Consider the following 181,356-nt stretch of genomic DNA (forward strand, 5'->3'; position numbering starts at 1 on the left):
TGGTGCGTTAGTTCAGTTGGTTAGAATACATGCCTGTCACGCATGGGGTCACGGGTTCGAGTCCCGTACGCACCGCAATAAACATTGAAAATCAATGTTTTACAAAATAGACACCCGATTTTACACCCAAGAATGTAAAGTCGGGTGTTTTTGTATTATTTAGGAAAAACGCCGAGCGAAAAAGACACTTGATTCTGTAACATTCCACATACAAACCCCAAATCATTTTGTGATGCAAATCCAAATCGATTTGTGTTGAATTAAGATTCATTAGCACAAATCGAAATGTGATTATTTTGTTGTTTTTTGCTTCTTGTTTAAACCTTGGATTTTCTTCTTCTTTATCTTGTCTAAGTCGGAAAAAATCACTAATTTTACATCAAATAAAAGGCGGGAATATGTATGTTTTCATACATTCAATTCGAAGCGGATTCCTTTTTCACCAGATAAGAGGCGGTGTGTGTTTTCTATATTATTTTCATAGACATGGACATTGCCGAAAGTCAGTGTGATGGATTTTAACGGCAACTCTATCTGGCGTGCTATTGAGTAAAGATGATAGATGTCAGCCGGCAAGCCCAGATTGGCATCTGAACTGCGCTGGTAGGCAGAAATGACCAATTCACCGTCTTCTATTTGGAATTGTACAAGGCTTAGGCAGGGTGCCTGGTTGCTTTCAACCCCAGTTTCACCAAGGAAAAGCACATAGTTTTTACTGTTTCGCTTTTCCCGGTTGATCCTATCAATAAGTGGGGGAAGTCTTTCAAGGTAGGTCGGATAACTGTTGACTAATGTTTTTCCGCAATAGTCCCACCATGTTATCCCTGCTTCGCGGTATCTGTCCACGTTTCGTTCGCCTCGTGTGAACAGTTCCAGCTCGCTCTTTAATTTTTTGCGTGCCAAGTTGTGCCCTTCGAAAATCTCCAGCAGGTCAGCCGGTGTCAAGTCTAAGCGTTCGTTTAAAAGATAACGGATGTTCCCTTTCCGGTTAGTCTGTGTCTTTCCGGAACATACTATTTTTTCTAAAATGCAATGGTATTTGTTCTTTCCGTTCATTTTAATCAATATTTAAATGTTTATTAAATGAGTAATGGGGGTCATACTGTATGCGTATACAACATCATGTCGGTGTAAAACGCATTATAATTCATGCGTGCGTTAAAGGTGGCAATAGCGGCATTTTGGAATGGATTGCCCATACCAGGATGTTTCCCCATCCAATCGCAAAGCTCAAGTATCTGGGACTTGTTTGATGTGAAGTAAATAAAAGGATGAGCTTGCAGGATAGCCAGTACGTCCAAATAATCCGCCAGCTTCCAATTCATTGTATAAGTACCTACATCTGTGCTCAAGTAAGGCGGATCCACAAGAAATACAGTATTCGGAATCTCTTTATACCGGTTGAATACATCCTTATAATCCTCATGTGTAACAGTCAGTCCATCCAAATAATCACCCGCCTGCTGATACCCTGACTTTCGGATATTATTATAAAGTGATTCCTTTTTCAGTCCTTCAAGGCTCGTCTTGTATTTCATGGAGAATAACAACGATGAGGATAGGGTGATATAGTCCACATAACCCCATATCTTTTCTTCTTTCTCGATACGCCCGTATATTTTCATTTGGACTTCCTTTGGAATTAGTTTGTTCCTTGGCAGTCCAGCCGCTATTTGCCTGAAATCAGACAACAACTGGTTGGTTCTTGGTATGTTTTTCAAACGCTTGCAATAATTGTCATAGTCGTTATAAATAACTGTGGCATCAGGTTTTTCACGTTTGGTGATATGGGACAACAATCCCGATCCTCCAAATAAATCCACATAGACCGCATCATCCGGATATTGCTTCAGAATCTTCTTGAATTCCGATGCAAACATTCTTTTCTGCCCCACAAAAGGTAACGGAGCCGATAAATATTCTTTCATATAACTTTGCTGTTTGTTCATGTTGTACAAAGCTACTTGTTATGCCACACACCAGCCAAATAAAAATGGGAAATCATACTGCATCCAATATGCACTCTTTTTTAAAGCGTTTAAATACTTCATAAATTGTACGTTCACTAATAGAATATTTTTCAGCTAAATAAGCGATACAATATGTAGTTTTTTCTCCTTGGCTTTTCATCAATTTAAATTCCGAATAAAGGTCTAAATATCGAATATCGTTCAATTTAGCACCCATTCTTATAAGCATTTCCAATGGTTTCTTATTAAATTCAAGTGCTTCAAATAGTGTCATATCCAATCATTTTTATTATTTTTGCAATGCCAATCATTTTTAACGATAAAACCCAAGTGGCGCGGCAGAGGGTATTTGCCCCCGGCTGCGCGCCGCTTGGGTGTGTCGTTAATAAATGATTGGCGTCTTATATTAACAGGCCGGGGGCTTTTTCTTTCTCCCCCAACCATTCTTTATTTGGCTTTCCGAATAAATTTTATCCACTCGAAATACCCTGAGTTCTCAAGGTAGGTCTCATCGTCCTCCCCTGCGTTGGCTTCCCGCTCGAAGCTGATGTTCCGGTAGGCTTCCGTACCGTAGAAGCACAGCTTCACGAGCCATTCCAGTACATAGAGGATGTAGAACATCCCGAACGAAAGGGCGAACCACCATGCGGATATGCCTGCAAGCAAAACCAGCACCCATATTACGGTACCGCTTGCCAGCATACACTCACACCACTGCCTTGCGTGCGTGCATTCGTGGTTGCGCACTCTTTGCGGCATCTCCTCTTTACCTTTATACTTCGTGCAGACCCATGCCGCAATAGTTATCGTGCTGTACCCCTTGAACAGCAAATTGTTGGCTATCCAACTGTTGTAACGTATCTTCTTCATGACTTTATCCGATTAGCTAATTAGACAACAAATGAAACAAAACCCCAATCCCCGTCGCGGCGAACACCAGTGCGCATCCGGCAAGGGTGAACCAGAAGTCTTTCCAGTCAAACTCCTTGTCGATGATATACTCCTTGAAGAACTCGAACATCATCACGGCGATAGTCCCGGCAAGAGGGGAAACCGCCGCACGCCACAAGTTCCCAGCTCTAATCATTTCCGCATCTTGCAGAATCATCACTAAAGTAATACACGCACACAGCAAGCCGCCCACGCCTAAATGGGCAAGCTTGTCAATCCCGATTTTTTCTATTAACTCATTCATAATCAATAATATCTAAAGTATTTTTTCAAAAACCATATTCTTTCTTTATACCATTTCAATAAATCGTACAATGGGTAGTTAGTATAGCTACCCGTATATCCCCATTTTTCAGTATTAGATTCATATATAGAATACGGAACATTTTTTGCTTCATCTTCAACTAATAAACAAAATGTTTGATAGGTAAATACCCCATTGTCATATAGATATTTAAACATATCGCATAGTTGTTCAGTAAACATAAATATGAATTTAGTAATCCAAGCAGGAGTAGTTCCTCCGTTAAAGTAATTTCTAAAAACATCTTCATAAGGTACTGCATTCTTTAGATTGTTGTTATAAAATCCAAATGTATTATCTCCGTCATAGGGGAAAACATAAAATGTATTTCCTCCGTCGTACGTAATGAGTTGCATATTATTACTAAGAGCATCCCATCCATAAACAACTTGTGCTAATACTAAGTACATAATCCAGTTCTTAATATCAATATGATTAGATGCGTTTGATGCAAAATCTGTATATGAAGAACTTGTGAGAAAATCTAACCATTCCTGAAATTTAGCCTTTATATTTTCCGGAACTTCATCATGTATTACAGGGTCCCAATATTCAGCATTACTCCAAAGAACATTTGGATTGTTTGCATAATCCGCATTTGGTTCAAATGCAAAATGTAGAGGATTGTATTCGTCAATAAGAAGATTCTTTTTGTCTTTTGCAAGCCCAAAATGATAAAGTCCGTGAAATTCTCCATTAATATGCAGTTCACATGGAAATAAGTCACATATTGCTCTTGCACCTGTGGGGTATTTTGTAAAGTTACTGAATGGGTATCTTTTCATTACATTAGGTTCTGAACAATACATAAGGTGCGCCATGTGGTACATCAATACCTCTCTCATTTGAGACATATCCAAATAATAAGCCTTTAAGTTATATTTTTTAGTTTCTGTCCAATTCCCGAATTTGTAATTATTGTCAAATTTTATGCGAAAGTTTTTCTTAGGATACGCCATCGTGCTTGAGCCTTGATATTCTATTGTTGCATTAGAATCCTGTACTATTACGCTTCCATTACAACTCATCTTAACAGATGCATTGTGCTCAGTCTTATCGTTAGGCCACATTGACAAATCATCCGTAGTCACTTCTACGACAGCATACCCGATTGGGTTATCGTATTTAATGACTTTGTTTCGTGAACTTGTATTGTTCTTTCTTTTTTCTCCTTTAATAAAGGACATTACATCGTCAATATGATATTGCCTTCTAAAATTAAATAGTATATGGGTGCATCCGCTGGGAATATCATCATCGGAAATATACCCGCAAATCATATTCGTATCATACGTATGGCATGTAATAAATTCGTCTATCTTATCATTACAGTTATTACTTTTAAGGAATAATACTACAGGACAAGTGGCGCCTATATTATCATCTTTAACATCCATCATTAACTTAAATGAAATGTTCATCCAGTTGTTTGCAGGTATTATTATATGAGCATAATTAGTCAAATCTGTATCTTTAATGCTCCCGTCATAATATACAGCTCCGGGTATATTGGTATATATTTTCTTCAAATCAGGGAATTTTGATTTGTTGAAATTTTCATTTGAAAGCAACAATCTGTTCTTTAATATATATACAAATGGTTCTTGCCTTGAAGAAGCACAAATTATACAATAATTAGCATTAACTGGCATATCATTTTTGGATATGAATTTATATGCAACAGTTTCCTCTAATGCTATACTCTGCTCTTTCATAATGCTTGAATAATTTTTTTGGGTAAAATAAGCAAGCAAAATATATCCCGGTGTATTCAATGTTAATATTTCTATACCGATAAGTGAATCATCTATTGGAATAAAATTAGATGTTATTCCAACTCCAATAGTATCTTGAACTATTTCACCTGTTTCTTTAATAAATGACCTACCATAAAAAAAATCTTCAAAAGCATTCAATCTTAATATATCATTATCAAAATTTAGTTTGTCTATAATACACTCTCCTAATATACTTGTCTTTTTATAAGCCATTATCTTAGGTGTATATTTAATATTAACACCACTTATATTGCATACAACTGACACATATTTTGCCCTGTCTATATATTCAGATGTGTTTATGGTATATTTTTTGATTGCGTGTGTATCATCGAATTTGACAGACAAATTTTGTATGCAGGTATAAAATGAATTGTCTGAATAAAAAGCCAACATTATAAATCCAGCGTCTCCGTTAGATTCAATATCTATTTTATCATATTCTTCAAGAGGAATTAACCCGGAAGCATAGGAAGCAGTGCCTTGTACAATATGCCCCTCATTATCAATATATGAATATTCTCCATTTTCCGAATAAAGATTTACACAATTATCAGAAATGCCTTCTTTTGAATTATACATGGAATAATAGTTTTCTCCATCATAGAACACATCGAGCACCTCGCCTGCTTCCCATGTGTTATCCGCGGATGCTACCTCTCCATTGTAGTACAAAGGCTTTGCCCCGGTGTTATTCACGTTCAAAGTCGGGGATGCAGCCGTGTTGTAGTTTATCATTTTGACTATCAGACGGCAGTTTGTCGAAAGCGCGAAGCCAGCCTGCGTGACGGTCTTTGCAACTGTGCCTGCCGCTGCCGTACAGGTAACATATCCGGAATTGCTGATGATTCCGGATATCTTTTCGTCCAGGCTTCCGCTTCCGTCACTCATCCCCACGCATGCGCTGCTGGTTACAGGGTATGCCTTGTTCCCCGAATTGTCTTTTAATTGAACTTTCTTTGCCATAATTATATTGAAATTTCGTTTACGTTGCCCAAATCGTCATATCCCAAATAGTCCGAAAGCGGCACTTCCGCATTGCCTCCGGTCGTTCCTGTATTGACCCACGAAGAGCCGTTCCACCGGTACACTGGGGCTGGCAGGGTGCTGCCTACCAGAATCAGCTGCCCGACGTACTTGTTCGTGATTGCCGAGTTCGCCTCCGATGTGCTCGAAAACAGGGGCATCTTGACCGATGTGGTCTGTTTCAGTCCCTCTATGGCGGTGCTGACGTTGGCAAAGTTCGTGTTTATCGTGCTTGCCGCCTCCTGCCAGTCCGTGTCTGTCTTTATCTGTGATACGTTTGCCATAATTATGCGCCCGGTTGTACCGGTTCTTTTTTACTAACTTTTAAGAATCCGTTTTCGTCTACATATACAGTTCCTGCCAGACCTTCTGTCTCATTCCAGTTCGATCCGGTTATAAGTACCTTTTTCCCTCCTGTAGTATAATCTTGCGACATTGACAATGAGAATAATTCCGAACCGCCGGACAAGAACCGGATTTGGTCTGGGAGTAATATCGCTCCGTAATTGCTGATATTATTGACCATTGTAATGCTTCTGCCCAATATCCTTGTAGAGAACCATGCCGTGTCTCCTTCGTATTCGGTAATCATCAGCCCGGCTGTCATCCTGCCGTCATCGTTTGAAAACGATATGTTGACGGCTGTCCTGCCGTCTTCGTCCAGCATTTTCAGGCTTCCGTCTTCCGGGTCTATCACAATCCGTTGCCCGTTCAGCGAAGTCTCGAACTTCCCCCGGAACTCGCCGCCCTCCGCATACACTGTGCCCCGGAACACTCCTCCCAGGGCATAGATGTATCCGCGCAGGAAGATGTCTCCCCCGTGTGTCGCCACGAACTTGGCGAGCGACTTCCATTCCTCGTCGGACGGGTTTTCGCCGCCGATTATCTTGCGTACCGTGGCGATTGCCTGCTCGAACGTGCCGCCTGCCCAGAACGCCACGTCCGTATCCTCGTTGTAGATGCCCGATATGCCGGCATTGACTTTCTCCATCACCCCGTCCGTCCACTTGCCCAGCTGCATCATGGAAGTGAGGACAAGACCTCCTATTACGTCCGTACTTCCGTTCATCGCGTCTTTCAAGTACCAATATTGCTTAAACATATCAGCCACTTCATTCGTGTCTTTCCTTGAAGGGCACCAGTCTGTGGGTATCGTGCCCCTTTCAAGCTTTATTTCGCAGACATCTGCACTTCCTGCCATAGCGAATACGCTTCCCGAACTGTATTCGAATTTATGTGAATAGACTGAATACGAAGAACTTAAGCTGTCTGTCCATGTATTGCTTCCAATACTTACAGTTACTGAGCTTCCCTTTGCCTTGTAAGAGATTACATATCTCTCACCCTCTATAAGAGATACTGACTGGCTGATGCTTCCTATCGAGCATGAATATCCGCTTTCCGAAGATTCATCCTCATTTACCGTCCCTGCTCCCGACCAGTTCTCAAGCCTGTTGGAATACATGTAAGTCCTTTTGTTCAACGGCGTTGAAGCAGATAGTACTTTGGGGTCATAATTACCTGTGAAACCTGTATTGAGCAAGAGATTCTCGGCCCCTACACTTACGGAGGAGACGAGCTTGTCAGCATATTCCTTTGCCGCATTGGCTATCGACACAAGCAAATCCTCACGGCTCTTGTAGAAAGAAGACTGCGAAGTCGCGAACGTTTCCTTTATTGTGATGTTTTCCGGGGTGTCTTGCGAATGGTATTCAAGCTCTTGCTTGTATTCCGTCCATGCGGAAGTATATGCTGATGTATCTATGCCGTACTTCTGTGCATTCTGTATGTTCGTGTCGTATTCGCTTTGCAGATTTTCAAGTTCCTGTTTTAAGGAGAGTTTTTCGGTCGGGGATATAACCCCGTCTTCCGCCCACTGGTCTAAGCGGTTGTTTGCGCTTTCAGCATCCGCCTGTGCATTGTCAGCCGCATCCTGTGCGTTGTCGGCTGCATTTTGGGCTGCGCTTGCCGCGTCAGAAACGTCCTTTATCACACCGCTTAGACCTTCCAAGTTCTCCCATCCGGTAGAGCCGGAAGACATGCTTACTTTGCCCTTTACTTCCACGCCGTTCTCTTGGTCGTATTTCATGAAAGTGTTTCCTTCCCTGTCTCCCACATAAGAATCTCCGTAGGTTACAGTCTTGAAACGTCCTGTGGAAAGGTCGTAATAGTCTTCCTTCACAGCTTTCCCTGTAAGGCTGTAAGAATCAATCCCCTGGTAGTAACGTATGGATGGAGAACCGTCACCGTAAGCAGATATGATGATAGCAGACTGCCTTGATTTGTTTGTCCGGTTTCCTATCCCTACAATTTCGTCACCAGCTTGCGGAACGGTGGAACCGGTGTCACAGTCCGTTTTTGACAAATCCACATAATCATCTCCTACGGAGGTCACAAGCCTCCAATAGTACGCCTGTCCTGTCTCAAGGTTGAATGTCTGCCTTCTTGCCTGGTCTCCTTCCTCGAACTGGTTTAAGACAGTCCTTTCCCCGTCAGTTTTTTCAAAATAACATCTGTAGGCAGAATCGGTTTCTTCCACTTTTGAAACCTTCATATTTGACGGAGAAACAACAATCATACCTCCAACACTCTTAGCCTCTTGTATAAGAAGTTCGATGAACGTTGCTATTTTCCTGATTGTCAGGTAGTCAAATTCAGCATGGCTGTTCCCGTCTTCATCTATCGTAACTGCTCCTCCGGTTCCCAATAACCCTTGCGTGAACACTCCGAACTCCGCACCGCCCAGCAATTTGAGAAGGTATCGCGTACTGTCCGCTTTGTCCTTGCGCAAGAACGTCGCCAACGCCTTCAGTGCCGAAAACACGTTGTAGTCGCTGGGTGTCTTGTTGTCGCCGGTCTTGATGATGTCTATCAGTGTCTGCTGCTCCTGCTTGGTCAGGATGTAGTGCAGGTCGCTCAGCTGGTTGTCCACCGAGGTTTTCCAGCCCGTGCCTATCTGGTCGGTGCAGGTGACGGTTGCCTGGCTGAGGTCGTTCAGCTTGCGCACGCACTTCACGATGCGGGTGTCCTTGTAGCCCGCCGCGAAGTATTCATCAGAGAGCAGGCGCACGTTCTGCCCGATGGCGATGGAAGTGCCGTTGCGTTCGATGTAGTTGCGGTCGGTGGTGCCGTTGTATTTCTTGGTGTCGAAGCTGTAGGTGTCGAGGAAGTCGTCCACCGCCTCGGCGTATGCCTGTTCGGCTGCCGTGACGTATTCTTGTGGCAGCGAGAAGTTCCACGGGATGTACGTGTCGCCTACGTTCGGGACGATGGAGCCTCCGGGGATCTGTGCCGTTTCGTCGGGATAGACGTTGATGATTTCCCATTCCGAAGTGTCCTCGTGCCACGCAGCCTCGAACGAGCCGTCCTCGCCGTTTCCGCGTCCGGCAAGGTCGCCCGTCTGGAAGGCGAGCATGAAAGTAAGGTCGGGAATCTGGTAGTCCATGGGGTTGAACTCCATGCCGCTGTCCTTGAAGTAGTACACCGTGTATTTCCGCCCCTCCTCGTTCTCTTTCTCCTCGGTGCGCACGGAAGAGATTGTGCCTGTATACTTCGGATAAATGCCGGCAAAGGCGGCTTCCTCGTAGGCTTCCTTTACGCCGTAGAGTTCCGTGTTCTTGTCCACGTAGGCGGCGCCGGAGGGAAGCTGGAGGCGTGCGTGCCCGTATTTGCTGGCATCGATGTTGCGGGTAGAGCCGAGGGGGAACAGGCGGGTAAAGAACTTCACATCGCCGTTGTCTTCCTGGCTCAGCTGGGTCAGCCCTTGCAGGTAGCCTAATTCCACCGTCTCGCCCCTCGATGCCTTGCAGAGGTTTATCACGAAGCCGTCCGCCCACATCTCGGTTTCGAACGCGGCGGCGATGCCGGAAGAGCCGAAAGCGGCGTTCCAGCACGAGAGGTTGTTATAGTCAATGGTCTTGTTCCCGCCCGTGATGACCGTTCCGATGCTCCAGAGCGCGCTGCCCGCAATGCGGTTCATGTTGTCTACCCACAGCTGCAGGTGCTCGCGCGGACCACCGTCATACGAAAACTCCGAGCGGATGTCGCCGTCGGCGGTATAGAGCATCAGGGCGTCTTCCGCGTCGTGGATGGGGGCGTACAGCTTCACCTGGTACTGGTAGGTATGCGTGTTCTTCTGCGCAGGCCGGTAAGGCGAGCGGATTTTATACTTTACGCCTGATACCTCGGTGTAGTCGTTCACGTCCAGCGGCACGAACGCCGTATGGGTGAACGATGCCGACACGCTGCATTCGCCCATAACCTCTTCGGCCAGCGTCGAGGAGGAGCCTGGCGAAGCGGTGAGCTTCAGGTTTCCGTCTTTTCCGTATATCTTCAGTTCCATCTTTCTTTAAAGGTCATTTAATGGGTTTTTAAATAGGAGTTAAAGGAGTTTCACACCTCCGGCTGCGGTTCGAGGAACTTCACCGAAAACAGCACACCGTATAGCGAGCCGTCTTGGCTGTCGTACCACTCCGGTTCGGCGGGCATGTCCTGGTATATCAGGTTGTACGTGCGGTAGTTCTTTACCGCCATAGCCAATTTCCCCGAAACGAGCAGGGCGGCAACCTGCTTGTAGCGTTGCAGCCTCACGGCGGCGGACTGTGCCGAAAGCCAGAACTGCAGTGTGCGCTCGATGCTGGAAAGCTTCACGTCCGGGTTGTCCGGCAGTTCTACGCCGTTGTGCTCGCGGAAGTCCACCGTAGTGATTTCCTTCGCCTTGGGCATCCGCAGCAGGGCGTCCATGTTCACGTGCCCGCCCCGCTCCGTCTCGGCGAGGAAGCAGTGGTGCTGCGTCCAAAGGTCCGTTCCGTTTATCGTCAAGTATCCTGTCAGGTCCATATCCTATTGCACTTTTATTCCGTTTACCTTTATCTCTTCCATCAGTTCGTGTATCAGCACAATGTGTGCCGTATGCGTGGCTATGGTCGCCAGCGTCTCGTTGCTCAGCTGGTTGGAGGCACGCAGGTCCGCCACGCTCTTGTCGATGTTTATCAGGTGCGTCTGCATCGACCGCCCGATGCCCTCGAACCGGCTGATGCTGTCCTGGCTCATCGTGGTCAGCGCGCCGGTGGTGGGAGACTGGCTGCTGCCGGAGGTCTCCGACTCCCAGCCGAAAGCATCCGCCATTTCGTCGCGCTGCTTCATCAGGTCCTGTACGATTTGCATGTATTCGTTACGCAGCTGCTCCGCCTCCTTGTCCGTTATTCGGTTGTCCGATTCCGCCGCCTGGCTCCATTGCTTGTACAGGTCTTGTATACGCTGCTTGTACTCGCTTGATACCAGCCCGGCTATGATAGACTCGCGTAACCGGTCTTCGAAAGAACCGCACATATCCTCCCAAGTCACCGACATGTCCGATACCTGACTGATGAAATCATTGTAGAAGCTGTCTGCCGACATTCCCGTCAGTGCCTCGTCCAGCATACCGATGATTTCCGATGCCTCGTCCTTTGCCTCGACCAGTTGTTCAAGGTATTGCCGTATGTTTCCGTTAATGCCGTTCCACAGTTCCGGCAGCTTGCTCATGATTTCATAAAGCTCATCGCCTGAAAGCGTGTACAAGTCCTGCACCGCCTGTATGTTCTTTCCCAGAAGGCTGCTTATCTGTGCGAACCCTCCCGCGCCTATCGCTTCGTTCGACCGGTGGGCATACGAGTGCTTGAACATTCCGCTTCCGGCTTTTCCAGCCGCTTCTGCAAGCTGTCGGTAATTCTCCATCTGCTTGTTCAGCGAATACATTGCTTCGTTCGCCGAATCGATAGACGCGAATCCTCCTCCGAAAGTGATCATCTCCTTTTCCTTGCTGAGTATCTTGTCGTATATCTCGTTCATCGCCTCCAGGGATTCTTTCAACTTTTCGTATCTCTCCGTGCTGTCCGAGCCCAGTCCGAACAGGCTTCCTATTATCTGCCCGACGCCTTTCAGCGTGCCTGTGATACCGGTAAGGATCGAGAACGGCTTGGTAAAGTCGATGCTTTCCAGCGAGGATGTTATTGTTCCGAGTCCCTGCAGCACTCCCTGTATGGATTCCGGCACAGACACTCCCAAGGAAGTGAGCATGTCCAGCAGGTCGTTCCCCGCGTTCACCACCTGCTGTCCTTTCTTCCCGATGGAGTTTGCTGCCTGTGACAGCGATTTCTGCGCATCGTTCCGTTTGTCCTGTGCGTTCCGCAGCCTTTCTTCCGCTTCGGCTTGCGTGATGAGCTTGGCGGTAAGCTTTCCTGTCGCCTCGTCATATTCCTCTATGACGGCAAATCCTGTACGTTGCGTGTCCTGAAGAAGCTGTTCCGCTTCCCTCACTTCTTCCGTTGCCGTCCGGTAGTCCTCATATCCTTGCTTCAACGCCTCGAACGGAGAGCGGTCCGCCAGTTGTTCGTCGATGGCCTGGAATGCGTCCATCACTTCCGCGAACGATTCCGGGCTTATGTCATCCCCGATGCCCTCCAGGTATGCTTTCAGCTTCTCCCGTAAGGATTCCAGCGTGTCGGTGGAAATCCGGTCGAGGTCGCCGAATATTTTCTCCCAATCGATTGTTTCCTTGAAACGGTCGAAATCAAGATTTGCCGTTTCCTTTTTATATTCTTGTGCCAACGCCTGTTTCTCGCCGTCGGTCTGTGCTTTCGCTATCTTCCTTGCATAGTCCTGCGCAATGGCAAGGCGTTTTTCGGCATAGGTGCCGTACTGCTTGTTGTAGTCGATGAGGTCTTGCGCCGCCTGCTTGTTGTAGTCCTTGTCAATCTGCTGAAGCTGTAGGTTCAGCTTCTCCCGTGCCGTGACGCGCATCCGGTCGGCTTCCTCGTTTACGCTGTCATACTGCGCTTGCGGGATGACGCTGCCTTCCGCCTTTGCCTTATCCATCTCCGCCACTGTATCCTTCTGTTGCTTCTCGATGGCGGCAAGGACCTCCTCGTATTCCTGCTTAGCCAATGCACGGCGGCGGTCGAAGCCTTCCTGCTGTATCTGTATGCGCAGGCGTTCGGTCTCCTGCTCGGCACGGAGGCGGGCTTCGGCAAGGCGGGAAGCGTAGTCTTTTTCTCCGGACGGTGTGTTCCCGCTTCCTGTGGGTGTACCTCCCGATGTGCCTTTCGGGTCGAATACCAAGTCGGACACGTTGATGTCTTTTTCCAGTTCCTTCGATACCTTGTTGGCTTGGTAAATGGCTTTCCGGTATCCGGCTATTTCCTTTTCGATTTTTCTGACCTGTGTTTCGGCCTTTATGACTGCGTTTTCTGAAGCGAGCTTTGCGGTGGCTGTGCCGAATCCTTCTTCCTCCTGCTTCTTAAAGAACAAACGGACTTCCTTCAGCTTGTTTTCTGCCTCGCTAAGCCGGGTGTATGCCTCGTTTATCTTCTGTTCGTTTTCTAATACCTTGCCTTGCTGTTCCACGATGCTGTTGCGTGCAGCCTGTGCCCTTGCCGATGCCATGATGGATTCCGTCAGGCGCATATACGAGTCGGCTGCCTTGCCTGTCAGTATTTCCTCGTCGGTCAGGTTCTTGAAATAGTCGGGGTATTCCTTCTTCAGTTCCCTTACTGCGTCGGTCCGTTCTTTCATCCCGCCTGCTGCATCGGTGGCGGCATCATACAGCAGCTTCAGCGTCACAGCCTCCGTCTGCGCATGCTGTTGCTGGGCGAGCATCTCCTTGTTATAGTCTTCCTGTGCCTTTTTCAGTCCGTCGAAAGCCTTTTTCCCGTTGAACAGCCCTTTCACCCAGTTTGCGATGTCTTTCCCGAACATGATGCCCACCGATATGGCGGCAATCAGTGCCGTCTGCCATGACCAGCATGCGCCGAGCAGCTGCCTCCATACCGGCACAGCCTTCTTCCCCGAAGCGTTCAGCAGTTCGTTCTGCTTGCGCACGTCGGCGATGGCATCCGCCAGCATCGGGAGGTTGTTCGATATAGCGAGGATGAACATCTGCGGGCCCATTGCCAGCGAAGGCAGTTCCCTTGCCACCTGGCTGAACTGCATCCGCAGGTTGTTGGTCTTGCGCTCCACGGCTTCGGTGTCGATGTCGATTTTCGTTGCGCCCGCTGCTGCCTGTTCCTTCTGCAGTTCCTTCAGTCCGGCTTTCAGCCCGTTTATCTGCCCGGTGAGCGCCTGTACGTTGGCGGCTTCAGTTGTGTACGACTGTCCCGTTTTCTTGGCTGCGTTCAGTTGGTTGAGTTGTTCGGTGCGTACCTGTTCCAGGGCAGCGATGAGCCGGCGGGTCTGGCTCTCCACACCCTCCACGTTCTTGCCTACCGACTGCAACCCGGCTTTGGTAAGGTCTCTCATGAATATTTCCAGTTCTACAGGTACGGCCATTTTTCTTTCAGTTAATAGTTAATAATGAATAGTGAATAATTAACTCTTTACCGCGTATCGGGTGAAGTACTCCAGCGGGTTCATGCCTTTGGGGGCTTGTGTTTCCCCTTCCGGCGGCGTTCCGACCCGTTTCTTCTCCCTTTCTTCCATTTCCTTTATCCGCTGCATGAGCGACGGCTGCTGCGGCTTCACGTAATGGGGCATGTCCGCCATCATCAGTTGCAGCGTCACCACGTTCACACGGTCGAGGATGTAGTCCACGCTCCAGCCGGTTTCGGTGGCTATCTGGCCTATCACGCCGAAGAGGCTATGCGAAGGTTCGGTGTGTCCCTTCTTTAACTCCTCGTCTCGCTTTCTCTTTCGTTCCGGCTCACTAAGGGCTGCATCTTGTTCATCACTGCAGCCAATGTGATAATAATCCCGAAAGACGTGACGGCGGTCTCGCTGAGCAGCAGCTTCCATGCATCCATGAGGGCGACGGGATGCATCGTTTCCCTGAGCAGCCACGCTAACGGGCGGTTCAGCAGCCGTCCCGTGACCGGACCGCGGAGGATGCCCGCAGCCACGATGCGGCTCACCGCCTTGCCGTGTTCCGCTATAAAGCGCACCTTTTCGGTGAAACCGTACCCCTCGTATTCTTCGGGAGTGACCCCGATGGAGAGGTATGCCCGGCTCGCCCGGATGAAGCTGCGCGTAGTGGGTATCTTCATCGTGAGGCGGAAGGGCTTGCGGCGGAGCACGGTGTGCAGGGGCAGGCTGATGCCGCTGTCCATCAGCGCGACCGCCCCTAACATCTGTATCTCGTTCGCTTCCATCATTATTCTCCTGCACTATCCGCCGTTCCGTCTGCCGTGTCCGGTTCCACGCCGGGAGGATAGATCCGGTATCTGCGTTCCTTTCCGTCCGTAGGTTTCAGCATGTCCACGCGGATGCCGAATCCTAACACGTTCTGCATGTTCATGCCGTTCTGGAAAGTAGTCTTCGACAGGCGTGCGTTGAAGACGCGGAACGAGTGGCCCGAGTGCATCTTGATTGTAAGTACACCGGTGACGATGAACGATGCCGGCGGTGTGTAGCTTCCGTCCGATTCCGCCTTGCCTCCGAAGATGTCCTCCAGGTTCTTTGCCTTCAGTTGGATCAGGTTGAGGGTGAAGGCTTCGCTGCCCGGATTCTGAAGGATAGTCTCCACCGCTCCGTCGAGCACCTGTGCCGCAAAGATTTCCAGGAATTGCGGCTCGGTACCGGCTGGTTGCAGCCCGTTCTCGTCTATCCATCCAAGGGTCTTCTCTTCTGAACTGGCGGCGGAACTCTTGAAAGTTATTTCCGCAACGCCGTACATGATTCCGTTTGATGTGTCTGCCATAATTAAATTGAAAATTGAGAATTAAAAGTTGAAAATTAGTTTTCTTTCCGTTTGATGATCACGGTCGCCGCCACCGCGATGAGCAGTGCCGGCAGTACGCACCACCAGCGGGACGGTTCCTGTTTCTCCGTTTCCTCTTCACGGGTTTCGTCACGGGTGCGGGCGGAGGTCTCTTCCCTGCGGCAGGTCACCCTGCGCCCGATGCTGTCGGCTTCCGCCGTGACGCTGACCCCGCCTTCGCCGTCCGCCGTGAGGCTGAGGTTCATGCCGTCCGTCCGCACTGCCAGCCCGAAGCCTTCAGGAAGGCTCCGCAGCTGTGTCCATTGTGCCGCACTCACCTTCAGCCCCGCCGTCCGCTTCGGGACCGGCTCGTAGACCGTTCGCTCGGTTACGCTCGCACTGAGGCTGTCCGAGCGGACGGCTGTTAGGCTGCTGTACCTTTTGCTGGCGCAGGAAGATGACAGCAGGGCAGCGGTCAACATACCTGCAAGCATAGCACTTGCGTATCGCCGTCTCATGGTTGATGATCTTTTCATTCAGTTTCCTTATTTGTCGTGATAAATCCAGTGTCGTCGTGCTGAGGTCGTCATACAGGGTCTTGTACGTGTCCTCGCGTTCCTTCTTGTTGCGGGCGTTGAACGTGCGGCGTGATGCCAGCCACGTAACCAGCCCGGACAGGAATCCGGACGGCAATGCCCACATCAGTATGTCCAATATCGTCATAGCCCGCTCCTTATTACAATAATTCCCACCCTGCCCGGATGTCCGCCGTCTGTGCCGGTATGCCGTTCTCCACTTCGCTGATGGCTGCCGCAAAGGCGGTCATCGTGTCGCGGTCGTCCGTGTCCGGCTCGTAGGTGGAAGGCACCTGCATCTTCTGGCATACAGCCGTGATGTAGGCGGCGGTGTTGTTCTCGTGTTCGGGCGCCCAGCGCCGGATGAAGTCGGCGACGGTGCGGCACCCGTGTTTCTGACGGTAGGTCTGCAGCGTGCGTATCAGGGCGCGGTAGCCGTGCGCCATGTCGGTGAACTGGCAGAACTGCCCGTCGGTCTGTTCGGGGCGCAGCCCCTTCCACTTGTCACCCGACAGGCGGATGTTTCCGGGGTTGCAGTTGCGTATGCCTCTTGGTTGTGCCATGGCTGTTCCTCCTTACTTATCATGCTGTTTCTTCTTCCTCTTCTTCTCCGCCGCCTCCCTGTGTGCCTTTAGCGGCCTCACGGCGCACCTGTGCCCAATTCTTGTCGGAAGCAGCCGAGGCGTCTGAAGTCTGCGACGTGCTTCCGTCGTAACTGTAGATGGCTCCGATGGCTTCCATCTTCTTGGGCAATACGATATAGTAGTGGCGGAAGTTCACCTCGTTCTGCTGATAATCGGGATTTGTAACAGCATCCCGGTAATACATCTTCGTGCTTCCTTGCGCACGGAACACGCGCTTCGTGTAGAAGCAGAAAGACGCCTGGAAGTCAGTTTCTGTCGGGGTGGCGTTCACTGCAAGCTTCACGCCGTTCTTGTTGAAGTAGGGGCAGTTCTCAAACTCGTATACCTCAAACCCGTACATGTTGGCTATCTTACCCGATGTGTAGTTGTAATACTGGTCACGGAACTTCTGGTCGTCTTCCAACAGGTCGTTCACATGGTCACTGCAGAGCACCAGGCGCCTGCCGGATGCCGGTATCTGCAGCGCGTCCAGCTTGCGCTTTAAGGCGATGATATCCTTACGGGTACATTTCTTGCGCCCTCCGTCCGTTTCTCCTGATGTAGGGGCTACCGGGGTCTTCTCCGTGTTGCTGTACGGTGCCAGTGCATGTGCCGCCTTTTTCAGCTTGCCGATGGTGATAGCCTCTCCATGGCGCTCGATCACGCTGCCCATCTTGTCATAGGAGATGGCGAACAGCTCGTCATCCGACACGGGTGTCTTCTTGGTCTGGAACTTGTCGAGCCCCAAGGCGATATCCCCGTCTTCCAAGGTCTGTGCGGCAATAGGATATGTCGTGTTATTGATCAGCACGTCGGGATCGCCGCCCACGTCTACCAGATGCACCACCTCGTTTTTTACAGCCGCCGAATAGTCGGATACGCCGTCCAGCCACGAGGCGGTCAGACCGCCGCGCAAGCGCTTGACCAGTTCACCTGTCCATACTTCAGTATAGACACCTTCCAAAGCAGCCCCTTCGGGCAGGAACTTGCCTAACGCCATCGGCAGGACAATTCCGACAACCGCACCGAAAGGTGCGGCATGCGGCACTCCGAGCAAGGCCAGGATAACAATGCTCATCAGCACATTCAATAATGTGCCGGTCGTGAATTTTACGATTTCCTTTCTCATTTTTCCAGTTTTTAATCAATGTTCAACAATCATTTAAGTTCCGGACATTCGATGCCGTATTCTGCCTTATACAGGTGTTGGTACAGTTGCCGGTCGGTCTCACGTATCAATTTCAGTTCTTCGGCGGGCACCTCACTCAGTTTTTTCCAACCGCCGATGTTACTGTCCTTCCGGACATTCCCGCCGCCCAATAAGACAGACGGTCTTACAGCCGCATGCATGGCGTCAAAGGTCAGTTTCAGGCTTTCCATGCCGATTTTTTTCCCCAGCTCGATGAAGTGGGCTTTCCGTACCGCGTCGATTTTACCTGCAGCAACCGCTTCGTCCACTGCCGAGGCGATTCCGCTCAGGCGGAGCGTGTCGAGTTCCTTCCGCAAGTCTTCCTTTTCCGTGCGCAATGTGGCGTTCGCATTCTTGTAGCCCAACAGCAGGTTGATTTCCCGCTGCACTTCTGCCAACGTGGCGGAATCCGCCAGTCCCAGCATCAGGGCGATGGTTCTCAGTTGTTCGTTCATGCTTGTTCGATTTTTAAGATTTATGGATTCTTTTGTATTTGCTTCCAGCAAAGGCAAGGCGTCGCAGTCTTTCCCGGTTGCCAGCGTAAGCCGTTTTCCTCCGCGGCTCAGCACGATGGCGTCATCATTGCCTCCGATATCCACCATGCTCACCTCCACCAGCTTCGCCCTCGTGACGGTGGGGCGCGTCTGTCCCGGTTTCATCTGCGCGGGGTCATCGCTGGTTTCTATGATGTCGAAGGCGGCGGAAGACATACGCAGGGTCCCTTTCTCATATTGTGCCTTTGCCACACGCGATTCCTCCAGTACCTCGTCGAAATAAGGTTCACCCGTGATTTCCCCATCCTCTATGCGCACGTCTTTCATGCACCCGATGATCCTTCCCCGGTAATGCATCCACAGCAATACGGGGTTGCGCAAGTATTGCTCTATGTCTACGCCATCGGTTCTGATCCACGTGCCGTAGCTGTTCAATGTCTCATTGGATATTCTGATACGTTTCATTCCACTCATGTTTTGCAGCGAATTTAGTGCGGAGAGTCCGGAGCGGCAAAAAAGTGTGTAACGGTTGCATGCTATTGCGCAAGCCTTGCAGCATTGTCCGCAACCGTTGCACGCCTTTTTCCGGGTTTGACCAAAACGGCACAATTTTGTACCGGATGATGTTTAACCGTTAATTAAAAGGCATGGCAAAGAATGACACGAAACAGGAATTGGCAAGGGTGCTTTACCTTTCCGGCCTTCCGCAGGAGGATATCCTGCAGAAGGTGGATGTAAGCCGGCAGACGCTCAGCCGGTGGGTGAACACGCTTGGATGGAAGGAAATGAGGGCGGCACGGAGCATCACGCGCCCGCAGCTGGTCAACCGTCTGCTGGAATCCATCAACGCGCTGCTCGACAAGGCTGGCGAACCGGGGAACGAGGACATGCTGTCGGGTATCGGAGACAAGCTGGTGAAGACCGCCACCGCCATCGAGAAGCTGGAGAAGAAATCGAACGTGGTGGACCGTGTGGACACGCTCATCGACTTCGAGCGGTGGCTGGAGGAAAACCGTGGTGGGTACCCCGGAATGACCGGCGAGACGTTCCGTTTAGTGAACCGCCTGCACAATGACTACCTGAACGCTATCTTCTCGCAGAAAGGGGGAAGTTTATGACGGAACAGGAGCGGAAAGCGGCGATGTTGCGGTGGAAGGAACACTGCAGGCGGGTGGAACGGCTTACATCGGGGAATCGCACGGAAAGCGAGGCGGAGCGCAGGCGGAACATAGCCCGCGCCTTGAAGGACTACGCTTATTTCTGCCAAAGGTACCTGCCCCATTATTGCGAGTCCCCGAACGCGAAGTTCCAGAACGATGCCGCCCGTTATGTAATGGAGCATCCCAACATGCGCGCCGTGTTCAAGTGGCCCCGGGGACACGCCAAGTCCGTGCACCTGGATATCGGCATCCCGCTTTGGCTGAAGTTCAACGGGCAGTTGCATGTAATGGTGCTCGTGGGCAAGAGCGAGGACAACGCCGATGCCCTGTTAGGGGACCTGCAGGCGGAACTGCAGTCAAACCAGTATATCACCGCCGATTTCGGCGAACAGTCGGGAAGCGGGATATGGCAGGAAGGGGAATTCGTTACCCGGGACAACTGCGCCTTTTTCTCGCGCGGACGCGGGCAGTCGCCCCGAGGATTGCGTTTCCGCGAGATGCGCCCCGATTATATTGTGGTTGACGATTTGGACGATGACGAAATGTGCCGGAGCGAGGCACGCGTGAGGGAGATGACCAAATGGGTAAAGGAGGCCCTCTTCGGATGTTTCGGCGGCAAGGGAGGCCGTTTTATCATGGTAGGGAACCTCATGAGCCGGAACAGCGTGCTGCAGAAGATCATCGACAGCCCGACTGTCCATACCAGTTCGGTGAATGCTATTGACAAAAACGGGAATCCGTCGTGGCCCGAGCGCTACACGGCGGAATACCTGCGCGGGCTGGAAGAATTCATGGGTTACCGCTCGTTCCAGAAAGAGTACATGAACAACCCCATTACCGAAGGGGCGGTGTTCCGTCAGGAATGGATACGCTGGCGCAGGATGCTCAAGCCGGGATATTATGAACAGATAGTGGCCTATATTGACCCGTCGTGGAAGTCTACCGGAAAGAATGACTATAAGGCCGTGGCGGTGATCGGGCGTCCGCGCCGGGGACTGAAGACGGCATCGCACAGGGAGCTTCACCTGCTCCGGGCTTTCTGCCGCCAGTGCTCAGTGGGCGAGATGGTACGGTGGGTGTACGACTTTTACGAGGATTTGCCGGAGGATGCCGCCGGGAACTTCTACATGGAAGCGAACTTCATGCAGGACACCATTCTTGACGAGTTCCAACGGGAAGGGGACAGCCGTGGGTACCAGCTTCCGTTGATGCCGGACAAACGTAAGAAACCCGACAAGTTCGCCCGTATCGAGGCGGTAAGTCCGTTGTGGGAGCGCGGATATTTCTATTATAACGAGAAGCTGAAAGACGACCCCGACCTGCGGACGGGCATCGAGCAGACCCTTGCTTTCGAACAGGGAAGCCGGGCGCACGACGATTTCCCCGATGCCTGCGAAGGGGCTGTGTACAAATTACAGAAACAGACACGCGAGGAGGCCTTCGTGCCAAGGATAGGCAGAAGGCAGCCTCCTAAAAATACATGGTGATTATGTTCATAACAGAAAATGACTACATACAGGTGTCCGCTGACGCGTTGAAAATACTCCAGCAGGCCACCGAGGAAAACCGTTGGACGGCCGAACGCCGGGCGATGGACCGTATCACAAGCTATCTGGACGGGCGCTATGACATGCGGCGGGCTTTCTCCGCCGAAGGGGAAGGTCGCAATTACGACCTGGTAGGGCTGGTCGCCGATTTCGCGCTTTACTTCATGGTGCTCAGCCTGCCGGGCAGGATGAATTACGAGATACGCAAGGAACAGTTCGAAACCGGGATTTCTTTCCTTGAAAAAGTGCAGTCCGGAAAGGCCGTCATGGATTTGCCGGTATGTGAAGAAGAGGACGGGGAAGGCGGATCTTCCGTAAGTTCCGTACGTTATGGGTCGGAAAAAAGGAACAATTATATCTGGTAACGATTATGGCAAAGAAACCGAGAATAGAATACCTTAACCGGATGCACCCTTCCGAGATGCGCCGGATAAAGGATATGAGCGTCAAGCTTCAGCTGCTGACAGAAGCCCTGACGCGCAAGGACCTGAATGACTGGCGGCGTGCCTGGCAGTGGGCCATCAATGTGGACAGCCCTAACCGCACGCGGCTTTTGAACATCTACACCGATGTGGATGCCGACCTGCACCTGACCGGATGTGTGCAGCAGCGCATGGGGTTCGTTCTTAACAAAAGTTTCCGTATCTGCGATGCGAAAGGGAATGAGAAACCGGAACTGACGGAACTCTTCGAAGTCCCGTGGTTTAAGCGGTTCATGGAACTGTCCCTGCAGAGCATCTTCTACGGGCATTCGCTCATCGAGCTTGGGAAAGTGGCTGAAACGGAAGGAAAACTTTCATACAGTTACGTAAATCTTATTCCTCGTACGCACGTCATCCCAGAATACGGGGTCATCGTCACGCACGAGAACGACACCTGGCAGACCGGCTACGACTACCGGCACAGCGACATGGCGGAGTGGTGCATCGAGGCGGGAGGCACACATGACCTCGGGCTATACCTGAAATGCGCCCAGCAGACCATTCCCAAGAAGAACATGTGCGCCTTCTGGGACATGTTCGGGGAAGTGTTCGGAATGCCCCTGCGCGTGGCGACCACGACCAGCCGTGACCCGAAGGAATACGACCGCATCGAACGGATGCTGCGCGACATGGGTGCCGCCGCTTACGGGCTGTTTCCTGAAGGGACCACCGTAGACCTGAAGGAATCGACCCGTGCCGACGCGTTCAACGTGTACGACAAACGCATCGACCGTTGCAACTCGGAGCTTTCCAAAGGCATCCTTACCGTGACAATGACCATGGAGGACGGGGCGAGCCTCTCGCAAAGCCAGGTGCACCGCCAGATGCTCGAAAACCTGATACAGAAGGATGCCGACTTCATCCGCGACCTCGTGAACTGGCAGCTTATTCCCCGCATGATCCGCCACGGATTCCCGCTGAAGGGATTCCGCTTCTCGTGGGATGAATCGGTGGACTATACCCCCGAACAGCAGGTGGCATACGAACGGATGCTGCTGGAACGTTACGAGGTGGACCCGCAGTATTTCATCGAAAAGTACAATATGCCGCTGGTGAAAGGCAAGGAACGGGAAACGGCACAGCGGGAAAAGCAGAAGCTGGCCAGGCCAAAGGAGGGACACGCTTTTTTCGACTGAGCCCCGGTGACTACACGGGGCTGCACAGACGCTACGCCGAAACGCTGACGCTCGCTGCGGATGAAGATCCGGAAAGTACGGATACAGATTCCTTCAGCCTGGAAGCGGGGTTCACCCTGTTGATGGCGTGGCTGTGGCGGCAACGGGACATGTCTCCCGAAAGCCTCACGGCCGAAGAGGTGCAGCGGTTCATCCGTGCCCATGCCGGTGTGCTGGATCGCGCGGTGGACTCCGCCCTGCGCGAAACGCCACTGGACGACATCAGCGTACAACGGCTCAAGGAATCGAACTACGTATTCTCCGGCATCAAGGTGTTCCACGAGCTGAACGAGGCGTTCCCCTCCCTGTTGGATGAAGAAGGAAGCCCAAAACCTTTTGAACGCTTTTTAAATGACGTTCAAAAGGTGCATGAATCCTATAACGTGGACTACCTGCGCACGGAATACAACTTTGCGCATGCTTCCGCGCTGATGGCGGCACGATGGAAGAAGTTCGAGCGGGACGGCGAACGTTATTTGCTCCAGTACCGCACCATTGGCGATGACCGCGTACGCCGTACCCACCGGATGCTGCACAATATTACCTTGCCGGTAACCAGCCCGTTTTGGGACAAATATTTCCCGCCCAACGGGTGGAACTGCCGCTGCACCGTGGTACAGGTACGCAAAGGGAAACATCCCGTATCCGATGAGCGCGAGGCGATGAACCTCGGCAGCCAGGCCACTGCCGGGAAGTATCAGGAGATGTTCATGTTCAACCCCGGCAAGCGCATGGCGACGTTTCCGGCATACAACGCCTATACCATCCGCAAATGCAATTCATGTCAGTGGCGGCCCGATAAGATGAAGCTGGCGGCGGACATTCCGGACAACGAATTATGTAAGGCGTGCAGGCTACTTCAGGAGATGAAACGGGGGAATGCTGGGAATATCAGGCGTATGGCGAAACCTTTACAGGGAAGGACTATAGTACGTAAAGAACTGCCAGGACCTATTCTTATATCCGGAGCGTCACTGAAGGAATGGACAAACCAGCCCCACAAGCATTATTTTGCCAAGAACAAAATGCTGTTGGAAATAGAAAACATACTTTCAAAAGCTGATTACATCGGAGCGGTCGAATATCATAAAGACGGGGATAACAAGAAGGACGTGAAGCTGTCCCATATATTCGAATGTGAAGTATCAGGAGAAAAAAGCTGGATTATTGTCAGGGAATACAAATGGGGAGAAATAGTGCTCCACAGCATATCCGCCAGCTTTGAGAAAATAGCAAAAGGCATAAAGAAAGAGTAGCAAGGAAGCCCATACATTCCTGAACTACAAATCAGGCGCGGTACTTCAATGCTACCCATTGCAAATATACGGTTTAATATTTAAATATCAAACAAATGAGGCGGTATTTATTTTCTTACACACTCACGCAGTGTCTCCAGCAGGAAACGCACGTTGGTCACGTCATTCACGTTCTGTTCGGTGGAGCACCCCTGGGTGGGGTCAAGGTAGCTCACTGTGGCGGTGAACAGTATATTGTCGAGCGATTCACCCAACTCTTCGGGGCTGACCGTGCTGAACAGCCGCTGCATTTCTTCGAGATTATATTGCTGTGCCATACGTCAGCCCTCCTTTCCGTCAAGTTCGACAACCTGTTTCCCCTTTCCATACGACTTCGCCATCTGGGTGAGGTTTACCATGCAGTTGTTAACACCCTGGCGGGACACCGCCACTTCGTTTCCCTCGATGTTGAGGATTTCAATCAAATTCTTTTTGTCGGTCATGTTAATAAGAATTTATACGGTAAAAACAAAAAAGAAACCCTCCTTAGATGTGACCGACGCTTATTACACGGGCGTAAAAAGCCGCTGGTTCTTTCGTTCCAGCCACCATAGAGGGTATTCTTTTAATATCTTGTCTCAAATAAAGTCAATTAGATTTATTTGCCCAAGAAAGTAAGTAATAAACATCGGTCACCGACAAAAGTACAACAAAAATTCGGATAACCAATGAATGAACCGAAAAAAATAATGGACGATCTGAAAAAACGTGTCAACCGTCTTGTGCGCGAAACCCTGAAAGATGTCAAGGTGGAGGTGGCGGAAGAGTTCGACCGCAATTTCGAACGCGAGGCGTTCTTCAACGAAAAGTGGGCGCGCCGCAAGTACAACGATGACAAGAGTCGGGGGCTTCTGGTGCGTACCGGCAATTTGCGCCGGAGCATACATGCGGAGATTACCGGCAGGGACAGCGTGGTATTCAGTTCGGCGCTGGAGTACGCCCGCATCCACAACGAGGGAGGCACCATTACCGTCACCAGGAAGATGAAGAATTATTTCTGGTGGCGGTACCACACCGTGACCGGAGGGCGTGCCGCCGACGGGTTCAGCAACCGCCTGCAGCGCAGGAAGGACGGAAGCCCGCGGAATAACCGGCACAACCGCACCCTGACCGCCGAAGCCGAATTCTACCGGGCGATGGCGCTCAAGAAGGTGGGGAGCAAGATAACCATTCCTAAACGTCGGTTCATCAGCACCCACCCGCAACTGGAAGACCTGCTGAAAGGGATATTCCTTGAAAACGCGAAAAGAATCTTTGAAGAATGACAACCATAAAACCATAAATATATAGACATATATGAGAAAACTGATTTACCTCAGCCTCATAGACAGACTGAAACGGCTGACAGACGAAGCCGGACAGCCGGCACTGAGGCATTTCGACCTGTGGAACGAGCAGGTGGAGTTCATTGAGCAGGAAGAGCCGTTCGATACCCCGGCGGTGTTTGTCGAGTTCCGCCCCGTAAGGTGGACGACACTGGGCGGGTTGGCACAGCAGGCAGACGTGGACATACGCCTGCACATCGTCACCCGGTGGAAAGGGAGCGCCAAGGACGGAAGCATCTTCCAGACGGACGCATTGGAACGTTTTGATATGTTAGACCGCATAGATAATGCCCTTTTCAACCTGCAGGGAGCCGATGGCGGGACTTCGTTCTGCATGTTCCGCCGCACGGGCAGCAGCACCAACCACAACCATGACGAACTGGTGGAGGACATTGCCGACTACGCCTGCAGAGTGCATGAACAATTGACAATTCATAATGAGTAGTGCGGTACGTTTGCTCAGAACAGTTCCAGCTGCCGGTTCGCATCGGATATCCTGCGGATGACGCGCGGGTCGGCGCTGGCGTTGATGATGTTGTAGAACGTCTTCTCGCAGATGCGGTACTTGGGCCAGATATACCGTCTGAGGATTTCGCGGTTCGACAGCCCGCTGCGTGCGTGTTCGTCATAGATGCGCACGATGTCCTCCACCCGTGAAACATAGCTGAGCCCCACTATCTTTTGTTTTCCATGCTTTGCCATACCCTGATACCTTTTGAAAACCTTATAGTTGCAAAGTTACGGTTTTTCCGTAAATTTTCCGCATTTACAGGTGTTTATCGAAGAAATCCCCCCGCAACTCTCATGGATTGCAGGGGGATTCGTATCGTCTTTTTCTTCTCATAGGCGGAAGCCTTCATCCGGTTCCGGCCGTTTATGTTCGCACAGTCATCCGTTTAAGTCATAAATATCAACTCTCAATACATTGGCAACGTCGCGCATCATGTCCACCGTGTCATTGTTCTCCACATTGAAGCAGATGCCGACCGTCTCCGCGTCCTTCTCCGAACGCTGCACCCGCAGGTCACAGGGGCGGTTCCATCTTATCCACAGGTACATGAACTGGTTGATCATGCTGTAATGGACCGGAACCGCCACCCTGCGGGGCTTGAACAAGTCATCCATTGGCATTTCCCTCCATGAACGGTTCCACGGTGATGCTGGTTTCCCCGTAAATGACCACCCGTCCGGTCCCTCCGCACTGCGTGCAGGTGAAACTCTTCGGGTTGTGCCGGAGGATGTCAAGCCGGTCAAAGGTCACGATTTTGCCGGTACCCTTGCATGCACGGCAGATGCTGATGCGTTTGTGTATGTATCTTTTTTCCGTACCCATAGTCATTCCTCCTTTATTTCCTTAAATATTACGTCCGTGCCGTCAGGGCGGTTTTTCCCTATACACTGGTAATCGTTATAGCATCCGAAAGCATGCTCGAAAAAGTAGCAGCCCTCGCACGAGGCGCCGCCTTCGCTGTTTGACGTTGCAGGCTCCACTCTCAGGGAGGAGCCGCGGAAAGTGAACTTGTCACCTATGTCCAGAACCTTTTCCATAATCACATCGCGGATAAAGATAACGGCAGCTTGGTTTCCACTCCCTTGTCATCCTTGACGGTGACGCTGATGAACTGGCAGGTGGGCACCGGCCGGTACGCCTGCTTGATGATGTTGATGCCGTCGATGAATCCGGCATTCTGGCTCTTCACCGCCAGCCTCTCCAGCTCGAGCACCTTGTTCGCCTTCAGCGCGCCCTTCCGGTCTTTGGCGAGCAGGCCCATCACGGTTTCCACCAGTGCGGCGCTGTTGTCGTCCTTGGCAAGGGTGTTCAGGTATTCCTTCACCTTGGCGATGCCCGCTTCCACGGTGTCGTCCCAGCCTTCGTTCACGCGGTTGCCCAGCGTGATGCTCATCCGCCCGTCCTGCGTGGTGAAAGTGTCGCTCTGGCGGTTCATCTTCGTGCTGAACAGTTCGTTCTTGGTCCGGATGAGGGCGGCGAACTCGCCGAACACTTCCGCCTTCACCCGTTCCATTTCTGCGGAAAGCTCCTGCAGCTTCCTTACGTTGCTATGCACCGCGGCGTCCACCAGTTCCTTGTACGTGTCGCGTTCGTTCTGCACCCGTGCCTTTTCGGCTTTCTCCTCCGCCTCCAGCTGTGCCTTCAGGGCGGCTTTCTGTTCTTTTGTCAGTTGTGTCAAATCCATATTGATATGTTTTAAACGGTTAGTAAATAATGTCCTGTTCATTGTCTTCCATATCCGGAAGCCCGTATTCGGCTTTCATCGCTTCCAGCGCCTGCTGTTCGCAGAAGTCGGCAAGCTCGTGGAGCATCACCGTCTGGTCCATCAGCCCGAAACGGCATATCCGCTCCATAATCTCATTCTGCAAGGTTTCGATAGTCTGTTCCATGGCATTCCTCCTTTTCCTTATTCTCTGCCCGGTGTTCTCTCACGACCTCGCTCCTGTCAAGCTCCCTGCGGCTGTAATACACCCGTTTGCCTTTCAGGTAACCGGTCACCAGCCCACGGTCCGCCCAACGTTTGATGGTGCTCTTGCCGCAGCCTATGTAACGGCACGCTTCCGCCTGGCTGATGAGGTCGGTGGCATCGGTATCGGCTGCAGGTTTGCGGGTCTCCTTGTTGATTTGCGACCGCAGGCCCAGCCGCCGCTCCACCCGCTCCAGCCGTTTCAGCAGTGCGTCGTATTCCTTGCGGCTCAAGGTGATTCCCTCTTCCGCTTCCGGTTCCGTCTCGTCCTCCAGCTCAGGGCAAAGGGCGCTGATGCCTACTTTCCCCGCCAGGAAGCGGGCGGCGTCGCGTGCGGCGTAAAAGGCCGCTTCGTCACGTTCTGTTTCAGGTGTGTCGCGCACGAAATGGCCGAACACCCACTGTTCGTTCCGGCGGCGTTCCAGCACCTCTATCTGCACTTCGCTCAGTCCGTCACCGTTCATTCTCAGGGCTTCGATAGCCCGGTCAATCTCTGATTGTTTTCTCATGATATGAAGTTTTAATGTTGGTTCTCTTTTCTTGCCATCGCCTCCAGCTGGCGTTTCACTTCCCTCAGTTCTGCAAGGGTCATCATCGTGAGCGGCTTGCGGAACCGGGTGCGCGTCCGGCAGAACAGGCTGATTTTCGCCTTGTTCATTTCGAAGTCCTCCGGCGTGTCGCCGGCGAAGCCCTTGTTCAGGCAGCTTATCCGGAAAGACAGGGAATATATCTGCCTGCATACCCTCCGTGCCTCCTCGCGTGCGGCTGCGCTGTCCCTCCCGTTCAATGCGTCCAACAGCCTGTACGCTTCGCCCATCGTGAGCCCCGCCGTGCTGTCTGTCCGCCCTTCGGTAAACCGGCTGATGAACGCGTGGCGTTCTCCGTCGTCATATTCCATGCGCCGGAATACGGCATGCAATGCCTTGATTTGTTGCGGCGTGGCCGGCTTTTCTTTCGTCTCTTTCATGTCCGTATGGTTTTAAATTCTTCACTTAAGTCATTCTTCTCCCCAGTAGGTGCGGGCTTTTTCCGGCACGATGTCATAATGGCCTGTGGGACCGATGAAGCGCCCTTTCGAGAAAGCCCGGAAACCCTCTACATATATCTTCAGCGAGGCGTCATACATCAGGCTCTTGGCGGCACGTCCGTTGGGCAGCTTGCCGTCAGCATGGCTGATGAAGATAAGCAGCTTGCGCCGGTGGCGTTCCTTGAATTCGATGTATTGCCGGTAGTTCATCCCGGTGTACTGGAAGGAGTCTATCACCATGATGTCGGGGCTTTTCTGGCGCTTGAGGCGGACGGAAAGCTCCTCCATGTTTTCGTTGTCGATAAGCAGGAACCGCTTGTTCACCTCCATCATCCCCTCGCGCCTGAACGCGTTCTGCATCGTCAGGCACGCGCCTTCTTCCAGCGAGTCGTATGCCACCTTGCCGAACCGGCAGAGGTACTTGCAGAGCTGCAGGGCGAAAGTGGTCTTCCCGGTGCCGCTGTTCCCCCAGATGATCCACACGCCTCGGCGTTCGGGCCTGCCGAAGGCGTCAAGCCAGGGACCGTCGAAGTCCATCGTCTCATACTTCATGCCCAGCACCTCGCGTACCCCCTTGGCGTTGCGGTCAAAAGTGAGCTTAGCCATTGTCCGCCTCCTTCCGCCTGCGCGCCTCGATCATCCGCCTGCGGGCATGGATGCACCGCTTGAGCCTCCGCAAGTCGTTCTCGCTCCGTCTGGCGTCCGCTATCACCTGGTCTATCTCCGCACGGTCTTCCAGCCCGTTCGCCCGGCAGATGGCAAACACGTCGTCCGCCCCTGTAGGGGACACCTCGAAAAACCTGCGCCCGATGCGGCTGTGTATTTCCTTGTAGCCCTTCTTGTTGTAGCGCAGGCCCGAGTCCAGGCGGCGCTTGATGAAGTCGGTGCTGAGGAACACGATGCCCGCATGGCCCTCCAGACGGTTGTAAATCGAGATGAAATAGGTGAATACCGAGTCGGTCAGCTTGTCGCCCTCGTCGAATATCAGCAGGGGTCCGTTCAGGAAGGCTATCATCGAGATGGCGTTTTCCAGCATGTCGCGCAGGTTGGCGGTGTCGGTGGGCGCGCCCACCTGCTTGGCAATCTCGCGCACGAAGTCCGAACGGCGCATGTCTTCCGAGCAGAGGATGTAGAACACGTTGCGGTGCGTGCGCCGGTACTCGATGGCGGCTGTGGTCTTCCCGCATCCGGCATCGCCCACCACCCACGTCACGTTCTTGTACGACTGCGCGTCGGAGAAGGCGTAGGTGATCTCACGGAACGCACGGCCTTCGTGCAGCTGCCAGTGTTCGAAACTGAAGCCGATCTGGACGGCGATGCGCGTGAACATGTCGTCGCTTATCAGCTCGTACTTGCCGTTGAGCAGCTGGCTCACCGTGGCGGAGCTTACGTTTTGCAGGCTTTCCGCCGCACGGTTGCGGGTCGGGTAGTTGTCGCAGTACGCCGCCAGCGCCGAGCGTACCTGTTCTTTCTGTTCTGTACTTAGTCCTTTCATTGTTTTATCGGTATTTAATCAGTCATTAATTGTCAAAGTTTTCCCGCGCAGTCCAGTTCGTCAAAGGTGAGGCCTGACACCTGCTTTTCATAATCGCCCGGAGAGCCGAACGCCAGCGGGTCGGAAGCCAGCACGGGTTCGGGAGGAAGCTCCGTGCCGGGCACCGGAACCGGCGGGCGGAGCGTGCCTTGCTTCATCTCCTCGCGGTAGGCGTCCAGCTGTTTTTCGCTCACTGCCACCGGACGCGGCAAGCGGAGCCTTGCGTACGCCTCGCCCATCGCCTCCTCGATGAACAGGTCCTCCTGTGCGATGTGCATGGCGGCACGCGTACGACGGTTAAGGTCAAGCTGGCGGAACAGGTGCGCGTTTTCCTCATCGGTGCGTTCCTGCGTGGCGCGGTGGACGGATACTTTCGGCGTGGCGGTGGCGGCGTATTTGGCACCGGTGTCCGTCACAGCCCACAGCTCGATGCGGGTCATGTCCTCGGGGTCGTAGCGGTAGAGGAACCTGCGGCCTATGTTCTGCAGGTGGAAGCCCATGTCCACGTCGCCGCCGTCCGTGTAGACCATATAGCGGTATTCCCGTTTCCCGAGCTCGAAGCAGAACCCTTCCCGGGTGTATTCCACCGGCTTCTGCGAGAAGAGCATGAAGATTTCCCGTGCCTCGTATCCGTCAAGCCGTTGCGCTTTCGGGTTCTCTATCGAGGTGTACATTTCCCTCCGGGTCATTCCCGTGGGGCTGGTGGGGTGCACGCTGTCGTTCCATTCCTCACGGCAGCGGGCGTATTGCCGCTTCAGTTCGTCCAGCGTGGGGAGCGCGTCGATGTTCGCCGTGATGAGGTCGATGTTCGCCCGGCTGGAAAGCTTGCGGGCGGTGACGTTCTGCCCCGTGAAGTTGTAAAGCTTGTGCAGCACCTGCTGCTGGAAACGCCCGAAGACGGACTCGATGGTCTTCGACTGCCCGTTGTGGGGCATCGTGGTCTTGTGCAGATGGCATATCTTGCGGAAGAATCCCTGCGACTCCAGCCGCTTGTGCCCGCCCTGGTTGTCGGTCACTATCTCGTAGGGCTTCACCTTCCACTGCGTGAGTGCCATGCGGTAGGCCTGGTACTGCGTGTAGAAGTTCTCCCCGTCGCCGATGTAATAGCCCAGGAACATCTCCGAGCAGGCGTCCATCACCTCGTACACGTCGGTGGTGCGCGCCGTCCAGCGTTTCTGCCGTTCGTCATACGCCTTGTAATACAGGTTGAGCTTCGTGCCGTCCGAGTACCACAGCGAGTCGGGCATCGAGGGCAGCACGGTGTCGAAAGTCGGCATATAGCGGTTCTTGAACTCCCGCTCGCCGTGTACCGCAGCGTACCACCACACCATGATTTCGGGCGCATACAGGTAGTTGTGTACCGTGGTGAGGCTTTTGATGGCCTTCAGGCCGCGGAGCCTTGCCTGGCGGTTGTACTCCTCGAAGATCTGCGCGTCGGTGTATTGCGGGAACTTGCTCCGCTTCAGCTTCAGCAGAAGCGCGCCCTCCTGCCTGCCGATGCGCCGTGCCGAACTGTTGCCGGTGTTGGCGTTCACCAGCACCGCGTATCCCTCCCGCTTGTAGGCGTTGAATTTCTCGCGCAGCCTCGCCGCGTTCTTCGGAAGCGTGTGCCCGGTGGCCTCCCTCAGCTTCTCGCAGGTCAGCAGCACGCTGTTCCACGTCTCCGCACGCCGGGCGAACCCGCCTTTCCGGTGCTCGGCTTCGCGTTGCTTCTCCACCCGCGCCATCTCGTTCATCACCTGGGCGTTCAGGATGTATTCCAGCTGTCTTTCGGTGCTGATTTCGGGGCGGTATTCCTTGAAGAACCTCACCGCTTCGGCGTCGAAGCGTATCCGCGTGCTGATGTATCGTTCGTGTTCCCTGCGTTCCATTTCCTTCCTCGCTTCCTTGTAGCGTTCGTCGTAGGCTGCACGGAGCCCGTCGGGCATCGACTTGTATGCCACCAGGGCTTCGCGGCCGTTGCCGCCGCGCTGCATCACGATCAGTCTGCCTTCACGGATGTACTTCTTATAGGTCGGCTGGCTAATAAGCCCCCCGCCTACAAGCTCCGCAAAGCTGACGCATAACGTGTTTCCGTACATTTCCATAATATCGTTGTTTCTTTTAGATTCGTGCGCCTCCGGGAATCGGACCCGGCTGCCAGCCATCCTGCAGGCGCTCCCTGTGCCGTCACTTCCGCGCCTCCTTGTCCATCCGTATAGCTACGGGCACGGCGAGGGCGCAAAGAGTGATGGTGATTATCAGGTCCGCTCCGGCGGGGGTGAAGCAGTTCGCCACAGCTGCCGCCAGAAGCCCGAGGAGTATGTATAGTGTTTTCATATTCTTCATTCTTAATTATTAACTCTTCATTTTTCCGTCCCTATCCGTCGCGGACCGGAACGGTTTTGCTACATTTGTAGCGGCTAACTCAAACTTTATTTTGATTATGAATACTGTATATGTTTATGAATCTTTTTACTCTGTCGTAATTGAGTCTAACAGGCATGATACTTGTCTTAATGAATTCAACCGGATTAAATCGCTTGCAAAAGCTTTTAATGCTTCTATTGTCAAGGAGGCCAAATCTGCAAGAAAGGGTGATGTACTTTCTCGAAATATCATGATCAAGTTTAAAGCCTATTCTCATGAAACTATTATTTTCAGAGAGGCATTGGACATTATAATCAGCAGTATCAACATCTGGAATCCCAGATTGAAAGCATATATCTATGACAGTTCAGTGGAGAGGACAGATGCATCTTTCGGCGTCGCTGACTAAATTCCACATCTCCTCTATGCTATTGTCACATAATGTAACCAAATCCGGGTGCTCTTTATGGCATTCGGATTTGGCTGTTTGTGCGTGTGCTATCATCTCGTCCAATATCCTCTCCAACTTTTTATAATCAATCTTATGCTCTTTCATGGCTCATTCCTCCCATTCAATACAGAGTTGCTCGTACAGCGGTTTATCTTCTTCGTATTCCACACCGTCTTTGCGGTTGAGTTTCGCCATCTTCGTGATGGCTTCTGCTATACGGCGGCTTACCGTAGTGCCCGCCCATACCTTCATCACGTGCGCCAGCGTCACTTCGGCGGCTTTCGCCACAATCTCCAGCTCGTGGCGGCGGATGTAGGGGGTGAGGCTTTCCTTCCACTCCTTGAAGTAGGGGCGGAACTTCGGCAAGGGCAGGCGTTTGCGCTCTTCCTGCTGTCCGACCGTGTAGCTGCCTGTGCGGCGGATGCTGGGGAGAACATCCGAAGCGACCCAGTTGACGAACCGGTCGGCTTCCGGCTTGTTGCTGCGGAACGCCAGCTTGTACAGCCCGGCTTCGTTAACCACTGTCAATGTTTGCGACCCTCCTCCACGGTCACCGGAAGAAGGGGTGAGGAAACTCCTCATCCCTTTCCACTCGTTAGGGATGTTGGCTAAAGTCTTTCCGTTCCAAGTAATGTCCAAGGCAAAAGCCACATCTTTCGCCACGAACCACGGTTCGCCGCCAATTACTTCTGTCCGGATACTTACGTTCTCGCTCTCGTTGTAAAACACTTGCAGGTTCGCAGCCTGCTGATGGGTTGATTCTTTCATACCTATACCTTGTTTTAAATGGTTTTCAAATGGGGTTTAAATCATTAGTCAGATTGAGATGGTTGGTTATCCGTACCAAGCCCTTCCTTCATTGTTTTCGCTCCCTGCAGCACGCCGCCCATTTCGAGGGCAGCCTTGCGGATCATGTTCGCCGTGTTGCTCCGTGTGCGGAACTTCAAGGCTTCTTTTACGGTTATCACACTCACGCCGAACTTTTCGGCAAGTTTACGGCGACCGCCGTATTGCATCAGTATTTCTGCCATATCACTATTGTTTTTAATTGATTATTTAATCCAGTTCTATATCAATTACATCCAAGAGGTTATCGGTACGCATACTATTGATTACGAGCATGGCTCTTTTGATACCGTTGTCCTTTATCCATTGCCGTGCCTTGTTGATGGCTGCCTGCTTGCTGCTGCCATCCGGAATCGCCGCACCCAAATCCTGATGTCTCTCATCTTCCAATTCAAACCAATATCTTTTCATATCCATTGTTTTTTTAAAGTTATTAATTATCTTTGTCCGTATCTTTTAGTTTTAAATGATGCTGCAAATATATAGACTATTGTCTATTTAAACAAATAATTTATCGACAATTTTCTGTTAAAAATGAAAGCGATTGAAAGATTATACGAATATTTGGATTATAAAAAGCTGAAACCTACTGCATTAGAAAAAGAAATAGGTTTATCCAATGGTTATATTAGCGTTCAGAAGAAACGAAATGCTGATATGGGTGAAGGCGCATTGAATAAAATAATAGACTATTGTCGAGATATTAATCCACTTTGGCTTCTCACCGGCGAAGGCAATATGCTTCGTGCGGACAAGGGCGAAAAAAAGAAAGAAGGGGATATACCGGTAGCCCGTCCGGCTTCATCGCCCATGGAAGGCATCCCCTTGATTCCGGTCAGCGCGATGGCTGGGGTCTTTGCAGGCGAACAGACCGTGCTGGAGTACGAGTGCGAACGCTTTGTCATCCCTACGTTCAAGGGAGCGGAATTCCTCATCAGCGTGAAGGGCAGCAGCATGTATCCCAAGTATAACAGCGGCGACATCGTGGCATGCAAGCGCCTGCCGATGAGCGACATCTTCTTCCAGTGGAACAAGGTGTATGTGCTCGACACGGATCAAGGCCCGCTTATCAAACGCATAAAGCCCGGATCGGACAAGGAACACGTCCTCATCGTGTCGGACAACGAGCGGTACGAGCCTTTCGAGCTGCCGCTGGACAGAATCCACCACGTGGCACTGGTCATCGGAGTGATACGGCTGGAGTAACCGCTTTAAACCATATTTAAAAACTGATTTATATGAATAGTATGGAAATAGAATTATCTGATATATTGTCAATTGCTGCCATTATCGGTAGCATATACACCTATTTTAGAACCAAAAAGAAAATTGACAAGCAACAACTGGCTATTAATGAATATACGATAGAGAAAAACAAGAAAGAGAAGCAAGAATCATTACGTGCTAATTTAAGAGCATTTCGTGATAAAGGACAGAACCGTCTGGTAATACAGAATATTGGCCAGAATACAGCGAGGAACATCCGCATTGAATATAACAACCTTAATCAGGAAAATGGCTTTTTTGTTTTTGATTATGGGAAATTCCCATATCCCATACTAAATCCGGCAGATGATATAAAAATACAATGCCAGCTTTGCGCACAAGTCAAAAGCATTCCTATCATTACATTAATATGGGATGATGAGAGTGGGAACAACCAAAAGAAAGAGCAACCTATTGACTTAAATTAGCCAGTTTTTCAGCCATTTCTTTATTTTCTTTTTTCAGTTCGACAATACCCGTATAAATGGCTTTCAACACCTCAGAATGAGGCTCTGGGCAGAATGGATTAATTTGCAGATCTGTATTCAGCAAGACCAAAATCGTCCCCATCGCATCCCGAAGTCTGGCTACTTCCAAATGTTCATCTAAAATGGTTTTAATAATATTTCCCATACTTCTGAAAATTAAGCTCCCGGACTTTCACCGGGAGCGTTTCCTGACTAATACCTAATGAAAACCACTAAAGCACCTGTCGCGGCTGGCAGGGCAGATGCTTTAAAACAAAACAAGGATTGGAGCAGAAAGCGGATTCGAACCGCTAACAATTCCGCCGGATTCGCACGGCGGAGCGGACTACCCATTGTCCTATTCTGCCACATTTGCGCCACACACACGCTTTTTCGACGCTAATATACAGCTATTTCGCAAATTACGCACTATATATCAATGGTTTACACAGGAATTACACCGACAAACATAGCGGAAAACATAATACTATCCCCCTCTAAATAACGGTAAACCGCATCCAAAACGCCACTTTAAAAGCAATCTCACACTATCCACACACGTTAAATCCGTTTAAAAAGGTATCCCCAACTTTTTATTTTAAGCGCATTTTCAGGAATCAGGGGTATCCCCAACTGGTATCCCCAAAGGTATCCCCAACTATGTTTTTAACATTTCAGGAGCATAAAGAAACATCCGGCAAAACAGCCCCCTAAAACATCACTTAAACAGACTTCTAAACAAAAAGAAATCCCTCAGAACAGCCGTAAATTCGCGTTTACAGCCTATTCTGAGGGCTTTTAAGGCATATTTCAACCCCAATGTAAAGAGAATGTATCAAAAGCCGGATTTAGAGCGTTTAGATGTAACGCCAATGTAAAGCAATGTCACATTTTGTTTTATATTCCCCATTTAATCAATTACATCATAAATCGCTGATAATAAAAGAATAACGATTGTTTTATCGCCGTCCGTTTATACACAAATCGTTCTGTGCCCCTTACACATAGTTTCGTATCTAAATGGAAAAAGAATAAAATGATGAAGAATTTAATTTGTAAAATCGGGCTGCTGTGTGCAGTGTTATTGGGAATCATAGATACGAGCTTTGCTCAATCTTTTTCTGTGCAACGTGTAGGTGATGGGAAACAAGCCATTATTCTGATTCCAGGTTTCGCGTGTTCTGGTGAAGTATGGGAACAGACGGTTGATAGCTTACAAAACAATTACAGTTGTTACATTCTAACGATGCCTGGATTTGCAGGTATTCCTCCCGAAAAGAATCCGTCCTTTGATAGTTGGGCAAAACAGATTATTGGGTTCATTCAAAAAGAAAATATAAAAAATCCTATACTCATAGGTCATAGTATGGGCGGTGGCTTAGCTCTTTATATAGCATCAAGCCAGCCAAATTTAGTCAAAGGCATTGTCGTTGTAGATGCACTTCCTTGTTTGGCGGCTCTTTATAATCCCGATTTTCAGAGTAAAAAGATTGCTCCCGAAGAGTTCAACGAGTTTGAATCTCAAATGCGCAAGATAGATGAGGGGCAATTTTACAGGCAAGCCTATATCAGCGCAACATCGCTTACGAGCGATTCGCTTCGGTATGACAATCTCGTCAAATGGAGCTTGTCATCTGACAGAACGACTTATGCCCATATGTATTATGAGTATTCCAACATAGATTTAAGACCCATTATACCAAACATTTCCGTTTCAACATTAGTTTTGTTGGAGTATCCTTTTAAGAAAATAGCTCCTATGATTGAGCAACAGTTTGGCAATCTGCCGAACATCCGGTTGGAATACGCGAATAAAGGATTGCATTTCATTATGTTTGATGACTGGGAATGGTATATACAACAGATTATGGACTTTTTAAATGACAGACCGTGAGTTTCGAGTATTTATATAAGGTCTATTGGGATAAGGTCTTCCGATTATGTATGGGCTATTTCAATGATTATTCTTTGGCGCAAGACTTGGCACAAGATGTCTTTGTCCGTGTGTGGCAATATCTTCCCACTTTCAAAGGTGAATCATCCGTAGGAACGTGGATTTTTCGTATTGCCACAAACATTTGTTTGCGCCAAAGAGAGCGTCAGAATCGTATTTCTCAAACAGAAGTCCCATTGAACCTGTTTGCTAAAGAGCCGAGCGATAATTCATTACAGGTGAAAATTCTGTATGAAGCCATAGCCGAGCTTCCGGAAATGGACCGCTTGGTTATTTCACTTTATCTCGAAGAGTTGAAACAAGCGGAAATAGCTCAAATCACAGGCCTGTCGGAAGCAAATGTACGTGTAAAGATACACCGGATAAAATCCACATTAGCAAAAAAAATACGTAATAATGATGAATGATATAGATATAAAATCCTTATGGAAAGGACAGCAGGCACCTGCTGCAGATTTGTCTGCCATACGCAAAAAGATAAAATGTTTCAGATTACGCAGAATCGGAGAGGCTTATGCCGTCATTACGCTTATGATATTAGCCATTGTCTTTGGAGCGGTTATCTGGATATGTTGGACACCCTTGCTGACGGTCACCAAAGTGGGCATTACTTTGTTGTCCATAGGCTTTATGCTGCCGGCTTTATCCTACGGCAGACTTCTTCGGCTTTATTATGGACTGAAAATTGATAGTACCAATATTGACTATATAGATAATCTTTTAAGAATAAAAAAGCGAGAATACAGACAGCAGCATCTTATCTTGAACTTATATTTTTTCTTTTTGTCAATTGGTTTTGCACTCTATGGATATGAATATACATTTTTCCATTCATTTTATTGGGGGATAATTGCCTATTCTATTCTGTTGCTGTGGATTGCTCTAAACTGGTTTGTGTTCCGACCGCGTATAATAAGAAAACGCAATCACAAGTTCTACGACTTTATGAGATACATTGAAAGTCATAGGGAACAGCTATTAGAATAGTTATTGTCTTTGGGGGCAAACAAATAAAAAGACAGATACTTTCCCATTGACTTTGCTGGACGTAAATTTGTAATGTAATGAAAACAGTGTGAGCCAACTATGCCACGTCTAAGTGAAGGTCGTAGGAAACCTTTGATGCAGATGTAATAATAGCATTCCAAGCTATATGCGTGAGAACCATATACTATCTCTTGCATCAGTATGAAAATTTCCTACATCTTCACTTACAAGATAAACATTATATTTCTTCTTTTTTCTTATGTCGTGGAAAAGATTACCCCAATTCGAAATATAGAACGGAATTATAACTTGAATCCTCTACTTTTTCTTGGCTCTTCCGCTGACTGCCGCAAACCTTGCCGAAGTTTCTCCCATTGTTCTTTGAACCATTCGCCAATCGGTTGCTTGTTGATTGTCAATACCAGTTTGCTGCCATCGGTCGGATTCTTTTCCACCTTGAAAACATCATTCTTGATATCAAACTTCCGCCTGTGTTCTTCAGAATAAATCCTGCCGTTGCACCTGATAGCCTCTTTCTTTGTCAGGAGGCTCTCTATCATTTCTTTGGTGAAGCCGATGGCTGCGCACAGCTTTTCCATTCTCAACATCTCCCTGAGCATCGGAAACCATTTTAACGCCTTTTCAAGAATAGCATTCAGCCGTGATATTTCCTTGTCTTTGGCTTCAAGCTCCTGATTGTGTATTCCTTGCAGATTACGTATATGCCTGCCGTGCTGTTCCTGCATGTGCCGCATTTGGGCTTTCAAGTCATCAATTCCTTTGTCCCGTTTAGCGATTTCCTGACGCAATTCTTCATTGGATAGTTCCAGTTTCTTCATTTTTCCGCTGCCGAAAAGAGAACCTACTCCGCTTACTATGACCGTTGCTGCATCGGTGGCTGCGCCTTTGAGCTTGTCCGTGCGTATTTCCGATTTCACCTGACGGAGTTCCTGTTCGGCAAGGTTTACCTGCTGTTCCTTATGCCGCTTGGCGACTTCAATGCAAGGGCGATGTCCGCGAAGTGGCACGGGTGCAGGCCGTGATGCTCGCCCTGACGGACACGCTCCGCCAACGGGAACGGACCGAGGACGCATTGGAATGGTCGGCAATTTATGAGAGCGAGGAAAAGGACGCGCGGATAAAGGAAGAACAACAGGAAAGCCGCTTGGCGTGGACGGTGGCGGGCTTTGTCGGCGTGTTGCTCGTCATCAGCGGATGCTTCACTGTAGCCATTGCCCGAAAGAAACGGGAAATATCCTTGAAAAACGACACGCTGACCGCTAACCTCAATGAAATGACCGATTTCAGAAAAGCGTTCTTCCGTAAGCTGGAAGAAGTTATCGCCTTGCAGAAACAAGTGAAACAACTGTCTTCCCGCTTGCCAGTGGAAGAAAAACAGAAACCGAAACAAATTCCGGTGCAGAATCAATGACAGTACCGGACGTGCAACCGGAAAAGGATAATCTAACAGACGACCGCCGGCTGTTCGACCGCATCCAATATGAAATCGAAAAGCGGGAACTTTTCCTGCTAAAGGACTTCGACAAGGAAGCGTTTGCCAAGGAAATGAACATCTCCCCGCACAAGATGGGAAAGTTGTTCACCGTATTCGCCAAAAAGTCCATGTCCGACTACCTGCATGACCTCCGCCTTTCATACGCCTTAACCCTTCTGCACGATTATCCCAACTGGACGATGGATGCTGTAGCGGAAAAATGCGGTATGTCATTGCGTACCTTCCACAGGCTTTTCACTAAAAAATTCAGTATGACTCCCCAAGCTTACAGGGAAAATGATATAAAAAACGAAAAATATAGGAGATAGCATTATGATGGAATTTGAAATTGATTCAAGAGTGCAGCCTATCGGCAAGCGTGAAGGGCAAACCGTATATTTTGCCAAGTTGAAAACCCAGCAGAAGCTGACCAACGAAATGGTCATCGAACGCATCGTGCGCGAAACCTCCCTTTCGGAGGGCGACGTGAAAAACGCCCTTGTCAGCCTAAGCAACATCGTGTGCGACGCTCTCAAATTGGGCATGAGCGTGGATCTCGCCGAACTCGGCTCGTTCCGCCTCACCGTTCCCTTCAAGATGATGGATTCTCCCGAAGAAGTCACCGTGGCAGACGCCCTCAAGACCCCGAAAATCACCTTCACGCCCAAGCAGAAGATGCGCGATGCCGCCAATGCGGTGGAATTGAGCATCGACCGGGGCAGCGTGAAGGCTTCTACGGGTGGCGGCACTGCCACCGAGCCGAGCAATGACTAAACGGAAAATCTATTGGGCTAAGGCGGAAACTTACAAAGAAAATAATTCTAAAGACGAAGCGCATTGGGACATAAGAAACTGCATCTGAAAATATCCGCATGGGTGCTCACGACAGTGGCGGTCATCGCAAGCATGGCCGCCATTTTGGTGCATGAACGGGAGCGGACTCGACTTGTATGTGCTTTGACAGACTAGAAAAAGGAATAATGGAGAGAAAAGCCGGACGGCCATCCGGTTTTCGGGAATTTATGTTACCTTTGCATCGGTAACCCCTAATTGAACGGAAATATGAAAGTAGGAGATAAAGTACTCATTTCGCCCGACCTGACTTTGCAAAAGGAGTGGGTGTCGGGCACAATCATCCAAGTGGAAAATAATCCCTTCGTGGGCATCGTGATTTCTGCGGAGACCGAAGACCGCAACGTGTTCTTCGGTCGTGAAGACCTGTTCAAACCGGCAAAGGAGGAAGTATGTTTGCCATAAGATTGGTCTGATTTCACGCAGATTGTAAAAGAGAGCTAAGAGAGTTCGCTCCATTCGTTTCGTCCCGCCCCTCTCCCCACCGTGGAGGAGGGCGGGACGCTTGTTTTCTAGTTTGCCAAAGATAAAGGATATAAAGATAAAGCGTTCTTTACAGAACAACGGCTGCGCCTCGGCTATGCCGTTCAAGCAAACTTGACGGACATTGCGCTCGGCTTGCGCGTTCTTTGACAGACTGGAAAACAAACGAGACGAAATAATGGGAAGAAACACATACAGGTTTCGGAGGAATTTCGTATTTTTGCCCTGTGACAAACTGAAATAAAGCTAATTATGGAAAGAACTGTATTCAACAAAGCACAGCTGGAGATGCTCGACATCATGGCAAACATACGGAGCGATGAAGAACTGGATGCGCTGAAACATGCCGTATCCGAGTTTTATGCCCGACGGGCAGATGAAGAAATGGAAAAGTTATGGCAGTCCGGAAAATGGACTGAACAGACATTAAAAGAATTGGGCAATGCCCATTACCGTACCCCCTACAAACAATGAAAAGAGCAGTGGTATTGGACACCAATTGTTTGGTGCAGATGTTGTCGGTACACAGCCCGTACCGTTCAGCATGGCAGGCATTTCGTGATGGGAAGTATGAACTGTGTGTGACCGATGACATCGTGGATGAGTATGAGGAAATCATAGAGCGCGTGGCCAATGCGGCTGTGGCTCACAATATCGTCAACGCAATCATCCGAAGTCCGTACACGCGGTTCTTTACCCCTCATTTCCGTTTTCGCCTGATTGAGCAAGACCCGGATGACAATAAGTTTGTGGATTGCGCCATTGTGGCAGGAGCGGACTACATTGTCAGCGAGGATGCCCACTTCCGGGTATTGGAAAAGATTCCTTTTCCTAAAGTAAACGTCATCCGGTTAAATCAGTTTATGGAAGAACTTGCCGGAGTTTGAACGGAATAAAAGTTCTCCCCATTCGTTTCGTCCCGCCCCTCTCCCCACCGTGGAGGAGGGCGGGACGCTTGTTTTCCAGCCTGTCGGAGCACATAGGGTGCTTGCACATTCTGCCGAGCGAAGTAAAGATGCATGAAAGTGAATAATGGAGAAGCAATCGTAGATGAAAGCGAGGCAAAAGTCATGTTTTATGTCAAGTCCGCATTCCTCCTCGCAAAAAGTTTAGTGGGTTCAAGATAAAGTCGTACTTTTACAGCAACAGTTCCTGCCACGCCTCTCAACGATGCGTACCACGGCGGGACTTCGTTTTTATATAGGTTATGAAATATGACAAACAACCTATAGAACTTTCGGGTCTGTCCGAAAATCCGGTTGCATCAATATGTCTTATCATTAGGAAAAATATGGGGCGTTTTGGTTTATGGATGCCAGCTTGTTTAAGGACAGGGATATTTTTCAGAAATGCTTGGAGAACATTCAAAAGGAAGTAAGCCGTTCCAAGGAAGATTTCTTGCAGGAGCATTTTCCAAGTATGATGAGCCGTCTTTGCCTCCTATTTGGAAAACAATGGAAGTGGTCTCATTCGGAACGCTCTCCAAGCTGTATTGCAATTTCAGCGATGTGGATGTGAAAAAGGCAGTGGCGCATAGCTTCGGGCTTCCACAATATCTGTATTTGGAATGTATTGCCGTCCTTCGCAATCTTTGTGCCCATCATGACAGAATTTGGAACAAAGCATCCACCCGAAAAGCGATTTCAAGGAAAAAGTCATCGCATTGCTCTACGACAAGTCCCAAACGATTACAAAAGCTATGGGCTTCCCTGCAAACTGGCAAGAAGAACCACTGTGGAAAGCATAGCCCCATAGATAGAACATATAATACTCCATTATTCCGCCTGCCCTTTACGCACAACCACAAGAGGCAGGCGGCTGTGCTTTGTGGAAGGATTAACAATCCCAGCTATATATCATCGGGTGTTGGAATACAGAAGAAATAAAAGGTAACGGAAGTGCGACAACCATTGGTGGAATAGTTGGACGAACAGCAAATAGCGCAGGATTGCTTTCTTGCTTTAATGATAAAAGTATATAAAAACGACTCTACCCTACCAATCAATACCCCCTTGAGAAGGAATATTCAAAATAAAGTTGCTTAATTCTTATAAGTAAATACAAAAATATGGGAGAACCGGTTATCTATCCGTGTCAATTGAGCTGAAAAAATGAATGAACGGAAAAGGTCGGCATGACGGGCTACAAACTTCGGCAAATAGGGCTGATAACGAACGATGCTATCCTCTATCTCATCCATATCTGCCACAAAGATGAAAGACGCGTCGCGCGACATATTAGAAACGCATTCCTCGAAAAACGTATGTTGCGGAAGAGCGGCAATCTCCGAAATGCAAGAATCCACCTTTTGCTGCCCAGATAACGCAAGCACTCCTTTTTCTGATACAAACTCAATCCTGCCTAAATCCGCCACAACCTGATTCCGGCAAGAATCCGGAAACATCATCGAACCGCTTAAATAAAGGACTTCACTATTCAAATGAATATCGAAACTGCTCCAGCAATGTGTATGCCCTTTTACCAACATAGGCAAGGAAGCTGTCCGCCCGTACAAAGTCATGAAATTTGCCGCCTTCGATTCATATCCTTCCATAAATACCGCATCGCCCGACAAAGAAAGCTCGTCTTTCTCCGCATCAATCACTTGCTCTATCAGATTCTTCTGATAACTCACGACACAAAAACCTTTCCCGCAATAAGCGGAAACAAACTCGCCGTTATCTAAAGCGTAAATATCAATGTCTTCCCCCCGATAAACATCTTTCTTAGGAACAAATTCCAACTCTTTCTTCCGCATCACCTTCTGCAGGAAAGCCCTTCCTGATTCGTGTGTCTGGAAATACATCACGACATTGCGCACCGATACCGGATAATGAAAGCTAACCATCATCCGTTCGATACCATTACTCAAACGATGCACGGTGCTATCCGAAGACGCAAAGAGATTATCAAAAACAAGAGGAAACAGCCCGCTCTTCTGAATGGTATCCAATTGCATGGCGTATGCGGTCTGAGGGAACTCATTAACCAGGAAATCCGCATTATCCGTCTCTAATACAGCCATACAATCGGCTGGAACAAAAGACAACAAATCGACATTCTTCCCCTTATCCGCCACGCTAAGCTGGACAAAACTATACACTCCAACCGCTATACAGAAAAGGATAATAGAAACAATAACACCTACTTTGCCGACCATAGTATTCATACTTTTTTGCAAATATAGGCAATTATTTAAAAAAAACAAATTAATAACAGAGAATTACAAGAAAAGACGGATAATTTCTTCGATTTTTAAAAGATAGTTAATGAATAGATGCGCTATGAAAGACTAAAACAATTTTCTTCATTACTCAATGGCATTGACGGATTCCATAAAAGCATCGAAACTACTTGCATCTAATACTCCCGCATATTTCCCTGAACGCGCCTCCTCGATAGCCTCCAACGTTTCCGCATTGGGAACACAATACATGGCATCCATAAGAATTGCCTCCACAAGACTATTCAGACTGCGGTTCTCACGCTTGGCTTCCGTTTTCAGACGCTCCAATAAAGCGTTATCCAAACGGAAAGCGGTTGATTTACGTACTTTTACTGCTTCCATAAAACGATATTTATTCTATATATACAAAGGTATAGCAAATGCATCACACTTGCAAGAAAACGTAACAAAAAAAGAGGAAATCCATCGCTGGAAATCCTCTTTATTTAAAGGGGTGATTAGTGGGACTCGAACCCACGACATTCAGAACCACAATCTGACGCTCTAACCAACTGAACTATAATCACCATGTAAACTTACTCAAGAAAGGGTGACTAGTGGGACTCGAACCCACGACATTCAGAACCACAATCTGACGCTCTAACCAACTGAACTATAGTCACCGTGTTGATTACCCTTTCAAAAGCGAGTGCAAAGGTAGGGAATTATTTTGAATCTGCAAATTTTTCCGTCATTTTCTTTCTAAAAAGTATTCATTTATTCCCTTTGTATAACGCTTAAAAAGCTTCCGTACATTCGTTAAGAATAAATCCATACGGCTTTTTTCCGCTGTATTCAACTCATCTAAAGGCACTTGCGAAGGATACACAATGAAATTGCCCTTGCCGCTCAATACCGGACGGGAAGTCCACACAAACGAATAACCACACCCGGCAAGCCGAGCCTTTTCCGGAGTCTTCCTTAAAAGAAGCTTGACCATCATACCTCCATCGGTATGCAGACGGCTCATATTCGATATGAAATTGCCTAACGAATACACCACGACATGAGGTTCACTATCGGATAAGGTATCTACCACCTCAATCGGCTGCACCACGTGCGGATGCGAACCTATCACATGGTCTACCCCTAACGATAACATCCATTCCGCCAACTCACGGTCTGCCCGCTCGGGCAACAATTCATACTCTATCCCCCAATGCATGCAAGCGATGATAGCATCGGGCTTCATCCGCCTTGCCGACAAAATATCCCGGCGAATCTGTTCCCGGTCAATCCGGTTAACAATAGCCGGAGGAGTAACCGGTATGCCATTCGTGCCATACGTATAATTAAGGAATGCGATACGGAACCCTTTTTTCTCGACCAATAGCGGATAACGTTCCACTCTCTCTACCGAATCCCGATAAACGCCTGCATAATCGAAGCCTAATGAATCGAACATTTCTATCGTCCGCACCAATCCCTCTGTGCCTCGGTCAAGGCAATGATTATTAGCGGCTAACATCACATCGAATCCGGCATCACGCATCGCATACAGCCACTCATCAGGAGCACTGAAAGCCGGATATCCGCTATAGGGCTTTCCGCCTAAAGGAACTTCCAGATTGCCCACCGCAATATCCGCCCGCTTTATCTCGGAGCTAACTTCCGCAAAACAAGCCGAATAGTCAAAACTCCCGTCGCTTCTCCGGGCAGCGTCAAGCTGGGCATCATGTTGCATCAAGTCGCCTATAAAAAGCAAGGACAACGTATCGTTCTGTCCTGACGCATACACACAAGGCAACATGAACATTTCCATGAATAGAAATGCCCATATTACCCTATGCATCCTCCAGCGGATATTTTTCATACAAACTGATTATCGGTAAATCGCCTTCTTACCCGCAAGCAATGTGTTCCGCATCAACGAAACAATCGTCATCGGTCCTACTCCGCCCGGAACCGGAGTGATGTACGAACACTTCGGAGACACTTCGTCAAACTTCACGTCACCTGTAAGCTTAAAGCCCGATTTTTTCGTAGCGTCCGGCACACGGGTCGTACCGACATCAATCACTACAGCTCCTTCTTTTACCATATCCGCCTTTACAAAGTTGGGTTGTCCCATAGCGGCAATAATGATATCCGCTTCCCGGCACTCTTTCACCAAATCTTTGCTCCGGCTATGGCATACGGTCACCGTAGCATCTCCCGGATAGCTCTTCTGCATCATCAGCATCGCCATTGGCTTGCCTACGATATTGCTGCGCCCCAAGACAACGCATTTCTTGCCTTGTGTCTCAATGTGATAACGCTTCAACAATTCCAAGATACCGTTTGGCGTAGCCGAAATGTAACACGGAAGCCCGATAGACATGCGCCCTACGTTAATCGGATGGAATCCGTCTACATCTTTCCGATAGTCAATGGTTTCTATCACTTTTTGCTCCGAAATATGCTTAGGCAAAGGAAGCTGCACGATAAACCCGTCGATATCATCGTCTTCGTTCAGTTCGCGGACCTTAGCCAGCAATTCTTCTTCCGTCACATCGCTTTCGTAACGGATCAATGTAGACTTGAATCCGCATACCTCGCAAGCCTTTACTTTCGAAGCCACATACGTCTCGCTTCCACCGTCATGTCCTACCAAAATAGCAGCCAAATGCGGACGCTTTCCGCCCTTTGCAACAATATCCGCCACCTCTGCAGCAATCTCTTGCTTAATCTGTTCCGAAATGGCTTTTCCGTCAATCAATGTCATAATCACTCCTTTTTAAATATTATAATGCTAACAAATATAACATATTTCTAACCATTCTCTTTGCGATATTTCCGGTTTATATTTTATTAACGTTTTATTAATTCTGCATAGGTTCTCTTTCCACGCACTTTCGCCTGCCATAAAATACTGAATTTATACCGCCCTGTAACATCCTTGCAGACACTTTTCTGCAAATTCTTTTCCCGGTCAGCCTCAAATTGAGACCGTATTGCTGTATATTCCTTTCGTGCCTGTAAAACTGCATGAAAGTTTGCCCTATCTCCTTTTAACAAGAAAAAGCAAGCAGCCATATAATCCAATATTTTCCTAATTCGCATAACCGAACCCAATTCCCCTTGCGGCAAGTTCTTGTATAACATCAATAAGTTATTCCGAAAATTCAAAAACGTTTTGCGAGGATTTTCTTTTTTCAATGTAGCGCCACCCACATGATATACAATACTTTCCGGCAAGCAAACAATCTGATATCCACGGCTATGCAAACGCCAACACAAATCGATCTCTTCCATGTGAGCAAAGAAACGTCCGTCCAGCCCGCCAACTTTGCGATAAACATCCAAACGAATCATTAATGCAGCCCCAGTGGCCCAAAACACAGGAATTACACTGTCATATTGTCCATGGTCTTCTTCTACTTCCTCAAAAATGCGCCCCCGGCAAAAAGGATACCCATACTTATCAATAAATCCGCCTGCAGCCCCAGCATATTCAAACTGGTTTTTCTCACGCCAACTCAAGATTTTGGGTTGGCAGGCAACTACTTCCGGATGTGCATCCATATACTCTGTCAACGGTTTCAACCAATCTTCTGACACCTCGACATCACTATTCAGCAACATCACATATTCGGCTTCCACACATTCCAAAGCCTTATTATACCCCTCTGCAAAACCATAATTTTGGTCTAATCGAATCAAATGAACCGTTGGGAATTCTTTCCCGACCACTTCGCACGACTCATCGGTAGAAGCATTATCCGCTACATAAATTTCCACCCCTTCTCCTTTTGACCCTGTCAATACAGAAGGTAAAAACCGACGAAGCATTTTGGCTCCATTCCAGTTCAAGATAACTATAGCCACTTTATGCATACCATTCATTTTCCAGTTTCTTTAAATAAGGACACCTTTCAACGCCGTCCCTTCCGCATTAAAGTCTCCCAAACGCACCCGCACGAGCTGATTGTCCAACACATCATCGTGTGCCAATTCTACCCGAATGTAGTTCGAAGTAAATCCGTGCATCGGCGTACCCGGTTTAGAATGCTCCATCAAAACCGTAGCTTCCTGTCCGATATGACGGGCATAAAAAACACGAGTCTTCTCATCGGATAAAGCAAGCAAACGCTGGCTACGCGCATGTTTGTCTTCGGGAGAAACGGTATAATCAATCTTCAACGCTTGAGTGCCAGGACGTTCCGAATAGCTAAACACATGCAATTGGGTGACATCCAATCCTTGAATAAACCCGTATGCCTTTTCAAAATATTCCGGCGTCTCGCCCCTCGTGCCAACAATAACATCCACCCCGATAAAGGCATCGGGCATATACGACTTGATGGTATGCACCTTGGATGCGAACAATTGGGTATCGTATCTCCGGCGCATCAGCTTCAGCACCTCATCGCATCCGGATTGCAACGGTACATGGAAATGAGGCATAAACCGTTTCGATTGGGCTACAAACGCAATAATCTCGTCGGTCAACAAGTTCGGCTCGATAGAAGAAATGCGGTACCGCTCGATACCTTCCACCTCGTCCAATGCCTGAACCAGCTCAAAGAACGTCTCGCCCGTGCTTTTTCCGAAATCTCCGATATTCACGCCGGTCAATACGATTTCCTTTCCGCCTTCTTCCGCTACCCTGCGCGCCTGTTCCACCAAATCGGCTATCTTCCCGTTCCGGCTTCTTCCACGGGCAAAAGGAATCGTGCAATACGAGCAGAAATAATCGCATCCGTCCTGCACCTTCAGGAAATAACGGGTGCGGTCGCCCCTCGAACAAGAAGGGACAAAGGTGCGGATGTCTTTCACGGCAGTAGTTATAGCCTCGCCATGCGCATGTTTTTCCAAGTTTCCCACATACTTCATCAAGTCGCCTTTCTGCTCGGCACCCAATACCAAGTCCACTCCTTCAATATCAGCGACCTGCTCCGGCTTCAACTGGGCATAACATCCCATCACCACCACAAAAGCTCCCGGATGCTTTTTCACCAACCGATGAATGGCTTGCCGGCATTTCTTGTCCGCCACTTCCGTCACCGAACAAGTATTGACAATGCAAATATCCGCTTTCTCGCCGGGGCGCACGGTGCGCACTCCCGCTTCTTTCAGCATCTTCCCGATAGTAGAAGTTTCCGCAAAATTCAATTTGCACCCCAATGTATAATATACCGCTTTCTTATTCTGAAAAATAGTCGTATCTATCATATCGTATATAATAATGTATTCCGCCTGCAAAGTTACTCAATCCTGCCGGAATAATCGAACAAATGCCGCTAACGATAATAAATTATCGGAAAAATCCCTTATCTTTGTAAGCGGATTGAGGCAACTCCTTACATTATCATACTCCTTATGACTCCATTGGATATCAGACTTTCAAAAGCGCAGGTTATGGCAATAACCGGCAATCTGCATTACGATGAATGCGGCATTGAGACTATGTTTACCGCTATGAAACAAGCAGACAATCCTCGTGTGGCTTATAATGCAGCATGGGTACTGTCCCATTTATCCAAGGAGGACAAAAGGATTTATCTACTTCCGCACTACGAGGAATTGGTCGATATGGCAACATCTGCAGAGCTTTGTTTCCGCCGTGGGCTGATACTGACTATTCTTACAGATATGCCAATGGATGAGCCGGACGGTAAATTATTGGATTTTTGCCTTACGCATCTGGCTGCCCCCAAAGAAAGCGACGGTTCACGTTCTGTGATGATAAAACTCGCCGCAAGAATGTGCAAACCTTATCCCGATTTATGCAAGGAACTGACATTGTGTTTGGATATGATGCCGCAAGATTCATCCCCAAGCATAGCAGCCGCAAAAAGGAACGCTTTAAAAATGATTCGAAAATAAATATCTCCAATCCAACAATCCGCATAGAGTTCTCGTCTTTAGCCAATAAGCGTTAACCAATGAGCGGTACATTGAAGTGACGGGCACATCAGAAATAGAGATTGTAGATAAATAAACCCACAAAACGAAAAGAGGCTGGATTTTGAAAGATACCGAAAAGCATTTTACAAGAAAATATTTTCTAAAACATATTTTTTTGAAAAAAAAATCCGTTTTCGTGAACAACATATTAAAAAAGTCTATATCTTTGCAGCGTTTTAAGAAGACAACATAAGTATTACAGATTTAAAAAAGCAAAGAAAATGAAAAAATTAGTATTTTTGTTCGTAGCATTCGTTGCTGTATCTTTCGCTTCTTGCGGTAACAAAGCAGCTAACACTGAAAGCACAGTAGATTCAACAGTAGTAGAAGAAGCAGCTCCGGTTGTTGACGATTCTACAGCAGTAGATTCTACAGCAGCAGTTGCAACTGATTCAGCTACAGTTGCTGAATAATCATCTCGAACATTTTTAGAGAGAATTGAAAGTCTGTAAGCTCAGCCTACAGACTTTTTTTATGCCCTTTCATTTCTATCCGACAATCCACTTTCTCCTCCCCTATCCCCCAATTCGCTTTTCCCATAGTTAAACGAACCCTGCTTCATCTGCCAATGCATACGGCTTCATAGCTTGATGCATCCGGCTTCGTCAGGCAATGAAGCCGTATGCATCTTCCTATGAACCTACCTTAACAAAAAAAGAGCCCCGGTCGGGGAATGTTCCTGACCGGGGCTTTTTATCAAGTATTTACAGATAACAAATTAAGCTTCTTCTGCTACTACTTCGAAAGGAATTTCAACTGCAACTTCCTTATGAAGTTTTACTACAGCGGTATATTGACCAACTTCTTTTACCTGACCCTTAACAACGATAATCTTACGATCGATGTTATGACCCAATTTAGCCAATTCGTCTGCAATCTGAATATTGCCTACAGAACCATAGATAACACCCGTAGCACTAACCTTAGTCGGGATAGTCAACGAAATACCTTTCAACGATTCTGCTACAGCTTCAGCATCTTTCTTAATCTTTTCCAATTTATGAGCACGTTGCTTCAATTCTTCAGCCAACATTTTCTTTGCAGCCGGTGAAGCGATGACAGCCTTGCCAGTCGGAATAAGATAGTTACGACCATAACCAGACTTAACGGTTACAATATCATTCTTGTAGCCCAAGTTCGCTACGTCTTCTTTCAAAATAATTTCCATACTTATTCCTCCTTTAATTATTTCATCATATCAGTTACAAAAGGCAGCAAAGCCAAATGACGAGCTCTCTTAACAGCCTGCGCAACACGACGTTGATACTTCAATGAAGTACCGGTGATACGGCGCGGAAGGATTTTACCTTGTTCATTCAAGAATTTCTTCAAGAATTCAGGATCTTTGTAGTCGATATACTTGATACCGCTTTTCTTGAAACGGCAGTATTTCTTCTTCTTAACGTCTACTGAGGGCGGAGTTAAATATCTAATTTCTGATTGTTGCTGTGCCATGATTAATTTTCCTCCTTTTTAGTTGATTTTAAATTTCTTCTCTTTGCAGCATATTCTGCAGCATACTTATCCATTCTGAAAGTCAAGAAACGGATAACACGTTCGTCACGACGATAATTGACATCCAATTTTGCGATTACAGACGGGTCTGCCTTAAACTCAATCAATTGATAGAAACCCGTAGATTTCTTCTGGATTGGATAAGCCAATTTCTTCAATCCCCAGTTTTCTTCGTTGATGATCTCAGCACCTTCTTGTGTCAAGATAGCCTTGAACTTTTCTACCGCTTCCTTCATCTGTACGTCAGACAAAACGGGAGTTAAAATGAAAACGGTTTCGTATTGATTCATACTATTCGTTAATTAAATTATTAATAATAAATTTTTTATTTGCGGCGCAAAGGTACAACTTTTTCTCTAACTTACAAAGAGATACGTACTTTTTCTTAAATAATTTCTTTGATTGAGCTGATTGATTGATACTCTCTGCCTCGAAGCAATAAAAAAGAGGGTGTTTCAATATGAAAGCTGATTTTCAATTTGAAACACCCTCTTCGTAATATTAATCTTGATCAGGAGTAATCAGTTTATAACCTTTTCCATGAATATTGATAATCTCAATAGAATCATCATCCTTCAAATGTTTGCGCAATTTTGTGATATACACATCCATGCTCCGTGCATTAAAATAATTGTCATCAATCCAAATGGTCTTCAATGCAAAGTCGCGCTGAAGAATCTCATTGGCATGTGCACACAATAATCCCAGCAATTCCGATTCTTTTGTAGTCAGTTTTGTCTGCTTGTCGCCGATAGACAAAATCTGCTTTTGAGTATCAAATGTAAAGCGTCCGATTTTATACATATTACTTTCCCTATTCCGTTTTCCACGCACACGACGCAGAATCGCTTCGATACGGAAGGTCAGCTCTTCCATGCTGAAAGGTTTAGTGATATAATCGTCCGCACCAATCTTAAATCCTTCCAAAATATCTTCTTTCAACGTCTTCGCCGTAAGGAAGATAATAGGGATTTCCGTATTCGCCTGACGGATTTCCTGAGCCAAGGTGAAACCGTCTTTTTTCGGCATCATCACATCCAGCACACACAAATCGTATTTATTCTTCAAAAAAGCCTTATAACCGGCTTCTCCGTCTGGGAACAATTCTGCCGAATACCCCTTTGCCTGTAAATATTCTCTTAACAACATGCCAAGATTCTCATCATCTTCGCACAATAAAATACGCAATTTCTCGTCCATTTTTATTCTTCTTTAAATAAAGGTAATACAATAATAAATTTAGTACCCACATTCAGTTCACTTTCGGCACGTATTGTTCCTTTGTGATCTGTTATGATTTTCTTCACATAGGCCAAGCCCAAACCAAACCCTTTCACATCATGCAAATTGCCGGTATGAACCCGATAGAACTTATCAAATATCTTTTTCAAATTTTCTTTCTTTATTCCAATTCCATTATCTTCGATTGAGATATGGAGCTTTCCGTCGTCATTCCATGTACGCACTTTCAAGTGGATGTTGACATCAGGCTTCTTATATTTCAATGCATTATCAAGCAAGTTGAAAATCACATTGGTGAAATGCATCTCATCGACAAAGATAAACGGGTCGTCTGCATCTAAAGCCACATCCAACGTACCATTACAATTCTCCACTTTCAGCCGGAACGTATTGGTCACATTATATACCAATTCATTGGCATCCACTTCTTTCATTTTCAGCGTAGCCTTCTGACGCTCGAACATGGACATCTGCAACACTTTCTCCACCTGGAAACGCAACCGTTTTGTTTCGTCATTAATCACTCCCGAAATGTGTTTAAACATCTGAGGAGATTTACCGACAGCCGGGTCATTCAACATCTGAGCCGCCAACGAAATGGTCGAAATCGGAGTCTTGAACTCATGCGTCATATTATTAATGAAATCATTCTTTATTTCAGTCAGTTTCTTTTGGCGGAATATGATATAAATGGTAAATATGAATGTCACCAGCAACACCAACGTAAAAATAATCGAAGGTATCATAAACCGTACCGAACTAAAGATGTAATTATCCATCGTCGGGAAAAACACATTGACAAACCCCATCTTTGCCGGAGGGTCTTTTTCAAAGAGCAAACGAGAATAAATCTTCTCATTATCGTATTCATAATCCGAACAACGGTACACTTCCTTTCCATCCCGATCGGTCACCGTAAAATGATAAGGGATATCCACCCCATTGTTCTTCAGTTCCGAATTCAAGTAATAATCCAATTGCTTGAAATTAATACGCTCTTTCAACGGTTTATCACTTGCCGTATAAAGGATATTATAAATAACCTCATCCAGCAAAGCACGTTGATAGACGTAACGTTCTTTCAAAATCTCCTGCAAGTTCCGTGAAGTCTGCGGGATATTCTTTCCCGTAGAAATAATCACTTTCGGAACACTGGAAGGACGATTAATAATCGTTTTCCATTCAAAGCTGGAGAAAGTGCTCCCATCAGGAGAAGTCATCGTGAATTGCCGATGCGAAACAACATTCCGGCTCGTGTCGGCACTCATTGAAGGCATCTGCAATTGACGCGAAAGCCGTGCAGCCCGTTCGGTTGCCACAACATCTTTCTCCAAGTATTTCTTTGTCTCTACCAGTTCCAAATTATGAACTGCTTGCGCAAGACTACGTCCTACATTTTCTTCGAACTGTTCTTTGCGCATCTTGACCATCTCTTCAATATAGCTTACCTGTAAATACAGCAAGCTTAGAAAAGAAAGCCCCATCACAATACCTAATATCCAAATCGTTGACTTTTTCATGGAGGCAAATTTACATGGCTAACCGTTACGATACACTTTGCTTAACATGTTTTAATCTCAGATTCTTTTATATTAACTGAAACATTCATTTTACATATCAAAATAAGCATTTCATAGCCTCAGCCTACTTACCTGCTTGCAAAATTAATAAAATTTTAAATCAATAACAAATAAATATCCCTAATAGTTTAAGCTAAGTTAAATAAAAAAAGGCCGCATTTTAAGAAATGCGACCTTTAAACATATAAAAACAGTAACTTGTTTACATTTCGTCCTTTTCTTGTTCTTCGAACTCTTTCATTAACTTCGTCTGAACATCTGCCGGAACAAGTTCGTAGCTGGCGAACTTCATAATGAACGATGCACGACCTCCGGTCAATGAGCTTAAAGCGGTTGAATAATTAGACATTTCTTTCAAAGGAACTTTTGCCGCTAATTTTTCATATCCCTTTTCACTACTCATACCCATAATCATGCCTCTACGACTTTGCATGTCGCTCATCACATCACCCAACTTATCGCTCGGGCAGAATACTTCTACGTCATAAATCGGTTCCAAAATCTTTGGACCAGCATTTTTGAACGCATCGCTAAATGCATGACGACCCGCAAGCATAAACGAGATTTCATTGGAATCTACCGGATGCATCTTGCCATCGTAGACAATCACACGTACATCGCGGGCATAAGAACCAGTCAACGGACCTTGTTCCATACGGCTCATGATACCTTTTAATATAGCTGGCATGAAACGTGCATCAATCGCACCTCCCACTACACTGTTAATAAATACCAATTTACCGCCCCATTCCAAATCAATAGTCTCTGTTCCTTTTACTGTAACTTTGAATTCCTGACCATTGAATTTGTAAGTATCCGGAGCAGGCATTCCTTCATAATAAGGCTCTACTATCAAATGTACTTCACCAAATTGACCTGCACCTCCAGATTGTTTCTTATGACGATAATCGGCACGAGCAGCTTTCGTTATGGTTTCGCGATAAGGAATTTTGGGTTCCAAGTACTGAACAGGCAACTTTTCATTATTTTCCATACGCCACTTCAACGTACGCAAATGGAATTCTCCTTGACCGTGAACCAAAATTTGTTTCAATTCTTTCGATTGCTCTACCACCCACGTCGGGTCTTCTTCACGCATACGGTTCAGTATCGCCATCATCTTTTCCATATCTGCCTCGTTCACAGGCTTAATGGCACGTGTGTACTTCGGATTCGGATACTTGATGAAATTAAAACGGTTGTCGCAATCCTTGCCATTCAAGGTATTACCCGTCTTCACATCTTTCAATTTTACCGTACAACCAATATCTCCGGCACGCAATTCTTCTACCTTCTCACGGATTGCACCTGCACATACATACAGCTGTGCCATACGTTCTTTTGAGCCACGGTCAGCATTCGTCAAGTCATCTCCTTCATGAACAACGCCACTCATGACTTTAAAATACTGAACATCACCAATATGCGGTTCTACAGCTGTCTTGAAGAAATAAAGTGAAGTCGGTCCGTTCGGATCGGGCGGAACAGGCACACCACGTGTATTATGTACAACCGGCATTTCGTCAACAAAAGGAACTACATTGCCCAAGAATTCCATCAGACGGCGTACGCCCATATCCTTTCCTGCACATACACAGAATACGGGAAACATGCCTCGTGCAACCAATCCCTTGCGGATACCTTCACGCATTTCATCTTCAGTCAACGAGTCTGATTCGAAGAATTTCTCCATTAAAGTTTCATCGTGCTCGGCTGCAGCCTCTACCAGCACCTTATGCCAAGCCTGGGCTTTCTCCATTTCCTCAGCAGGAATTTCTTCAATCGTAGGTTCGCCGCCTTCAGGCTTCCACGAATATTTTTTCATTAAAAGTACATCAATCAACGAATTAAAGTCGGGACCTGTACTAATGGGATATTGAACGGGAACAACTTTCGACCCGTAATTTTCTCTTAACTGTTCCAATACATGATCAAAATCACATTTTTCGCTATCCAACTGGTTCACCAAGAAGATAACCGGTTTACCTAACTTTTCTGTATAGCGGAAATGGTTCTGTGTTCCTACTTCCGGACCGTATTGTCCGTTCAAAAGCAGAACTGCTGTATCTGTCACATTCAATGCCGTAAGAGCTGCACCCACAAAGTCGTCACTTCCCGGACAGTCTATGATATTCAATTTCTTGCCATTCCATTCCACATGATAAACGGTAGAGAATACAGAGTATCCGTACTCCTGCTCTACCGGGAAATAATCGCTGACTGTATTTTTGGCAGTAATTCTGCCACGACGTTTTATAATACCACTCTCATAGAGCAACGCTTCTGTGAGGGTGGTTTTACCTGATCCGTCATTGCCAAGAAGAGCAATGTTTTTAATTTCGTTGGTCTGATATACTTTCATGGTACTCAAGATTTAAATAAAAAAATAAAAGGATATGTTTCTCATATCTCTCATAACGCCGCGCAAATTAGAAATTAATGATGAGAAATGCAATTTTTCAGTCCGTGTTACTAAACTATGTTTTTAGACACAATCTATTCATATCTCCACACAATGTCCGGATTTACTTCATTTTATCAAACGAACGTAAACAGAAATTCACCTGAAAAATATTATCTTTGCAACGATTTTTACAGACATTACAACTCATGGATTATAATAAACTCACCCCTATCGTCAACAAGCCCAACGGCTGGGCACTGATGCCGCTTGTAGTATTTCTCTGCATGTATTTGGTGACTTCTATCATCGTCAACGATTTCTATAAAGTACCTATCACCGTTGCTTTTCTAACAGCTTCAATCTATGCCGTCGCTACTACCAAGGGGCTAAGCCTGAACGACCGTATCCTACAATATTCGTCCGGTGCTGCCAATACGAACATCATGTTAATGATTTGGATATTCATTCTCGCCGGAGCATTTGCACAGTCAGCCAAAGCCATGGGAGCCATTGACGCAACTGTCAATCTGACTCTTTGGTTACTTCCAGAAAACTTATTATTGGCAGGCGTATTTTTAGCTTCCTGCTTTATTTCGCTCTCCATTGGCACATCGGTCGGAACCATTGTAGCCCTTGCTCCTGTAGCCGCAGGAATTGCAGCCAAGACCGACATCAGCATGGCTTTTATGACTGCCATTGTGGTTGGAGGAGCTTTTTTCGGCGACAATCTTTCTTTTATCTCCGATACAACCATTGCCGCTACCCGTACCCAAGGTTGCGTAATGCGCGACAAATTCCGCGTCAATTTTCTAATCGCACTTCCAGCAGCCTTGCTTGTACTTGTTTATTATATTATCTATGGTATGCAAACCGAAGCCCATCCGGATATCCAGACAATTGAATGGGTTAAAATTATCCCCTATCTGATTGTATTGGGAACTTCCATTGCGGGGATAAATGTCACCTTGGTATTGTTGCTAGGATTGCTTTCTACCGGCATCATCGGATTGACATACGGTTCATTCGACTTGTTCGGATGGTTCGGCTCTATGGGAGAAGGGGTATTAGGAATGGGCGAACTGATTATCATTACCCTCATGGCTGGAGGAATGCTGGAACTAATACGGTTTAATGGAGGAATAGATTACATCCTGCATCGGCTGACTGAACACATCCGTAGTAAACGAGGTGCCGAGTTCAGCATTGCGGCACTGGTCAGCCTCGCCAACTTCTGTACGGCAAACAATACCATCGCCATCATCACCGTAGGACCATTAGCAAGCAAAATAGCTGAAGAATATAAAGTAGACAAACGGAAAAGTGCCAGCATACTTGATACATTTTCGTGTGTAGTACAAGGCATTATCCCCTATGGAGCGCAAATGCTTATTGCAGCAGGACTGACGGGACTCTCCCCACTCAATATTATACCTTATTTATATTATCCTATCGCATTGGGAGTGGTAGCTGCGCTTTGTATCGTGTTCCGATTTCCACGGAGATATTCCTAAGAACTGTTTAAACGCAGATTAGCGCAGATTTACGCGGACTATTATCTTATTTAAATCTGCGTAAATCTGCGCTAATCTGCATTTCTATATCAATAAAAATTCAACGAGATGCCGTAGCGTTGCTGAATGCCGATGTCACTTGGTCGAAAAACACAGGATCGGGATTGGCTTCAAGCAATTGCATCATCAAGTCGTACACATCGGCATGGCTATCCAGCTTCATAGCTGTCTGCAAATCTGCTAACGATTCCTCATACTTACCCATATTCATATAAACTTCAGCACGTGCTTTATAGTTCTCCACATCCGATGGTGTCAGACGAATAGCTTCATTCAAATCTTTTTCAGCCTCATCGTATGCCTGTGCGTTCATCAACAACATACCACGAGTGTAATAAGCAAAAGCACGATATTCTGTATCTGCTTTCGGAATAAAACGCAAACTTTCATTCACTGCATGAAAAGCCAACTTCGCATCCCCACAAAAATTGCAAACCAACGCCATATAACAATGCGCATAACCGTTCTTCGGATGAACATTCAATTCATTCGTCAAACAAGTATAGGCTTGTTCGATGTCACCTTCGTTCAGTGCTTCCACTCCCTTTTGATAATCAACAGATGTCGGACGCTCAAACTCTTTAGCGAAAAGCGTATTTACCGTCATCAGCCCGCAAAATAATGTAATAATCAGTGCCTTCATGATATCCTTGTTTAGGTTGTTTAGTTTTGGCTGCGAAATTACAAGGTTTTCTCCGAATTGCAAATAGTAATTTTTATGTTCTGCATCAGCTTTTTAACACTTTATAGCTTAACAACCACAGACCTGCGAACGTAAGAAACCCATTAAACATCAACATTTCATAACCAAAAGCATACCCTGTGTACAGAAACACCAATCGGTCCACAACGTAACAAACGATAGGAGAAAGCAAAGCAACGTAAGGCACAAAACGGTCGTGCGGCATCCTTCGGGTAAACATTCCAAAAGCAAACATGCCTAATAACGGTCCGTAAGTATACGATGCCAATATGTAAATCATATCAATTACACTGGAACTATCTATTGCCTCGAATATTAAAATACAACCTACGAAAACCGTTGATATGCCCACATGCGTCCAACGCCGGATACGCTGTGCCTTCCCTTCGGAAAACCGTCCTACCTCTAAAATATCAATGCAAAAGCTGGTCGTAAGTGCTGCCAAAGCCGAATCGGCACTCGAAAAAGCAGCAGCGATAATACCAATGGTAAACAGGACCAAAACCACCGGACCCAAATAACCTTCTGCTGCAAACATCGGAAGAATATCGTCACCCTTCGTCGGCAATACCACACCCAATTGTGGTGCAACAAGCAACAACAAGACTCCCAACACCAAAAACAAGAAATTGACAGGCACGAATGAGAAACCGTAACAATACATATTCTTCTGTGCCTCTTTCAAATTGCGGCAGGTCAGATTTTTCTGCATCATGTCCTGGTCAAGCCCTGTCATAACAATGGTAATAAAAATGCCGCTAAAGAATTGCTTGAAGAAATTTTGCTTCGAATGCCAATCATCGAATACGAATATCCGGCTATGCTCGCTACTTGTCACTGCATCAAATGCCGTACGCCAATCCACTCCTAATGTCCCTACCACCCTATATATAATAAGGAGTAAAGCAACCAGCAAACAAAAGGTCTGTAAACTATCGGTCCAAACGATTGTGCGAATACCGCTTTTCCGCGTATAAAGCCAAATTAAGACCACCGTACCCACAGCCGTCAACACAAACGGGACGTGATAAGCATCAAACACATAATGTTGTAGAATCAAGCAGACCAAGTAAAGCCTTGCAGCTGCCCCTAACATTTTCGATACCAAGAAAAAAGACGCGCCCGTCTTATACGACCGTCTGCCGAAACGTGTCTGCAAATAAGTATAAATGGAAATGAGATTCAATTTATAGTAAAGAGGAAGCAACACACGGGCAATAAGCAGATAGCCGACAAAAAATCCCAAACAAGTCTGCATATAAGTCATATCGATGCTTCCCACCATGCCGGGCACCGAAACAAAAGTCACTCCCGACAGCGAAGCTCCAATCATACCAAAAGAGACGATGTACCAAGGTGATTTCCTATTGCCACGGAAAAAAGCATCGTTATCACTGCTGCGCACCGATGTAATATGTGCCACCAACAACAGAATGCCGAAATAAACGGCAATGGTAAGAAGGATGAATGTGCCGTTCATGTCATTTCAGTCCGTTCAGCCGAAGCAGTTCTTCGATTTCTTTCTTGCTGATAGAAGAACGCTCCGCCTTATCGTAGATGTAAAGCAAGTTGATTTCGGTCTCCTCCACCGCCACCACTACGGTAAAAGAAATAACCCGTGCGCCGCCGCTCTTGCCTTTCCCTTTCGAAGTAATAGCCATCCGAATCTTGCGCAATCCGCCGCCAAGGTCTGTGCCGAGGTGAGGATTGGCAAGAAGTTCTTCACTTAAAGAAGCAATATCGGATTTCATCGACATATAACGTTTTCCTAAACGTTTGGCTTCTTTTTCAAACGTATGTTGGAATTTCAATCTATACTTCATCGTCCCAATCTCTCATAAATTCTTCAAAAGTCTTTGATCTCCCTGCCTTCATATCTTTCAGCCCCGCGTCAATCCCCGCGAGAATCTCTTCCTTGCTGATGTACTCGGTCTCTTCTTCCTCCTTGCGGGTGCCTTCCAACAACTTATCGGCAAGCCACACACGGTTCCGTTCGCTGAGCGAAAGCGACTGGATATATTGCCAAAGACTTTCCATGGATGCAGATACTCTCATATTGTTTCCTCCTCATTAATTAACTCAAGGCAAAGATAACGAAATTCACCCAAATCTACGCATAATTTAAGATTTCTTTCGGGCTGCTACCGCCAATAAGACTCCCAAAGCCACACCCAGCAGAGCGGCGAACAAGACACGCGCTTCGCTCGGCAACAGGAAAGTAATGGTATGGGCAGGAAACCAAAACAGCGGAATGGTCTTCTTAAATACAAAGTTCCACTGCACATCCCAGTTCAAATGCGTAATGATGCGGGTCATCGGAATCGGCGTTACCAAAGCCCGTACCGAACCGCCACAATCCAATATATGCGTATCGGTTATCTTATGGAACGTCATGAATACAGGAGCGAAAATACTGTTCATCGCTACCGAAATGCAAAAAGCCACCAGCACCTTTGCCGCACAAAACGGACCTGCCATAAAGGAAGAAGCGCCGTTCAAGCCAATGTATTCCAATGCCACCGGTACGCCATTGGCAAATACAATCATCGCCAGATTGATTCCCATACCCAATATCCCCCACACTACCGCACGAGGGACAATACCGAAACCCGCTTTCAAATATTTGCCCGAACTCAGACGAAGCCCCAGCAATTCGCCTAAGGTAGACAAAACTGCGAATTTCAAGAAACTCATCACCATACCGTGGGAAGCATTAAACGCTTTATAGCCTTCATACAACGGTTCGAACACAACAAACGGAATGAATATCGCTACAACAATCACGACGAACAGCAAATCAGACTTTTTCATGGCAACTTTACGTGTTTATTTCATTTTACATTAACAAAAGATTCGTTTCGGTCGCCAAGATAAGCAGAAATGTTCAATCTTCCAAATAAATTCCCGTTATTTGAAACGGGATGTATCCACCGCTTCCCGATGCTTCTCCTGATAACCTCCGAATTTCCACGTAAACGATAAGCCTACGGAACGGTAGCACGAATAATCGTTTGTCACCCACTGGCGGGCGATGCGGATATACGGGTCGATGCCCGCGGTCTCGAAAATGTCCTTGCACCAAACCGAGAGGATGCAATTCTTATCGGCGAAAGCGTAACGCAACGCTACGTCCACATTCCCGCTGGCAGGCAAATCGTACGTGCCTTGATGAGCTTTGCTGCGCACGAAACCATTCAGTGTCAGACGCAAGTCCGGACGAGTGGAAAGCGTAACTGTATTGTTCCACACCGCCATGCCGTAAGCGATGCGGCGGTCGAAAGGCATATCATAGAAGTCGGCGTCTTTCTCGCGCGTCCATACGCCCATCAGCGTCAAGCGCGAGTCGAGCCATTTCTTTATCTTAAAAGGAACGGAAGCCTGAATGCCCGCCTGCCGTTGGAAATTAAAGTTCAGGTAGCGGTAGATTTCCACCAAGCGTTCGGGCGACTGATAAAGCGTCTGCGTGAAATAATCTTCCGTATGGCTGAACCATGCGGCAAAAGTATATTTCGACTTCAGCATATAAATCAGCGTCAGGTTATAGTCTTTCGAAGGCTTCAGCAGCGGATTGCCCTGCACTTCCGAGTAGCCTCCGCCCAGATAAGACACCGCGTCCTGCACCGCCCAATAATCGGGATAACGCTTGTCGCTGCTGAATGAGAGCTGCACAAGATGGCTGGCGGACGGTTTATACGTAGCCGTCAGGTTCGGATACCAGTCCCATTCGTTCCACACCGGAGTCTGGTAATGCTCGGCTGCCAGCGAAAAGTCTACCGACAAGTCTTCGCCGAACGATTTGCTGAAGCCCGCATACACATTCAGCGTCCGTTCCCTCCGGCGCGAAAACATATCCGAAGGCAATTCTTCATTCCCCGAATACCGCTGGAACGAATTGTCCACGCTCGTCGTATAAACCGCCCCGTAGTTCAGCCCCCAGCCGTGCTTCAGCTGATGCTCTTGCCCAAGATAAAACTTCCAGGCATTGATGCGCTGCGCGTCTTCGGTATAAAAGTCCATGCCCGTCCCGTCCATTTCGCTGGAGAGGCGTTGGCTGCCCGGCGCATGATACCATGTAAACTCTGCGCCTGCCTTCAGCCCGAACGGAGCCTGATAGTCCAGCCGCCCGTTATGAAGCCACGATTCCTGATTGCCCAAGGTCGTCGCCGTCTGCGTGCCCGTGGTGTATTGGTTATAATGGCTCGTGTCGTAACTCCCGTTGTAGACAAAGCCCAACGTATGGTTCTCGGCAAACTGGTAATCGGCGCCGAGGCGGAACGTATGCGTATGGTTCCGTCCGCGTCCCGTCTCGTGATTGCGGACGAGATAGGTTTCGTCCTCCGCCTCTTGCCAATGGCGGGCTTCCTTGTCGGTCGTGTTGTAACTCTTGCCGTGCGTGTGCGAGTAAAGGAAATCCGCCGAGAGTTTCCCTCCATTATATAATAAGGAGGCACGCTCCTCGAACGAAGCCTCGTGCCGCTGGTCATACTTGGCGAACGCTTCGCCCTGCACCGAACCGGGGTCGCCGATGCGGTGGCGCAGGCGGACGTTTATCAGCGCGCCCCGCACCTGATAGCGTGCCGGAGCATTGTACATCACTTCTACCCGCTCGATGCGGCTGGCGGGCATCGACTTCAATAACGAATAAAGCTGCTCGGCGCTCATGTTCGTCACCTTCCCGTCCAAAATGACGGTCACGCCGCGTGCCCCCAACGTCAGTCCGCCGTTCATCTCCACCACGCCCGGAAGCTCTTTCAACGCATCATATACATTGTCTATCGGTTTTTGCGCAATCATGCGGGGCAGGTCGTATTCCAGCCTCCCCGGCAATGCCCGGACCACGGGGCGTTCGCCTTCCACCAGCACTTCGGGCAAAGCCTGAAACAAGCTGTCCGTCTGCACGTCGCCCGTCAATAAACTGTCTACTGCTTCTTGTGCCGGAAGCCCCGCTCCGAAAGCTGCCAGCCCGATAATCAAAATCATTCGTTTCATTGTATTTCCGTTTTTGTTTGATACGGCAAAGTTCGGCATTTCCCGCGGAATCCGCCTTATCTTCCGTCTTACCGAGTGTTACCGGAAGTGTTATTTAGTCTTACCGTTTTCCGCAAGATTGAGCGGAAAGACCTATCTTTGCCTTGCGAAAACGTCCTCCCGATGGGAGCGGCAAATTGCAGCTTGCGAAAACGTCCTCCCGACGGGAGCGGCAAATTGCAGCTTGCGAAAACGTCCTCCCGACGGCAGCAGCAAATCGCAACCTGCGAAAACGTCCTCCCGACGGCAGCGGCAAATTGCAGCCTGCGAAAACGTCCTCCCGACGGCAGCGGCAAATTGCAGCTTGCGAAAGCTTCCTGCACGTTGCAGGACGAAATCGCAGAGAAAAAACAAACCTAAAAAAGAACCGCCGCATGAAATTGCCCCTGAAATACATCGCCCTGCTGGTCATCCTCTCGCTGGCGGGCGTATTCGCTTACCAAGCCTATTGGCTGACCAGCCTTTACCGCACCCAGCGGAGCGAGATGGAAAAGGACATCCGCGAAGCCCTGCGCACGAGCGATTACAACGAAATGATTGCACGCGTCAGGCGGATGCAAAACGATTCGCTGGCACAAGCCGAAGTGACCGTCTCGACCGGATACGACGACGAACGGGCGTTCACGAAGACCCATACCATCCGAAGCGTCAAGCATGGCGACACCATCCGCGTCTCCATCTGGGAACACAGTGTAAAAGACACCGTCCCCGCCCCGCAAGCCGCCCTGCAAGCCGACATCGCCTCTATCCTCTTCGAAAACAAAAGCTCGACCGCCGAACTTGCCTCCAACTTCCAGCAAGGGCTGCACGCCGCCATGGACGTACTGAGCGATCCCGATTTCGCCGTCTTCGACAGCCTCTTAGCCACCGAACTTCACCGCATCGGCATCCGCGCCCCTTACCGGCTGATGTACCTGCACCGGGGAAGCACCGCCGATTCGAGCTACACGTTCACCGACACGCTCAACGTCAAAACCACCGGCGGCTACCTCCCTTCGCCGAAAGCCATTACCTACGATTACAGTTACGACCGGCACGGCAATTGGCTCTACCGGCTCACCTTAGAGCCTATCGAAAGCATCGTGCTCACCCAAATGGCAGGCATCCTCACCGCCTCGGCACTGATACTGGTTATCTTGGGGCTTGCGTTCGGCTTCCTCATCCGCACCCTCTTGCGCCAAAAGACGTTGGAAGAAATGAAAAGCGACTTCACCAACAACATCACCCATGAACTGAAAACCCCTATCGCCGTGGCATACGCTGCGTGCGACGCCCTGCTCAATTTCGGGACCGGAACCAACCCTGCTAAACGGGAACGCTACCTACACATCTGCCAAGAACAGCTCCGAAGGCTAAGCGGGCTGGTAGAGCAGATACTCGGCATGTCGATGGAACGCCGGAAGACCTTCCGCCTGCACGTAGAGGCCTTCCCGCCCGAAGAGGTCATCGCGCCCCTTATCGAACAGCACAAGCTGAAAGCGGACAAGCCCGTCGGCATCACCCTCCGCATCGAGCCGGAAGGGCTGGCGGTATGCGCCGACCGCACCCATTTCGGCAACATCGTGAGCAACCTCATCGACAACGCCATTAAATATTCGCCCGGCGAGGCACGGGTCGAAATAAGATGCCGCACCGAAAACGGCTGGTTCATCCTCTCCGTCCGCGACCAAGGCATCGGCATCCCGCACGACAAGCAACGCCACGTGTTCGACAAATTCTACCGTGTGCCTACCGGAAACCTGCACGACGTAAAGGGCTACGGGCTCGGGCTGTATTACGTGAAGACCATGACCGAGAAACACGGCGGAACGGTGGAAGTGAAGAGCGAACCGGGACGAGGAAGCGAATTTACGATTAAATTAAGAATGAAGCATGAAAAATGAAGAATCACTTATCAACGTATTGTTAGTAGAAGACGAAGAGACCCTCGCCCTGATTATCAAAGACACCCTGGAAGGGCAAGGCTTCTTCATCCGCTTGGCAAAAGAAGGGGAAGAAGGGCTCAGGCAGTTCTTCGAAGAAAAGCCCGACGTGCTGGTGGCGGACGTGATGATGCCCCGCATGGACGGATTCGAAATGGTGCGCCGCATCCGACGACAAGACAAGCAGACACCCGTGCTCTTCCTCACCGCCCGCTCTGCCACGAACGATGTGGTGGAAGGCTTCGAATTAGGCGGAAACGATTACCTGAAAAAGCCGTTCGGGATGCAGGAACTCATCGTGCGCATCAAAGCGCTCTTAGGACGGGCATCCCGTTATCCCGCCTCGGAAAACCAACCTTCCGCAACGGAATTCGAAATAGGCAGATACCACTTCAACGCCACGACCCAACGCCTTTCGTACCTCGGAAGCGAAACCGAACTTTCGCACCGCGAAAGCGAAATCCTCCGCCACCTCTGCGAAAACCGGAACGAAGTGACCCCGATGCAAGACATCCTGATAGACCTATGGGGCGATGATACCTTCTTCAACCAGCGCAGCCTGCACGTGTTCATCACCAAACTCCGCCACAAACTCTCTCGCGACGAACGCATCCGCATCGTGAATGTGCGCGGCATCGGGTATAAATTGATTAGCGGCTGAATATGAATAGTCACTTCCTGTTCAGTCCTCCTATAATCCTATAGGGGTAGGACTGCAGTCCTACCCTGCAAAAACTGCAGTACTGGCTACAGAAAAACAGCAGTCCCGCCTAGGAAGGACTGGAAAATCAGAACGGGAAAAGCATCGGAAGGGCGAATATCATCACCAATCCCATAATGATTTGCAGGGGCAAACCTACCTTGACGTAATCCATAAACGTGTATTGTCCGGCGGGCATGACCAGCGCATTGGGCGGAGTAGAAAACGGGGAAGCGAAACACATACTTGCCGCTACGGTCACCGCAAAAAGGAATGGCACAGGGCTTACACCTATCTGCATGGCACTTTGCAAGGCAATGGGCGCCATAAGTACAGCCGTCACCGTATTGCTGATAAACATGGTCATTAGGGAAGTGGTGAAGTAAATCCCTGCCATCAGGGCTATCGGTCCGTAAGCCCCCAGCCCGCTTACCAACGAATTGGAAATGTAATCGGAGGCACCGGTTTTTTCCAAGGCAAGCGACATGGGAAGCATCCCGGCAAAAAGCACAATGGTCTCCCAGTTTATCGTCTTATATGCCGCCTCCACATTACGGAAGCATCCCGTGAGCACCATGAGCATGGCGGCTATCATCACCGCCGTAACGGGAGCTACCGGAATGAAGTCGAACACCATCATCACCACCATCAGCACCATGATGAGCGCAGCTACCGGAGCCTTATAATCCAATGTCACCTTAGCGGCTTCGGCAAGAGGCTGACCCAATACGACCCAATCGGTATCTTCTTTCGAAAGGCGGGCAATATCCTGCCACGTGCCTTGCACCAGCAACACATCCCCACTATGCATCCGTTCCTTGCCCAAATCTTGCAAGATGTATTCTTTTTTCCGGCGGATGCCCAACACATTCACGTTGAACTTATCGCGGAATCCGGCTTCTTTCACACGCTGGTTGATGATGTTCGAAGAAGGCATCAAGACGATTTCGGCTATACCGATATCGTAAAAGTCCAAGGAATTGCCCGTAGTCCGAGCCGTTTCCGTAGTATGCCCATCCATCATCTCCAAAGCAAACTCAGAGGCAAAACGCAACACGTCTTTGGCATCGCCCGTCACATAAAGCACGTCACCCGCCTGAATGACCGTATCAGGAGAAGCCAACTTCTGGGTTACGGTCTTCAGGAAACGGTGTTGCGAAGCCTCTCCACGGCGCACTTCGAGGATATTCAACCCGTATTTACGGCGCACGTCCAACCCTTGCACCGTCTGCCCTACCAGTAAGGAACCTGATACACTCTGCAAGCGGAACAAGTTATCCGACAAGCCATATTCCTTCACCAATTCGTTCAAGGATTTTCCCGAAGAAGCATTTTCATCCTTCTTCCTTCTTTTGGAAAGGAACCATTTGGTGAGCGGCAACAAGACCACAATGCCGGTGAGCATACAAATCAAGCCTACCGGCAAGAACGAGAAGAACGACAAAGGCTCGAATCCCGCATGGACCAACGTGTCTTGGATAACCAAATTGGGAGGCGTACCGATAAGCGTCATCATACCTCCCATACTGCTTGCAAAGGCAAGGGGCATCAGCAAGCGTCCGGGATTCATGCCCGCATTCGTGGCAAGGCTTACTACGATAGGAAGCATCAGGGCAACCGTTCCCGTATTGCTCACAAAAGCCCCGATAGCCGAGGTGACCAGCATCACTAACAGGAATAACCGCAATTCGCTTTTTCCGGCGAGCTTCAAGATGCGCGAACTAATCATCTTCGCCAATCCGGTCTGGAAGATAGCGCCACCCACTACAAACAGCCCTACCATCATTATCACCACTGAATTGGAGAAACCCGACAAAGCTTCTTCGGGAGTAAGAATCTGAAATACCAACAAGCCTATCAGGGCACAAAGCGCCACAATATCCGAACGGACCTTTCCCGAAACGAAAAAAGCCGCCGATAGTATCAATATAATTAATGTAACCAGCATAATAAATCAACTATCCTTCTATTTATTTCAATCTAAACATTCATGTTCTCCATTTTGTTCACAAGCTTCCGTATTTTCCTCCATATCAAGGAACAAGCGGTCGGGATAACCCACATCGACCAAGAAAAGGGCATGACCGGGAACAGACGTACCCGCACTGCACCGGTCTTTCGCCTCAATCACCCGGCGGAATCCTTCTATTGAAAGCTTGCTCCGTCCCACTTCGACGAGCGTACCGACCACCGCCCGCACCATGTTGCGCAAGAACCGGTCGGCTTGGATAGTAAATACCCATTCGTCCGCACCCGTCTGCTCCCAACGGGCGTGCATGATGCGGCAATTATTGGTCTTCACATCGGTATGCAACTTACTGAAACTCGTAAAGTCGGTATATTCGAAAAGCACCGCGGCGGCTTCGTTCATCCGCTCGAAATCAAGCGGCTGGAACACCCTCCACGCATAATGCCGGAGAAAGGGGTTCTTGCTTGTGGTGATGTGGTATTGGTACTTCCGATAGGTGGCATCGAAGCGGGCATGGGCTTCGTCCGTCACTCTCCGGATGCGGTAAACCGCAATGTCGGGCGGAAGCAAACGGTTGAGTTTATCAACTAATATAGATGCATCGACCGACGCATCTATATCCGTATGCGCTATCATCAGGCTGGCATGAACACCCGCATCCGTACGCCCTGCCCCTACCACTTCCATCGGGCGGCGCATCAAAGTGGAAAGCGCTTTTTGCAATTCTTCCTGCACGCTTGCCCCATTGGGCTGGATTTGCCAACCGTGGTAATTCGTGCCGTCGTATCCTAAATAAATGAAATACCGTGCCATACGCTTATCGTGCGGTTATGTGAAAACATCCTTGACGCAACTCGTACTTCACATAGCAACGGTCGGCTTTCCGCAAGTCGCGGAGCACTTCCGAAAGCACCAGTTTCAACGTATCCGCACTTACATCCTGCATGGGGCGTCCTTCGGGATGCTCTACCTTGGTGAAACGTTTCCAACTGATGTCGAACGTAGTCCCGTAGAAATGGCACGAATTAAGCGAAGCGTTCCCGTTAGTGCGGCGCAAGCGTTTCACATCGTCCTTAGTGCGCAACACCGAAGTCACGATTATTTTGTTCGGGTTCAGTCCCTTATGTTTCAACGAATCGAGAAAATTAACGCCAATGGTATCGAGCAAGGCACTGGCTTTCGGGATAAGGTAAGGAATTGAATGGGTCAACGAATCCACGTCATACCGCTCGCACGAGGCAATCCGCTCAAGATAAGCAGACTCCACCTCATCTTCGGCTTCCTCTCTCGATGCAATCGGACGGATGCCGATACGCTTTGCCGTAGCGAGTTGCACATCATTCAAATCATTAAAACTCCGTTTATAGCTCACCACGCCCCGTATGTTGTGGGGATTGTTCAACACAATGGTACGGTCGGGTTCCATGCAACTCCCTAAAAACATCAGAAAACCGCACATTATCAGGCTTATTCTTTTCATAATCTTCTCTAATTCTAATACAAACGCAAAGGCGCAAAAGCGCAAAGATTTATTTTAGAGAAAGCAAAAGACACGGAGAGCAAACGTAAAGTCTCTGTAGACTTTGCCTTCTCTAAAAAATTATCCTCCGCGCTTTTGCGCCTCTGCGTTCGCCTTAAATATTCCATAAAACGACATAAAAACGCACAAAGATAAGGAGATTCGATGAAACACAAGATGAAAAAAGAAAGAATTTGCCCGATTAGACGTTTGTAGATTCAAAGGAATGATTAAATTTGCAGAAAAATTTAATTACGAGCAAAGACTGAATGATAGAAAAGCATATTGTACTGGAGGACATCGACCCGGTGGTCTTCTATGGCGTCAATAACGCCAACATGCAAATGATTAAGGCATTATTCCCCAAGCTACGCATCGTAGCCCGCGGGAATGTCATTAAGGTGATGGGAGATGAAGAGGAAATGTGCGCTTTCGAAGAAGCCGTATTAGACTTGGAGAAGCATTGCGCGCAATACAATTCATTGAACGAAGAAGCGATTCTGGATATCATCAAAGGGAACAAGCCCGCGGTAGAGAAGACGGGCGACGCTATCGTGTATAGCGTGACGGGCAAACCGATTACACCCCGAAGCGCCAACCAGTTGAAGTTGGTAAAGGAGTTCGAGAAGAACGACCTGACTTTCGCTATCGGTCCCGCCGGTTCGGGAAAGACCTATACGGCAATAGCCCTTGCCGTGCGGGCATTGAAGAACAAGGAAATCAAGAAGATTATCCTGAGCCGCCCGGCGGTAGAGGCAGGAGAAAAGTTAGGTTTCCTTCCCGGAGACATGAAAGACAAAATCGACCCGTACCTGCAACCGCTTTATGATGCCTTGCAAGACATGATTCCGGCGGCTAAGCTCAAGGAATACATGGACCTGAACATCATTCAGATTGCTCCGCTCGCCTTCATGCGCGGACGGACCTTAAACGATGCCGTGGTGATTTTGGACGAAGCACAAAACACCACCACCCAGCAAATCAAGATGTTCCTCACCCGTATGGGCATGAACACCAAGATGATAGTGACGGGCGACATGACGCAGATAGACCTTCCCTCGCATCAGACTTCGGGCTTGGTACAAGCCTTGAAGATACTGAAAGGAGTAAAAGGCATCAGCTTCATCGAACTGAATAAAAAAGACATCGTGCGCCACAAGTTGGTGACCCGCATCGTTGAGGCATACGAAAAATTTGAGGCAGAGAACAAAGTTGCCCCCAAACAAACAAAAACATCAAAAGAAACGGATATACACCTATAATATATATAGCAATTATGAGTAAAGCTTTAACAAAAACCGATTTTCACTTTCCGGGACAGAAAAGTGTTTATCATGGCAAAGTGCGTGATGTGTACAACATCAATGATGAAAAACTGATTATGGTAGCTACCGACCGCATCTCGGCATTCGATGTGGTATTGCCCGAAGGTATTCCCTATAAAGGCCAAATGCTGAACCAAATAGCGGCTAAATTCTTGGATGCTACCTCTGATATTTGCCCCAACTGGAAACTCGCCACTCCCGACCCGATGGTGACCGTGGGCGTGATGTGCCAGGGATTCCCCGTGGAAATGATTGTACGCGGATATTTGTGCGGAAGCGCATGGCGTGCTTACAAGAGCGGTGTGCGTGAGATTTGCGGTGTACGCCTGCCCGAAAACATGCGTGAGAACGAGAAATTCCCGCATCCGATTATTACTCCTACCACAAAGGCTGAAATGGGCATGCACGACGAGGATATCTCGAAAGAAGAAATCCTTGCCCGCGGACTTGCCACTCCAGAGGAATATGAAACATTGGAGTGTTATACCCTTGCCCTCTTCGAACGCGGCACACAAATCGCGGCTGAACGTGGCTTGATATTGGTAGATACGAAATACGAGTTCGGAAAACACAACGGACAGATTTACCTGATGGACGAAATCCATACGCCCGACTCAAGCCGTTATTTCTATTCGGAAGGTTATCAGGAACGCTTCGAGAAAGAAGAGCCTCAGAAACAATTATCGAAAGAATTTGTACGCGAATGGTTAATGGCAAACGGTTTCCAAGGAAAAGAAGGCCAGCAAGTGCCCGAAATGACTCCCGAAATCGTATCTTCCATTAGCGACCGTTACATCGAATTGTTCGAGCACATCACCGGTGAACCGTTCGTAAAAGCCGATACCGAACACCTTGCCGAACGTATCGAAAAGAACGTAATGGATTATCTGATGCAATAATGCAATTTAGGGAAACGCAGATTAACGCAGATTAGTGCAGATATATTCTCTTAAACTAATCTGCGAAAATCCGCGTTAATCTGCGTTGATAAAGCAATAAACCTATTTTTGATATAGCAAATGACTCATTATCCCCAAGAGAAAATCAAGCCTTATAACGAAAGCGAAGGGAAAGCGGCACAAGTGGAAAAGATGTTCGACAACATTGCCCCTGCTTATGACAAGCTGAACCACCTGCTCTCGCTGGACATCGACAAAAGCTGGAGACGCAAAGCCATCAGCCTGCTCAAGCCATACCATCCGCAACACATCATGGATGTAGCCACAGGTACGGGTGATTTCGCCATACAAGCCTACCGTATGCTCCAGCCCGAGGAACTGATAGGGACCGACATCTCGGAAGGAATGATGAACGTAGGAAGGGAGAAAGTGAAGCAAGCGCATCTGGACGCGCACATCTCTTTCGCCAAAGAAGACTGCACCGCACTCACCTTTCCCGATGCCCGCTTCGATGCCATTACCGTGGCTTTCGGTGTGCGGAATTTCGAGAACCTCGATAAGGGATTACAAGAAATGCATCGGGTACTGGTTCCGGACGGACACCTTGTGATTCTGGAACTATCCGAGCCCGAATGGTTCCCGATGAAGCAACTTTATGCCCTCTACTCGAAAATCGTTATCCCCAACTTAGGGAAACTGTTCTCTAAAGACCGTAGTGCCTATACCTATTTGCCTAACTCCATTAAGGCTTTCCCCCAAGGAGAAGTGATGCAAAACATCCTCCGTAAGGCAGGCTTCCGGGAGGTTATCTTCAAAAGGCTGACATTGGGCATCTGTACGTTATATTTTGCAACTAAGTAATCTGTTTATAAACTTCATGTCATGAAAAAATTTGGTTTGATAGGTTATCCGCTCGGACATTCTTTTTCCAAGAATTTCTTCAACGAGAAATTCGCATCGGAAAACATTGACGCGCAATACGTCAACTTCGAAATACCGGCTATCGAAGACTTCCCCAAAGTCGTGGCTATGAATCCCGACTTATGCGGGCTGAATGTCACTATCCCTTACAAGGAGAAAGTCATCTCTTATTTAGACCGTGTGGACACGGTTGCCGCCGAAATAGGTGCGGTCAATGTCATCAAGTTCGAACGGATCAAAGGAAAGCTGAAATTAGCAGGATACAACTCGGATGTCATCGGCTTTACCCGCTCCATCGAATCGTTATTGGAACCGCATCACAAGAAAGCGTTGATTTTAGGGACGGGCGGTTCTTCGAAAGCCATTAACTACGGTTTGAAGCAACTGGGACTGGAAACGCTTTTCGTATCCCGGAACCGGCACAACAATCAGACCATCACTTACGAGGAACTGACTCCTGAAATCATGGACGAATACAAGGTCATTGTCAATTGCACGCCCGTAGGAATGTATCCTCAGGCAGACCAATGCCCGAACATCCCATACGAATGCCTTACTCCAAGGCATCTGCTCTACGATTTGCTCTACAATCCCGACACGACGCTTTTCATGAAAAAAGGAAGCGACCAGGGAGCCGTAGTAAAGAACGGACTCGAAATGCTCCTGCTCCAAGCCTTCGGCTCGTGGGAAATATGGAACCAATGATTTTCTCACCACAGATTACACAGATTAAATTAATTAATATTCCAGTGCTTTCTGTGGTGTATATTTAATTTTAAATCTGTGTAATCTGTGGTGAAAAATAAAAAGAAAAAAGTCCTTATCGGAAGCGGAATCGTTTTGATTCTTCTTATCGCCTCGCTCATCGGAGGAAGCCTGTATATGCTCGACTTCTCCCTACGCCCCGTAAACCGCGGGAAAGACATGGAAGGCTCTATGGCATATATGCGCCAAACCTATCCGCACATCGTGCCTTGGATAGACAGCCTGAACCAATGCCGTGCCTTGCGCGATACCTTTATCACCGCTCCCGACGGCATCCGTATGCACGCTTTCTATGTACGTGCTCCCCGTCCTACGACACACACCGCCGTTATCGTACATGGCTATACCGATAATGCCATCCGTATGTTCCATATCGGATATTTATACAACCGCTCTTTAGGCTACAATATCCTCCTACCCGACCTGCGCTATACGGGACTAACCGAAGGCGATGCCATCCAAATGGGTTGGCTCGACCGGAAAGATGTCATACAATGGATAAATACCGCTCCGTATATCTTCGGCGATTCCATCCGAGCCGTGGTGCACGGCATCTCAATGGGAGCCGCCACCACAATGATGGTTTCGGGCGAGAAGCTTCCCGACTATATACGGTGTTTCGTGGAAGATTGCGGATATACCAGCGTATGGGACCAGTTCGAAAAAGAATTGAAGGGAGTGTTCCATCTGCCCGCCTTTCCTTTATTATATGTGACCGAATGGATATGCCAGCTTCAGAACGGATGGAACTTCCACGAAGCTTCGGCTCTGAATCAAGTAAAGAAATGCCGCAAACCCATGCTTTTCATTCATGGCGATAAAGACGATTTTGTACCTACGTGGATGGTGTATCGGCTTTACGAAGCCAAACCTCAGCCCAAAGCTCTATGGGTAGTTCCCGGAGTAGACCATGCCCACTCGTATCGTGATTATCCCGAAGAATATACCGGAAAAGTGCGGAAGTTTGTGGAGGGATATCTTGAAAATTAAAAGAAAAGGTGTATCTTTGTGAACAAACAAAATCGGAAAGGAGATTATTTTATGAAAGCAATTGTATCATTAATCAACGATATACATAATAGTCGGTCACCTATACGTCAACCCTTGAATTGTATATAAACTATAGTAACATAAAAATGATTTGCGAAAAATAGTTGATGCATTGTCATCCTGAACGAAGTGAAGGATTTCGTATATACCCACGTGAACGCATTCGAGATTCTTCACTTCGTTCAGAATGACAAAAGGTTTTCGTAATTCATTTCTGATTGATTATAAAAATATTGCAAACCAATAAAACAAAGAAACATCGTATGAAAAAAACTTGGATTATCGTGATTGTAGTTCTTGTCGTTCTGATAGGATACAGTGTCTCTTCGTATAACTCGATGGTGACGCAGGAAGAAAAAGTGGGAACAGCCTGGAGCAATGTAGAAAACCAATACCAACGGCGTTCCGACCTGATTCCGAACCTTGTAAACACCGTCAAGGGATATGCCGCACACGAGAAGGAAACTTTCGATGCCGTGGTGTCAGCCCGCGCTAAGGCTACCCAAATGTCGGTCGATATTGATGACCTTACTCCCGAAAAATTAGCGGCTTACCAACGTGCGCAAGGCGAGATAGGAAGCGCATTGGGACGCTTACTTGCCGTGACCGAAAATTATCCCGACCTGAAAGCCAACGAAAACTTCAAGGAACTTCAGGCACAATTAGAAGGTACGGAAAACCGCATCAGCGTAGAACGGCGTAAATTCAACGAGACGGCACGCGAATACAACACCTCCATCCGCCGGTTCCCGAAAAACATCTTTGCGGGCATCTTCGGATTCGAGAAACGTCCCTACTTCGAAGCGGAAGAAGGAGCCGAACAAGCACCCGAAGTCAAGTTCTAATCCTCGCTTATGAAAAGACATTTGTTGCTTTTCCTGCTATTCGCCTGTACCACGCTTGGGGCGCAAACCAACGTATATAAGGTGGAAGACATCCCCATGGTTCACCTGCAGGATGCCCGGCGCTACGTGAGCAATCCCGACGGCATCTTGAGCGAAACCACGGTCTATGCCATCGACACGACACTTTACGCCCTCGAACGCGAAACGGGCATCCAAACCTTAGTGGTAGCGGTAGGGCAAATAGAAGGCGGAGATTGTTTCGATTTCGCTTACCGGTTGGGAAGGGAAAACGGAGTGGGCAGGAAAGAGACCGACAACGGGCTGGTCATCCTTCTCGTCACGGGCGAGCGGTGCATCCAGTTTGCCACGGGATATGGCTTGGAAGGCGACCTCCCCGACGCAATATGCAAGCGGATTCAGGTGCGCTACATGAATCCTCATTTCAGTAAAGACGAATGGGACGCTGGCATGTTAGAGGGTGTGCGCGCGGTGCGTGCCCAGTTGAGCGGGACAGGCAATCCCGTTTCCTCTTCCGAAGAAGAAAACGACACGCTGCTCTTGTTCGCCATTTTCTTCTGCTGCTTCATCCTCGTCCCCCTGTTCTTATGGTTCAACGCCAAGCAGCGCAAACGATGCCCGCAATGCCACAAACATAAGCTCCGTCAGATATCGGTACAGAGCTTTTCGCAAGGAGACGGATACCGCATAGAAGAAGTGACTTACGTGTGCGGGAATTGCGGCAATGTGGTGCGCAAGCAACGCCGTGTACGCGAAGACGATGATTTCCATCACCGCGGAGGAAACGGCTGGCCCTTCTTAGGCGGTCCGTTCTTCGGAGGCGGAGGACACGGAGGAGGCGGCTTCGGCGGAGGAAGTTTCGGAGGAGGAGACTTCGGAGGCGGAGGAGCAGGAAGCAAATTTTGAATCGAATTAATTATTCACCACAGAGTGGCACAGAGGAAATAATTAAAACTCTGTGTGCCTCTGTGCCCTCTGTGGTAAAAACGACATATACGTATGAACAACACTTTTGGAAATATATTTACGCTGACCAGCTTCGGCGAATCGCACGGAAAAGCGATTGGAGGCGTGATTGACGGATTTCCTGCCGGCATCCGCATCGATGAGGAATTCGTAAGACAAGAACTTGCACGCCGCCGTCCGGGGCAGTCTGCCCTGACTACGGGACGTCAGGAAGCCGATGCCGTAGAGTTCCTTTCGGGCATCTACAAGGGAGTGTCTACGGGATGCCCCATTGGGTTCGTGGTATGGAACACCAACCAGCATTCGGCTGATTACGACAACATGAAAGACGTGTTCCGTCCCTCGCATGCCGATTTCACCTACACACAGAAATACGGCATACGCGACCATCGGGGCGGAGGACGCTCGTCGGCACGCGAAACCATTTCACGTGTCGTAGCGGGTGCATTAGCCAAACTGGCACTGAAAGAAATAGGCGTGCAGATAACGGCATTCACTTCGCAAGTGGGACCCTTGGCTTTGGATAAAGACTATGCACAATACGACTTCGGGTGCATTGAAAAGAATCCCGTGCGTTGCCCCGACCCTGAACTGGCACGGCAAATGGAAGAGCTTATCCTGCGTGTAAAGGGCGAAGGCGATACCATCGGAGGCGTAGTGAGCTGCGTCATCCGAGGATGCCCCATTGGATTGGGACAACCCGTATTCGGGAAACTTCATGCCGCATTGGGGAACGCCATGCTGAGCATCAACGCCGCCAAAGGGTTCGAATACGGGCAAGGATTCGGAAGCATGGATCTGAAGGGAAGCCAGCAAAACGATTTGTTCTATAACGAAGGCGGACGCATCGCCTTGCGCACCAACCGTTCGGGAGGCATCCAAGGAGGAATCAGCAACGGCGAAGACATCTATTTCCGTGTAGCTTTCAAACCCGTAGCGACCGTCCTCATGGAACAGCCCACGGTAGACAAGGCGGGAAACGAAACCGTCCTGAAAGCCCGCGGACGCCACGACCCCTGCGTATTGCCCCGTGCCGTGCCCATCGTAGAAGCCATGGCGGCAATGACCCTACTCGACTATTATTTACTGGATAAAGCCAGCAGAATGTAATTTTTTAATAAACACAGAGACGCAAAGACGCAGAGAATATCGTTAAGAGGAAGCAAAGTTCACTATGAATGTCCGCATTTCACCCAATTAATTGTAGGGGCGTATCGTATACGCCCGAATGCACACACCTTATCTACGCGGATGTTTTCAGGGCGTATGCGATACGCCCCTACATTGGCTTTTTGCGGACATTCATTAAAAAACTTTGCGCTTTTGCGTCTCTGCGTTCTATAAACACACAACTGTATGGAAATCAAACAATACATTGAAGAAAACGAGGCACGGTTCCTCGACGAACTCGCCAGCCTGATACGCATTCCCAGTATCAGCGCTTTGCCTGAACACAAAGAAGACATGCTTGCCTGCGCCGAACGCTGGCGCCAACTGCTCCTCGAAGCGGGAGCCGACGAAGCGGTGATTATGCCCTCGGCGGGCAATCCGTTAGTGTATGCCGAAAAACGAATCAGCCCCGAAGCGCCTACCGTACTCATTTATGCCCATTACGACGTGATGCCCGCCGAGCCGTTGGAACTTTGGAAAAGCCAGCCTTTCGAGCCGGAGATACGCGACGGACGTATTTGGGCACGCGGAGCGGACGATGACAAAGGACAGGCCATGATACAGGTGAAAGCGTTCGAATACATGGTGCGCGAAGGCTTGCTCCGCCACAACGTGAAGTTCATTTTCGAAGGCGAAGAAGAAATCGGCTCGCCCAGCCTGAACGCTTTCCTCAAGGAACACCGCGAACTTTTGCGCGCGGACGTCATTCTCGTGTCGGACACCAGTATGCTCGGTCCCGACCTGCCTTCGCTCACCACCGGGCTGCGCGGCTTGGCGTATTGGGAAATCGAAGTGACGGGTCCCAACCGCGACCTCCATTCTGGACACTTCGGCGGAGCGGTGGCAAATCCCGTCAACGTGTTGTGCGACCTGTTAGCGAAGGTGACCGATGCCGACGGGCGCATCATCGTGCCGCATTTCTATGACGATGTAGAACCTGTGCCCGAAGCCGAACGCCGCATGATAGCTAACATCCCCTTCGACGAGGAAGCCTACAAGCAAGCCATCGGGGTCAAGGCATTGAAGGGCGAAAAGGGATATTCCACCTTAGAGCGGAACAGTTGCCGCCCCTCGTTCGACATCTGCGGCATCTGGGGAGGCTATACCGGCGAAGGCTCGAAGACGGTGCTGCCCTCGAAAGCGTATGCCAAGGTGTCGTGCCGCCTGGTGCCGCATCAGGACCACGAGACGATTTCGCGCTTGTTCATCGACTATATCCAAAGCATCGCTCCCGAATACGTTCAGGTCAAGGTAACTCCGATGCACGGCGGCGAAGGCTACGTCTGCCCCATCACCCACCCTGCCTATCAGGCGGCGGAACAGGGATTCGCCAAAGCGTTCGGCAAGCAGCCGTTGGCGGTACGCCGAGGAGGAAGCATCCCTATCATCAGCGATTTCGAGCGGATTCTCGGCATCAAGACCATCCTGATGGGCTTCGGGCTGGAGAGCGATGCCATCCACTCGCCTAACGAAAACTTCCGCCTCGACATCTTCCGCAAGGGCATCGAAGCTGTTACAGAATTTCATAGGGCATTGAATCTATAGAGTCTGAAAATTTTCAAGTCAGAAGCAAAGGTAGGGAACATTTCCCGGATAGCCAAGCTTCTGACGCCTGCCCCTGTAAAAATCTGTTAACAGAATCGGACTTTTTCGCTAAGACAACGATTAAATCATTAAGTATCAAGATATTATTGCAATCAATAATATATAAAAACTGATTTTAGGAAAAGTCAACAAGCGTGACAGTTGTGACAGATGACAGTTCGTTTTTTTGAGAAATGACAAGAGAGAGAAAAGTGACAAATATATTTATATATATATTTTAATATTCACATTCTTTTTCATTCTGATTAATCCATTTTTGTAACTGTCATCTGTCACAACTGTCACGCTTGTCATAGCTTCATCACGTCTTGCTCGAACATTTCCTTATTGATTTTCACCTTATTACGGATGCGGCTGCGGTAATTGTAGACCGTAGCGAGCGAATAACCGAGGAAGTGGGCGATGCGCGCGGTGTCGGTCACGCCGAGACGGATTAAGGCGAAAATGCGCAATTCCGTATTTAAAAGTTCGCCCTTTTTGGGGTAAATCTTCCCGTCGTCCGCCAACAATGCGTTGAAATCTTCAATGAAATTGGGGAAAAGTTCGAGGAAAGACTTGTCGAATTCCATGTAGAATTCCTTCCTCTCGTCGCGCAAGAACTGGTCGGAACGGATGGCTTTGAACAAATCGTCGATGCGCGAAGCCATCGCCAACTTCTCTAACGAGCGGCGGTATTGCTCCAACTTGTCGAGATAGCTCACGCAACGGTCCAAGTAATTGGCGATATACACCTCTTTTATCCTGCCGGTCTGCGCTAACTTTTCGTTCACCTTCTTCAGCTCTTCGTTAGCGTCTGAAAGCCCCACCCGCATGAGAGACAATCTTTTGTTCCACGAGTACAGGCGCAACGCCACGATGACGAGCAGCACCGCTATCACCGCTAACGTAAGGAAAAGGATGTTCAGGATGCGCCGCTCGGCAGCTACACGCTCGGAATAGGCTTCGTTGACGATGGGGAAGATTTCGGTCACTTCGAGGAAACGCAAGCGGGCATTGCATGCCACGGCATCTTCCATCGAGCAACGCAAATACCGGTACGCGCGTTCGATGTCGCCCTGCTCATAAAGTATCCATGCCAGCCGCTGGAGGGAAGCATACTCGCGCGTGGACATGGAAAGGTCGATAATGGCGGTCTGCGCCAAATAATAAATCTGCATGTCGACATCGCCTTTCGCCTCATAGACCGACGCAAGCGTATAATTGACGTATGCCTTCTCCTGTATGCTCATCGGCTGGGACAGGGCTTTATTCAGCACCGGAATAGCCGCGTCGAATTGCGAGTCGAGAATCATCTTTTCCGCCAGTGAAATGCTTCGCGCTGTCCCTTCGGGCACCAGCATCAGCACCGAGTCGCGGTAGCAGGCGGTCTTGCGGAGGTATTTTTCTTTTTCCGACGGAATAATGGTATAACCCGCCATCCAACCGTAATACGTACGCATGGCATAGTAATATTTCAACATCACGTCGGGAGTGACCGAATTGCGGTCTATCTGCTCCACATGGCGCAAAACTTCGTTATACGCTCCCATGACGCCCATCGCATCGGCACGGTGGATAATCACGTCCGCTTCGGATTGCTTTGCCGCACGGATGTATTTCTGCATCTCGTCGACATAATGCAAGGCTGAATCCGCCTGATAATGCAAGTATTGATTGAAAAGCTCATCACAAAGGGTGTACTTCAACGCATCGTCGTGCTCATTAGCAAGGCGTTGCTTCAGCTGGGCTATCGTCCTTTCCCGCTCCGCGCTGTATTCTTTTTTCTTCGCGATTACCCCGTCCAGTTCTTTCAGAATCCGCTCGTTTGAGCTTTGCCCCATGCAAGCCAAGGCAAAAAAGTGTGCTAACACCCAAAATATAACATTCTTCTTCATATCATTTGATTTATATTTTTCACTATTAAATTTAAGGCAATTGTTTTATTATCAAGCATTTATCATTATATCACATTTATATTCCGCTTCCAAATATACAAAACATTTTCCTATTTTCCTATATTTGTTCAAAGAAAATGCAACTATCTTCATCGAGCGATGCAAGTATATACACCGGACAATGCAGACGGTTGCATAATCAATAGATTACCTGTAGGGGCGGGGTTCGCCCGCCCGTATGCATCCACGTGGATGTTTTCAGGGCAGGCAAACCCTGCCCCTACAAATTATTAGTGAAATAAAAAGCATGGGAAACATTATTCATTAATATAAAACAATTAGTATCATGAAAAAATTATGGCTTACTTTGCTCGCCGCCTTTGCTTTTTTAGGATTCTGCAAAGCGGCTCCGGCTATGGAAATCAACCGGATTGCCCCCAACTTCTGGTGGGCGGGCATGAAGAACCCTGAACTTCAAATCATGCTTCACGGCGAAGACATCGCCTCCTCGGCGGTATCCGTTACGGGAAAGAACGTCATCCTGAAAGAAACCGTGCGGCAGGACAGCCCCAACTACCTCTTCCTCTACCTTGACCTGACGGACGCTCCCGCCCAAACGTTCGACATCACCTTGAGCCAAGGGAAGAAGAAAACCACTATCCCCTACGAACTGAAGCAACGCACACGCAAGGGAAGCGACATACAGGGCTTCACTTCGGAAGACGTGCTCTACCTGATTATGCCCGACCGCTTCGCCAACGGCAATCCGGAGAATGACGTCGTGGAAGGAATGTTAGAGAACAAGGTAGACCGCAACGACTCGTTCGGACGCCACGGGGGCGACCTGAAAGGAATAGCCGACCACCTGGACTACATCGCCGACTTAGGCGTGACCGCCATCTGGCTCAACCCTACGCAAGAAAACGACATGCCGGGCGGCTCGTACCACGGCTATGCCATTACCGATTATTATCAGATAGACCGCCGCTTCGGGAGCAACGAAGAATTTAAGGACTTGGTGGACCAAGCGCACGGCAAAGGGCTGAAAGTGGTGATGGACATGATATTCAACCATTGCGGAAGCGAGAACTACCTGTTCCGCGACAAGCCCTCGAAAGACTGGTTCAACTTCCGCTCGGAATACGTTCAGACCTCGTTCAAGACCGCCAGCGTGATGGACATACACGCCAGCGAATATGAGAAGAAAATCGCCACCGACGGATGGTTTACCGAAGTGATGCCCGACCTGAACCAACGCAACCGCCACGTGGCACGCTACCTCATCCAAACCAGCATCTGGTGGATAGAATACGCCGGCATCAACGGCATCCGCCAAGACACTCACCCGTATGCCGACTTCGACTTCATGAGCCAATGGTGTAAGGAAGTGACGGACGAATATCCTTATTTCAATATCGTGGGCGAAACTTGGCTGAACAGCAACGTGCTGATATCTTACTGGCAAAAAGACAGCAAATTGGCTTTCCCGAAGAACTCATATCTGCCTACCGTGATGGACTTCCCCTTGCAAGCCCTGATGAACCAAGCCTTCGACGAGGAAACCAACGATTGGGCTGGAGGCTTGTATAAACTCTATGATTATCAGACCCAAGACTTGGTGTACGCCAACCCGATGAACCTGCTGACTTTCTTCGACAATCACGATACAGCCCGCTTCACCACCGATGACGAAAAGGCGAAAAACATCAACCGCTACAAACAAGCCCTTACCTTCCTGCTCACCACCCGCGGCATTCCGCAAATCTATTACGGGACTGAAATCCTGATGACGGGCGATAAGGCGAAAGGCGACGGAGACTTGCGCAAAGACTTCCCCGGAGGATGGGCAGGCGACGCTACAAGCAGCTTTGTCCCCGAAGGACGCACCGGACTGGCGAAAGAAGCGTTCGACTTTACCCGCAAGCTCCTGAACTGGCGCAAGGGCAACGCCGTAATAGGCAAAGGCTCGTTGAAACATTTCTCTATCCAAAACGGAACATACGTATACGAACGCAAGCATAACGGCAAATCGGCGGTTGTAATCATGAACGGAACCGACAAAGCCCAAACGCTGAACCTTGCCCCGTACCGCGAAGTGCTGCCCCGTGCGGAAGCAAAAGATTTCTTGAGCGGACGCACCGTAGCTTTGGGTGAGACTCTGGAATTGCAACCGAGAGAAATCCTCTTGTTAGAGTTCTAAAAAATGAATATCCGCAAATATCCAATGTAGGGGCGTATCGTATACGCCCGAAAGCATCCACATAATGCATTCAGGGCGTATGCGATACGCCCCTACAGTTTAAATTCTACTTCTATTTTTACACATACTGAGAATACTGAAAACACTAACAAACAAGCACTTACACTTTATACACCTTTATATTTTCCGTCATACGAGAAGAAAAGATTTGAAAGACACATAATTTTGCTTTCGGAAAATTGAAACAAAAATTTCATTAACTTTTAATACCTAATAAACGTATGAACATCAAGAAAAGTTTTGCCCTCGTGGCTATGTGCGGCTTCGCCCTTTGCGCAAACGCACAGAAGCTGACCTCACCAGACGGGAATCTGGTGATGAACTTCAGCCTCAACGAACAAGGTGCTCCCGTGTACGACCTTACCTTTAAAGACAAGGCGGTCATCAAGCCCAGCACCCTCGGACTGGAACTGAAACGCGAAGACCCCGAAAAGAAAACCGATTTCGAATGGACGGAAATGAAAGACAAGGCGGGCGTGGACAAGCGCGCGAACCTGATGAACGGATTCAAGATTAAGGACACGCGCACTTCTACCTTCGACGAGACTTGGCGTCCGATATGGGGCGAAGAAAGCGAAATCCGCAACCACTATAATGAATTGGAAGTCACCCTCGACCAACCGATGAACAACCGGAGCATCGTTATCCGTTTCCGCCTTTTCAACGACGGTTTGGGATTCCGTTATGAATTCCCGCAACAACAAAACCTGAACTATTTCGTCATAAAAGAAGAGCATTCGCAATTCGCCATGGCGGGCGACCACACCGCTTACTGGATTCCGGGCGATTACGATACGCAGGAGTATGACTATACGACATCACGCCTCTCGGAAATCCGCGCTAAGATGAAAGAAGCCGTTACCGAGAACTCTTCGCAATACGTCTTCTCGCCCACCGGCGTACAGACCGCGCTGATGATGAAAACCGATGACGGGCTTTATATCAACCTGCATGAAGCCGCATTGGTGGACTATGCGTGCATGAGCCTGAACTTAGACGACAAGAACATGGTGTTCGAATCGTGGCTCACTCCCGACGCAAAGGGCGACAAAGGATATATGCAGACTCCGTGCCATTCGCCTTGGCGTACTATCATCGTGAGCGATGACGCGCGCAATATCCTCGCCTCGCGCATCACCCTCAACCTGAACGAACCGTGCAAGATAGCCGACCCCTCGTGGATTCACCCAGTGAAATACGTAGGCGTATGGTGGGACATGATTACCGGACGCGGAAGCTGGGCATACACCAACGATGTGTATAGCGTGAAATTAGGAGAAACCGACTATTCGCAAACCAAGCCCAACGGCATCCACTCCGCCAATACCGAAAACGTAAAACGCTACATCGACTTTGCCGCTAAGCATGGATTCGATGCCGTATTGGTGGAAGGCTGGAACCAAGGCTGGGAAGACTGGTTCGGCAAGAGCAAGGATTACGTGTTCGACTTCGTGACTCCTTATCCCGACTTCGACGTACAAGAACTTCACCGCTATGCCGCAAGCAAAGGCGTAGAAATGATGATGCACCACGAAACTTCCTCCTCGGTACGCAACTACGAACGCCACATGGACAAAGCCTACCAATTCATGGTAGATAACGGATATAGCTCGGTGAAGAGCGGATACGTGGGCGACATCATCCCGCGCGGAGAACACCACTACGGACAATGGATGGTGAACCATTACCTCTATGCCGTGACCAAAGCCGCCGATTATAAGATTATGGTCAACGCTCACGAAGCGGTACGTCCCACCGGCTTATGCCGCACGTACCCGAACCTTATCGGAAACGAATCTGCCCGCGGAACGGAATACGAATCGTTCGGAGGAAACAACGTGAACCATACCACCATCCTTCCGTTCACCCGCCTCTTGGGAGGCCCGATGGACTACACGCCGGGCATCTTCGAACTGGATTGCAGCAAGATGAACCCCACGAACACCTCACACGTGCGTTCTACCCTCGTCCGCCAGCTCGCCCTGTACGTCACCATGTACAGCCCGCTCCAAATGGCGGCGGATATCCCCGAAAACTACGAACGCTTCATGGATGCCTTCCAGTTCATCAAGGATGTGCCCGTAGACTGGCAAAAGAGCGTTTACTTGGAAGCCGAACCGGGAGAATATGTGACCATCGCACGCAAGGACAAGCATTCGAACGACTGGTACGTAGGATGCTCGGCAGGATATAACGGACACGAGTCGAAACTTACCCTCGACTTCCTCGACCCCGACAAGAAGTATGAAGCCACGATTTATGCCGACGCAAAAGGTACCGCATGGAACAACAACCCGCAGGCATACACCATCACCAAGAAGAAAGTGACCGCCAAGAGCAAGCTGAACTTGAAAGCTGGCATCGGCGGAGGCTACGCGATATCAATAAAGGAAATAAAAGATTGATTTTTTCAGGATTAGTTGGATGAACATTTAAAACGCAGAGGCGCAAAAGCGCAAAGCATTTATTTTAGAGAAGGCAAAAGGCCGCAAAACCAGATAACTTCTCTTGCGCGCTTTGCCCTCTCAAAATAGAACTCCGCGTTTTCGCGTCTCTGCGTTTAATTTAAGGAAACACACAGAGTTCTTCAATAGGTAAACACACATATATAATAATGAAGAGAACTATTTTTTATTATTCATACTTAAACTAATAAACATGAAAATGAAAGAACTGAAAAGACGAAACAAGCTCCTGCTGCTATGGTTAGCGGGAATGCTGTTCTCCGTGCAAGCCTTTGCGCAAAGCATTACGGTCAACGGAGTTGTGAAAGACAATTTAGGTGAACCGGTCATCGGCGCCAGCGTGTTGATAAAAGGCACCACCACCGGTACGATTACCGACTTCGACGGTAATTTCACCCTGCAAGCAAACCAAGGAGACATTATCGCCATCTCCTTCATCGGATACAAAACTCAGGAACTCCCTGCGGCGGCTAACATGAATGTCATCTTAAAAGATGATAGCGAATTATTGGAAGAAGTAGTGGTCATCGGTTACGGACAAGTAAAGAAAGACGATGCTACGGGTTCGGTTACAGCTATCAAGCCCGATGAACTGAGTAAAGGTATCACCACCAACGCGCAAGACATGTTGACCGGTAAAGTTGCCGGTGTGAGCGTCATCTCGAATGACGGTACTCCGGGCGGTGGCGCCACCATCCGCATCCGTGGAGGGTCTTCGTTGAACGCCAGCAACGACCCGTTGATTGTCATCGATGGACTTGCATTGGACAATAGCGGTATCAAAGGTATGTCGAACGGGCTTTCAATGGTCAACCCGAACGATATCGAAACTTTCACCGTATTGAAAGACGCGTCTGCTACGGCTATCTACGGTTCGCGCGCGTCAAACGGTGTCATCATCATCACCACCAAGAAAGGTAAAGAAGGTCAGGCTCCACGCATAAGCTATAGCGGTTCGGTATCGGTAGCTACCACCCAAAAACGTTACGATGTGTTGAACGGAGACGAGTTCCGCGAATATGCGCACCAATTATGGGGCGATGCCCTGCCCGCCGAATTGGGTGATGCCAACACCGACTGGCAAGACCAAGTGTTCCGTACAGCCGTAAGCACCGAACACAATGTATCTATCAACGGCGGATTCAAGAACCTCCCCTACCGTATTTCTTTGGGCTTCAACAAGAACAACGGTATCGTGAAGACATCCGATTTCCAACGCTTCACCGCATCGGTCAACTTGGCTCCTTCGTTCTTCGATGACCACTTGAAAGTGAATGTGAACGCTAAATACATGAACGGGAAGAACCGCTATGCGGAAGGTATCGGCGGAGCTATGGCTATGGACCCGACCCGTCCCGTATATAGCGATGACCCGATGTACGCCACGGTAGGAGGATATTACCAGAACGTACAAGCAACCTCCGGTTTCTCTGACCCCAACTGGAACTATACAACCAACAAGAACACTCCGGGAAACCCCTTGGCTGCATTGGAACAAAAAGACGATACGGCTAATAGCAATGACTTTGTAGGAAACGTGGAAGTAGACTATAAATTCCATTTCTTGCCCGACCTGCGCTTGCATGCCAGCATCGGAGGTGAATATGCCGAAGGTACTCAGACTACAATTTGGTCACCCTATTCATACGCATACAACTACTACGGAAGAGACCAGCTTTCTACCGAGTACAAGTATAACCTCTCTTACAATGTCTATGCGCAATACATCAAGGAGGTGGGAAACCATAGCATTGATGTCATGGCGGGTGGTGAGGAACAACATTTCCACCGCAACGGATATACCGAAGCTCAAGGTTGGGATAGCTATGCCGGAGTGGCACAAGACGTACAAGAACGTGGTCAGACCGCTTACGCAACCCGCAACACCTTGGTATCTTATTTCGGACGTTTGAACTATTCGTACAAGAACCGCTATTTGCTCACCTTTACCATGCGTTTCGATGGGTCTTCACGCTTTGCCGACGGAAACCGTTGGGGCAAGTTCCCTTCGTTGGCATTGGGATGGAAGCTGAAAGAAGAAAACTTCCTGAAAGACGTTAACTTCCTTTCTGACCTGAAACTCCGCTTGGGTTGGGGTATCACCGGCCAGCAAGACGTAACCGCCGACTTTGCTTACATGCCGTTGTATATCGTGAGCGATGACTATGCGCAATATCCTTTCGATAACGATTATTACCATTCTTCCCGTCCGAACGCGTTCAACACGAACCTGAAATGGGAACAGACCACTACGTACAATGCCGGCTTGGACTTCGGATTCCTGAACGGACGTATCGTAGGTAACATCGACGGATATTACCGCAAGACCGATGACTTGCTGAATAGTGTCAAGATTCCGGTAGGGACCAACTTCAATGCACAAATGCTTCAGAACATCGGTTCGTTGAAGAACTACGGTATGGAATTCTCTATCAACGCGAAACCCATCGTTACGAAAGACTTTATGTGGGACGTAACCTATAACTTCACATGGAACCACAATGAAATCACGAAATTGACCGGCGGAGACGCCTCTAATTATTACGTAGAGACAGGAAACAAAATCTCACCGGGAAACAACACAAAAGTCCAAGTGAACAAAGTGGGCTATCCGGCAAACTCATTCTACGTATACCAACAAGTGTATGATGAAAACGGAAAACCGATTGAAAACATGTTCGTTGACCGGAACGGTGACGGTATCATCAATGCAGCCGATAAGTACATCTACAAAAAGCCGGCGGCAGACTTCCTGATGGGCTTCACTTCGAAGATGACCTACAAGAACTGGGACTTCAGCTTCGCGCTCCGTGCCAGCCTGAACAACTACGTGTACTATGACTTCTTGGCAGGTAAAGCCAAGACCGGCCAGTCGGGTATCTTCTCGAATACCGCATATAGCAACACCACGAAAGAAGCGATTGCTTTAGGATTCACCGGACAAGGCGATTACTACATGAGCGACTATTTCGTACGCAATGCTTCGTTCCTCCGTTGCGATAACATTACGTTAGGCTACTCGTTCCAGGAATTGTTCAAGAGCCAAGCTTATCAGGGCATCGGCGGACGTATCTACGCTACTTGCCAAAACCCGTTCATCATCTCTAAGTATGACGGACTCGACCCGGAAGTACAAAGCGGTATCGACGGAAGCCCCTACCCGCGTGCGGTAACGTTTTTATTGGGATTAACTTTGCAATTCTAAACCTTGAAAACATTAATTGACATGAAAGCAAACTATTTTAAACCTATATTATCGGCGGCATTAGTCGTTGCCGCTATATTAGGGAACGTGTCATGTATCAACGATCTTGACATCAGTTCCATCGACCCCCAAAGCTCTTCCAGCTTTGACCAAGCCGGAGCATTCGTAAAACAATACGCCATGTTAGGACTGACCGGACAAAAAGGCTTGGCTGGCTCTCCTGACCTCGACGGGCAAGACGAAGGCGAATCGGGCTTCTACCGTACCGTATTCAATTGCAACGAACTCTCTACCGACGAGTGCATCTGGGTATGGCAAGACAATGTGGACATCCCTCAGTTCACCGGACTTTCTTGGAACTCGTCCAGCCAACGTACCGAATGGGTATATGTCCGCTTGGGATATGACATCACCCAATTCAATTTCTTCCTCGACCAGACGGAAGGATTGACCGATGCCGAATCGCTCCGCCAACGTGCCGAAGTGCGTTTCTTGCGCGCCTTGCACTATTGGTACTTCATCGACCTCTTCGGCAAAGCTCCGTTCAAGGAACATTTCAGCAATGACCTGCCGGTAGAGAAAGGCGGAAAAGAATTGTATGATTACATCCAAACCGAACTGGCGGAAGCCGAAGCCGATATGTACGAACCGGGAGAAGCTCCCTTCGGACGTGCCGACAAAGCCGCAAACTGGTTGCTCCGTGCCCGCTTATATCTGAACGCCGAAGTTTATACAGGTACGGCTGATTATCAGAATGCCAAGACGTATGCCGATAAGGTCATCAATTCGGGCGCATACCAATTGTGCAATGATTACCGCCTGATGTTTATGGCAGATAATGACGAAAACGAGGAAGCCATGAAGGAAATCATCCTCCCGATTCGCCAGGACGGTATGAAGACCCGCAACTATGGAGGTTCTACCTACTTGGTCTGCGGAGCACGTACCGGAGGTATGCCCTACATGGGAACCACCAACGGATGGTCTTGTATCGTTGCCCGCAACGCATTGGTATATAAATTCTTCCCGAACAAAGACGTTCCGATGATTCCGGAAGACGTAGAAGTTCCGGCACAAGCAGACCTGCCCAATGATGCCGCTATCGATGCATGGGACGCACAATACGGCGTGCGTACCGTAGATATCGTTGAAGCCGCAGGAGACGACCGTGCCATGTTCTACTCAGGAGCCGGAGGAGGAAAGCGTACCATGGACCCAAGTGCCATCAATAGCTTCCAGAGCGGACTCTCTATCGTGAAATGGCAGAACATCCGTTCCGATGGAAGATCAACCAGCCACACCGAATATCCCGATACCGATATTCCTTTGTTCCGCTTGGCAGAAGCCTATCTGACACGTGCCGAAGCAAATTTCCGCTTGAACGATACCAATGCGGCCCTGCAAGACATCCTGACCTTAAGAAGCCACCGCGGATGCACTACCCAACCTCAGGCAAACGAGATTGACGAAATGTATATCTTGGATGAATGGGCACGCGAATTCTACTTGGAAGGACGCCGCCGTTCAGACTTGGTACGCTTCGATTGCTTTACCACCGACAAATACTTATGGGATTGGAAAGGCGGCGTGAAGGAAGGAAAATCGGTAAGCGATATCTATAACGTGTTCCCGATTCCTGAAACCGACATCAACAACAATCCGAACATGAGCCAAAACGAAGGATATTAATGACTAAAACAAGGATAACCATGAAAAAAATAACGAATATATTATGCATAGCAGGAATGGGGATGATGCTCTTCTCTGCCTGCGAAACGGATAGAGACGATAATCCGACCTATCACGACGCGTCAACATTCACGCTGAACGAACCCGAAAACCGGGTGTACGACTTGGGAGCCAACGATACCATACGGCTCACTTTGACCCAGCCCGACTACGGATATACAGCCGCTACCACCTACACGGTACAGGTCAGCCTTGCATCAGACTTTGCCGAGGATAGTTACGCCACCCTCAACACTACCTATAGCTCGACTTCCATCGCACTCCGTCCCGACGAAGTGAACGAAGCGTTGGTAGCCCAATATCAGGAGCAACATCCCGGCGAAGAGACCATAGGCAAGACCATCTCCGCCTACATACGCCTCACGGCACAAATCACCAACAGCACGTTAGGGGCTTCCACTTCAAACGTAGTCGCTCTGGACCAAGTGAAATTAGGCGAAGTCATACAGACCCTTGAGCCTCCTACCGAAATGTACCTCATCGGCTCGACCATTGGTGCCGGAGGATGGAGCACATGGTTGCCTATGACCATAGTCAACGGCATGCCGGGCGAGTTCTGGTCAATGGTATGGTTCGATGCCGGAGCGGTATTCAAGTTCGGCACCATGGTGAACGAATACATCGGATATACCGATAGCCGCCTGACCATAGACGATAAAGCTAAAGCCGGCGTATCCGAAGCGCCAAGCGACGGAAACATCATGGTAAGCAAAGCCGGATGGTACATCCTCTACGTCAAAGCCGAAGTGAAAGGCAGCGATTATGCGTTCACCATGACCTTCTACGAACCGAATGTCTACGTATTCGGAGCTACGGCAAGCGGCTCATGGGCTTATACAGACGATTGGAAATTCACCGTGCCCGACACCAAAGAAGGCAACTTCGAATCGCCCGTCCTTGGAGCTACCGGAGAAATCCGCATGTGCATCCAAGCCAATACCGACTGGTGGCGTCTGGAATTCACATTGAAAGACGGAGAAACCATCTTCTACCGTGAAAACGCAAACGTAGGCAACGGATGGGGAGACATCGGTCCCGAATACGTAGTAAGCGGAGAAGCCGGACAAAAGATATACCTGAACTTCGCCAACGGAACCGGAGAAGTGAAATAATACATACTACTCATAGGTAATAGTTAAACCAATCTCTCAAGACAAAGCCCCCGGCTGCACATTTGCGGTCCGGGGGCTTGTTTTTTTAAGATTTCAGGAATTCCTCTTCAAAGCAACGGTATTTCATGGTTCAGGCTCATTCAATAAATCATCTACGCTTTTATACTCATAAACATCGCCATTACGAACATCATCCAAAAACTGTTCGCATACCGACCGTTTCCTGATATGCCATCCCATACGGTCTATTAATGTTTTGAGAAAGCCTAAATCTGCTTTGGGCAACTGCACAAGCACCGTTTCCATCAAATTATCCGGTTCAAAAGCTGGAGTATGTACCATTTTCTCTTTCATATCATTACTAATTTTATCTCAACTAATGTTTCCCTCTGTACACTCAGCTATCTCTAAAAAATAAAAACTTTGCGCTTTTGCGTCTCTGCGTTTGAATTAAGACATCACCGCAACCAAATAATATCCCCCACCTGAATCTCCGCCGTTTCCGGATCCAGCTTGTTCAGCTTATACAGGTTCTTTATCTTGATGCCGAACATCTGCGAAATGCTGTACATCGAGTCACCCTCCTTCACGATATACGAAATATGGTCCTTGGTCGCCTTCTTGCGCTTCTCTTCTAAATATACGATTTCGCCTCCCCGGAACTCGTAATCCTTCGGCAACTCGTTATACTTGCGCACATTCTTCTTCTTGATGTCAAACTCCTTGCCGATGCTCTTAAACGTATCTCCCCGGCGGGCGATAATATAAAGAAGCTCGTTCGCCAAATAAGGCTGGTGCGGATTGGGGAACTCTTCCGCCCACTTCAAACCGCCTTTCTTATCGTATTTATCCAAGTCATACGTCTCGATAATGTTGATGAGCCGGTTGGCATACTTAGGGTCGGTGGCATATCCCGCCTTTTTCAATCCCTTCGCCCAGCCCTTGTAATCGGTTATCTTCAGGCGAAACAAGAAAGCGTAACGCGCGCCCGAACGCAAGAACTTCGAATGGTCACGATACGAATCCTTCGCATGCTTATAAGCACGGAAACATTCGTTGGGCGCATCGTCGGTATGGCGCACCGAACGTCCGTCCCACGAACCGCCGCACTTAATGCCGAAGTGATTGTTCGACTTCCGAGCCAGTTCGCTCCTGCCCGCTCCCGACTCCAACAATCCCTGCGCCAGCGTAATGCTTGCTGGAATGCGGTAATGCTTCATTTCGTCCACCGCAATGCTCCGGTATTTCTTGATATAGTCTTCGTATGCCTTGTTCCGTTGCTGAGCCATGCCCGTACTTACTCCGCAGAGCAAGACCGCCACCATCAGCCAATAAGTAAGTTTCTTCATGAGCCAATTTCGATTAATTTACCCGACAAAGATAAAACTTCGGGTGAAGAAAAACAAAAGATGATAGGATTTCTCCTTTTTTTTCTATTAATTTGTACATTGTATCAAACGCAGAGACGCAAAGACGCAAGAGATTTAAAAATTAAAAGTTGAAAATTAAAAGTTACCATGCGGCATCCTAATTTTTAAATCTCAATTTTTAATTTTAAAGAACTCCGCGCTTTTGCGTCTCTGCGTTCAAAAAAACACAACCATGAAAGAACTAAAAATCGAAATCCACATTCGCTCTTACGCTTACGAAGAACTGAGCGAAGAAGAACGCCGACTGGTCGATGCTGCCAAAGAAGCCACCGCGCGAAGCTATGCCCCCTACTCCCGTTTCCATGTAGGAGCAGCCGCCCTGCTTGCCAACGGCATCATCGTTTCAGGCTCCAATCAAGAGAACGCCGCATACCCTTCGGGCACTTGCGCCGAACGCACCACCCTATTCTATGCCAATTCGCAATATCCCGACCAGCCCGTAAAAGCGTTGGCAATAGCCGCCCGCAACGCTTCCGGATTTCTCGACAGCCCGATTCCCCCCTGCGGCGCATGCCGCCAAGTGTTGTTGGAGACCGAGCAACGCTATGGGCATCCCATGCGCATCCTCCTCTACAGCAATCAGGAAATCTATTGCCTAAGCGGAGTCAGAAATCTCCTCCCCCTCTCCTTCGGAGGTGGGTTCCTGAAGTAATATGTCTACATTCAGCAAGTCATCTCTATGCTTGCTCCTATTCAACTGAGTCCTCCCATAATCCTAATAGGCAAGGACTGCAGTCCCGATACTATAAGGACTGCAATCCTGACCTGATAAAACAGCAGTCCTAATTCATCAGGACTGTCAACACAATAAAATGGTATTGGAACATTAACTTTCTTCTTCGGTCAAAACATGCTTTCTCCGGAATATCTTATACCCTATTGCGGCAATGAGAACCGACATGAAGGGGGACAGGATGTTGAAGAAACAATAAGGGAGGTATTCTAATGTGGGGACCTTGAGGACCGTCGCTTGCGTCATGCCGCACGAGTTCCACGGGATAAGCACCGAAGTGACCGTAGCCGAATCTTCTACCGCACGGCTCAACAGACGGTTTTCGTATCCTTTCCGCTCGTAGAGCTTCCGGTAGAGGCTGCTGGTGAGGAGAATGGAAATATACTGGTCGCCCGTCACCACGTTGCACATAAATCCCGTCCCTACCGTAGCTCCTACTAACGTAACCGCCCGGTGAGCCAACCGCGCGAACAGTTGGGTCAGGCTCCGCAACATGCCGCTTCCTGCCAATACGCCTCCGAACGTCACCGAACAGATAATCAGGAACACCGTATTGAGCATCCCCGTCATGCCTCGCGTGGAAATCAAGGAATCTATCGCCGCATTGCCGGTCTGAATGGCGGTAGAGCCGTAGAACGTCACGGTTATCCCCTTGCAGGCATCCCAAAACGAAAGTCCGGCGTATTCCGAGGCAGGCAAGCCGGGATTCGCCACCGCCCATACCGCCTGGGGCTGGAAGATAAGGGCAACGATAGCCGCCATTACAACCGCACAGAAAAGCGTAAGCACGGCAGGCACTTTCTTGACTATCAACACGCCCGTAAGCACCGGAACAACCAACGACCAAGGGGTGATATGAAAAGTGCCTTTCAATGCCGCGGCAAATCCATCGGTTTGCGACGCTTCTACCGACGGATGCATCAGGCTCGCCACAAGGAAAACAATCAGGGCAATGGTGAGCGAAGGCACCGTAGTAATCATCATATACCGGATGTGGGTGAAAAGCGGGGTGCCCGAAGAGGAAGAAGCCAACACCGTGGTATCGGACAAGGGGGAAACCTTATCGCCGAAATAAGCGCCCGACACGATTGCGCCAGCCGTCCAACCGGGGTCGAAACCTTGGGCAATGCCTATCCCTATCAAGGCAACGCCGATGGTCGCGATGGTCGTCCACGAGCTTCCGGTCATCAACGACACCAAGGCGCATATCACGCAAGCCGCCGCAAGGAATACCGCCGGATAGATGATTTCCAGCCCGTAACAAATCAAGGCGGGCACAATGCCGCCCACCATCCACGTGCCGGCTATCGCGCCGATAAGAAACAGGATAAGGATAGCCGAACCTACGGCACGGATGTTGTCTAAGATGCAAGTCTCCAGCCTGTTCCACGAGGCTTTGTAGACAAACATGGAGATTGCCACCGTGACCGCCGATGCCAGCAACAAACACACTTGGCTTCCGCCCAAAAGCGCGTCTGCCCCGAATATCTTGATTATAACCACTAACGAAAGGGTCAGCACCCCAAAAGGTATCAACGACACTTGCCACGAAGGCAGTTTCCGCAAGGTAGATTGCACTCGCTCGTCTTTATTCATCAGTCTTTATTTTTGTATACAAAAAATAATCGAACACAGAGACACAAAGGCACAGAGTTTAATTTATATCCAAATTAGTTGTAGGGGCGTATCGCATACGCCCGAATGCAACCACTTATCTATGCGAATGTTTTCAGGGCGTATGCGATACGCCCCTACATTGTTTTTTGCGTCTCTGCGTTCAATTATCCAATCATTATCCGCGCAATTGCTTGTCCATAGCCGCAGCGGCACGGCGTCCGTCTCCCATGGCGAGAATAACCGTAGCGCCTCCGCGCACGATGTCGCCTCCGGCATAGATAGTGGCGATAGACGACTGCATGTTTTCATTTACAGCAATCGTGCCTTTACGTCCCAATTCCAAGCCCGGAATCGAGTTGGGCACAATCGGATTAGGCGATACGCCTACGCTGACAATCGCCATATCGATATCCAGCGTAACGGTCGCGCCGGGGATAGGCACGGGGCTGCGGCGTCCCGAAGCGTCAGGCTCGCCCAACTCCATTTTCTGAAGCACCACCTGCTTTACGCGGCCTTGCTCGTCGGCAATGTATTCTATCGGATTGTGAAGAGTCATAAATTCCACACCTTCCTCCTTGGCATGTTTCACTTCCTCGATACGGGCAGGCATCTCGGCTTCCGAACGGCGGTAGACGATAATGGCACGTTCGGCTCCCAAGCGGCGTGCGGTGCGCACGGAATCCATTGCCGTATTTCCGCCTCCTACCACTACGACACGCTTGCCGAACGTCACCGGCGTATCCGAATCCTCGCTTGCCGCATCCATCAGGTTGACACGGGTGAGGTATTCGTTCGAAGACATGATGTTGATAGAGTTCTCTCCGGGAATGTTCATGAAGTTGGGAAGTCCCGCTCCCGAAGCCACGAAGATACCTTTGTATCCCTCTGCCTGCAGGTCTTCCACCGAAATGGTCTTGCCCACGATGCAGTCTTTCACAAACGTTACGCCCATCTTCGCCAAGTTGTCAATCTCGACATCCACAATCTTGTTGGGCAAACGGAATTCGGGAATACCGTATTTCAATACGCCACCGATTTCGTGCAATGCTTCGAATACCGTCACATCATAACCCAATTTAGCCATATCGCCCGCAAACGACAATCCGGCAGGACCCGAACCTACTACCGCTACCTTGATGCCGTTCTTTTCGGCTATCTCCGGCACGGAAATGTTTCCGCTATCCCGTTCGTAATCTGCCGCGAAACGTTCCAGATAACCGATAGCCACGGCTTCGTGACCCATTTTCAGGTGAATGCACTTCGATTCGCATTGCTTCTCTTGCGGACACACACGCCCGCATACAGCCGGAAGCGCGCTGGTCTGCTTCAACACCCGTGCCGCTTCGAGGAACTCGCCCCGCTCGATGTTCTTGATGAATCCCGGAATGTTAATGCCTACGGGGCAGCCTTCCATACACGACGGATTGGCGCAATCCAAGCAACGTTTGGCTTCGGTCAATGCCTGCTCTTCGTTCAGACCGAGGTTTACCTCTTCTTTCCGGCGGTGCGAACGGTATTCGGGGTCTAATTCGTTCATCTTGACACGCGGAATCGCCGTGCGTTCCTTGGGCTTCATCGACTTGCGCAATGCTTCACGCCACGGCGCGTTACGGTCGTCCAACGCCTTTGTAGCTTCACACTGGTTCGGGTCAACCGGGTCGAGCTTATGAATTTCCTGCCGCTCGATATCACGGAATGCGCCCATACGTTTCAGCATCTCGTCGAAATCTACCTGATGTCCGTCGAACTCCGGACCGTCTACACATACGAACTTGGTCTTCCCGCCTACGGTGATGCGGCACGCGCCGCACATGCCCGTTCCGTCCACCATGATGGTATTGAGCGACACATCGGTCGGAATCTCGTATTTCTTAGTGAGCAAGCAGACGAACTTCATCATGATTGCCGGCCCGATAGCGAAACACTTGTCCACCTTCTCGCGCCGGATGACTTCTTCCACGCCTTCGGTCACTAATCCTTTCTTTCCATACGAGCCGTCATCGGTCATGATAATCACCTCGTCGGAGCTTTCGCGCATTTCCTTTTCCAAGATAATCAGTTCCTTGGTACGTCCAGCCAATACGGTAATCACCCGATTGCCCGCAGCCTTCAATGCCTGTACGATAGGCAACATCGGCGCCACGCCTACTCCGCCTCCGGCACAAACCACCGTACCGAAATTCTCGATATGCGTAGCCTTGCCCAAGGGACCCACTACGTCGGTGATATAATCGCCTTCGTTCAACTCACACAAACGGGTGGACGACAACCCCACCTCTTGTACCACTAAAGTTATAGTACCTTTCACCGGGTCGGCACCGGCAATAGTCAAGGGCATACGCTCTCCTTTTTCGCCGACACGCACGATAACGAAATGTCCTGCCTTGCGGGATTTGGCAATCAAGGGTGCTTCTACCACCAGCTTGAACACCTTCTCCGAAAAATGTTCTTTTGAAATAATTTTATTCATTGTCTATGTAAATAAGTTAGTTTTCAGCCGTTGCAAAGTTAGGGTTTTCAGGCACATTTGCCAACCAAATACCAAGAAAGTAGCATTTTTTTTACGAAAGAATACGAAATATTCGGGTGAAAAGACAATTTGATAGAAAATAAAACCTATCTTTGCCGTCAATACAAATGATTCTATAACTATGACCGAGAGACTGAAAACGATAAAGAAATTGATTGATGAGGGAAAAACCTCTACTGCTATCGACCAATTAAACCTGTTCCTTGCACAAAATTCCCAAGACGCAGACATGGCTTATTACCTCTTAGGAAACGCGTTCCGCAAGCAAGGAGACTGGCAAGGCGCACTGAACAATTATCAGGAAGCTATCGACATCAATCCGGACAGTCCGGCGGCAGAAGCCCGGAACATGGTGATAGACATCCTCAATTTCTATAATAAAGATATGTTTAATCAATAAAAAGATAAGATTTACTATGGCTAAAATGAAAGGTGTAGTTATCGTGAATACAGAACGCTGCAAAGGATGCAACCTATGCGTAGTAGCCTGCCCGTTGCACGTTTTGTCACTGACCTCTAAAGTTAATCAAAAAGGATATAATTATGTACAGCAGACCGTAGAAGACACCTGCAACGGATGTTCTTCGTGCGCCATCGTATGTCCGGACGCCTGTCTGACCGTGTACAGAGCAAAAGAAGCGTAAGAAACTTAAAAACTCAAGAAATATGGCAGAAGAAGTAGTCTTAATGAAAGGAAACGAAGCCATCGCCCATGCCGCTATCCGCTATGGCGTAGACGGTTACTTCGGTTATCCTATCACACCCCAATCGGAAGTATTGGAAACTCTTGCCGAACTGAAGCCGTGGGAAACGACCGGCATGGTGGTTTTGCAGGCGGAAAGCGAAGTGGCAGCTATTAATATGGTATACGGAGGAGCCGGAACCGGCAAAATGGTGATGACCTCATCATCCAGTCCCGGTGTCAGCCTCAAGCAAGAAGGCATTTCATACATCGCAGGTGCGGAATTGCCTTGCTTGGTAGTGAACGTCATGCGCGGAGGTCCCGGACTGGGAACCATCCAGCCCAGCCAAGCCGATTATTTCCAAACCACCAAAGGAGGAGGCCACGGCGACTATCATGTCATCGCATTAGCTCCTGCATCGGTACAGGAAATGGCAGACTTCGTAGGCTTGGCTTTCGAATTAGCTTTCAAATACCGCAACCCGGCTATGATTCTTGCCGATGGCGTTATCGGCCAGATGATGGAAAAAGTGGTATTGCCCGAACCTCGTCCGCGCCGCACCGAAGAAGAAATCATCGCTCAATGCCCGTGGGCAGCTACAGGACGCAAAGGACGCAAGCCGAATGTCATCACTTCGCTTGAACTCGACCCGGCGGTAATGGAACAACGCAACCTGCACCTGCAAGCCAAGTATGCGGAAATCGAAGCGAACGAAACCCGTTACGAGGAAATCGATTGCGAAGATGCCGAATACCTGATTGTGGCTTTCGGCTCGTGTGCCCGCATTGCACAGAAATCAATGGAACACGCGCGCGAAGAAGGTATTAAAGTAGGTCTGTTCCGCCCCATCACCTTATGGCCCTTCCCCAGCAAAGCCTTGGCAGAACGGGCAAAAGCAATGAAAGGCATCCTCGTTGTTGAATTGAACAGCGGACAGATGATTGAAGATGTCAAACTGGCTGTAGAATGCCGCATTCCGGTAGAACACTTCGGACGTTTGGGTGGCATCGTTCCCGACCCGGACGAAGTCATCGAAGCGTTGAAAGAGAAAATCATTAATAAGTAAACCGATTATGAACAAGATAGACCAAATCAGAACCGTACTGAACATCGCATTCATGATAGGAGCCGTAGCTTCTGTCGTGCTGTTCTTTACCGACGTAGACCAAACCATCTTCTTCTATGTATGCGCTACGTCTATCATCATCAAGATGGCAGAGTACGCGCTCCGATTCTCTATACGTAACCGACAAGGAGGAAAACCATGACAAAAGAAGATATAGTAAAACCCGAGAATCTGGTTTATAAAAAACCTACGTTACTGAACGACAACCCGATGCACTATTGTCCGGGATGCAGTCACGGAGTGGTGCACAAACTGATAGCTGAAGTTATCGAAGAAATGGGAATGACCGAAAAAGCCATCGGCATCAGCCCGGTAGGCTGCGCGGTATTCATGTACAACTATCTGGACATCGATTGCTTAGAGGCTGCACACGGACGTGCACCCGCTTTGGCTGGAGCTATCAAACGCTTGTGGCCCGACCGCTTGGTATTTACCTATCAAGGCGACGGTGACTTGGCGTGTATCGGTACAGCCGAAAGCATCCATGCCCTGAACCGTGGCGACAATATCACCGTTATCTTTATCAATAATGCCATTTACGGCATGACTGGCGGACAAATGGCACCTACTACCCTGGTTGGCATGAAAACGGCTACTTGCCCTTACGGACGTAATCCGGAAATACACGGTTATCCGTTGAAAATGACCGAAATAGCCGCTACATTAGAAGGCACCTGCTACGTGACACGCCAATCGGTACAAAACGTCGCGGCTATCCGTAAAGCCAAGAAAGCCATCCGCAAAGCTTTCGAAAACTCCATGCAGCACAAAGGCTCAAGCCTGGTAGAAATCGTTTCAACATGTAACTCAGGTTGGAAAATGTCGCCGGATGCTGCCAATAAATGGATGGAAGAAAACATGTTCCCGTTCTATCCGTTAGGAGACTTGAAAGATACGACATCAGAAGATAAATAACCCCCTAAATTGAAACGTATGAAAGAAGAAATCATCATAGCAGGATTTGGCGGACAAGGTGTCTTGTCTATGGGCAAAATCCTTGCCTATTCCGGACTGATGGAAGGCAAAGAAGTAACATGGATGCCTGCCTACGGTCCTGAACAACGCGGAGGAACCGCAAATGTAACTGTCATTATCAGCGATGAGCGCATTTCGTCTCCGATTCTGAGCAAATACGATACCGCCATCATCTTGAACCAACCGTCGCTGGCTAAATTTGAAGATAAGGTAAAGCCTGGCGGCACATTGATTTACGATGGCTACGGCATCATCAACCCTCCTACCCGGAAAGACATCCATGTCTACCGCATTGACGCCATGGACGAAGCCAATGAACGCAAAATGGCAAAGACATTCAACATGATTGTATTGGGCGGCCTGTTGAAACTCCGTCCCGTTGTTTCAATTGAAAGTGTCATAAAAGCCTTATATAAGACATTGCCCGAACGTCACCACAAATTGATTCCGATGAATGAAGAAGCCATCCACATCGGCATGGATATCATCAAGGAAATGAAATAAGCATAAAGATTGAACACAGAGACACAAAGACACAGGAATTCTATTTTTTTCTCTGCGTCTCTGTGTCTCTGCGTTCATTTTTTATAATAAATACAAACTCCGTCCGCAACTTACTTGCATTTCGTTTTTCTTTTGTATCTTTGCCTCCATTATGAAGAAGATACTTTTTATAGCAATCATAGCATTAATATGCGGTACATTATCCGCACAAAACACATTGCAGAACCAGTTTTCTAACCAATTTGGAAGTTCTGCTTCAGGAATAGACCGGAACAATTACGACCGTAACGGCAACCCCATTGATACTACGGCTGTAAACGATGCCAGCACCATACCTATCGGACTGACATCGTGGAAAATCGATGCCCGTTTCGGAAACCGTACAGAAGTGCCCGTTGACACGTTGCAACATGGATTTCAAAACACAAATGACACAGGAGGACCAACAGGACATTACACTTATTTGGGTAATTTAGGTTCGCCTCGTATTGCGCATGTCTTCTTCGACCGCAAAGATGCCAGCCAATTCTTTTTCTTTGACCCATACGATTATACAGTTCTCCAACCACAGGATGTGACTTATACCAATACCAAATCGCCTTTTGTCAACTTGACCTACTATAAACAAGGAAGCAGCCGCGACGGAGAAGAACGCTTTAAAGCCTATTTTGCCGTCAATGCCAACAAGCGGATGGGCTTTGGATTCAACATCGATTATGTGTACGGTCGAGGTAAATATGCACATCAATCAACGGCTTTATTCAACGGAAACCTTTTCGCCTACTATCTGGGCGACAAATATAACATGCATTTCAGCTTCATCAACGACAACCTGAAGGTAGCGGAAAACGGCGGTATTACCGATGACCGCTATGTCAGTGCTCCATTGGATATGGCTGAGGGAGGAAGGACATACGCAAACAGTGAAATCCCGACCAACTTGACCGACATTTGGAATCACAGTACAGGATATCACGCTTTCCTTACCCACCGCTATAATTTAGGGTTTTACCGCGATAATCCCAACGAAAACGATACGACCACAACTCAAGTGTTTGTACCTGTAACCAGCTTTATGCATACGGTAAAAGTGGATATTGCCAAGCGGAAATATATCTCGCAAAACGAAGAACAAAACCGGGAATATTTCCTGAATAACTTTTTGCCTGACATTGACCAAGACAAAACCGACTACCTTGCCGTAAAGAATACCTTCGGCATCTCACTTCGCGAAGGCTTCAATAAATGGGCAAAAGCCGGACTTACCGCTTTTGTCTCACATGAATTCAGACGCTTTACGATGACTGATACCCTTTCGGGAAACCCCGGACAACGTATTCCTACCGACTATACAGAAAATGTAATCTCCGTAGGAGGTCAATTGATTAAAGAACAAGGAAAAATGTTCCATTACAACGTAACAGGCGAATTTGCCCTGATAGGAGAAGATGCAGGAGCTTTTTCGGTAGAAGGAAACGGGAACATGAATTTCCGGCTTTTCAACGACACTGTCCGTTTAGAAGCTAATGCCTACATCAAAAACTTGAATCCGACCTTCTATTACCGCCATTTCCATTCGAAACATTATTGGTGGGACAACAATGATTTGTCTAAAATCATGAAAACCCGCATCGAAGGCAAATTAAGCATCGACCATTGGCGCACTCAATTAAAAGCAGGAGTAGAGAACATTACAAACTACACCTATTTAGATAATACATCAGTTGCAGAAGGAGGAGGAGAAGAGTCAGAAACTCCCGTTTCGCACCTAAACAATGTAGGAGTAGCACAACATTCGGGAAGCATCCAAGTGTTCAGTGCCTCGCTTCGCCAAGACTTTAAATTAGGCATTCTGCACCTTGATAATGAAGTGACTTACCAAACATCCAGCAACCAAGATATTCTGCCACTCCCGAAATTGGTGCTATACCATAACTTATACCTCAGCTTCGGATTGGCAAAAAAAGTCTTGAAAGTAGAAATGGGTGCCGATGTGCGTTACTTCACCGAATACTATGCGCCCGACTATGCTCCGGCTATCGGACAATTTTACTTGCAAAATAAAGATACACGATACAAACTCGGAAATTATCCGCTCGTGAACGGATATATCAACCTTCACCTGAAGCGTACCCGTATCTTCCTGATGATGTACAACTTGATTCAAGGACAAGGAGAACACAGCTACTTCTTCGCTCCCCATTACCCCTTGAATCCGCGTTTGTTCAAAATCGGCATTTCATGGAATTTCTTTGATTAACCGTTGCTTATGCGAAAAAAATTTGTTCAATATGGAGTCATAGCACTTGTCGTTATAATAGGCATTATTGCACTTAATACCCAAAAAGAAGAAAAGCCGTCTTACCAACCGCGTGACTATGCTGAAATTATCGAATCGGGCGTGTTGCGTGCCGTAACGGAATACAATGCCATTAGCTACCATGTGGCAGACGATACCTTACAAGGATTCGACTATGAATTGTTGCATGCCTTTGCCGCTGACCAAAAACTCAAGTTGGAAATAACCCCCGAAATGAGCTTCGAGCAACGGCTAAAAGGAGTTATTGAAGGGAAATTCGACATTCTTGCAACAGGAACCGTTATCACAACCCAATCGAAAGACACGTTGCTTTTTACCCACCCTTTAGCTTTAAGCAAACAAGTGCTGGTGCAACGTAAACAAGAAGAAGGAGAACCAGATAGTACTTACATTACAAGCCAACTGGACTTGGCTCATAAAAAATTGCATGTCATTAAAGGTTCTCCTGCCCTGCTCCGGCTTCACAACCTGATGAATGAAATTGCAGACACCATTTACATCGAAGAAGTAGCCCAATACGGTCCAGAGCAATTGCTTGCCATGGTGGCTGGAAAAGACATTGACTATGCCGTATGTGACGAAAACATCGCCAGCCAATTGTTACCACGTTTCCCTAACTTAGACATCAACACCGCCATAAGCTTCACACAATTTTACGCATGGGGAGTAAGCAAACACGCTCCTGTCTTGCTCGATAGCCTCAACCTTTGGCTAGACCAATTCAGCAAGACCAAAGCTTACCGTCAACTGCAACAAAAATATTTTAACTGATATATACCTTATAAATATGATACAATTAGACACCGTAAACTGGGGCTTTATCGGGTGCGGAGAAGTGACCGAGAAGAAAAGCGGCCCCGCCTTCAATATGATAGAAGGCTCGAAAGTAGTTGCCGTCATGAGCCGTGACGAAGAAAAAGTTAAATCGTATGCCCGTCGCCATAATATTCCACGCTGGTACACCGACGCGCAAGAACTAATTGGAGATGAAGATGTTAACGCCATTTATATTGCCACTCCGCCTTCCTCACATGCCACGTTTGCCATTATGGCGATGAAGGCAGGCAAACCCGTCTATATCGAAAAACCGATGGCAGCCACGTATGAAGACTGCGCCCGCATCAACCGCATCTCACAAGAAACCGGCGTGCCTTGCTTTGTGGCATATTACCGCCGTTATTTGCCTTATTTCCAAAAAGTACGCCAACTGGTAGAAGAAGGAGAAATAGGCAATGTCATCAATGTACAAATCCGTTTCGCACAACCTCCGCGCGACTTAGACTATAACAGCACCAACCTTCCCTGGCGCGTACAGCCCGATATAGCTGGAGGAGGTTATTTCTACGACTTAGCTCCTCATCAATTGGATTTGTTACAAGAAATGTTCGGCTGCATCTTGGAAGCGGAAGGCTACAAGAGCAACCGGGGCGGATTGTATCAAGCAGAAGATACCATCAGCGCTTGCTTCAAATTCGAATCCGGACTGCCCGGTTCCGGATCTTGGTGTTTTGTTGCACACGAATCTGCCAAAGAAGACCGTATTGAAATCATCGGAGACAAAGGCATGATTTGCTTCTCTGTCTTCACCTACGAACCTATCGGATTGCATACCGAACGAGGGCGCGAAGAGATTTTGCCACAAAACCCGCCTTACGTACAGCTTCCGCTCATCAAAGCCGTGGTAGAACACCTGCAAGGCAAAGCCATTTGTACCTGCGACGGCATCAGCGCAACCCCAACCAATTGGGTCATGGACCGCATCTTGAATAAATTATAAACAAATGCAGCAGGCTTCACAGAAATACAGCAAGTACTTAAACGGCACTTGCTGTATTTCTTCGTTAAAGAATTCAATCGAGCTACGATAAATTCAAAACAGCTTCTTATAGATGCAATGGAAAAACATGACTATTTTTCATTTTTACATCTACATACCCAAAAGTTCATAAACGAACTAAAAAACAGATTGAATTCAATATCACTTTCAGACAATGATTTATTACAAAAACAATAATTTTATCCTATACCATGGAGACACAATGTGCCTGCTTAATCAACTAAAACAAGCCAATTACCAAGCAGACATGATATTTGCCGACCCTCCTTATTTTCTTTCAAAAGGTTTTACTATAAAATCAGGAAATAAAACAAAATGCTTCGACAAAGGTGAATGGGACAGAATACGTCCGTTAGAAGAAATCAACAAATTTAACAAGGAATGGCTCTCGCTATGTAGAGACTGCTTAAAAGATAATGGTACTATATGGGTTAGCGGAACTTACCACAACATCTATTCTGTAGCTAATTGCATGACACAATTAGGTTATAAGATATTGAATATTATCGTATGGCAAAAGCCCGATGCGCCAACCACATTATCACATTTGCATTTTAACTTTTCTGCTGAATATATCATTTGGGCTAGAAAAGACAAAAAACATATACATTTCTTCAATTATGAATTGATGAACCAACTTAATGGTGGAAAACGAATGTCTGATGTCTGGAATATTCCAACCGTAGGAAGCTGGGAAAAACATTTCGGTAAACATCCTACTCAAAAGCCACTACGTTTACTTTACAGAATAATCCTCGCTTCTACAAAAGAAAATGACTCTATATTAGATCCTTTTGCAGGAAGTTGCACAACTGGAATTGCAGCAAACTTACTTAAACGAAATTTTATCGGCATAGATCAAAGCGAAGAATTCCTCGCTTTAGGCATCAAACGAAAAGAAGAAATCTGTGATAAGATTGCAGCAAAAAAAATCTTTCAAAAAATGTCTGAGAATCCGAATGAAATAATGGTTATAATTAATCATGCAAGAGAAAACCGTAAGCATTCGATAAACTACAGTCATTAAATATCTATATAATGATAGCGACTGTTACTATTGGATTCATAGTGACAGTCGCTATAGTTTTGTTGAACCTGTATGTTGACGTTGTGGTTAGTTAGTGGATTCTACAGTTTGTTTGGTCAACAGGCTCTCCGGATGTTGCAGTTTCCATTTGTGCGGAAGAAGGTTAAGCAGTTCCTCATCAGCGGACTTCTTATGATACGGCATTTGGGCAATGATATCCTTCAGGTAATCCCTTGGGTTCACATCGTGTGCCTTGCAGGTGGCCAGCAGGGAACAGATTACAGACATGTTAACGGCAGCCTCGTGATTGCCGCAGAAGAGATAGTTCTTGCGCCCCAAAGTAGTAAGCATTCTAAGAAATACACATCCTCACGCAGATATATGCATGCATTATCTCAACTTACCAGAGGCTGTATATAAAACAATCACGGAAATGCATCTGAAAAAATCCATTGCATTTCCGTAACTGCATATTGACATAATGAAGTCAAAGTCAATCGAATAAATCAGCCAGTTTTTCTGCTAACGCTTCTCCTCTCAGATTATCACCGACCATCCGACCTTCGGCATCTATCAGATACATGGTCGGAACAGCTCTTACCTTGTAAAGCTTTGCCACTCCGGTTTCATCCAAGAAGTTAGGCCATTTCAACTGTTCTTCTTTTACAGCTTTTTCCCAATCGGTTTTTTTCTTATCAATGGAAATACTAATTACCTCAAAACCTTCAGAAGCGTACTGTGCATAAAGTTTTTTGATATTAGGAATTTCCTTGCGGCACGGATTACACCACGATGCCCAAAAGTCAATCAGGATGTATTTCTTTCCTTGGCAGAGTTCTTGGAGAGTGATTTCTTTTCCCGATGCATCTTTTACCATAAATTCAGGCATCTTATCACCAATTTTACCAGTCGGGTAAAGTTCGTCTTTCACCAGTTTTCCATAATAAGAGGCTTGTGCGGCAGGTGAGAGTTCTTCGTACCACGAGCGCATGCCTTCGTTCATGTAAGAAGTGAGCGAAATCATCAGCAACGGTCCCCAGTAAGTGTCCTTGTTTTCCATTACCGTTTGGTGATAAACAGAATCTACGGTCTGGAAGAAACGCATTTCATCTTCTGCCATTTGCTTACCGGCCTCGCTTGCACGCAACTCTGCCACTTTTGCCTGGTCTTTTGCCTGATAGGCTTCTTGTATAGCATCGAGGAGAGCTTTATGTTCTTGCTGGTTGGCATTGAATAGAGAATCCATACGACCGCGTACCGCCATCAGCGAATCGTAACGGGCTGTCAGGGGAGACCCACTTACGGATAACTTGTCGAGACTATACGAGGGAGTTCCATTCACATCTTCCGATACAACCGCACCTTTGATTTCGATAGCTGTATTTTCCAGCATCAGGCGGCGCGAGCCGTAAGCGTCTTTTACGGTAAGTAATACGGCGCGGGGTTCTTCCATTTTCCCGATAAAGGTGAATTTGCCTCCGATTGCCAGAGTGTCGGCTATCGGGTCACTTTTTTCGTGACATACTGGCATGAGTTGCACGTAGGCACTGTCTGGAAGTCCTTCAATCGTTCCACTTATCAGATAACCGTCTTTAGGGGCTTGGGATGTACAAGCTGCCGTAAGGGTTCCCAGCAGCAAGATTTGCATTAAGTTTGTTACTTTCATACTTGTTGTTTTATGTATTTTTATTTAGACACGTTTTGTTGAATGCTTCCGTTTCCGGGATTGTTAATAGCACCTGCCGGGAAAGGCATTGTCCACAGATGAGAATCCGGACGAAGCGTATAAGTTTCACCTTCGTAGGTTTTCGTCATGGTGCGTGCATACGTACCTTCTTGGTTGAAGCGGCGTGCATCGGCAAAGGGTACAATGGAGAATATCAGTTCATTGTCTTTGGTACGGCGAATCAGTTCGATAGCTTCGGTTAATGTCGAGGCAGTCAGCGGCTGGTATACTTCGGGACGGATACGGGTTTGGCGCACAGCGTTCAGGGTGTTCATCGCTTCTGTGAAATCTCCTCCTTGTGCCAGACGTGCCTGGCATTCTGCCTTGATAAGATAAACTTCTGTAGTGGTCAGTCCTCCCCAGTTGAAATAACCGTTTCCTACTCCACGGTAGTACGTGTCTTGGTTTTGCGAATAAAGTTTCCAACGGGATAAGAAACGTGCATCTCCCTCTTCAAAACGTTCGGCACGCTCTACCGGTATATTGAGTTCATTGGTCGTGTAGTTTGGCGAACCGTTTCCGCAACGGAAATAATAGTTCTCCACATACGAGTAATCGGTAGGTGTGGGTAGTCCGGTATAGTCTTCCGGATTCTCAATCGTGGAACGATGTTCATCGTAATAAGCGTTCCAGTCGTAAAGCTGGTCATTTTGTCCAAGAGCTAAGTTGGCATAGCTTAATGCTTCGCTGTAATTCTGCATCTGCAAATATACACGTGCCAGCAGGGCGTATGCGGCGCCCAGATTGGGATGAAGCACGGTCATCGATTGTTCGGGCAATCCTTCGCCGATAGCTTCCTGCACTCCTTGGATGATGAAGTCGTATATGGCTTGTATGGTTACTTGCTGCGAAGGGGCGTTGATATTGGCGCTTGTAATGAGAGGTACGCTCCGCTTTTCGCCGGCGGTTGCCGCATCATACGTATCGGCATAATAGTTTGCCAAGACGAAATAGCAAAGCGAACGGATAACTTTGGCATAAGCGATGACTTCCGCCCGTTCGGCATCAGTAGCTTCGGTGGCAGAAGGCACGTTCTCTATAATCAGGTTGCACGAAGAGATAGCAGCATAAAGTTGATAATATGTACTTTCATCGGCATTGTTCAACAAGATACGATCAGCAGTCTCGTCCCACATGTAGTTGGCGCGGGTCAGGGTGGGGCTATTCAGGTTAGAGACCGTTACGTAATAGTCATTCAGCAGGTAAAGGGCGTTGCTGATGGGCGTTTGACCGATGGTGTATTCATCGCGCAGCAGGGCTTCGTAATCGGCAAGGGTGGTCGGGATTTTATTGCCTTTCGGCACGATGTCCAGGTAATCGTTGCAAGAACTGCACATTACGCAGCACATCAACACGCATGTATAGATAAGTTGTTTCATAAGTTTCATTGTCGTTAGAGTTAAAAGTTCAAGTAAATGCCACAGAGGTAATTCGGCTTGGCATAGCCCCCCAGCAAGTATTTGGCATCATCACTTTTGGCTACGGTAAACGCGTTTTCCATGCCTATCATGATGCGTGCGTTTTTTACATAGAGTTTGCTGCACACACTGGCAGGCAGGCGGTAAGTGAGCGATAAGTTTTTCATCCGCCAATTGCTGGCGTCGATGACATTGACCGATGAGCGTGCATACATATTATAATAGTTGTAGTTGTAAAGCTCGCTTTCCGAAGAAATGTAGCGCGGCACATCCGTATGTGCTTCGTCACCGGGCTGCTGCCAACGTTCGGCAATGCGCTTACTTACAGGACCCATGCCTGAAAGATAAGCCACGTTAGTATTGCGCATTTTGTGTCCGCCTTCGAAAAGGAACTGTGCAGCCAGTTCCCAGTTGCGCCAACGCAAGGAGGTATTGATGGCTCCGCTATAGACAGGTACCGTAGTTCCTAAATAAATAAGGTCTTCTATTTCGGTCGGTTCCATGTCGGTAAACAGGTTCCCTTCCGCATCATAGACTTGCGGTGTACCGTTTTCGCTCAATCCCGCCCACTTGTATCCATAGATAGCATTATACGGGTTTCCTACACGTGGATAGGCAGAAGGATAATCGATGACAAGATACGAAACCGGCGCTTCTACATTGACGTATGTCACTTTGTTCTTGTTGTATCCCAATACACCGCCGATGTCCCATGTCCAATCTCGTGTGCTGATGGCGGTGCCTGAAAGCGAAAGTTCGAATCCTTGGTTGGTCATCTTTCCGTTGTTGATGGTATAGGTGCTATATCCCCAGCCTTCGGTAGGCACACCGTTTGTATTGGCAAGCAAATCGGAACCTTTCTTATTGTAGTATTCGATAGAACCGTTCAGCCGGTTTTTCAGGAGGGAGAAGTCAATACCGATGTTGACAGTAGTGGTTTTCTCCCAACGCAGGTCGGGGTTTGGGCGGCTTTGTATGCTTCCCGAAATGCCGCCTACGTGCATGTTGTTGCTGTAATAAGCTGTCATGTAGGGAGCCGAGTTCTTGGCGATGTTGCCGCCGATACCGTAGCTGAAGCGCAATTTGAGCATATTTACCCACTCTACATCGTTCATGAACTTTTCATGGTTGACGTTCCATGCCGCACCTACCGACCAAATGGGGCGTTTCTGGTATCTCGAACCGGTGGCGAACAGGTTTGTCTTGTCCCATCGGATGCTGCCGGTCACGGTGTATTTGCCGTCGTATGTATACGCCGCGTTGCCATAAAATGATACGTACCGGTTGGTAAGCTCACGGATATAAGCCGCATTACTGGTGCCGAAGCTGCCCCATCCCCAAATGCTGCCCATGGTGCTGAGCGCGGCTTGGTCGATGAGTGAATACGTCAGCAGGTCGGGGTCGTAATTATATAAGGTGCGGTTGTCATAGTTGTTCTTGTTCTCGCGCGTCTCGGTTCCGAAAAGTGCCGTTACCTCATGTATGCCGCCGAATGTCTTGTTGAAATCCAGTTGCTGGCGGAAGTTATAGGCATGGGTTACATTTCCCGAGGTAAAGAAGATATTGCCGTAAGGGATATTGAACGTAGCCATACCATCACCGTTTGCCGAGGCGTATGTATTGATGGTATTACGCACATCATACGATTCCTTATTCTGGAGTTGTTCGGTCGTATAATTCGCATATTCATATTGGAACGAAGCCGTATATTTCAGCCAGTCGGTAAACTTAAAACTCAGGCGAGCGAAAGTACGATTGCTGAAATTACGATGGTCTGTCAGATTCATTCCAGTTTCGTCCAATGGCGTAATATCAAGGTTGTACAGCCCGTTGGAAACCAGCGTACTTATTTGTGATGCGTTGTAACGGTCTTCTTGTCGGTTGGTATACCGCGTGCCGTCATCGTTCATCAATCCGTCGTAAGGCATGAACGTATAGCCGGGCGAGAAAAGACTGTAACTTTGCGTTGTACCGCTTCCGTAATTGAGGTAAGTGCCTACCTCCAAGGTCAGCCATCGGGTAATTTGGGTCGAGTTCTGCAGGTTGATACCAATGGAGCGGTTATCCGAAAACTTGTCGCTCATCTGTTGTCCCTGATAGCTGACCGAAGCATTGAATGTGTTTCGTTCGCTTCCTTTACCGATGCTCAGGTTGTATTGTTGCGTAAAAGGATTGCGCATGCCGTAGCGTTCTATATCATCGTAATAACGATAACCGCGCGATGCCAGTGATGTCAGGCGCGCGTTCATATCGGCTTCGGACAGTGTTCCGGCATAATACCCTAACAGGGCGCGGATTCCTTGCGATGTGTAGGTATTGTCATCCAACAGGCTTTGCGCATAAGCAGAAGCCCCTTCTCCCTGCAAATTAGGATTCTGTGCTGCCCATTCTCTTTCCAGTCCTATCATAGTGGCAGCATCAGCAAGATACTTGTCGGCATAGGTAGAATAAGGCTGTACGGTAAGTGTGGCAGAGAATGAAATGTTGAGCTGGTCTTTCTTGGCACGCTTGGTAGTAATAACCACAACGCCGTTTGCCGCACGTGCTCCGTAAATGGAAGTGGCGGCTGCATCCTTCAGTACGGTAATACTTTCAATGTCTTCAGGATTCATGTCGGGCACGCTTTCTATCCAGTTGCCGTAACCATCATTGGTAGTCTTCTCTACAGGGAAACCATCGATGACATACAAAGGAGTAGTCAGTCCGTTCATGGAAGTGACTCCACGGATTTGCCCGTCGCTGAATCCTGCCACCCGTCCTTCCAGCATCGAACTGATGTCCGGTATGCGTTGGGTTTCCAGCTGATCGGCATTTACTTTCGAGAAAGCTCCTGTTGCCCGCTCCTTCGAAATGGTCTGATAACCCGTCACTACCACTTCGTCCAGCAGTTCGGTAGCAGGCTGGAGGTGAATGGCATAATCAACTGCTGCCGTCAGGCGAACCCGCTGGGTTTCGTAGCCTACAAAGGAAACCTCGATTTCTTGTGTTGATTTGGGAAGTGTCAGACTGAAATGACCGTTCATGTCTGTGATGATGCCGGCAATGGAATTGCCTTCTGCCTCAACTACCTGTTTAACGTATGCCGCAGGAAGCGGTTCGTTATTTTCATCGGTCACGATACCGTGAATGGTACGGTTATACGCACCTTGTGCCATTCCTTCAAGAGTGAGCAGCCAAATAGCTGCCAAAGTCAGGAAGAAACGGTAGCGATAAAATGTCGTTCGTTTCATACTTTCTTGTGTTGTTTAAAGGTGTTTCATTCGCTAAAATTGTTGCAATATTACAAAATTGTTTTAATATATGAAAGCAAATCCTGAAAATATTGTAACGGAATGCCACTAGAGCATCTAGAATACGTCAACCGGATATTTCTTGAATCTCCCTTTAAACATTACCAACCATCCAGTGGTTCGGCATGAAACGAATATTTCCCACTATTTCCGATAAAGAGCATGAATCAGGGAAAGCCCCCATAACAATATGCCGAGTTTGTAATGCCACAATCCTATGGAAGAGCCTGGTCCTTCCACATAAGCTACCAGCAAGATGCCCGTAACTGCCACAATCAAAAAGGCTATGGACAGGAAAAAGGTTATCAGGCGTTTGCATCTTATTCTAACATAATAAAATAAGCAAACGCATACGGCTTCATCACTCGATGAAGCCGTATGCGTTTGCTTATGAACTTGGCTTCGTTTGCCTATGCAGCCGTATGCATTTTTGACAGCATACGGCTGACAGTTTGACAAAATAAAATATCAATACTTGAAGTTCCCTTCTTTCACATATACCTTAAAGTCTTTGATGCCTCCGGGCACGTTGCTTTCCATGCGGGGCAAATATTGGATGGCGGTCAGAGTATGCTTTGCGCCCAAGTCGATTACGACCGTATGAGGATAAGCCGAACCGGCTTCGGTGCTCCAGTAAGTAGACTCTTGCAAGTCGAAAATCTTATCTGCCGAGCGGTTTACCTGCGATACGTCTTCGCTATCGGCATATTTCACCACCCACGGCTCGCGAGAGAGGCGTTCTCCGTTTTCGTCAAGGAGATACATTTCAGCAATACATGCCAAGTCTTTTCCGTCTTGCGCATTCAAGGCTTCGATGCATACATAACGTCCCGAAACCGGCTTGCCGAACTTCATTTCCTGCCATCCGTTGCCTGCCTTGAAGCTTCCGCTCAATACCGGAGTTTCGCCCGAAAGTTTCAGTTCTTCGCCTTCATTGCGGTGTGTCAACGGTTTATTTACTAATAATTGGTTCAGGATAGGTTCTTCCAAACCTTCTGTACGGGCTTCTTTCGGACCTACGATATCAAATACAAGGATTTCGTTTTCGCCTTCCTTCAACCAGCAACCCGGCATGTAAAGCGTCTGCTGAGGACCGATTTCCCAAATACGTCCGATGCCATATCCGTTCACATAAACCAAGCCTTTGCCCCATGTCTCGAAGTTCAAGAATGTATCGCCCGGCTTTTCTACTTGGAACGTAGCCCGATAGCAGCCCGGAACACGCTGGCCCTGAGCGTCTGTAACCGACTTCAACGGCTCGAACTTCAAGCCTTTATACCATTCGTAACGGTCTTCTAAGTTATATACCTTCCAGCCTTTCAGTTCGGTAGTGCGTCCGCCGTTCTTCAATGTTACGCTTCCCGTGATACCTTTGAAGTCCTTGATAGCCCGTCCGAAATTGATACGTCCCATAGCTTCTACCAAGATATCCAATTGCGCGCCTTCCTTACAAGCCGGAATATCCAATTGCTTTTCCCCGTTCCGACGGTCTAATTTGCCGATGTATTTCCCGTCGATGAAGATTTGGGCGTAATCATGAGCCTCGTCCACGGTCAGTGTAGCCGAAGCGTTTACTTTAGGCAAAACAGTCCGGTAAAGGATGCTTCCGAATCCTTGGTCGTACTCTTCCATGGTGCGGAGGGTATCATCGCTCTTCGGCTCGGGCAGGTTGGCGAATAACGGAGCCATTTCGGTAAACTCGAAAGCCAGAATGCTGATAGTCGGAATGTTATCGGGCACTTTAGCCTGCTTCTTTCCGTCCATGTACTTAGCCAATGTGGCACGCAATTTTTCATACTTCGGAGTAATTCTTCCCGATTCGCTGATAGGTGCGTCATAGTCATACGAAGTCACATCCGGCGCAAATCCGGGCGAGTTAGCACCTGCCCAGTGTCCCCAGTTGGTACCGCCGTGAGTCATGTAAAGGCTGAACGAAATACCCTTTGAAAGCATTTCATCAATGCCGGCAATCATATCATCTGCCGCACGGGTCTCGTGGTTGGCTCCCCATTTGTCGAACCATCCGCTCCAGAACTCGCTACACATCAAAGGGCTGTCCGGACGCACTTCTTTCAATGGAGCGAACTGCTCGTCGATATTCGCGCCCGTACCGAAGTTCATGGTCCATACAAGGTCATCCAACGCATTCAATTGGAAATTAGACGCCCAGTCGCATTGGAACAAGGTCACATCGCCGAAGTTCTCACGCACAATGTCGCGTATCTTGGCTACGTATTCCTTGCTTTCGCCATACGAGCCGTATTCATTCTCTACCTGTACCATAATAATAGGACCGCCCTTCTGGATTGTCAATCCTGCCACTTGGTTCGCAACTTCTTTCTCGAAGATAGCCACACGTTCCAAGAAATAAGGGTCGTCTTCACGCAAACGGATGTCTTTCTTCTTCAGAAGCCACCAAGGCAGACCGCCCATTTCCCATTCGGCACATACGTATGGTCCGGGACGAAGGATGACATACATATCGTTCTTCTGGCAAAGGCGGCAAAACTCAGCCAAATCCTTTTGTCCGGTGAAGTCGAATTCTCCCGGTTTCTCTTCATGGAAGTTCCAAAAAACATACAGGCAAATCGTATTCATGCCCAACGCCTTACATTGCTTGATGCGATGCTCCCAATAAGCACGCGGGATGCGCGGGTAATGCAATTCGGCTGCCTTTACCACAAAAGGCTCTCCGTTGAGCAAGAAAGTCCCCTTTCCTGCTTCGAATGTTCCACTCTCAGCTTTTGGCGAACACGACTGGAAGCCAGCCATCGCCCCGAACGAAAGCAGAAGCGACACGCCAATGGTTGACCATTTATTCATACATCTCTTTTTTAAGTTAACAAATAAGTTTCAATAAAGCCGTAGCCTCTCTCGACCACAAAGATACGAAAAAATAACGCTCAAAATAGAAGCAAATCTGTCAAATTACTATGGTAAACCAATCAAAAGCATCAGAAAATGTTCTTTATAACAAATAATCACTTATCTTTGTTTAGCAATTTAATTAACCTAACCAAATAAATAAAGACAAACCATGAATTACAAAAACCGAATGCTAACCTTGCTCGCATTATTCGCTTTCGCGTTTAATGCTTCTTGGGCTTTCAAACCGGAAGAAAAAGACTATGTGGGCTATCTTTTCACGTATTTCACCGGAAACCATATCAGCGAAGAAGCAATATGTTTCGGCGTCAGTATGGACGGCTATTCCTTTTATGCTTTAAATGATAACAAACCGGTGCTCGACTCGAAAGTCATCAGTTCGACCGGCGGTGTGCGCGACCCGCATATCCTGCGGTGTGAAAACGGAAACACATTTTATATGGTCGCAACCGATATGGTATCGGATAACGGCTGGGACTCGAACCGCGCCATGGTGATGCTGAAATCGAACAACTTGGTAAACTGGTCACATTCTGTCATCAACATACAAAAGCGTTATAAAGGACAAGAAAAGCTGAAACGTGTATGGGCGCCGCAAACCATTTTCGATAAAGAAGCAGGCCAATACATGGTGTATTGGTCGATGCAATACGAAGGCGGACCGGATGTTATCTATTATGCTTACGCCAATGAGGATTTCACCGACTTAACCGGAGAACCGAAACCGTTGTTCATCCCAGCCGACAAGAAATCGTGCATCGACGGGGATATTGTCTACAAAGACGGTATTTATCACCTGTTCTACAAAACGGAAGGACACGGAAACGGCATCAAGGTAGCCACTACCCATTCGCTTACTTCAGGCGAATGGAAAGAAAGCCCCGACTACAAACAACAGACCAAAGAAGCGGTAGAAGGTGCAGGCACATTCAAGCTCATCGGCCAGGACAAATACATCCTGATGTATGATGTATACATGAAAGGAGCTTACCAATTTACGGAAACCACCGACTTGGAACATTTCAAAGTCATCGACCATGCCGTAAAGATGGACTTCCATCCGCGCCACGGTACCGTTATCCCTATCACACGTGCCGAACTGAAACGCATTACTGATGAATGGGGCAAGCCTGAAGAATTGGGCGAATTGCCTCAGAATCCGGTATTGCCCGGTTTCCATGCCGACCCTGAAGTGCTCTATTCAAAACAAACCGGCAAATACTACATCTATTCCACCACCGACGGACAACCCGGCTGGGGAGGCTGGTATTTCACGGCATTCTCTTCGTCCGACCTGAAAGACTGGACATACGAAGGAGTGATTCTCGACCTGCGTTCTCCGCAAGTACCTTGGGCAAACGGAAACGCATGGGCACCAGCCATCGAAGAGAAATTGATTGACGGAAAATACAAATACTTCTTCTATTATAGCGGAAACCCGAACGACAATTCAGGCAAGCAAATCGGTGTAGCCATAGCCGACTCGCCTGTAGGTCCGTTTAAAGACAAGGGACAACCCATCATCACCGATTCACCAACCGGAGGAGGACAACAAATAGACGTAGATGTATTTACCGACCCGATGACTGGTACACCTTATATATATTGGGGCAACGGTTACATGGCAGGAGCCGAACTGAATAGCGATATGGTATCGGTAAAAAAAGAAACAATCAAAGTATTGACCCCCAAAGGCGGAAGCCTGAAAGACTATGCGTATCGTGAAGCTCCATACGTATTCTATCGGAAAGGCACGTATTATTTCTTATGGTCGGTAGACGATACCGGTTCGCCTAACTATCACGTGGCATACGGCACTTCCGATTCTCCTCTCGGTCCGATAAAGGTAGCCAAAGACCCTATCGTCACTATCCAAGACCCGGAGAAAGAAATCTATGGTCCGGCACACAATTCGGTAATACGCAAGCCCGGTACCGATGAATGGTACATTGTATATCACCGCATCAATAAAAACTACTTGGATAAAGACAAAGGTCCGGGCGTACACCGCGAAGTCTGCATCGACCGCCTGGAGTTCAACGAAGACGGAACCATCAAACGCGTCACATTAACCAAATAAATACCACACCTATGAAACACTTTGCATGGATTGCAGCCTGTTGTGCCGGCATGGGGCTGGCGCCTATGCAGGCACATGCCCAAGAAGGGTTAAGCCAACCCGATTCGATTTACTTGTTCTCGTATGCCACCACTCCCGATGAAGGACGAAGCGGACTGAAATTCGCTTGGAGCAGAGACGGAGAAGAATGGTTCAGCATCGGAAACGAACGAGGATACGTGAAATGCGATTATGGAGCTTGGGGAGCGGAAAAACGGATGATAAAACCCGAACTGTACCGCGACGCTCAAGGCGTATGGCATTGCGTATGGCAACTGAACGGAAACGGGAAAGAATTCGGACACGCCGCCTCTGCCGACCTGCTAAACTGGAAAAGACAGAGCTACTTTACCGATGCCCAATACAAGGAATATATCTCCGATGCGTGGAGCAAATATCCGCAACAGACCGCCAAGATAAATAACACGCCCGAAGAAGGTACATTGCAAAAAGTCGCTTGGTATGACGTAGAACGCCTGCAACGGTTTGCCGAAAGTTGCGAATACCGGAATCAGTTGTATAATGAGCAAACCGACCAAGACAAGACCCGTTTTGCCGACCTCAAACCTGTCAATTTAGAACTGACCGTACAACCTGAAAAGGAAAAAGCCATCAGCGATAAACTCATCGGTGTATTCTTCGAAGACATCAACTATGGAGCAGACGGAGGCTTATACGCCGAACTGGTACAAAACCGCGACTTCGAATATGTAGCAGGAGAAAACCACCGGATCAAGGAATGGGGACCTACATACGCCTGGTCTTTGAAAGGCAAAGGAGCGGAAATGAGCATACAAACCTCCTCTCCCATTCATCCAAACAACTCGCACTACTTATCCTTGAAAGTAAACCAAGCCGGAGCGGAACTGAGCAATACCGGATTTGACGGCATGGTCATTAAGGAAGGCGAGAAATACGATTTCTCATTCTTCGCCCGCACAGCCGGAAAAAGCGGAAAGGCAAAAATCAGCCTATACAGTCCTGACGGCTCTGTACTTGCCAACAAAACGGTAAGCATATCTTCTAAAGACTGGAAAAAAGTTTCTACAACCCTACAGGCAAAAGCCTCTGCCGATGCTGCCACATTGGGCATAAGCCTATTGACAGAAGGAGAATACGACTTGGACATGGTTTCACTCTTCCCTCAAAATACCTTCAAAGGACATAAGAACGGACTCCGCCCCGACCTTGCACAAGCCATTGCAGACATCCGACCGCGCTTTGTGCGTTTCCCCGGAGGTTGTGCTTCGCATGGACAAGGATTGGAAAACATCTATCGCTGGAAAAATACGGTAGGTCCATTAGAAACCCGCAAGCCCATGAAAAACATTTGGGGATACCATCAGACCATGGGAATAGGCTATTTCGAATACTTCCAGTTCTGCGAAGACATCGGTGCCGAACCTTTACCGGTAATTGCTGCAGGTGTGCCTTGCCAAAACTCGGCATGCATTCCGGGCAAATTGCTGAGCGGAGGGCAACAGGGAGGTATTCCAATGGAAGAAATGGACGCATACATTCAAGACATCCTTGACTTGATTGACTATGCCAACGGTGACCCGAAGAAAAGCCAATGGGCTAAACTGCGTGCAGAATCGGGACACCCGAAACCGTTCAACCTGAAATACATCGGAATAGGAAATGAAGACCTGATAACCGATGTTTTCGAAGAACGTTTTACCTTGATTTATGATGCCATTAAGAAACATCATCCCGAAATTACAGTTATCGGCACAGTAGGCCCGTTCTATGAAGGAACAGATTACGAAGAAGGCTGGAACTTGGCAGACCGCCTGAACGTGCCAATGGTCGACGAGCATTATTACAATACACCGGGCTGGTTTATCTACAATCAGAACTATTACGACAAATACGACCGCTCGAAATCGAAAGTCTATTTAGGCGAATATGCTGCCCACTTGCCCGGACGTCCCAATAATATTGAAACCGCATTGGCAGAAGCCCTGTATCTGACTGCTGTAGAAAGAAACGGCGACATGGTGTTGATGACTTCGTATGCACCGCTATTGGCGAAAGAAGGCTACACGCAATGGAATCCGGACCTGATTTACTTCAACAACAAAGAAGTAAAACCCTCGGTAGGATATTATACCCAATTGCTGTATGGTCAAAACTCAGGCGACCGTTACCTGCCTGCCGAAAGTAAAATTGATAACAACCGGAACGATGTACGCAGCCGAATCGCTTCTTCCATCGTGCGTGACAGCCAAACCGGAGATTTAATCATCAAGTTAGTTAATCTGCTTCCCGCAGCTGTCAACTCCCAACTGAATCTTCCGGCAGACGCCAAAGACAAGCAAGCCAAAGTAACCGTTCTCTCTGGAGACCCTGACGACCAGAATGCCAAACCGGTAGAAAAGGCTTTAGAAGCCAGTGATAAGTTATCTTATACCTTACCGCCTTACTCATTCAGCGTAATCCGGTTCTCGGCAAAAGAATAACTATCTCAAAATAGGAAGTACTCTTTTCTTGTCTAAAGGAACGAAGTGAAGAATCTCGGAAACATAAACAAAATGTACACGAGATTCTTCACTTCGTTCCCTTAGACATTACTTTTTGATAATCAGATTCTACTTTAATGTCACATTCTTTAGAAATTCACCCCTAACGTAAAAAGCAACTGATGACGGTCGTGATTTACTTTAGCAGGCAGATTAGTACGTCCTACGATAGAATTGCCATCGGTCGAGAACTGATAATCATCGAACATATAGAAATCCGACTTATAGAAATCGTACTTATAAGCCACATCACAATAGAACAAGTTGCCACGATAACCCAAGCCTAATGTCAACGTATTGCGAGCCTTCAGGTTATGATATTCCGGGTCGGTACGGGTCACATCGTAAATAATCTGATCATTCAAATTCGTCGACAAATTTGGAACATAGCGTGCCGAATTATCCTTAATTGGAGAAGTCATGTAATTATATCCTGCACGGAAACTGAACTTCGGCGTTAGTTTAGCTTCCATACCGACACGCACCGTATGAGTGCTTTGCAAGTATTTATCAACCGCTTCATTCGAAGATGCCAATTCATATCCGTCCCGGTCTTTGTACTTCGAAGCACCGTAATTCGCATACTCATATTCGGCATCCAATGCCAATACAGTGCCCACCGTTGTACCCATACTTACATTCACCTTCCAAGGCGTATTCAGCAAATAATCCCAGCCATACGCGCCCGAAGGCAGATAATCGCCTAAATTCTCACTATAATCCTCTGGCATAGCCAATACACTGGTACCTAAAGTTGATGTATACGTATCCGATAAAGCATACCATATCGGCGTATGTATAGCCAAGCCAATACGGAAAGGAGAATACTCGAAAGGACGGATTATGGCACCTAATTTCAAGTCGAACCCCGTACCTTCCGTATCAAACCAATTATTCAAGGTAAATCCTCCATTATCTTCTCCATTATCATCCACTATATTTTCTGCATACGAAGAATACCGGTGATAATTGATATCATAAACGCCTAATGTCAAACCAAAATAAAAACGGTCTTTTACGTTAAAGGAAACATTGAAATCGTATGCATTGATTCCTCCCTCTTCCCTACTATAATATTCTCCATTCTGACCGTTCCATCCCAACATATAAAAATCATCTGTAACTCCTTCATCACCCGAACTGGTCACCAATCCTGTCCGTGCTCCCATCATTCCCAAGAAAGGCGTATACAAAAATGCATCCGAACGGTAAGGATTGCCAATATTCAGCAAATTATCAAAAGCTTCCTGGGAATATACATCACCTGAACCAAGCAACATATCCTGCATCTGCCACGTCATGGAAGCGCCATTCAGATTACCGCCTGAAGAAAACTGACGGTTGAAATTAGCCAGTTTATGATAGTTGAAACCGAAATTCAAGTATCTCAAATCAGTCCGATTCCCTATTTTCATGCTATATACAATGCCGATTTGGTCAAAGGATGCCCGTGTCCGCTCATCTTTCACTATTGAGCCTCCCAAATCACTCTCCGTCATATTTTTATTGAATCCGAACGATACAGAAACATCATTGCTTCGAAACAATCCGATACCTGCCGGATTGGTACTCATCGTTGATATATCTGCACCAAGGGCACTCATTGCACCACCCATACCGACATAACGTGCCGTGCCGTTTAACTCTCCTACTCCGAAACGAGCGGCATCATATTGCGTTTGAGCAACAACAGCCGAAGCCATCATTGCCAATATTCCAAAAGAAATTATTCTTGTTTTCATTTTGTCTCTTTTTATTCTTTACCAATACCTGCATTCTACCAATTCATTTGTTAGGGGCGTATGCGATACGCCCCTACATCGATGCTTTGCGAATCTCGTATCTAATACCTATCTTCTACGGCCTCCACCGCCCGAAGAACGGCTTACGCCACCTCCGCCTCTGTTCATGCTTCCACCGCTGCTCCGGTTAAAACTTCCGCCCGAACTACGGTTGAAACTATTGCTTCGTGTCGTTGAATTGCGGTTAAACGAATTACGATTGCTATTATTATAATTCACGCTCCGGCGTGTACTGCTCGGGCGATTATACGATGAACCCGTACGGTCTACACTCCGGCTTGGACGTGTATATACACCTTGCGAACGGGAACCTGAACGTATCGTTCCTGTAGAATTGCCGCTTCGTATAGCAGTTCTTCCCGGACGGACAGATTGACTTTCACCACGTGTTCCAGAGCCTTGCACAACTCTTCCGATAGATGAACGGCGTATTGCGGTATTTCCTCTTGCTTGGCTTAAACTTCCAGTAGCAGGGCGTGAATGCGAAACACTCGTTGCATAACGTGAAGATCCGCGCGTATGCGAACCGCCTGAAGTCATATAACGTGTCGGGCGATAATCGGTAAATCCCGGACGGTGATGCCATCCTCCACCGCCCCAATAAGGATACGGATGATGATGCCACGGACCCCAATAGCCAGCGTACCAGCCGCCCCAATAGCCGCCATACCAATACGAAGAATACCAACCTCCATAATACCAAGGCGAATGCCAGCCCCAGCCATATCCCCAACGCGGACCGGCTATGCTCCAATTCCAACGCCAGTCCCACCATAACGGATTGGTATAAGTAGGGAATACATACGCATACAATCCGTCATCGTATACGTTCCAATCCCACGAAGGATAAGCGCCATACACCACGTCCCAATACAACGGACTGCTTATCGGTATGGCGTATGCCGGACTACGGAAACGGACGATACGCATGGCATATTCGTAATCATCCTGCGAGCCTTCGAAACCGTTTACCCACTCACCGCGTTCGCCGTAAGGTTTCCCCTCTATATATAAGGTATCGTTCTGCATGCTGAACGTATTCTCTCTTGATGTGTACCTGCGGTTGTACTCATCAATATCGCGCGTCTTCCCCGTCACATCCTTTACCACTACCGTTGTTGCAGGGGGAACTGATGCCGTTGTCGTTGTAGTCGTTGTTGTCTGCCTTGTCACCTGACGCACCTCTGTTTTCGTTTCCGCTTTCTTCTCTTTCTTCGGAACGAAATAAAGGTCATCGTTCTGTGCCATAGCCAGCCACGGCAAGCAAGCTATCAACAACGCAATTCCTAATCTCATTTCCACTTTCATATACCTATTCTTTTATTATTTTCTTTCATGCCTTTTTCAGCAATACAAAGTTAACAAGATTCTTCCATTTTGCAAGTAGGAAATCCCTATTTCCTGATAGGAATTTCCCTATTTTCTTCATTCGGCAAGAAGCTCTCGCACGCACGTTTTTATATTGACTTTACACACATACGGCTTCATCGGCTTACGAAGCCGCATGAATCAGCCAACACATACGGCTTCGTAAGCCGATGAAGCCGTATGCATGTAAGAGCGTTACTTATTCTTTTTTATAACGCATTATCCTCTTGCTGTTTTTTCACTCAATATCAGACTTTTAGAAAGACAAGATACAGAAAAACACAAAAAAACAGGCCCAATGTGTACAATTTGTAAAATATTACATTATATTTGCACTAAAGAAAAACATACAAACCAGACTAAAAGCTATGAGATACACAAAAGAAAACTTTTATGCAGAACATCAAAAAAACGGCTGTTCCGGATGCATTCTTTACATCTGCCTTTTGTCTCACCAACAGAAATTGGCGGAAAAACGATTATATTTTATTCTTACTGCAATACATCGGCACCTCCGGTTATTTGTAACACCTGCTTGAACAGAGGCAAGAACTGTAAACAAATTACATTGCCCCCTGATTACGAAAACAAACACAATAAACTGAAAAAATAGTGTGTAACCGTATCATTCTTTTCTGTATGCATACGTTTGCGCTATCTTGTTATATTAACCTATAAAATTACTCTTATGCAAAGTAAACTAATCACAAAAACACAAAAGCTAAGGAATTTCCTTGCCTTGGCTGCATTTCTTTTAGTGAGCACTTATGCATTTGCCCAAAACACGGTAACTGGTATTGTCAAAGACCAATCCGGACTACCGTTAGTCGGGGTAAATGTGGTGGAAAAAGGAACAACCAACGGTAACATTACCGATGTAAACGGTAAATATTCCGTAAATGTAGAACGAGGAAAGACATTAGTGTTTTCTTACATCGGATTTATCACACAAGAAATCAGAGTGAATTCAAACACAATCAATGTCACTTTGGCAGAAGATGCACAATCATTGGACGAAGTGGTAGTCATCGGTTACGGTAATATGCAACGAAAAGACGTGACAAGCTCCATCACTACTGTAAAGGCTGAAGACCTGAACGTAGGAGTCGTTACTTCTCCTGCCCAATTACTGCAAGGCAAAGTGCCTGGTTTAACTGTAGCCAATACTAGCGACCCGAACGGAGCTGCTTCTATCTCGCTCCGTGGTGCTTCTTCGCTCCGTACAGGCGAGGCTATGGAGCCTTATTACGTAATTGACGGTGTGCCAGGTGCCAGCCTCACACTTGTCGCTCCAGATGATATTGAAAGCATCGATGTGCTTCGCGACGCTTCCGCTACTGCTATTTACGGTTCAAAAGCCGCCAACGGTGTAATTATTGTGACAACCAAAAAAGGCAGCAAAAACGGACATACCAATATCAATTATAGTGGTTATGTAGCATGGGACAAGACTATGAATTCGTTAGACATGATGACAGCCGGTGAATTACTGAACTTTGCAAATGACAACGGTATCGACCTCTCACCATATTACGATGCTAACAATCCCGCCAACACAAATTGGCAAGATGAAGTGCTTCGCACCGGATTCAGCCATAACCATAACGTCTCTATTAATGGAGGAAATGAAAAAACACAATATAGTGCTTCTATCAACTTCATGGATCGCCAAGGTGTAGTACGCGGTACCAATATGGATCGTCTCAACGCTCGTTCTTTCCTACAAACCAAAGCTTTAAATGACCGTTTAGATTTAGCTTTCAGCGTAAATGCTAGCATACGCAACAGTTCTACCGGTCCTACCGGTCAATCGGGTGAAAGTGTTTTGGATGCCATGTATTATTATAGTCCATTGGTACCCGTGAAGAATGCAGACGGCAGTTGGTATCGCAATACCTCTATTTCGCAGAACTTCAACCCTGTTGCTATGATTAACGAAGACCGCTACGACACAAAAGAAAAACTGTTGCAAGGTAATGCGCAAGCTACGTTACACATCATTGACGGTTTAGATTGGCACTTAAATTTATCTTACCAAAACCAGCAGTATATTTATAGTAATTATAACAGCAGCCAATCGCAACTGCCCAGCGTATCTTCACGTAATGGTCAAGCAGACCGTACAACGGTAGAAAACATACGTAAACAGATGGAAACTTACCTCAATTGGAATCACACATTTGCCGATAAACACAAAGTGGGTGTCATGCTCGGTTATTCATGGGAACAAGCTGATAATAACGACGGTTTCGGTTTGAAGGTTTACAATTTCTACAATGACGCATTAGGCTATCACAACATGGCTATGGCCAACAATATTTCAATAACAGACATCGGTGATATAAATAACAAATACCTACTTTCTACTTTGCGTATGATTTCGTTCTATGGTCGTGTTAACTACAGCTTCAATAGTAAGTATTTGTTGCAGGCTACGGTTCGCCGTGACGGTTCTTCTGCTTTCGGTGCTAATAACCGTTGGGGTACCTTCCCTTCTGTATCTGCTGCATGGCGTATCATCGAAGAAGATTTCATGAAAGAACAAGATGTATTCGATGACTTAAAACTTCGTATTGGCTATGGTGTTAGCGGTAACTCATTGGGATTCGATGCTTTCATTGCCCGCCAAAGATATGGTTTTCCTAATAATGCTCAAAGTTTCTTCGGCTATGTAAATGCTTCAGGCACATCCGGTGATTATCGTGTTTTGGGTGCAGTCAGCAACTCGAACCCCAACTTGAAATGGGAAAAAACAGGTATGTTCAATATTGGTTTGGACTTTGGTTTCTTCAATAACCGATTGACAGGTACTATCGAATATTATAGTAAGAAAACCTCCGATTTGATTTATGATTATGATGTTTCCACCAGTCGTTATCCCTATAACAAAATGACAGCTAACGTAGGTGACATCAGTAATAAAGGTATTGAAATCACTATCAACGCTGTTCCTATACAAACCCGTAGCTTTACATGGAGTACTTCCTTAAACCTATCTCATAATAAAAACGTAGTAGAGAAACTTTCGAACGAAACTTATTCTGTAGATTATATTCCGATGGCTAATCCAGAAGTCGGCGGATATTCTACCAATGCCGAAGTACAGCGCATCCAAGAAGGTTATCCCATCGGTCAGTTCTGCCTTTGGGAATGGGTCGGCTACGGTGAAGATGGTGCCTCTATCTTTAACGACTACGACGAAGAAGGCAATCTGATTGGCACAACCGATGCTCCTGAACTGGAAGACAAACGTATGCATGGTTCAGCTCAACCGAAGATTGTTTATGGATGGAACAACGACCTGACGTGGAAGAACTGGACATTAACCGCTTTCTTCCAAGGTATGGCCGGCAATAAGATTTTCAATGCCACCCGCTGCTACTACAACAATGTCAGCTTGGTAAGCAATGGTAAGAACGTATTGGCAGAAGTGGCAAGTGAACAAAACGCACGCGACTCTCGTGCACAAGCTCCATCTGACCGCTATTTGGAAAACGGTTCTTATTTGCGTCTGGCTACTTTAACGTTAGGCTATAACTTTGGTAAGATTGGTAACTATATCAACAACCTACGCTTGTACGCTACATGCAACAACGTATTCACCATCACAGGTTACAAGGGTATCGACCCCGAAATCAGTCTAGGTGGTCTGACTCCGGGTATTGACTGGCGTAATACCACTTATCCGCGTACCCGTACATTCATGGTAGGTGTAAATGTGAATTTCTAACCCTTAATATTAAGCGATTAAAGATATGAAAACAAAAAATATATTGATAAGTGCCTTATTAGCACTGACAACCATCGGCTGTACCGATTTGGACGTGGATATTGAATCCCAATATACAGAAATGCCCGATTCAGAAATCGCCATTGAAGCCCAGATGAGTAATGCTTTCTATTCATTCCGTGCTGCCATCGGTCGTCGTTTTGATGAAGGCGTATCTTGTAACTCGGATGAGTATACAGCAGTCAGCTTTGATGGTGACTACCTGAATAACCGTGATATGGCAAATTTTTCGTTACACATGATCAGTCCAACAAACTCGGCTGCACAATTAGACGTATTCAACGAATTAATGACAGGGATTACCAATTGTAACCGTGTAATATTCGACTTGAGTGCGGGTGGCGTATCTGATGAAGACTTAGCCCCGTTGCGTGCAGCACGCGCATTCTATCACTTTATAATTATGGATCATTGGGGCGATACACCTATCATAGATCACTTATTGGGAGAAATTGAAGCAGTCGACCGTTCGCCACGTGCCGAGGTAGCCCGCTGGATTGAATCGGAATTGTTGGCGGTCCGTGATAATTGTTATGAAAATGTAGATGCTTCTACTTATGGCAAACCGACCCGCTGGATGGTTGACGCATTACTTGCAAAATTGTATATCAACTGGAATGTTTATACCCAAGATGTCACCAGTTCAAGTTGGTCAGCTGATGCGCCCAATGAAAAACTGAATGATTGTATTGCTGCCTGTGACCGTATCATAGCTTCCGGTCATTTCGACCTGAGCGACGATTACAAGACGAAGTTCATGTACACCAACGGATCGCACATCAAAGACTTTATCTATGCCATGCCGTTTGATGCAGAAACCGCACAAGGTATGACATTTGCCCGTTTCCGTACTTGGCGTCGTGGTCAGAACAGCAACGGCTTCTACAGCATTGAAATGACTAACTCTGTAGGTGGCAACATGACACTGACTCCGGAATTTGTAGAACTGTTCTGCCTGCCAAGTGACCGTCGTAACGATGTGATTGCAGGTAATACAGGTGAAAACATTGGTATGGAAACATTCGATGTATACCAGTATGACAACAATACCGGTGAACCGACTGATGTCCGCAACACTTATAACGGTGAAAATGTTACATTCACCAAAGCCATCACATTGGATCACTGGGTATATGAATATGAAGAGGATGGTAAAACTAAGAAAGACAGTACTTGGGTAGAAGGCAATGCAGACCTCAACTCTGGTGCTACACTTTCTGGTTGGACGCAAGGTTACCGCTCCATCAAGTTCTTCCCGGACATCAATGATTACAATATCTATAGCCGTAACCAAGATAATGACTTCCCTATCTTCCGTTATGCAGATGTCATCCTGATGAAATGCGAAGCTATTGTTCGTGGCGGTACACCCACCAACGGAGATACTCCGATGAGTCTGTTCAATCAAATCCGTGCGTATGTCAATGCTCCTCAAATTGTAGGAGATCCATCTTTACAAGATATCTTAGATGAACGTGGGCGTGAATTCTTGGATGAGCATTGGCGTCGCAACGACTTAATCCGTTTCGGAGACTTCGAACGTGATTGGGGATTCAAAGAAGATTTCAATCCTAATGCGAAGAATCCGCAATATCGTTTGTGGCCATTAAGTATCAATGTTTTGAACTCTAATACAAACTGGAAACAAAATCCGGGCTATTAATATTTCATAAACATTCATTTTTGATTTTCAAATAAAAGCCTTGCGCTACAGCCGTTGTCGTGATGACACCGGCTGTAATGCAAGGCTTTTATTATAACTAAGAAACGCTTATATCTGAAAAGTTCAACGTATTCTTGCCGTGAAATAAAATAAATCATTATATTTGCATTCAGAGCTATAAACATCAGGATATGAAAGAGAATTATATACGTTTCGATTGGGCAATGAAGCGGTTGCTACGCGATAAAAGCAATTATGTTGTACTAGAAGGTTTTCTCTCAACTCTATTGGAAGAAGACTTGCATATCTGCCGTTTCTTGGAAAGTGAATCAAACCAGACCGATGAAACGGATAAATTTAACCGCGCTGATATTTTGGTTGAGGACAGCAAAGGCAGACTGCTTATTATCGAAGTGCAAAACAACCGTGAATTAGATTATTTTCACCGGATGCTTTATGGAGTGTCAAAAACCATATCAGAATACATCAATTTAGGAGATGACTACGATAAAGTCCGAAAACTTTATTCTATCAATATTGTTTATTTTGACCTTGGTCAAGGTAAAGACTACGTATATCATGGGAAAACCATATTCCGTGGATTACATGACCCCAATGACGTATTAAAACTATCTGTCCGTCAACAAGAATTATTTATAGGGAAAGATGCCGGCGACATCTTCCCGGAATACTATGTATTACGTGTAAACGATTTCGATAAAGTAGCAAAAACACCTCTTGACGAATGGATTAAATTCCTCAAAACAGGAGAAATTGACAAAGAAGCCACAGCCAAAGGACTTCCAGAAGCTCGCGAACGGCTTCGAATCGACACACTCCCCGATGCAGAAAAGCGTGCCTATTACCGAGACATGGAAGCCCTGCGCTACCAACGCAGTGTGATCAAAACCGGCTGGGACGAAGGGCATACTAAAGGCTTTAAGGAAGGAGAAGCAAAAGGCAGAGCGGAAGGAATAGCAGAAGGCAGAGCGGAAGGAGAAAAAGAAAAGGCAAAAGAAATTGCAAAGAAAATGAAAGATATGGGACTTCCTGTAAAAGAGATTGCACAATATACGCAACTTACACAGGAAGAAATAACACAGTTATAACCCTATCCGCTTATACGTCAGCCGATATTTAGGCACTTCCATTCCTCTACCGTTCCTGTTTCAGAAGAGAAATTTACTCCTATTTTATATAGTCTACGCTTGTCCGACTCGTATGGACGGGCATACCCTTTCTCTTCTATCTGTGCCAATGCCTCGTCTGCTGAACCATCGCGTTTGAACTCAAAGATATAGACATAATCGGGCGTCTCTACAATACAGTCCGCACGTCCTTGACTTTGTTCCTTTTCCGTATAAACTGTATAGACGCTAATCAAACGGAATATCAGATAAAGTGTATAATGGAAATAACGCTCCTTTTCCGTTTCATCCTTCTTACTGCGCATCGTGTAGGGAATACTCGCCAAAAACGATGTGAAAAGCTTGCGAAGCTGTTCCGGCTCGCCTTGGCGTAAAGAAATGACTACACTTCTGACCCAACTGTTCAAATTCTCTTGGGGTTTTAAATAACTGGCTGCAACTAAAGAGACAAAACCACTCTTCACCTCATTGTTCGGGTAGTCGAGCAGGAACGTACCGAAGTCTCTATTATATCCTTTAATGGTCAGATAACCGCTTTGGTAAATCATCGGAAGGGGTTTCTCTACATCCGCCTTGTAATCCACAAACTCCTTATCCTCATAATATTTGCCGGTCAGTTCATTCAAGTTTTCTTGCGTATGTTGCAATAAGCGAATCAGGTAAGTTGGAGTACCGCTGGAGAACCAATAATCTTTTACATCTACATTCTTAAATGCATTCAGCAGACTGAAAGGATTGTACACGTCTACCATTTTTTTACTGAAATGGTATCCATCGTAGCGTTGCTTTAATATCTCTCTCATTTCCTCATCCGTACACAAGGCATCTTCCGCCAGTTGATGGATAGGCTCGGCAAAATAACGCTCCAATTCCTCTTGTGTAATGCCGCACAAGGTTTCAAATTGAGGTGCCATACTAATATCGTTCGGCTGATTGAATCCGCTAAACACGCTTACTTGCGAGAACTTAGTCACACCCGTCAGCAGAACAAATTGCAAATCATCGTCCGCTAGTTTAAAAGTCGAATAGAATCCCTTTAAGATTTCCCGATGGCGGGCTTCCAACAAACGCTCATTTCCATTTATCGTAGTCTTATAGCCCGTATCTAATACGTCCAGTATCGGCTTGTCGTATTCATCGATCAGCACCACGCAACGCCGTCCATATTGCTTATGAGCCTGAGCGAGCACGTATGCAAAACGCTTGCCTATATCTTTAAATTCCGTAGTCCGCCCGTATTCCTTTTCCCATGTGCTGACCGTACCTTCTATAATGTCTTCCAGCTTTCCCGATTCGGTGAAGTCTGTTCCATTAAAATCAATATGGAAAACAGGATACTCCGCCCACTCCGTCTCTAACCTGTCGATAGCAAGCCCACGGAACAATTCTTTTCGTCCTTGAAAATAACATTTCAAAGTAGAAACAAGCAGGCTCTTGCCGAACCGGCGCGGACGGCTCAGAAAATAAATCTTACCACCTTTTACCAATTGATAGATTAAGTCTGTTTTGTCAACATACACATAACCGTCACTGATTAGCTGGTCGAAACTCTGGATTCCTATTGGATACTTCATCATACACCATGTTTTAATAAATACAAAGATACTTTTTTTATTTCATCCACAAAAGCCTCAAAGCAATTTCTTCGCATGGAAAGTACACTCTTAAGTTTAAAAATACCGAATTAACAAGTTTGTAACGAGATTCGCATAGAAATGAAATAAGGGCGCAATATCGATGCAAAATCACGATTTTACTTTTGCAAACGAAATTAAACCCTAATAAACAATTATCTTATGCAAAGCAAGCTTATTACAAACAAATCCATGCTAAGGAAACTCCTTTCCTTTGCGTTTTTTCTTTTAGTAAGTACGTATGCATTTGCCCAAAACACAGTGACCGGTACCGTTACAGACAATACCGGAATGCCATTGATTGGGGTAAGTGTAATTGAAAAAGGTACTACAAATGGTAATGTTACCGACATTGACGGTAAGTACAGAATTCATGTGGAAAAAGGAAAGACCTTAGTTTTCTCTTACATCGGTTATGTAAACCAAGAAGTCGAAGTCAATTCAAATATCATCAACATTATGATGGCAGAAGACAACCAACTGTTGGATGAAGTGGTAGTCATTGGTTACGGATCGATGCAGCGCAAAGACATTACCAGTTCTATTACTACCATTAAAGCCGAAGATCTAAACGTAGGTATTATGACATCGCCCGGACAAATGCTCCAAGGAAAAGTTCCCGGACTGGTGGTAACCGGAAGCAGTGACCCGAACGCTTCACCCACTATCACGTTACGCGGTGCCTCAACCATACGTGAAGAAGCAATGGAACCTTATTATATCGTAGACGGTGTTCCGGGTGTAGACCTTTCGCTGGTATCTCCTGACGACATTGAATCAATCGATGTATTAAAAGACGCCACCGCAACAGCTATTTACGGTTCGAAAGCCGCTAACGGTGTAATTATCATCACTACTAAAAAAGGGAAAGAAGGCTCAGCCCACATCAGCTACAACGGTTATGTAGCTTTCGAGAAAGTAGCCAAAGACCTTGATTTAGCAACTGCAGAAGACCTACGCAACTATGCCACAGCCAATAACTTCGAACTCACAAGCGATAAAGGAGCCAATACCAACTGGCAAAAAGAAGTACAACGCACGGGAATCTCACACAACCATAACCTTGCGGTCAGCGGAGGCAACGCAAAATCGAACTACAATGTTAGCCTGAATTATCTTAACCATCAAGGCATCATCCGCGGTTCGGATATGGAACGTTTCACAGCTAGAGCTTTCGGTCAAACCACTGCATTGCATGACCGACTGACCCTATCTTTAGGTGTAAATGCCAGCCAAACAACAAGTAATGAGATTCCGACAGGTGGTTCCGGTGCAAGTGTCACAGACGCTATGGTATATTACTCACCTCTCCAACCGATTAAAAACGAAGACGGGTCGTGGTTCCGCTGGAACGGTGTAACCCAGTATTACAATCCGTTATCAATGATTAACGAAGACATTCAGAATACAGTATACAGAAGAATGCAAATGACCGGTAAAGCCGACCTAAAAATCATCGAAGGACTAACTTGGAGTGCAAACTTTTCGTATATGACCGACCAAAACGTCAAAAGCATTTATCATTCTACCAAATCGCAGATTGTAAACAGTAACGGAGAAGCAACACGCAACACGTACTTCAACAACATGAAAGTATTCGAAACATACGGCAACTATCAAACTACAATCAACGACAAGCACCGTCTCGGAGTAATGGTAGGTTATTCATGGGAAGAGACCAATAGTAACGACGGTTTTGGACTTACCGTAAAAGACTTTTATAACGATGCTGTAAAATACTACAACTTAAGTTATGCTAACCTCATCGACGGCATGAACGGTGTAGAAAGCGGAATGGAATCGACTTTACGCATGATTTCTTTATACGGACGTTTAAATTACTCGTTCGACAGCAAATACAACTTCCAAGCTACTATCCGCCGCGACGGCTCTTCCGCATTCGGAAAGAATAACCGCTGGGCTACATTCCCCTCTATCTCTGCAGCATGGAGATTAAGCGAAGAAAATTTCATCAAAGACTTAGATGTATTTGATGACCTGAAACTCCGTGTCGGATACGGTGTCAGTGGTAACTCATTAGGGTTTGACGCCTATACAGCCCTTCAAACTTACGGTGTATCAGGATGGTTCCAATATACCGACCCTAGTGGAGTCACTTCAAATATGCATACCATAGGAGCTACCAGAAACGCAAACCCTGACTTGAAATGGGAACGCACGGGTATGCTCAATATCGGACTTGATTTCGGATTCTTCAACAACCGTTTGAACGGTACAATCGAATATTACGACAAACGTACTTCCGACCTCATCTGGGACTACACCGTATCAACCAACCGCTATCCATTCGACAAAATGACGGCTAACGTAGGCGACATCAGTAACAAAGGTATTGAAATCACCATCAACGCCGTACCCGTTCAAACCAAAGACTTCACATGGAGCACAACACTGAACCTTTCACACAACAAGAACGTAGTGAAAAAGCTTTCCAATGAAACCTACTCAGTAAATTATATCCCCCAAGCCGATGCGGGTATCGCCGGAAACAGTGGTGTACAAATACAACGCATTATGGAAGGATGCCCAATAGGACAATTCTTCACTTACGAATGGGCAGGATATAATGAAGACGGTATTTCACAATTCTACGTACACGACCCTGAAACAGGAGAACGTACTGGAGAAACGACAACGACACCGACCGAAACAGACCAAACCAAAACAGGCTCGGCACAACCGAAAATTACATACGGATGGAGCAATGACTTGACTTATAAGAACTGGTCGCTCAACCTATTCTTCCAAGGTGTAGCAGGAAACAAGATATTCAACGCGCTGCGTGCACAATACAACTCTGTAACATTAATTACCCAAGGTAAAAACGTCTTGAAAGAAGCACTTACCGATCAACGTTACGGTGATGTAAACTCTCAATACGCATCCGACCGTTATCTAGAAAACGGAAGCTACTTGCGTCTTTCTACATTGACCCTTGCTTACAACTTCGGAAAAATATCCGACTGGGCAAACAACCTGTCCGTGTATGCAACCTGCAACAATGTATTTACTATCACAGGATATAAAGGAACCGACCCTGAAGTAGCTTTAGGAGGAATCACTCCGGGTATCGAATGGAGAGACAATTATTATCCGAATACACGCACCTTTATGGTAGGTATGAAAGTCAATTTCTAAAAATAAAAAGCTAACAATGAAAACATATATTAAAACCACATTCGCCGCAGCCGTTGTAGCATTTGCTACAAGCTGTGCAGACCTTGATGTCGAAGTCAAATCCCAATACACGGAATACCCGACCGAATCGGAAGTGGCACTTGACGCAAAAATGGCTGATGTTTATTATGCGTTCCGCAATGCATTAGGAAACAATTATAACCGCTACCAGACCTTTGCTTCAGACGAAGCAACCGGACTGAGTTTCGATGGAGACTATTACGATGGGGCAGAAAACGTAAATCCGACTTTACACAATTTTAAAGCAGAAGACGGTCCGTTGAACTGGTGGACTGATTTATCAAGCGGAATTACCCGCTGCAACAAACTGATTGCAGAATTCGAGGCTGAAGAGAACAGCGAGCAGTTCACTTCGTATATCGCTTCTGCACGTATGATGCGCGCTTTCTATCACTTCATCTTAATGGATAGCTATGGTGATGTACCTATTCTCAACAAAGTATACGGTGAAGATGAAGCAATATCGCGTAGTCCACGCAAGGAAGTAGCGGAATTCATTGAAAAAGAAATTCTTGAAAGCCTACCTTACTTAACCGAAGACAACAATGCATCTACCTACGGAAAGCCCAACAAATGGATGGCAGAAGCCTTGCTGGTCAAGCTCTACATCAACTGGGCGGTGTACACTTGTGGTGATGTGACTACGTATGATGCAGAAACGACTCCGAATAGCAAATTGAACGACTGCGTAAAATATTGTGATGACATCATTGACAGCGGCATTTTTAATCTGAACGATGAATACCGTAGCAAATTCATGTACGACAACGGCGTACAGATTGCCGACTTTATCTATGCTATGCCTTACGATTGCATCAATGCGCAAGGATTGCTCTACGGACGCTACCGTACTTTCCGCAGAATAGACGATGGTTCACCGATTGGTTATTACGGTGGGGAAATGACAAACTCATGCGCAGGTATCGTAGCCATGAATCCGGAATTTGCCGACCTGTTCACCTTGGAAGGAGATGACCGTAACGATGCCATACTGGGAGGTGCAGTGTTTGTGCATGACCCGCTCACAGGAGAAGCTACAGATGTACCTTATATATATAATGATGTACAGCTTGAGTTTACTAAGACCATTACGTTGAAAGAAGGAGGGGAAGAACAGCTCAACGCTGGCGCAGATGGCAACGGATGGCGCCAAGGATATCGTTCTATCAAGTTCTATCCCAATCCCAACGAATATTCCCAATACAGCCGCAATCAAAGCAACGATGTTCCTATCTTCCGCTTTGCCGACATCCTTCTGACTAAAGCCGAAGCTATTTTAAGAGGTGCTACCCCTACCGGCGAAGATACTCCTCAATCGCTGTTCAATCAGATTAGAGGATATGTAAACGCCCCTTTGCTTGACCACGAACCTTCTTTGGAAGAATTGTTGGATGAACGCGGACGTGAATTCTTCGATGAAAGTTGGCGTAGAAACGACATGATTCGTTTCGGTACTTTCGAAAGCGAATACGGTTTCCACAGACAAGACTTCCCTAATGCAAACTTTGACAAAAGCCATCGCATATTCCCAGTTCCACAAGACGTTTTGAATGCCAATACCAACTGGTCTCAAAACCCTGGTTACTAACATCCTCATCAATGAACATTCATTTTTGAAATTCTAATCCCTCAGCCTTGCTTTACAATCCGTATCGTGATGACACGGAGTGCAAAGCAAGGTTTTTTTATAATTGATGCAAGAAGATTTAAATTCTTTATCTTTCGTTTTCCGTTCTCCATAAAAAAAAGTATCTTTGTAGAAAGTAAAAAAACTTACGCCTTATGACACAATCGCTATTCGGAAGATACCCTGTCGGGATTCAGACTTTTTCTGAAATCAGAAAAAATAATCTTTTATACATAGACAAGACGGAATATGTTTACCGCATGACGCATTCGGGAAAGTATATGTTTTTAAGCCGTCCGCGCCGATTCGGGAAATCATTGCTTGTAAGTACCCTACATGCTTATTTCGAGGGACGAAAAGAACTATTTGAGGGACTTGCCATTGAAAAGTTGGAAAAGGAATGGACACAATATCCGGTGCTTCGCTTCGATATGAGTTTGGGTAAACACATGGATGTAGAAAGTCTGAACCGTTACCTGCATCATCTTTTACAAAACAACGAAGAACAATTTGGTATTGTCGCCCGTGAAGCGGAAGACGTAAATATCCGTTTTGCCAATCTGATTCGGAATGTTTACCGCCAGACCGGAAAAGAAGCCGTAGTCTTGATAGACGAATACGATGCTCCGTTGCTGGATGTCGTGCATGAAGAAAAAAATCTTCCGGCACTGAGAAATACAATGCGTAACTTTTATAGTCCGCTTAAAGCGTGCGACCCTTACTTACGCTATGTATTCTTGACCGGTATCACCAAATTTGCGCAAATGAGTATTTTCAGTGAACTGAACAACATACAAAACATCAGTATGTTGGCTCCTTATGCCGCCATTTGCGGAATATCTGAAGAAGAAATCCGTACACAAATGGATACAGACCTGGACAAATTGGCTAAAGAAATGAATCTGACTAAAGAAGAAACATTCGACAAACTAAAAGCCAATTATGACGGCTATCACTTCACTTGGCCATCGCCCGACATTTACAATCCATATAGCTTGATAAACGCTTTCAACGAAGGTCAACTGAAAGCGTATTGGTTCGAAAGCGGAACACCTACTTACTTAATAGAGATGTTGCACAAGTTCAATGTCCTGCCCTCCCAATTGGGAGAAAAATTCAATGCTTTGGCAAGTGATTTCGATATTCCTACCGAAAAGCTATCCAACATTACTCCCTTGCTCTATCAAAGCGGATATATCACAATAAAAGATGGTAATACATTTTTAGAATCGTACACTTTAGGAATTCCCAACCGTGAAGTCCGTATTGGGTTAATGAAAAGCTTGATACCTTATTATTTAACCCCAAATACACAAACAGCCTCTTCTGCTATCATCAATATAGCACAATGTTTATACCAAAACGATATGGAAAAAGCCTTGCAAAATATGCAAACATTCCTTTCGACTGTCCCTTATTGTGACAACACCCATTACGAAGGACATTACCAACAAGTGCTTTACATCATTTTCAGCTTATTGGGCTATTATGTGGATGTAGAAGTACGAACGCCCCAAGGACGGGTAGACGTAGTCATGCGTAGCCCTTCTACCTTATATATTATAGAAGTGAAATTGGATAAAAATGCAGATAGTGCCATAGAGCAAATAAACCTGAAGAATTATCCCGAACGCTTCGCGCTCTGTGGATTGCCGATCGTAAAAGTAGGTGTAAACTTCGATGGCGAACGACATACATTGAAAGAATGGAAGATATTTAATAATTAACGATTAATAATTGATGAAACTACAACAACTAATGGGCATAGCCTTTGGCTTGTGCCTGAGCGGAACACTTTACACGTCTGCTCAAACGCAACTGACCGACTATGTAGACCCGCGCATTGGGTCGGAAGGATTAGGACGGGTATTCATCGGTCCTTCTTGTCCTTACGGAATGGTCAAACCTTCGCCCGATTGTACTCCTTCACCCAATAGCGGCTGGTTACCCATGCCCGAACGGGTAGACGGATTTTCGCAAGTGCATGTAAGCGGAACGGGAGGAGGACCCAAATATGGAAACATTTTAGTGACTCCCTTTTGCAACGGAATGGAGCAAACCCAACACTTAGACTATCGGGCTTACGAAAATATCCGGTTGGGATATTACGACACTCGTTTCAAGCAAAGCGGCATCCGTACGGAAATCACCACCGCCCAGCGGGCTTCGTTCTATCGGTTCACCTATCCCGAAGACTCATTGAAATCATTGGCTATTGATGCAGGTTTCTTTTTGGGAGAAAGCCCTATACCTGACACCCGCGAAGCACAACAATTCGTAGGCTCGGAAATAGAAATCTTGTCCGAACATGAAGTATGCGGCTATACCCGCATCCGTGGAGGATGGAACAACGGACGTGCTTATACGGTTTACTTCTACGCCGAAACCGACAAACCCTTCATCGAAAGCCGCACGTGGAAAGGAAACAAAATCACCAACGAACGTTCTCAATTTGATTCCTACGAGAAAACCGGTGCCCTGCTCCGCTTTGCAAAAGGAGACTCGGTAGTACAACTAAAAGTCGGCATCTCCTTCCTGAGTTGCCAAAGAGCCAAATACAATGCCCATACCTATATTCCCCATTGGTCTTTCGAGCAAGTGCATAACGAGCTGTTGGCACAATGGGAAAAATTGTTCAAGGCGATTGAAATCGCTCCCGATACGCCCGAAGCACAAAAGCGGATGTTCTATACCGCACTCTATCACACAATGATTATGCCCGTAGACCGCACAGGAGAAAATCCGCTTTGGAACGACCCCGAACCGTATTACGATGACTATTATGCCATTTGGGACACTTACCGCACCTCTACCCCACTTATTACCCTCATCGACCCGCAACGGGAAACCGACATCGTGCGTTCGCTCATCACCATTTATAAACGAGACGGATATATGCCCGACGCACGAAGCGGAAACGCCAACGGACGTACGCAAGGAGGCTCGAACGCCGAAATCGTCATTGCCGATGCTTTTGTAAAAGGGCTGAAAGGCATTGATTATGAATTGGCATTGAAAGCCATGTTGCAAGACGCTACCGTACCTCCCGGAGGAAACCAGGAAGCGGAAGGACGCGGCGGATTAGTGCCTTACTTGGAATTGGGCTATATCCCCCACGGCATTCCTCGGGCAGGAAACCGCACCGTAGAATATGCGTATTGCGATTATGCCATTGCCTTGGTAGCAAAAGGATTAGGTAAGGAAGACCTCTATCAGCAATACCTGAAGCAATCGGGAAACTGGAAAAACCTGTGGCGAAGCGATTACGAACACGAAGGAGTGAAAGGATTCATTATGCCGCGCGATAAAGAAGGGAATTGGCTGGACCAACTTCCTTTCGGAAACTCGAAAGTGCAGAAACCTACCTATACCTACACACCGGTCACCTTCGAAGGACCGTGGTACACCCCGTGGTGGGATATGTTCTTCTACGAAGCCAGCTCGTGGGAATACTCGCTCAGCATCCCTCACGATGTGCCGGGACTCATCGCACAATGCGGAGGCAAAAAGAAATTTGAAGAACGCCTCGACATCTTCTTCGATAAAGGCTTTTATAACGTGAACAACGAGCCTTCGTTCCTCACACCTTGCCTGTACCATTGGATAGGAAAACCTTGGCGGAGCGATGACCGCATCCGTGAAATCATCACCAAGAACTTCAATGATTCGCCCATGGGACTTCCGGGCAATGACGATTCGGGTGCCATGTCTTCGTGGCTCGCCTTCCACATGATAGGTCTTTATCCCAATGCGGGACAAGATTATTACCTGATTCATGCCCCGATGTTGAAAGAAACCACGTTCAACTTAGCAAGCGGGAAGAAGTTCAAAGTCATCGCCCGCAGTCTTTCAGAGAAAAACCGCTATATCCAATCGGTTACGCTAAATGGAACGGAATATCCCTATTCTGCCCTGCGCCATAAAGACATCGAAGCCGGAGGCGAATTAATTCTGAATATGGGAAGCAAACCCGGAAAATGGGGAACTGAATTAGGATTAAAATAGCAGAAACAAAACGGAGTTAAAAGGAGTTATGCCTTCGGCAAGAGTTAAATGCCAATAGCATCAATGTATTGCCCCTAACTCCCTTTAACTCCTTAAAATAACTCCCTCTAACTTCTAATATACATACACAATGAAAAGAATATATCTTCTTTGCCTATTTATAATAGGTGCATGTTGCAACGGAAATATATGCGCACAGACTTCTATACCCGATACGTTATTGTTCGTGTTCAAACTCCACGGACAGACCCGTAAGTATGAAATGTCGTTCCGCAAGCAGAGCGATACCCTCCGCATAGATTGGCGTATCTTGCGAAACCTGCATTGGCAAAAAGGAAGCTACCTGATGACTCCCGCATCACAAGAAACGGGAAACACCTGGTGCTTTCTCCAACCCGTAGACAAAGAAAACCGTCTATTATCCACAAATGAAACCGCCTACATTCTCTCACGCCAAGCCTATAAGGAACTGAAGAAGAGCGGAACATTCCACTATAATCAAACCGTTTATAAGAAAGGGAACAAGAAAGGGGAAGCCTTGGGATGCCCGCTCATCCATTGCGTAGACCAAACCGAAGGAGCGGAAGTGTGGATTCTGGATAACGAATCCCTCCCTATCGTATGGAAGATGCAAAACAATCCATTGAACGTAAACTGGCAGGTAGACCATCCTTCGGCTGTATATAAAGACCCGATAGAAGTGGTGGTGCATCGCGGAGCCAATTATTTGGCACCCGAAAATACCCTACCTTCGGCATACGCTGCACTTGCGCACGGAGCTACGTGGATAGAGTTAGATGTACGGAAAAGCAAAGACGGAGTGCTGTACAACCTGCACGATGAAACCCTCGACCGTACCACCAACGGGAAAGGCGCATTAGCCGATATGAATTCGGAAGAAGTAGACCAATTAGACGCTGGAAGCTGGTTCGGCAAAGAATATGCCGGTACGCACGTGCCCCGCATCGCCGAGATGCTGGACTCACTCTATGGGAAAGCAAACGTGTTCTTCGATGTGAAACGCGGCACTCCCGTTAGCGACCTCGTGAAACTGGTCCGCCTGAAAGGATTCGCAACGAACAGTTTCTTTTGGTTTGCCGATGAAGGGATGCTGAAAGAATTTATCCGCCTCGCTCCCGAAATGAAAATCAAGGTAAACGCATCCGACATCGCCCGCCTGCAATACTGGATGACGGTATGCCGTCCATCGGTCGTGGAAATCAACCCGGAGCAAATCACTCCTGAATTTAAAGTCTTTTGCAAAACGAACGGAATCCGCATTATGGCGGCTATCCAAAACGGGACCGAAGAAGCTTACCGTACCGCTATACAGAAAGAACCAGACTTGGTCAACCTTGACCAACCCGAACTCTTCGAAAAAGTGCTTGCCGAATAAGAAACGCTACAAATAAACTATGTGACAATTTGTCAGGAAGTACTGCAAAAAATGCATACGGATTCATCGACTAACAAAGCAGGGTTCGTTCGCCAATGAAGCAGGCTTCATCAGCCAACGAAGCCTGCTTCATTTCAATCACTCACTTGCTATCTATCCTATCCTTTTCCAAATCAATGCGGAAATGTCCGCTCGGTTCCCCGTTCAAGAAACATTCGAAGATATCGGCTATCTCGCGCAAACGCAAGATAAGTTCATCGTCCACTTCCGACTTCCGGACGGCATCGAACAAGATGCGGTATTCCTCCATACGCTTCTCCGGAATCCAGCGCAAAGCCAGCTTATCGGCATAACGCAAACGGTATAAATCCAATATCAAATCATATCCGCTCCAATCGCTCCCGGCATCCGCTTCCATCCGCTTCCCTTCCGCATACGCCACCAATTGTGAACCGCTCATGCTTACCGCTTTCTTACGAACGATTTCGGGAAGGTCTTTCGGAATGAAGCGCACCCGTACCAAGTCGCGGAATTGCCAATCGCAAAACTCCGCATAGTCCTTCGAATCCAAAGCTTCTTTACTCCAATTCGGCTTTTTTCCAGCCCGCACATCATATTCATATTCTTTCTTATAAAGCCCGAACAAGCTATCAAATCCGGGCACAGAATCGACCAAGACCGTTTCTACCTCGAAACGCATGGCATCTTCCGCGGTCAGAATCTTGTAGGCGGGAATACATGTGGCAATAGACGGCACTTGAATATTATACAAACATTTCCCGTTCTTGCCCCGCTTTATCCCTGTATCGTTCACATGCATGTGACCCGCCACGTGAAGTCGGATACCTGCTTCTAAAAAGGCTTCCGTCACTTCTTCGCTTGGCACCCGATGCAAATCGAACTTCTTGTTTCCCCAAGCCTTACGGACAATATCGGAAGCACCATCGTTGAAATCCGCTAACGGATAATGCGAGTAAGCCACTAAAATCTTGTTCCGTTTCTTTGCCTCCGATGCCACTTTCCGCACCCACGGAAGAAGAAAGGCTTTATGCGCTAACACATTATTATATCCTACGCTCGACCCTTCGTAGGTCTGCACGCCGTTCTTCACCTCGCCGGGCAAATAGACTCCCCCGTCAATCGCTAAAAGCCAAAGCCCTTCTACCGGCTCCACCAAATAACTGGCATCAATCGCTTCCAGCGAATCGCATAACGTGTACCGGTGTTTATCTAACGCACCTTCGCTCAATGCCTCCTGATAATTATAGTCCGCATATTGATAAGAAGTGAAAGGAGTTTCCCAATACAGATACTCCGGTTGGGGATAGAAACCGAAAGCGGCATAGCATTGCATCTCGTCGGCATATCCCGCACAATGGTTCTCTCGTGTAGTGCGGCTCCCGTCGGGACGAAGAAAACCGTGTTCCTCGTTCTGCATACCGAAGGGACGCACCGGGTCGTGATTGCCCGTGGTCACGAAGAACTTCATTCCGAAACGCTCCCGATAGCTATCCAAGATTTCCTTGATTTTCTCTTGGTTCACGAATTGCCCGTTATCGGTCAAGTCTCCCGGAAGAACCACCAAGGTTATCCCCCGCTTGGCAGCATCCTCCAATGCCGCTATCAGGGCATAATAATTCTCATTGAACAAGCGGGTAGATTGTACCTGCACCTCCATCGAGCGCACTAATTCGGGATAATCCACAATGTTCTGAATGTGCGCATCGGAAATAAAAGCAATCCGGTGCTGGGCATAAGCCTCCGATGCGCACAAAAAGGACAATACTCCTATAAAACTCCAAATCTTCATATATTATTAATTTATTTGAAACGCGGATTAACGCGGATTTTCGCAAAAAACCAATTTTACTCTTCCGGCAAAGATACGCAAACATCCTCAAAGACCCGTTACAAGGTGATTAATTTTTCATTCTTATCGCTTTAACCGAAGAATTATCCCTATCTTTGCCCCGAAAACTAATGAAACATTGATTGGTATGAAATACATTGAAGTAAACTTTAGCGCACATCCGTGCAACGAGACCATAACCGATGTGCTTGCCGCCCTGACAGCTGAAATCGGATTTGAAAGCTTCGTGCCTTGCGAAGACGGGACACAAGCTTATATACAGAAAGCCTTATTCGATGAAGAGGCATTGAAAAACGTGCTTGCCGACTTCCCTATCCCCGATACCGATATCACATATACCCTTGCCGAACCCGAAGACAAAGACTGGAACGAGGAGTGGGAAAAGAATTTCTTCCAACCCATTGTGATTGGAGACCGGTGCGTGATACACAGTACGTTCCATACGGATTATCCGAAAACGGAATACGATATTGTCATCAACCCGCAAATGGCATTCGGCACGGGACATCATGAAACCACCAGTTCTATCATCGCCGAACTCTTAGACGCTGACCTGAAAGGGAAATCGGTGCTCGATATGGGATGCGGCACTTCGATTCTTGCCATTCTCGCCAGTATGCGAGGAGCCAATCCGGTGACCGCCATTGATATTGACGATTGGTGTGTGAACAATTCGCGTGACAATATCGCCCTAAACCACATCGATAACATTACCGTAGAATTGGGCGATGCCTCGCTCTTGAAAGACCGCCAGCCGTTTGATGTCATCATAGCCAATATCAACCGGAACATCCTGCTTGCCGATATGCCCGCCTATGCCGCCTGTATGCACACTGGGTCAGAACTCTACATGAGCGGATTTTATGTGGAAGACATCCCTGCCATACAAAAAAAAGCCGAAAGCTTAGGCATGGAGTTCGTGCATCATCGGGAAAAGAACCGCTGGGTTGCGGTGAAGTTCGTGATGCGCTAATTGTTTTCACCACAGATTACACAGATTTTATAAATTAATAATTAATAATGAATAGTTAATAACGGCGTATGTATCTGCTCCCGTTATTAACTATTCATTTTTCACTATTAACTATTTACAATCCGCTTGCCGAAAGGCGTAAGAGCCAATGCAGCTAACTTGAAATGTTGCCTTCCGAAAGGAATGCCGATTATCGTGATGCAAAGCAAGACGCCTAACCCTACATGTGTCAAGGCTATCCATACGCCTCCGCACAAAATCCATATCAGGTTCATAAGGATGTTAAGACATCCTCCGGTAGAGGGTGTGGTCTCTACCGTACATCCGAACGGGCATAATCCCAACATTGCCAGCTTAATGGTTTGCACACCGAAAGGAATGCCGATAATGGTAATCATCAGTACCAAGCTCGACACAAGGTATTCCAGGCATACCAGCCAGCCGCCTAAGATAATCCATAAAATATTCAGCAATAAATTCATAGGTTTTAATCTTCCAAATTTTGTAACAATTCTTCAGCAGACATAGTATTCAACAATTAGTGGATTTACAAAGATAAGATAAAGCATTGATTTACCCAAACACTTTCGGGCAAAAGTTTACGACTTATGAAAAGCCGAATCGGGAAGGATGGTCATGTGCTTCAAATCATCCAGCGTCCCGTTGAAGACATTCAAGTCCACTTGCTCACGGATGCCGGGAAGCTTTCCCCCGTCGGTATGTTGCCAAAACCTCCATTCACCTTCATAGCGCACGGAATCTACATAATAATGGGCAATCCAATAAGGATAAGTATTAAATATCGAATCGTTCAGATACCGTTCTTTAAACTTATACGAAGCATAAAGAATGGGCTTCACACGATAATGACGCTCTATCAGGCGGAGCCAAGTCTTTACTCCTCTCCGGAGCGCTTCTTCATCATCGCCTACCTTTTCAATATCAAGCACCGGAGGCAAGTCGCCCGGTTCGAGCTTGACCGAACGGATAAAGAAATCCGCCTGGCGGGCTGCATCGGTCTTGGGATTGAAGAAATGATAGGCTCCGCGAATAAATCCATGCCGGCGCGCACGTTCGAAATTGCGCACAAATGCGGTATCGCTGAAGTCTCCTCCTTCCGAGGCTTTCATAAAAACAAAACGCACCGGGAACGGGGCATTCTGAACCTTTTGAAGTTCTTCCCAATTAATAACCCCTTGATGATGGGAAATATCAAATCCGTGAACGGAATATCCGGCAGGAAGACATACACCGTATGCTTTCGTGCCATAACAAGGCTTCCAGCGATAGGCATACGGACGGATGAAGAAATAATAGAAACCGATAACAAACAAAGCAGCTATGCCTCCCATCGCCACATATTGAAGCCAGCTGGGTATGTTCCAAGTGCGTTTTTTCCCGCGCTTGCCTCTTTTTCCCGCAGGCTTTTTCTTCTTGCCAGCCCCACTTGTACGCCGTAATGAAGAAGATTTCTTCCCTTTTTCCGAAGGACTTCGGCGCGGCTTGTTTACAGGTGTCAAGGGCGATTCTTTTACCATATAATCGTATCGGTTTAAGTAATCTTATTCAAAGAAATGAGGGTGTATCAAAATAAAAATCCACTTTCATTTTGTCATCCTGAACGCAGTGAAGGATCTCGAATACACAAGCGAATGCACACGAGATCCTTCGCTTTGCTCAGGATGACATTACTTTTTAATAGTCAGAATTCTTTTTTGATACGGCCTCATTCTATATCAATCAAGCAATCGGGAAGATTATCCGATTACTTTTGGTGTTCCAATTGCAAAGTCTTCGTAGTCTGATCACATACTTCCGTCGGACCGAAATATTGAATCGGACCCGGATAAACGAATGAAGTTTCTTTTGCCCATGTTTCACGTGCAGCAGCAAAAGCTTTAAACGGAGCACCGTCCAGTTTCACCAATGCTTTCTGGATAACTGGCTTCATTTCTCCATGACGACGTTCCATGTTCATCATCATGGTAATAGGCACACCACCTGCAATCCATTCTTCTGCAGGAGCAGTCAGATTACGTACCGACGACATATAGCCCGTCTTTCCATTTGCCATCAATACAGCTGCGGTATAACCCAATGAATAGCAATAATCTGCATCGAAGTTCGACGGAGCTGCACAACGTCCTTCGTATCCGAAGAAGTGGTGTTGTGCGGAGAATTTGCCTGTGTACTTACCTTCTGCCTTCCATGCAGCCAATTTCTTACCTACCATTTCCGACAAAAGTTTTTCAGTTTCGATAAGAGATACCTGAACGTTTCCATGCGGGTCACGGTCCAAAGTCAATTGGCGAGCAACGCCTTCGGGTAGAGAAGCATAAACGTCTGCATTCTCTTTTGACAAGTTATTGATGATGTATTCGCGTTGCTTATTAGGCTCAATAGCAGCATATTCATCAGAATGGATAGCCAAGAAGTCATTCAATTCTGCAATCAACTTCTTCATTGCCGGGATAAATTCAATCAAACCTTCCGGAATCAATACCGTACCGAAATTGTTTCCTTCTGCGGCACGTGCAACAACAGCATTAGCGATATAAGTCACGATATCGTCCAATGACATACCCTTAGCTTCTACTTCTTCCGAAACCAAGCAAATGCTCGGCTGGGTCTGCAAAGCACATTCCAACGCAATATGTGAAGCCGAACGACCCATCAACTTAATGAAATGCCAGTACTTACGAGAAGAATTGCAATCGCGCTCGATATTACCAATCATTTCCGAATAAGTCTTACAAGCGGTATCAAAACCGAATGAAGTCTCAATCATTTCGTTCTTCAAGTCACCGTCGATGGTCTTCGGGCAACCGATTACCTGAATGCCGTAGTTCTTAGCGGCATAGTATTCTGCCAACACACAAGCATTTGTATTTGAATCATCACCGCCGATGATAACCAATGCCTTGATGCCCAATTCCTTCAAGATTTCATATCCTTTTTCGAACTGGTCTTCTTTCTCCAGCTTCGTACGTCCCGAACCAATGATGTCGAAACCACCCGTATTACGGTATTCGTCGATGATGTCAGCTGTCAGTTCCATATACTTGTGGTCAACCAATCCACCGGGACCCAAAATAAATCCGTAGAGCTTGTTAGCAGGATTCATCTTCTTAATACCGTCGAACAAGCCCGAAATCACATTGTGTCCGCCCGGAGCCTGACCTCCCGAAAGGATAACACCCACATTCATCGGGGCATATTCCTTAGCTTCTCCCGGTTCAAACTTCAGCAACGGCATGCCGTAAGTGTTCGGAAACAGCTTCTTGATTTCTTCTTGGTCAGCTACTGATTGAGTAGGTTCTCCTTCTACTACCTTTACCCCACCTTTCAATGCCTTAGGCAACTTGGGCTGATAGGCAGCTCTCGCAATTTGTAATGCACTTTTTGTCATAATTGTTTCTGTTTTTAAAAAGGTGTATATTGTCTCACTTTTTTCTAACACGCAAATTTCGTTCTTTTTTTTGGAATCTCAAAAAGTATGCCGCAAAAAATTACTGCATACGGCATCAGTTTGTACATTCGGTCAATCAAACGCAGAGACGCAAAAGCGCTTGTAGGGGCAGGGTTTGCCTGCCCGAATGCGTCCACAGATATATCCGTTGATGTATCAGGGCGGGCAACCCCCGCCCCTACATTGGATATTTGCGAACATTCATAAAAGATTTTTTTCGCAAACAAAGCGGTTATTTCAACCAAAAGCCTTATCTTTACACCACAATCAACCCTATTATCAACTTTTAAATACATACGATTATGGCAAAGAGAAGAGAACTTAAGAAATTCGTCAAGTATACATCAGGCTCTGTAACAGGCTTCATCTTGTGGGAAATAAGCCGTGCCAAGGAAGAGAAACGCCCGGCATACGACCAGCTTTTGGCAGATATCATCGACCTGCACAACGACATCGTGAGCCGCATCAGCCATACCGAACCGGGCAACGTGAAAGAGTTCTATAAAAAACTGAGAACCGATTTCGCGAAAGGAATCGATGCTATCTTCACCAAAACAGATGAATTAGCCGATAAAGAACAAGCATGAAACAAGCCCTCTGCCGATTCATTTATTATAAGGTATTAGGCTGGAAAGCGCATGTCTCGATTCCGGATTTCGACAAATGCGTGTTCTGCGCCGCACCGCATACCACCAACTGGGACCTTTTCATAGGCAAGCTCTTCATCTCCGCCATTGGGCGCGAGTCGGGCTTCATGATGAAGAAAGAATGGTTCTTCTTCCCCTTGGGCATCCTGTTCCGGTGGATGGGAGGCATCCCCGTGCGGCGCGACAAGCATACATCGCTGGTCGACCAGATTATCCGGCAGGCAAAGGAAAGCAAGAAATTCCACCTCGCCATCACGCCCGAAGGCACCCGCTCGCCCAATCCGAACTGGAAACGGGGCTTCTACTACATCGCACAAGGAGCGGAAATCCCCATCGTGCTCGTGGGCATCGATTACGAGAAGAAATGCATCCGAGCCGAAAAATACCTGTATGCCAGCGGAGACATCGAACGGGACATGCGCGAAATCAAGCTCTACTTCAAGCCGTTCAAAGGCAAACATCCCGAACGGTTCGACTTAGGAGAGAACGTATAGTTAATAATGAATAGTGAAGTATTAATAACGGTAGTGATTGATATGGTCATAACGTCATTAGTCTTTCACCAAAAATGAATGACCGCATTTCACCAGATTACTTGCAGGGGCGTATCGCATACGCCCTGAAAACATCCACCTGTATAGTTGGTGCATTCGGGCGTATGCAATACGCCCCTACATTGTTTTTGCGGATATTCATTTTCACTATTAACTATTAATTATCAACTATTAACTGACATGAAACGCTTCAACTTCATACTCCTGCTTTGCTTTTTCACCCTCCACGCACCGGCGCAAAGCCTCGAAAAGAACGTGGAAGAACGGCTGGAAAACTTCTTTACGAATTATCAGACCAGCAATGCCGATATAGGCACATGCCGGCTCGACCGTTTCGACATCGACCATCAGAAGAAAACCCTGCACGTATATGCCAACGACGCTTTCGGGTACCAACCCTTTACCGAAGCGAACGTAGAAGCCATCTACCGCACCCTCCGCCAGTCGCTTCCCGGTCCGGTAAACTACTACGACATCACCCTCTACGCCGACGGTATGCCCATCGGGCATCTCGTCCCCAACGCCTACCGGGAGAAAGGCAAGGACAAGAGCCGCCTCTACGGAGACATCAGCTACCGGGGAGACGCATGGACCGAGAACCTCTCGCGCCCCTTCCGCATTACGCAAGGACTGGAAGGAAGGCACATCGCCCTTTGGCAAAGCCACGGACGTTTCTATCAGAACAAGACGGGCGAATGGCGCTGGCAACGCCCCCGCCTCTTCGGCACATGCGAAGACCTCTACACGCGCTCCATCGTAGTCCCCTACCTCATCCCGATGTTGGAGAACGCAGGAGCCGTGGTGTTCACCCCCCGCGAACGGGACGAACAGGAGCACGAAGTCATCGTAGACAACAACACCTGCACGCCCGGAAGCCGCTACTTAGAAGTGGACTACAAGCGGAAATACGTGTGGCAAGACACACCTGCGCCCGGATTCGCCTGGCGGAAAGCCACCTATACCGACGGGCAAAACCCGTTCCGCGACGGTAGCGCACGCCTCATCCCCACCCACAAGAAACCTGAAAAGGCGTTTGCCGAATGGATTCCCAATATCCCCGAAAAGGGACGCTACGCCGTGTACGTGAGCTACCAGTCGCTCCCCACGAGCGTGACCGATGCCAAATACCTCGTGTTCCACAACGGAGGAGTGACCGAGTTCCGCGTGAACCAGCGCATCGGAGGCGGCACGTGGGTCTACTTGGGCACCTTCGAATTCGATGCGGGCATGAACGATTACGGCATGGTAGTGCTCAGCAACGAGAGCAAGCAGGACGGCGTGGTATGCGCCGATGCCGTGCGCTTCGGAGGCGGCATGGGCAACATCGCCCGCGGAGGACGCACCAGCGGAATGCCCCGGTGGGCGGAAGGAGCACGCTACTGGGCGCAATGGGCAGGCATGCCTTACGCGGTCTATAGCAAGAGCGAAGGCAAGAACGACTACAACGACGACATCAACACCCGCTCGCTCATGCTCAACTACCTGAGCGGAGGCTCGGTGTTCAACCCGCACGAGAAAGGCCTCGGCATCCCCTTCGAGCTGAGCTTCGCCCTGCATAGCGATGCCGGATTCAAGGCGGACGACACCTTCGTAGGCTCACTGGGCATCTATACCACCCGCTTCAACGAAGGGAAATTAGCCAGCGGAGTTTCACGCTACGCCTCGCGCGACCTTGCCGACATGCTCCTCACGGGACTGAAGCGCGACATCGACTCACGCTTTGGCATCCGCTGGACACGCCGCGGGATGTGGAACCGCAACTATAGCGAGACGCGCCTGCCTGCCGTGCCTTCGGTGATATTAGAAACCCTCTCGCACCAAAACTTCGCCGACCTGCGGATGGGCTACGACCCTGCGTTTAAGTTCACCGTAGCCCGCTCGGTCTATAAGACGATGCTGAAATACCTCGCCACGATGCACGGCGCGCGATACACCGTCCAGCCCCTGCCCGTCACCCACTTCGCCATCGACGAGGGCAAGAAGCGGAACACCTTCCAGTTGCGCTGGACTCCCGCCGAAGACCCGCTCGAACCTACCGCACGCGCGGAAGGCTACGTGGTCTATACCCGTGTGGGGCGAGGCGGATTCGATAACGGTACCTACGTGCGCGAGCCCCGCTATACCTTCGAAGCCGAACCGGGCATCGTCTACAGCTTCCGCGTCACGGCGGTCAACCGGGGCGGCGAGAGCTTCCCTTCCGAAACCCTCTCGGCATACCGTGCCCCCCATAGCCGCGGCACCGTGCTCATCGTAAACGGATTCCGCCGCACCTCCGCGCCCGCTACCGTAGAGACCGCCACCCGCCAAGGCTTCGACATCGCGGCAGACCCCGGCATACCTTATATCGGCACCACCGCCTTCTGCGGATACCAGCAGAGCTTCGACCGCTCGCGCACCGGCATCGAGACCGAAGGCGGACTGGGCTATAGCGGAAGCGAACTGGAAGGCAAGCGCATCGCCGGAAACACCTTCGACTATCCCTTCGTCCACGGCAAAGCCATCCAGCAAGCGGGAGGCTGGTCGTTCGTGTCGTGCAGTGCCGAGACCCTCGAAAGCGGCTCTACCGACCTCCGTCCGTACCCCATCGTCGACTTTATCCGCGGTGCCGAAGACCGTCCCCTCAGTCCCGCCACCGAACGGGCACTCACCGCCTATTGCGAAGCGGGCGGAAACCTCCTCGTGAGCGGCACCTACACCGGAAGCCGCATGGCAAGCGAAACGTTCCTGCGCAATGTCCTTCATTATACCTACGGGGGCAGCCTGCGCCATTCGCCCGCCGATGAGGTCTACGGCACCCGTCTCCGTTTCCGCATCGCCCGCCGTGCCGATGCCGAGACCTACGCCGTGCCCTCGCCCGAAAGCCTGACGCCCTCCGCCGGAGCCTTTACCGCCTACCTCTATGCGGACACGAACGCCGGTGCCGCCGTAGCCTATCCGGGCATCCACCGTGTTTTCGCCCTCGGCTTCCCCTTCGAGTGCATCCGTGAAGAAGACGCCCGCGCCCGCCTGATGCAAAGCATCTTAGGGTTCTTATGCCCGAAATAGAGTAGTTAAAAAATGCAGACATTTACAAGTTGAAATCACCTTATCGCTGGAGATAAATCGAGTCATAGCATTAGTTTTGGTTTACCTTACAAAGGTACAAAAAAGTTTTGAATCATGCACTACCCCGACGCACCTGTTTGCGCGGTGTAGTGCAGCTATTTGTTTTCGCATATTCATTTGTATGAAATAGTTTATACATATATATGCGTGTGATACAAATTACGGTTATCTTTTATCTCTCTCTCGCTTTCAGCCTAAATTTGATATTTATGCGAATATGATTTATCCTAAAAAATGCCAGTTTCATTAACAGATTTTCACGCCTACCCGTTTTTAATCCATTGTTGTATGAAAGAGATGCTGTATCTTTGCATAAAGAAATAAATATGATCCAAGCTATGACTATACAAATCTACAAAATAGACGGCACCGCTAAAGAATTGTACCCACTGGTAGGTCCGCTGGTTATGAATCCTGCTGTATTGAAATATAACAACCGCTACCCCTTCAAGACGACAAAAAATTTCGAATGGTATGTAGCCGTAGACAAAGAGAACGGTGAAGCCGTGGGCTTTATCCCCCTCGAACACAAAAACAGCGAAACACTTATCAACAATTATTATGCACAAGCAGAAGGGCACGATGAAATCCTTGGCTGGCTGCTTGATGCCGTAAAGCAAGATATGACCGATGAAATGCCTCCGCTGACCGCTTTGGCACAAATACAACACGCAGCTCTTTTCAAAGAACAAGGTTTCACCACAACCAAAGAATGGAAACTTTACCTTAAAATGCAAAAAACTAAATGAAGAAAGAACAGCCTATAAGAAAAAACGTTTACGAACTGGCACAAGAACGACTGGACGTTATTTTCAAAGAATTTGATAATATCTATGTATCTTTTTCGGGAGGAAAAGACAGCGGTGTATTGCTAAACCTATGCATCGACTATGTACGGAAACATAAACTGAACCGTAAAATCGGCGTTTACCACATGGACTATGAGGTACAGTATAAGATGACTATCGACTACGTGGACCGTATTTTTGAAGCCAACAAAGACGTTCTAGAAGTATACCGGATATGCGTGCCTTTCCGCGTGGCAACCAGCACTTCGATGTACCAATCCTATTGGCGTCCCTGGGAAGAGGATAAAAAAGATATATGGGTGCGCAAATTGCCGAAGAATGCCATGACCGTAGATAACTTTCCCGGATTCAAGCCAGAAATGTGGGATTACGATTTCCAAATCTATTTTGCCAACTGGCTTCATCAAAAGAAAAAAGCCTCACGTACGTGTTGCCTCGTGGGTATCCGTACACAAGAAAGTTTCAACCGCTGGCGATGTATTTACCAAACTCCGAAAGCACTTTTGTATTACAAGTATATTTGGACATGCAAAATCAATAACGACATCTATAATGCTTATCCTATATACGACTGGCGTACCACGGACGTATGGACTGCTAACGGCAAGTTCGGCTGGGATTACAATCATTTGTACAACCTCTACTACAAAGCAGGCGTAAGCATTGAACGTATGCGCGTAGCAAGCCCGTTCATTAGCGAAGCCATTGAAAGCCTCTCGCTCTACAAAGCTATCGACCCCGACACCTGGGGACACATGATAGGACGCGTAAACGGAGTGAACTTCGCCGCTATTTATGGCTCCAGCCATGCCACAGCACGCCATAAAATCAAACTACCGAAAGGCTATACATGGAAATCGTTCATGTTCTTCCTTCTTTCTACACTTCCTGAAGAAACCCGTAACGGATACCTGCGCCGCCTGGATGTAAGCATCAAGTTCTGGCGCACAAAAGGAGGATGCCTGAGCGATGAGGTTATCCAGAAGCTGCTTGATGCCAAGATTCCTATCGAAGTCATCAACAAAAGCAACTACAAGACCACTAAGCACCCTGTCCGCATGGAATATCTGGAAGATATCGACATTGCCGAATTCAGAGAAATCCCGACCTACAAACGAATGTGCATCTGCATCTTACGCAACGACCATGCATGTAAGTATATGGGATTCTCGCCTACCAAAGAAGAAATCAGCAAAAAGAACAAAATCATGGAGAATTATAAACATATTTGGAGATGAAAAAAAAAGAAGAAACACTGGAGCTATTTCCAGAAAACAATTATAAAAGCCCTGTATATAACGTAATTGCCGTACCAATTGAGAAAGTATGCGCAAACGACTATAACCCCAATGTAGTGGCTCCGCCCGAAATGAAACTATTGGAACTTTCCATTTGGGAAGATGGATTCACCATGCCGTGCGTATGCTATTACGACCACGAGAACGACAAATACATCATCGTGGACGGTTTCCACCGCTATACCGTTCTGAAAAGGTCGAAACGCATCTACGAACGTGAAAAGGGTTTACTTCCGGTCGTAGTCATTGATAAAGACCTGTCAAACCGTATGGGTTCAACTATCCGCCATAACCGCGCACGAGGCACGCACAACGTAGACTTGATGTCGCATATCGTCTCTGAACTGGACAAAGCCGGCATGAGCGACCAATGGATTATGAAAAATATCGGCATGGATCGTGACGAGCTTTTACGCCTGAAACAAATATCAGGACTGGCAGAACTTTTTGCCGACAAAGACTTCACCATACCTCAGTCAAGACCTGTCTATAACATCGATCCGGACAATGCGGAAGAAGCCCAAGTGAAAACAGAGAAAAATGAAGAATAAAAATGAAGAATTAAGAATGAAGAATAAGTGAATGTATACAAATCTATTCTTAATTCTTCATCCTTAATTCTTTTTATTTTCCAGTTTCGCTTTAATACGTTCCAACAAAATAATACATCCTTGCATTTTCGGATTTTCACGACATAATACCGCTTGGTCTTTTAAACGTGACAACGTTTCCCGAACATCGGGAATATAAGTCGCATTATCCAGTTGCATCGTATCGGGCAATACCTGAGCATCAAACCACTTAAATAAAGTCTTTAACTCTTCTTCAGTATACAAATGTCTTACATATTCCATTTTATCTTTCAGTTTTATCAATTATCAGAACGGATAACCAACGGCAAAATGAAAAGCGAAATCCCGTCCAAAATCGGGCGAAATAATCGGATAACGGTCTTTACCCGTATACATCGGATTAATAGCTTTCATACCTCCGTCGAAACGTAAAATCAAGAAATCCAAATCAAACCGGATACCCAGCCCGTAAGATACAGCCAGTTGCTTATAGAAACGGTTGAACTTAAACACGCCTTCGGTTTGTGTCCCTTGCGAACGAATGTTCCACACATTTCCGGCATCGATGAAAACGGCTCCGTTCAGCTTCCAGAACAGATATGTGCGGTATTCCACATTCAAATCAAGCTTGATATCACCCGTATGGTTTACATAATCAATTGTATTCCCGTCGCCTCGATACGAACCGGGACCTAACGAACGTACCCTCCAGCCGCGCACACTATTGGCACCACCTGAAAAATAAAGTTTTTCAAAAGGCAGGCTTTTCGAATTCCCATACGGGCAGGCTATGCCCAATCCCGCATGGAACACCAGCGAATTGCGTTCGTCAATCACAAAATTCTTGGCGAAATCAATATCCATTTTCACATACTGGGCAAAGTCAATATTCGCCAATTGATATGCTTCGCCATATTTAGGTTTCTTGTGTATCATTCTGGAAAGTCCGTAAAGCAGGTTACCCGACTCCTCGATATTGAAACGAATCGAATACGAATTATGTTTGGCTGCATTCATCGCATTTCCTCCGGCACTATTATATGTATAGGTATAGCCCAAACGAACGATAAACAAATCCTCATAACTATGCCGCAACAAGGGGTTTATTTCATCCATGCGGTCCAAATACGCATTGAAAGCATCCGATGTATAAGGCATATAGATGTAGTTGATGTCAAGCAAATCGAAGCGATGGGTCGCTTTCCCTCTACGGCTCCACCGGTAACTCCATGCAGCAGCTGCCAATGTGCGTTCAAATTCGGGACGGATTTGCCAATTGTATTTCACGCTGACTTCCGAAGTGGCGCGGATGCGACGCTTAAAATCGGAAGACAAGAACGGGAACATAAATTCGGGAAAGTTCAAGCTACTCTCTACACCATATTCCATGTAATTGCTATTTGCATAACCTTCCAGTCCGCTCACCGCCTCGTATGCCCCACGAAGTTCCAGCGTAAATGTTTCTGACCCTTTAAACAAATTGCGATGTGTAAAAGACACAGATGCCGCAGCTCCCAAGTCTCCGGCAGAGTTTGTACCTTCAATCTCGAAAGACAATGATTTTTTCTTATTTTTCGACAAAAAGACGTATGCATCCAATTGGGTAGAGTCATTCGGTAAATTCACTTCATCAAACCGGATATTCGAATATTTCAAAATGGACAAACGCCCCAATGCCGAATACGTGTCCTGCACATTCCGATTCCGATACAGATTCCCAGGCTTCAAGTAATTATAGTCCGTCACCACCCTCGGGCGCAGAAAAGGCTTACCTTTATAAAACAAACCAACACCTCCCGAACATATCGAATCCAATCCCTGCAACGCATCTTCGGATAACGTAGCGAAATCCACATCCAAAATATAATGGACATTACGAAGTTTGTATTGGCGGTGCGGCTGAGGAGGGTCTTCCTTCGTACGCTGGTAAGGAAGGAGTTTCAAAGTCAAGTCCACCTTACGCGTATTCAGCATCGTATCTGCCTGATACATAATGAAATCTTTATTAAACCGGTAATATCCCCTATCTTGCAGGTACTGAGTGATGCGTTGGCGTTCGGCGTCGAGCACATTGACATCGAAACGCATACCTTCGTACAAACTTGCGTGTATCGAATCTTGCGCCAGATAATTCGCTATCTTTGCATCCGAAATGTCGTATGCCAAACGGTCTACCACATACGGTTCACCCGAACGGACTGTATAATACACCTTCATGCGATTTCCGTCACTCACCTCTCGCAAACTGACCGACGCACTCATATATCCCATGTTCTGTACAGCCTTTTCCATTTCGCTTCGGGTCTCTTCGGCTAAAACAGAATCATAAATAACGGGAGCTTCTCCCAACTTCCGCCAAAAACGGTTCATCCATTTGGTAGAATCCAATCCCGATGCTCCGTAAATATACATGGGAAGCTTCACCAGACTGAACCATTTGGCATTGGATTTCTGGCGGACATACAAATTCATTTGAGAAGGCTTGATTTCTTTATTGTCGGATTCTATCTTTACATTGTCCAGCAAATAACTCCCCTCCGGAATGAACTTGCTGACCGAACACCCAGCCAGCATCAGGACGAGAAAAGCCAAAAGAAATACTATCGCAAGCGGTTTATTCATATATCAAATGGGGAACAATGCAAATTTGTCCGACAAAGATAGGCAATTATTGAAAATATCTTCTTAGCTTTGCCAAGAATATTTGGTATTTTTAGAAGAAAACCGACATGCTCAGTAAAAATAAGATAAAATACATCCGTTCACTGGAACTGAAAAAGAACCGGAAAGAAGAACAAGCCTTTCTGGCAGAAGGTCCCAAATTGGTAGGAGAATTGTTAGCACATTTCCCGTGCCGGCTGGTAGCGGGCACTAAAGCTTGGCTTGAACAATATCCGGACTTGTGTGCCGGAGAAATAATCGAAGTGAGCGAAGAAGAACTCTCGCGTGCCAGCCTTCAGAAAACCCCGCAAGAAGTATTGGCAGTATTCGAGCAGCCCCATTATGAATGGGACGCAAGCATCGCCTCCCGTTCGTTATGCCTGGCATTGGATGATGTGCAAGACCCCGGAAATGTAGGCACTATCGCCCGGATAGCGGACTGGTTCGGCATTGAACATATTTTCTGCTCAAAAGGCACCGCCGATATCTATAATCCCAAAACAGTACAAGCCACGATGGGAGCCATTGCACGAGTAAAATTCCATTATTGCGATTTGCCTGATTTTATCCAGTCTGCCTCCACACAAGGGATTCCGTTGTTCGGCACGTTCTTAGACGGGAAAGACCTCTATAAAGAGACATTGGAAAACCGGGGAATCATCGTCATGGGAAATGAGGGGAACGGCATCAGCATGCCGATAGCCCAATGTATTTCACACCGCCTGCTTATACCCAATTACCCACAAGGAAGACCCACAAGCGAATCATTGAATGTAGCGATAGCCACTGCAATCGTATGCGCTGAATTCCGAAGAAGAGGATAATATTCGGTAAGCCCGACGCGGGACACTGTCCGCATACGCCTTTGCTTGTTTCGTGATGCGAGACAAAAAAGCCTGAAAGTTTTCTTGGGATTCCCTGACAAGAGGAAAAGGAGACACGATAATTTCGCCCGAAAGCCACTCGATATGCGCACCTTCTTCTGTTAAGGGAGATACACGGACGACTTCTCCCGCCTCATTCAATTCAATGACTGATGCAGACCGCCATTCCGCTTGAGGAAGAAGATAGATACGATGTGCCGCAATCCGTCTCATTTCCGATTCTCCATTTTCCGCATGGGCTGCAATTTCTTGTTCTCTATCGTCCTCACGCCTGCTCTTGAAGCCTGAAGCGTATCTCGTTCCTGCTTCAATGTATCAACTAGTTCTTGCGGCATCTCATGATTATGATAACGGGTCAGACGAATGTCATCAACCAGTAAAGAAGCGTCGGGATGCTCATTGTTCGAATAATAAATGAATCCGCTGATGCTTTGAATAGTAAATGCCGAATCGGGACGCAGATACAAGCGTTGCTTGCCCGGACGGGTTACGATGCGGGTCAAGCCTTGCACACTATCGTTATCGAAATAGAAATTAAGTGCCATAACGGCTTTGCCTGATACCGCTTTCGATGGTATGAAATGGAAATCGGCTTGAAGTTCCATAGCATCCTGAGGCTTGAAGGTGGTATCGGTCTTTAAGTCGAACACCACTTTATTGGTCAGCGAAGAAGTGGAAAGCCAATACAATGTACGGTCTTGCCATACATCAACCGTATCGCCCGACATAGATACATCAATCTGATTATCCCGTTTTGCCACCTGCTCCTTCATTTGTTTTTCTTCACGCTCCAAACGTTCCTGAAGACTCCGGTAAATCGTAGCTAATTCTTCGGCATGACGGGTGTACCAAACCATAGATGAATCAAACTCGGCTTCGGTCACATGGTGTTTCTGAAAAACATAGTCAAAATAAGCATCTTTCTGATACGATTCTGTATAAGGCAACGAACTGCTCATGGTGGAAGCCAAATGATAATCATACAACAAATCCTGCATCGCATCCGGCTGGATAATATCATCGGGAATCTTTTTTCCACATGCGGACAAAACTCCCAAAGCAATCACCATATACAATCCTTTCTTCTTCATGACTTACGCTTTTTCTTGCTTTATTTCTTCCTTCTTCTGAAATTCTTGCCCTAAGGTATGGCTATAAAAAATCAATAAGGCAATCATGCCGCAACTGATTGAAGCATCGGCAAAATTGAATATCGGACTGAAGAATATGAAATGCTCGCCTCCGCAAAAGGGCATCCATTCGGGCCAATAAGTGTCAATAATCGGGAAATAGAACATATCAACCACTTTTCCATGCAACCAATCGGCATATCCCTCTCCTACCGGCACCCATTGGGCTATCGAATAAGGAGTGCTTGCACTAAATATCTCTCCATAAAAGACACAATCAATGATATTCCCCAAAGCACCTGCAAGGATAAACGCCAAACATACAACATACCCCGTCTTCAGTTTCTCTTCCCTATGGGTAAGCTTATACAAATACCACGTGATAAAACATACCGCCACAATCCGAAACAAGGTAAGGAATATCTTGGGAAGGAACTCCATACCGAAAGCCATCCCGTTGTTCTCCGTAAAAAAGATATAAAACCAATCGGTAATGTGAATATGCTCATGCAGATACATTCCCGTCTTTACACAAATCTTGATTACCTGATCAATTACTAATACCAATAAAACAATCAAAGCCGCCAAGCGTCCTTGGGTCAGAATTTTCTTCATTTATCCTCTTTTTTGCAATTGACAATGGACAATTGACAATTGACAATGATATGCAAAATGAATTATCAATTGTCAATTATCAATTGTCAATTGAACTTATTTTACGCCATGGTTTTTCGCCTCAATGCTCAACGTAGCATGAGGCACGGCACGCAGACGTTCTTTCGGAATCAATTTCCCGGTCTCGCGGCAGATGCCATACGTCTTATTCTCGATACGCACCAATGCGGCACGCAAATTCTGAATGAACTTCAACTGGCGGGCAGCCAAACGGGTTGTCTCTTCCTTCGATAATGTATTGGCTCCTTCTTCCAGCACTTTATATGTGGGAGAAGTATCATCCGTGTCATTACCGTCAGTATTCATGATACTGCTTTTTAATTTTTCATAGTCGCGTTCCGCGAGCTGAAGTTTGTCCATGATAATGGCGCGGAATTCTTCGAGTTCAGCGTCAGAGTATCTTGTTTTTTCAGCCATAATGATTAAGTATTTTAAAGTTAATAATTAGAGTTTCGACACTTTCACATACAATATGAAATCATCAAAGTTCAGTTCAACACCACCCGGCACCTCATTGGTCAATTCCAAGGAGTTCGCCAATACTTGGTTACAAATATACGTATTATATTCTTTTACCGCATCATCGGTATTCGGATTTTTTGACAACATGATATGAATCTTATCCGTTATTTCAAATCCGTTACTCTTTCGGATGTTCTGGATGCGGTTCACCAGTTCGCGGGCTATGCCTTCACGGCGCAATTCTTCGGTAATTGTCACTTCAAGAGCTACGGTCAGCTTACCTTCATTCGCTACCAGCCAGCCCGGAATATCTTCGCTATAGATTTCTACATCCGAAGTCTCGATAAGAGCTTCTCCGTCTGCCAATTGGAGTGTGTATTTCCCGTTCCGTTCCAGTTCGGCAATAGCTTCCTGCGACATCTCGCCTACACCTGCGGCTACGGCTTTCATGCGCTTTCCGAATTTCGGACCCAACTTCTTGAAGTCGCATTTTACTTTCTTCACCAATACACCCGCTTCTTCCACGAATTGGAGTTCTTTTACATTCACTTCGTTCAGAATCAGGTCTTTTACAGCTTCAATGTGACGTTTCTGGTCTTCATCCACTACGGGCACCATAATACATTGCAACGGCTGGCGCACCTTGATATTCACCTTGCGGCGCAAAGCCAAAATCATGGAAGTGACATCTTGTGCCATCTGCATACGGGCTTCCAATTCCTTGTCTATCAGACTTTCATCCGCTTCAGGGAAATTAGCCAAGTGTACCGATACCACATGGTCACGCTCCGTCACCTTAATCAGGTCCATATACAGGCGGTCGGCATAGAACGGAGCAATCGGAGCCATGAGCTTAGCCACCGTTTCCAGACAAGTATATAAGGTCTGGTAAGCCGAAAGCTTGTCTTGCGACATCGCACTTCCCCAAAAACGTTTCCGGTTCAGACGCACATACCAGTTACTCAAATTATCGTTTACAAAATCCGTAATCAAGCGTCCTGCCTTCGTAGGCTCATAATCATTGAAGCAAGCGTCTACATCCTTTATCAACGAATTGAGCAAAGACAAAATCCAGCGGTCGATTTCCGGACGTTCTGATACGGGCACATTCTTCTCGGCATACGTAAATCCGTCCACATTGGCATAAAGCGCAAAGAACGAATACGTATTATATAAGGTGCCGAAGAACTTGCGGCGCACTTCGTCTACTCCTTCCGTGTCAAACTTCAGGTTATCCCACGGAGCCGAGTTCGTTATCATGTACCAGCGCAAGGGGTCAGAACCGAATTTCTCGATAGTACTGAACGGGTCTACCGCATTACCCAAACGCTTGGACATCTTGTTTCCGTTCTTATCCAATACCAAGCCGTTCGAAATCACATTCTTATATGCTACGCTATCGAATACCATTGTGGCAATGGCGTGCAACGTAAAGAACCAACCGCGGGTCTGGTCTACACCTTCGGCAATGAAATCAGCCGGATAATACGAACCGCTATCTATCAGTTCTTTATTTTCAAACGGATAATGCAATTGCGCGTAGGGCATCGAACCCGAATCAAACCAAACATCAATCAAGTCCGCTTCACGCTTCATCGGTTTACCTGCGGGCGAAACCAGGATGATGTCGTCTACGTAAGGACGGTGCAGGTCTATCTTATTGTAATTCTCTTTCGTATATTTGCCCGGCACGAAGCCCAACTTCTTATACGGATTTTCCGTCATAAAGCCAGCCTCAACCGATTTCTCAATTTCATTATACAATTCTTCCACCGAACCGATGCAGATTTCCGCACCGTCTTCATCGCGCCAGATAGGAAGCGGAGTTCCCCAATAACGCGAACGGCTCAAGTTCCAGTCGTTCAGGTTCTCCAGCCATTTGCCGAAACGTCCCGTACCCGTTGATTCCGGTTTCCAGTTGATGGTCTTGTTCAGTTCTATCATCCGTTCCTTGCATGCCGTAGAGCGGATAAACCAGCTATCGAGCGGATAATAGAGCACCGGCTTGTCGGTACGCCAGCAGTGCGGATAGTTGTGCACGTGCTTTTCCATCTTGAATGCCTGATTCGCTTGCTTCATCTTCATGCAGATATATACATCGAGTGACTCAGCCGCTTGCGCAGCCTTCTCATCATATTTGCCATCGACGGTGAAGGCAGGGTCGTATGCGTTCTTCACCCATCTGCCTTGATACTCCTTATATATATCGGCATTCACACATTCGGCAACAAACTTTTCGTCCAGTTCATCCAGCAGGTAGAATTTTCCGGTCAGGTCAACCATCGGGCGTGTCTCGCCTTTCTTGTTAATCATGAAGAGCGAAGGGATGCCGGCGGCTTTTGCCACGAAAGCATCGTCTGCACCGAAGGTAGGAGCGATGTGTACGATACCCGTACCGTCTTCTACGGTCACATAATCACCCGGAATGACACGGAAGGCTTTGGCAGAAGCGTCGCGCCAGTTTCCATCTTCGTCCAATTCTACAGGTTTCACCCACGGGAAGAGTTGTTCGTATTCCATGCCTACCAAGTCCGGCCCTTTATATTCGCCTACCACTTTGAACGGCACTAACTTATCGCCCGGCTTATAGTCTTCCAATGCCATGCCTTCCGCCTTCTTGTTGAAGTGCGTGTAAAGCAAAGCCTTTGCCAACACTACCGTTATCTTTTCAGAAGTATAAGGATTGTAAGTCTGTACGGCTACATAATCTATCTTCGGGCCTACGCAGAGCGCAGTATTCGAAGGCAACGTCCACGGAGTCGTGGTCCAAGCCAAGAAATAAGGAGTTCCCCACTCAGCCATTTCGGGTTTCGGGTTCTTTATCTTGAACTGCCCTACTACGGTCAAGTCTTTCACGTCCCGATAACATCCCGGCTGGTTCAGTTCGTGCGAGCTAAGTCCCGTACCTGCCGCCGGAGAATAAGGCTGGATGGTATATCCTTTATACAACAAGCCTTTCTTATAAAGTTGTTGCAAGAGCCACCACAGAGTTTCGATATAGCGGTTATCATACGTGATATACGGATTGTTCAGGTCTACCCAATAACCCATTTTGTGAGTCAAGTCGGTCCATTCCTTGGTGAACTTCATCACGTCCGTGCGGCAATGCTGGTTATATTCAGCCACCGATATGGTCTTGCCTATGTCTTCTTTCGTAATGCCCAACGCCTTTTCTACACCAAGTTCCACGGGCAATCCGTGTGTGTCCCAACCGGCTTTGCGCTTCACCTGAAAGCCTTTCATGGTCTTATAACGGCAGAAAGTGTCTTTAATCGTACGTGCCATTACGTGGTGAATGCCCGGCATACCGTTTGCCGAGGGAGGACCTTCGTAAAATACAAAAGAAGGATGTCCTTCACGTTCTGTCATACTACGGGAGAACACATCGTTCTCGTCCCATTTCTTCAACACTTCCTTGTTGATGTCAGAAAGGTTCAGTTGTGAATATTCAGTAAATTTCTTACTCATATCTGTTTTTTGTTTATCTTTTCTGTTTGCGTCGAGGAATCTTCTTCCCAAATTTAGGCTGCAAATTTATAAGAAAAAAGCATATTCGGAAAACTTTTAAACTAATATTCACATCAGCGGGAAAAATTGTATTCCCAAAGGCGGCGGAAGTTGCATATTATGTCTTTTAGAGGAGAACATCGCAAAAGGGTGAGGAAACGATTCCTACACAAGGCTCAGCAATAGGTCGTGAACAAAAAACACGGATGTCCTCATTCTCCTACAAACTGTCAGGGGAATGCGGGCATCCGTGTTCCTAAAAAAAAGGCATTAACTGAAATGAAAGAAGAAATGCAGAGGCTGACCGCCCGCTATCACACCCTACGGCAAAACATGCTGGAAACATCGGCTATCTATAAGAAACTGCATCAACTGGCACGGCAAAAGAAACCCGGAAACGATAAACCGCTCCTCACGCCTCAGCTATGGGAACAAATCAAACGGCAAGCGGAAACGGTATATCCCGGATTGCGCCGCTATGTCATCAACCGCTGCCCCGACCTAAACGACTCGGAATGGGCATACTGTTGCCTTTACATGTTCGGATTCGACACGAATGATGAAGCAACCCTCCTCAATATCAACCCGACATCGGTACGCACCAAAACCTTACGCCTGCGCCAGCGGCTTGGAATTGACCTATCCGACCAACTATCGCTTTACGAATTTATTGCCATGCAGATATAGCGTTAATTCATGCATACGGCTTCATCGGCTTACGAAGCAGGCTTCATCTGCCAATGCATATAGCTTCGTAAGCCGACGAAGCCGTATGCATCTTTGTCAGTATGGAACTGACTTTCTGACAGTACCCACCCCTAAAAAGAAAGCATCGCAAAACATGCTCACGCACGCCTCGCGATGCCTCTCGCTTTATACACCTTTAAACAAAATGAACTTTCGTTCCGATTCTTTCTTTATTATTTACGAGCTTCAGCAATATAGCCTAATGCTTCTTTACATTTATCGGTAATGTATGCCCAATCTTCAGCCGCTACCTTGTCTTTCGGGAACAGCTTCGAGCCCATACCTACGCAGAACACGCCTGCCTTAATCCAAGCGGTCAGGTTTTCCTGAGTCGGCTCTACACCGCCGGTTACCATTAACTTAGACCACGGCATCGGAGCTAACATGCCTTTCACCAGCTTCGGACCTAATACATCGCCCGGGAATATCTTGCAAAGGTCGCATCCCACTTCTTGAGCGAAGCCTACTTCGGACACGCTTCCGCATCCCGGAGTATAAGCCACCAAGCGGCGGTTGCATACTTTAGCGATTTCGGGATTGAACAACGGACCTACCACGAAATTAGCTCCCAACTGAATGTAGAGGGCAGCCGTAGCAGGGTCTACTACAGAGCCTACACCCATTGCCATTTCCGGGCATTCCTTAGCAGCGAACTTCACCACTTCTGCAAACACTTCGTGAGCGAAATCGCCACGGTTTGTAAACTCGAAAGCACGTACACCGCCCTCATAGCAAGCCTTTACGACTTTCTTTGCCACTTCTGCGTCTTTATGGTAGAACACAGGTACCATACCGGTCGAACCGATTTTGTTCAACACGGCTATCTTATCAAATTTTGCCACAATCTTATAATTTTAAAGTTTATGCTATTCGAAACGCAGATTTTCGCAGATTAACGCAAATTTATTCACCACAGAGGACACAGAGCATCACAGAGGATATAACGAACAATCCGCATTTCGGAAACACTCACCGTTATTAATTCTTAACTATTAATTATTAACTAAAGCTTAGCGTTGTACGCGACCGCTTGCGTCACCGCCAGCCAAAGCTTCCACTTCTTCTACCGATACGAGGTTGAAATCACCGTTGATGGTGTGTTTCAATGCAGAAGCGGCTACGGCAAATTCCAATGCTTCGCCTTGGTTAGGCTTGGTCAACAATCCGTGGATGATACCGCCTGAGAAGGAATCGCCGCCACCTACACGGTCGATAATCGGGTTGATGTCGTAACGTTTTGAAGTATAGAATTCTTCGCCGTTGTAAATCATCGCCTTCCAACCGTTATGAGTAGCCGAGAATGATTCGCGCAACGTAGAGATGACATACTTGAATCCGAATTCTTTTGCCATAGCGGTAAAGATTCCTTTATAGCCTTCGGCATCAGTCTTTCCGCCTTCTACATCTGCATCGGGCTTGAATCCCAAGCAAAGTTCGGCGTCTTCTTCGTTACCGATACATACGTCTACATATTGCATCAACGGGCGCATGATAGACTGAGCTTTTTCTTTGGTCCACAATTTCTTACGGAAATTCAAGTCTACCGAAACTGTTACTCCATGACGTTTAGCGGCTTCGCAAGCCAAACGGGTCAACTCGGCAGCCTTATCGGAAATAGCCGGAGTAATGCCCGACCAATGGAACCAGTCGGCACCTTCCATAATAGCATCAAAATCGAAATCAGAAGGGTCGGCTTCAGCAATAGAAGAATGAGCACGGTCGTAAATCACCTTACTCGGACGCATCGAAGCACCTGTCTCAAGATAATAGATGCCCAGACGGTCACCGCCACGAGCAATATAGTCGGTCTTTACGCCATATTTACGCAATGCGTTGAGGGCACATTGTCCGATTTCATGTTTAGGCAATTTAGTCACAAAATAAGCATCATGACCATAGTTGGCACAGCTAACGGCTACATTTGCTTCACCTCCACCGTAAACAACATCAAAATTATCAGACTGTACGAAACGGGTATTTCCCGGAGTAGACAGTCTCAGCATAATTTCGCCTAACGTAACAATTTTTCCCATTACTACTAATTTTTATACTATTTATACTAAGTTTGATTAAATCATATTTTGTCCCCAACAAGGCATACACTAAAAAATATCCCCGCTGTGTACGCACACAAAGGTACGATTTATTTTTTAAATACCAAAAAAAGTAATATATTTGTATCGATATTTTTTACGTTATACACAACGAACCCTCTTTAAGAACATCTATTTTAAAGTATAAAGACATGGACAAACCTGAAGAACGTATCCGAATCAAAGATATAGCCCACTTGGCTGGAGTATCTGTAGGCACCGTCGACCGGGTGCTTCACGGACGAAGCGGAGTATCTGAAACAAGCCGGAAAAAAGTGGAAGAAATCCTAAAGCAACTTGACTACCAGCCCAATATGTATGCCAGTGCTTTGGCATCGAACAAGAAATATGTCTTTGCCTGCCTATTGCCTGTGCACTCGGAAGGCGAATATTGGACATACGTGGAAAACGGAATGAGGCAAGCCGTCAAAGCCTTTTCAGACTTCAATATCTCTTTAGTCACTGAATATTATGACCAATATAGCTTAGGCGACTTTTTTGATGCCGGACAAAAACTCATGGCACAATCGCCCGACGGACTAGTCATTTCGCCCAGTATCCAATCGGAAACAGAAAAGTTCACCAACGAACTTCAAGCGCAAGACATACCTTATATATTTATAGACTCGAATCTCCCGGAACTGAATCCGCTCGCTTTTTACGGGCAACACGCCAAGCAAAGCGGATATTTCGCCGCACGAATGATGCACATGCTGATGCAAGGCACGAAAGAGCTGGTCATTTTCAGGCAAATAAGCGAAGGCAAGCTCGGTTCGAACCAACAATTACGCAGGGAAGAAGGATTCCATACCTATATGTCAGAACATCATCCCGACATAACCATACATAAACTGAACTTATATGCAAAACTTCCAGAGAAAGCCCCAACACTATTGGACAGTTTTTTCAAGGAATATCCGAACATCAAATATGGCATCACGTTTAACTCAAAAGCATACATTATCGGCGAATATATGGAAAAGCACGGAAAGAAGGATTTCCATCTAATGGGATACGACCTGTTGCAACGCAATGTGGATTGCCTCAGAAAAGGAAACATCGACTTCATCATTGCCCAACAACCTGCCATGCAAGGATTTAACAGCATTGAAAGCCTTTGCAACCATTTGATATTAAAAAAGGAAATAAAGCCATGCAACTACATGCCTATCAACTTTTTAAGCATTGAGAATATCGACTTCTACCTGGATGCACACAGAAAAAACAAGAATTGAATATACATTGATAATAACTAACACATAACTTATGGAAACAACTTATTTAAAAATTAACCCGGCAGATAATGTAGCTGTCGCAATTTCCCCTCTCAAAGCAGGAGAGACCATTCAAGTAGACGGCGAGAACATCACCTTGAAAACAGATATTCCTGCCGGACACAAAGTGACTCTGAAAGACTTTAACGAAGGAGAGGACATCATCAAATACGGTTATCCTATCGGGCATGCAATCAAACCCATGCCTAAAGGAAGCTGGATTTGCGAAAAAGAAATCAAGACCAACCTTGCCGGATTATTGGATTATACTTATAACCCGATAGAAGTATCGCTGGACATCCCGCACGAAAACCGGACTTTCAAAGGATACCGGCGCAAGAACGGCGATGTAGGTATCCGCAACGAGATATGGATTATCCCGACCGTGGGTTGCGTAAACGGCATCGTAAACCAGCTTGCCGAAGCGTTGCGTAAAGAAACAAACGAAGAGGGAATTGATGCCATAGTGGCTTTCCCGCACAACTACGGATGTTCGCAATTGGGCGAAGACCACGAAAACACCAAAAAGATTCTCCGCGACATGGTGCTTCATCCCAATGCCGGAGCGGTATTGGTGGTAGGACTGGGATGTGAAAACAACCAGCCGGACATCTTCCGCGAATTTGTAGGGCCGTATGACGAAGACCGTATCAAGTTCATGGTGGCACAAAAAGTAGACGATGAATTCGAAGAAGGCATGAAAATTTTGCGCGACCTGTATGCCAAATGCAAACAAGACGTGCGCGAAGATGTTCCTTTGTCGGAATTGCGCGTAGGATTGAAGTGCGGCGGTTCAGACGGATTCTCAGGCATTACCGCCAATCCGTTATTAGGCATGTTCTCGGATTACCTGATTGCACAAGGCGGTACTTCCGTACTAACCGAAGTGCCCGAAATGTTCGGCGCGGAAACCATTCTGATGAACCGTTGCAAGACTCCGGAATTGTTCGAGCAGACCGTACACCTGATTAATGACTTCAAAGAATACTTCCTTTCACACGGCGAACCCGTTGGCGAAAACCCTTCACCAGGAAATAAAGCCGGTGGTATCTCTACCTTAGAAGAAAAAGCATTGGGATGTACACAAAAATGCGGAAAGAGTTATGTATCAGGTGTCATGCCGTATGGCGAACGCTTGCAAACCAAAGGCTTGAACCTGCTTTCGGCTCCGGGAAATGACCTGGTGGCAGCTACAGCCCTCGCTTCTTGCGGATGCCACATCGTATTGTTCACCACCGGACGCGGAACACCTTTCGGCACGTATGTACCTACCATGAAAATCTCGACCAATTCAAATTTGGCTAAACATAAACCGGGATGGATTGACTTTAATGCCGGAGTAATTGTAGAAAACGAACCCATGGACGTAACCTGCAAACGCTTCATTGATTATGTCATCCGGGTAGCCAGCGGAGAATGGGTCAACAATGAAAAGAAAAACTACCGTGAAATCGCTATTTTCAAGACGGGAGTAACGTTGTAAATTGAGAATTAAGGAAATTGAGAATTGAAAATTGAAAATTACGATGTCGCATGGATAATTTTCAATTCTCAATTCTCAATTTTCAACTTTATTTATACTCGTCCCAACTCTTAATGGCAATATCATCAATGGTCATCGAACAGAAGGCATTGATGAATGCGCTTGCCAAACGGGCGTTAGTAATGAGCGGAATATTCAGGTCGATAGCCGCACGGCGGATTTTATATCCGTTGGTAAGCTCGCCCACCGAAAGGTCGCGCGGGATATTGACCACCATATCTATCTCCTTCTTATGAAGCATCTCCAAGGCTTGCGGATGTCCTTCTTCGCTGGGCCAGTAGACACGGGTATTCTCAATCCCGTTCTCGGTAAGGAATTTCGAAGTGCCTCCCGTAGCATAGAGGTTATATCCTTTCTTCTTCAACGCTTTAGCCGCCTGAAGCATATCTACCTTCTGACGTGCCGCACCCGTAGAGAGCAGGATGTTCTTTTCGGGAATGCGATAGCCCACGGAAAGCATCGACTTGAGGATGGCACACGAAGTGTCTTCGCCAATACATCCCACCTCGCCTGTAGATGCCATATCTACACCCAATACAGGGTCGGCTTTCTGAAGACGGTTGAACGAGAACTGGCTTGCCTTGATTCCTACATAATCGAGGTCGAAGAGGTTCTTTTCGGGTTTCTCTACCGGAAGCCCCAACATCACTTTCGTAGCAAGTTCGATAAAGTTTATCTTCAATACCTTGCTCACGAAGGGGAACGAACGCGAAGCACGGAGGTTACACTCGATTACTTTAATATCATTATCGCGTGCCAAGAACTGGATGTTGAACGGACCCGAAATGTTCAATTCCTTCGCTATCTGACGGGAGATGCGCTTGATGCGGCGCACGGTCTCTACATACAATTTCTGAGGCGGGAACTGAATCGTGGCATCACCTGAATGCACACCTGCAAACTCGATGTGCTCGGAGATCGCATACGCCACAATCTCCCCGTTCTGAGCCACGGCATCCATTTCCACTTCCTTGGCATGCTCGATGAACTGGCTTACTACTACAGGATGTTTTTTCGATACATTAGCCGCCAACTGGAGGAAACGTTCCAGTTCTTCCTGATTGGAACAAACATTCATTGCCGCTCCCGAAAGTACATACGAAGGACGCACCAATACGGGGAAACCTACCTTCTGAATAAAAGCATTGATGTCATCCATTGAGGTCAACGCGCTCCATTCGGGCTGGTCTACTCCAATACGGTCGAGCATAGCCGAGAACTTGTCGCGGTCTTCGGCATTGTCAATGCTCTTGGCAGAGGTTCCGAGGATATTCACCTTTTGTCCGTCAAGGCGCATAGCGAGGTTATTCGGAATCTGACCTCCCGTTGACACGATAACGCCATGCGGGTTTTCCAAGTCGAGAATATCCATCACACGCTCGAATGTCAATTCATCGAAATAAAGGCGGTCGCACATATCATAATCGGTTGATACGGTTTCGGGATTATAGTTAATCATCACCGAACGGTATCCTTCCTTACGAATGGTATTCAACGCCTGCACTCCACACCAGTCGAACTCTACCGACGAGCCGATGCGATAAGCACCCGAACCAAGCACCACGATACTCTTATGATCGCCCAAATAGTGTATATCGTTCGCCGTACCGCTATACGTCAGATACAAGTAATTGGTCTGTGCGGGATATTCGGCGGCAAGGGTATCTATCTGTTTCACCACAGGCACGATACCTACGCTCTTGCGGTATTGGCGTACCGCCAAGATGCCGTCCTCCATATCGCCCTGCCAACCGATAGCACGTGCCACTTGGAAATCAGAAAATCCCTGGCGCTTTGCCTGATAAAGCAATTCCTTCGGAAGTTCGGAAAGCTGGATGTGGTTATTCCCCCACTCATGCAACTCTTTCGAGGTCTCCATGATGTTTTCCAACTTATAGAGGAACCACTTGTCTATCTTGGTGAGTTCGTGAATCTGGTCAACGGTATATCCCGCACGCATTGCCTTCGAAATAACGAAGATACGCTTATCGGTCGGTTCGCGCAAAGCCTTGTCGATGTCGGAAATCACCAGTTCCTTGTTTTCCACAAATCCGTGCATTCCCTGCCCTATCATGCGGAGTCCTTTTTGGATAGCTTCTTCAAAGGTGCGCCCGATAGCCATCACCTCTCCTACCGACTTCATCGAAGAGCCTAACTCACGGTCTACCCCGTGGAACTTGCCTAAGTCCCAACGCGGAATCTTGCACACCACATAGTCGAGTGCAGGCTCGAAGAATGCCGAAGTGGTCTTGGTCACCGAGTTCTTTAAGTCGAACAAGCCGTAACCCAATCCGAGTTTAGCGGCTACAAACGCCAAGGGATATCCCGTAGCTTTCGAAGCCAAAGCCGAAGAACGGCTCAAGCGGGCGTTCACCTCAATCACCCGATAATCTTCCGATTCGGGGTCGAAAGCGTATTGCACATTGCATTCGCCTACGATACCGATATGGCGGATGATGCGGATGGCAAGTTCACGGAGTTTATGGTATTCGCTATTGGTCAGGGTCTGCGAAGGGGCAATCACGATAGATTCACCCGTATGGATGCCCAGCGGGTCGAAATTCTCCATGTTACAAACCGTGATGCAATTATCAAAACGGTCGCGCACCACTTCGTATTCCACTTCCTTCCAGCCCTTGAGGCTCTTCTCTACCAAAACCTGCGGAGAGAACGAGAAGGCTTTTTCCGCCAATACGTTCAGTTCTTCTTCGTTATCGCAAAAGCCCGAACCAAGCCCGCCCAAAGCGTATGCGGCACGGATAATGACGGGATAACCCAAATCTTTAGCCGCCCGACGTGCCTGCTCAATGTTCTCGCATGCCTCGCTCTTAATGGTCTTCACATCAATTTCATCGAGCTTCTTCACAAAGAGTTCGCGGTCTTCGGTGTCCATAATGGCTTGTACGGGCGTACCGAGCACACGCGTACCGTATTTCTCGAACACGCCTTCTTTATAAAGCGCCACACCGCAATTCAATGCCGTCTGCCCTCCAAACGAGAGCAGCACGCCGTCGGGACGTTCCTTGTCTATTACTTTCTCCACAAAATAAGGAGTAACGGGAAGGAAATAAATCTTATCCGCCACGCCTTCCGAAGTCTGTACCGTGGCAATATTGGGGTTGATAAGCACCGTTTCGATGCCTTCTTCTTTCAAGGCTTTCAAGGCTTGGCTTCCCGAATAGTCGAACTCGCCCGCCTCGCCGATTTTCAACGCGCCTGACCCTAATAACAATACTTTCTTTATGTTTTCTTTCATTGATGTTTCTCTTTTTTTGCACCACAGATTACACAGATTCATAAAATTTATTTTGCAGGATATGATATGAATAATAATTTGATTAATCTGTGTAATCTGTGGTAAGTTTTATTTAAATCAGCTTTACGAACTCATCGAAAAGGAACTCCGTATCCGTAGGACCGCTGGCGGCTTCGGGATGGAACTGAGCAGAGAACCACGGATTGCGCTTGTGGCGAATGCCTTCGTTCGACCCGTCGTTCATATTGATGAAGAGCGGTTCCCAGTCGGTACCCAGCGTATTGTTATCTACGGCATATCCGTGGTTTTGGCTGGTGATGAAACAACGCTCCGTGCCTACCATACGCACCGGTTGGTTATGGCTCCGGTGTCCGTATTTCAACTTGTATATCTTCGCTCCTCCCGCTTTCGAGAGCAATTGGTTTCCCATACAGATGCCGAAGATAGGGAGTTTCTCGTTCTGCATTGCCTTACGGATGTTCTGCACGGCGGCATCGCACGTATCGGGGTCGCCGGGACCGTTGGAGATGAAAAGACCATCGAAGTCCAACCCGTTGAAATCATAATCCCAAGGCACACGGATGACTTCTACGTTCCGCTTCAAGAGACACCTTATTATATTAGCCTTCACGCCGCAATCCACAAGGAGAACCTTCTTCAATTGACAATTGACAATTGACAATTGACTATTCAGTTCTTCTTTGGGAGTATCAACAGAGAATGTACGGCTTTCGTTGCCTGCATAGACAATGATGTCCTTGCACGATACACGGTCTACATAATTTATGTCTCCATAATTGTCAATTGTCAATTCTCCATTTTCAATTTCATCATCGAAGACGATTTTCCCCATCATCACCCCATGTTCGCGAAGCACCTTGGTCAATTCGCGGGTATCGATGCCCGTAATGCCCGGCACTTGTTCGCGCTTCAACCAGTCCGCAAGGCTCTCTACGGCATTCCAATGATTGTACCGCTCGCTATAATCGCTCACGATAATCGCCTCGGCGTGTATTTTCTCACTCTCCATAAACGTAGGCAGACCGTTCTCCGCAAACGTAAACGGAGGCACCCCATAATTGCCTACCAACGGATAGGTCAACGTCATCAGCTGGCCTGCATACGAAGGGTCGGTCAGGCTCTCCGGATAACCGGTCATCGCCGTATTGAACACCACTTCGCCCGCTACCGGCTTTTCATAACCGAACGACTTGCCGCTAAACCGGCTCCCGTCGTCAAGGATTAACGTCACGTTTCTCATCTAATCTAATTCGTCTTTATTGTTTTGTGTTTTGTTCTTATCGTTTTTCTTTCTTTTCAAACTATAATCAATAGCCAAGCCAAAAAGCAAGCCTATAGGCATCCATACGCCAATATTATCGAGGCAAACACCAATCGCCACTCCTAACATCAACCCTACCGCCAAGCCATAACCGGCATCAAATTCCGGTTGCTTTTTCTCTTTCATATCGCTTCTTCATCTATTATTAAAAACTCATATTTTGTTCCACATAATCGATAAACGCCTGATTCACCAGCTTCACTCCGCCCGGTGTGGGATAATTGCCGCTAAAGTACCAGTCGCCTTCATGGTCAGGACAAGCCTCGTGCAAGCCTTCCAAAGTCTGATAGACGATTTCAACCTTCGCCTGAGTACCTGCGGGAGTAAGGAGTTCCACCATCTTGCGCGACACTTCCTCATCGGTAAATGGCGCATAAATGTCTTTCACGTAATTCACCATTTCTTCCTTGGGCAAACCTACTTGCGCTTTCGACTTCCGGTAGGCTTCCTCGATGACTCCGTGCATGCCCCGGTCCTCAAGCAAGGCAATAGCGGCACGGAAAGCGATGAACTGCTCCATGCTTGCCATGTCAATGCCGTAATAATCAGGATAACGCACTTGGGGAGAAGAAGACACGATAACGATTTTCTTCGGATGCAGGCGGTCGAGGATACCGATGATGCTTTGCTTCAACGTAGTACCCCGCACGATGCTATCGTCAATGATAACCAGATTATCAGCGTATGGAACCAAGCTTCCGTAAGTGATGTCATAAACATGGGCGGCAAGGTCATTCCGCGTATTTCCTTCGGCAATGAAGGTGCGGAGCTTGATGTCCTTTATCGCCACTTTCTCGCTCCGGATACGTTGCGAAAGAATTTGCTCCAGTTCGGTATGGCTGGGCTTATGCCCGAGCGCTTCGATGCGTTGCACTTTAAGCTGGTTCAGGTAATTGTCGAATCCTTCTAACATCCCGTAAAACGCCACCTCCGCTGTATTCGGGATAAACGAAAAGACGGTGTGCACCACGTCATAATCAACAGCTTTCAGGATAGGTTCTACTAACTTCTCGCCCAATAGTTTCCGCTCGCGGTAAATATCCACATCGCTTCCGCGGCTAAAGTAAATCCGCTCAAACGAACAGGCTTTCTTCGCTTTCGGCTCATTGATTTGAGCCAAACGCATCTCGCCTTTCTTATTTACTAAGATAGCTTGTCCGGGCTGAAGCTCGTTAACGCTATCGGCAGGTACGTTCAGCACCGTCTGAATGACCGGACGCTCGGAAGCGAGCACCATAATTTCATCGTCCATATACCAGAAACCCGGACGAATACCCCACGGGTCGCGCACGGCAAAACATTCTCCGCTTCCCGTCAATCCGCAGATTACATAGCCTCCGTCCCACTTAGGGCTGGACGTTTTCAATACATTGGTCAGGTCGATGCGGTCCTCAATGGCATGGGTGATGTCCATCCCTTCCAACCCTTCTGCCTTGCATTCGTTGAAGAGCCGTTCCACTTCGCGGTCGAGCCTGTGCCCCACTTGTTCCAGCATGATATACGTATCGGCATACTTGCGCGGATGCTGGCCTGCGGCGGTGATGTCGGCGAATATCTCGTCCACGTTCGTCAGGTTGAAGTTCCCGCACAAGGCAAGGTTCTTTGCCCGCCAGTTGTTGCGGCGCAAGAAAGGATGCACATACGAAATGCCGCTCCGCCCCGTGGTGGAATAGCGCAAATGCCCCATATACAACTCGCCCGCAAAGGGCAGGCATTTCTTTGCATATTCCGCATCAGCAAATTGTTCGGGAGTCAAGTCCTTAAACTGGCTGTGCACCGTACCGAATATCTCGGTAATCGCCCCCGAGCCCAACGCCCGCTCGCGGAACATGTATTCCTCTCCGGGGTCTGCCTGAAGCTTCACGCAAGCCAGCCCTGCGCCTTCCTGTCCGCGGTTGTGCTGCTTCTCCATAAGCAGATAGAGCTTGTTCAGCCCATACATCCACGTCCCGTACTTCTCCTGATAATATTCCAGCGGCTTGAGCAACCGTATCATCGCTACCCCGCATTCGTGTTTAAGTGGTTCCATATCGTTCGTTTTCGTTTAGTATTGCCGTAAATATAAAAAAAATACCTGAATTACCGAAGCGGTAAGTTCAGGTATCATATTCTAACGTATATCTTTATGTCGAAGTATAAACTACACATAGATTTCTCTTTTGTTCGGATATAAAAAAAGACCCACATTCTGTGAATCCGTGAGCCGAAAGCGGGACTCGAACCCGCGACTTACTCATTACGAATGAGTTACTCTACCAACTGAGTTATTTCGGCTTATCGCCCTTTCTGAAAAGCGATGCAAAGATACGGCTTTCTTCGGATTTACAAAAGGAATCGGGATTTTTTTTCGAAAGTTTTTCAAAAAACAGATATTATGAAAAACGCAGATTCACGCGGATTAAATGAATGCCAATGTAGGGTCGTATCGCATACGCCCGAATACACCAACTTATCCACGTGAATGTTTTCAGGGCGTATTGCATACGCTCTGAAAACTAATTTTGAGAAATACGGACATTCATATAATCTACGTTTCCCAATAAGCACATAATATAAGCTAATTAAATAAAAGAGCCGCTCCGTCTTGCATAAAAATATCATTTTATTACACACTAGACTAAAATATTCAGTTATTTGTTAGATATTTCCTTATTCATCTTGCTATTTTATCTAAAAACACCTACTTTTGCGGCACTAATAATAACAGCATATATGAAATACCCAATTTTATCAGCCGAAGAGGCAGCAGCACTTATAGCCGACGGGCAAACGGTCGGCATCGGAGGGTTCTCGTCGGTAGGGACACCGAAAGCAGTACCCGCAGCATTGGCGAAACACGCCGAAGCCTTACACAACGAAGGAAAACCATTCAAGATAGGGCTCATCACCGGAGGAGCCACGGGCAACCAAGTGGATAGCGCACTGACCGAAGCCCACGCCGTGACTTTCCGAACCCCGTTCCAGTCGAACAAGGAAATGCGCGGAGCCATTAATAGCGGCGAAGTGCGCTACTTTGACCTCCACCTCTCACAGATAGGGCAAGACGTGCGCTACGGATTCTTAGGGAAAATCGACGTAGCCATCATCGAGGCTTCCGACATCACTCCCGAAGGTGAACTTATCTTGAGCACCTCGGTAGGCATCTCGCCCACTTTGGCATGTGTGGCGGATAAAGTCATCGTAGAAATGAACGCCGAGCATACAGACAAGCTCACGGGAATGCACGACATTTTCGTGCTCGACAATCCGCCCTACCGGCGCGAAATACCTATATATAAGGTGAACGACCGAACCGGAAGCATCAGCGTAAAGGTAGACCCCAAGAAAGTGGCAGGCGTGGTATTGACGCATGAGCGCGACCAAATAGCCGCCTTCACCCCCCTGAACGAAACCACCAAGCAAATCGGGCAGAACGTGGCAGACTTCTTGCTGAAAGAATACCGCCGGGGGGCTATCCCGAAAGAATTCCTCCCGCTCCAGTCGGGCGTGGGAAACATTGCCAATGCCGTATTGGGCGCCTTGGGCGACGACCCGCACTTGCCCGCCTTCTCGATGTACACCGAGGTCATCCAAAACTCCGTCATCGACCTGATGATGAAAGACCGCATCCGTTTCGTGGCAGGAAGCTCGCTCACCTTGTCCGATGATAAGCTGAACATCCTTTACGAACACATCGATGAGATGAAAGACCGTGTCCTGCTCCGTCCGCAGGAAATCACCAACCATCCCGAAGTCATCCGCCGGCTGGGCATCATAGCGGTCAACACCGCACTCGAAGCCGACATCTTCGGAAACGTGAACAGCACCCATGTGTCGGGCAGCAAGATGATGAACGGCATCGGAGGCTCGGGCGACTTCGCACGCAACGCCTACCTTTCTATCTTTACCACACCTTCTACGGCAAAAGGCGGGCTTATCTCGTCTATTGTGCCTCAGGTATCACATGTAGACAGCACCGAACACGATGTGCGCGTCCTTGTCACCGAGCAAGGCGTGGCAGACCTGCGAGGCAAATCGCCTTCCGAGCGTGCCCGGCTCATCATCGAGAACTGCGCGCACCCCGACTACAAGCAGCTGCTTTGGGATTACCTGAAACTATCCGAAGGCAAATGCCACACCCCCATGTCGCTCTTGAACGCCTTCCGTATGCATTTGGCATACGCCGAAACAGGCGATATGCGGAATACGGTATTCAGTTGATAGTTCATAGTTGATAATTGATAGTTGATAATGCCGGCTTAACTATCAATTATTTAGAGGCACGAAGTCACTCCCAGCGACGTCCCGATAGCGGTAAGAATCGTAATCAGCGTCTGAATGATAATCCCCCAAATGTTTTTCTTTTTGTTTTCCATAGTTCAGTAAAATTTAGTAGTTAAACCTGTAGGGGCGGGGTCTGCCCGCCCTGAATACATCCGCGTATGCATCTGTGGGCGCATCCGGGCAGGCGAACCCTGCCCCTACAGTGTTCGTTCAGTCTCACCCTTTCGCCGCCTCAAGGTCGACGGTGCTCAGCCCCTCTTTCTCGGCTTTCAACGTAGCTGCCTGAGCGGTGCGGCTGGCTACGGGGTTGAACTTCGCCCGTTCAATCAGCCCGTCGAAGTCCGTGCCGGGCGTGAACACCACGTTGACAGCCTTGATGTTGGCTGCGGTGAACGCCTTCAAGCTTTCCGCCCCCACCGAATTAAGCGAAATGAAGAAATCACCCAATGCGCCCAGCTGCACCTTCTTGCCTTCGAGCAGCATTTCTACGAGGCACTCGCACATGTCGAGGATAACGCCCTGCACCGTGCCGCGCGTGTACACCCCGTTGTGGTCGGCAATGTGTTTCACAAACTTGT

General features: G+C 47.5%; 160 protein-coding genes, 5 tRNA genes and 1 pseudogene. 72 read left to right on the forward strand and 94 right to left on the reverse strand.

Going from position 1 to position 181,356, the window contains the following annotated elements; translation table 11 throughout:
• Position 1 precedes the first annotated feature (1 nt).
• Positions 2-75, forward strand: a tRNA-Asp gene (locus B5F91_RS03080).
• 333 nt (positions 76-408) lie between these two features.
• On the opposite strand, the gene B5F91_RS03085 is transcribed toward B5F91_RS03080, so the two are convergent.
• From B5F91_RS03085 to B5F91_RS03170, 18 genes are all read right to left on the reverse strand, one after another.
• Positions 409-1,056, reverse strand: a complete 648-nt coding sequence (locus B5F91_RS03085; RefSeq protein WP_087427658.1) for a thymidylate synthase — start codon at positions 1,054-1,056, stop codon at positions 409-411.
• 41 nt (positions 1,057-1,097) lie between these two features.
• Positions 1,098-1,928: a DNA adenine methylase gene (locus B5F91_RS03090; protein ID WP_087427793.1), complete on the reverse strand. Its 831-nt coding sequence runs from the start codon at positions 1,926-1,928 to the stop codon at positions 1,098-1,100.
• A 73-nt stretch (positions 1,929-2,001) separates the two neighbouring features.
• On the reverse strand, positions 2,002-2,244 hold the full coding sequence (locus B5F91_RS03095) for a Mor transcription activator family protein (RefSeq protein WP_087427659.1): 243 nt from the start codon (positions 2,242-2,244) through the stop codon (positions 2,002-2,004).
• A gap of 173 nt (positions 2,245-2,417) precedes the next feature.
• Complete coding sequence (locus B5F91_RS03100; RefSeq protein ID WP_087427660.1) at positions 2,418-2,840, reverse strand: hypothetical protein; 423 nt, start codon at positions 2,838-2,840, stop codon at positions 2,418-2,420.
• A 16-nt stretch (positions 2,841-2,856) separates the two neighbouring features.
• Positions 2,857-3,165, reverse strand: a complete 309-nt coding sequence (locus B5F91_RS03105) for a hypothetical protein (RefSeq protein ID WP_087427661.1) — start codon at positions 3,163-3,165, stop codon at positions 2,857-2,859.
• 2 nt (positions 3,166-3,167) lie between these two features.
• Positions 3,168-5,969 (reverse strand): CotH kinase family protein, encoded by a 2,802-nt coding sequence (locus B5F91_RS03110; protein WP_087427662.1) that lies wholly within the window; start codon positions 5,967-5,969, stop codon positions 3,168-3,170.
• Between the two features lie 2 nt (positions 5,970-5,971).
• Entirely contained in the window at positions 5,972-6,313 is a 342-nt protein-coding gene (locus B5F91_RS03115) for a hypothetical protein (protein WP_087427663.1), read from the reverse strand.
• Between the two features lie 2 nt (positions 6,314-6,315).
• Positions 6,316-10,371 (reverse strand): hypothetical protein, encoded by a 4,056-nt coding sequence (locus B5F91_RS03120; RefSeq protein ID WP_087427664.1) that lies wholly within the window; start codon positions 10,369-10,371, stop codon positions 6,316-6,318.
• Positions 10,372-10,421: 50 nt separating this feature from the next.
• Entirely contained in the window at positions 10,422-10,868 is a 447-nt protein-coding gene (locus B5F91_RS03125; RefSeq protein ID WP_087427665.1) for a hypothetical protein, read from the reverse strand.
• A gap of 3 nt (positions 10,869-10,871) precedes the next feature.
• On the reverse strand, positions 10,872-14,336 hold the full coding sequence (locus B5F91_RS03130; RefSeq protein WP_087427666.1) for a hypothetical protein: 3,465 nt from the start codon (positions 14,334-14,336) through the stop codon (positions 10,872-10,874).
• Positions 14,337-14,375: 39 nt separating this feature from the next.
• On the reverse strand, positions 14,376-14,597 hold the full coding sequence (locus tag B5F91_RS03135) for a hypothetical protein (protein ID WP_144025056.1): 222 nt from the start codon (positions 14,595-14,597) through the stop codon (positions 14,376-14,378).
• Positions 14,598-14,671: 74 nt separating this feature from the next.
• On the reverse strand, positions 14,672-15,046 hold the full coding sequence (locus B5F91_RS03140; RefSeq protein WP_144025057.1) for a hypothetical protein: 375 nt from the start codon (positions 15,044-15,046) through the stop codon (positions 14,672-14,674).
• A gap of 107 nt (positions 15,047-15,153) precedes the next feature.
• On the reverse strand, positions 15,154-15,699 hold the full coding sequence (locus B5F91_RS03145) for a hypothetical protein (protein ID WP_087427669.1): 546 nt from the start codon (positions 15,697-15,699) through the stop codon (positions 15,154-15,156).
• A 35-nt stretch (positions 15,700-15,734) separates the two neighbouring features.
• Complete coding sequence (locus B5F91_RS15130; RefSeq protein ID WP_158099885.1) at positions 15,735-15,965, reverse strand: hypothetical protein; 231 nt, start codon at positions 15,963-15,965, stop codon at positions 15,735-15,737.
• 31 nt (positions 15,966-15,996) lie between these two features.
• Positions 15,997-16,422 carry a hypothetical protein gene (locus B5F91_RS15135; RefSeq protein ID WP_087427671.1) on the reverse strand — a complete coding sequence of 142 codons (426 nt, stop codon included), beginning with the start codon at positions 16,420-16,422 and terminating at the stop codon, positions 15,997-15,999.
• A 13-nt stretch (positions 16,423-16,435) separates the two neighbouring features.
• Positions 16,436-16,837, reverse strand: a complete 402-nt coding sequence (locus B5F91_RS03160) for a structural protein P5 (RefSeq protein WP_087427672.1) — start codon at positions 16,835-16,837, stop codon at positions 16,436-16,438.
• A 19-nt stretch (positions 16,838-16,856) separates the two neighbouring features.
• A complete protein-coding gene (locus tag B5F91_RS03165; RefSeq protein WP_239416200.1) occupies positions 16,857-17,708 on the reverse strand; it encodes a hypothetical protein in 852 nt (283 codons plus the stop codon).
• Between the two features lie 347 nt (positions 17,709-18,055).
• Entirely contained in the window at positions 18,056-19,045 is a 990-nt protein-coding gene (locus tag B5F91_RS03170) for an HK97 family phage prohead protease (protein ID WP_239416202.1), read from the reverse strand.
• A gap of 182 nt (positions 19,046-19,227) precedes the next feature.
• Here B5F91_RS03170 and B5F91_RS03175 point away from each other — a divergent pair, with 182 nt between their 5' ends.
• The 5 genes from B5F91_RS03175 to B5F91_RS03195 all read left to right on the forward strand — a co-directional run bounded on the left by B5F91_RS03175 (position 19,228) and on the right by B5F91_RS03195 (position 24,200).
• Entirely contained in the window at positions 19,228-19,698 is a 471-nt protein-coding gene (locus tag B5F91_RS03175) for a hypothetical protein (protein ID WP_087427674.1), read from the forward strand.
• A complete protein-coding gene (locus tag B5F91_RS03180) occupies positions 19,695-21,227 on the forward strand; it encodes a hypothetical protein (RefSeq protein WP_087427675.1) in 1,533 nt (510 codons plus the stop codon). The genes B5F91_RS03175 and B5F91_RS03180 overlap by 4 nt, the downstream gene beginning before the upstream one ends.
• A 2-nt stretch (positions 21,228-21,229) precedes the next feature.
• A complete protein-coding gene (locus B5F91_RS03185; RefSeq protein WP_158099886.1) occupies positions 21,230-21,652 on the forward strand; it encodes a DUF1320 family protein in 423 nt (140 codons plus the stop codon).
• Between the two features lie 161 nt (positions 21,653-21,813).
• A complete protein-coding gene (locus B5F91_RS03190; protein ID WP_239416203.1) occupies positions 21,814-22,905 on the forward strand; it encodes a DUF935 family protein in 1,092 nt (363 codons plus the stop codon).
• A 122-nt stretch (positions 22,906-23,027) separates the two neighbouring features.
• Positions 23,028-24,200 (forward strand): phage minor head protein, encoded by a 1,173-nt coding sequence (locus B5F91_RS03195; RefSeq protein ID WP_087427678.1) that lies wholly within the window; start codon positions 23,028-23,030, stop codon positions 24,198-24,200.
• 107 nt (positions 24,201-24,307) lie between these two features.
• Here the strand turns inward: B5F91_RS03195 and B5F91_RS03200 are convergent, their stop codons facing one another.
• Both B5F91_RS03200 and B5F91_RS15140 read right to left on the reverse strand, forming a co-directional pair.
• The gene (locus B5F91_RS03200; protein ID WP_087427679.1) at positions 24,308-24,517 is read right to left on the reverse strand and encodes a hypothetical protein; all 210 of its coding nucleotides are present in this window, start codon (positions 24,515-24,517) and stop codon (positions 24,308-24,310) included.
• 3 nt (positions 24,518-24,520) lie between these two features.
• Positions 24,521-24,682 carry a hypothetical protein gene (locus B5F91_RS15140; RefSeq protein ID WP_158099887.1) on the reverse strand — a complete coding sequence of 54 codons (162 nt, stop codon included), beginning with the start codon at positions 24,680-24,682 and terminating at the stop codon, positions 24,521-24,523.
• A 246-nt stretch (positions 24,683-24,928) separates the two neighbouring features.
• Here B5F91_RS15140 and B5F91_RS03205 point away from each other — a divergent pair, with 246 nt between their 5' ends.
• The gene (locus tag B5F91_RS03205) at positions 24,929-25,504 is read left to right on the forward strand and encodes a phage morphogenesis protein (RefSeq protein WP_239416205.1); all 576 of its coding nucleotides are present in this window, start codon (positions 24,929-24,931) and stop codon (positions 25,502-25,504) included.
• 31 nt (positions 25,505-25,535) lie between these two features.
• Positions 25,536-26,009: a hypothetical protein gene (locus B5F91_RS03210; protein WP_087427681.1), complete on the forward strand. Its 474-nt coding sequence runs from the start codon at positions 25,536-25,538 to the stop codon at positions 26,007-26,009.
• 14 nt (positions 26,010-26,023) lie between these two features.
• On the opposite strand, the gene B5F91_RS03215 is transcribed toward B5F91_RS03210, so the two are convergent.
• From B5F91_RS03215 to B5F91_RS03280, 14 genes are all read right to left on the reverse strand, one after another.
• Entirely contained in the window at positions 26,024-26,266 is a 243-nt protein-coding gene (locus B5F91_RS03215) for a hypothetical protein (protein ID WP_087427682.1), read from the reverse strand.
• 186 nt (positions 26,267-26,452) lie between these two features.
• The gene (locus tag B5F91_RS03220; protein ID WP_144025059.1) at positions 26,453-26,695 is read right to left on the reverse strand and encodes a hypothetical protein; all 243 of its coding nucleotides are present in this window, start codon (positions 26,693-26,695) and stop codon (positions 26,453-26,455) included.
• The gene (locus B5F91_RS03225; protein ID WP_087427684.1) at positions 26,682-26,897 is read right to left on the reverse strand and encodes a hypothetical protein; all 216 of its coding nucleotides are present in this window, start codon (positions 26,895-26,897) and stop codon (positions 26,682-26,684) included. The genes B5F91_RS03220 and B5F91_RS03225 overlap by 14 nt, the downstream gene beginning before the upstream one ends.
• 217 nt (positions 26,898-27,114) lie before the next feature.
• Entirely contained in the window at positions 27,115-27,759 is a 645-nt protein-coding gene (locus B5F91_RS03235) for a DUF3164 family protein (RefSeq protein WP_087427686.1), read from the reverse strand.
• Between the two features lie 19 nt (positions 27,760-27,778).
• A complete protein-coding gene (locus B5F91_RS14830) occupies positions 27,779-27,964 on the reverse strand; it encodes a hypothetical protein (RefSeq protein ID WP_144025060.1) in 186 nt (61 codons plus the stop codon).
• Positions 27,933-28,550 (reverse strand): helix-turn-helix domain-containing protein, encoded by a 618-nt coding sequence (locus tag B5F91_RS03240; protein ID WP_087427687.1) that lies wholly within the window; start codon positions 28,548-28,550, stop codon positions 27,933-27,935. The genes B5F91_RS14830 and B5F91_RS03240 overlap by 32 nt, the downstream gene beginning before the upstream one ends.
• An 11-nt stretch (positions 28,551-28,561) precedes the next feature.
• On the reverse strand, positions 28,562-29,008 hold the full coding sequence (locus B5F91_RS03245; protein ID WP_087427688.1) for a hypothetical protein: 447 nt from the start codon (positions 29,006-29,008) through the stop codon (positions 28,562-28,564).
• A gap of 30 nt (positions 29,009-29,038) precedes the next feature.
• The gene (locus B5F91_RS03250; RefSeq protein ID WP_087427689.1) at positions 29,039-29,674 is read right to left on the reverse strand and encodes an ATP-binding protein; all 636 of its coding nucleotides are present in this window, start codon (positions 29,672-29,674) and stop codon (positions 29,039-29,041) included.
• Positions 29,667-30,563 (reverse strand): AAA family ATPase, encoded by an 897-nt coding sequence (locus B5F91_RS03255; RefSeq protein WP_087427690.1) that lies wholly within the window; start codon positions 30,561-30,563, stop codon positions 29,667-29,669. The genes B5F91_RS03250 and B5F91_RS03255 overlap by 8 nt, the downstream gene beginning before the upstream one ends.
• A gap of 32 nt (positions 30,564-30,595) precedes the next feature.
• The gene (locus B5F91_RS03260) at positions 30,596-32,689 is read right to left on the reverse strand and encodes a hypothetical protein (protein ID WP_087427794.1); all 2,094 of its coding nucleotides are present in this window, start codon (positions 32,687-32,689) and stop codon (positions 30,596-30,598) included.
• Positions 32,690-32,771: 82 nt separating this feature from the next.
• Positions 32,772-32,921: a hypothetical protein gene (locus B5F91_RS15145; protein ID WP_158099888.1), complete on the reverse strand. Its 150-nt coding sequence runs from the start codon at positions 32,919-32,921 to the stop codon at positions 32,772-32,774.
• A 589-nt stretch (positions 32,922-33,510) separates the two neighbouring features.
• Positions 33,511-34,170 (reverse strand): BRO family protein, encoded by a 660-nt coding sequence (locus B5F91_RS03270; protein WP_087427692.1) that lies wholly within the window; start codon positions 34,168-34,170, stop codon positions 33,511-33,513.
• A gap of 44 nt (positions 34,171-34,214) precedes the next feature.
• The gene (locus B5F91_RS03275) at positions 34,215-34,433 is read right to left on the reverse strand and encodes a hypothetical protein (protein ID WP_087427693.1); all 219 of its coding nucleotides are present in this window, start codon (positions 34,431-34,433) and stop codon (positions 34,215-34,217) included.
• Between the two features lie 25 nt (positions 34,434-34,458).
• Positions 34,459-34,659, reverse strand: a complete 201-nt coding sequence (locus B5F91_RS03280) for a hypothetical protein (protein WP_087427795.1) — start codon at positions 34,657-34,659, stop codon at positions 34,459-34,461.
• A gap of 123 nt (positions 34,660-34,782) precedes the next feature.
• On the opposite strand from B5F91_RS03280, the gene B5F91_RS03285 reads away from it, so the two are divergent.
• A complete protein-coding gene (locus B5F91_RS03285; protein WP_087427694.1) occupies positions 34,783-35,454 on the forward strand; it encodes a S24 family peptidase in 672 nt (223 codons plus the stop codon).
• Between the two features lie 32 nt (positions 35,455-35,486).
• Positions 35,487-35,942: a hypothetical protein gene (locus tag B5F91_RS03290; RefSeq protein ID WP_144025061.1), complete on the forward strand. Its 456-nt coding sequence runs from the start codon at positions 35,487-35,489 to the stop codon at positions 35,940-35,942.
• On the opposite strand, the gene B5F91_RS03295 is transcribed toward B5F91_RS03290, so the two are convergent.
• Together B5F91_RS03295 and B5F91_RS03300 are read right to left on the reverse strand one after the other, a co-directional pair.
• Positions 35,926-36,147 carry a hypothetical protein gene (locus B5F91_RS03295; RefSeq protein ID WP_087427696.1) on the reverse strand — a complete coding sequence of 74 codons (222 nt, stop codon included), beginning with the start codon at positions 36,145-36,147 and terminating at the stop codon, positions 35,926-35,928. The two genes, B5F91_RS03290 and B5F91_RS03295, sit on opposite strands and share 17 nt — an antisense overlap.
• Before the next feature lie 120 nt (positions 36,148-36,267).
• Positions 36,268-36,348: transfer RNA gene (locus B5F91_RS03300), tRNA-OTHER, on the reverse strand.
• Between the two features lie 669 nt (positions 36,349-37,017).
• Between B5F91_RS03300 and B5F91_RS03305 the strand changes: the two genes are divergently transcribed.
• From B5F91_RS03305 to B5F91_RS03315, 3 genes are read left to right on the forward strand one after another with little or no spacing between them, the layout of a single operon-like run.
• Positions 37,018-37,875: an alpha/beta hydrolase gene (locus tag B5F91_RS03305; RefSeq protein WP_239416207.1), complete on the forward strand. Its 858-nt coding sequence runs from the start codon at positions 37,018-37,020 to the stop codon at positions 37,873-37,875.
• Positions 37,872-38,342: a sigma-70 family RNA polymerase sigma factor gene (locus tag B5F91_RS03310; protein ID WP_087427697.1), complete on the forward strand. Its 471-nt coding sequence runs from the start codon at positions 37,872-37,874 to the stop codon at positions 38,340-38,342. The genes B5F91_RS03305 and B5F91_RS03310 overlap by 4 nt, the downstream gene beginning before the upstream one ends.
• Positions 38,332-38,922: a hypothetical protein gene (locus B5F91_RS03315; RefSeq protein WP_144025062.1), complete on the forward strand. Its 591-nt coding sequence runs from the start codon at positions 38,332-38,334 to the stop codon at positions 38,920-38,922. Before B5F91_RS03310 ends, B5F91_RS03315 begins: the two co-directional genes overlap by 11 nt.
• A gap of 302 nt (positions 38,923-39,224) precedes the next feature.
• Here the strand turns inward: B5F91_RS03315 and B5F91_RS15270 are convergent.
• Positions 39,225-39,911, reverse strand: a pseudogene (locus B5F91_RS15270) (mobilization protein); the annotation flags it as partial.
• Positions 39,912-39,943: 32 nt separating this feature from the next.
• On the opposite strand from B5F91_RS15270, the gene B5F91_RS03330 reads away from it, so the two are divergent.
• The 7 genes from B5F91_RS03330 (at position 39,944) to B5F91_RS03360 (ending at position 43,638) form a co-directional block, all read left to right on the forward strand.
• Complete coding sequence (locus B5F91_RS03330; protein ID WP_144025064.1) at positions 39,944-40,354, forward strand: hypothetical protein; 411 nt, start codon at positions 39,944-39,946, stop codon at positions 40,352-40,354.
• The gene (locus tag B5F91_RS03335; protein ID WP_087427700.1) at positions 40,351-40,746 is read left to right on the forward strand and encodes a helix-turn-helix domain-containing protein; all 396 of its coding nucleotides are present in this window, start codon (positions 40,351-40,353) and stop codon (positions 40,744-40,746) included. Before B5F91_RS03330 ends, B5F91_RS03335 begins: the two co-directional genes overlap by 4 nt.
• Positions 40,747-40,750: 4 nt before the next feature.
• Complete coding sequence (locus B5F91_RS03340; protein ID WP_087427701.1) at positions 40,751-41,191, forward strand: HU family DNA-binding protein; 441 nt, start codon at positions 40,751-40,753, stop codon at positions 41,189-41,191.
• Positions 41,192-41,479: 288 nt separating this feature from the next.
• Entirely contained in the window at positions 41,480-41,674 is a 195-nt protein-coding gene (locus B5F91_RS03345) for a transcriptional regulator (RefSeq protein ID WP_087427702.1), read from the forward strand.
• Positions 41,675-42,004: 330 nt separating this feature from the next.
• Positions 42,005-42,226 (forward strand): hypothetical protein, encoded by a 222-nt coding sequence (locus tag B5F91_RS03350; RefSeq protein WP_087427703.1) that lies wholly within the window; start codon positions 42,005-42,007, stop codon positions 42,224-42,226.
• Positions 42,223-42,639, forward strand: a complete 417-nt coding sequence (locus B5F91_RS03355; protein ID WP_087427704.1) for a putative toxin-antitoxin system toxin component, PIN family — start codon at positions 42,223-42,225, stop codon at positions 42,637-42,639. The genes B5F91_RS03350 and B5F91_RS03355 overlap by 4 nt, the downstream gene beginning before the upstream one ends.
• Before the next feature lie 462 nt (positions 42,640-43,101).
• Positions 43,102-43,638 carry an Abi family protein gene (locus tag B5F91_RS03360; RefSeq protein ID WP_239416216.1) on the forward strand — a complete coding sequence of 179 codons (537 nt, stop codon included), beginning with the start codon at positions 43,102-43,104 and terminating at the stop codon, positions 43,636-43,638.
• Positions 43,639-43,793: 155 nt separating this feature from the next.
• On the opposite strand, the gene B5F91_RS03365 is transcribed toward B5F91_RS03360, so the two are convergent.
• From B5F91_RS03365 to mtaB, 8 genes are all read right to left on the reverse strand, one after another.
• Positions 43,794-44,921, reverse strand: a complete 1,128-nt coding sequence (locus B5F91_RS03365; RefSeq protein WP_239416218.1) for a DUF3352 domain-containing protein — start codon at positions 44,919-44,921, stop codon at positions 43,794-43,796.
• Between the two features lie 141 nt (positions 44,922-45,062).
• Positions 45,063-45,320, reverse strand: a complete 258-nt coding sequence (locus B5F91_RS03370) for a toxin-antitoxin system protein (protein ID WP_087427705.1) — start codon at positions 45,318-45,320, stop codon at positions 45,063-45,065.
• Positions 45,321-45,431: 111 nt separating this feature from the next.
• Positions 45,432-45,505 (reverse strand) — tRNA-His (locus B5F91_RS03375).
• A gap of 22 nt (positions 45,506-45,527) precedes the next feature.
• Positions 45,528-45,601: transfer RNA gene (locus B5F91_RS03380), tRNA-His, on the reverse strand.
• A 68-nt stretch (positions 45,602-45,669) separates the two neighbouring features.
• A complete protein-coding gene (locus B5F91_RS03385) occupies positions 45,670-46,740 on the reverse strand; it encodes a CapA family protein (protein ID WP_087427798.1) in 1,071 nt (356 codons plus the stop codon).
• Positions 46,741-46,800: 60 nt separating this feature from the next.
• The gene (gene folD, locus B5F91_RS03390; protein WP_087427706.1) at positions 46,801-47,682 is read right to left on the reverse strand and encodes a bifunctional methylenetetrahydrofolate dehydrogenase/methenyltetrahydrofolate cyclohydrolase FolD; all 882 of its coding nucleotides are present in this window, start codon (positions 47,680-47,682) and stop codon (positions 46,801-46,803) included.
• A gap of 86 nt (positions 47,683-47,768) precedes the next feature.
• Positions 47,769-48,794, reverse strand: a complete 1,026-nt coding sequence (locus B5F91_RS03395; RefSeq protein WP_087427707.1) for a glycosyltransferase family 2 protein — start codon at positions 48,792-48,794, stop codon at positions 47,769-47,771.
• Positions 48,795-48,815: 21 nt separating this feature from the next.
• Positions 48,816-50,132, reverse strand: coding sequence for a tRNA (N(6)-L-threonylcarbamoyladenosine(37)-C(2))-methylthiotransferase MtaB (gene mtaB / locus B5F91_RS03400; RefSeq protein WP_087427708.1), 1,317 nt, complete (start codon positions 50,130-50,132; stop codon positions 48,816-48,818).
• A gap of 147 nt (positions 50,133-50,279) precedes the next feature.
• Between mtaB and B5F91_RS03405 the strand changes: the two genes are divergently transcribed.
• On the forward strand, positions 50,280-50,786 hold the full coding sequence (locus tag B5F91_RS03405; protein ID WP_087427709.1) for a hypothetical protein: 507 nt from the start codon (positions 50,280-50,282) through the stop codon (positions 50,784-50,786).
• A gap of 302 nt (positions 50,787-51,088) precedes the next feature.
• A complete protein-coding gene (locus B5F91_RS03410; protein WP_087427710.1) occupies positions 51,089-51,280 on the forward strand; it encodes a hypothetical protein in 192 nt (63 codons plus the stop codon).
• A gap of 305 nt (positions 51,281-51,585) precedes the next feature.
• Here the strand turns inward: B5F91_RS03410 and rplI are convergent, their stop codons facing one another.
• From rplI to B5F91_RS03440, 6 genes are all read right to left on the reverse strand, one after another.
• Positions 51,586-52,035: a 50S ribosomal protein L9 gene (gene rplI / locus B5F91_RS03415; RefSeq protein WP_087427711.1), complete on the reverse strand. Its 450-nt coding sequence runs from the start codon at positions 52,033-52,035 to the stop codon at positions 51,586-51,588.
• A gap of 17 nt (positions 52,036-52,052) precedes the next feature.
• Complete coding sequence (rpsR, locus tag B5F91_RS03420; RefSeq protein WP_087427712.1) at positions 52,053-52,322, reverse strand: 30S ribosomal protein S18; 270 nt, start codon at positions 52,320-52,322, stop codon at positions 52,053-52,055.
• A gap of 2 nt (positions 52,323-52,324) precedes the next feature.
• Positions 52,325-52,672 (reverse strand): 30S ribosomal protein S6, encoded by a 348-nt coding sequence (rpsF, locus tag B5F91_RS03425; protein WP_087427713.1) that lies wholly within the window; start codon positions 52,670-52,672, stop codon positions 52,325-52,327.
• 211 nt (positions 52,673-52,883) lie between these two features.
• Complete coding sequence (locus B5F91_RS03430) at positions 52,884-53,582, reverse strand: response regulator transcription factor (RefSeq protein ID WP_087427714.1); 699 nt, start codon at positions 53,580-53,582, stop codon at positions 52,884-52,886.
• Positions 53,583-53,584: 2 nt separating this feature from the next.
• Positions 53,585-55,144, reverse strand: a complete 1,560-nt coding sequence (locus B5F91_RS03435; protein ID WP_087427715.1) for a HAMP domain-containing sensor histidine kinase — start codon at positions 55,142-55,144, stop codon at positions 53,585-53,587.
• 262 nt (positions 55,145-55,406) lie between these two features.
• Complete coding sequence (locus B5F91_RS03440) at positions 55,407-57,566, reverse strand: elongation factor G (RefSeq protein ID WP_087427716.1); 2,160 nt, start codon at positions 57,564-57,566, stop codon at positions 55,407-55,409.
• Positions 57,567-57,814: 248 nt separating this feature from the next.
• Here B5F91_RS03440 and B5F91_RS03445 point away from each other — a divergent pair, with 248 nt between their 5' ends.
• Entirely contained in the window at positions 57,815-59,119 is a 1,305-nt protein-coding gene (locus tag B5F91_RS03445) for a Na+/H+ antiporter NhaC family protein (RefSeq protein WP_087427717.1), read from the forward strand.
• A gap of 100 nt (positions 59,120-59,219) precedes the next feature.
• Here B5F91_RS03445 and B5F91_RS03450 read toward each other — a convergent pair whose 3' ends face one another.
• From B5F91_RS03450 to B5F91_RS03475, 6 genes are all read right to left on the reverse strand, one after another.
• Positions 59,220-59,822, reverse strand: a complete 603-nt coding sequence (locus tag B5F91_RS03450) for a tetratricopeptide repeat protein (RefSeq protein WP_087427718.1) — start codon at positions 59,820-59,822, stop codon at positions 59,220-59,222.
• An 85-nt stretch (positions 59,823-59,907) separates the two neighbouring features.
• Complete coding sequence (locus B5F91_RS03455) at positions 59,908-61,362, reverse strand: sodium:solute symporter (protein WP_087427719.1); 1,455 nt, start codon at positions 61,360-61,362, stop codon at positions 59,908-59,910.
• Between the two features lies 1 nt (position 61,363).
• On the reverse strand, positions 61,364-61,705 hold the full coding sequence (locus B5F91_RS03460) for a type II toxin-antitoxin system RelE/ParE family toxin (RefSeq protein WP_013617057.1): 342 nt from the start codon (positions 61,703-61,705) through the stop codon (positions 61,364-61,366).
• On the reverse strand, positions 61,695-61,937 hold the full coding sequence (locus B5F91_RS03465) for a hypothetical protein (RefSeq protein ID WP_013617058.1): 243 nt from the start codon (positions 61,935-61,937) through the stop codon (positions 61,695-61,697). The genes B5F91_RS03460 and B5F91_RS03465 overlap by 11 nt, the downstream gene beginning before the upstream one ends.
• A 66-nt stretch (positions 61,938-62,003) precedes the next feature.
• Positions 62,004-62,693, reverse strand: coding sequence for a hypothetical protein (locus B5F91_RS03470; protein WP_087427720.1), 690 nt, complete (start codon positions 62,691-62,693; stop codon positions 62,004-62,006).
• A 96-nt stretch (positions 62,694-62,789) separates the two neighbouring features.
• Complete coding sequence (locus tag B5F91_RS03475) at positions 62,790-64,862, reverse strand: outer membrane beta-barrel family protein (protein WP_239416225.1); 2,073 nt, start codon at positions 64,860-64,862, stop codon at positions 62,790-62,792.
• 422 nt (positions 64,863-65,284) lie between these two features.
• Here B5F91_RS03475 and B5F91_RS03485 point away from each other — a divergent pair, with 422 nt between their 5' ends.
• Positions 65,285-66,793: a HAMP domain-containing sensor histidine kinase gene (locus tag B5F91_RS03485; RefSeq protein ID WP_087427723.1), complete on the forward strand. Its 1,509-nt coding sequence runs from the start codon at positions 65,285-65,287 to the stop codon at positions 66,791-66,793.
• Positions 66,783-67,493 carry a response regulator transcription factor gene (locus tag B5F91_RS03490; RefSeq protein WP_087427724.1) on the forward strand — a complete coding sequence of 237 codons (711 nt, stop codon included), beginning with the start codon at positions 66,783-66,785 and terminating at the stop codon, positions 67,491-67,493. Before B5F91_RS03485 ends, B5F91_RS03490 begins: the two co-directional genes overlap by 11 nt.
• A 127-nt stretch (positions 67,494-67,620) precedes the next feature.
• Here B5F91_RS03490 and B5F91_RS03495 read toward each other — a convergent pair whose 3' ends face one another.
• From B5F91_RS03495 to B5F91_RS03505, 3 genes are read right to left on the reverse strand one after another with little or no spacing between them, the layout of a single operon-like run.
• Positions 67,621-69,480 carry an SLC13 family permease gene (locus B5F91_RS03495; protein WP_087427725.1) on the reverse strand — a complete coding sequence of 620 codons (1,860 nt, stop codon included), beginning with the start codon at positions 69,478-69,480 and terminating at the stop codon, positions 67,621-67,623.
• A gap of 27 nt (positions 69,481-69,507) precedes the next feature.
• A complete protein-coding gene (gene truA / locus B5F91_RS03500) occupies positions 69,508-70,314 on the reverse strand; it encodes a tRNA pseudouridine(38-40) synthase TruA (protein ID WP_087427726.1) in 807 nt (268 codons plus the stop codon).
• A gap of 4 nt (positions 70,315-70,318) precedes the next feature.
• Positions 70,319-70,981 carry a DUF5715 family protein gene (locus B5F91_RS03505; protein WP_144025065.1) on the reverse strand — a complete coding sequence of 221 codons (663 nt, stop codon included), beginning with the start codon at positions 70,979-70,981 and terminating at the stop codon, positions 70,319-70,321.
• Between the two features lie 308 nt (positions 70,982-71,289).
• Here B5F91_RS03505 and B5F91_RS03510 point away from each other — a divergent pair, with 308 nt between their 5' ends.
• From B5F91_RS03510 to B5F91_RS03550, 9 genes are all read left to right on the forward strand, one after another.
• Entirely contained in the window at positions 71,290-72,282 is a 993-nt protein-coding gene (locus B5F91_RS03510) for a PhoH family protein (RefSeq protein ID WP_087427727.1), read from the forward strand.
• A gap of 14 nt (positions 72,283-72,296) precedes the next feature.
• On the forward strand, positions 72,297-73,244 hold the full coding sequence (locus B5F91_RS03515) for a phosphoribosylaminoimidazolesuccinocarboxamide synthase (RefSeq protein ID WP_087427728.1): 948 nt from the start codon (positions 72,297-72,299) through the stop codon (positions 73,242-73,244).
• Between the two features lie 120 nt (positions 73,245-73,364).
• The gene (gene ubiE, locus B5F91_RS03520) at positions 73,365-74,105 is read left to right on the forward strand and encodes a bifunctional demethylmenaquinone methyltransferase/2-methoxy-6-polyprenyl-1,4-benzoquinol methylase UbiE (protein ID WP_087427729.1); all 741 of its coding nucleotides are present in this window, start codon (positions 73,365-73,367) and stop codon (positions 74,103-74,105) included.
• 21 nt (positions 74,106-74,126) lie between these two features.
• A complete protein-coding gene (locus tag B5F91_RS03525; RefSeq protein ID WP_087427730.1) occupies positions 74,127-74,870 on the forward strand; it encodes a shikimate dehydrogenase in 744 nt (247 codons plus the stop codon).
• Positions 74,871-74,960: 90 nt separating this feature from the next.
• On the forward strand, positions 74,961-75,920 hold the full coding sequence (locus tag B5F91_RS03530) for an alpha/beta hydrolase (RefSeq protein ID WP_087427800.1): 960 nt from the start codon (positions 74,961-74,963) through the stop codon (positions 75,918-75,920).
• Between the two features lie 323 nt (positions 75,921-76,243).
• The gene (locus tag B5F91_RS03535; protein WP_087427801.1) at positions 76,244-76,825 is read left to right on the forward strand and encodes a LemA family protein; all 582 of its coding nucleotides are present in this window, start codon (positions 76,244-76,246) and stop codon (positions 76,823-76,825) included.
• Positions 76,826-76,834: 9 nt separating this feature from the next.
• Entirely contained in the window at positions 76,835-77,749 is a 915-nt protein-coding gene (locus tag B5F91_RS03540; protein WP_087427731.1) for a TPM domain-containing protein, read from the forward strand.
• Between the two features lie 93 nt (positions 77,750-77,842).
• Entirely contained in the window at positions 77,843-78,919 is a 1,077-nt protein-coding gene (aroC, locus tag B5F91_RS03545; protein WP_087427732.1) for a chorismate synthase, read from the forward strand.
• A 246-nt stretch (positions 78,920-79,165) separates the two neighbouring features.
• A complete protein-coding gene (locus B5F91_RS03550) occupies positions 79,166-80,524 on the forward strand; it encodes a dipeptidase (protein ID WP_087427733.1) in 1,359 nt (452 codons plus the stop codon).
• A 350-nt stretch (positions 80,525-80,874) separates the two neighbouring features.
• Here B5F91_RS03550 and B5F91_RS03555 read toward each other — a convergent pair whose 3' ends face one another.
• Positions 80,875-82,458: a DUF6377 domain-containing protein gene (locus tag B5F91_RS03555; RefSeq protein WP_087427734.1), complete on the reverse strand. Its 1,584-nt coding sequence runs from the start codon at positions 82,456-82,458 to the stop codon at positions 80,875-80,877.
• A gap of 415 nt (positions 82,459-82,873) precedes the next feature.
• Here B5F91_RS03555 and B5F91_RS03560 point away from each other — a divergent pair, with 415 nt between their 5' ends.
• The 5 genes from B5F91_RS03560 to B5F91_RS03580 all read left to right on the forward strand — a co-directional run bounded on the left by B5F91_RS03560 (position 82,874) and on the right by B5F91_RS03580 (position 93,249).
• A complete protein-coding gene (locus B5F91_RS03560; RefSeq protein WP_239416227.1) occupies positions 82,874-84,658 on the forward strand; it encodes a glycoside hydrolase family 13 protein in 1,785 nt (594 codons plus the stop codon).
• A 281-nt stretch (positions 84,659-84,939) separates the two neighbouring features.
• Positions 84,940-87,123: a glycoside hydrolase family 97 protein gene (locus B5F91_RS03565; RefSeq protein ID WP_087427736.1), complete on the forward strand. Its 2,184-nt coding sequence runs from the start codon at positions 84,940-84,942 to the stop codon at positions 87,121-87,123.
• Positions 87,124-87,382: 259 nt separating this feature from the next.
• Positions 87,383-90,388 (forward strand): TonB-dependent receptor, encoded by a 3,006-nt coding sequence (locus B5F91_RS03570; protein WP_087427802.1) that lies wholly within the window; start codon positions 87,383-87,385, stop codon positions 90,386-90,388.
• Positions 90,389-90,409: 21 nt separating this feature from the next.
• Positions 90,410-92,077, forward strand: coding sequence for a starch-binding outer membrane lipoprotein SusD (gene susD / locus B5F91_RS03575; protein ID WP_087427737.1), 1,668 nt, complete (start codon positions 90,410-90,412; stop codon positions 92,075-92,077).
• 20 nt (positions 92,078-92,097) lie between these two features.
• Entirely contained in the window at positions 92,098-93,249 is a 1,152-nt protein-coding gene (locus B5F91_RS03580) for a SusF/SusE family outer membrane protein (protein ID WP_087427738.1), read from the forward strand.
• Positions 93,250-93,372: 123 nt separating this feature from the next.
• On the opposite strand, the gene B5F91_RS03585 is transcribed toward B5F91_RS03580, so the two are convergent.
• Positions 93,373-93,603 (reverse strand): hypothetical protein, encoded by a 231-nt coding sequence (locus tag B5F91_RS03585; RefSeq protein WP_087427739.1) that lies wholly within the window; start codon positions 93,601-93,603, stop codon positions 93,373-93,375.
• Between the two features lie 104 nt (positions 93,604-93,707).
• Positions 93,708-94,598, reverse strand: a complete 891-nt coding sequence (locus B5F91_RS03590) for a glucosaminidase domain-containing protein (RefSeq protein WP_087427740.1) — start codon at positions 94,596-94,598, stop codon at positions 93,708-93,710.
• Positions 94,599-94,851: 253 nt separating this feature from the next.
• Here B5F91_RS03590 and B5F91_RS03595 point away from each other — a divergent pair, with 253 nt between their 5' ends.
• Positions 94,852-95,331: a cytidine deaminase gene (locus tag B5F91_RS03595; RefSeq protein ID WP_087427741.1), complete on the forward strand. Its 480-nt coding sequence runs from the start codon at positions 94,852-94,854 to the stop codon at positions 95,329-95,331.
• Between the two features lie 174 nt (positions 95,332-95,505).
• Here B5F91_RS03595 and B5F91_RS03600 read toward each other — a convergent pair whose 3' ends face one another.
• The gene (locus tag B5F91_RS03600; RefSeq protein WP_204244659.1) at positions 95,506-96,978 is read right to left on the reverse strand and encodes a Na+/H+ antiporter NhaC family protein; all 1,473 of its coding nucleotides are present in this window, start codon (positions 96,976-96,978) and stop codon (positions 95,506-95,508) included.
• 226 nt (positions 96,979-97,204) lie between these two features.
• Complete coding sequence (locus B5F91_RS03605; protein WP_087427743.1) at positions 97,205-99,499, reverse strand: bifunctional dihydroorotate dehydrogenase B NAD binding subunit/NADPH-dependent glutamate synthase; 2,295 nt, start codon at positions 99,497-99,499, stop codon at positions 97,205-97,207.
• A 181-nt stretch (positions 99,500-99,680) separates the two neighbouring features.
• On the opposite strand from B5F91_RS03605, the gene B5F91_RS03610 reads away from it, so the two are divergent.
• The 10 genes from B5F91_RS03610 to B5F91_RS03655 all read left to right on the forward strand — a co-directional run bounded on the left by B5F91_RS03610 (position 99,681) and on the right by B5F91_RS03655 (position 108,031).
• Complete coding sequence (locus B5F91_RS03610) at positions 99,681-99,959, forward strand: tetratricopeptide repeat protein (protein WP_087427744.1); 279 nt, start codon at positions 99,681-99,683, stop codon at positions 99,957-99,959.
• Between the two features lie 16 nt (positions 99,960-99,975).
• Positions 99,976-100,203, forward strand: coding sequence for a 4Fe-4S binding protein (locus B5F91_RS03615; protein WP_087427745.1), 228 nt, complete (start codon positions 99,976-99,978; stop codon positions 100,201-100,203).
• Positions 100,204-100,225: 22 nt separating this feature from the next.
• Complete coding sequence (locus tag B5F91_RS03620; RefSeq protein ID WP_087427746.1) at positions 100,226-101,308, forward strand: 3-methyl-2-oxobutanoate dehydrogenase subunit VorB; 1,083 nt, start codon at positions 100,226-100,228, stop codon at positions 101,306-101,308.
• A gap of 7 nt (positions 101,309-101,315) precedes the next feature.
• A complete protein-coding gene (locus B5F91_RS03625; protein WP_087427747.1) occupies positions 101,316-101,510 on the forward strand; it encodes a hypothetical protein in 195 nt (64 codons plus the stop codon).
• A complete protein-coding gene (locus B5F91_RS03630; RefSeq protein WP_087427748.1) occupies positions 101,507-102,283 on the forward strand; it encodes a thiamine pyrophosphate-dependent enzyme in 777 nt (258 codons plus the stop codon). Before B5F91_RS03625 ends, B5F91_RS03630 begins: the two co-directional genes overlap by 4 nt.
• Before the next feature lie 18 nt (positions 102,284-102,301).
• Positions 102,302-102,847: a 2-oxoacid:acceptor oxidoreductase family protein gene (locus B5F91_RS03635; protein WP_087427749.1), complete on the forward strand. Its 546-nt coding sequence runs from the start codon at positions 102,302-102,304 to the stop codon at positions 102,845-102,847.
• 151 nt (positions 102,848-102,998) lie between these two features.
• Positions 102,999-105,107, forward strand: coding sequence for a putative porin (locus B5F91_RS03640; protein ID WP_087427750.1), 2,109 nt, complete (start codon positions 102,999-103,001; stop codon positions 105,105-105,107).
• Positions 105,108-105,116: 9 nt separating this feature from the next.
• Entirely contained in the window at positions 105,117-105,938 is an 822-nt protein-coding gene (locus tag B5F91_RS03645; RefSeq protein ID WP_087427751.1) for a transporter substrate-binding domain-containing protein, read from the forward strand.
• Positions 105,939-105,954: 16 nt separating this feature from the next.
• Positions 105,955-106,944 carry a Gfo/Idh/MocA family oxidoreductase gene (locus B5F91_RS03650; protein WP_087427752.1) on the forward strand — a complete coding sequence of 330 codons (990 nt, stop codon included), beginning with the start codon at positions 105,955-105,957 and terminating at the stop codon, positions 106,942-106,944.
• Between the two features lie 214 nt (positions 106,945-107,158).
• Complete coding sequence (locus B5F91_RS03655) at positions 107,159-108,031, forward strand: site-specific DNA-methyltransferase (protein ID WP_087427753.1); 873 nt, start codon at positions 107,159-107,161, stop codon at positions 108,029-108,031.
• Between the two features lie 87 nt (positions 108,032-108,118).
• On the opposite strand, the gene B5F91_RS03660 is transcribed toward B5F91_RS03655, so the two are convergent.
• The 5 genes from B5F91_RS03660 to B5F91_RS03680 form a co-directional block, all read right to left on the reverse strand.
• Entirely contained in the window at positions 108,119-108,382 is a 264-nt protein-coding gene (locus B5F91_RS03660) for a transposase domain-containing protein (RefSeq protein ID WP_239416220.1), read from the reverse strand.
• Between the two features lie 142 nt (positions 108,383-108,524).
• Positions 108,525-109,697: a TlpA disulfide reductase family protein gene (locus B5F91_RS03665; protein ID WP_087427754.1), complete on the reverse strand. Its 1,173-nt coding sequence runs from the start codon at positions 109,695-109,697 to the stop codon at positions 108,525-108,527.
• A 20-nt stretch (positions 109,698-109,717) separates the two neighbouring features.
• Positions 109,718-111,136 (reverse strand): RagB/SusD family nutrient uptake outer membrane protein, encoded by a 1,419-nt coding sequence (locus tag B5F91_RS03670; protein WP_087427803.1) that lies wholly within the window; start codon positions 111,134-111,136, stop codon positions 109,718-109,720.
• Between the two features lie 20 nt (positions 111,137-111,156).
• The gene (locus B5F91_RS03675) at positions 111,157-114,405 is read right to left on the reverse strand and encodes a SusC/RagA family TonB-linked outer membrane protein (protein ID WP_087427755.1); all 3,249 of its coding nucleotides are present in this window, start codon (positions 114,403-114,405) and stop codon (positions 111,157-111,159) included.
• A gap of 528 nt (positions 114,406-114,933) precedes the next feature.
• Positions 114,934-117,288, reverse strand: coding sequence for a beta-galactosidase (locus B5F91_RS03680; protein ID WP_087427756.1), 2,355 nt, complete (start codon positions 117,286-117,288; stop codon positions 114,934-114,936).
• A 214-nt stretch (positions 117,289-117,502) separates the two neighbouring features.
• Here B5F91_RS03680 and B5F91_RS03685 point away from each other — a divergent pair, with 214 nt between their 5' ends.
• The gene (locus B5F91_RS03685; RefSeq protein WP_144025066.1) at positions 117,503-119,431 is read left to right on the forward strand and encodes a family 43 glycosylhydrolase; all 1,929 of its coding nucleotides are present in this window, start codon (positions 117,503-117,505) and stop codon (positions 119,429-119,431) included.
• Between the two features lie 50 nt (positions 119,432-119,481).
• Positions 119,482-121,932 (forward strand): alpha-L-arabinofuranosidase C-terminal domain-containing protein, encoded by a 2,451-nt coding sequence (locus tag B5F91_RS03690; protein WP_239416229.1) that lies wholly within the window; start codon positions 119,482-119,484, stop codon positions 121,930-121,932.
• 149 nt (positions 121,933-122,081) lie between these two features.
• Here the strand turns inward: B5F91_RS03690 and B5F91_RS03695 are convergent, their stop codons facing one another.
• Both B5F91_RS03695 and B5F91_RS03700 read right to left on the reverse strand, forming a co-directional pair.
• Complete coding sequence (locus B5F91_RS03695) at positions 122,082-123,734, reverse strand: hypothetical protein (RefSeq protein ID WP_087427758.1); 1,653 nt, start codon at positions 123,732-123,734, stop codon at positions 122,082-122,084.
• Positions 123,735-123,842: 108 nt separating this feature from the next.
• On the reverse strand, positions 123,843-125,102 hold the full coding sequence (locus tag B5F91_RS03700) for a hypothetical protein (protein ID WP_204244658.1): 1,260 nt from the start codon (positions 125,100-125,102) through the stop codon (positions 123,843-123,845).
• Between the two features lie 748 nt (positions 125,103-125,850).
• On the opposite strand from B5F91_RS03700, the gene B5F91_RS03705 reads away from it, so the two are divergent.
• The 3 genes from B5F91_RS03705 to B5F91_RS03715 all read left to right on the forward strand — a co-directional run bounded on the left by B5F91_RS03705 (position 125,851) and on the right by B5F91_RS03715 (position 131,724).
• Complete coding sequence (locus B5F91_RS03705) at positions 125,851-128,892, forward strand: TonB-dependent receptor (RefSeq protein WP_087427759.1); 3,042 nt, start codon at positions 125,851-125,853, stop codon at positions 128,890-128,892.
• 25 nt (positions 128,893-128,917) lie between these two features.
• Positions 128,918-130,615, forward strand: a complete 1,698-nt coding sequence (locus tag B5F91_RS03710; RefSeq protein ID WP_087427760.1) for a RagB/SusD family nutrient uptake outer membrane protein — start codon at positions 128,918-128,920, stop codon at positions 130,613-130,615.
• 191 nt (positions 130,616-130,806) lie between these two features.
• Positions 130,807-131,724, forward strand: coding sequence for an Rpn family recombination-promoting nuclease/putative transposase (locus tag B5F91_RS03715; RefSeq protein ID WP_087427761.1), 918 nt, complete (start codon positions 130,807-130,809; stop codon positions 131,722-131,724).
• A 17-nt stretch (positions 131,725-131,741) separates the two neighbouring features.
• Here B5F91_RS03715 and B5F91_RS03720 read toward each other — a convergent pair whose 3' ends face one another.
• On the reverse strand, positions 131,742-133,337 hold the full coding sequence (locus B5F91_RS03720) for an ATP-binding protein (protein WP_087427806.1): 1,596 nt from the start codon (positions 133,335-133,337) through the stop codon (positions 131,742-131,744).
• A 252-nt stretch (positions 133,338-133,589) separates the two neighbouring features.
• On the opposite strand from B5F91_RS03720, the gene B5F91_RS03725 reads away from it, so the two are divergent.
• From B5F91_RS03725 to B5F91_RS15355, 5 genes are all read left to right on the forward strand, one after another.
• On the forward strand, positions 133,590-136,556 hold the full coding sequence (locus B5F91_RS03725; RefSeq protein ID WP_239416221.1) for a TonB-dependent receptor: 2,967 nt from the start codon (positions 133,590-133,592) through the stop codon (positions 136,554-136,556).
• Positions 136,557-136,572: 16 nt separating this feature from the next.
• Complete coding sequence (locus tag B5F91_RS03730) at positions 136,573-138,204, forward strand: RagB/SusD family nutrient uptake outer membrane protein (protein ID WP_087427763.1); 1,632 nt, start codon at positions 136,573-136,575, stop codon at positions 138,202-138,204.
• A 194-nt stretch (positions 138,205-138,398) separates the two neighbouring features.
• A complete protein-coding gene (locus tag B5F91_RS03735) occupies positions 138,399-139,970 on the forward strand; it encodes an ATP-binding protein (RefSeq protein WP_087427764.1) in 1,572 nt (523 codons plus the stop codon).
• A 31-nt stretch (positions 139,971-140,001) separates the two neighbouring features.
• Positions 140,002-142,248: a GH92 family glycosyl hydrolase gene (locus tag B5F91_RS03740; protein ID WP_087427765.1), complete on the forward strand. Its 2,247-nt coding sequence runs from the start codon at positions 140,002-140,004 to the stop codon at positions 142,246-142,248.
• Between the two features lie 130 nt (positions 142,249-142,378).
• Positions 142,379-143,644: a glycerophosphodiester phosphodiesterase family protein gene (locus tag B5F91_RS15355; protein ID WP_239416223.1), complete on the forward strand. Its 1,266-nt coding sequence runs from the start codon at positions 142,379-142,381 to the stop codon at positions 143,642-143,644.
• 142 nt (positions 143,645-143,786) lie between these two features.
• On the opposite strand, the gene B5F91_RS03750 is transcribed toward B5F91_RS15355, so the two are convergent.
• Positions 143,787-145,454 (reverse strand): metallophosphoesterase, encoded by a 1,668-nt coding sequence (locus B5F91_RS03750; RefSeq protein ID WP_087427766.1) that lies wholly within the window; start codon positions 145,452-145,454, stop codon positions 143,787-143,789.
• 187 nt (positions 145,455-145,641) lie between these two features.
• Between B5F91_RS03750 and prmA the strand changes: the two genes are divergently transcribed.
• Entirely contained in the window at positions 145,642-146,487 is an 846-nt protein-coding gene (prmA, locus tag B5F91_RS03755; protein WP_087427767.1) for a 50S ribosomal protein L11 methyltransferase, read from the forward strand.
• Positions 146,488-146,594: 107 nt separating this feature from the next.
• Here the strand turns inward: prmA and B5F91_RS03760 are convergent, their stop codons facing one another.
• The 4 genes from B5F91_RS03760 to B5F91_RS03775 form a co-directional block, all read right to left on the reverse strand.
• On the reverse strand, positions 146,595-146,969 hold the full coding sequence (locus B5F91_RS03760) for a YccF domain-containing protein (RefSeq protein WP_087427768.1): 375 nt from the start codon (positions 146,967-146,969) through the stop codon (positions 146,595-146,597).
• A gap of 117 nt (positions 146,970-147,086) precedes the next feature.
• Positions 147,087-148,025 (reverse strand): glycoside hydrolase family 25 protein, encoded by a 939-nt coding sequence (locus B5F91_RS03765; RefSeq protein WP_087427769.1) that lies wholly within the window; start codon positions 148,023-148,025, stop codon positions 147,087-147,089.
• A 227-nt stretch (positions 148,026-148,252) separates the two neighbouring features.
• On the reverse strand, positions 148,253-149,896 hold the full coding sequence (locus B5F91_RS03770) for a diphosphate--fructose-6-phosphate 1-phosphotransferase (RefSeq protein ID WP_087427770.1): 1,644 nt from the start codon (positions 149,894-149,896) through the stop codon (positions 148,253-148,255).
• Positions 149,897-149,940: 44 nt separating this feature from the next.
• On the reverse strand, positions 149,941-150,252 hold the full coding sequence (locus B5F91_RS03775) for a hypothetical protein (RefSeq protein ID WP_087427771.1): 312 nt from the start codon (positions 150,250-150,252) through the stop codon (positions 149,941-149,943).
• Between the two features lie 6 nt (positions 150,253-150,258).
• Here B5F91_RS03775 and B5F91_RS03780 point away from each other — a divergent pair, with 6 nt between their 5' ends.
• The 6 genes from B5F91_RS03780 (at position 150,259) to B5F91_RS03805 (ending at position 156,920) form a co-directional block, all read left to right on the forward strand.
• Positions 150,259-150,543, forward strand: a complete 285-nt coding sequence (locus B5F91_RS03780; protein WP_087427772.1) for a hypothetical protein — start codon at positions 150,259-150,261, stop codon at positions 150,541-150,543.
• Positions 150,540-151,097 carry a 1-acyl-sn-glycerol-3-phosphate acyltransferase gene (locus tag B5F91_RS03785; RefSeq protein ID WP_087427773.1) on the forward strand — a complete coding sequence of 186 codons (558 nt, stop codon included), beginning with the start codon at positions 150,540-150,542 and terminating at the stop codon, positions 151,095-151,097. Before B5F91_RS03780 ends, B5F91_RS03785 begins: the two co-directional genes overlap by 4 nt.
• Before the next feature lie 240 nt (positions 151,098-151,337).
• On the forward strand, positions 151,338-154,202 hold the full coding sequence (locus tag B5F91_RS03790; protein ID WP_087427774.1) for a xanthan lyase: 2,865 nt from the start codon (positions 151,338-151,340) through the stop codon (positions 154,200-154,202).
• Positions 154,203-154,600: 398 nt separating this feature from the next.
• A complete protein-coding gene (locus B5F91_RS03795) occupies positions 154,601-155,011 on the forward strand; it encodes a hypothetical protein (RefSeq protein WP_087427808.1) in 411 nt (136 codons plus the stop codon).
• Positions 155,008-156,309 (forward strand): DUF3440 domain-containing protein, encoded by a 1,302-nt coding sequence (locus B5F91_RS03800; protein WP_087427775.1) that lies wholly within the window; start codon positions 155,008-155,010, stop codon positions 156,307-156,309. Before B5F91_RS03795 ends, B5F91_RS03800 begins: the two co-directional genes overlap by 4 nt.
• On the forward strand, positions 156,306-156,920 hold the full coding sequence (locus B5F91_RS03805; RefSeq protein ID WP_087427776.1) for a ParB/RepB/Spo0J family partition protein: 615 nt from the start codon (positions 156,306-156,308) through the stop codon (positions 156,918-156,920). Before B5F91_RS03800 ends, B5F91_RS03805 begins: the two co-directional genes overlap by 4 nt.
• A gap of 63 nt (positions 156,921-156,983) precedes the next feature.
• On the opposite strand, the gene B5F91_RS03810 is transcribed toward B5F91_RS03805, so the two are convergent.
• Positions 156,984-157,223 (reverse strand): hypothetical protein, encoded by a 240-nt coding sequence (locus tag B5F91_RS03810; RefSeq protein ID WP_087427809.1) that lies wholly within the window; start codon positions 157,221-157,223, stop codon positions 156,984-156,986.
• A gap of 24 nt (positions 157,224-157,247) precedes the next feature.
• Positions 157,248-159,563: a BamA/TamA family outer membrane protein gene (locus B5F91_RS03815; RefSeq protein WP_087427777.1), complete on the reverse strand. Its 2,316-nt coding sequence runs from the start codon at positions 159,561-159,563 to the stop codon at positions 157,248-157,250.
• Between the two features lie 107 nt (positions 159,564-159,670).
• Between B5F91_RS03815 and B5F91_RS03820 the strand changes: the two genes are divergently transcribed.
• Complete coding sequence (locus tag B5F91_RS03820; RefSeq protein ID WP_087427778.1) at positions 159,671-160,426, forward strand: RNA methyltransferase; 756 nt, start codon at positions 159,671-159,673, stop codon at positions 160,424-160,426.
• On the opposite strand, the gene B5F91_RS14845 is transcribed toward B5F91_RS03820, so the two are convergent.
• From B5F91_RS14845 to ileS, 5 genes are all read right to left on the reverse strand, one after another.
• Positions 160,367-160,699: a hypothetical protein gene (locus B5F91_RS14845; protein ID WP_144025068.1), complete on the reverse strand. Its 333-nt coding sequence runs from the start codon at positions 160,697-160,699 to the stop codon at positions 160,367-160,369. The two genes, B5F91_RS03820 and B5F91_RS14845, sit on opposite strands and share 60 nt — an antisense overlap.
• Positions 160,696-161,577: a DUF4296 domain-containing protein gene (locus tag B5F91_RS03825; RefSeq protein ID WP_087427779.1), complete on the reverse strand. Its 882-nt coding sequence runs from the start codon at positions 161,575-161,577 to the stop codon at positions 160,696-160,698. Before B5F91_RS03825 ends, B5F91_RS14845 begins: the two co-directional genes overlap by 4 nt.
• 3 nt (positions 161,578-161,580) lie before the next feature.
• The gene (locus B5F91_RS03830) at positions 161,581-162,231 is read right to left on the reverse strand and encodes a lipoprotein signal peptidase (protein ID WP_087427780.1); all 651 of its coding nucleotides are present in this window, start codon (positions 162,229-162,231) and stop codon (positions 161,581-161,583) included.
• Between the two features lie 96 nt (positions 162,232-162,327).
• Positions 162,328-162,708 (reverse strand): TraR/DksA C4-type zinc finger protein, encoded by a 381-nt coding sequence (locus tag B5F91_RS03835; protein WP_087427781.1) that lies wholly within the window; start codon positions 162,706-162,708, stop codon positions 162,328-162,330.
• Positions 162,709-162,735: 27 nt separating this feature from the next.
• On the reverse strand, positions 162,736-166,221 hold the full coding sequence (gene ileS, locus B5F91_RS03840) for an isoleucine--tRNA ligase (protein WP_087427810.1): 3,486 nt from the start codon (positions 166,219-166,221) through the stop codon (positions 162,736-162,738).
• 318 nt (positions 166,222-166,539) lie between these two features.
• Here ileS and B5F91_RS03845 point away from each other — a divergent pair, with 318 nt between their 5' ends.
• Positions 166,540-166,947 carry a hypothetical protein gene (locus B5F91_RS03845; protein WP_144025069.1) on the forward strand — a complete coding sequence of 136 codons (408 nt, stop codon included), beginning with the start codon at positions 166,540-166,542 and terminating at the stop codon, positions 166,945-166,947.
• 233 nt (positions 166,948-167,180) lie between these two features.
• On the opposite strand, the gene B5F91_RS03850 is transcribed toward B5F91_RS03845, so the two are convergent.
• Positions 167,181-167,849, reverse strand: a complete 669-nt coding sequence (locus B5F91_RS03850; protein WP_087427783.1) for a bifunctional 4-hydroxy-2-oxoglutarate aldolase/2-dehydro-3-deoxy-phosphogluconate aldolase — start codon at positions 167,847-167,849, stop codon at positions 167,181-167,183.
• A gap of 168 nt (positions 167,850-168,017) precedes the next feature.
• Positions 168,018-169,040: a sugar kinase gene (locus tag B5F91_RS03855; RefSeq protein WP_087427784.1), complete on the reverse strand. Its 1,023-nt coding sequence runs from the start codon at positions 169,038-169,040 to the stop codon at positions 168,018-168,020.
• Between the two features lie 212 nt (positions 169,041-169,252).
• On the opposite strand from B5F91_RS03855, the gene B5F91_RS03860 reads away from it, so the two are divergent.
• Together B5F91_RS03860 and B5F91_RS03865 are read left to right on the forward strand one after the other, a co-directional pair.
• Positions 169,253-170,335 carry a substrate-binding domain-containing protein gene (locus tag B5F91_RS03860; RefSeq protein WP_087427785.1) on the forward strand — a complete coding sequence of 361 codons (1,083 nt, stop codon included), beginning with the start codon at positions 169,253-169,255 and terminating at the stop codon, positions 170,333-170,335.
• Between the two features lie 31 nt (positions 170,336-170,366).
• The gene (locus B5F91_RS03865) at positions 170,367-171,857 is read left to right on the forward strand and encodes an altronate dehydratase family protein (RefSeq protein ID WP_087427786.1); all 1,491 of its coding nucleotides are present in this window, start codon (positions 170,367-170,369) and stop codon (positions 171,855-171,857) included.
• An 88-nt stretch (positions 171,858-171,945) separates the two neighbouring features.
• Here the strand turns inward: B5F91_RS03865 and carB are convergent, their stop codons facing one another.
• The 5 genes from carB to B5F91_RS03890 all read right to left on the reverse strand — a co-directional run bounded on the left by carB (position 171,946) and on the right by B5F91_RS03890 (position 178,789).
• Complete coding sequence (carB, locus tag B5F91_RS03870) at positions 171,946-175,173, reverse strand: carbamoyl-phosphate synthase (glutamine-hydrolyzing) large subunit (RefSeq protein WP_087427787.1); 3,228 nt, start codon at positions 175,171-175,173, stop codon at positions 171,946-171,948.
• A 112-nt stretch (positions 175,174-175,285) separates the two neighbouring features.
• On the reverse strand, positions 175,286-176,434 hold the full coding sequence (gene carA / locus B5F91_RS03875) for a glutamine-hydrolyzing carbamoyl-phosphate synthase small subunit (RefSeq protein WP_087427788.1): 1,149 nt from the start codon (positions 176,432-176,434) through the stop codon (positions 175,286-175,288).
• Complete coding sequence (locus tag B5F91_RS03880) at positions 176,435-176,641, reverse strand: hypothetical protein (RefSeq protein ID WP_087427789.1); 207 nt, start codon at positions 176,639-176,641, stop codon at positions 176,435-176,437.
• 19 nt (positions 176,642-176,660) lie between these two features.
• The gene (locus B5F91_RS03885; protein WP_087427790.1) at positions 176,661-178,544 is read right to left on the reverse strand and encodes an amidophosphoribosyltransferase; all 1,884 of its coding nucleotides are present in this window, start codon (positions 178,542-178,544) and stop codon (positions 176,661-176,663) included.
• 172 nt (positions 178,545-178,716) lie between these two features.
• Positions 178,717-178,789: transfer RNA gene (locus B5F91_RS03890), tRNA-Thr, on the reverse strand.
• A 438-nt stretch (positions 178,790-179,227) separates the two neighbouring features.
• On the opposite strand from B5F91_RS03890, the gene B5F91_RS03895 reads away from it, so the two are divergent.
• Entirely contained in the window at positions 179,228-180,715 is a 1,488-nt protein-coding gene (locus B5F91_RS03895; protein ID WP_087427791.1) for a succinate CoA transferase, read from the forward strand.
• Positions 180,716-180,768: 53 nt separating this feature from the next.
• Here the strand turns inward: B5F91_RS03895 and B5F91_RS15150 are convergent, their stop codons facing one another.
• Both B5F91_RS15150 and B5F91_RS03900 read right to left on the reverse strand, forming a co-directional pair.
• Positions 180,769-180,870 (reverse strand): smalltalk protein, encoded by a 102-nt coding sequence (locus tag B5F91_RS15150; protein ID WP_158099889.1) that lies wholly within the window; start codon positions 180,868-180,870, stop codon positions 180,769-180,771.
• 124 nt (positions 180,871-180,994) lie between these two features.
• Positions 180,995-181,356: DNA-binding protein (locus tag B5F91_RS03900; RefSeq protein ID WP_087427792.1), on the reverse strand; the 362-nt coding region annotated here is incomplete at its 5' end.

Source organism: Bacteroides sp. An322 (assembly GCF_002161765.1).
Taxonomy (GTDB): domain Bacteria; phylum Bacteroidota; class Bacteroidia; order Bacteroidales; family Bacteroidaceae; genus Phocaeicola; species Phocaeicola merdavium.

Bases quoted from the DNA above. Each gene is read 5' to 3' on its own strand.
- B5F91_RS03250 (WP_087427689.1), bottom strand. From the start codon at position 29,674: ATGGCTAAGCTCACTTTTGACCGCAACGCCAAGGGGGTACGCGAGGTG.
- B5F91_RS03460 (WP_013617057.1), bottom strand. From the start codon at position 61,705: ATGAAGTATAGATTGAAATTCCAACATACGTTTGAAAAAGAAGCCAAA.
- B5F91_RS03525 (WP_087427730.1), top strand. From the start codon at position 74,127: ATGAAAAAATTTGGTTTGATAGGTTATCCGCTCGGACATTCTTTTTCC.
- B5F91_RS03345 (WP_087427702.1), top strand. From the start codon at position 41,480: ATGAAAGTAGGAGATAAAGTACTCATTTCGCCCGACCTGACTTTGCAA.
- B5F91_RS03465 (WP_013617058.1), bottom strand. From the start codon at position 61,937: ATGAGAGTATCTGCATCCATGGAAAGTCTTTGGCAATATATCCAGTCG.
- B5F91_RS03835 (WP_087427781.1), bottom strand. From the start codon at position 162,708: ATGGCTGAAAAAACAAGATACTCTGACGCTGAACTCGAAGAATTCCGC.
- B5F91_RS03290 (WP_144025061.1), top strand. From the start codon at position 35,487: ATGAATAGTATGGAAATAGAATTATCTGATATATTGTCAATTGCTGCC.
- B5F91_RS03700 (WP_204244658.1), bottom strand. From the start codon at position 125,102: ATGAAAGTGGAAATGAGATTAGGAATTGCGTTGTTGATAGCTTGCTTG.
- B5F91_RS03725 (WP_239416221.1), top strand. From the start codon at position 133,590: ATGCTAAGGAAACTCCTTTCCTTTGCGTTTTTTCTTTTAGTAAGTACG.
- B5F91_RS03280 (WP_087427795.1), bottom strand. From the start codon at position 34,659: ATGAAAAGATATTGGTTTGAATTGGAAGATGAGAGACATCAGGATTTG.
- B5F91_RS03580 (WP_087427738.1), top strand. From the start codon at position 92,098: ATGAAAAAAATAACGAATATATTATGCATAGCAGGAATGGGGATGATG.
- B5F91_RS15135 (WP_087427671.1), bottom strand. From the start codon at position 16,422: ATGACGATATTGGACATACTGATGTGGGCATTGCCGTCCGGATTCCTG.
- aroC (WP_087427732.1), top strand. From the start codon at position 77,843: ATGAACAACACTTTTGGAAATATATTTACGCTGACCAGCTTCGGCGAA.
- B5F91_RS03690 (WP_239416229.1), top strand. From the start codon at position 119,482: ATGGGGCTGGCGCCTATGCAGGCACATGCCCAAGAAGGGTTAAGCCAA.
- B5F91_RS03625 (WP_087427747.1), top strand. From the start codon at position 101,316: ATGAACAAGATAGACCAAATCAGAACCGTACTGAACATCGCATTCATG.
- B5F91_RS03370 (WP_087427705.1), bottom strand. From the start codon at position 45,320: ATGGAAGCAGTAAAAGTACGTAAATCAACCGCTTTCCGTTTGGATAAC.
- B5F91_RS03140 (WP_144025057.1), bottom strand. From the start codon at position 15,046: ATGAAGATACCCACTACGCGCAGCTTCATCCGGGCGAGCCGGGCATAC.
- prmA (WP_087427767.1), top strand. From the start codon at position 145,642: ATGAAATACATTGAAGTAAACTTTAGCGCACATCCGTGCAACGAGACC.
- truA (WP_087427726.1), bottom strand. From the start codon at position 70,314: ATGGCACGGTATTTCATTTATTTAGGATACGACGGCACGAATTACCAC.
- mtaB (WP_087427708.1), bottom strand. From the start codon at position 50,132: ATGATAGATACGACTATTTTTCAGAATAAGAAAGCGGTATATTATACA.
- B5F91_RS03610 (WP_087427744.1), top strand. From the start codon at position 99,681: ATGACCGAGAGACTGAAAACGATAAAGAAATTGATTGATGAGGGAAAA.
- B5F91_RS03385 (WP_087427798.1), bottom strand. From the start codon at position 46,740: ATGGAAATGTTCATGTTGCCTTGTGTGTATGCGTCAGGACAGAACGAT.
- B5F91_RS03645 (WP_087427751.1), top strand. From the start codon at position 105,117: ATGCGAAAAAAATTTGTTCAATATGGAGTCATAGCACTTGTCGTTATA.
- B5F91_RS03125 (WP_087427665.1), bottom strand. From the start codon at position 10,868: ATGGACCTGACAGGATACTTGACGATAAACGGAACGGACCTTTGGACG.
- B5F91_RS03490 (WP_087427724.1), top strand. From the start codon at position 66,783: ATGAAAAATGAAGAATCACTTATCAACGTATTGTTAGTAGAAGACGAA.
- B5F91_RS03365 (WP_239416218.1), bottom strand. From the start codon at position 44,921: ATGAATACTATGGTCGGCAAAGTAGGTGTTATTGTTTCTATTATCCTT.
- B5F91_RS03550 (WP_087427733.1), top strand. From the start codon at position 79,166: ATGGAAATCAAACAATACATTGAAGAAAACGAGGCACGGTTCCTCGAC.
- B5F91_RS03095 (WP_087427659.1), bottom strand. From the start codon at position 2,244: ATGACACTATTTGAAGCACTTGAATTTAATAAGAAACCATTGGAAATG.
- B5F91_RS03860 (WP_087427785.1), top strand. From the start codon at position 169,253: ATGGACAAACCTGAAGAACGTATCCGAATCAAAGATATAGCCCACTTG.
- B5F91_RS03360 (WP_239416216.1), top strand. From the start codon at position 43,102: ATGCTTGGAGAACATTCAAAAGGAAGTAAGCCGTTCCAAGGAAGATTT.
- B5F91_RS03145 (WP_087427669.1), bottom strand. From the start codon at position 15,699: ATGGCAGACACATCAAACGGAATCATGTACGGCGTTGCGGAAATAACT.
- ileS (WP_087427810.1), bottom strand. From the start codon at position 166,221: ATGAGTAAGAAATTTACTGAATATTCACAACTGAACCTTTCTGACATC.
- B5F91_RS03195 (WP_087427678.1), top strand. From the start codon at position 23,028: ATGGCGTGGCTGTGGCGGCAACGGGACATGTCTCCCGAAAGCCTCACG.
- B5F91_RS03495 (WP_087427725.1), bottom strand. From the start codon at position 69,480: ATGCTGGTTACATTAATTATATTGATACTATCGGCGGCTTTTTTCGTT.
- B5F91_RS03340 (WP_087427701.1), top strand. From the start codon at position 40,751: ATGATGGAATTTGAAATTGATTCAAGAGTGCAGCCTATCGGCAAGCGT.
- B5F91_RS03470 (WP_087427720.1), bottom strand. From the start codon at position 62,693: ATGAAAAAGTCTGATTTGCTGTTCGTCGTGATTGTTGTAGCGATATTC.
- B5F91_RS03215 (WP_087427682.1), bottom strand. From the start codon at position 26,266: ATGGCAAAGCATGGAAAACAAAAGATAGTGGGGCTCAGCTATGTTTCA.
- carB (WP_087427787.1), bottom strand. From the start codon at position 175,173: ATGAAAGAAAACATAAAGAAAGTATTGTTATTAGGGTCAGGCGCGTTG.
- ubiE (WP_087427729.1), top strand. From the start codon at position 73,365: ATGACTCATTATCCCCAAGAGAAAATCAAGCCTTATAACGAAAGCGAA.
- B5F91_RS03100 (WP_087427660.1), bottom strand. From the start codon at position 2,840: ATGAAGAAGATACGTTACAACAGTTGGATAGCCAACAATTTGCTGTTC.
- B5F91_RS03825 (WP_087427779.1), bottom strand. From the start codon at position 161,577: ATGAAGAAGAAAGGATTGTATATGGTGATTGCTTTGGGAGTTTTGTCC.
- B5F91_RS03880 (WP_087427789.1), bottom strand. From the start codon at position 176,641: ATGAAAGAGAAAAAGCAACCGGAATTTGATGCCGGTTATGGCTTGGCG.
- B5F91_RS03630 (WP_087427748.1), top strand. From the start codon at position 101,507: ATGACAAAAGAAGATATAGTAAAACCCGAGAATCTGGTTTATAAAAAA.
- B5F91_RS03395 (WP_087427707.1), bottom strand. From the start codon at position 48,794: ATGCATAAAGTGGCTATAGTTATCTTGAACTGGAATGGAGCCAAAATG.
- B5F91_RS03720 (WP_087427806.1), bottom strand. From the start codon at position 133,337: ATGAAGTATCCAATAGGAATCCAGAGTTTCGACCAGCTAATCAGTGAC.
- B5F91_RS03115 (WP_087427663.1), bottom strand. From the start codon at position 6,313: ATGGCAAACGTATCACAGATAAAGACAGACACGGACTGGCAGGAGGCG.
- B5F91_RS03120 (WP_087427664.1), bottom strand. From the start codon at position 10,371: ATGGAACTGAAGATATACGGAAAAGACGGAAACCTGAAGCTCACCGCT.
- B5F91_RS03515 (WP_087427728.1), top strand. From the start codon at position 72,297: ATGAGTAAAGCTTTAACAAAAACCGATTTTCACTTTCCGGGACAGAAA.
- B5F91_RS03785 (WP_087427773.1), top strand. From the start codon at position 150,540: ATGAAACAAGCCCTCTGCCGATTCATTTATTATAAGGTATTAGGCTGG.
- B5F91_RS03485 (WP_087427723.1), top strand. From the start codon at position 65,285: ATGAAATTGCCCCTGAAATACATCGCCCTGCTGGTCATCCTCTCGCTG.
- B5F91_RS03650 (WP_087427752.1), top strand. From the start codon at position 105,955: ATGATACAATTAGACACCGTAAACTGGGGCTTTATCGGGTGCGGAGAA.
- B5F91_RS14830 (WP_144025060.1), bottom strand. From the start codon at position 27,964: ATGGAACAGACTATCGAAACCTTGCAGAATGAGATTATGGAGCGGATA.
- B5F91_RS03705 (WP_087427759.1), top strand. From the start codon at position 125,851: ATGCAAAGTAAACTAATCACAAAAACACAAAAGCTAAGGAATTTCCTT.
- B5F91_RS03865 (WP_087427786.1), top strand. From the start codon at position 170,367: ATGGAAACAACTTATTTAAAAATTAACCCGGCAGATAATGTAGCTGTC.
- B5F91_RS03660 (WP_239416220.1), bottom strand. From the start codon at position 108,382: ATGCTTACTACTTTGGGGCGCAAGAACTATCTCTTCTGCGGCAATCAC.
- B5F91_RS03670 (WP_087427803.1), bottom strand. From the start codon at position 111,136: ATGAAACAACTTATCTATACATGCGTGTTGATGTGCTGCGTAATGTGC.
- B5F91_RS03805 (WP_087427776.1), top strand. From the start codon at position 156,306: ATGAAAAAAAAAGAAGAAACACTGGAGCTATTTCCAGAAAACAATTAT.
- B5F91_RS03275 (WP_087427693.1), bottom strand. From the start codon at position 34,433: ATGGCAGAAATACTGATGCAATACGGCGGTCGCCGTAAACTTGCCGAA.
- B5F91_RS03770 (WP_087427770.1), bottom strand. From the start codon at position 149,896: ATGACAAAAAGTGCATTACAAATTGCGAGAGCTGCCTATCAGCCCAAG.
- B5F91_RS03205 (WP_239416205.1), top strand. From the start codon at position 24,929: ATGGACGATCTGAAAAAACGTGTCAACCGTCTTGTGCGCGAAACCCTG.
- B5F91_RS03105 (WP_087427661.1), bottom strand. From the start codon at position 3,165: ATGAATGAGTTAATAGAAAAAATCGGGATTGACAAGCTTGCCCATTTA.
- B5F91_RS03295 (WP_087427696.1), bottom strand. From the start codon at position 36,147: ATGGGAAATATTATTAAAACCATTTTAGATGAACATTTGGAAGTAGCC.
- B5F91_RS15355 (WP_239416223.1), top strand. From the start codon at position 142,379: ATGAAAAGAATATATCTTCTTTGCCTATTTATAATAGGTGCATGTTGC.
- B5F91_RS03830 (WP_087427780.1), bottom strand. From the start codon at position 162,231: ATGAAGAAAATTCTGACCCAAGGACGCTTGGCGGCTTTGATTGTTTTA.
- B5F91_RS03335 (WP_087427700.1), top strand. From the start codon at position 40,351: ATGACAGTACCGGACGTGCAACCGGAAAAGGATAATCTAACAGACGAC.
- B5F91_RS03440 (WP_087427716.1), bottom strand. From the start codon at position 57,566: ATGAAAGTATATCAGACCAACGAAATTAAAAACATTGCTCTTCTTGGC.
- B5F91_RS03750 (WP_087427766.1), bottom strand. From the start codon at position 145,454: ATGAAGATTTGGAGTTTTATAGGAGTATTGTCCTTTTTGTGCGCATCG.
- B5F91_RS03540 (WP_087427731.1), top strand. From the start codon at position 76,835: ATGAAAAGACATTTGTTGCTTTTCCTGCTATTCGCCTGTACCACGCTT.
- B5F91_RS03585 (WP_087427739.1), bottom strand. From the start codon at position 93,603: ATGAAAGAGAAAATGGTACATACTCCAGCTTTTGAACCGGATAATTTG.
- B5F91_RS03085 (WP_087427658.1), bottom strand. From the start codon at position 1,056: ATGAACGGAAAGAACAAATACCATTGCATTTTAGAAAAAATAGTATGT.
- B5F91_RS03220 (WP_144025059.1), bottom strand. From the start codon at position 26,695: ATGCCAATGGATGACTTGTTCAAGCCCCGCAGGGTGGCGGTTCCGGTC.
- rpsR (WP_087427712.1), bottom strand. From the start codon at position 52,322: ATGGCACAGCAACAATCAGAAATTAGATATTTAACTCCGCCCTCAGTA.
- B5F91_RS03735 (WP_087427764.1), top strand. From the start codon at position 138,399: ATGACACAATCGCTATTCGGAAGATACCCTGTCGGGATTCAGACTTTT.
- B5F91_RS03560 (WP_239416227.1), top strand. From the start codon at position 82,874: ATGGAAATCAACCGGATTGCCCCCAACTTCTGGTGGGCGGGCATGAAG.
- B5F91_RS03260 (WP_087427794.1), bottom strand. From the start codon at position 32,689: ATGGAAATGTACGGAAACACGTTATGCGTCAGCTTTGCGGAGCTTGTA.
- B5F91_RS03605 (WP_087427743.1), bottom strand. From the start codon at position 99,499: ATGAATAAAATTATTTCAAAAGAACATTTTTCGGAGAAGGTGTTCAAG.
- B5F91_RS03790 (WP_087427774.1), top strand. From the start codon at position 151,338: ATGAAACGCTTCAACTTCATACTCCTGCTTTGCTTTTTCACCCTCCAC.
- B5F91_RS03130 (WP_087427666.1), bottom strand. From the start codon at position 14,336: ATGGCCGTACCTGTAGAACTGGAAATATTCATGAGAGACCTTACCAAA.
- B5F91_RS03715 (WP_087427761.1), top strand. From the start codon at position 130,807: ATGAAAGAGAATTATATACGTTTCGATTGGGCAATGAAGCGGTTGCTA.
- B5F91_RS03570 (WP_087427802.1), top strand. From the start codon at position 87,383: ATGAAAGAACTGAAAAGACGAAACAAGCTCCTGCTGCTATGGTTAGCG.
- susD (WP_087427737.1), top strand. From the start codon at position 90,410: ATGAAAGCAAACTATTTTAAACCTATATTATCGGCGGCATTAGTCGTT.
- B5F91_RS03235 (WP_087427686.1), bottom strand. From the start codon at position 27,759: ATGGATTTGACACAACTGACAAAAGAACAGAAAGCCGCCCTGAAGGCA.
- B5F91_RS14845 (WP_144025068.1), bottom strand. From the start codon at position 160,699: ATGAGACGGATTGCGGCACATCGTATCTATCTTCTTCCTCAAGCGGAA.
- B5F91_RS03240 (WP_087427687.1), bottom strand. From the start codon at position 28,550: ATGAGAAAACAATCAGAGATTGACCGGGCTATCGAAGCCCTGAGAATG.
- B5F91_RS03685 (WP_144025066.1), top strand. From the start codon at position 117,503: ATGAATTACAAAAACCGAATGCTAACCTTGCTCGCATTATTCGCTTTC.
- B5F91_RS03675 (WP_087427755.1), bottom strand. From the start codon at position 114,405: ATGAAACGAACGACATTTTATCGCTACCGTTTCTTCCTGACTTTGGCA.
- B5F91_RS03620 (WP_087427746.1), top strand. From the start codon at position 100,226: ATGGCAGAAGAAGTAGTCTTAATGAAAGGAAACGAAGCCATCGCCCAT.
- B5F91_RS15150 (WP_158099889.1), bottom strand. From the start codon at position 180,870: ATGGAAAACAAAAAGAAAAACATTTGGGGGATTATCATTCAGACGCTG.
- B5F91_RS03270 (WP_087427692.1), bottom strand. From the start codon at position 34,170: ATGAAAGAATCAACCCATCAGCAGGCTGCGAACCTGCAAGTGTTTTAC.
- B5F91_RS03695 (WP_087427758.1), bottom strand. From the start codon at position 123,734: ATGAAAACAAGAATAATTTCTTTTGGAATATTGGCAATGATGGCTTCG.
- B5F91_RS03110 (WP_087427662.1), bottom strand. From the start codon at position 5,969: ATGGCAAAGAAAGTTCAATTAAAAGACAATTCGGGGAACAAGGCATAC.
- B5F91_RS03160 (WP_087427672.1), bottom strand. From the start codon at position 16,837: ATGGCACAACCAAGAGGCATACGCAACTGCAACCCCGGAAACATCCGC.
- B5F91_RS03170 (WP_239416202.1), bottom strand. From the start codon at position 19,045: ATGAAACGTATCAGAATATCCAATGAGACATTGAACAGCTACGGCACG.
- B5F91_RS03455 (WP_087427719.1), bottom strand. From the start codon at position 61,362: ATGAACGGCACATTCATCCTTCTTACCATTGCCGTTTATTTCGGCATT.
- B5F91_RS03760 (WP_087427768.1), bottom strand. From the start codon at position 146,969: ATGAATTTATTGCTGAATATTTTATGGATTATCTTAGGCGGCTGGCTG.
- B5F91_RS03180 (WP_087427675.1), top strand. From the start codon at position 19,695: ATGACGGAACAGGAGCGGAAAGCGGCGATGTTGCGGTGGAAGGAACAC.
- B5F91_RS03590 (WP_087427740.1), bottom strand. From the start codon at position 94,598: ATGAAGAAACTTACTTATTGGCTGATGGTGGCGGTCTTGCTCTGCGGA.
- B5F91_RS03475 (WP_239416225.1), bottom strand. From the start codon at position 64,862: ATGATTTTGATTATCGGGCTGGCAGCTTTCGGAGCGGGGCTTCCGGCA.
- B5F91_RS03445 (WP_087427717.1), top strand. From the start codon at position 57,815: ATGGATTATAATAAACTCACCCCTATCGTCAACAAGCCCAACGGCTGG.
- folD (WP_087427706.1), bottom strand. From the start codon at position 47,682: ATGACATTGATTGACGGAAAAGCCATTTCGGAACAGATTAAGCAAGAG.
- B5F91_RS03665 (WP_087427754.1), bottom strand. From the start codon at position 109,697: ATGAAAGTAACAAACTTAATGCAAATCTTGCTGCTGGGAACCCTTACG.
- B5F91_RS03200 (WP_087427679.1), bottom strand. From the start codon at position 24,517: ATGGCACAGCAATATAATCTCGAAGAAATGCAGCGGCTGTTCAGCACG.
- B5F91_RS03225 (WP_087427684.1), bottom strand. From the start codon at position 26,897: ATGGGTACGGAAAAAAGATACATACACAAACGCATCAGCATCTGCCGT.
- B5F91_RS15140 (WP_158099887.1), bottom strand. From the start codon at position 24,682: ATGACCGACAAAAAGAATTTGATTGAAATCCTCAACATCGAGGGAAAC.
- B5F91_RS03245 (WP_087427688.1), bottom strand. From the start codon at position 29,008: ATGAAAGAGACGAAAGAAAAGCCGGCCACGCCGCAACAAATCAAGGCA.
- B5F91_RS03175 (WP_087427674.1), top strand. From the start codon at position 19,228: ATGGCAAAGAATGACACGAAACAGGAATTGGCAAGGGTGCTTTACCTT.
- B5F91_RS03350 (WP_087427703.1), top strand. From the start codon at position 42,005: ATGGAAAGAACTGTATTCAACAAAGCACAGCTGGAGATGCTCGACATC.
- B5F91_RS03740 (WP_087427765.1), top strand. From the start codon at position 140,002: ATGGGCATAGCCTTTGGCTTGTGCCTGAGCGGAACACTTTACACGTCT.
- B5F91_RS03255 (WP_087427690.1), bottom strand. From the start codon at position 30,563: ATGAAAGGACTAAGTACAGAACAGAAAGAACAGGTACGCTCGGCGCTG.
- B5F91_RS03430 (WP_087427714.1), bottom strand. From the start codon at position 53,582: ATGGACGAGAAATTGCGTATTTTATTGTGCGAAGATGATGAGAATCTT.
- B5F91_RS03615 (WP_087427745.1), top strand. From the start codon at position 99,976: ATGGCTAAAATGAAAGGTGTAGTTATCGTGAATACAGAACGCTGCAAA.
- B5F91_RS03595 (WP_087427741.1), top strand. From the start codon at position 94,852: ATGAAAGAACTAAAAATCGAAATCCACATTCGCTCTTACGCTTACGAA.
- B5F91_RS03815 (WP_087427777.1), bottom strand. From the start codon at position 159,563: ATGAATAAACCGCTTGCGATAGTATTTCTTTTGGCTTTTCTCGTCCTG.
- B5F91_RS03355 (WP_087427704.1), top strand. From the start codon at position 42,223: ATGAAAAGAGCAGTGGTATTGGACACCAATTGTTTGGTGCAGATGTTG.
- B5F91_RS03680 (WP_087427756.1), bottom strand. From the start codon at position 117,288: ATGAATAAATGGTCAACCATTGGCGTGTCGCTTCTGCTTTCGTTCGGG.
- B5F91_RS03845 (WP_144025069.1), top strand. From the start codon at position 166,540: ATGAAAGAAGAAATGCAGAGGCTGACCGCCCGCTATCACACCCTACGG.
- B5F91_RS03810 (WP_087427809.1), bottom strand. From the start codon at position 157,223: ATGGAATATGTAAGACATTTGTATACTGAAGAAGAGTTAAAGACTTTA.
- B5F91_RS03640 (WP_087427750.1), top strand. From the start codon at position 102,999: ATGAAGAAGATACTTTTTATAGCAATCATAGCATTAATATGCGGTACA.
- B5F91_RS03855 (WP_087427784.1), bottom strand. From the start codon at position 169,040: ATGGGAAAAATTGTTACGTTAGGCGAAATTATGCTGAGACTGTCTACT.
- rplI (WP_087427711.1), bottom strand. From the start codon at position 52,035: ATGGAAATTATTTTGAAAGAAGACGTAGCGAACTTGGGCTACAAGAAT.
- B5F91_RS03410 (WP_087427710.1), top strand. From the start codon at position 51,089: ATGAAAAAATTAGTATTTTTGTTCGTAGCATTCGTTGCTGTATCTTTC.
- B5F91_RS03405 (WP_087427709.1), top strand. From the start codon at position 50,280: ATGACTCCATTGGATATCAGACTTTCAAAAGCGCAGGTTATGGCAATA.
- B5F91_RS03565 (WP_087427736.1), top strand. From the start codon at position 84,940: ATGAACATCAAGAAAAGTTTTGCCCTCGTGGCTATGTGCGGCTTCGCC.
- B5F91_RS03510 (WP_087427727.1), top strand. From the start codon at position 71,290: ATGATAGAAAAGCATATTGTACTGGAGGACATCGACCCGGTGGTCTTC.
- B5F91_RS15130 (WP_158099885.1), bottom strand. From the start codon at position 15,965: ATGAACCTCAGCCTCACGGCGGACGGCGAAGGCGGGGTCAGCGTCACG.
- B5F91_RS15145 (WP_158099888.1), bottom strand. From the start codon at position 32,921: ATGAAAACACTATACATACTCCTCGGGCTTCTGGCGGCAGCTGTGGCG.
- B5F91_RS03820 (WP_087427778.1), top strand. From the start codon at position 159,671: ATGCTCAGTAAAAATAAGATAAAATACATCCGTTCACTGGAACTGAAA.
- B5F91_RS03505 (WP_144025065.1), bottom strand. From the start codon at position 70,981: ATGAAAAGAATAAGCCTGATAATGTGCGGTTTTCTGATGTTTTTAGGG.
- B5F91_RS03090 (WP_087427793.1), bottom strand. From the start codon at position 1,928: ATGAAAGAATATTTATCGGCTCCGTTACCTTTTGTGGGGCAGAAAAGA.
- B5F91_RS03655 (WP_087427753.1), top strand. From the start codon at position 107,159: ATGATTTATTACAAAAACAATAATTTTATCCTATACCATGGAGACACA.
- B5F91_RS03635 (WP_087427749.1), top strand. From the start codon at position 102,302: ATGAAAGAAGAAATCATCATAGCAGGATTTGGCGGACAAGGTGTCTTG.
- B5F91_RS03535 (WP_087427801.1), top strand. From the start codon at position 76,244: ATGAAAAAAACTTGGATTATCGTGATTGTAGTTCTTGTCGTTCTGATA.
- B5F91_RS03185 (WP_158099886.1), top strand. From the start codon at position 21,230: ATGTTCATAACAGAAAATGACTACATACAGGTGTCCGCTGACGCGTTG.
- B5F91_RS03780 (WP_087427772.1), top strand. From the start codon at position 150,259: ATGGCAAAGAGAAGAGAACTTAAGAAATTCGTCAAGTATACATCAGGC.
- B5F91_RS03765 (WP_087427769.1), bottom strand. From the start codon at position 148,025: ATGGTAAAAGAATCGCCCTTGACACCTGTAAACAAGCCGCGCCGAAGT.
- B5F91_RS03450 (WP_087427718.1), bottom strand. From the start codon at position 59,822: ATGAAGGCACTGATTATTACATTATTTTGCGGGCTGATGACGGTAAAT.
- B5F91_RS03795 (WP_087427808.1), top strand. From the start codon at position 154,601: ATGACTATACAAATCTACAAAATAGACGGCACCGCTAAAGAATTGTAC.
- B5F91_RS03730 (WP_087427763.1), top strand. From the start codon at position 136,573: ATGAAAACATATATTAAAACCACATTCGCCGCAGCCGTTGTAGCATTT.
- B5F91_RS03885 (WP_087427790.1), bottom strand. From the start codon at position 178,544: ATGGAACCACTTAAACACGAATGCGGGGTAGCGATGATACGGTTGCTC.
- B5F91_RS03775 (WP_087427771.1), bottom strand. From the start codon at position 150,252: ATGTATTTAAAAGTTGATAATAGGGTTGATTGTGGTGTAAAGATAAGG.
- B5F91_RS03315 (WP_144025062.1), top strand. From the start codon at position 38,332: ATGATGAATGATATAGATATAAAATCCTTATGGAAAGGACAGCAGGCA.
- B5F91_RS03435 (WP_087427715.1), bottom strand. From the start codon at position 55,144: ATGAAAAAGTCAACGATTTGGATATTAGGTATTGTGATGGGGCTTTCT.
- B5F91_RS03895 (WP_087427791.1), top strand. From the start codon at position 179,228: ATGAAATACCCAATTTTATCAGCCGAAGAGGCAGCAGCACTTATAGCC.
- carA (WP_087427788.1), bottom strand. From the start codon at position 176,434: ATGAGAAACGTGACGTTAATCCTTGACGACGGGAGCCGGTTTAGCGGC.
- B5F91_RS03210 (WP_087427681.1), top strand. From the start codon at position 25,536: ATGAGAAAACTGATTTACCTCAGCCTCATAGACAGACTGAAACGGCTG.
- B5F91_RS03305 (WP_239416207.1), top strand. From the start codon at position 37,018: ATGATGAAGAATTTAATTTGTAAAATCGGGCTGCTGTGTGCAGTGTTA.
- B5F91_RS03800 (WP_087427775.1), top strand. From the start codon at position 155,008: ATGAAGAAAGAACAGCCTATAAGAAAAAACGTTTACGAACTGGCACAA.
- B5F91_RS03555 (WP_087427734.1), bottom strand. From the start codon at position 82,458: ATGAAGAAGAATGTTATATTTTGGGTGTTAGCACACTTTTTTGCCTTG.
- B5F91_RS03710 (WP_087427760.1), top strand. From the start codon at position 128,918: ATGAAAACAAAAAATATATTGATAAGTGCCTTATTAGCACTGACAACC.
- rpsF (WP_087427713.1), bottom strand. From the start codon at position 52,672: ATGAATCAATACGAAACCGTTTTCATTTTAACTCCCGTTTTGTCTGAC.
- B5F91_RS03285 (WP_087427694.1), top strand. From the start codon at position 34,783: ATGAAAGCGATTGAAAGATTATACGAATATTTGGATTATAAAAAGCTG.